Consider the following 222,172-nt stretch of genomic DNA (forward strand, 5'->3'; position numbering starts at 1 on the left):
TGAACGCCATGGCGGCCCTCGTTGTAGCTGCCGTTGAGGGAGCTGTTGTAGCGGCCATCGGGGCCCGCATTCGCATTCACGACGCCGAAGCCGCCCGCGCGCCGCTCGCGCCGCATCACCAGGTTCAGGATGGGACCGCCGCCGCCTTCGTTGCCGAACTGCGCGCCGGGATTGTTGATCACTTCAACGGATTCGATATCGTCAGACGGAATCGATTGCAGGGCAGGGCCGCGGTTCTCGCCCTGCAGCATGGCGGAAGGCTTGCCGTCCACAAGGATCTGCACATTGCGGTTGCCGCGCAGTGCCACCGAGCCGTCCGGGTCCACGGTCACGGAAGGCACGTTCTGCAGCGCCTCCGCCGCGGAGCTGCTGCTGCTCGCGGCGTCCTGCTTCACGTCGTAGACCTGGCGGTCGATGCGGTTGGTCGGGCGTTCGGCGGACACGGTCACGCTGGACATCGGCGCGGCCTGGACAGGTTCGCTGCCGGTGACGGGAGCGGCGGGTTTTGCGTCCTTTGCTGGAACCGGCGGGGCGGAAGGCGTGGTCTGGGCAAGTGCGGCGCCTGCGCACAGCAGCAGGGCGCCCGCGCTGTGGCGGGGCTGGAGAATAGGTTTCATAGGCCGCCGATTCTAGCGGATTGTCTTTACGGAAATATGTCAGATTTGTAACAGCGCAGGCGGCCGCGGATGCCGGTATAATGTCGGGTCCTCCCTTGACCGCACGCCCATCATGACCGACACCGCAACGACTCCCGCTCCCAGCGGCCGCCGCCTGTCCGTGGCGCCGATGATGGACTGGACGTAAAGTTCAGTATCCATGCGGGTTTCAAGGGGTTCGTGTGCAATCTGTGTGCACTCATCCATTGGTGTGCAGGACGTGTTTGGCCTAGTGGGATTTCAAAAAATAAAAAATTTACTCTAGGGCGAGAGGGCTGCTTGACACGGCATGCCGGGAGATTGTGTTTCCACCCGGAAATTTTCAAATATCGACAGGGTGCTGTCAGCCGTTCAGGGCGGCGTATAGGGTGCTTCTCGATACCTTGTACTCGGCGGCAAGTGCTGCCTTGCTTTCGCCTGCTGCACAGCGAGTCTTGATCGCTTCCACGTCCGCTGGCTTCAGTCGTTCTGGTCGTCCAGTGGGTTTGCCTGCGGCCTTCGCCGCTGCGATGCCTTCACGCTGGCGCTCTAGGATCATCGAACGCTCGAACTCTGCGAACGCTCCCATCATGGAGAGCATCAGGGTGTTCATCGGGCTGGAAGTGTCGGCACTGAAGGTCAGGTTCTCCTTTACGAAGGTGACGGCTACACCCTTATCATTCAGGCTCGAAACGATCGCTCGTAGATCGACAAGATTACGGGCAAGGCGGTCGATGGAGTGCACCATGACGGTATCGCCTTCACGAACAAACGCTTGCAGGGCTACCAGAGCAGGGCGCTTAGCATCTTTGCCGGATGCCTTATCCTCGAATACCCGGTCGAGCTTGATACCGTCCAGTTGCCGAGCAAGGTTCTGGTCCACCGAACTCACTCGTACGTAGCCTACTGTCTGTCCTGTTGCCACTTGCCTTCTCCCTCGCTGATGTGTACGACAAAGTCTAAGGGATTATCGGAAAATGTGCAACAACTATCGGTTTGGACCTTGTTGGACGGTGTTTCTCGGCTATTTGAGGGTGTGCGACAAGGTGTACTTGTTGAACGGCTCACTCAGACGCTCGCTTACTGGGCGGCTAGTGTGTCAATGATCGGGCAGGCAGCACCATGCCGTCCAACGTCGCACTGTTGAACGAGTTGGCTAAGGGCTTGGTGCATCTGTTCAAGGTCTCTGATCTTCGTTTCGATCAGTTCCCGCTTACGTAGCGCCAAGTCGCGTGTTTCGGTGCAAGCGTTGGCCTGCTCCAGTGTAAGCAGGGCCGCTACCTCAGTCAGCGTGAAGCCAAGAGCCTGTGCGCGTTTGATGAAGCGTAGCCGCTTCGCCTGTTCAGCAGGATATCGGCGATGGCCTCCCATTGGCTTTGCTGGTTCATCCAGCAGTCCAACGCGCTGATAGTAGCGGATCGTTTCAACGTTCACCCCGGCAGCAGTGGCTAACTGGCCGATTGTCAGTTCAGTTCCCATATGTTCTCCTTGACTCCGTACTCAGGTACGGCATGTAGACTACCACTTCGTTACTGAAACAAGGAATCGCACATGGCACTTTCGGAAAGAGGCTCACTGGTAGCTGGTGTATTGGCTGCTGTCGGAGCGTCGGTATGTTGTGTAGGGCCGCTTGTTCTGCTTGCGCTTGGTATCAGTGGCTCGTGGATCGGCAGTCTTAGCGTAATGGAGCCATTCCGTCCTGTGTTCGTGACGCTGACTCTGCTGTTCCTTGGTCTGGCCTTCCGCAAGCTCTACCTGATCCCGCAATCGTGCGAGGTTGGCACTTCGTGCGCTAACCCAGCAATCCGGAAGCGGCAGAGGATCACGTTCTGGATCGTTGCCGTGCTGCTGCTCGGTCTGCTCGCTGTTCCAACGGTTGCCCCGTTCTTCTACTAAAAGGAATCCCGATGAAAAAGCTGTTCTTGAGCCTTCTGATCGCACTGCCGATTGCTGCTGTTGCTGCCACTGTAGAAACGGTTACGCTCGACGTAGCTAATATGACCTGCGGCACCTGTCCGATCACGGTTAAGAAGGCGCTGGAGAAGGTTGGTGGTGTGCAGAAGGTTGTAGTGGACTACCAGACCAAGACTGCAACAGTGACCTTCGATTCGGATAAGGCTAAGGTCGCATCGCTGACCAACGCCACTACAAACGCTGGCTTCCCATCAACCCAACACAAGTGAGTGCAGAATGAGTGCTGTTGTACTGGAATCCGTATTGACGTGCCCCCACTGCGGCCATGCAAAGCAGGAAACCATGCCCACCGACGCCTGTCAGTTCTACTACGAGTGCAGCAACTGCAAGGTGGTGCTGCGACCCAACGCGGGTGACTGCTGCGTTTACTGCTCGTTCGGTACGGTGAAATGCCCGCCAATCCAAGAAGGCGGCGGGTGTTGTGGCTAACGGCCGAACAAAGGGGGATTAGGCTGTAGCTCGGCTTGGCTGGCAACCGAAGTAAATTCGCGTCATTCCATCTACCTTGGATCGACGCTTTACGAGGTAGGAAATCCATATCAGGCAATCTGCCAGCTTCTCCCCGGCCAGGGTGGCATAGTTCACCCGCTTACCGAGCCTAGTTCGATGTATCGGGTTCTCTGGAGGGGCGATGTAGTAGGTCAGTTCACGCTTCTGCATCATTACATCGAGCCAATGTTGGGCGTTGTGGTTGAGGATCGAGCATGGATTGCGATGCTTTGCCTCTGCCAGTATGAAAACGTGGAAATGTAGGCCCTTTTCGTCGTCTACTTCGAGACAGCCTTTCCACTGGCAGGGGATGTCCTGTCTCCGTAGTTCAAGGCAGAGTGCCTTCATGGCCGCTTGGTAATCTCGGCTCTGCTCTGATCCCATCATCACAAGATGGTAGAGTCGTGGAGAGGTGTAGTAGTTGTTGTTGAGCATATCCTTCATTTTCCGGTATGCCTTCTGGTTGTGCATCCCTCCATTAGCCAGAGTGATGACAGTTTCCTCCTTCTTCATTGGGTTGGTACTCCTTACTGTTACTGCTCTTACACTGCTTCTCCTTACTTACTAGTACAAATCGGCGGCGGTACACGAGCGGGGTTGATGGTTCTCCTATGGTGGAGGGCCTAAAAACGGGTTAATTACCTACTTTTCTTGACAGGGCGGTAGAACACGCTCATCATAGGGTGAGTCTCGGATAACGCCTTCTTCTATAGATGCGAATTGGGATTCCTGCCGATGATTTGTCACGAACGGCCACTTCTTGACTACGGACGACGGATGACGGCGTTTTGAGCGGTCTTGATCGCACTGGCTACCCATCTACCAACTATTTTTGAAAACGTCTCGTAGGGGCCTTATAGTGCGTCTAATTAGCTGTTGAGCAGGCTGGGCTGAGATGGAAGCGGGGTTGGCACTGCCACACGCCTCTTTCTGCTCAAAATTTAAGCAACGCTATTACAGGTAAAACGCATAGAAACGTTTAACCAAACAGAGGTTTTCTGTGTATCCGATAGAGCATCGTTCTGTCCTGCAATTACATTAGCCTGTCCGCCGGATTGCCTGAACTGCGTGTCCTGACAAGGGTCGATAGATGGCTCTCGACTGCCGCAATCGGGTATAGGTAATTCCTGCCGAGCAGTACGTACTCTGGGCCTTTGCCCCGCTTGCGCCATGCGTCAAGCGTAGAAACTTTCACTCCAGCGAGCGTAGCGAAACCGTGTTCGTTGAATCGCCATCATTTCTCTAGACACTCTGCAGCCGTAGAGAATGCCGCTTTTCGAATTCGATCGGCGAAAGCCTTTCGCTGAATCCATGGCGACGCTTTGGATTGTAGAACATCTCAATGTAGTCGAAGACATCCTGCCTGGCCTCGTCGCGGGTCGAATAGGTCTTGCGCCGTATTCGCTCGCGCTTTAGCAACTGGAAAAAGCTCTCAGCCACGGCATTGTCGTGACAATTGCCTCGTCGGCTCATGCTTTGCACGAGGCCATGTGCCGCCAGGAAGTCGCGCCAATCGTAGCTGCTAAATTGGCTCCCCTGATCTGAGTGGACCATAACCTCTTCAGTCGGTTGTCGGCGCCATACAGCCATCAGCAAAGCGCTCATCGCCAGCTCGCGGTCGATCCGTGAACTCATCGACCATCCGATTACCTGACGAGAGAACAGGTCCAAGACAACTGCCAGGTAGAGCCATCCCTCACAGGTTCGCAGGTAGGTGATATCGGTGACCCACACCTTGTTTGGTTCAGTAACATCGAACTCCCGTTGCAGGTGGTTGGGTGCGACGACCGATGGTGGGCCGCCGCGCTTCGACTTCCGCTTGGCGTAGCCCGTTTGAGAACGTATGCCCTCAGATCGCATCAGGCGATGAACTCGGTTGATCCCGCATTGCTCACCAAGCTCCTGCAAGTCATCGTAGACCTTGCGGTAACCGTAGACCGCGCCGCTCTCCAGCCAAGACTGCTTGATATGGCCAAGCAGCCGTCGGTTCTCTTTCTCACGCGGACTTTCGGCAGTGATGCACCAAGCGTAATAGCCGCTGGGGTGAACCTTGACCATCTTGCACAGCCGCCGGACTGAATGCACGGCCTGGTGCTCGCGAATGAAGGCGTACCTTACCCGGACGTCTTGGCAAAGTACGCCGCGGCCTTTCGCAAAATATCGCGCTCCTCGGTGACGCGTTTCAGTTCGGCCTTCAGGCGCCGCATTTCCTCTGTCTGGGCGTCGTTGGCCTTGCGCTCGGCCTCGGGAACGCCGTAGCGCTTGATCCAAGCGTAGATGCTGTGAATGCTCACGCCGAGGCGCTCAGCCACCTGCGCTGCTGGATGCCCGCGATCCAGCACCTGCTTGACCGCCGCAACCTTGAATTCTTCCGTGTACCGCTTTCCGCTCATGATGACTCCTTTGCCTAAATTATGGCTCAGGAGTGTCTAGTGGTATGGTGGCGATTCACGTCAAGGCAGTTAACGAGCCGCGCTAGGTCGGCTACGCTAGGGTTGGTAGTGTGGGTTGTTTGCACTTCAGTCCTCCTTCGTTGTGTTGAGGACTGAACTTTAAAACGTGAGCCTACAGCAGCCCGGCTACTTGTCAATTCAGCGGTTTGTACTTCTTTGCTGTGGTGTGAATCGTTGTTGTGCTGACCTTGAATTCAGCAGCAAGCATCTTCGCAATACCGTACCCAGTGCCGTTTGCCTTGCTCTCCCAGTACACCTTGGCGATGCGCTTACATTCGTTTTCTTCCAGCTTGCGTGGCTTCGATGCGCGTTCGCTTTGCGCTTGCTTGAACGCCGCCTGCGCGGCCAGGGTTGCTTCCACCCGGTGTAGCTGCTTGGCCTGCTCGAACAGGAACATCGCTTTCTCACATTTGGCCGCGTCCACTTCGGTGGGTTCCTGTGCCCGTGACAGCGGCTTCCCTTCTTCATACGGTCGAATCGGTGAGGTCTTTTGATGGTATTCCTCAACGATTGTCCGAATCTCGTCATAGAGTGGGCGGGTGCGAGGTGTTAGCTGGGGCCACAGCCAAGCAAGTGCCATGTTCATGCGCTTGACGAACCCTTGAGGGGTGTCTGCCGAGACGCCGGTTCTTACTAGGTAGGCGTCGGTGGCTTCATCTTTGATCTTGTAGAAGTCGCGTATCCACGCATCCATTTCGGCGGGGTCTTCTGGATCATACTGCTTGGTCATGCGATCTCCATCTTGTTCTTGTTACTGTCAAGCGTTCGCAGTGCAGCGTGAACGTCTTCCGATTTCGTGTGGGTGTATCGTTTCAATTGGGTCCAAGTCTTGTGGCCTGTCAGTAGGGCGACCTGCGGAATTGTCAGTCCAAGGCGGAATAGGTCACTTGTCGCCTTGTGTCTGAGGTCGTGGAAGTGGAGATCAGCGATGCCAACCTTGGTGCATGCACGGCTGAACGCTGTGCTTACGCTGGACGCCTGAAACGGGAAGACACGGCCAACCTTTCGCACTGCGAGTATTGGTTCGACCAGTGCCCACGCGGCGGGTAGCAGTGGAACCGTCTGATGGTTTCCTTCCTTCCTGCGGGGGTCTTTCCGGTCGCGGATGATTACCGTGCGCTTCTCTTCGTTCACGTCTTCAAGCTGTATGGAGCAGATTTCATCCTGTCGCATGGCCGTGGCAAGGGCGAACGCGCAGAGGGTTGCCATAGGTATCGTCTGGCGCTTGTTAGCTGCCCAAAAAGCGTAAAGCTGCTCAAGTTCCGCTGTCGTTGGCTCACGGTCACGCTCGTTACTGCGGGTGCTCACTTTTCGGGCGCTTAGGTCCCTGCGGGCGTCACGGGCGAGGTCAGTCGGCAAATCCATCCTGCGGGAATGCTTGCCCCACTTTAATATCGCACCGAAGAAGGACAGGTCGGCTGCAATGGTCACACCGCCAGCGCCAGCTTTGAGTCTGGTGTCGATAAAGTCCCGCAAGTGGATGCTGTTGATGCGCTTCAGTGGGATGCTGCCAAGCTCTCGCTTCAGCATGGCGTGGGTAGCCTGCTTCGTGCGTCCGCCCATGTTACACTCTTGGGCGTAGCCGTCGATCAGGTCGCCTACGCTGTACCCTTCAGGAACTGGCTGATAGCCGCTTGCGACGATGTGCTCTGCTTGTACTTCAATCTGCTTCGCCCATGCCTCGGCGTCTCGTTTTAGGGTGAAGGTTTGTCCCCGATACATTCCGTCTCTTCGTACCTGAGCACGCCACTTCCCACTCGGGAGTTTTGTGAGCGTCGCCATCGTGTGCAATTCCTGTGTGTTGAGTTATGCCCGGATTATGCTCGAATTAACCCCTCTCGTGTGCACTTCGTGTGCACGGACTGCTGCACATGAACAAAATTAACGAAAAAAAACCCAATGTAAACAAGAGGTTACTGAGTGTAGCCCCGATGATGGACTGGACCGACCGCCACTGCCGCGTCTTCCACCGCCAGATCACGAAGCACACCTGGCTGTACACGGAGATGGTGACGACGGGCGCGCTCGTCTACGGCGATGTGGAGCGCCACCTGCGCTTCAACGAGGAGGAGCACCCGGTCGCCCTGCAGCTGGGCGGCAGCGACCCGCACGACCTGGCCGTGAGCGCGAAGCTGGGCGAGCAGTGGGGCTACGACGAGATCAACCTGAACTGCGGCTGCCCGTCCGAGCGCGTGCAGAAGGGGGCATTCGGCGCCTGCCTGATGGCCGAGCCGGAGCTGGTGCGCGATTGCGTGAAGGCCATGCGCGACGCCGTGAGCATCGACGTCACGGTCAAGCACCGCATCGGCATCGACGAAAGCGAGAGCTACGATTTCGTGCGCGACTTCGTGGGCACGGTGGCCGAAGGCGGCTGCACGACGTTCATCGTGCATGCCAGGAATGCCATCCTCAAGGGCCTGTCGCCGAAGGAGAACCGCGAGATTCCGCCGCTGAAGTACGAGTACGCCTACCAGCTCAAGCGCGACTTCCCCCGGTTCGAGATCCTCATCAACGGCGGCATCAAGACCGAGGCCGAGATCGACCTGCACCTGCAGCATGTGGACGGCGTCATGCTGGGCCGCGAGGCGTATCACAACCCCTACCTGATGGCCGGTTTCGACCAGCGCTACTACGGCGACACCGCCCCGGTGAAGTCGCGCGCCGAGGTGCTGGAAGCCATGATTCCCTATATCGCCGCCCAGCTGGCGAAAGAGGGCGGCCGCGGCCTCAAGCTCAACTCCATCACCCGCCACATGCTGGGCCTGATGCAGGGCCTGCCCGGCGCCAAAAACTTCCGCCAGACCCTCTCCGACAGCAAGAAGCTTGCATCCGGCAACCCTCAATTGCTGAGGGAAGCCCTGGAGCGCACCCCGCATTTCTCCTGAATTTGCCGCTTTCGCAATGCAATTGCTGGCATTGTGGCGAATTCCCCATACAAAGTTGGTTTGCGTAGATTTTAGGCAAAATATGCTTGCCGTGTGGCAATGGAGCCATCTATAATTTCAGAAAATACACACATAATCACAGCTTGCAATATGTGTAACAGGGACGAAAAACGACAGCTTTTTATCGTTTCGCGCCCATTTTTTGCATCCGCAGTCATTGTTTGCTACTGTCGTGGCTTGCGCAGCAGCAAGGAACAGTGGATGTGGTCAACATGCCAATGAGTGCATTCCTGGGCAATCTTTAACAAACGTCACTTAACGAAGAGCCGAAATGAATTTAAGCAAAATGAAGGTTGGGACGCGTCTGGGCCTCGGGTTCGCACTGGTACTGGTGTTCCTGGTGGCCGTGACGGCCGTGGGTATCCTCCGCATGGGCCAGATCCAGGACCGCCTGGACCACGTGGTGTCCGTTAACAATGTGGTGACCCGTCTTGTGATCGACATGCGCAACAACGTGTCGGACCGCATCACCTCCCTGCGCATCCTGACTCTCATGGCCGACGCCTCCGACATGGAGCCGGAGATGAACAAGATCAAGGATCAGGCCGCGAAGTACGCCGCCGACCTGAAAAAGCTCGAAGCGCAGTTCGCCCAGGAAGCGACGCCTGAAGAAAAGGCCCTGCTGGCCCAGATCAAGGAACATGAAGGCACGGCCATGCCCGCCATCGCCAAGGCTTCGGAACTCTGGCTGGCCAATAATGCCGTGGAAGCGACCAAGGTCCTGATCAAGGAAATCCGTCCCGCCCAGAAGAAGTGGATGGAAGCGCTGGACCAACTGGGCAAGCTGGAAGAGAAGCTGAATGCCCAGATGCAGGTGGACGCCGCCAGCGGCTATTCCAATGCGCGCAACTTCATGATCGTGATGGGCGCCCTGGCGGCCGCCATCTCCATCGCCGCCGCCCTCGTGATCACCCGCGGCCTGCTGAAGCAGCTGGGCGGCGAGCCTGACTACACCGCCTCCATCGCGGGCTCCATCGCCAACGGCGACCTGTCGGTATCCATCGACACCGCCTCCAACGACAAGGGCAGCCTGCTGGTGGAAATGAAGGAAATGCGCGACAGCCTGGTGGGCATCGTGGGCCAGGTGCGCGTGGGCACCGAGACCATCGGCACCGCTTCGCGCGAAATCGCGGCTGGCAATATCGACCTGTCCTCGCGTACCGAAATGCAGGCCTCTTCGCTGGAGAAGACCGCTTCCGCGATGGAAGAACTGACCTCCACCGTGAAGCAGAACGCGGACAACGCCCGCGAAGCCAACGAACTGGCCGCGAACGCCTCGGAAGTGGCGCGCAAGGGCGGCGCCGTGGTGTCGGAAGTGGTGAACACCATGAGCTCGATCAACGAGTCCTCGCGCAAGATCGTGGACATCATCTCCGTGATCGACGGCATCGCCTTCCAGACCAACATCCTGGCGCTGAACGCCGCGGTGGAAGCGGCCCGTGCAGGCGAGCAGGGCCGCGGCTTCGCCGTGGTGGCCGCCGAGGTGCGCAACCTGGCCCAGCGTTCCGCTGGCGCCGCGAAGGAAATCAAGGCCCTGATCGACGACTCCGTGGAGAAGGTCGGCGCGGGTACCAAGCTGGTGGGCCAGGCCGGTGTGACGATGGACGAAGTGGTGTCCTCCGTGCGCCGCGTGACGGACATCATGGGCGAAATCGCCAACGCCTCGCAGGAACAGAGCGCGGGCATCGAGCAGGTGAACCTGTCCATCATCGAGATGGACAGCATGACCCAGCAGAACGCCGCCCTGGTGGAGCAGGCTGCTGCCGCCGCGCAGAGCCTGCAGGACCAGGCATCGGAACTGGCGCGCGTGGTCAGCATCTTCAAGCTGGAAGCGGGCGAAGAGCGCGCCGTGGCTGCCGCAGCAGCCCAGCAGGCCGCAGCCCAGCCAGCGGCCGTGGTCAAGCCGCTGCCGTCCCGTCCGGCTGCCAAGAAGGCCATCGTGCCTGCGCCGGCCGCACCGAAACCGAAGAAGATCGCCGCCGCCAACACCGCCGCCGACGAATGGGAAGAGTTTTAAGCAGCACTGTAGTACCGGGTAGAGAAGTTTTTTCTAACACTTCCGCCGCGCCTTGGGGCGCGGCAGCAACAAGTTTCTAATAATTAGTTTTGGATAAGCAAATGAACAAGCGTTTGATCGGTTTTATCGCAGCATCCCTCGTTTCCTCCGCTACCTTCGCTTCCGAAGTGCCAGCCAGTTTCGATGCAAAGAAGTGCAAGGCGGAATACCCGAAAGCTTCCCTGCTGAATGAAGAGCAGGGCGCCGTCACCATGTCCTTCCTGGTCTCCCCCAGCGGCGACGTGATGGACTCCAAGATCGAGAAGTCGAGCGGCTTCAAGAACCTGGACAAGGCGGCGGTCAAGGCGATCAGCGCTTGCAAATTCAAGCCGGGCACCAAGGACGGCGTGGTAGCGCAGACCTGGACCAAAGTGGACTACGTCTGGTCGCTGTAAGAGATTTATTCAAAACACACTGGGGAATCAGCATGTCTACGAATAAGCGTTATGTGAGTATGGTGGCAGCAGTGCTCGCCCTGAGCGCGTCCGCGGCCTTTGCCGCCGAAGTTCCGGCCAGCTTCGATGCCAAAAACTGCAAGGCCGAATATCCGAAGGCATCCCTGATGAACGAAGAGCAGGGCACGGTGTCCATGTCCTTCCTGGTCTCCGCGGGCGGCGACGTCAAGGACTCCAAGATCGACAAGTCGAGCGGCTTCAAGAACCTGGACAAGGCGGCCATCAAGGCCATCAGCGCCTGCAAGTTCAAGCCGGGCACCAAGGACGGCGCCGCCGCCGAGACCTGGACCAAGGTCGACTACGCCTGGAAGCTGGACTAAGCGCTTCCCCAGCAAAAACCGGCTCGCTGAGCCGGTTTTTTTTCGTCCCGGGCCGCCTGCCAGGCGCCGCCCACATCTGCTAATCTGGCGCTATCGCATGATTTCTGTCCTGCCATGAAATACCTGCTTTGCCTGCCTGTGCTGCTTGCCGGTTGCGGCTTGATGCGCGATGTTCACGACCCCGCGAAGGACAGGCAGTATGTCTCGGTCATCAATGCCCTGACCTGGACCAATCCCGTGAGCGGCAAACGCGACGGCGTGCGGACGGCCTGGCCCATTACCGAGCTGGGCAGCCATGAAGAGATCTTCCCCCTGGCCCAGATCAAGCACTGCCCCTTGGGCGGCGCGGCGCCTTGCGCCTGGGGCGTGCTGAGCGCTTCGCGCAATGTCGCCCGCTACAGCTATCTTCCGGGCGGGGTGGCGGTGGACCTGGCCCTGAGCGTGGACGTGCACCGCCGCCAGCAGGATCGCCGCCGCAACTTCCACACCTCCATGGCCGTGCCGTCGGACGTTCCCGCCCTCAGCCACCGCAAGGCTTTCGACCAGACCGTGACGCTACCGTACGGCAAGGTCTACACCATTGAGCTCAGCTACGGCATGCAGTTCGCCATCTGCGCCCTGCGCATGGACGAAGCAGGGCGGCCGCTCGACCGCTGCGACATTCCCTATATCTGATCTTGTACTGTTGTTTCAGCCTGTAACGAGGTGTAAAAGCGTGGCAAGGCTGTGCGGAATTCCCTATAGTAGTCTATTGGGAAGGAGAATCTGCCATGAAGAAGATATTTGTACTGCCGCTGCTGGCCCTGGGGCTGGCTGGCTGCGCGAGCCAGCCGTATTATGCCCAGCCTGCCAATCCGTATGAATGGCGCACCGTGTCCGTGACGCCTCTGCCTGCGGGAACCATCGCGAACTCGCCGTCGCGCGTGACTTATACCACTGAGGAACTGCCTGCGCCCACGGTGACCTATGTGCCGCAGCCGGTGTATGTACCGGCGCCCGTGTATGCGCCCGCGCCTGCCTACTACTATCCGCCGGTATCGATCGGCTTCGATTTCATCTTCAGCAACCACCATGGCCGCGGCTGGGGCCACCGCCGCTGGCGCTGATCAGTGCAGCAGGAAGAAGGTGGCGTTGGTCAGCATTTCGTTCGAGCACAGCAGGTAAGTCGAGGTGCCGACCAGCCCCAGCAGGGCGGAGCTGAAATACAGGGGAATGTGCCGTAACATGATGTGCTCCTTATGGATGGATGCTTTTCGTATGGCTCCATCTTAAAGAAGGCTTAAGTCACAGTCATGGGCAAAATGTTCGTGAAATTGTAGGATAATTGCTCGCCGAAAAGCGCAGGTCGTCCGACCTGCGCTTTTTTATTTCTTGCCCCAGGTAATGGACGGGCTTTCAGGCGCCGTATCCATGGCGTTCGAGCGCTCCAGCCAGGCCATGAGCTTCTCCGGCTGGCGCACCATGATGCCGTTGCCGTCGATGACCCCCACCTGTTCCAGCAGCTTCGCATCCATCTTTGGCGATTTCGAGACCGTGGGCGCATTCGTGACCATGCGGTCATAGGCCTTGCGCACCTTGTTTTCCCACTTGTGCAGGCTGGTCTCGTCGAAGCGGTTGGCTTCGAAATACACCGTCAGCGAGCCATCCGGATTGCCAAAGCCGACAATGCCCGCGCCCTTGCGGATGGTCGTCGATCCTTCCAGGTCGAACTCGGCGGTGGGAACGAAGACTCCCGCCATGCCGTCCACATCCGGGCGTCCGATCGGAGTTTCTTTGGCGAAGGTGCTGAATTCGAAGGTAGCCATGGTGCGTGGAGAGAAAACGACCTGGGTATTTTATCCCTAAAAAGATGTCGCGCGGTAAGCGTTCGCGTGCGGAAAACGCCACATTTCAGCTCAGCCACCGTGTCTTGACGATTAGTACATCAGCCCGCTGCCCTTTTGCATATCCTGTTTTGGCGCTGGGCACTTCTTTTAAACAACAACGATAGGGAAGACGATTATGAAAACGCTGATGGTGAAATGTGCAATGGTTGCCGCTTCGCTGGTGATGGCTGCAAGCGCTTATGCAGGAATCGGAACTTCGTCCGCAAACGACGCGCATCTCGACGGCAGCCCCGCCGATGACTTCGCCTATATGGACGGCTGGAATCCCCAGGCAGGGCCGAACGGGGACACGAGCGGCTTCGCCTCCGCCTTCAGCGGCTCCGGCGTTGGCTCATGGACGCTGCTGGGCAAAATGCCCGCCAGCCCGACCACCTGGATGTCCACCCTGAAATTCACCTACAGCGGCACGGGCAACACGGGCCTGTGGACGGTGGAAAACCTGACCACCAATATCATCACCCTCGACCTGGTCATGGCGATCCACGCCGGCAACCAGGGCGGCGCCTGGCTGTTCGACGACCAGACCATCCTGCCGGGCCAGACCCTGAACGGCGACTGGACCATCAACTGGCTGGTGGGCGCCAAGCAGCAGAACCACCCCGACTTCTCGAACATGACCCTGTTCGGCCGCGACATGATCATCACCCAGGTCCCCGAGCCTGAAACCTACGCGATGCTGCTGGCAGGCCTCGCCGGACTGGGCTTCATGGCCCGCCGCAAGGGCCGCGCAACCTGAGCCGATCTGCCAGAAACTGGCGCAATCCGCTTATGAAAACCGGCGTTGCAGCCAGCTGCAGCGCCTGTTTTCTTATGCGGCTCCCGGATCAGTTCCTCCGCCGTCCGCGCATCAGCAGGACGCCGAGGCCCAAGCCCAGCATCGACAGCGTTGCGGGCTCCGGTACTGCGCTCACCCCAAGCCTCGTCTGCGGCGTCCAATACCATTCCCGGCGCTGGCTTGACAGGTAATACCTGCCGTTGGATTCCCACTCGATATACCAGGGAAACATGTCATCGTGTTGAACACGTTCTACGTTGAAGCTCAGCTCCCCGTCCTGGGTGAAGCTGAACTGCTTGATTTCGCATGTCAGTGACCAGCCATCGCAGCCGGTGAAGTTGTAAAAGCCTCCCAGCCTGAAATCGGTCAATTCACCCGCTTCGATGACGCCGTTATGATTCACGTCTTCGCCGGTAAAACTTCCAGATAGCGATGCGCCGCCGTTGAATACCCTGTCCGGCCCGGTCTCAAAACCCAGATAGGTGAACCGGCGTGTTTCGGCATGAGCCATTCCTGCGGTGAGGAAGGCGGACGCGAGGCATATACTGATGAGCTTACGCATGGCGACTCCGATAAGATTGATGAGGGATATCGATCTTAACAAGAGGCCGGGCGCGCACAGTACCATTTATCGGACGCTTCCATTCTGCTAGCCGATGCGGCATGCGCGCGCCGCCTGAAATGCAAAAAGCCCGGTGCGGAGACCGGGCTTTCTGCTTGAATTCTTTGGGGTGGCTGATGGGGCTCGAACCCACGACAACAGGAATCACAATCCTGGACTCTACCAACTGAGCTACAGCCACCACTGACTGCTTTCCTGCCCCGTGTTCCAAGGCAGGAGCCGCATTATACAAGGTCGGTTGGCAACTGGCAAATCTAAATTGCGGGAATCTCAACTGCCATGACCGCCGGAGCCAGGCCGAGGAGGGCCTTGAAAGCGGCGGACAGGGCGGGCGCGTCTCCGCTGGTGAACACGTCGAGTGCGGAGGTTCCGGACGGCCGCAGCAGACCCGCGCCCTCCAGCAGGCGCTCCAGCTGGCGCGCCACGGCGTCGCCCGTGTCGATCAGCGTCACGGGCTGCTTCGCGTGCGCCGCCACGATGCGCTCGATTACGCCGCGCATGAAGGGATAGTGGGTGCAGCCCAGTACCAGCGTGTCCGCCCCGGCTTCGAGCAGGGGCACGACATAGCCTTCGAGCAGCGCCACCGTGGCTTCGGTCTCCAGCTCCCCCAGCTCGATGCGGTCCACCAGTCCAATGCAGGGCTGGAGCAGGAATTCGTAGCCACTGGCGGCAGCGACCTGGTCGCGCAGCTGGAGGAACTTTTCCCCCTGGAGCGTGCGGTCGGTGGCCAGCACGCCGATCTTGCCGGTACGGGTGGCCGCGGCGCCGGGCTTGAGCCCCGGCTCGACGCCGACGATGGGCATGCCGGGGTAGGTCATGCGGACAGCGCGGATGGCCGCCACGGTCGCCGTATTGCAGGCTACGACCAGCGCCTTCACGCCCTGTTCGACGAGGAAGGCCGTAATGGCGAGCGAACGGGCGACCAGCCAGTCCTCGCTGCGGTCGCCATAGGGCGCGTAGCCGGAATCGGCGAAGTAGATGAGGTGTTCCCGCGGGAGCCGCGCATGGATGTGGCGCAGCACGGACAGCCCCCCGACACCGGAGTCGAAGACGCCGATGGGCGCATCGGCGGTGAAGGAGGGCGGAAGATGAGTCATGGGACTCAGGCCGTTTCGAGGGCCTTCAGCTTTTCGATCTTCACCGCCCATTCTTTCGGGCCGGTGTTGTGCACCGAGGTGCCGGTGGAATCGACAGCCACGGTCACGGGCATGTCCACCACGTCGAACTCGTAGATCGCTTCCATGCCCAGGTCTTCGAAGCCCACCACCTTGGCGTTCTTGATCGCCTTGGACACGAGGTAGGCCGCGCCGCCCACCGCCATCAGGTAGGCCGACTTGTGCTTCTGGATCGCCTCGATGGCCGCCGGGCCGCGTTCGGCCTTGCCCACCATGGAAATCAGGCCGGTCTTCTCCAGCATCATGTCGGTGAACTTGTCCATGCGGGTGGCGGTGGTGGGGCCTGCCGGGCCGACCACTTCGTCGCGCACCGGGTCGACCGGGCCCACGTAGTAGATGACGCGGTTGGTGAAGTCCACCGGCAGCGGCTCGCCCTTGGCCAGCATGTCCTGGATGCGCTTGTGCGCGGCGTCGCGGCCGGTCAGCATCTTGCCGTTCAGGAGCAGGGTCTGGCCCGGCTTCCACGAGGCCACTTCTTCCTTGGTCAGCGTGTTCAGGTCGACGCGCTTGGACTTTTCGGTGTCCGGCGCCCAGCTCACGTCCGGCCAGGTCGAAATCGCAGGCGGTTCGATGTAGGCGGGGCCAGAGCCGTCCAGCGTGAAGTGGGCGTGGCGGGTGGCCGCGCAGTTCGGGATCATGGCCACAGGCTTGGAGGCGGCGTGGGTCGGGTACATATTGATCTTCACGTCCAGCACCGTGGTAAGGCCGCCCAGGCCTTGCGCGCCGATGCCCAGGGCATTGATCTTGTCGCACAGTTCGATACGCAGTTCTTCCAGCTTGTTCTGCGGGCCGCGCTTTTTCAGCTCGTACATATCGATGTCTTCCATCAGCGACTCCTTGGCCAGCAGCATGGCCTTTTCGGCGCTGCCGCCGATGCCGATGCCCAGCATGCCCGGCGGGCACCAGCCGGCGCCCATCAGCGGCACGGTCTTCAGCACCCAGTCCACCAGGGAGTCGGAAGGATTCAGCATCACGAACTTGGTCTTGTTCTCGGAGCCGCCGCCTTTGGCGGCCACCATCACGTCCACCTTGTCGCCTTCCACCAGTTCCATATGGACCACGGCAGGCGTATTGTCCTTGGTGTTCTTGCGCTCGAAGTGCGGGTCGGCCACGATGGAGGCGCGCAGCTTGTTGTCGGCAAAGTTGTAGGCGCGGCGCACGCCTTCATTCACGGCGTCCGTCACCGTGCCCTTGAAGCCTTCGAAGCGCACGCCCATGCCGATCTTGAGGAAGACGTTCACCAGGCCCGTATCCTGGCAGATCGGGCGCTTGCCTTCCGCGCACATGCGCGAATTGGTCAGGATCTGCGCGATCGCATCCTTGGCGGCCGGGCTCTGTTCCGCCTCATAGGCGCGCGCCAGGTGCTCGATGTAGTCGGCGGGATGGTAATAGCTGATGTACTGCAGCGCTGCCGCTACGGATTCAATCAGGTCGTCTTGCTTGATGATGGTCATGAAATGCTCGCTAATAGGGCGGCTGGCGCCAGGACAAATGCACGCCATTCTACACGGGGCTGTCAGGACTTGCAGTCGACGGTATCGGTCAGGCCGGCTTACCAATGGTTTACAGATGGAAGAAAGCGCACAACCGAGTGCAACAGATAGTTCCATAATGAAACAAACAATGGTGGAGACAGCGATGAGAGCAGGACTGATGGTAAGAGCGGCGCTGCTGCTGACGGTAGTTGGGATGGCACCGGGGAGCGTCGCGGGTCCCGTGCTGGTGGGACTGCATACCGCGGCGCCTGACGTGCTGGTCGCGGTTGTGCTAGGCAATCCTGGCGAAGAGGACGGGTTTACCAGCGTGCCGGATACCGTAGATCTCGACCCGGCGCACTGGCGCGTGAACGGGTTGGCACCGGTAGCGCTGTCCCGCATTTCGATGCCGGTCGAGGAGGACCGGATCAACTGGAGCACCCTCAAATACCCGGTCACCGTACAGCACAAGCTCTACCTGCGCCTGAATCAGCCGGTGCAGGAGGGCGCTGCGTACAGCGTTAGCGGACCCTACGGCACACGCAGCATGATTTTCGACAGCGCTTCGACCTTCTGCGAATCGATCAAAGTGAACCAGGTAGGTTATAGCCCGCGCGGCAGCTCGCGTTTTGCCAATTTCGGTGCCTATATGGGAACTGGCGGATCAATTCGCTTTGCCGCGCCGCCCGCCTACGAGGTCGCCGACGCCGACAGTGGCATCGTGGTCGCCAGCGGGACTGCCGTGTACATGGGCGACGAAACCTATACCGGCGCAGCAGACGATCCCAACCGCAGCAAAATGGTGTCGGGGGAACATGTCTACCGGCTTGGCCTGAACAGCGTGCCGGTGGGGGGGCCCTACTATGTCAAAGTGCCAGGCTGCGGCCGTTCTTACGCTTTCGGCGTGGGCGATGCGTACGTGCGTGAGGCGGCCTACGTGGCTACGCGCGGGCTGTATCACCAGCGCTGCGGTATCGCGCTGGAGCAGCCTTACACCGATTTCACACGGGCCATTTGTCATCCCCAGATCGCCCATACCCGCGCCACCCCGGACACGGATCGAGGAGTGCCCGTGCCGCCGGGTTACGAGATCCATCCTATGTCGGGCGGGCACCACGACGCTGGAAATTTCCAGCGCTTGTACGAGCATATGATGATCCCGGTACTGATGATGGGCTATTACGAAGCCTTTCCCGGCAACTTCGTCGACAGCCAGTACAACCTGCCCGAATCGGGCAACGGGATTCCCGATTTCCTGGACGAGGCCCTGTGGGCCGTGAAGAGCTGGGAAAACCTGCAAATCCAGGATCCACTCGACACCGAATATGGCGGCGTGATGGCCGGTACGGTGGAGCAACCGGGCGAGATTAACAACTTCTACGGTTTTGGCAGCGCGGCGAATACCCCGGGCCTGCAAGGCACTTGGCCCGTTACCATGAAAGCCACCGCCATGGCGGCTGGGCTGTTCGCCCAGGCTTCGCGGCTGCTGCGGCCTTTTGACCCTGAGCGTGCAAATGTCCTGCTAAATCGGGCTGAGCTGGCATGGGCCTTTGTGACCAGCCGCGCCGACATCAATACGCCGGCTGTGCATTTCATGTACGGAGCGCTTCAAATATACCTCGCGACCGGGAACGCGGCAGCGCATGCAGCGTTCAAGCACACCGTCCAACTGGTGGTGATCACCCCGACGCCCACGAGCTGGCCGGAGGTCTGGCTGCCCGGGAATATTTCCTCCACTACGCAGACGCCGCATTTCATCAGCTATCTGCTGCCCAACGGAATGCCGAAAGACGCGGTTCTGTTCTCCAGCCTGAGCGACAAGGTGCTTCAGCAGGCCGAGGAGGGCACCTATATGGGCCCACCCCCGGAAAATCTGCCCTATCCCCAAGGAGTATCCAAATTTCTCGGTTGGGGGTCTGGCACAGCCCAAGGCCGCTATGCTGACCTCTACGCCTTTGCCTGGTTGCTGACCAGCGATCCCGCGCGCAAGCAGAAATACGTCAATGCGGTCAGCCAGTACGCCGACTACGCGATGGGATTGAATCCGCTGGGCATGTCCTATTACACCGGTCTGGGCTGGGAACAGCCAAACAGCCCGCTTCATGAGGACTCATACTTCACCAAGTACGGCGCCTCGGACGGTATCACCAGCGACCACGTAGGCCGGCGGATCGGCAACGTGCCCGGCATGCTGGTGCTTGGTCCAGTTGGCGGCGCCAGCGGGCAGGGGTACCAGATGGCGGTGACCAACAAAGTCTATCCGCCGATCGACACCGAGATGCCCCCCATGCGCCGGTTCGCGCATGGCTGGTCCTTCGTGCATGGCAATGAGATGACGACAGCCGGCACCAACATCTGGAATCTTGTCATGTTGGGTTTCCTGTACAACGCCAGCGCCGACGCGACCGGAGTGAACTGCACCTCGCCACAGCCACTGATCGACAGCGAGCAACAAAGTTGCCCTTCAGGTCAGGTCGGTTCCGTCACGCGCCAGCGTACCTACAGCTGTCGCTTGGGACAATGGTCGCCCGATACATGGCAGGCGCTAGGCAACAACTGCACACCGGCCTGTACCGGACCGCAACCGCCGGACGAAAACCGCTATGGCGGCTGCCCGGCCGGTCAAGTCGGCGCAATCGGCGAGACCCGCAGCTACAGCTGTGTCGCCGGCAGCTGGATGGCGGGTACATGGCGGACCACCAGCAATACATGCGCGGTACCACCCCCGCCTGCCCCGATCTGCAAGTACGACCCGCTCGGCAACAGCTTGACCGTCAGTGGATTGAGCACACTGGCCTGCGTGTCGCGCAACGACACCGGCGAGCAGCGTATTCCCGTCGAAGGCCAAGCCAGTTTTGCCGGTGCGCCCGCCAGCGGCATGAAGATCTATACATTCAGCGGCGTCAATCAGTACGGCCATTGTGTAAATCAGGTAGGGCAGGCGAGTTGCATTGTGCCAGTGCCGGCCAATCCCGTATGTACAGTCAGCCCATGGGATGGTTCATTGACCGTCAACGGTTTGGGAACGGAGATTCCCTGCGTGTCGCGCAACGACACCGGGAAGCAGGCGCTGTCGGTCGACGGCAAGGTTGTGTTTAACGACGGAGCGCCAGCTGCCGGTATGAAAATTTACACCTTCAGCGACATCAATCTTTATGGCCATTGCGTGAATCAGGTGGGGCAGCACAGTTGCACTGCAATACCGGCACCGACGCCTGCATGCACGGTCAATACCGACGGCTCATTGCTCGTCAACGGCCTGAATGCGAGCATCGCTTGCGTATCGCGCAACGATACGGGTGACTATGCTGTGGTGACGGGTAGCGAGGTAAGCTTCACTGGGGCGCCGCCATCGCCTGCGACGAAGATCTATACGTTCAGCGGTATCAACATCTACGGAGCCTGTGTCCAGCAGGTAGGCCAACTGAGCTGCACTACCGCTCCCTGAATCGGTGCCCGCTCGCTGGCCGGGCGGCTCACCCACAGCTCCCGGTTCAGTGGACCCGTCCGTCCTTGTGCGTAGCGGTCATAAGGCGGTCGGTATAGGCGATTGCCATGGCGGAGAGTAGGAAGACGACGTGAATGACGGTTTGCGCCACCAGTACCTTGACATCGTAGGCACCGGCGTTGATGAAGGTCTTGAGCAGGTGGATGGACGAGATGCCGATGATCGCCATCGCCAGCTTCGTCTTGAGCACGGAGGCGTTCACGTGCGACAGCCATTCCGGCTGGTCCGGGTGGCCTTCCAGGTGCATGCGCGACACGAAGGTCTCGTAGCCGCCCACGATCACCATGATCAGCAGGTTCGAGATCATGACCACGTCGATCAGGCCCAGCACCACCAGCATGATGGTCGATTCGTTCAGCTTCGTGGGAACGGCGGCGCCCGGCACGGCCACGGCCTGGAAGATGTGCTGCAGCGAGGCTTCGTTGCCCAGGGCCGCGCCGATCAGGTCCTTCAGTTCGACCCAGAAGTGGAACACGTACACGCACTGCGCGAGGATCAGGCCCAGGTAAAGGGGCAGCTGCAGCCAGCGCGACATGAAGATAAACGCGGGAATGGCGCTGAGGCGGTGGCCTTCCTGGCGCTGTGGATCGATCATCTGAACTTGCTCCTTGTGCGAAATCGAAAACACCCGACATTCTACACGCGCGGCAGCTCTGCCGCAGCTCCGGGCGGCGCGCCTGCCGAGCCCACACATGGCAAAAACGCTGCCGAAACTGCATAATTGTCTTTGCTGCCAAACCGGGACGCCCCGGCTGTAAGGGGGCTGTAAGCGCGCTCCCTTAATGTTTTGGCAAACTTATGACCATAATGGAGACAAGCATGACCGCAACAGCACAAGGCACCGAGCAGCAAGGACCCATGGAATCGCGCATCTTTGCGCCCCCGGCGGCGTTCGCGGCGCAGGCCACCGTCTCCGGCATGGAGGCATACAAGGCGCTGTGCGACGAAGCCGCGCGCGACTACGAGGGCTTCTGGGCCCGCCTGGGCCGCGAGCACGTGGAATGGCAGACGCCTTTCACGCGCACCCTGAACGAAGACAATGCCCCCTTCTACAAGTGGTATGAGGACGGCAAGCTGAATGTGTCCTACAACTGCCTGGACCGCAACCTGAAGAACGGCAACGCGGACAAGACCGCCATCATCTTCGAGGCGGACGACGGCGCCGTGACCCGCGTGAGCTACAAGGAGCTGCACGAGAAGGTCTGCAAGTTCGCCAACGGCCTGAAGTCGCTCGGCATCAAAAAGGGCGACCGCGTCATCATCTACATGTCCATGTCCGTTGAAGGCGTGGCCGCCATGCAGGCCTGCGCGCGCATCGGCGCCACGCACTCCGTGGTGTTCGGCGGCTTCTCGGCCAAGTCCCTGCAGGAGCGCATCATCGACGCGGGCGCCGTGGCGGTCATCACCGGCGACGAGCAGCTGCGCGGCGGCAAGCAGCTGCCCTTGAAGGCCATCGTCGACGAGGCGCTGGGCATGGGCGGCTGCGATTCGATCAGGAACGTCATCGTGTACAAGCGCACGGGCGGCAATGCCAATATGGTGGCGGGCCGCGACCTGTGGCTGCACGAGCTGGTGGAAAAGCAGTCCGCCGAATGCGAACCGGAATGGGTGGATGCCGAGCATCCGCTGTTCATCCTCTACACCTCCGGCTCCACCGGCACGCCGAAGGGCGTGCAGCACTCCAGCGGCGGCTACCTGCTGTGGGCCGCGCTCACCATGAAGTGGACCTTCGACCTGAAACCGAACGATGTGTACTGGTGCACCGCCGATATCGGCTGGGTCACCGGCCACACCTACATCGCCTACGGCCCCACGGCGGTGGGCGCAACCCAGCTGATTTTCGAAGGCATTCCCACCTACCCGAACGCGGGCCGCTTCTGGGAGAACATCGCCAAGCACAAGGTCAGCATCTTCTACACCGCGCCAACCGCCATCCGTTCGCTGATCAAGGCGGCGGACGTGGACCCGAAAGTCCATCCGAAGAACTTCGACCTGTCGTCCCTGCGCCTGCTGGGCACCGTGGGCGAGCCGATCAATCCGGAAGCCTGGATGTGGTACTACCGTAACGTGGGCGGCGAGAAGTGCCCCATCGTGGACACCTTCTGGCAGACCGAAACCGGCGGCCACATGATCACGCCGCTGCCCGGCGCCACGCCCATGGTGCCGGGTTCCTGCACCTTGCCGCTGCCGGGCATCATGGCCGCCATCGTGGACGAATCGGGCGCCGATGTGGCGAACGGGCAGGGCGGCATCCTGGTGGTAAAGCGTCCATGGCCTTCGATGATCCGCACCATCTGGGGCAATCCCGAGCGCTTCAAGTCCAGCTACTTCCCCGAAGAGCTGGGCGGCAAGTACTACCTTGCTGGCGACGGCGCCATCCGCAACAAGGATACGGGCTACTTCACCATCACCGGCCGCATCGACGATGTGCTGAACGTGTCCGGCCACCGCATGGGCACCATGGAGATCGAATCGGCGCTGGTGGCCAACCCGCTGGTGGCCGAAGCGGCCGTGGTGGGCAAGCCGGACGAAACCACCGGCGAATCCATCTGCGCCTTCGTGGTGCTCAAGCAGACCCGCCCCACCGGCGAGGAAGCGAAGAAGCTGGCGCTGGAGCTGCGCAACTGGGTCGGCAAGGAGATCGGCCCGATTGCGAAGCCGAAGGAGATCCGTTTCGGCGACAATCTGCCGAAGACCCGCTCCGGCAAGATCATGCGCCGCCTGCTGCGCGTGCTGGCCAAGGGCGAGGCGATCACGCAGGACGTGTCCACCCTTGAAAACCCGGCGATCCTGGAGCAGCTGAAGGAAACCGCCTGACGCGGGTATAATCGGCGCATGCAAGCTTTCCGCATCCTGCTCCTCGCCTTCCTGCTCGTCTTCGGCACATCCGTTGCCGTGGCGAAGTCGGTGCACACCTGCTGTGCAGGAGGCGACTGCGCCATTACGCAGTGCGTGGATATGGGCTGCGCACCGGTGTGCGCTCCCATGGCGGCGGCAGATACGTATGCCGTTGCCGCGGCGCCGGTCCGGGATGCGTTCCCGGCGCTGGAGACTGGCGCTCCGCCCGAGCTGGCGGAAGAAATCTGGACACCGCCCGATTGAGATATGGGCAGCCTCAAAAAACATATCTCAACCAAGTAAAGGAATCCGTTATGAAATCGAAAGCAATGAAAATCGGTGCAGCCCTCGGCCTGCTGCTGGCATCCGCCGCTGCGCTGGCAGCGAACACCGGCTGCTGCGACAGCATCGCCTGCTGCCTGCAGATGATCGGCTGCTGCTAATCCGGCAGTAAGCTAGGGAAGGGCCGCTTGCCATTTTGGCGGCGGCCCTTTTTTCATATGGCAGCGCGCCCGCTCACGCATGGTGAAGTCTCGCTGGCGAAGCAGCTCTTCGGCGACGCCATCGACTACGCGCGTGTGCGCATTCATGACCGCGGCTACTTCTGGCGCTTCCAGAGCCGCCACACGGCCGTTGCGCCGAACGGGCAGATCTACTTCAACCACGAAGACTTCCTTACCGATTTTTCGCAGTCCGGCCCGAAAGGCATCCACTGGTTCATGCACGAGATGGTGCACGTTTGGCAGTGGCAGCAGGGCTACCGCCTGCGCCTGCGCGGCGCCTGCCGCATCGGCCTCTCCTACCGCTACGAACTCGCGCCAGGCAAAGAGCTGGGCGATTACAACATGGAGGCGCAGGGCGACCTGCTGGCGGACTACTTCATGCTCCGGTTCTTCAACGCCCACTCCGTGCTCGCCCAGCCGCAGTATGCCGATGCGCTGCCGCTGTTCGAGCAGGTGCTGAGCGGTTTCCTCAGCCAGCCCGCATCGCAGCGCCACCTGCCGGGCGGAACACGCGGGCGTTCCCGCATCTTCCATTCAAAGGTAAAGCATCGCCACTCCCATCGCGACGAAGGCGCAGGCTGAGGCCTTGCGCATGGCTGACAGGCGCCGTGGGCTGGTAAGCCAGTGGCGTGCGCGGTGCGTGATCAGAACGAAGACGGCGTGCGCGCAGACGGCGCAGGCGGCGAACGTCGCCGTCAGGATCAGGAACTGGGGCCAGAGCGGACGGTCAGTGCGCACGAACTGGGGGAAGAGGGCGGCAAAGAACAGCAGGCCTTTCGGGTTGGTCAGCGCCACCAGCATGCCCTGGGCGAAAAGGCCGCGGCCTTGTCCTGCGGCCCCGGCCAGCGACGCATTGCGCGCGCTCCATTGCCGCGCGCCGAGATAGACGAGGTACGCCCCGCCTGCCAGCTTCAGGGCAAGGAAGGCGTTCGGTGAATTGCGCATCAGGCTCGCGACGCCCATCGCCGCAACGCTGGCGATCACGCAGATCCCGAGGGCATTTCCGGCGGAGCCGAGCAGTGCTTTGCGGCCGCCATGCTGCAGCGTGTTCGAGACAGTGAGCAGCACGGCCTGTCCCGGCGTGAAGGCCGTGAGCAGGCTCGCCGCAAGATAGGGGAGCCAAAGCGAGAGTTCCACCGGTATTCCTTCTGTTCCGTGATTGACAGCGCCATGCTAAGCCGGGATTATGGTGAGGAAAAGCGGAATGTTTGGAATTGAAGGTTTCGAAAAACGGGATGATCATGCGGCGAACCACCTTTGACCTCGATGCCCTCCGCAGCTTCAGCGAGGGTATGGAGTGCGGCAGCTTCGCCCGCGCGGCGCAGCGGCTGAACAAGTCCACGTCGGCGGTCAGCGCGCACCTGAAGAAGCTGGAGGAGCAGGCAGGGGCGCCTATCCTGCGCAAGTCTGGACGCGGGCTCGCCCTCACCGAAGCAGGCGAGGTGCTGCTCAGCTATGCGCGCCGCATGCTGGCGCTGAACGACGAAGCGGCGATGGCGGTTGGCGGTACCGATCTTGAAGGTGCGGTGCGTCTCGGCTTTCAGGAGGATTTCAGCGAGCACCTGCTCTCCGACGTGCTGGGCGTCTTTGGCAGGAGCCATCCCGGCGTGCGCATCGAAGCGAAGATCGAACGCAATGCCGAACTGCTTGAGCAGATACAAGGCGCGGCATTGGATCTTGCGCTGATGTGGCATCACGGCCAGCAGGCGAAGGATATGGAAGTGCTGGGTGAATATCCGCTGCACTGGATCGGCAGCCGCGAAGTGGATCTGGCTGGCGAAACGCCTGTGCCGCTGGTTGTGATCGAAGCGCCGTGCAGGATGCGGTCGATAGCCACCGAGGCGCTGGACCGCAAGGGTATTCCCTGGCGCATTGCCGTCACGAGCCCGAGCCTTGGCGGCGTGTGGGCTGCCGTGTCGGCGGGCCTCGGGATCACGGTGCGTTCGACATTTGGCATGCCCGCCAGCCTGCAGGTGCGCAGCGAGGGCCTTCCGGCTTTACCTTCGGTTCGGCTGGCGCTGCGGCGCTCGGAGGCGGAGTTGGGGCCGGTCTGTCAGCGCCTGCACGACATCATCCGGCAGAGCGTGCAGCTCAAGGCGCCTTGAGGCCCGCCGCCTGCGCGGTCAGCGTTCCCAGCACGCCATACAGCGGCAGGATATTGCTCTTGTCGTCCGGGTAGACGCGGTTCGACAGGAACACGTAGAAGGTCTTCGAGTTCGGGTCGACCCACAGAATGCAGCCCGTGAAGCCCGTGTGGCCGAAGCTCCCAACGGGGAACACAGTGCCGCGCGGGCGGGCGTAAGGCGAATCGATATCCATGCCCATGGCGCGGGCAGGCAGGCCGTCCGGCGACTGGCGCGTGGTGAGCAGGCGCACGGTTTCCGGCCGCATCACGCGCACGCCATCGAGTTCGCCGCCATTCAGCAGCATGCGCGCGTAGCGGGCCAGGTCGCCCGCTGTCGTGAAGATGCCCGCCGAGCCGCCCACACCGCCCATGAAGCGCGCCGTGGGATCGTGCACCACGCCTTGCAGGGTCTGGCCCGGCGGCAGGTCGATATGGGCGCTCTTGCCGCCATCTTCTTCCTGCGCCTTCTGGGTGGGGGCGATACCGCTTGCGGTGAAGCGCGCCAGCGGGAGATAGCCGGTATGCTTCATGCCGAGCGGCGTGAAGATGCGCTGCTGCGCGAAGGCCGACAGCGGCATGCCGGAGACCTTCTGCACCAGCTGGCCAAGCAGAACATAGTTGATGTCCGAGTAGCGGAAGAAGGTGCCGGGGGTATGCGTGACCGTCTGATTGCAGGCCAGCTTGTGCGCCGCCTCGTCGCCGCGCCATCCGGGCTTTGCGGGCAGGCTCGCGGGCAGGCCTGAACTGTGCGTGAGCAGGTGGCGGATGGTGATGGCTTCCTTGCCGCCGTTCGCGCATTCGGGAAAGTAGTTGACCAAAGGTGAGTCGAGCGAGATCTTGCCTTCTTCGGCAAGGATCAGCACCGATGGGGCCGTGGATACCACCTTGGAGAGCGAGGCCGCATCGTAGAGGGTGTTAAGGGTGACGTCGGCGCTGCCGGTCTCGTAGCTTTGCTTGCCGTAGGCCTGCTGATAGCTGGCTCCTTCATGCTCCATCCAGTACACGGCCCCGGGCAGCTTGCGCTCGGCCACATAGCTGCGCACCGCGCTGTCGATCTGCGCGGTGCTGGCGGTATCGAGCGGCCGCTGCGGAGCAAATGACGCGCAGGCGGAAAGGAGCAGAAGGGGCGTAAGCCGGAGGAGTGTGTGCAGTCGGTTCATGCGCCGAATGTAGCACAACAGCCCGGCTTATTCAGACTTCGGACCGAAGCCGATAACTTTCCCCGCATCGTCCACGTCGAACTGCCAGGTCACTACCTTCTTGCCGTACAGGGCTGCGTATTCGCGCCGCGTCTTTCCCTCGCCGGGCTGTTCGAGCGTCAGTACAAGGCGGTCCAGAGGCTGGAGCGATTTGAAGAAGGGTAAGAGGAAGGCCTTCAGCGACGGGATGAAATTCTCCCTCGCGGCAGGCGTGAACTCCGTTTCATCGACGCTCCCGCTCCACGCCGCCGCCAGAACCTTGGACACCTTCGCCGTCAGTTCGGGCTTTTTGTCCTCGATGCCAGCCGGAAGGGAAGCAGCAAGGGCTGGGTAATAGAGCTCCGAGATGCCCTGCGCCAGGTAAGGGTAGAGCGCCTGGCCGTTTGTGAGCACCACGACGCCGAAGCGCTCCTTGGGGATGTACAGCAGGTCCGAAAGGGCAGGTCCGCCGGAATGGCCTGTGGTGTCGCGCCCATTCACCTTGCGCAGCACCCAGCCGACGCCAAAGGAAGCAGGCTTGCCGTTGCCGAGCGTCTGCGCCGTCCACATGGCGCGCTTGCTCTCTTCCTTCAGCAGGCTGTTGGCCTCGAGCGCCACCAGCACTTTCGCCAGGTCGGCGGCGGAGGAGTAAAGCCCGCCTGCACTGTAGCCCAGCGGCTTGAAGTCGTAGCTGAAGTTCTGGAATCTAGTGCCCTTCCAGTCGTAGACGCTGGCGCGGCGCGGCAGCACCTCGCTGCTGCGCCGGTCTCCATACGTGGATGCCTCCTCGTATGCTGTGGCTTTCAAGCCGAGCGGCTGGATGACCTCCGTGCGCAGCGCATCGATAAAGGTCTGGCCGCTGACATTCTCGATGATCTTGCGCAGCACGATATAGGCCGAGATGCCGTATTCGGAAGAGGCGCCGGGCGCATGGGCCAGCGGCAGCTTTGCCGCGGCTTCGATATAAGCGTCGAGTGCTGGATTGGGCTCGGTATCCACCCTGTCCGGAATGCCGGACGAATGGTTGGCGAGATGGCGCACCGTGACAGGCTCCCACGCTCCGGGTGCGTTCGGCAGATAGCGGGTAATGCTCGCGTCCAGATCCAGCTTGCCCTGTTCCAGCAGCCGCATTACCAGCATGCCGGTAAAGGGCTTCGTGGTGGAGGCGAGCTGGAATGCCGTGTCGGCGGTCGCCTTCTGCGTCCATTCGAGGTTCGCCAATCCGTAGGCCCGCAGCTTCACCACCTTGCCATTACGGACAATGGCCACGGCGGCGCCGGGCACGTGGTTCAGGCGCATCTGGGCCTTGATGTAGTCGTCGACCTTGTCGGCCTTTGCTGCGGGAGCCGCCAGGGCAATGGCCGCGCTCAGGATACATAAACTTCCGTACTTCATTCTTCTCTCCACGTAGAATGACAGGTGGGCAAAGTCTACTGTCGGAAGCGTCCCGGAATGTCGGGAATTTGTAAGGCCATCCTGGAGAACGAATCATGGAGATGAAGCGCATCAATGCAGGAAAACTGCGGGCGGTCGGCTACGACCAGCGCGAGCGCAAGCTGCGCGTGGAGTTCGACGATGGCAGCGCGATCGACTACGCGGGCGTCGGCGCCGAGGTGTGGCGGCGCCTGTCCACGTCCGGTTCGGCCTGGAGCTACTACCGGGACAATATCGAAGAGGAGTTCGCGGGCACGCGCAGCAACGTACGCGTGCAGTCCGACCGCAAGGCGCTCGAAGACCTTTTCAGGGCGCCGGACGAAGACTGAAGGACTTTGCCCGCAGCAGGCCGGCGCAGAGGACCACCGCACCCAGCATCAGCAAATGGGTGGCCGATGAAACGAGGGGAGCCACTGCGGGATTCAGCGCGTCGATATTGGCGAGCCGGTCCCCGAGCTGTCCCGCGTAGTTCCATCCCCAGTGCAGGCCCACGGCTGCCCACAGCGAGCGGCTGTAGAACAGGGCCGCCGCGTATGCGAGACCGAAGCAGAACAGCAGCAGCCATTCAAGCGGCCCATTCCCCAGGCGGTAAATGTGGTTGAGGACGAACAGCAGCGCCGAGAGCGCGATGAACACGCGCTGCCGCGAGACCGCAGGCAGGGCGCGCATGAGGAAGCCGCGCGTCACGATGTCTTCCGCGATGGAGGGGAGGAAGGTGTAGGGCAGCATGCCGAGCGCAATCGGCAGCACCTGCGCAAGCGATGTCTCCTTCGGTATGGCGATGCCATAGATTCCCGCCATTTCCCCCAACGCCAGCGCTCCAGCTTTCGCCAGCACGGCAAGCGCGAAGGGGGCAGCCAGCAGCAGGAACCAGCCGCGCCGAAAATCGAGATACCAGGCGTCCAGGCCGCGGAAGCCGAGCCAGCGGCCGACCGCCCAGGCAATCGGGAGGAAGGCCACAAGCAGGCCCGCCTGCACGGCAAAACTGCCGAGAATGCGCCCGCCCAGCCCTTCGGGCAGCTGGTAGGCGCAGAACAGCACAATGAAGGCAAGCCACAGCTTTGGCTGGGAGGGGGCGGGCAGGTCGTTGGTAAGCATGCGCTGATGGTAGGGGCGGCGTTTCCCATCGTCAAGCTTGACCTTCCGCGGCCGTTCCCTTATGCGTGCAGTTGTGGACCGCACTGCGCCTGCCCCAAGCCCTGCGCCTGTGGCAGATACGCTGGCGCGCTGCTGCTGGCTGATCTTGCATCGAAAAACGGTTAGAATACGCTGCTCCCATTTTTTCACAGCCGTCCATGCTGCGTCGTTTCCTGCCATTGCTGATTGCTCTCTCGCTGCTGATGTCGCAGCTGGTGACGCTTTCGCACGGCTATACGCACTGGACGCCGGCCAAGCCAGCCGCAGTTACCGCCCAGCCCTCCGCCTCCGCAGGCCTGGGCGACCCGGTACTCTCCGATGCGCTTTGCCAGCTGTGTCTCGTGGCCGGGCAGCTGGCGTCCGCCATCCATGGCAGCACCCAGCATGTGCGCGCCATCGATGGCCCGGCGCTGCATACCGGCATTGAACTGCTTCAGCATCTGGACCGTGTTACCACGGTCGTCTTCCGCTCGCGCGCTCCCCCCGCACTCTGAACAATCACACACGGCATTCCGGCAGGCGCTCGCGTGGCGCCTGCCGCCCCACGTATTTTTCATGAGTTCGAGGTTTCATAATGATCGCCAAGCGCACTTTGCTCGCTACTGCTGTACTGTCCACCTTTTCTTCGCTGTCCATGGCCCAGAGTGCCGACAGCGTCTTGCCCAAGGTCGTCGTCACGGCCAACCCCTTCCGCACTTCCGAGGCTGACCAGATTCTGACGCCAGCCAAGGTGCTGTCCGGCGATGAGCTGCGCGATAAGGTCGGCAGCTCGCTGGGCGAAACGCTCTCCCAGGAACTGGGCGTTTCCGCTTCCGCTTTCGGTGCGGGCGCTTCCCGCCCCATTATTCGCGGCCTGGAAGGGTCGCGCGTGAAGATGCTGGAGAACGGCATGGCGGTGTCCGACGTGTCGGGCCTGTCCAACGACCACGCCGTTGCGGCAGAAGGCGCTGTGGCGCGCCAGATCGAGATTCTGCGCGGCCCGGCCGCCTTGCTGTACGGTTCGGGCGCCATCGGTGGCCTGGTCAACGTCGTCAACGAACGCATTCCCACCGCTCTGGAAAAGGAATGGACCGGCCAGGTGGAGACGCGCTACAGCACGGTGGACAGCGGCAAGAGCGCTTCCGGCACCATCGACGGCGCGGTCGGCCAGTTTGGCCTGCATGCCGACGGCAACGGCCGCAACACGGACGACTACAAGATTCCCGGCAGCCGCGTGGCTGGCGATCCCGAATCGGGCTCCGGCCGCCTGTCCCATTCCGCCACCAAGGAGCGCAATGCGGGCATCGGCGGCTCCTATATCGCCGACTGGGGCTTCGCAGGCATATCGGCTTCGCACCTGAGCAACCTGTATGGCATTCCGAGCGCGGAAGGCTCGCGCATCGACCAGAAGCAGACCCGCTACGATTTCGACAGCCTGGTGCGCAAGCCTTTCGAGGGCATCGAGTCCTTCAAGTTCAAGGCAGGCTACACCAGCTACAAGCACGCCGAGCTGAATGAAGAGAACGACCCCGAGGTCATCTTCAAGAACCGCTCGCTCGAAACGCGCGCCGAGATGACGCACAACCCGATTGCGGGCATGCGCGGCACCTTCGGCGTGCAGACCGAGAACACGCACTTCTCCGGCCTGAGCCCGGACGGCGTAGCCGAAACCGTGCCGGTAACGCATTCGAAATCCACCGCAGGCTTCCTGGTGGAGGAGAAAACCATCGGCCCTGTGGTGCTGAGCGGCGGCTTGCGGTTGGAATCGGTGAAGCGCACGCCGGATGGCGGCGTGGAGCGCTCCTTCGATCTCAAGTCCGGCTCCTTCGGCGGCCAGTGGGCGTTCACGCCGGGTTATGCGGCGGGCGTTACGCTCTCGTATGCCGAGCGCGCGCCCGCAACCGAGGAGCTGTATTCGCACGGCCCGCACGATGCGACCGTGACCTACGACATCGGCAATCCCGACTTCAAGAAGGAAGCTTCTCGCAACGTGGAGCTGAGCGTGCAGAAGACAAAAGGCCTGCTGCGCTGGAAGGCGAACGTGTTCGAGAACAAGGTGCGCAACTTCATCTACGGCCAGATGACGGGCAATCTGCTGGACGACGAAGGCAACCCAGGCGAGGAACTGCGCGAGCGTGTGTTCACCCAGGCCGACGCCACCATCCGCGGCGCAGAAGGCGAAATCACCTACAACGCGCAGGGCAGCGGCTGGTCCGGCCGCCTGTTTGCGGATGGATCGCGCGGCAGCCTCGATCACGGTGGCAGCCTGCCGCTGCAGCCATCTAACCGGGTGGGCGCCAGCGTCGGCTATCGCTACGCGGACCTGCGCGCTGGCCTCTCAGTGGTGCATGCGGATGGCCAGGACCGTCTGGCTGCCTTCGAGACCACCACGCCTTCGTACACGCAGCTGAACGCCAACATCTCCTATACCCAGCGCCTGGGCCAGCAGGAGCTCACCTGGTTCCTGCTGGCGAAGAACCTCACGAACGAAGAGATCCGCGTGTCGACCTCCGTTCTGAAGGATATCTCGCCGCTGCCGGGCCGGAACTTCGTGTTCGGCGTCCGCGCGCACTTCTGACCGCGTCAGGCCTCTCCGAACCACTTCGCCAAGGCTTCGGGGAGGCCGGCGCACCCGCTGTCGCCAACCCAGGCGACATAGCCGTCAGGTCGTACCAGCACCGCGCCGGGGGCAGCAACTGTGCCAAGCACGGGTAATTCCCAGGCCCCGCCATAGCTCGCGTCGATCAGTTTGACGCGGCGGCCCTTGCTGATTGCACCCGGCGCACCGAGGTTGAGCAGCAGCGGCTTGGCGTCATGCAGAAGGCTGTAGACCCGCACCATGCCGCTCGCCGTTTGCAGGTCGAGATCGGGCATGCGGCGGCCCAGCAGGGGATGGCCTTCGCCCAGGTCGTAGTGAATGTCGAGGCCCGACATCATGCCGCCCATGCGCTTGCGAGGCTGTTCCAAAGTGAGAATGTCGGCGAGGACTTCGCCCAGGGCAGCAGTGCGGTCATCACCCCGTCCCAAGGCCACGGCGGCCATGGTGTTGCGGAGGACACGCGCGGCGACAGGGTGGCGCTCGCTGTGGTAGCTGTCGAGCAGCGTGGCCGGGGAAGCGCCTTTCACCACCAGCGCCAGTTTCCAGCCCAGGTTCACCGCGTCCTGCAGGCCAAGGTTGAGGCCCTGGCCGCCAGCAGGGTAGTGCACGTGCGCGGCGTCGCCGGCCAACAGCACACGTCCTTTCCGATAGGAGGCTGCTTGCCGGGCCATGTCCGTGAAGCGGGAAATCCAGCCGGGATTGTGTACGCCGAAGTCGGTGCCGAAGTAGTCGATCAGCGCTTCGCTGACATCCCGCAGCGTGGGCTCGCCCTTGCCGATCTCCTTCTCGGTCAGCACCACGCCAACACGCCCATCCTCCAGCCTGCGCATGGCCATCACGCCGCGCTCGTTCTTGTGCAGGCCGAGCTTGGGCTCTTCCGTCATCTCGACTTCGGCAATGAGATTGCTGACCGAGGCATCCCATCCGGCGAACTCGATGCCTGCGGCTTTGCGGATGACGCTTCGCCCGCCGTCGCAGCCCACGAGATAGTGTGCGCGCATGGTCCGGCCGTCGGCGAGCGTCACGCTCACGCCAGTATCGTCCTGCGTGAAACCGGTAACCTCGACATTGCGGATAACGGATACGCCGCGTTCCTGCGCCCATTCCGCGAGAATGCGTTCGATGTGGTTCTGCGTGAGCGCGAGCCCGTAGTTGTGCCGGGTGGGGAAGTCGCTGATGTCGAGGGAGACGCCGCCAAAGCCCGCGATCTGCATCGTCTTTCCTTCGGCAAGGAAGCGGTCTGCAATGCCGCGCTGGTCCAGCACTTCGATGCTGCGGGCGTGGAAGCCGCCGGCGCGTGTGCCGAGAATTTCCTGGCTGGGGCGCCGTTCGAGGATCGCCACGTCCACGCCCGCGAGAGACAGTTCACCTGCCAGCATCAGCCCTGTCGGGCCACCTCCAACAATCAGTACGGCATGCTCGTTCATCGCTTCACCTCCGCTGGATTCGGGCGCCGATTATAGGCATTCGCAACCGGGAATCTCAAGCCGTGTAACTTCTTGAAATGATTAGCGCATGAGCAGCGGCTCTGCAGCGATGGCCGCGGCCAGGTAGTCCACCAGCGCTTTAACCCGCGCCGACAGGAAGCGCTGCTGCGACCATACCGCATGAATGGGGCGCGTCACTTCCAGCCAGCCTTCCATCACGGCGCGCAGCCGCCCCTCGGCCAGCCCTGCCTTGCACATGATGGAAGGGCACATCAGTATGCCGCTGCCCGATTCCGCCATGGCGACTGCGAGCCGGAGGTCGTCCACGCGCATGCGCGCCGTGGGACGCAGCACGGTTACTGCGCCGCCGCCGGGGTCGCGCAAGGTCCATTGGTCGAGCGGCGTGGCTACGATCAGCGAATGCTGCGTCAGTTCCTCTGCGTTCCTTGGCGCACCCGCCTGACGCAGGTAGGCGGGCGACGCCACCAGCGTATAGCCGATTGAACCCAGGCGGCGCTGCATCAGGCTCGAATCGGGCAGCTCGCCGATGCGCAGCGCTAGGTCCGCGCCGCTGCCCACCAGATCCTGAAATGTGCTCGACAGCTGAAGCTCCAGCGTGATGCCGGGATAGGCCGCGAGGAAGCCCGCCCACACCGGCGCCAGCGGGCCGCCCGCCAGCCCGTTCGGCGCCAGCACGCGGATATGGCCCGACAGCTTGTCGAGCACCGCATCCAGCCCCTGTGTCGCCTGGCGCAGTGCATGGATCAGTGGCCTGCATTGCTCGTAGTACTGGTTGCCTTCCATAGTCAGTACCATGCGCCGGGCAGTGCGCGTGAGCAGGCGGTAGCCGAGGCTGCGCTCAAGCGCTTGCAGGCGGCGCGTGACGGTGGCGGTGGGAATATTCAGCTTGCGTGCTGCCCCATTCAGGCTGCCAGCCTCCACGATGTCGACGAACAGGGCCAAGTCATCCAGCATATGATTCCATTGATGAAATTTAAGGTGCAGTGAATACGTATATTACACATAATTGGAATTGACTACACTGGGGTCATTCGAATTCTATTGGAGAAGTCTCATGTCAAACCCACCCCTCCGCCTGCGATTGACCTTTGCCGGGCTGATGTCGCTGCTGATGTCCGGCCTGATGAGCGCCTGGGTTACCTGGCTCAATCTTGGCTTGTCGCCAGCCTTCCCCAGCCGCTGGCTGCACGCGTTTGTTGCGGCCTGGCCTGCCGCGTTCCTCATCGTGGTGCTTGCGGCGCCCAAGGTGCAGCGGCTCGCCAGCCGTCTGGCTGCGTGAGGGGGCACGGCATGGCACCGGCAATACGCAAACTGGCCGTCATCACCGCCGCAGCAGGCGCATCAGACGCGCTGCGCGGCGCGCTGGTGGAACTGGAACAGGAAACGCGGCGTGAGCCGGGGTGCGGGGAGTTCAGCTTCTTCCAGGCGCTCTCCGCTCCCGGTACCTTTATGCTGATCGAGCAGTTCGACGATGCACACGCGCTCGCGCAGCATTTGCAGCTGCCGCATACGAAGGCCTTCTTTGCAAAGGGATTGGTAGCGTCTGTCGTTGTAGAGGATTTGCCAGTGGACTGAGTGGCTACGGTGCAGGGTTGGTGCCAACGCCACAAACATTGAAGGTGCGCACGCGATAGTCGAAATCCCTATTCGACATTGCTTCCGACCGTCGTGAGCCTGCTTTCAATGTCCCTTCCCACACCAATATCAATGAGAAACAGGTAAGGCGGCTGGCGATTCATGCATCCGTCAGCACACCAGAGACGGAAGGTCATGCCGTATTTGCCTGGGACCAGCAGGGTAGCCTCCTGCGAGAACCCGGGCCTGAACATCCTTTCGTAGAGATGCCGCTTCCCTTCCAACGACAAGTCGAACCATGCGCTCCCATCGGGCTCCCAAGGTTTCCAACCGCCCGCTTTGAACTGGTTTTGCAGATTCTCCAGGATGGCCACCGCATCCTCGAATTGCAGTTTCTCCAGCATTGGCGATGTGGCCGCAGTTTCGACTTCATTGTCCATGTAGCCCAGCATGGCAAATTTTGTGGGTGGCAGGGTGAAGCCGTGTTGGGGATCGTTGAAGCGTAGGATGACTGCTGGCTCGGTGACAAAGGTTTCTCCCGACTGCAAATAGGCGTTGGTCGGAATATTGGATCTTTTCAGAACCGGATAGGTGGAGGCTTTGACGACCTCCTCAAAGGGTTGCCCGATTCGGAAGGACAGAATCGGGAGCGGTCCAGGTGTTCGCAAGGAAGACCACGCGGCAACGGTCACAATGCCCGTAAATACCAATGCGTGGTAGCGACGTTTCATTTGATCCCCTGTCCAACGGAGATTGCGCGCAGCGATTCCTCGACGTAGCGCCGCTGGCCGTTCCGTAGCAACTCGTCAAACTGCGTGGCGGCACGTTTCACGAACTGCATACGTTCTTCTGCGACCCAGAGCTTTGCATTTTTGAGGCGGGAGAAGTATGTGGTCCAACCATCTTTTGCTTTGCATTGCGCGGATAGAGTAAGTTGGATTTCCGTGTAGACGCCTGATGGAAATCCAATCGCCCAAGCGAGCTGGTTTTTTGCGAGTGCTTCCTGCATGTGCGGGTCGTTGTACAGGATGGCCTGAAGGATGTTCACCTGCTCGTGCCAAGCAAGCGCCTCAACGCTCTTCGCGGCTTCTCCCCTGTCAATGCTGTCGAACCCCATCCGAATTTCCCTGAACGGCTTTCCGAAATCTAGCAACTGGTCCGCATCCCAAACAACTCGGCCTTTGACGTTCTGCCTCTTTGGTAAGCTGGCCGCCAGTTCAGCCAACCCACGCTCCATGTAGAAACGGTGTAGTGGGTAGATGTCCAGGAACAGGTGCTTGTTTCCGAAGCCGAGCCGCTCATACATATAGTCGGCGCTACCCTGGATCGCATAGGGGATCGCGCCGAGACTTGCGGCTTCTGAGTTGTCACCTGCCCAGCGAGCCGAGGTACTCAGTTCCCTTTGATTTTTCTCGGACAGCTGGTGGGCATGCAGCAGGCCACAGCCGACTTGTTTGGATGCGAAGGCGGCGAGCCCGGCCCACTGGAAGCGATTGTCGGCCAGCCACAGCTTGGCGTACGCTGCATTGATGCGCTTGTTCCGTTCAGTGACGTCGCTGATGAACGCGCCGTCGCTCTTGATGACATCCTCTGCTTCTTTCTGAAAGGTCTCCCAGAGGTACTCGGGCGTGAGGATTTCCATGGCGATGCCGCGATTGGCATGGCCATCCATCCCCACATATCCCTTGAGTCTGCAGTCCTCTATTGGCTTGATGTTCCGGTTCAGGGGAATGCCGTGAAACCGGTGGATCGGGAAATATGGATTGGCCTTGCCTGGCTCATAGTGGACGGGCATCGGAGTCTCCTCGGCAGGGGTGGAGTCAGGCGGGGCTGGTTTCCTCGCCAACGTGCCAGGCGGTGAGGGACTTCCGCTCCGCCAGAGTGAGGGGCCTTGTGGCGCCGTGCTCGTCGGTGGTGCCTTCGATGGATTTGTCCCCTAGTTCAAGGCGGTAGAAGCGATGGGCGAAGGGTTGTTCTGTTTCGGGATGAACGAGCAGCAGCGGAATTTCGTCATCCGCTTCGCCAACGGTGGCACCGAAAGTGGATTCCCTTTCCATGGCGGTGCTTCTTCTTGCGACTTCGGCCGCCAGCCAGCCGGCATCGATCTCCTGGCACACGAGGGCCTGGTTGGCGATCAGGCGGGGCGGCTGGGCACATTTGCAGATGCAAAGGTCGTCGTGCAGGGCGACTTGCTTGCCGTTGCAGGTTTCCCGGAGCCGGGGACCGTCCGGCTTGATGATGCCCACTGCGTTGCACGCCGGGCACTTGACCTTGTCGTCCTCGAGCGCGACCGTTGCGCCATTGATCGACCTGAAGGAGCTGGCCGAAATGACGGTGCCGCCTGCCGTGGTGTGTGCGCCGAGCGTGACGAGGTGTCGAGTGAGCATGGCATCCCTTTCCAGTAGTTGTTGGGGTGAAACCGTCAATCTACTGAGGGATGGGGTGGCCGGATTTGAGGAAGATCATTCCGAGGGCCTGGACTGCGACGGCCTCGGCCGTAGCCGGCGCGCGCCCTCGGCGCGCGGCGCTGCCCGCCTTGCGGGCAGCAAATGGGCGATTCGGGAGGGTTGGGCCCGGCAGGGCCCAACCCTTCGAATCCCCCTCGCTCCGTCCGAACAAAAAAAATGGGCACCCGCAGGGGTGCCCATTTTTCTTTGTTCTGGCGGAGAGAGGGGGATTCGAACCCCCGATAGGCTATGAACCTATACACGCTTTCCAGGCGTGCGACTTAAACCACTCATCCATCTCTCCTGCATTTCCCGCGCTGTTCGCGAGAGCCGCAGATTATAGCAAACGTTCCGCCGAGTACCAAGTTTTTTTTCCAGCCGTCATCCCCTTGACGCGAGCCTGCTCCCCATCACACACTGAGCCAAAACTCCAGGAGCCCCATTTTGATCCGCCACCTCGCCACCTTCGCGGCTGCCACGCTGATGGCCGCTGCTGCCTTCGCCCAGCCGGTCCCGTTCGCAGACGTCCACCAGCACCTGTTCAGCCCATCCATCGAATCGCTGCTCGCTTCACCGGCCGTGAAGGCGCTCGATGCCGCCGACGTGGTCGCACTGCTGGACCGGGCGGGGATCCAGAAGGGCCTGATCCTGTCCACGGCCTACATGTTCGGCAAGCCGGGCCTCACCATCGAGAGCGAATACGCGAAGGTCCGCGCCGAGAACGACTGGACCTCGGCACAGGTGGCGCGCTTCCCGGACCGTTTGCGTGCTTTCTGCGGCGTGAATCCGCTGCGCGACTATGCACTGGCGGAGCTGGCCCGCTGCGCGAAGGATCCGCAATTGAAGCGCGGCGTGAAACTCCATTTCGGGAATTCGGATGTGCAGCTGGAGAACCCGGAGCATATCGCCAGGCTGCGCGAGTTTTTCCGCGCTGCGAATGAACATGGCATGGCGCTTGCCATCCACATGCGGGCGAGTATCAGCAAGAAGCGTCCCTACGGCGCTACGCAGGCCCGCGCCTTCATCGAGCAGCTGCTGCCGATGGCGCCGAACGTGGACGTGCAGATAGCCCATCTGGCGGGCACGGGCCCCGGCTACGAGGACCCGCCAGCCGACGAGGTGATGGGCGTTCTGGCGGAAGCCGTTGCGAAAGGCGATCCGCGCACGAAGCGGCTGTATTTCGACGTGGCTTCCATCGCGGACCAGAACATCGCGCCCGCCGATGCGCAGCGCCTGGCGAACCGCCTGCGCCAGGTGGGCATGGCGCGCGTGCTGTACGGGACGGATGCGGCAGCGGGAGACAATCTGCGCCCGCGCGAGTCCTGGGCCGCCTTCCGCCGCATACCGCTGAGCGACGCGGAGTTTGCACAGATCGCCGCGAACGTTCCGGCGTATCTGCGCTAGATGTTCAGTTGCGGCGCAGCGTCAGCAGGCCTGCGCCAAGTGCGATAAAGAGGCCGCCGCAGCTGCGGTTGAAGGCCACCACGTTGCGCTGGCTGCGGAACCAGCCGCGCGTGCCGCGCGCCGCTGCCGCATAGGCCATCAGGGAGCAGAAGGAGAAGACCATGAAGGTCCCCGTCAGGATGGCGAACTGCGGGGCCAGTGCGGCGTGATGGTCCAGGAACTGCGGGAAGAGGGCGGTGAAGAAGAGAATGGCCTTCGGGTTGGAGATGGCGAGGGTCAGCCCGTCGAGGAAGAGCTGGCGGTTGCTGCGGGAAACAGCGGGCGCCTTGCCTTCGCCCTGGGCGAACACGCTGTTCTTGGAGCGCGCCTGCCGTATGCCCAGATAAATGAGGTAGCCCGCTCCCAGCGTCTTCAGCACGGAAAAGAGCAGCTCGGAGGACTGGAGCAGGGCGCCCAGGCCGCCCATCGTCACGCCTGAAATCACGAGAATGCCGATCACATTGCCCAGCGAAGACCAGGCGGTGCGCCGCCAGCCGTAGCCGACGCTGTTCGACACGGCCAGCAGAATGGCCGGCCCGGGGCTCAGTATGCTGATCAGGGCAACGCCGGCATAGGCCAGCCAGTGCGAGAGTTCCATCCGTCTTCCTTGTCATTACAGCCGAACTCCACAGCATACCCGCGTTCGGCGCGGCTTGCTGGAAGGACCCGCCGTTGCGTTGAAACGACAGGTTAGTGCGCACTTCACTTTCGTTTGGGAGGCCCTGTCCCGGTGAGAAGTCCAGTGCGTGGCCAAGCCGCGCTGTCCCAGGGCAGCTTCGTCCGGGACTTCGCAGCGTGGAACCTTGCCGCGCGCGATGCCCGCCGCTTGGACATGGTAACGATTCCCTTAGGCAACAAGCTGTCCCGGGAACTTGCATGAAAAATCATCGACTTTCCACAGAGAAAGATGCCATAAAAAAATATCTACAGAATGTAATGCGTTTGTAGTTAAAAGGTAATGCTTGTTGACTATGGGTATGACTGGCGGGAGAATTTGCGGGTTCCAGTGCGTCAACGCGAAGGCGCAAGGAAAGATGTCATCCAACATACCGCAGCGCCGACGGAGGAACGGGCGGCTGCGTCGGCGGGCCAGGAAGCGCGGCCCGTCAGCCGGACAGCGAACAGGGAAGTCGCGCGCCGCCATAGGCATAGCGCCGCTGTCTTAATTACCGTAACGGGCACCGTGCCGCGATGGCAGCATCGCGCGCGCTCGCTATCCTTTTGTCTGGAAGTTCGATATGCCAAAACAAGAAATCCGCCTTTGCACCACTCCTGACCATGTCCGCATCGCCTATGCCATGAGCGGTAACGGCCCGCCGCTGGTAAAGGCCGCCAACTGGCTGAGCCACGTGGAGTACGACTGGGAGAGCCCGGTATGGAACCACTTGCTCACCGAGCTCTCGCGCGAACATACGCTGATCCGCTACGATGCCCGCGGCTGCGGCCTGTCGGACCGTAATCCGCCCGGCTTGAGCATGCGCGGCTGGGAGCTGGACCTGGAAACGGTGGTGGAGGCGGCCACGCCGCTCAGCTTCCCGCTGATCGGCATCTCCCAGGGCGCGGCGCTGGCCGTGGCCTATGCCGTGGCGCATCCGCACCGCGTGAGCCGCCTGGTGCTGTCGGGCGGTTTTGCGCGCGGCCGCATGAAACGCCAGCCGGACGCGCGCCAGCGCGAGGAGGCGGAGCTCATGATCCGCATGGCCGAATTGGGCTGGAGCCGCGACAATCCCGCCTTCCGCCAGTTCTTCACCAGCCAGTTCATCCCCGGCGGCAGCATCGAACAGCAGCAGTGGTTCAACGAGCTGCTGCGCATTTCAATCGATCCGGCCATGGCGGCGCAGTTCCTCCGCGTGAGCAACGACATCGATGTCATGGACCTGCTGCCCCTGGTCCAGTGCCCGACCCTGGTGCTGCACGCGAAGGACGACGCCCGCGTGCCGTTCGACGAAGGCCGCCTGATCGCCAGCCGCATTCCCAACGCGCGCTTCGTGCCGCTGGAAAGCGAGAACCATCTGCTGCTGGAGCATGAACCGGCGTGGCGCCGCTGGGTGCAGGAGATCCGCACTTTCCTGCGTTCGGACGAGGTGGGCCGCCCCAACCGCTTCGCCGCCCTCACGCGGCGCGAGCGCGACATCCTCGCGCTGATGTGCACGGGGCGCGACAACGCGCAGATCGCGGCCTCCCTGAACGTGAGCGAGAAGACGGTCCGCAACCACAACACCAGCATCTACACCAAGCTGCAGGTGGAGAACCGCGCGCAGGCCACAGCCCTGGCGACGCGCTCCTCCGCCCGTACGCCGATGCAGGAACGCTCGGCGGCCTGAAACAGCTCTGGCTGTGTCCACCCTTGGGGTCAGACCCCAAATGTGGACACGGGCTCGTCGGTAAGGAAGCTGATGAGGGCGGCGTTGACGTCCTCGGCGTGGGTAAGGGGGGCCATGTGGCCGCCGGGAGTCTGGCAGGAGCCGGCGTTCGGCAGCGCGGCGGCGAGGCACTCGGCCACGCGGCGCGTGGACGCGGGGGCGTCGGCGCCCCACATCACGAGCGAAGGCATGTCCAGCACCCGCATGTCTTCCAGGGTGGCCGGTTCGCCCAGCAGCGCCTGGAAGTCGAGCCGCACCTTCGCTACCTGCGAGGCGAAGCGCTGCTGCAGCTGGGGCGCCAGCTTGTCGAATGCGCCCGCACCATTCCAGTAATCGATGAAAGCGCGCGCCGCCGCATGCTGGCTGGGCGCCATGTCGATGGCCGAGATCACACGCTCGATACCCGCGCGCGCCGCGTCCTGCGGCGACAGCAAATGGAAGGCCACGGGCTCGAACACCGCCAGCGACAGCACGCGGGAACGCATCTGCCGTGCCAGGCGCAGGGCGGTGGCGCCGCCGTAGGAATGGCCGATCAGGTGGAATGGTTCGCCGCTGTCCAGGTGCGCGGCCAGGGCCGCCGCCACGGCGTCCACCTCGTGCGCCAGCGAGAACTCGTCCGCCACTTCGCTGGGGAAGGCGGACTTGCCGTAGCCGAGCAGGTCGAGCGCGATGAAGCGGAAGCGGCTTTCCTGTGCTGCCATGAGCGCAGCCCACTGGCTGCGCGAACTCATGGAACTGTGGAGCAGAACGACTGCGGGGCGCGTGTCGCGCGAGGTCTCACCTTGGGTCATCACTTGGGCGTTCGTGGAAGAGCAAACCCAGGATTATAAAGCGCACGGCTTCCCGCAGGTGTCCCAAGTGTTCAGGCAGTTTGTAGCGAAACGATGAAACAGCCTCTTAGCGGAGGCTGGCGGTGCGCTCGCTGAGCTCCAGGTTCAGCTTCGCGGCCTTGAGGGTCGCCACGTCGACCTTCGGCGGTTTCGAGACCGGCGGCTTGCGCGACCAGTTGTTGCGGTTCACTTCCGCAGGCGGCAGGGTGTAGTGTTCCTTCACCACCAGGCGCTGCACGGGCACTGGCGCCACTTCGGGCATGGCCTGCAGCGTGGCCTCGTCGGTGGAGAGGCTCGGCGTGGTCTGCGTGGTGGCTTCGCAGGGTTTATCCGACAGCATCACCACGCCATTCCGGTCGAGGCACTTGTAGATCTGGTCGTCGGCGAGCGCGCTAGCCGTGGCCAATGCCGCAGCCAGGCAGAGGGTGGCGGAATAAGCTGGGCGTCGCATGATTCACCTCCGGTTGAAAGATGAATCCATTGTCTTCCTGGCAAGCGGCGGCGTCTGTTCGCCACCTCACGATGGCGGTGGGGCGCACTCCTATTCGCTTGTAGGAGTAGTCAGACCTGACCCTGCCGTTCCAGCAGACGGCCCCACGCTGGCACGGCTGCGCGCCAGAATGCCTCGACGGTTTGGGCTTCGATCGGCAGGCCGAGAAAGCGCGCGGCGGGCAGCATGGCGTCGTTCAGCAGGCTGGCGGCCGAGGCGCCGGTGTCGAAGGCCTGCGCGCCCGTCTGTTTGGACAGTTTCTCGCCATCCGCGTTGAGCACGACGGGCACGTGCAGGTAGCGCGGATGGGGGAGGCCCAGCAGCTCCTGCAGGTAGAGCTGGCGCGGCGTGGAGTCGAGCAGGTCGGCGCCGCGCACAATGTCGGTGATGCCCTGGGCCGCGTCGTCCACCACCACGGCCAGCTGGTAGGCCCAGTAGCCGTCGGCGCGGCGGATCACGAAGTCGCCCACTTCAGCCGTGATGTCCTGGCTGACGTGGCCCGCCCAGCGGTCATCGAAGCTGATGATGCGGTGGGGCTGCTGGGGCGTGCGCAGGCGCAGCGCGCGCGGCGTTTTGCCCGGCGCCAGGCCTTCGCGGCAGGTGCCCGGATACACCAGCATGGCGTTGCCGTTCTGGCCGAGCCGCGTCTGCGAGTCGGCAATCTCCTTGCGTGAGCAGCCGCAGGGATAGACGTTCTGCGCCAGCCGGGCAAGCGCCTCATCATAGAGGGCTTCGCGCTGCGTCTGCCATACCACCTCGCCATCCCAGCGCATGCCGCAGCGCTCCAGCGAGGCAAGGATCTCGCGGTCCGCGCCCGGCACGTTGCGGTCCTTGTCCACATCTTCGATGCGCACGAGCCACTGGCCGTGGTGCAGCTTCGCGTCGAGATAGCTCGCCATGGCCGCGACCAGCGATCCCATATGCAGGGGGCCGGTCGGGGAGGGCGCGAAGCGGCCGATGTAGGCGGGGGCGTTCATGGCGCAGAGTATCCACGACGGCCCGCGCGCCCGTCAATCGCAATGCTGCGGCGCACCTAAACGGCTGGGGTAAATCGCATACAATGCACGCGCGGCCGCAGAGCCGCAGCACACCGTCACTCAACTCACCGGACCTCTGACAAGCATGCAGAAAAAGTTCTCCCCGATCGTTGCCTCCGTCCTGGCCACAAGCCTGGCGCTGGCCCTGCCGGCCTACGCGGCTGGCGCCAAGGCCCTGCCGCAAGTGCAGGAAGCGCCGCTGCGCGCCCATCTCGCCTTCCTGTCCAGCGACCTGCTGGAAGGCCGCGGCACCGGCCAGCGCGGCGGCGACCTTACCGTGTCCTATCTGGAGAACCAGGCGATGGCTGTGGGCCTCAAGCCGGGCAACGGCAAGAGCTACCGCCAGGCCGTGAAGATCGCAGGCGTGAAGTCGCAGCCGGATGCGAGCTCGCTGCACCTGGAGGCCAATGGCGCGGCCCTGCCTTTCGCCTTCGGCAAGGACTGGGTATGGGGCACCGGCGATGCGCAGGCCGCCCACACGCTGAGCGGCGACCTCGTTTTCGTCGGTTACGGCATCTCGGCATCGGAAGAGGGCTGGGACGACTACAAGGGCCAGGACTTCACGGGCAAGGTGCTGGTGATGATGGTGAACGACCCCATGCCCACCGCCGAGGCCCCGAACCGTTTCGGCGGCAAGGCCCTGACTTACTACGGCCGCTGGACCTACAAGTTCGAAGAGGCGAAACGCCGCAATGCCGCGGGTGTTCTGCTGATTCACACCGATGCTTCCGCTTCCTATGGCTGGAGCGTGATCCAGAACAGCTGGAGCGGCGTTGAACGCTTCCAGCTGGCGGAAGGCGCGCCCGGCACGCCGATGCAGGGCTGGATGACGAATGACACGGCCGCAGCGCTGTTCAAGGCAGGCGGCCAGGATCTCGATGCGCTGCGCGCAGCCGCCGAACGCAAGGACTTCCAGCCCGTGCCGCTGAAGGTGAAGCTGGCTGGGGACATGAAATCCGTGGTGCGCAAGGTGGAGCAGTTCAACGTGGCCGGTATTGTGCCGGGCACCGATCCCAAGCTGAAGGACGAGCTGGTGATCTACAGCGCGCACTGGGACCACCTGGGCAAACAGGGCGAAGGCAAGGACACCATCTATAACGGCGCCGTGGACAATGCCTCCGGCACCGCGGCCCTGCTGGCCATGGCGCAGGAAGCGGTGAAGTCGCCCGCGAAGCGCAGCCAGATGTTCCTGTGGGTGGCAGCGGAAGAGCAAGGCCTGCTGGGCAGCGCGGCCTACGCGAGCGCTCCGCTCTGGCCTCTGGACAAGACGGCCGCAGCGCTGAACCTCGACAGCCTGAACTGGGTTGGCCCGGCGCGCGATATCGGCACGCAGGGAAGCGAGCGCACGGACCTGGGCAAGATGGCCGAGGCCACAGCCAAGGCGATGAAGATGCAGGTCGCCGAAGCCAAGCCTGACCTCGCGGGCGGCTACTTCCGCAGCGATCACTTCAGCTTCGCCAAGGCGGGCGTGCCGGCCTTCTCCATCGAAGGCGGCAGCGACTACCTGGGCGACAGGGCGAAGGCGGAAGCGGAGCGCAAGGCCTATGGCCCGCGCTATCACCAGGTGACGGACGAATATGATCCCAACTGGAACCTGGGCGGCATGACGCAGCAGGCGCAGTTCACGCTGAACCTGGGCCGCATGGTGGCCGATGCGCCGAAAATGCCGCAGTGGAAAGCGGGCGACGCCTTCGGCAAGGCCCGCGCGAAGTAAGGGCCTTAGCCCGCCGCGCCCAGCCTCCGGCTGGCGCGGTTGCGGCGCTCCTCGTCACGCAGCGTTTCAAGCGTGGTGCGCCGCACGAATTCGATGTGATGCCGCGATGCGTGGGCGGCCGTCTCGTTGCGGCGCTCGCGTATCGCATCCCAGATGGCGCGGTGCTGCACCATCACCTGGCCCCACAACTCGGGCCGTGCGTTCAGATATTCGAGATTGCCCTGCACGTGCCCTTGCAGCACCTTGTGCAGGCTGGAATTCAGGTGGCCGATCAGCACATTGTGCGCGGCTTCCGCAATCGCCTGGTGGAAGGCCACGTCCGTCGTGATGCAGGCTTCCAGGTCGCTCCCGCCAAAAGCCTGCTCCATCGCCGCGAAACAGGCGCCAATGCGTTCAAGGTCCGCCTCCGTTGCCCGTTCCGCCGCCAGCTGGGCGGCCTGGCTTTCCAGCATGTGCCTGAACTCCAGCAGGTCGCCATGAATGTTCGGATGGTCCTTCAGCATCTGCTGCCAGGGATCGACGAAGGGCGCCTGCATGGAATCGGTGACGAAGGTGCCGCCGCCATGGCGCGTGATCAGCAGGCCCTTGGCGCCGAGCGCCTGCAGGGCAGCGCGCAGGGAAGGGCGCGATACGCCCAGCTCCACGGCCAGTTCGCGTTCGGCTGGCAGGCGGTCGCCGGGCTTCAGCGATCCTTCGAGGATGCGGGTTTCCAGTTCGCTGGCGACGATATCGGAAAGGCGGGCGGCGGCAGGCTTGCGTGCAGTCATGGTTGAGGTATGATTGGTATGACCAGTAAATCGTAGCTGCAAACGCTGAAGGGGTCAAGCTTTGCGGACACGAGTCCCAACTGGTACTACCAATTAAAAGGACCCTGCATGACGAATCCTGCACAGGGCCGCCTGGTGTCGCTCGACGCCTTCCGCGGCTTCACCATCGCCAGCATGCTGCTGGTGAATAACCCCGGCGACTGGGGGCATCTCTACTCCCAGCTCGCGCACGCGCACTGGAACGGCTGGACCTTCACCGACTGGATCTTCCCCTTCTTCCTTTTCATCGGCGGCGTGTCGATGAGCTTTTCGCTCGGCCGCCAGGCGGAGGCGGGCGCGGACAAGGGAAGCCTGCTGCGCAAGCTGTTCAAGCGCGCCGCGCTGATCTTCCTGATCGGCCTTGCGCTGAATTTCATTCCCAAGTTCGATCCCGCCACGCTGCGCATTCCGGGCGTGCTGCAAAGGATCGCCTTGTGCACCGCGCTTGCGGCGCCTCTCGTTGTGTACTTCAACTGGCGCCAGCAGCTGTGGTGGATAGCGGGCCTGCTGGCCTTCTATTCAGGCGTGATGCTGCTGATTCCCGTGCCGGGGCCGGACGGCGTCGTGGCGGCAGGGCTGCTGGAGCCGGGCCGCGATGTGGGCGCCTATATCGACCGCCTCTTCCTCTCCGGGCATATGTGGGCGCAGTCGAAGACCTGGGATCCTGAAGGGCTGTTCACCACCATTCCCGCCTTGTGCAGCCAGCTCTTTGGCGTGCTCACCGGCCGCTGGCTGCTCACGCTCTACGAACGCAGCGAGAAGACGGCATGGATGCTGGTGGCGGGACTGGGCATGCTGCTGGCGGGCGCCATCCTGGATGTGGTGCTCATGCCGATCAACAAGAGCCTGTGGACCACGTCCTACTGCCTCTTTACCACCGGCTGGGCCCTGCTCATGTTCGGGGTGTTCTACTGGCTGCTGGACGCGGCGCCTTCGTATCCCATGCGGGCGCGGATGGAGAAGCATGCGCAGTTCTTCATCATCTACGGCATGAACGCGCTCTTCATCTTCGCCTTCTCCGGGCTGGTGGCAAAGCTGATCGGCTTCTTCAAGCTGCACGCTGCGCTCTATGCGCCGATCAAGGCCTTGCCGCTGGAGCCGGAAGCGCAGTCCCTGGTCTACGCCCTGCTGTTCAACACGGCGATGTTCGCGGTGGCGTGGTACATGTGGCGCCGCCGCTGGTTCGTCAAGGTTTAGCGCGCTGCGTGAACTCGGTCGCGTACAGGATCAGCGCCGCGGCCGGGAATATCAGGCCCGCAAGGAGCACGCCGCGCCAGCCATGGTGGGCGAACATCCAGCCGCCCAGCGATGAACCGAGCGCGCCGCCCATGAAGAAGATCGACATGTACAGGCCATTCAGGCGGCTGCGCACTTCCGCACCCAGGGCGTAGATGGAGCGCTGGCCGACCACGAGGTTGGCCGACACGCCCATGTCCAGCACGATGGATGCGCACACCAGCATTCCAAGCTGCACGGCATAGCCGCCTTGCGTGAACAGCAGCGGCACGGCAAAGGAGAGGGCGCCTGCGCCCAGGGCCATGGCCGTGGTGGAGCGCGTTTTCCCCTTGTCCGCGCGGTGCCCGGCGATGGGCGATGCAACGGCGCCTGCCACGCCCGCCAGCGCAAAGAGCGCAATACCCGTCTGGGAGAGGCCGAACTGCGGTCCCGCCAGTACGAGCGGCACCGTGGTCCAGAACAGGCTGAAAGCGCCGAACATGCAGAACTGGTAGGCGGCGCGGCGGCGCAGGATGGGCGTCGTCTTCAGGAGCTGCCACATGGATCCGAGCAACGCCGGGTAGCTCATGGCATGGGCCGGAACGCGCTGCGGCAGCCTGCTGCGCAGCACGAAGGCGAGCACGCCGGTGCCGATGGCGGACAGCACGAAGATCGCGTGCCAGCCCAGCATGTCCGTCACAAGGCTCGACACGGGCCGCGCGAGCATGATGCCCAGCAGCAGTCCGCTCATCACAGTGCCCACGGTCTTGCCGCGCGTCTCGGGTTTCGAGAGGTGGGCGGCAAACGGCACCACCACCTGCGCCGCTACGGAGCCAAGGCCGATGCAGAAGGCCGCGGCGAGAAAGAGGGCTGCGCTGCTGCTGAAGGCCGCCGCGAACAGGGCGGCGCCGGTGAGGGAGAGGGCGCCGAGTATGAGCTTGCGGTTCTCCACCAGGTCGCCAAGCGGAACGATGAAGAGAAGGCCGAGACAGTAGCCGATCTGCGTGAGCGTCACGATCAGGCCCGCCGCGCCCGGATCGAGGCCGGTGGCCTGGCTGATGGGGCCGACCAGCGGCTGTGCGTAATACAGGTTGGCGACGATGAGGCCAGTGGCGCTCGCCATCAGCCACACCATGCCGGATGAAATATCTTGTTCTTGCTGGCTCAAGGCGCATCCCCTGCAGGTCGAAACGGGCTATTGTAGGGAATAACGCCGGACTTCGCTGGGCAGGGGATAAAACGCTCAGAGCTGCTTGTGAATGTCCGCCAGGATCTCGTAGGAGCGCAGGCGCGCGGCGTGTTCGTGGATCTGGGAAGTGATCATCAGTTCGTCCGGCTTCGTGCTGGCGATGAAGGCCTTGAGCTGCGACTTGACCGTTTCCGGCGAACCGATGGCGGAGCAGGACAGCACCGAATCGAGCATCGCATTCTCCGCGGGACCGAGCTGCTGGCGGAAGTTCGCCACCGGCGGGGGCAGGCGCGAAGGACGGCCGGTGCGCAGGTTCACGAAGGCCTGCTGCATGGAGGTCGCGCGGAGCTGGGCTTCCTCGTCGCTGTCCGCCGCGAAGACGTTATAGCCCAGCATGACGTAAGGCTTCTCCAGCTGGGCCGAGGGGCGGAAGTTGTCGCGGTAGAGCGCCACCGCCTGCATCATCATCTGCGGCGCGAAGTGCGAGGCGAATGCAAAGGGAAGGCCCATATGGGCTGCCAGCTGGGCGCCGAACAGGCTGGAACCCAGTATCCACAAAGGCACCTTGGCGCCCTGGCCCGGCACGGCCATGACCCGCTGGCGGGGCTGGTCGGACATGTAGTCCTGCAGTTCCGCCACATCCTGCGGGAACTCGTCGGCATCGGAGCCCAGGTTGCGGCGCAGGGCGCGCGCCGTGGTCTGGTCCGAACCCGGCGCACGGCCCAGGCCAAGGTCGATGCGGCCCGGGAAGAGCGCTTCGAGTGTGCCGAACTGCTCGGCGATTACCAAGGGCGAATGGTTGGGCAGCATGATGCCGCCCGCGCCGACGCGGATGGTGGACGTGCCGCCCGCCACATGGGCGATGACGACCGAGGTCGCGGCGCTGGCAATGCCCGGCATGCCGTGGTGCTCCGCCAGCCAGTAGCGCCGGTAGCCCCAGCGCTCGCCATGCTGGGCAAGGTCCAGCGTGTTGCGCAGGGAAGTGGAAACGTCGCTGCCTTCGGCGATGGGCGAGAGGTCGAGTATGGAGAATGGGATCATGCGGGCCATGTTGGGGCCTGCCGCAGCGGATTCAAGCAAAGCCCTGATGGGCGAGTGGATTTGAGTGCTCCTCCATCGCTGCCCGCTCGCGCAGCAGGGCGTCCAGCTGGGCCGCCTGCAGGGGCTTGACGATGTGGCGGTCGAAGCCTGCCGCCTTGGAGCGCTGCTGGTCCCGGTCCTGGCCCCAGCCGGTGACGGCGACGAGCAGGCAGCGGCCGTGGCGTCCCGTGGAGCGCAGGCGGTGCGCCAGCTCGTAGCCGTCCATGCGGGGCATGCCGATATCGAGGAACGCCAGCTGCGGGTCGAAGCTCTCGGCTGCATGCAGGGCGCTCAGGCCGTCGTAGCACACCTGGATAGTCTGGCCGCGCGCCTGAAGCAGGGTGCGCAGCGTGTTCGCGTGATCGACGTTGTCGTCCGCGACCAGCACGCGCAGGGGGCGCAAGGGCGCGCCGCTATGCTGCGCGGGCAGGACCGTGCCCCCTTCTTCCTCGGCCACCGGCAGTTCGACAGTGAAGGTGCTGCCCTGGCCCGGCCCCGCGCTGCTGGCGCTGAGGGCGCCGCCGTGCAGTTCCACCAGGCGGCGCGCCAGCGAGAGACCGATGCCAAGGCCTGCCTGCGAGCGGCCGAGGGACTGGTCGGCCTGGAAGAAGATGTCGAAGACATGGGGCAGGGCATCGGCTGCAATGCCGATGCCGTTGTCGCTGATCTCGATCCTCGCCTGGCCGTCCTTCACCGTGGCCGCGAGTCCGATACGGCCGCCGGTCTGGGTGTATTTTGCTGCGTTGTTCAGAAGATTGGAGAACACCTGCGCAAGCCGCGTGCCGTCGCCCGCCAGCGGCACCGGGGCATCCGGCATCTGCACGGACAGCGCATGCCTGCGCTGCTGCACCAGCGGCGTGGAGGTTTCGATGGAGTGCCTGACCACGTCCTGCAGGATCAGCGGCTCCTTGCGGATGCTCAGTTTGTCGGTGGTGATGCGCGACACGTCGAGCAGGTCGTCCACCAGGCGCACCATCTGGCGCAGCTGGCGGTCCATCACATCGAGTACGTTGGCGGGCAGCGCCTTGTCCTTGGCCGACATGCGCAGGATCTCCAGCGAGTTCACCAGCGGCGCCATGGGGTTGCGCAGTTCGTGCGCCAGCGTGGCGAGGAATTCGTCCTTGCGCCGGTCGGCCGTCTGCAAGGCTTCCTGCGCGGCGCGGCGCTCCAGGATTTCGCGGCCGGCGCGCTCGCGCGCATCGGCCAGGGTCTGCGAGGCCCGCAGCAGCGATGCGCCCACCTGTTCCGCCTCCAGGAAGTCGACCTGCGGCGTCTGCACCGCTTCGCCCTTGCCCAGTGCCGTGGCGGGGGCGATCAGGGCCTGCATGGAATGGGCGATGCGCCCGCCGACCAGCCAGGCCATGCCCAGGCCCATCGCCAGCAGCACCACGGTGGCGATGATGAGCGACTGCAGGGTGCGCAGCAGGCCCGCTGTCAGCTGCTCCGTGGGGATGCCGAGGATAACGGTCCAGCCGGACTTCTGGGAACGGCTGTACAGCGTCATCACCTCGATCTTGTCCATGGTCTCGGACTCGAACATGTCCTCAGGCTTGGCCACGACACGCTGCATGATGTGCGCTGGCACCGGCTTGCCCTGCAGGCGTTCGATCATGTGCGTGCGCGCCACGACGCGTCCATCCGCATCCAGAATGCCGCCACGCCAGGTATCGGGCATCTTCTGGTCGAAGAGGATGGCGCCAAGCGCCGAAGGCTGTACCTGGCCGGCGAGCACATAGCGCGCCACGCCCTCGCGCAGCACCGGCACGGCCACGGTAATGGCGGCGGCGCCGGCGGCGGTGCGGTAGAGGCCCGAGATGGCCGGAAGGCCATCGCCCTGGACCTGATCCAGCAGCGCTGCATTGGCCGCCTCGAAGCGCAGCTCGCCGTGGCTGGCCGCAGTGCTCATCAGTTCGCGCCGCGTGCGCGGGTCGTAGAGCGTGATGCCCGTGATGGGCAGGATGGCGTGCACATTGTCCGCCTGGCGCTGGAATTCGGCCAGCCTGGAGGGCTCGATATCGTCGGAAACGGAGAGGGCGCGGAGGGCCGTGATCACCGTGTCGAAATCGCGGTCCACCACCGAGACCATTGAACGTGCCGTGCCCATGGCCTCGGTCAGCATGCCCGTGCGCTCAACGCGGTAGTGGTCGTAGATGAGAAAAGCGGAAACGACGGCGGCCGGAAGCACGCAGCTCATGACCAGCAGAGCCAGCCGGAAGCGGATCGAGGGAAGTCGCTGGGCTGGATTTTGAGGGGTGGTCTGCACGTCGTCGGGAATGCATGTAGACTGGTCAATATTGCGTGACGTTACCATATTTGGTGCCGTGCACGCGCTACTTTGATAACGAGAGGTTACCCCCAATGTTGAGACAAGTTGCACTGGCGGCCATGCTGATCCATGGCGCCGCCCACGCCGCCGCGCCCAGCGATATCGCCCTTTCCACCGCCAAGTATGCCCGCGCCAAGTACGGCGAGCAGATGATCTCCAGCATGGCCACCATGGTCAGCTACAACACGGTGGCCGATCCGAAGGTGCCGTTCGAGAAGAATCCCCATCATATCGGCTTCAAGAAGTTCCTCAAGGAGGAAGCGCAACGCCTCGGCTTCGACTACGAGGATTCGGGCTACGTGGTCGTCATCGGCTACGGCAAGGCCAAGGAGCGCGTGGGCGTCGTCACCCACGGCGACGTGCAGCCCGTCGACCCTACCAAGTGGAAGCAGTCGCCCTTCAAGCTGGACCGCACCAGCGAGCCGGGCAAGCTGATCGGCCGCGGCACCGAGGACGACAAGGGCCCCATCGCCAGCGCCCTGTACGCCATGAAGGCGATCAAGGACCGCAAGGTCAAGCTGAACAAACGTATCGAGCTGTACGTCTACATGGCCGAGGAATCGGACTGGGCGCCGCTGGAAGCCTACCTGAAGACGCACAAGCTGCCCGAGGTGAACATCACCCTGGATGCGGAGTACCCGGTCGTGACGGCCGAGAAGGGCTGGGGCGCGCTGATGCTGACCCTGCCGCCAGTGGCCGCTGCGCCAGCCCAGGGGCCGGCGCTCACAGAATTCACGGGCGGCTTCTTCGGCAGCCAGATTCCAGAGGACGCGGTGGCCGTGATCGACGGCGCAACGCCGGAACTGGCCGAGCAGATCCGCGCGCGCGGCGCGGCGCAGAAGGGCATGCAGTACAGCTTCGCCTGGGAAGGGCAGCGCCTGCGCATCAAGGCCAAGGGCCTGGCGGCGCACTCGTCCAAGCCTGAGGACGGTGTGAACGCCATCGGCATGCTGGCCGACGCCCTGGCCGTGCGCCAGTGGGAAGGCACGACGGCGGGCAATATGGCCAGCCTGCTCAACGAGCTGGTGGGCACGGGCCTGTACGGCGAGAAGTTCGGCAAGGTGGCGTACCGCGACGACTTCATGGGGCCGATGACCGTGTCCCCGACCGTGCTCAAGTCCACCGACAAGGGCCTGGAGCTGAACATCAACCTGCGCCGCCCGCGCGGCAAGGCAACGGCCGAACTGCAGCAGCAGTTCCAGGAAGCCTTCGACGCGTGGAAGGCCAAGCGCGCACCGGACGCCACCATGAAGGCGACCATCGGCGAGCCATGGCTGCTGCCGGATGCGCCCCAGATTCCGACCCTGCTGAATGTGTTCACGCACTACACCGGCATCAAGGACGCGAAGCCGGTCTCCATTGGCGGCGGCACCAATTCGCGCATGTTCCCGAATGCGGTGAGCTTCGGTCCCGGCATGCCGGGCCAGGTCTACACCGGCCACTCGGAGCATGAATTCATCAGCACCAAGCAGATCATGATGAACCTGGAGATGTACACCGCCGTGCTGGTCGAGCTGGCGAAGTAATACCGAAAGGGGCGGACCAATCGCGGTCCGCCCCCGATATTAAAATCAAAAGCTTGAATATTATATTATTTGGCTTTTATCGCAATATGTGGGTTTATTATCCCACTCCCTCCAAAAAGTTATTCCATCTCCCCGCCATTTGATTTACCATGGGCAACAAGGCTGTGGAAACGTGCGGCCTTCAGCCGGTGCCTGGCTGACCTGAAGGCACAAATTCTTTAATTGAAATATAGCTGGCTTATTAATAAGCCAGCCGGGGAATTTGTATGCCGCGATTTTTGCTGTTGCTTGTTGCGATATTTATTACATGGTCGGCGAATAGCATGGAAATGAATGTGCCCCATGCGGTCGCATCCGCGTCCGCCTCCTCCCAGCCGATCCAGCTCAAGCCGGTTCCGCGGCGCGGCGCGCTCTACCGCGTGCGCCACGACGGCAAGACGAGCTACCTCTTCGGCACCATCCACGTCGGCAAACAGAATTTCTTCCCGCTGGAACCTGAAGTGACCCGCGCCCTGGCCGATGCCAGCTCGCTGGTCCTGGAACTGGACACCCGAGCCTATGAACCCTTCCAGCAGGCCCTGGCAAAATACGGCAGCTATCCGGCAGGGCAGACCATTTCCCAGCATCTCTCGCCCATGGCGCTGGCCAGGTTGAACAAGGCGCTGGCCAAGGCGGGCATGACCTTGTCCAGCGTGGAGCAGTACCGGCCCTGGCTGGTCGCCAATATCCTCGTGGGCACCGAGATCGAAAAGAACGGTTACCACCGCTCCAACGGTGTGGAAGGCTTCCTGCTGTCGGCCGCCGTGAAGCAGAAGAAGAAAGTGCGCGAACTGGAGTCGGCCGACTACCAGCTCAGCCTGTTCGCATCGCTGGACGATGGGCAGCAGGAGCGCTACCTGCTCGAAAACATCGCAGAGCTGGATAACGGCATGGCGCTGAAGAAGTCGGCAGGCCTGATCGACGCGTGGAGCAATGCGGACGCGGAACGCATCGCGGCGCTCACCCGCGAGCTGACCACGGGCGACACGGTATCGGCCATGTTCATGGACCGTACCCTGCTGCGCAAGCGGAATCCTGAAATGGCGGCCAATATCGAAGCCATCATGAAGAACGAGAAGGTCGCCTTCGTCGGCATCGGCCTGCTGCACCTGGTGGGCGAGAACGGCGTACCCGAACTGTTGCGGCAGCGCGGGTACGAGGTCGAGAAAATGTATTGATTATTGGCGCGTCAGCATGCCGTTGCTGTACATGACGCGGTCGCCCACTTTATAGTCGGGCATCATTTCCACATTCACGCTGCGGCTGCTGCCGTCGTCGCCGCGCACGGTGACGCGGTAGACGCGGTCGGAAGTCGTGCTGGTGCTGCCGCCGGCGGCTGCCGCCGCCACCGAGCCGCCCACGCCGATTCCGGCATCCTGGCGCGACATCGGTTCAATCGAAAGTACGGTGGCGCTCCAGTTCTGCGCCATGTTCGTCTGCATTCCCCCTTCGGTTTCGCTGTCCATATTGCTGGACGCGGTGCGGGGTGTACTGCCGGAGGTGCCGCTGGAGGTGGTGCTGGTGCCGCTATCCGTGTTGGCGCAGGCGGCGAGTGCAGAGCATGCCAATACCAGTAGTGCGTTCTTCACATTCATGATGAGTCTCCCTTGGTAAGGTGGAACAGCTCTCGAAAACCGACAGAGACACCGATTGTAGATTCCGATGTCGGCGCATCGCGCACGATTGACTGAAATCAAAAGTTCCTGTAGAGGGGCCCGCCATAATTGTGCGTCCATTTCTCTGGAGGGCGCTATGCCGAAGCAGAACACGGAAGCTGTGGTGACCAGCCTGGTCGATTCGCTGTGCGGAGTGGAGCAGGAGCGCAAGCGCCACGTGCTGCGCGAAGCCCTGTTCGGCCTGGTGCGCCTGGCCAAGGCCGAGCAGATGGTGGCGATACGTCAGGACTGCGAGCGCGCGGCCGGCATTGCGGCCGGGGCGCGCCACCGCCGCCACACCCGTGCCATGCTGCGCAAGATCGCCATGGACGTCAATTCAGGCCAGCGCCGCCTGGAGTTCGAGCAAAGCCGGGACGAGCAGAACAAGCCGCGCTAGACGGGCACCCGGCGCGCCGTCCACAGCATCCACATCAGGCTGGCCGTCGTCATCGCTGCGATGCAGTCCACGTACCAGTCCTCCACGGCGCCGTGGCGGTAGGGCAGGAAGCTCTGCACGAATTCGTCCAGCGCCCCCATGACCGCAATCGTCAGCACAGCCTTGATGGCGCGCTGCGCCTTCGTCCCCAGGCTCCCGGTGAAGATGAGGAAGGCAAGCGTGGCGTAGCCGCAGGAATGCAGCACCACGCCGGACGCGATCTTCGCCGCGTCGGCGCGCGCGCCCGGAATCGAGCCGATGGCCACCACCAGCAGGAACAGGCCCATGGCCCCCCAGTAGCGCAGGCGCGCATGGGAGGAAGTCAGCAGCAGTTGTTCGAGGAATTTCATCACGGCCGCCACAATAGCATGCCTGAAGCCGCAGCTCAAAAAAGACGCCCGCTGGTGAAAGCGGGCGCAAACCCTGTTCGGGCCAAGAGATCAATTCGGAGCGGTACGCCGGACTGCTCCAGCGTACCTGTTCTGCCATCACGCATATCGGTTGCATGTATCGCAGATGTGTCCAGTATAGGGAGCCTATGTGACAGGGCTATGACTGCACGCAAGGCGCGGGACGAAAAAAAAGCCCGCTTTTGAGGGCGGGCTTCAAACTATTATCTTGGAGGAGAATAGTGGAGACAGGTGTAATTATGCTGCGCCGCCACATATAAATCCAATTCTTATTTTCGATATGAGACATATCGAATGTGAATATCACTCTTCCTTGACCGGCACGGTGTAGTTCAGGGCCATGCGGCCGCCGTCCACGAACAGGGTCTGGCCCGTCATGTAGCTGGCGTCGTCGCTGGCCAGGAAGGCGGCGATGGAGGCGACTTCTTCCGGCTCGCCGCAGCGGCCCAGCGGAGTACGCGAGAGGATGGTGTGGCGTGCTTCCGGGCTGGCCAGTACCGCCTTCTTCGCCAGCTCGGTCAGGATGGTGCCGGGGCCGATGCCGTTCACGCGGATGCCATAGGGCGCCAGGTTCAGCGCCATCACCTTGGTCAGCTGGTTCACGCCGCCCTTCGATACCACATAGGGAACCTGGTTCGGAATGGCCAGCTCCGAGTTCACGCTGGACATGTTGATGATGCAGCCGCTCTTGCGCTTCACCATTTCGCGCGCCACGGCCTGCCCGCAGAGGAACATGGACTTCAGGTTGGTGCGCAGCACCCGGTCGAAATCCTCTTCGGCCAGGTCGAGGAAATCGGCGGCGTGGGTCACGCCCGCATTGTTGATGAGGATATCGATGGCGCCGAACTCCGCCAGCGTGGCGGCGACCAGGGCATCCACCTCGGCCTTGATGCCGACGTCGCAGGCGTGGAAGCGGGCCTGCGGGCCAAGCGCCTCGGCGGCTTCGCGGCCCTCGGGCCGGATATCGGCCAGCATCACGCGCGCGCCTTCTTGCACCAGACGTGTGGCGCAGGCAAGGCCGATGCCCTGCGTTGCGCCGGTGACGATGGCTACCTTGTTCTGAAGTTTCATGTCCGCTTCCCTGCAAATTCGAAGAAGCGGATTGTAGCCTAGAGAATGACCGCTTCGTTCGGCAGCTGGTTCGGGCGCGAGCCGTCTGCCGGGAAGTGCTTCTGCAGCAGGGTATTGAGCTGGGCCAGCGCGGCCAGGGTGCTGTCGTGGAACTCGCCCTTGGCGAAGCCTTGCGTCATGGTGCGGCACACGTCCTGCCACTCCCCATCGGCGATCAGGCGGCCCACATTGCGGTCGGCTACGATATCGACCTCGCGCGCCGCCAGGTTCACGTAAATAAGTACGCCGCAGTTCTCTTCCGTGTCCCACACGCCATACTGGGCGAAGAGGGCGCGGGCGCGCTGCCGGTTGCTCACGTTGGCGAAGGCTGCGCCAACAGGCAGCGCAGGCTCCACGATCAGTCTCACTTCGGCGCGGTGCATACGCTCGCCTTCGGTGATGGCTGTTTCGATATCCTTCAGCGTCGCGGCAGGGAAAGAGCGGCGTCCGGCGCCGGCGCCTGTCATCCAGTGGCGCAGTGCGCGCCGGCAGCGGCCGAGGAAAGTCGTGGGTAGTGCGCTCATTACCAGTCTCCCGAGGCGCCGCCGCCGTCAAAGCTGCCGCCGCCACCGCCGCCGAAACCACCGCCACCGCTGCCGAAGCCACCGCCGCCACTGAAGCCGCCGCCGCTCCAGCCGCCGCGGTTCGCCTGGCCCAATGCATTGCCGATGGCGCTGCCGATCAGCACTCCGGCCGCATCCGAACCCCAGCCCGAGCGGCGCAGTCCGCGGCTGCGGCCCCGGAACATGGGCAGCACGACGAAGACACCGAAGAGCAGAAGCGGCACGAGCCAGCTCCCGCCGGATTCCTGCTCGCGCTTCGGCTGCTGCTTCGCCTTCGGCGCGGGCAGCTGTTCCTTGTCGATCAGCGTGGCAATGGCGCTCACGCCCGCCGTCAGGCCGCCGTAGAAGTCATTGTTGCGGAAATGGGGCGCGATCACGTCCTGCAGCACGCGCTTCGATTGCGCGTCGGTCAGCGAGCCCTGGACACCGCGTCCGGACTCGATGCGCAGGCGGCGCAATGCAGGCGGATTATCCTTCGCCACCACCAGCAGCACGCCGTCGTCCACGCCCTTGCGCCCCAGTTTCCACGCCTCCACGACGCGGATGCTGAACTGCTCGATGGATTCGGGTGCGGTACTGGACATCAGGAGCACCGCGATCTGGCTGCCCGTGCGCTGTTCATAGTCGGCCAGCACCGACTCGAGCGAGGTGCGCTGCTGCGGCGTAAGCATGTTCACCTGGTCGGTGACGCGGGCCTTCAGTTCCGGCACCTTCGCCAGTTCCTGGGCGGTGGCGTTCACCGCGATCATCAGCGTCAGGCAGATGACCAGCAGCGCAAAGACGATGCGCGGCGCCAGGCTTTCCGAATGCAGGCGCGAGGCCATCGCCCCGCGCAGCCGGTCCCGCAGGCGCGGCCGGCGGCGCGCATCGATACGCTCGTCGGTGATCTCCGCCGTGCCGCTCCATTTGCCCACCGAAGGGTGGGTTTCCTCGTCACGCCTGCGTGCCATGGTGTGGCCTTACTTCTTGCCGAAATCGACGGTTGGTGCGGTCGAAATGGCTTTCTCGTTTTCGACCTGGAAGGTCGGCTTCACCTCGTAGCCGAACATCATGGCCGTGAGGTTGGTCGGGAAGCGCCGCGCCAGCACGTTGTACTCCTGCACCGTGCTGATGTAACGCTGGCGCGCCACGGTGATACGGTTTTCAGTTCCTTCCAGCTGCGACTGCAGGTCGCGGAAGCTGGTATCGGCCTTCAGGTCCGGATAGCGCTCCGAAACGGCCATCAGGCGCGACAGGGCGGAGGACAGCTCGCCCTGGGCCTGCTGGAACTTCTGGAAGGCGGCCGGGTTGTTCAGGACCTCCGGCGTGATCTGCACGCTGGTCGCCTGGGCGCGCGCCTTGGTGACGGCTTCCAGGGTTTCGCGTTCATGCGAGGCATAGCCCTTGACGGTGTTGACCAGGTTCGGAATCAGGTCCGCCCGGCGCTGGTACTGGTTCACCACCTCGCCCCAGGAGGCTTTGATGGCTTCGTCCTTGCTCTGGAACTCGTTGTAGCCGCAGCCGCTCAGCAGCACAGCCAGCGCACCCAAGGCAATCCACTTGGAAATCAGTACCTTACCCATCGTTCTCTCCTTCTTATTGGTTTTCAGACTATACACGTTTAGCAGGAAGCAATTTGTTCGGTGAGACACACAGTGAGCCCACCGTGCGCCGTTATAATGGTGGGTTTGCAACGAAATTAAAAGGGGTGGCTCGTGAATTTTATTAACAAACTGAACGCTGCCTGGACCGCGAACGACTCCCTGCTGTGCGTTGGCCTCGACCCTGACATGGAGCGCCTCCCGGCCCAGTTCCGCTCCGACCCGGACGGCATCACCCGCTTCTGCACCGAGATCATCGACGCCACTGCCGACCTCGCCTGCGCCTTCAAGCCGCAGATCGCCTATTTCGCGGCCTTGGGCGCCGAGCGCCAGCTGGAAGCCATCTGCGCCTACCTGCGCGCCAACTATCCCGAGATTCCCCTGATCCTCGACGCCAAGCGCGGCGACATCGGCGCCACCGCCAAGCAGTATGCACGCGAAGCCTTCGACCGCTATGGCGCCGACGCTGTTACCGTGAACCCCTACATGGGTTCGGACTCTGTCGAGCCCTATATGGAATGGAAGGACCGCGGCGTGATCGTGCTGTGCCGCACCTCGAACGCGGGCGGCTCCGACCTGCAGTTCCTGCAGGTGGACGGCAAACCCCTGTACCAGCACGTCGCGGCGCTCGTGTCGCAGAAGTGGAATGCGAACGGCCAGTGCGCGCTGGTGGTGGGCGCCACCTTCCCCGAAGAACTGGCGCAGGTGCGCGCCATCGTGGGCGACATGCCGCTGCTGGTGCCCGGCATCGGCGCGCAGGGTGGCGATATCGCAGCGACCGTCAAGTCCGGCCGCACGGCGGCAGGCACGGGCATGATGATCAACTCCTCCCGCGCCATCCTCTACGCGCCACAGAAAGCAGGCGAAGACTTCGCCGAAGCCGCCCGCCGCGTCGCCATCGAAACCCGCGACGCGATCAACCTGCATCGCGGTTGAACGCAGGGCGCGTGGTCTGTTCGGAGCATGTTAAGTTTGCTCTACTGCCTGATGTCTGGAACCACGGCGCTCCTTGCGGCGCTGTGTTTCTTCTTCTCCTATCTGTCGTATGACACAGGTTTTCATCAGATTCGTGGACAAGAGGGCATCCTGATCGCTCACGCGAAAGGACTGATCGATGCGTATCGATCCCATGAGGGGCGGTTGCCTGAATCGAAGGACCTCCTCTCTTGGATGGAGCGAGATGGTTTCAGGTGTGAAGGGATCGGTTGCGACTATAGAACGAAAGAGTTTGCGCCCAAGCTGACCGAATTGTTTGGCAAAGCGCCTGCCGATGCGTACACCTTCTCCTTCTGGACGGGCGAGGTCTTTGTGACATACGCGTCCTGGCAAGAGGATGCCGGCTATTTGTCTATTGATGATCTCAACTATACATTTGGGGTGAGGAATGCGGCCGTCGCCGTGTGGGCCTTTGTGGGAATGATTTTTGTCACCGTCACAGGCTGGGTTATCATCAATCTTGTTGCTCCGTTTCGTAGTGCCAGGGACACGGACGCAGCCAGCTAGAACATGGACATTGCCTATGTTGCCGAGACTCGCACTGGTATTAATCATTCTTTTCAATGTCGCATCTACTGCAAAGGCAGATGCTACCCAGCCCTCGGCTGTCGATTTTGTTCAGCGTCATGACCTTGGGAGCAATATGGAGACCCTGGGGCTGGCTGTAGCACAGAGAACCCAGACATTTGCGCTGATGGCTTCGAAATTAGGACAATCGGAGGCGAAGGTGCTGGTGTCCAGGGAGATGGACATTCAAGCGGCCCGGTTTCAGCCGCAGTGGAACGCGAATCTCGCAAAAGTCTATTCCCGGCACTTCAGCCCCGAGGAACTGGCCTCGCTCGCTTCCGAGGGACGTAGCTCCAGGTATCTTGCAAAGCTGGGCAGCAAGCAGGCCGAGATCGGAGCGGAGGTGCAACAAGTGTCCGCCCCGATATTGACCGAGTATGTCAGCGCTTCACTCAATGAAGCGTTTGCGAAATTCTCGCGCAAGTGAACAGAACCCAGCTGCCCGGCTGTTAGTAGTGCTCGGGAACCACCATTTCCACATAGTCCGACAGCGCCTGCAGTATTTCCTGCCCTCGCTCGTCGGTCGTGGAGGACAGCGCATCGAGCTCGCCGAATAGCTGGTCGACCGTGCGGGCGCCGCCGGCGCCTTCGAAGAAGCGGGCGGCGCGGTGCTGTTCCCATTGCTCTATTTCGTGTTCGTTCAGCGTCTGCGGGAAGTTGCGGGCGCGGTAGCGAAACAGGAGCTCCTGCAGGCGGTCGTCCTGGAATTGCGGCGACATTTGCGCCAGCTTCTCGGGGCGTTCGCGGCGCAGCGAATCGAGCAGGCGGCGGTCGCCGTTGCTGACGAAGCCTCCGTACAGGTCTTCGTCCACATCCGCCGGTTCGCCTGGCGGACGATAGAACACTTCTTCCCAGATCGCCGCCATGTCCGGCCCCGCCGCCGCAAGCTGCGCGAAGGCGCGGCCCTGTTCGAGGTCCATGCCCCAGCGCTCCGCCATCTGCGGCGAGAGGGTCTTCAGGTTCGATACCAGCATCGGCGACTTGTTGATGTGGATGCTCTTCACCGGCAGCCGCGTCACGCCTTCGGGCAGTGCTTCGCTGCGCGTGAAGAGGCGCAGGCGGATGGTGTCGGCGTCCAGCGCAAACAGTTCGCTCGGGTCGTGGCTGCAGTCCCAGACGATCAGTTCGTTCTTGTTCGTGGGATGGCTGGCCAGCGGCCACACGAGGGCCAGGCAGCCGCGCTCCGGCGGGAACATGCCGGAAACGTGCAGGAAGGGCTGGCGCAGTGCAGGGGCCAGATGCATGCCGATTTCCTCGGCCACGCGCTCCTTCTTGTGCAGCGCGAGGCAGAAGTCGAAGAGCTTGGGCTGGCGCTGGCGGATCAGGCGCGCCAGGGCGATGGTGGCACGCACGTCGGAGAGGGCGTCGTGGGCTGCTTCGTGCACCAGGCCATTTGCCGCTGTCAAATGCTCAAGTTTGAAGCTTGGCTTGCCGTTATCGTGAGTAGGCCACACGATTCCGTCCGGCCGCAGGGCGTAGCACATGCGTACCACGTCCAGCAGGTCCCAGCGGCCGCACTGGTTCTGCCATTCGCGGGCATAGGGGTCGATCAGGTTGCGCCAGAAGAGGAAGCGGGTAACTTCGTCGTCGAAGCGGATGGTGTTGTAGCCGACGCCGATGGTGCCGGGCTGGGAAAAGGCCTGTTCGATGGCGGCAGCGAACTGGTACTCCGGCACGCCCTGTTCGAGGCACTGCTGCGGCGTGATGCCGGTAATCAGGCAGGCCGTCGGATCGGGCAGGAAGTCGTTGGCGGGTTGGCAGAACAGCATCACCGGCTCGCCGATCTCGTTCAGTTCCGCATCGGTGCGGATGGCGGCAAACTGGGCGGGACGGTCGCGGCGGGGCACGGCGCCGAAGGTTTCGTAGTCGTGCCAAAGGAAGGTGTGATTACTCATAAGGAGATTATCGTGGCAAATCCTGTTTCTCTCAACGCCAAAAGCGCGGTCGCGGGCAATGCGCCCGCCGAGGCGGCAATGCCCGCGGCGGCCCGCAGCAAGCTTCAGCTCAATGCCGCGATCATGCAGTCCACCGCCGAAATCTCGATCGGGGCAACGAGCGACCCGCAGGCGCTGCTGTACAAATCGGCCATCACCAGCATCAACGAGGCGCTGAAGGCTGACCTGGGCGACAACGCCATCCAGCAGCTTGCGTCACAGGACAACTCTCCAGAAGCCACCGCCGGCCGCATCGTGTCGCTGGCCACCGGCTTTTTCGACGCCTTCAAGAAGCAGAATCCCACGCTGGAAGGCGGCGAGGCGCTCAACAAGTTCATGGACACCATACGCGGCGGCGTGGAGAAAGGCTTCAAGGAAGCCCGCGACATCCTGCAGGGCCTGCAGGTGCTGGATGGAGACATCGCCGCGAATATCGACAAGACCTGGGAGCTGGTGATGAAGGGGCTGGACGATTTCGCCGCTTCCTTCAAGGCTCCTGCCGAAGAGGAGCAGCCCTCCTAAGCGGGGCAGTGGACGGCAATGCGGTCGCGCCCGCCTTCCTTGGCGCGATAAAGCGCGCCGTCCGCTGCGGCAATGAGGTCCTGCTCGTCCTGTCCCGCGCCCAGGCAGGCCACGCCGAAGGACGCGGTAATGTGCGGCAGCGGCATCTGCTGCGTATTCTCGAAGACGACGGCCTGCCGCATGCGCTCGCACAGGCGCTGGGCCACGCCTGACGCCACCGTGTCGCTGGTGTCAGGCAGGATCACCATCATCTCCTCGCCGCCGTAGCGCACCGCGAAATCGCTGGGACGCAGCGCGCCGCTCAGAACCCGCGCCGCCGTGCGCAGGGCATGGTCGCCCTGCAGGTGGCCATGCGTATCGTTGAAGCGCTTGAAGTGGTCGATATCGATCATGATCAGCGATAGCGGCCGCTGGGTTTCGTGCGCGTTCGCCACGAGGCTGGGCAGCACGTCGTTCAGCCAGGCGCGGTTCTGCAGGCCCGTGAGGCCGTCCACCATGGAGAGCTGGCGATAGAACTCGCCGAGCTTCTGGCGCCGCCGCAGCTGGGCGTTGGCGGCGCGGATGCGGAAGGAGAGCAGGCGCAGAAGATTGCGCGCCACGCCGTTCGAGGCGTCGATCAGCTGCCAGAGCCGGTCCGCTTCCACCACCAGCACCTCGCTGCGTTCCAGCGCCGTGATCGTGAGCAGGCTCGCTTCCTCGTCCAGCACCGACTGTTCGCCGACGCTTTCGCCGGGCAGCACCTTGCTGACCGAGCCGTCCGCCATGCCGGTGCGCGTGTCGGTCGCCACGGAGAGCGCGCCGCTCAGCACAACGTAGAGTCGGGCACGCTGCGGGTCGGACACCGTTTCGCCCATCTCCGCCTGCATCACGGGGCAGTCGGCCAGCAGGCGGGCCGCCGTGGCCTGGTCGGCGTCACGGAGGAGCTGCAGGTCGTCGCTGCGGTAAGGGGAGGCGGAGAAGGGATGGAGAAGTTTCACGATAGCAATTCGAGCTGGGCGGTAGTGCCGCTGCGCAAGATGATAGCGCACCTGCCGCGAGGTGTGGTCCAATGGCGGCCATGAACTACGTAGACTCCATCGGGCAGCAACATGCTGCCGATCCCGGCGCCCGCATCGTGTCCCTGGTGCCGTCCATCACCGAACTGCTGTGCGAGCTGGGACTGGCCCCGCAGCTGGCGGGACGCACGGGGTTCTGCATCCATCCCGCGGAGGTGGTGAAGAGCATTCCCAAGGTGGGCGGCACCAAGGATGTGAACATCGAAAAGATCCGCAAGCTGGCGCCCACGCATGTGGTGGTGAACATCGACGAGAACGAAAAGCCCACCGTGGACAAGCTGGCCGAATTCGTGCCGCACATCGTGGTGACGCATCCGCTCGCGCCGCAGGACAATCTCGAACTGGCGCGCCTCATGGGCGGCATCTTCTGCGCCGGGCAAAAGGCGGAACAATGGTGCAGGGCCTTCGAAGCGGAATTGCAGGCCCTGCGCGCCGCGCCGAAAGGTCCGCCGCAGCGTGCGCTGTACTGCATCTGGCAGGATCCCTGGATGAGCATTTCGCGCGATACCTACATCGCCCGCATGCTCGCCGAAATCGGCTGGACGATTCCGGACCTGGGAGAGGCGCGCTACCCGCGCTTCGAATGGACGGAGGCCCTGGTCGAAGAGGTGGACCAGGTGCTGCTCTCCACCGAACCATACCGCTTCACCCAGGAGCACGCGGACGCGCTGGAAAAGCAGATCGGCAAGCCGGTGCAGTTGGTGGATGGGGAGATGATGTCCTGGTACGGCAGCCGCGCGCTGGAAGGCCTGCGCTACCTGCGCGGCCTGGCGGCTGCCTGATCGGGCTATTCTTCTTCGCTTGGCGCTGCGTTGAGTTCGCGCGCCGAACCCTGGCGCTTGCTGTCGTTGAGGCGGCCGAGCGCACTGTCCACCGCGCGTTTCAGCTTGTCCGCAGCGCCGTTGATGGCCTGGTGCAGGGTGACCGAATGGTCGCTCACCGCAATCGGCTGGTAGCCGTTGACGCGCGCTTCCATCATGCAGCGGTTCGCACCGTCCGCGCCTTTCTGTGCCAGGTCGTTGCTGACATGGACGTCCACGCGGGCAATCTGTTCGCCGAAGCGCCCCAGCGCGGAAGAAACCACCTGGTTCACGTGCTCGTCCAGGCCCGCGTGCTGCTCAATCGTTTTGTCGGTATTCACATGGATCTGCATAGAGGCTCCTTGAGTTCTTCGAGAAACGATCTTACTCCTCCTGCGCGAAGGCGCCGTTAGGTACAACACACTTAAGGCCATGCCGATGCGTTTGCGACGGCGGTGCACCAAATGCGACGGGACATCCGTCCTGCATGCCTGAGAGGGATAGTTCTTGCCGTTGAGTAATGGAGCCGGTATCGTTGGTCCCGTAACCGGCACCATAGCCGGGCTCTCACTGGGGACAGACAAGAAATGAATTTGCGTGACTTTAAGATTGGTACGCGGCTGGGCATCGGCTTTGGCGCCATCCTGCTCATTCTCGCGGTTGTGATCCTTTTGACGAACTGGTTCAACTACAGCCAGAAGGCCAGTCTGATGGCCGGATTGCAGCGCTCCGCGCTCAAGGGCGAGCATGCGGCGGCCATGAAGAGCTCAATGCTTGAGACTGGCATTTCGATCCGCAGCATCGGCCTGCTGACCGACATCGTCGCAATGCAGGACGAGCAAGCCAGGATCAAGCAGCAGCGCCAGCGCTATAACGAAGCCCTGCGCAGACTGGAAGCGTCCCAGCTGGGCGAGGACGAGAAGGCGCTGATGGGAGAGATCGCCGCGCTGGATACCAAGCTCGACACCGCCTTCAAGGAAGCGACGGGACGGATCAGCGCCTTCGACACCGACGGCGCAGCGGCCGTATTCCACAGCCAGATCGATCCGCTGACCGGCAAGGCGCTGACGGCGCTGAACCGCCTGGTCGCCATGCAGAAGGAAAATGCGGAACGCTTCCTGGCCAATTCGGTGGAGGGCGACCGTGCGCTGATGACGATGCTGATCGCCATCGGCGTGGGCGCGCTGCTGTTGGGTATGGGCTGCGCCGTGCTGATCACCCGTTCGGTGACCGGCCCGCTGCGCGGTTCCGTCGAGCTGGCGCGCCGGGTGGCGGGCGGTGAGCTCGACAACGAGGTGATGGTCGAGGGCAGGGATGAGACCAGCGATCTGCTGCAAGCGCTGAAGGACATGAACGAGAGCCTGCTGGGCATCGTGGGCGATGTGCGCCAAGGCACGGACGCCATCTCGGTGGCCTCGCGCGAGATCGCCTCGGGCAATGCCGACCTGTCGTCGCGCACGGAAGCGCAGGCCGGATCGCTTGAGGAAACGGCCAGCTCGATGGAGGAGCTGACCAGCACCGTCAAGCAGAATGCAGACAACGCACGCCAGGCCAATCAGCTGGCGGCCAACGCATCCTCGGTGGCGCAGAAGGGCGGCGAGGTGGTCGAGCAGGTGGTGCAGACCATGGGATCGATCAAGGACAGTTCGCGCCGCATTGTCGACATCATTGGCGTCATCGACAGCATTGCCTTCCAGACCAATATTCTGGCGCTGAACGCCGCCGTCGAGGCGGCGCGCGCTGGCGAGCAGGGACGCGGCTTTGCCGTCGTGGCCTCGGAAGTGCGCAACCTGGCGCAGCGTTCGGCGAATGCGGCCAAGGAGATCAAGGAGCTGATCAGCGACTCGGTCGGCAAGGTGGACACGGGAAGCAAGCTGGTGGACGAGGCGGGCCAGACCATGGAAATGGTGGTGGCCTCGATCCGCCAGGTGGCCGATATCATGGGCGAGATCACCGCAGCCAGCCAGGAACAGAGCAGCGGCATCGAGGAGGTCAACCAGGCCATTGCGCAAATGGATGAAATGACGCAGCAGAACTCGGCACTGGTCGAACAGGCGGCCGCGGCCGCGGCCAGCATGCAGGAGCAGGCGTCCCGGCTCGCAGGCGCGGTGAGCGTGTTCAAGCTTGGCGCCAACTGCCCTGCGCAGGCTGCGTCGGCACGGCGTGTCCCGATCGCGCGTGCGCCCGTGCCGCCCAAGGTACTGGCTGGGGCGGGCGTGGCCGACGTGTGGGAATAGCTGCAAAAGGAAACGCCCTGCAAGCCTCGCGGCTTGCAGGGCGTTGAAGAAACTGGCCCTGGCTTATTTGTAGATGCCGCAGGCGATCAGGATATCGCCCACTTTTTCGACGTAGGCCGATTTCTGCTGCATTTCCTTGGTTTGCGGATGCGGCCAGACGAAATCCACCCAGCCGTTGCCCTGCGGCGAATTGGCCGCGGCAATATAGGCCTTCACCGTTTCCTTGCCATTCGGGTCCTTGAAGCCAAGCATGTTGCGGCCGACAATTTTCGGATTCGGGCTGGCCAGGTTGACCCCTTTCATGTCGTAAGCAAAGATGTACAGGCTGCCATCAACGAACTTCCCCTTCGGGTTGTTGAACTCGGCCATGGCCTTCTCCACGCCCACCTCCTTGATATAGGCCGCGCCGCGCTTGACCATGGCGACTGCCTCGTCGGGCTTGCGCTTGTCTTCCGCCATGGCCGCCGATTGCAGGCCCAGCGCCACGCACAGGAGTGCGACTGCTTTAAACAGATTCTTCATGGATTATCCCCTTTCGATTTGTTGTGAATGCTGGCCAGAGGCCGTACTGCTGGTGTTGGCGGAGCCGCTGACGGCCCCGCGAAGACTTGCCTGCCGTCAGAAACGGTGGCGGATGCCGAGGGCGGCACTGCGCTCGCGGCTGGCGGTGCTCAAGCGGTCCGACATGTAGATGGCGTACAGGTCGGTGCGCGCCGACATCCGGTGGTTGTAGCCCAGCGTCAGCGTATCGCGCGAACGGTCGGCGCCGAGCAGCGAGCCGCTGCGTTCGGTATCGGCATAGGAGGCCAGCACGGCGCCTGCGGCGCTGGTCGGAACGCTCACGCTCAAGGTGTAGGTGTGGTCGTCCATGCTCTTGCCTCCCGCGGCGTCGTTGCTGTTGTGGCGGTAGGTGGCATACGCCTTCACCACCTTGAAGTCATAGCGCGCGCCGACGAAATAGCCGTTCTGGCTGGTGATGCTGCCGTAATTGACGGGAGCGGCCGTGGCATCCAGGATGGCCGCACCGGACAGGGGATTGCTGACGCCGACGTGGGTGTACACCATCGTCAGCCCCAGGGGGCCGTTGTTATAGAAGGCATTCGCGCCGTAGTTCTTCGGGCCATCCGGTTTGCCGGTTTCGCCTGGCTGGAAGAAGAAGTTAGCCTGCAGGCCCTTGTAGACCGGCGTGGCATAGGAGACCTGATTGCTCCAGCCGCTGTCGCCCGCCGTCGTGGCGGCCCAAGTGCGGGCGCCGACGGGGCCGGAGGGCACGTAGGTGTGCAGGATCAGCGGCGAGAACTGGAAGGAGTCGCCGAACGGATTGAACTGCAATGCGGGCAGGAAGCTCGGCGCACCAAAGCGGCCCACCATCACCTTGCCGAAACTGCCGGACAGGCCTATGTAAGCGTGGCGCGAGAACAGGGTGTCGGTGCCGAAGCGGCCAGCGGCGCCAGTGTCGCCCTGGAAGAAGCCGCTCAGCGAGAAGTCCGCCTTGAGGCCGCCGCCGAGGTCTTCGACACCCATGAAACCCCATTGGGAGGTTGTCAGGCCGCCGTTGTTGACGACGGTGCGGCGCGCGGCATCGCCGCTGTACTTCAGCGAGCCTGCGTACATATCGACCACGCCGTTGATCACGACGGAGGTCTGTGCAGTGGCGGCGCCGCAGGCAGCGGCCATGACTGCAGCCAGCGCGGCTGCATTGCTTTTCTTCATTTCATCCCCTCGAATTATTATTGGATACGGCTGCCGCTTTTGTGGCGGCCAGCCCGAGGGGATTATACGTTTCCGTGCGGAAAAACTTGTCGATAAGTGCTTCCTGGTTGCTGTTTTGCATCGCAGGACATGCGTCCCTTGCCTGAGGGGCTTTTGCCGGGGTATGGGGCCTTACTCCGATGCGGATTGCCGTGCCGGATGCGGGAAGCGGTCCATGCGCGACAGTACGGGGAAGAGCTTCATCCACGCGCCGGTAACGAGCAGCGTTGCCACGCCGCCGAAAATGACCGCGCGCGTCAAGCCGAACCAGCCCGCCGTCACACCCGACTCGAACTCGCCCAGCTCGTTGGAGGCGCCGATGAACACGGAATTCACGGCGCTCACGCGGCCGCGTATCGCATCCGGCGTTTCGTACTGCACCAGCAGGTGGCGCACGTAGACGCTGATCATGTCGCCCGCGCCCATCAGCAGCAGGGCGGCAAGCGCAATGGCGAAGCTGTCAGTCGCGCCCAGGATCACGGTGCAGATGCCGAACACCGCCACGCCGCCGAACATCCAGGGACCGACGCGGCGCGTGATGGGCATGAAGGCCAGCGCTATCGAGCACAATGCTGCGCCCGCGCCGGGCGCGGTGCGCAGCAGGCCAAGGCCCGTGGGACCCACATGCAGCACGTCGTGCGCCAGCGCGGGCAGCAGGGCCGTGGCGCCGCCGAAGAGCACAGCGAACAGGTCGAGCGAGATGGCGCCCAGCACGATGGGGCGGGAGAAGACGAAGCGCAGGCCTTCCAGCACGCTGTGCCAGGTGGCCGGTTCGCGCCTGGTCGATTGCGGGGGCGATTTGCTGAAGGCCATGAGCACCACCGAGATCAGCAGCAGCGCCGAGCCAACGGCATACACCACGTTGGGGCCATAGATGTAGAGCAGGCCGCCGAGCGTCGGGCCCAGGATCACGGCCACATGGAAGGAGGAGCTGCTGAGCGCAACGGCCTTGCTGAAGTCTTCCTGCGGCACGAGATTCACGAGAATAGCCTGCGTGGCCGGTCCCATGAAGGCGCGGGCGCTGCCGAACAGCACGAGCACGGCGAACACGGGCCACACCACCTCCAGGCCCACAACGGAGAAGGACCACAGCATCAGGCTCACCAGCAGCTGCGTCGCAAGGCAGAGGGTGATGATGTTGCGGCGGTTGAACTGGTCGGCCACATGGCCTGCGGGAAGAATCAGCAGCAGGAAGGGCGCGAACTGCGCCAGGCCGATCATGCCGAGGTAGAACAGGTTATGCGTCATTGCATAGACCTGCCACCCGATGGCGACGTGCTGCATCTGCACGGCGAGCGTGCCGAAGATGCGGGCGGTCAGGTAGAAGGAGAAGCTGCGGTGGCGAAGGACGCTGAATCCGTTGGATGACATAGAGTGGGGCGCTGCGCGCGCCCCACGGCGGCGCAGCGTGGAGCAGTATCAGGGTTGGGCGAGGTCGGCTTCAGTGGTGAAGGCGTCGGCGTAGAACTCTTCTTCCGGCAGTCCGCATTGCTGCACGAAGTCGCGCTTGGCCGATTCCACCACAATGGGCGCGCCGCAGGCGTAGACCTGGTAGCCGGACATGTCGGGCAGGTCGTCGATGGCGGCGCGGTGCACGTAGCCTTTGCGGCCGTTCCAGCTGTCCTCGGGCTGGGCGTCGGACACCACGGGCACATAGCGGAAGTTCGGCATCTCCTGTTCCCACTGGCGGCACAGGGCGTCCATGTACAGGTCGTGCGGGCGGCGTCCGCCCCAGTACAGCACCATCTGCCGCTTCGAGCCGGTCGCCTTCATCTGCTCGACGATGGCCTTGATCGGCGCAAAGCCGGTGCCGGAGGCCAGCAGCACCATGGGCTTGTCCGAATCCTCGCGCACGAAGAAGGTGCCGAGCGGGCCTTCGAAGCGCAGGATGTCGCGCTCCTTCATGGTGCTGAACACCTGGTCGGTGAACAGGCCGCCCGGCATATGGCGGATATGCAGGGTGATGGGGCCTGCACCCGGTGCGCTGGCCATGCTGTAGCTGCGGCGCTTGCCGTCGCGCAGCATGAATTCGATGTACTGGCCCGCGCGGTACTCAAGCACCTCGGTGGCCGGAAGCTGGAGCGAAATGACGATGACGTCCGGCGCCACCTTCTCCATGCTCGCCACGCGCGAAGGCATTTTCTTCACGGGGAAGTCGCCGCTGCCTGCCACTTCGCGGGCCTGCAGCACGAGGTCGGAATGCGGGATGGCGCAGCAAAAGAGGGAAACGCCTGCCGCTTCCTCTTCCTCGGTCAGTGCGCGGCGCTGGTGGGGACGGTGGGTGATGGAACCGGAGAGCACTTTGCCCTTGCAGGAACTGCAGGCGCCATTCTTGCAGCCATAGGGCAGGCCCACGCCTGCGCGCATCGCCGCGGAGAGAACGGTTTCGTCGTCGTCGCAGCTGAATTGGTGACCGCTGGGCTGAACAGTAATCTGGAACGTCATACAATCCTTGAATGAATAGCAAAAACAAACACCAACTTGGCAGACCGCGTCTGCTGCTGATCGGCTGCGGCGACGTGGGCATGCGCCTGCTGCCGCTGCTGCGCGGGCGATACCGCGTGTTCGCCCTCACCAGCCAGCCGGAACGCCTGGCCGAGCTGCGCGCCGCTGGCGCCGTTCCCATTCTCGGCAACCTCGACCAGCCCGCCACACTGCGCCGCCTGGCCGGGCTGGCGCGCCATGTCGTGCACCTGGCGCCGCCGCCTGCCGAGGGCATGAAAGACCCTCGCACGCGCAATGTGACCGCCATTTTACCCGACCGGGCCCGGCTCGTTTATGTGAGCACCACGGGCGTCTACGGCGACGCGGGCGGGGCGTGGATCGATGAAACCCGCACGGTTGCGCCCCAGAACGCCCGGGCGCACCGCCGTGTGGATGCCGAGCGGGTGCTGCGGCGCTGGGCGCGCCGCGCGGGCGGCCGCCTGTCCATCCTGCGCGTGCCCGGCATTTACGCGGCGGACCGCCTGCCGCTGAAGCGCCTGGAGCAGGGCACGCCCGCGCTGCTGCCGGAGCAGGATGTGTACACCAACCACGTGCACGCGGACGACCTGGCCGCCATTGTGCTGCAGGCGCTGCGCCTGGGCAGGCCTGGGCGCATCTATCACGCGGTAGACGACAGCGACATGAAGATGGGCGAGTATTTCGACGCGGTGGCGGATGCCTTCGGGATGCCGCGTCCGCCGCGCCTGCCGCGCGGGGAACTGGCGCAGGCCGTGTCGCCCGCCATGCTGTCGTTCATGGCGGAATCGCGCCGCCTGGGCAACCGGCGCCTCAAGGAAGAGCTGGGTGTGCGGCTGCGTTATCCATCAGTAAATCATTTCCTTCGAGACAGGGGAATTTCCTAGCACAACAAAAAGGGTTAAAATCTCTCCAATTATCACAAAACGTTGCCGAAAAGTTGTTTTCAGAGCAACGAGATTTTGTCCAACCCTTTTATTGTTGTCACTACATCATGTCCCTGAAAGAGATTACGGCTTCGCCGAGCTACAACCCGAATCGCGTGCTGGATGCGATTATCGAAAAACTGCAGTTGAAGAATGACGCCGCCCTGTCGCGCGCGCTGGAAGTGGCGCCGCCGGTGATCAGCAAGATCCGCCACAACACCTTGCCGATCGGCGCCACCATCCTGATCCGCATGCATGAAGTCAGCGATTTCAGCATCCGCGAACTGCGCGAGATGATGGCGCACTAAGCGTCCGCTGGATGAAAAAAACGGCCGGGCCTGGAAACAGGCGCCGGCCGTTTTTATTGGGCTTTGGCGATCAGGCGGTCAGGCGCGGACGGGAGGAGTAGAAGGCTTCCGCTGCGGGTGCGGCTTCCAGGTTCACGCGGCCCGAGTACGCCGTTTCAGCGCTGACGCGGCCGGAGTAGGCCGTCTTCGCGTCCGCAACGCGGCCGGAGTAAGCGACCTTGGTGTCCGCCACACGGCCGGAGTAAGCGACTTTCACGTCAGCCACGCGGCCCGAATATGCCACCTTGGCATCGGCCACACGGCCCGAATACGCCACCTTGGCATCGGCGACGCGGACCGAATAGGCCACCTTGGCGTCTGCCACGCGGCCGGAGTAGGCGACAGCGCTGGCAACGCGGCCCGAGTACGCCACTTCGGGAGCACGGCCGGAGTAGGCGGTGGCGGCGACGCGGCCGGAGTAGGCGGCATCGGCTTCCAGTCCGCGCAGATAGGGCTCGCCGAAGGTGGCTTCGTACAGTTCCTTCATGCGCTCGCCCACGCGCTCGTGCGCCGCCTCGTCGTCCTCGCCGCGCAGGCCGATATACGGGAAGTGGTGCAGGAAATAACCGAACACCTTTTCGCAGTCCACGGCGTATTTCATCGTGTCCAGGATGTGATAGTGCCAGAAGGTGTCCACGTCCATCAGGGGCGCCGTCTGTTCGTTCGGGAACGCCTTCATCAGGTACAGGAAGCGGCGGTATTCAAATTCCACCGCGTTGACTTTTTCCAGCGACCATCCCTCGCCCGATTCCTCGTGCATCAGTTTGACTTTGATCGGTTCGAGATCGAGCTCGGCAATAGATTGGAAGCTTTCGGCTGAAATCATGAGTGAAATCCTTGTGTAAAAAAACGGAAAAGACAGGAAGACACCTTGCATGGACCCGCGAGGTCAGGCGTCAGAGACGTTCGGAGCTGGGAACTAGACGTTGATGCGCATCAACAAGGCTCAGTATAGGCATACTGACGAGGATGGCAAGAGTAAATTCAATCGTGTGCGATTTTACATTTATTGCATCTTTGCCGGGGCGACATGCCGCCCCGGCAAGAACCCTTATCAGCTTGATTGCAGGCGGGGGCGGTCGCTGAAGAAGGCTGCGGCGGGCTGGGCTCCCTCGGAAACCCGGGCCGAATAGGCGGTGGCGACGCGCGCCGAATAGGCCGTTTGCGCCACGCGCGCCGAGTAGGCGGTCTCAACCGTGCGGGCCGAGTACGCAGTTTCCGCAGTCCGTGCCGAATACGCCACAGCGCCGCGCAGATAGGGCTCGTCGAAGGTGGCTTCGTACAATTCTTTCATGCGCTCGCCAACGCGCTGATGAGCAGCCTCGTCGTCCTCGCCGCGCAGGCCGATGTAGGGGAAATGATGCAGGAAGTAGCCGAACACGGCCTGGCAGTCGGCCGCGTACTTCATGGTGTCCAGGATGTGGTAGTGCCAGAAGGTGTCCACATCCTGCAGCGGGGCGGCTGCTTCGTGCGGAAACTCTTTCATGAGATAGAGGAAGCGGCGGTATTCGAACTCGATGGCGTCGGCGCGCTCCAGCGTCCAGCCTTCGCCTGAGGCCTCGTGCATCAGTTTGACCTTGATCGGTTCCAGGTCCAGCTCGGCAATTGCCTTGAAATCGTCGTTGTTCACAGTGGTCGTCCTTTCAGGTGGGGTTGTAGAGTTATTTTTGCCCATCATCAAGGCCGCGCATTGATCCGCGTCAAGAATAAGCAGCCGATTCCTACTTGACTGCGAATTCTCCTATGAGCGCTGGCGGCGCCTTATGGCTCACCGCCACGCTGACGGTGACGGTCGTGCCGCCGCGCGAACTGCCAGCGATGACGCATTGGCCGCCCAGCAGGTTCATGCGCTCCTCCATGCCCACCAGGCCGAAGGAGCCGGTCTTGTTGCGGTTACCGTCCTGCAGGCCGATGCCGTTGTCCGTGATCGCCATGCGCAGCATGCCTTGATGGTGGGTGAGCTCGACCCGCACCAGGCTGGCGCGCGCGTGCTGCTGGATATTGCTCAGCGATTCCTGCAGCACGCGGAAGAAGGCCACGGCGCAGCGGTCGTCGATGCCCGTGTCTCCGCCTTGCTCGATGAGTTCGCATGCGATGCCGCTGCGCTGGCGGAACTGCGCGATCTGCCACTCCACGGCCGCGTGCAGGCCCAGGTCCAGCACGGTGGGCCGCAGATCGTTGATGATGGTGCGCACGCTGCGGATGGTCTCGTCGATCTGCTTGAGCGTGGCGCGGGCGCGTTCGTGCAGGCGCGGGTGGCGCTGGGCCGTGCGGTTGGCCAGGATGTCGGCCTCGATGCGCAAGGCCAGCAGGTTCTGGCCCAGGTCGTCATGGATTTCGCGTGCGATGCGCTTGCGTTCCTCTTCCTTGATCTGCTCCGCGTGGGCGGCCAGGCGGCGCAGGCGCTGGTGCGAAAGCTGGAGGCGCACCTGGCTGTCGCGCAGCTCGCGCGTCATGGCGCGCGCCATGCGCACGGCCCGCTTGCGCGCCGAGGACAAGGCGTGGAAGAGCGCGTACATCAGCATGCTGCCGATAAAGCCCATGAGGCCGGTGAACCAGGGCATGTAGGCGTCGAAGCGGGAATACAGGGCCCGCTTGGGCGCGCTGAAGCGGGCCTGCCAGTTGCGGCCGTTGAATTCGATGGGCAGCAGCAGCATGAAGCCGGACGGCTCCTCGCGCTGGGCCGCGCGCTCGTTGGCGCTGTCGAAAAGCAGGGCGCCCGTCTGGCCCTCGGGCGTATCCGAATCCGGACTGCCGTACAGGGTGACGCGCATGTCGCGCGTGGGCGTTTCGTTCAGCGCCGCCTGCACCAGGCGCTGCATGTTGAAGCCGATGCCCACCGAGCCGATATAGGCTGCGCGCCGTTCAGCCACGGTGGTCAGCGGCATGCCCTTGCGGTAGATGGGCATCCGCAGCGGCATGCCGACCTGATAGGTGGAACCCGGAACCGACACCGGCCTGCCCGAGCTGAAGATCTGGCCGCTGTCGCGCGCCTGGTTCAGCGCCGCGGCGCCAGCGGGCCGCGCGGCAAGGTCCAGGCCGTAGCGGTCGCTGAAGCTGGGCAGGGGATCGATGAGGGTGATGACGGTGTAGTCCTTGCGCCGCCCCGCAGGCTTGATGGAGAAGGGCGGGTACTTCTCGCGCTCGCCGACGAGGGCCTGCATGCGCTGCTCCAGCGCCGCGCGCTCCTCATGCCGGATGTACTCGGCGAAGTTGATGGTGTCGATGGCCGGGAAGTGGTGTTCGAGGTCCAGGCCCTGTACATAGCGGCGGAAGCTTTCGGGATCGACGCGGCCGGAGGACTGCAGATAGCTGGCCGTGCCGCGCAGCACCTCGGTGTAGGCCTTGAGCACGGCGCCAATACCGTGCTGTGTGTAGCGCGCCTGGCTGCGGAAGCGTTCGCGCGCCTCGCTTTCGATGGAGTTGGCCATCAGTGCGTGGAATACGGCGCCCACGGCCAGCGACAGCAGCAGGGCGTTCCACCAGAATTGGCGGCCTGCGGCGGCGAGGCGTTTGCCGAGTTGGCGGGGACGCATCAGTAGCATGATGAAAGCGGCGCCCTTGCGGGGCCGCAGCGACAAGAGTTATTGCAATATATAAATTTGCCTAACTCTTAGTCAAGGTGCGGGTGTTGTATCGGCGGTGGTTTTGATGCACATCAACGAAAAAAAGACGGGACCAAAGTCCCGTCTTTTTTGCTGTCCGCCGCTTACTTCGCGGTCCAGCTGTCCTTCAGCGTGACGATGCGGTTGAACACCGGCTTGCCCGGTTTCGAATCCACGCGGTCGGCCACGAAGTAGCCGTGGCGTTCGAACTGGAAGCGCTGCTCCGGCTCGGCGTTCTTCAGGCTCGGTTCCAGATAGGCGGTGACAACTTCCTTCGCCTTGGGATTGAGATAGTCCATGAAGTTCTTGCCGCCCGAGTCGGGCATCGCATCCGTGAAGAGGCGGTCGTACAGGCGCACTTCCGCTTCCAGCGCGGCAGCGGCGGATACCCAGTGAATGGTGCCTTTCACCTTGTAGCTGTTGGCGCCTTCCGTGCCCGACTTCGAGTCCGGGAAGTAGTTGCAGTGCACCGCAATCACCTTGCCGTTTTCGTCCTTGTCGTAGCCCGTGCACTCCACCACGAAGCCGTACTTCAGGCGCACGCGGTTGCCCGGCTGGCCGTCGATGGGCGGGTAGAAGCGGAAGTAGCCTTTGCTCGGCACTTCCATGAAATCCTCTTCCTCGATCCACAGCTCGCGCGTGAAGGGGAAAGTGCGGTTACCCCATTCCGGATGATGCGGGTGGACGGGCGAGCTGCATTCCTCGCTGGCGGCGGCGTCGAAGTTGTCGACGATGAGCTTAAGCGGCTTGAGCACGGCGATAGCGCGCGGCGCCTTCGGATCCAGGTCTTCGCGCACGGCGCCTTCCAGCACGCCGTAGTCGATCCAGCCGTCCGACTTGGTCACGCCGGTGCGCTCGCACATCAGCTGGATGCCTTCGGGCGTGAAGCCGCGGCGGCGCATGCCGGCGATGGTGGGCAGGCGCGGGTCGTCCCAGCCGTCCACCGTGCCGTCGTCCACCATCTGGCGCAGCTTGCGCTTGGAGGTGACGATATAGGTCAGGTTCAGGCGGGCGAACTCGTACTGGTTCGGCACGGGCTGCTTGAAGAATCCGCCTTCGGACAGCGTGGCCAGCAGCCAGTCGTAGAAGGGGCGGTGATCCTGGAACTCCAGCGTGCACACGGAATGGGTGATGTTCTCCAGCGCGTCCGAGATCGGGTGCGTGTAGTCGTACATCGGATAGATGCACCAGTCGTCGCCCGTGCGGTGGTGGTGGGCGTGGCGGATGCGGTAGATGGCGGGATCGCGCATGTTCATGTTCGGCGAAGACATGGCATCCTCGCTGATCTTCGCGCGCACGATATGCTCGCCGTCCTTGTACTTGCCCGCCTTCATGTCGCGGAAGATCTGCAGCGACTCTTCGGCCGGACGGTTGCGGTAAGGAGAATTCTTGCCGGGGCTATTGAAACTGCCGCGGTTCGCCGCCATTTCCTCCGCGCTCTGGGAGTCCACGTAGGCGTAGCCCTTGCTGATCAGGTACTCGGCCATCTCGTACAGCTTGTCGAAGTAATCACTTGCGTAGTACAGGTGGTTGCCGGCGCCGACGGGGCCCTTGTAGTCCCAGTCGAAGCCCAGCCATTTCACGCTGTCCAGGATGGAATCGACGTACTCCTGTTCTTCCTTGGCCGGGTTGGTATCGTCGAAGCGCATATGGCAGCGCCCGCCGAAATCGCGCGCCAGGCCGAAATTCACATAGATGGACTTGGCATGGCCCACGTGCAGGTAGCCGTTCGGCTCCGGCGGGAAGCGGGTGATGACGGGCGGCAGGCCTTCACGCTGGTGCTTGCCGCTGGCCAGGTCGTTTTCGACGATCGTGCGCAGGAAATTCGGTGCAGGGGCGTGGGCGGTGCTGTTTTTGTCGTTGCTCATCTAAAAAGGGCGGAAAAAGAGTCGAATAGCAGCCATTTTACCGTACAGAAGGCCTGCGGCGGGACGGCTGGTGCTTTTCTATAGGATAATTCGGTCCATGGACAATTTATATAATGTGCTGGGCATTGCGCCCAACGCCAGCGAGGACGAGATCAAGAAGGTCTACCGCTCCCTCGCCATGCGCTACCACCCGGACCGCAACCAGGAACCGGGCGCGGACGCGCGTTTCAAGGCCATTGCCAAAGCCTACGAAGTGCTGTCCGACCCCGTCAAGCGCGAAGAATACAACCAGAGCCTGAACCACCGCATCATCATCGACCCCGAAGCGGAAGCGTACCAGCTGTGGCGCTCGGTCTTCGCCATGCAGGGCGTGACCCTGCCTGCGGCCTGAGCCCCCTGATATCCCAGAAAGTTGAAGCAATGAGAAGAGTACACCCGGAATTCGCCTATCAGTCGCGCGAACTAGCCGACCAGATCGACGGCATCCTCGGCGATCCGCCCGACCGCAAAAATTATCAGAACATGCTGAACGCCTTGATGTCTGACTATGCAAGCGGCGGCGGCATCGACGACCTGAACATGATGGCCTTTGCGCTGGTGGACGTGATCGAGTTCACCGATCCCAAGGCCGTGCTCGCGGAAGCCCAGGACTTCGAATACGGCGACGCCGCGCGCGTGTTCGCGGCGGCCAAGTGCCCGGACGGCGTGGCGGCGGAGATGCTGGCCGCGCTGGAGGAAAACCATCCCGACCTCGGCCGCCAGGCCATCATCACTGCCTTCCTGCACAAGCACCCGCGCCTGTGGGACGAGGACGATACCTCGCTCGACCAACTGCACGAAGGCGAGGAGGACGAGGATGAAGAGGAAGGTGTCGTGAGCGAAGAATTCGCCCAGATGTTCGATCAGGAAGGAGAGCAGTAATGTCCGACAAGAATCTGCCAGCCATCAGCAAGCAGGTCACTGAGCTGGTTCTGGCTGGCTCGCTGAGCCATGCCGAGCAGGCGTTCGCCGAAGCCGCCGAAACGCACGGCGACCTGGCCGTGGCCGAAGTGCTGCAAAACATTCCGCCGCACGTCACCGCGCTGCACATGGCAGGCTTCGACGGCGGCAAGATGTCGCTGGCGACCCTGCTGGTGCCGCCCAAGGCCTGGGCCGAAAGCCTGGCCTATATCGCCGCCACCTGGCCGGACGACATGATCGAGGACGATCCCGAGCGCATCGCCGAATCGCTGTTCGCCCACATCCACGGCGTGGTGTTCGGTACGGAAGACGAAGAGCGCCGCCACGAGCTGCTGGTGGAAGCCTCCGCCACGGACTGGGGCTGCACGGCCTTTGCCATCCTGTTCTCGATGGCGCCGAAGGAAATCCTGGAAGTGGCCGGAGAGATCATCTCCAAGGGCCCCTACATCACGGGCCAGACCACGTCCGACAACGACATTGTGCCGCTGGCCGTGGCCCTGGCCCAGGCCAGCGAGGACGGCTGGGACCGCGCCTTGTTCGAGCTCTTCCCGGACTTCCGGCACAGCGCCGACCTGGCCGACGCCGAGTTCAGCGACGACCCCGACGAAGAGCCGCAGTTCCTGCAGCGCTCCACGAAGGAATTGCTGTACCGCCTGCGCAAACAGGTGCCGAGCACCCGCAGCACGGCCACGCGCAGCACGCGCCGCAGCATGGGCACGGGGATCTTCAACTGATGCAGATTGCCTTAGTCAAAGAAAACCTCCCGCGCCTGACGCGCGCCATCCGGCTGCTGCCGGGCGACGCGCGGCCCGACGCGGCGGTGATGCTCGCCGACGAACTGTCCGGCATCACGGCCATGGTGGCGGACAAATTCACCAACAACCGCACGGCCGAAGGCATCCAGCGCGCCGTGAACCTCACGGTGGGCGGCGTCTCGCTGGGCCTGGAGCACCTACTGGCCGTCGACAGCGACCAGGCCGCGCTGGACTTCCTGGTCGACAACGGCGCGGAAGCCGCCTTCCAGGCGGGCTTCCGCCAGCTGAAGGAACTGTCGCAGATGCCGGAAGACACCCTGATCGGTGAGTACGACAGCGACCCCGTGTACGCCCAGCGCCGCCTGCGCGACCTGTTCTTCGACCTCTGCCTGACCGATCCCAACCAGAACTGGGACGGCCCCGCGCGCTACGCCTCGCAACTGAAGCAGCGCCAGGAAGTGCAGGCCGTGGTGCGCCTGGCCAACTGGCTGCGCCGCCACAACAGCGAAGGCCCCATCCAGGACGCCGACCTGAACGCGGAAGGCGTGATCGCGCTGGCTATCATCTTCGCGGTGGAAGGGGGCGGGCGCGTGGTGGCGCGCACGGGCCAGAAGGAATTCGAACGCTTCGTGAAAGCCGTCCGCAAGGCCAAGCCCGACTACGAAGCAGGCTGGGAAGCCCTGGTGGCGGCCGTTCCCGCGCAGCACCACCCCGTGCTGCTGAACCGCATCGACCTCTACCGCCGCAGCTGCACGGTGCTGCAGCACCTGCCCGGCCGCACGGCCATGAAGACCCTGTTCGCCGAGCTCGAGAACTACGCCGGCTCCGAACTCGACGCCGACTACGATTAATTTCTTAAAGGGGTCTGTCCCCAATTAAGAAATGTTTCTTAATTGGGGACAGACCCCTTTAAGAAATGTTGCTGGCGCTGCGGGCGAGGGCGACGAAGGCGGAGACCAGCGGGCTGCTGGCGTCCGCCCGCTGGGCGAGCAGCAGGGAGGTGGTGGCCGCCGGGTCCGCAAGGGGACGGTAGGTGACGCCGTCCATGTGGATGCGGTCGAAGGAACTCGGCAGCACGGAAACGCCGATGCCCGCCGCGATCAGTCCGATAATCGTCGATGCTTCTCCGGCCTCCATCGCGACCTGCGGCGTGAAGCCGGCCGCGCGGCACAGGCGGAAGATCTGCGGGTAGATGCCGGTGCCTGCATCCTTCGGGTACATCACGAAGGGCAGGCCTTCCAGGTCCTTCACCGCCACTTTCTTCTTGCGCGCCAAGGGCGAATCGGATGGCAGCACCAGCAGCAGCGGATCCTGCCGCAGTTCGGTGAGCTTGATGGACTCGGGCACGGGGCCCGATACCGTGCGCACAAAACCCAGGTCCAGCTCGCGGGCTTCGAGCGCCGCCAGCTGGTGCATGGTCGCCATCTCATGCAAGGTCAGCGCGACGCCGGGGTAGGCCTGGCGGTAGCTGCGGATCACCTGCGCGAACAGCGGCGTGAACGGCGTCGAGAAGGTGAAGCCGACCCGCAGCTCGCCCGCCTCGCCCCGCTGCGCGCGCCGCGCCGTGGCCATGGCCTGCTCGGACAAGGCCAGCACGCGCCGCGCGTCCGCCAGGAAGAGCTTGCCCGCTTCCGTCAGACGCACCCAGCGCTTGCTGCGTTCCAGCAGCTGCGCGCCCACCTCGGCCTCCAGCGCCTGGATCTGCTGGCTGAGCGGCGGCTGGCCGATGTGCAGGCGCTCGGCCGCGCGCGTGAAGCTCAGCTCCTCGGCGACGGCGACGAAATAGCGCAGGTGGCGAAGTTCCATGGATTGTTATCGTTTTTGGATATTAATATCGTCTGAAATATATATTGGACAGTAATAATCCGCAATCCTAAGATGAATCCATCGAATTCAGCAGGTATTCATCATGTCCATCACCGCCGGTTCCCCCGAGTTCAAACGCAGCAACCGCGCCCTGTTCTTCGGCGGCTTCTCCTGCTTCGCCTTGCTGTACAGCGTGCAGCCCCTGATGCCGCTGCTGGGACAGGAATTCGCGTTGACCCCGGCGCAGACCAGCCTGGCGCTATCGGTGTCGACCGGTGCACTGGCCGTGTCGCTGCTTCTGTCCAGCATTCTTTCCGACCGCATCGGCCGCAAACCGCTGATGGTGGCTGCCTTGACTGTCGCCGCGCTGATGACGCTGCTCTCGGCCTGCGCGCAAACCTGCAACCAGCTGCTGTTCGCACGCGCCGCGCTCGGCGCCGCACTGGGCGGCATGCCCGCCGTGGCCATGGCCTATCTCTCCGAGGAGATCGAGGCCAAGTCGCTGGGGCTATCGATGGGGCTGTATGTGAGCGGCAGTGCGTTTGGCGGCATGCTGGGGCGCATCCTGGCTTCGGTGCTGAGCGATTTCATGTCCTGGCGCGTGGCGACTGCGGCGCTGGGGGTGGCGGGCCTGTTCGCTGCGCTGGAATATTGGCGCAGCCTGCCCGCCTCGCGCAACTTCCGTCCTTCCGAAGGCGGCGTCGCCGCGCTTGTTGCCGGGCTGCGCCAGCACTTCCGCGACGATGGCTTGCCCTGGCTCTTCGCGCTGGCCTTCCTGCTGGTGGGCTGCTTCATCAGCGCGTACAGCTACATCAGCTTCCGTCTGCTCGCCGCCCCCTTCGAGCTGCGCCAGAGCGTGGTGGGTGCAATCTCGGTGCTGTACCTGATCGGCATCTTCAGCTCCGTGTGGGCGGGCAAGCTGGCGGACCGCCTCGGGCGGCGCGGCGTGCTGTGGGTGCTGCTGTGCGTGATGCTGTCGGGCCTGTTGCTCACACTGCTCAATTCGCTGGTGTTCATTGTGGCGGGCATGGCGCTGTACACCTTCGGCTTCTTTGCCTCACACTCCGTGGCCAGCAGCTGGGTGGGACGGCGCGCGCATGCGCCCAAGGCGCTGGCCTCGGCCCTGTATCTGTTCTTCTATTACATGGGTTCGAGCTTCGTGGGCTGGATTGCCGGATACCTGTGGTCGCATGCCGGCTGGCCGGGCGTCGTGGCCCTGCTGGGCTTTGGGCTGAGCCTGGCGTTGCTGATTGCCTTGCGCCTGCGCAGCCTGGTGCCTGTTGCCGTGCCGCCAGCCGCGCTGGCGGCCACTTGATCCGCCTCAAAGCCGACGGAAGCAGCGCCGAACCGCCGAGCCGACTGCGTGTCCGACGTGATGGACGCCGCGGGGCGTCATCGACAAGGAGGCGAACATGCTGCAAGAACAGGAAATCCGGCGCAGGCTGAGCAGTGTGCAACTGGCGGTAGGGCAGGCGGCTCAGGCGCTATCGGCCGAGCGCCACCTGCCGGGCGAACTGCGCGACTACATCCAGAAGCTCGACCGCCAGTCCGACAGCATCACGGAGGTACTGGCTTTGCGCGACCCGGCGCGCATCGTCAAGCTGATCGACGATATGGAACTGCTGGGCTCCCGAGCGCGCCGTGTCTGCGCCAGCGGCCTGCCCCTGACGCAGCACATGAAAGCCGCCGTCAACCACATGCACAACGAGCTGGCCGACTTCAAGCAGCACCTGCACTAAGCAGTTAGAGGATGCCGCGCTCGCGGAGGGTGGCGATGTCGGCGTCGCTGTGGCCGAGGAGGTCGCGCAGGATCGCGTCGGTGTGCTGGCCGAGCATCGGCGGGGCGACGCTGGCGTCGGCCGGGGTCGCCGACAGCCGCATCGGGCTGCGCACCAGCTTCATGCTGCCTGCCACCGGATGCGGCACGTCCACCACCATCTCGCGCGCCTTCACCTGCGGGTTCTGGTACACCTCGCCGATATCGTTGATCGGCCCGCACGGCACGCCCACCGCTTCCAGCAGATCGATCCACTCGTCGCGCGTCTTCGTCAACACCATCTCGGCCAGCATTGGCACCAGCACGTCGCGGTTCTGCACGCGCAGGGGATTGGTCACGAAGCGCGGATCGGCCGCCAGTTCCGGCCGTCCGCCCGCTTCAACGAACTTCACGTACTGCCCGTCGTTGCCCGTCGCAACGATGATGTAGCCGTCCGAGCACGCAAACGTCTGATAGGGCACGATATTGGGGTGGGCATTGCCCCAGCGCTTGGGCGCCTTGCCGCTATGGAGGTAGTTGCTGCCCATATTGGCGAGCATGGCCACCTGCACGTCCAGCAGGGCCATATCGATGTACTGGCCTTCGCCCGTGCGGTCGCGGTGCGTGAGCGCGGCAAGGATGGCGATGGTCGAATACATGCCCGTCATGAGGTCGCACAGCGCCACACCAGCTTTCTGGGGGCCGCCGCCCGGCAGGTCGTCGCGCTCGCCGGTCACGGACATCAGCCCGCCCATGCCCTGGATCAGGAAGTCATATCCCGCGCGGTGGGCATACGGCCCATCCTGCCCGAAGCCGGTCACGGAGCAGTAGACCAGGTCCGGCTTCACGGCCTTCAGGGATTCGTAGTCGAGCCCATAGCGCTTGAGCTGCCCGACCTTGTAGTTCTCCAGCACCACGTCCGACTGCTTCGCCAGTTCGCGGATAATGGCCTGGCCTTCCGGCTTGGAGATATCCACCGTGACCGAACGCTTGCCGCGGTTGGCGGCGAGGTAGTAGGCCGCTTCGCTGGTGTCCTTGCCCAACGGGTCTTTCGCGTACGGAGGCCCCCAGGCGCGCGTGTCGTCGCCGGTGCCGGGACGTTCGATCTTGATCACGTCGGCGCCCAGGTCCGCCAGGTTCTGCGAGCACCACGGCCCCGCCAGCACGCGCGAGAGGTCGAGGACGCGGATATGTCCGAGGGCTTTGGCGTTCGGGGCGCTGCTCATAGTGTCTCCTTGTTCTGGGAGCGATAGCTTAACGCATCCAGCCGTGGTAGTGTCTCGCTCATGTGGCCTTATCCCCGAATCCTCGCGCATCGCGGCGGCGGCACGCTCGCTCCCGAGAACACGATTGCCGGCCTGCGCGCCGGCCTGGCCCACGGCTTCCACGCCGTGGAGTTCGATGTGATGCTGTCACAGGACGGCATCGGCGTCGTCATGCACGATCCCGATTTCGGCCGCACGGTGCCGGGCCGTGGCAGCGTACCCACGACCAGCGCGGCCGAGCTGCGCGCGATGGATGCAGGGAGCTGGTTCGGCCCGGCGTTCGCGGGAGAGCCGGTGCCGCTGTTCTCCGATTTCGTCGCCTTCTGCAGGGCCGAAAAGATCTGGATGAACATCGAGATCAAGCCCGCACCGGGCTTCGACACCGAAACGGGCGCCTGGGTCGCGCGCCGCACGCGCGAACTCTTTGCAGCCGACATGGGCGACGCCGCAAAGCTCCCGCTTCTGTCGTCTTTCAGCTTCGAAGCCCTGGCCGCCGCGCGCGATGCCGCGCCCGACCTGCCGCGCGCTTATCTTCTCGATAAGATTCCGCCGGACTGGGAAGGGCAGGCCCGCAGTCTGGGCGCCGTGGCGATCCACACCAACCAGAAGCACCTCACGCCCGGCACGGCCCAGGCCATCAAGGCGGCGGGCTTCGGCCTGTTTTGCTATACCGTCAACGATCCCGAACGGGCGCGCACCCTGTTCTCCTGGGGCGTGGACGCCTTCTGCACCGACCGCATCGACCTGATCGGCCCTGCCTTTGCCTGAGCGGCGGCCCCTGTGGCTGCCGTAAAAGGATCACGTATAATCAGCGTTTTGCATACATTTGCCTGCGCCATTTAGCCAATCTGACATGAAATCATCCGAAATCCGCGAGAAGTTCCTGAAGTTCTTCGAATCCAAGGGTCACACCATCGTCCGTTCCAGCCCTCTGGTGCCAGGCAATGACCCGACCATGCTGCTCACGAACTCCGGCATGGTGCAGTTCAAGGACGTGTTCCTCGGCCTGGATACCCGTCCCTATTCGCGCGCGACCTCCGTGCAGCGCTGCGTGCGCGCCGGCGGCAAGCACAATGACCTGGAAAACGTGGGCTACACCGCGCGCCACCACACCTTCTTCGAAATGCTGGGTAACTTCAGCTTCGGCGACTACTTCAAGCGCGACGCCATCCAGTACGCCTGGGAGCTGCTGACCAAGGTGTACATGCTGCCCGCCGAGAAGCTGACCGTCACCGTCTACCAGGAAGACGACGAGGCCTACGATATCTGGGCCAACGAAATCGGCGTGCCGAAAGAGCGCATCATCCGCATCGGCGACAACAAGGGCTCGCGCTACGCGTCGGACAACTTCTGGCAGATGGCCGATACCGGCCCATGCGGCCCCTGCACCGAGATCTTCTACGACCACGGCCCGGACATCTGGGGCGGCCCTCCCGGCTCGCCTGAAGAAGACGGCGACCGCTTCATCGAAATCTGGAACCTGGTGTTCATGCAGTTCAACCGCGACGAAGCGGGCAACATGAGCAAGCTGCCGAAGCCCTGCGTGGATACGGGCATGGGCATGGAGCGCCTGGCCGCCGTGCTGCAGCACGTGCACAGCAACTACGAGATCGACCTGTTCCAGAACCTGATCAAGGCCGCCGCCCGCGAAACCGGCGCCACCGACCTGGAAAACAAGTCGCTGCGCGTGATCGCCGACCATATCCGCGCCGCTTCCTTCCTGATCGTGGACGGCATCATCCCTTCGTCCGAAGGCCACGGCTACGTCCTGCGCCGCATCATCCGCCGCGCACTGCGCCATGGCCACAAGCTGGGCCAGGCCAAGCCTTTCTTCTACAAGCTGGCGGTAGACCTGGACAAGGAAATGGGTTCGGCCTATCCGGAGCTGAGCGAGAAGCTGGCTTACGTGCAGCAGGTGCTGAAGACCGAAGAAGAGCGCTTCGGCGAAACGCTGGAAAACGGCATGAAGATCCTGGAAGCGCAGCTGGCCAAGGACGCGAAGAACCTGGACGGCGCCACCGCCTTCACCCTGTACGACACCTACGGCTTCCCGCTGGACCTCACCGCCGACATCTGCCGCGAGCGCGGCGTGACGCTGGATGAAGCAGGCTTCCACGAAGCCATGGAGAACCAGAAGAAGACCGCCCGCGCTGCAGGCAAGTTCAAGATGGCCGCCAACGTGGAATACAGCGGCGCCAAGACCAATTTCGTGGGCTACGAGCGGCTGTCCTTCGACTCCACCGTGATCGCCCTGTACAGCAACGGCGCGCCGGTGCAGGAGCTGAAGGCTGGCGAGAACGGCATCGTGGTTCTGGACACCACCCCCTTCTACGCCGAGTCCGGCGGCCAGGTGGGCGACCAGGGTGTGATCCAGAGCGCCTCGGCCAGGTTCAACGTGGAAGACACGCTGAAGATCCAGGCCGACGTGTTCGGCCAGCACGGCGTGCTGGCGCAGGGAACGCTGAAGGTGGGCGACAAGGTGTCCGCCCAGGTGGATACCGAGAAGCGCGGCCGCACCATCCGCAACCACTCCGCAACGCACCTGATGCACAAGGCGCTGCGCGAGGTGCTGGGCCCACACGTGGCGCAGAAAGGCTCGCTGGTCGATCCGGACAAGACCCGCTTCGACTTCAGCCACAACGCGCCGCTGACGGCCGAACAGATCGCGCAGATCGAAACCATCGTCAACAAGGAAATCCTGGAGAACCACGCGACGAAGGCGCAGCACATGTCCTTCGACGACGCGGTGAAGCACGGCGCCATGGCCCTCTTCGGCGAGAAGTACGGCGATGAAGTGCGCGTGCTGGACATCGGCTCCTCCAAGGAACTGTGCGGCGGCGTGCACGTGAACCGCACGGGCGACATCGGCCTGTTCAAGATCGTGTCCGAAGGCGGCGTGGCGGCCGGTATCCGCCGCGTGGAAGCCGTGACGGGCGAGGGCGCGCTGGCGCTGGTGCAGGGCATGACCCGCCGCCTGAACGAAGCGGCTGCCGCGCTGAAGGCCACGCCGGAAGAGATCACCTCCCGCATTTCGCAGGTGCAGGACCAGGTGAAGTCGCTGGAGAAGGAGCTGAACGCGCTCAAGTCCAAGCTGGCTTCCGGCCAGGGAGACGAGCTGGCCACCAAGGCCGTGGACGTCAAGGGCATCAAGGTGCTGGCCGCGACCATGGAAGGCGCGGACGTGGCCGCCCTGCGCGAAACCATGGACAAGCTGAAGGACAAGCTGAAGACCGCCGCCATCGTGCTGGCCAGCGTTGCCGACGGCAAGGTGAGCCTGATCGCGGGCGTGACCCAGGACTCCATCGGCAAGGTCAAGGCGGGGGAGCTGGTGAACTTCGTCGCACAACAAGTGGGCGGCAAAGGCGGCGGACGCCCCGATATGGCGCAGGCCGGCGGCACCAACCCGGCTGCACTGCCGGGCGCCCTGGAGGGCGTTGCAGCATGGGTGGAATCCAGGCTGTAAGCGGAAAACGGGCCCGCGTTTCCTTACGCGGGCCTTTCTAGTCTCATATCATCGTTGCTAAGTTGCAACGCAACATGAACTATTTTGGTGCACTGCGTCACGCAGCCGGAATTGGAGTAGTATGTCGGGACTCAGCACAATAATTGGTGAGAATCTTGATGAGCGAAACAGTACTCGACACCGAAATGATTGAATTTCATAAGGAACTCGATGCGCGGGGCCTCAATTGCCCGCTGCCGATCCTGAAGGCGAAGAAGGCGCTGGCAGAGCTGGAGAGTGGCCAGGTCCTGCGCATCATGGCAACCGATCCCGGTTCCGTGCGCGACTTCCAGGCCTTTGCCAAGCAGACCGGCAATCCGCTGCTCTCGCATGTGCAGCATGGCCGCGAATTCACTTTTTTGATGCAGCGCAAGTAACAAAACCGGCCGAGAAGGCCCGATTGGGGACAGTTTCCTGAACAAGGACCTGTCCCCAAACTTTTTAGAGTTCCGGCACTAGCAAGAAAACGTACGATCGTGCTTTAATTCGGTGCTGGACTAGAAATTCTCTTATAATCTGGCCCACATTTCACTACCCATTTTTCCCAAAGGCACACCATGAAAGTCCTCGTACCTGTCAAGCGTGTAGTTGACTACAACGTCAAAGTGCGCGTGAAGTCGGACGGCACTGGCGTCGATATCGCCAACGTCAAAATGTCGATGAACCCGTTCGACGAGATCGCACTCGAAGAGGCTACCCGCCTGAAGGAAGCGGGCAAGGTCACGGAAGTGGTGGCCGTATCCTGCGGCGTGGCCCAGTGCCAGGAAACCCTGCGCACCGGCATGGCCATCGGCGCCGACCGCGGCATCCTGGTCGAAACCTCGGCCGAACTGGAGCCGCTGGCCGTGGCCAAGCTGCTGAAGGCCCTGGCCGACAAGGAACAGCCGCAGCTGATCATCCTGGGCAAGCAAGCCATCGACGACGACTCCAACCAGACGGGCCAGATGCTGGCTGCGCTGCTGGGCTGGCCGCAAGCGACCTTCGCCTCGAAAGTGGTGCTGGAAGACGGCAAGGCGACCGTGACCCGCGAAGTGGACGGCGGCCTGGAAACCCTGGCCCTGACGCTGCCCGCCATCGTCACCACCGACCTGCGCCTGAACGAGCCGCGCTACGTGACGCTGCCGAACATCATGAAGGCCAAGAAAAAGCCGCTCGAGACCGTGAAGCCGGAAGACCTGGGTGTGGACGTGGCGCCGCGCCTGAAGACCCTGAAGGTCGTGGAACCTGCCAAGCGCTCCGCCGGTATCAAGGTGCCGGACGTGGCAACCCTGGTGTCGAAGCTGCGCACCGAAGCAAAAGTCATCTAAGAGGAACTAATCAAAATGGTCGCACTCGTCATTGCAGAACACGATAACGCCAGCCTCAAAGGCAGCACCCACCACACCGTGACCGCAGCCGCTCAATGCGGCGGCGAAGTCCACGTCCTGGTCGCTGGCAGCAATGCATCCGCCGCCGCGCAGCAGGCCGCCCAGATTGCGGGCGTGTCCAAGGTGCTGCTGGCCGACGCTCCCTACTTCGCCGAAGGCCTGGCCGAAAACGTGGCCGAGCAGATCCTGGCTGTCGCAGGCAGCTACTCGCACATCCTGGCTCCCGCCACCGCCTACGGCAAGAACATCCTGCCGCGCGTGGCCGCCAAGCTGGACGTAGCCCAGATCTCCGAAATCACCAAGGTCGATGCGCCGGACACCTTCGAGCGCCCGATCTACGCCGGTAACGCCATCGCCTACGTGCAGTCCTCGGACAAGGTGAAGGTCATCACCGTCCGCACCACGGGCTTCGACTCCGCAGCTTCCACCGGCGGTTCGGCTGCCGTGGAAAACGTGGCCGCCGTGGCCGACGTGGGCAAGTCCTCCTTCGTGGGCCGCGAAGTGGCCAAGTCGGACCGTCCGGAACTGACCGCCGCCAAGATCATCGTGTCGGGTGGCCGCGGCATCGGTTCGGCCGAGAACTTCAAGGTCCTGGAGCCTCTGGCCGACAAGCTGAACGCCGCCATGGGCGCATCGCGCGCCGCAGTGGACGCGGGCTTCGTGCCGAACGACTGGCAGGTTGGCCAGACCGGCAAGATCGTGGCGCCGTCCCTGTACATCGCCGTCGGCATTTCGGGCGCCATCCAGCACCTGGCCGGCATGAAGGACTCGAAGACCATTGTCGCCATCAACAAGGACCCTGAAGCGCCGATCTTCTCCGTTGCCGACTACGGCATCGTGGGCGATCTGTTCGAAGTGGTACCTGAACTGGTCAAAGAACTGGGCTGAACACTGAACTAGTAATACCAAGCCACGCTGGCCGGTTTCGCCGTGCCACCGTGGCTTGTTTTCTTGGAGAGAGACATGAGCTATCAAGCGCCCCTGAAAGACATGCAGTTCGTGATGAACGAGCTGGCCAACCTCGCCGCCGTGAGCGCACTGCCGGGCTGCGAGGACGCGACCGCCGAAACGGCGGAAGCGGTGCTGGAAGAGAACGCGAAATTCTGTAGCGGCGTTGTCGCGCCGCTGAACCACGCCGCGGACAAGGAGCCCAGCTCCTGGAGCGAAGGCAAGGTCACGACCTCAAAGGGCTTCAAGGAAGCCTTCCGCCAGTTCGCTGAAGCGGGCTGGCAGGGGGTGCAGCATCCGCAGGAATTCGGCGGCCAGGGCCTGCCGAAACTGGTGGCCACGCCATGCGTGGAAATGCTGCACGGCTCCAACCTGTCGTTCGCGCTGGTGGCGCTGCTGACGGACGGCGCCATCGAAGCCCTGCTGACCGCAGGCAGCGACGAGCAGAAAGCCACCTTCCTCGAACCGCTCATCTCCGGCAAGTGGACCGGCACCATGAACCTCACCGAGCCGCAGGCAGGCTCCGACCTGGCCGCCGTGCGCACGCGCGCCGTGCCGCAGGGCGATGGCACCTACAAGATCTTCGGCACCAAGATCTTCATCACCTACGGCGAGCACGATATGGCGGAGAACATCATCCACCTCGTACTGGCGCGCACGCCGGATGCTCCTCCGGGCGTCAAGGGCATTTCCCTGTTCATCGTGCCCAAGTTTATGGTCAACAAGGACGGTTCGCTGGGCGAGCGCAATGACGCGCACTGCGTGTCCATCGAACACAAGCTGGGCATCAAGGCCAGCCCCACCGCCGTGCTGCAGTTCGGCGACAACGGCGGCGCCATCGGCACGCTGGTGGGTGAAGAGAACCGCGGCCTGGAATACATGTTCATCATGATGAACGCGGCCCGCTTCGGCGTTGGCATGCAGGGCGTGGGCCTGGCGGAACGCGCCTACCAGCAGGCGGCCACGTTCGCCAAGGAACGCGTGCAGTCGCGCGACCTGGCCGGTTCGGCTGGTCCCGTGGCCATCATCAACCATCCGGACGTGCGCCGCATGCTCATGTCCATGCGCTCGCAGACCGAGGCGGCGCGTGCGCTGGCCTATGTGGGCGCGGGCATCAGCGACATCGCCCACTTCCATGCGGACGAAGCGGTGCGCGCCGAGAACCTGGCCGTGTACGAGTACCTGGTGCCGATCATCAAGGGCTGGTCCACCGAGATGTCCGAGAACGTGGCGCGCGACGGCGTGCAGGTGCACGGCGGCATGGGCTTCATCGAGGAAACCGGCGCAGCGCAGCACTACCGCGACGCGAAAATCCTTACCATCTACGAAGGCACCACGGCCATCCAGGCCAACGATCTGGTGGGCCGCAAGACGGTGCGCGACGGCGGCAAGGTTGCGAAAGGCCTGATCGCGCAGGTGCGCGCCACTGAAGCGCAGCTGGGCGACGCCTCCGGCGCCGACTTCGCAGCCATCCGCAAGCAGCTGGCGCAAGGCAGCGCGGACCTGGAAGCGGTGGTGGATTTCGTGCTGGCCAACGTCAAGAGCGACATCAAGAGCGTGTTCGCGGGCAGCGTGCTGTATCTGAAGCTGGCGGGCATTGTGCTGGGCGGCTGGCAGATGGCGCGCGCGGCGCTGATCGCGCAGCAGAAGCTGGACGCAGGCGAGGGCGATGCCGCCTTCTACAAAGCCAAGATCGCCACCGCGCGCTTCTTCGCCGAGCACATCCTCTCCCAGTCCACCTCCCTGCGCACCGCCATCGTGGACGGCGCCTCCGGCGTGCTGGCGCTGGACGTCGAGCAGTTCTAAATTGCCTGGGCCGTGAGAATCTGCGCATTTTCCGGCCCCGCAAGATGCTATGCTCTCTCGACACTTCCCCGTCCTGAGAGCAGAGCGAGCCTATGAAGACTCACGCTGGCAGTTTGCAGAAACGCGAGCCCGTCGGCAGCAAGAGCGGCAAAGCTCCCACCTTTCAGTTCAAGAATAACCGCCCCCAGGCGGCTGCCCAGCGCAAGCTGCAGGACATCGCTAACGCCAGCTCAAAGATGGCCAAGCTGCAGGCCATGAAGCATTCCGTAGGGGCACAGCCGGTCGCTCAACTGAAGCGCGTGGATATCGATCCCGGTTCCAGTGGAAGCTGGGACAGGTGGTGGATACCAAGAACCTGGACAAGTCGCAGATGCTCGCGCTGTTGAACGACATCGAGTTCCTGACCGAGAACCCGGTCGGCGCAACGGTGCAGGACAAGGTGAACTACCAGCAGGCGCTCTTTGCCCACCGGCTAGACATCGGTAAGGCTTTCAACACCGGCGACTACAAGGACGGCAAGCCCGTGTTGAACTATTACCGCCCGCTTGATCCCTGGACCGACGAGGGAGACAAGCAATGGCTTGGTGAGAACACTGCGGAGTTTGCGGAGAAAAGGCAGCTGGTCGAATTGGTGAAGAAGGTGTCGGCGCTTGCGCATACGCTGCCTGGCCAACTCAAGGCGGTGATGCAGCACGACGCCGTCTATAACATGACGCCGGAGGCGCAGCTGGAGTACTGCGTCCATCAAAGCAAGGGGTACGATGCCGGAACCCTGGCGAAATGCCTGTACACCTCGTACTTCTATGGACCGATCAATACCTTCCTGCGCAAACAGCTGCCCGGATCTGTCGATTCAAAGATCATCGACCTGATCACCTATACTCTGGGCGTCCTCGAAAAGACCATCAAGAACGACAAGGTCGTTCATCAGATCGAAACGTTCAGGGTGGAGCTCAAGTCGGAATGGATGAAGAATCCGGGTAAAGGCCAGGTTCTGGATTTCCCGGCCTTCACCAGCACGCATCCTTCGGAAGGAGGCGTCGATACGATGCTGAAGGATATCGCCAAAGGCACTTTTGGCGAGGTGGGCGAGCCCGCAGTCCTGAAATTCCAAGGCAGGACGAAGGTGCTTCAGCCGAATGTGAAGTACTTCCCGGAGGAGGTGGAGACAATCATCCCTCCGGGGATGAGGGCCAAGGTGGCGCATGTCGATGTGACCACCCTCGATATTCCCGGCAAGGGGAAGACGGCCGTCAAGCTCTATACGCTGGAAATCCAGTAGCCTTTACAGGCCTTTTGCAGCCAGCGCGGCGATTTCGTAGTCGCCGTCGTCCACCAGCCTTTCCCATCCTTCGAACTTGCCCAGCCCGAGTGCGCGGGCCATGGAGAGCAGCAGGCTTTGTCCGGCAACGGGACGGTCCGGCGCCAGTGCGTACACCGGGTCCGCAAATGCCGCCTGCGGCGTGGTGATGGTCCAGCCCATTTCCTTGAACATGGTGATCACGTCGTCCAGCCAAAGGGCGTTGATCAGGTTGTGGTGCATGAGCATGACTTGCGCAATGTCGCGGCCCTGCAGCTTCTGCGACAGGGCGCGGTAGGCGAGGGCGCGCTGGCGCACGTGGCTCAGGTAGGCCTCGCGGATGGCGCTCACGTCGGCATCCCGATTCTTTCTCAGCACCTCCACCAGCTTGTCGTTCAGGCGCCAGTCGCTCGTGTCGAGGCTGACGTAGGCATTGCGGTAGCCCTGCTGCGCGAGGAAGCTGCGCATGCCGTCGCGCTTCTCGGGCGTGTTCCCTTCGCGCAGGAAGGTGAAGCGGAACCATCTCTGGTAGCCGGGCAGAGGGCTGATGATGCGGTCGCAGTCCAGTATCTGCCGCTGGTAGTCTTCCAGCGCAATCTTGTGCAGGTCCGGGTGCGTCATCGTGTGGTTGCCGATTACATGGCCTGCTTCGCCCCAGGCGCGAGCGAAGGCCAGTCCCTCAGGTTTGTTGGCGCCGTTGCCCGCGGTGACGAACAGCGCCGCCTTTACCTTATGCTTCGCCAGCGCGGCCAGCATGGCCTTGTTGCGCTGCTCCGCGTTGAGCCGCGGCCCGTCGCTGATGTGGGGGCCATCGTCGAAGGTGAAGGCCACGGACTGGGCATGGGCCGCGAAGGCAGCCAGCGCCAGTGCAGCGGCTGCAATGAGTTGAAGATGTCGCAAACAGTTCTCCTTTGCCGGGAATTCGAGTTCCGTATCTTACGGCAGAATCCTCAGCGTGCGCCTTCGTGCGCCAGCAGCCATTCCTTGCGTGCGAGTCCGCCGCCATAACCTGTGAGCGAACCATCCTTGCCGATCACGCGGTGGCAGGGAATGATGATGGCGATGCGGTTGGCGCCATTGGCCGAGGCTACCGCCCGCGTGGCGCTGGGAGCTCCGATGCGTTCCGCGAGCGCCTGGTAATGTGTTGCCTCGCCAAAGGGCAGGCTGCGCAGCGCGGCCCACACGCGGGTCTGGAATGCGCTGCCGGGCGCGTCGAGCGGCACGCTGAATTCCGTCCGCTTGCCTGCGAAGTACTCGCCCAGCTGCGATTCGGTCTCGCGCGTATGCTCGTTCTCGCCCGCCAGAATGCGGGTGCGGAAGTGTCGCTGGATGTCGCGCAGCTCGGTCTCCAGCATGCGCCTGTCGGTGAACTCCAGCAGGCATACGCCGTTCTCGCTGGCGCAGACAAACATGGGCCCCAGCGGCGTGGAGAAGCGGTGCATTACCAGCGGAGCCGCTGCGTTGCTCGGTGCATGGCCCGTCATTTTCTTGAAGGTGTAGGCGAAGCCGCTCAGGGATTCATAGCCGCTGCCCAGGGCCGCTTCCGTTGCGCTGCGTCCGTCCTTCAGCTCCGCCATGGCGCCATTGATGCGCAGCATGCGCTGGTAGGCCTGGAAGCTGAAGCCGTGGTGCTTCAGGAACCAGCGGCGAATCAGTTCAGGGCTCAGCCCCAGCGAGCGCAGTTCGCCGTCCGGTATGCGGCGGGTGGACGCTTCTCGCACCAGCGCCACGGCGCGCGCCACCTGAGGAGGCACGTCAGGGCTGTTCTCCGTTGGGCGGCATACCTTGCAGGGCCTGAAGCCCAGCGCCAGCGGCTCCTTCAGGTCGGTGAAGAAGTCCACGTTCTCCAGCTTGGGCTTGCGCGCCCGGCAGGTGGCTATGCAGAAGATGCCCGTGGTCTTCACTGCGGCATAGAACGCGCCCACATGCTGCGGCGAGCGGTCCACGAGCGCGCGGTAGCAGCGCTGGATATCGTTGGCGTCACTGATTTTCATGGCTGAAGAGTGCTGCGAAGCTTTGCCGGGATCGAATGGCGTCGAGGCGGCGGCGCAGCTCCTGTTTCAATTCGCCGTGCACGGCGTTGCCCATGCTGATGCGCTTCACGCCGAGCGCCGCAAGCGTGGCGAAGTCCGGCAGGCGCGGCATGGCCAGCACATTGACCGGACGCGCCAGGCTGCCCGCCACTTCGCGGATGTCTGCGGCTTCGGTGATGCAGGGAGCGAAGATCCCGTCCGCACCGTGCCCGATGTACTGCCTGCCGCGCGACAGCGTTTCCTGCAGCGCATCCGGTACGCCGAGCAGAAAGGGATCGGTGCGGGCATTGATGAACAGTTCCGGGCAGGCACTGCGGATTGCCGCGATCAGGCCTGCGAGATGTTCGGGCGGCAGGAGTTGGCGTTTGCCGTCCACCACCCGGCTGTCTTCGATGTTGATGCCCACGATACCCAGCTCCTGCAGGCGCTGTGCATTGGCGGCCACGCTGTCCGCATCGTCGGCATAACCCCCTTCGATATCCACGCTGAGAGGCAGCGTGGTGGAGGCGCGGATGCGGCGCACGATGAAGAGCAGCTCGTCGAAGGACGTGCCTTCCCCATCCTCGTAGCCCAGCATGCCTGCGATGGCGGCGCTCGATGTGGCGATGGCCGCATAGCCCGCCGCCTGGGCGGCAAGGGCGCTTGGGACATCCCAGGCGTTGGCGATGAGGAGCGGCGCATCGGCCGCATGCAGTGCATGGAAGCTGGACATGAAAGTCTCCGGGATCGAATGAGCGGACAGCTTAACGAAACCGGGCCCGCCGCGCCAACCGAAAAATGGACGACTATTTTTCGGTATAGTACGGGAATGGATGCCACGACCCTTCTGCTCTTCGTCCCTGCCTGCTTCGCCATCAACATGGCGCCGGGCCCAAACAACCTGCTCTCGATCAGCAATGCCACGCGCTACGGCTTCCGTGCAGCCTGGATGGCCGGCGCGGGCCGCCTCATTGCGTTTGCGGGCATGATCGCGCTGGCCTCGGCGGGACTGGCGGTGGTGCTGCATACCTCCGAGCTGCTGTTCATGGCAATCAAGACGGCTGGCGCCTTCTACCTCTTCTACATCGCCTGGCAGCTGTGGCGCGCCGGGCCCGGGACGGAAGGAGCGGCGCAGGCCGGGGCCACCATGTCCCAGCTGCTGCGCCAGGAGTTCCTGGTGGCGGCAGGGAATCCGAAAGCGATCCTGGTGTTCACGGCCTTCCTGCCCCAGTTCGTCGATCCCTCGCAGCCCATGGCCTTGCAGTTCACCATCCTGGGCGGCCTGTTCCTGCTTTTCGAGATCGCCGCCATTGCCGTCTACGCCTGGATGGGCGTGGGCATGCGCCGCTTCCTTGGCGACCCGCGCGGCCGCCAGCTCTTCAACCGCAGCTGCGCCACTTTGCTGGGCGGCGCCGGCCTCGGCCTGCTCCTGTCTCGCCGCGCCTGACGCCATCTTCGGCCAAAAAGGGGCAAATGTCCTAAAAATGTAGGACTTTTTCAGTGCTTTTGTAGCAATCCCTTCAAATCGCCCGAACATGCGCTAATCTTCGATTGTTGCCATGGGGAATCTATCTCCCATGGCTTTTTGCCAACTCAATCGTGGACAATTTATGAAGACCAAGCTCATCGCGCGTGCGCTATTGCTCGCGCTAAGTAGCACAGCCTGTCTATTGCCCGCTGCCGGGCACGCCGCCAACGCCAAGCCGGTCCCGGTCGTGCACTGGGAACAGTTCCCGGGTGAACCGATCATCGTATTCGGCGGCGCCGATTCCACCGATCCGGACGGCCATGTCGTCGGCTACAGCTGGAAATTCGGCGACGGCGCGAGCGGTACAGGCCAGGACACCAGCCATATGTACGCCAAGCCCGGCAAGTACACGGTGACTTTCACGGCCAAGGACGACAAGGGCGCCACCGCCAGCAAGAGCTTTACCGTGACGGTGGCGGGCAAGCCCAACGTGGCTCCCACAGCCAAGGGCACCGTGACCGTAACGCCGAACAGCTTCACGGCCGCCTTCAACGCCACCGGTTCGAGCGATCCGGATGGCAGGATCGCCAGCTATGCCTGGAACTTCGGCGACGGCACCAGCGGTACGGGCCTGAAGGCGAGCCACGTCTACAAGACGGCAGGCAGCTATACCGCCGTCCTCACCGTGAAGGACAACGAAGGCGCCACCAATACGCTGGAGCTCCCATTGGCCGTCACCGGTCCGGCGCCCAACAAGCCTCCGGTGGCCGCCGCAACGGCCACCCAGCAGGCGGGCAAGCTCACGGTGAGCTTCAACGCCACCGCCTCCAGCGACCCCGATGGCAAGGTCGCCAGCTACGCCTGGAACTTCGGCAACGGCAAGACGGGCGCCGGCGCAACGCCCAGCCACACCTATGCGGCCGCAGGCAGCTATAACGTGACCCTGACGGTCAAGGACAACAAGGGCGCCACCGGCAGCCTGTCCCTGCCGGTTACGGTGAACCCGCCCGCCGCGAACAAGCCTCCGGTCGCCGCCGCCAGTGCGAACCAGTCGGGCAAGCTGACCGTGAGCTTCGACGCCAGCGCCTCGAAGGACACGGACGGCAGCATCGCCAGCTACGCCTGGAACTTCGGCGACGGCAAGACGGGCGCCGGCATGAAGGTCAGCCACGTCTACGCGGCGGCAGGGCAGTACCAGGCCACGCTGACGGTGAAGGACAACAAGGGCGCCAGCGCTTCGCTGCCCCTGACCGTGACGGTCACCGCAGGCAGCACGGCTGCGACGCCGTGGGTCTCCGGCTATTACGCAGGCTGGTTCTGGAACGACTATCAGCCGCAGCACATCGACATGAGCGCCATGACCCATGTGGTCTTCGGCCGCGTGGCGCCAGGCGGCGGCACCCTGGGCGGCACGCCGGGCCAGATCGTGCCCGGCGCAGGCACCGCCCACGATGCGGGCCAGCTGCCCGCCAGCGTGACTTCGCTCAGCGTCGAGGACTTCCTCGTGCAGCGCGCCCACGGCGCGGGCATCAAGGCCCTGCTCATGCTGGGCGGGAATGACGATGGAGCGGGCTTCTCGGCCTCCACCAAGCCCGGTGTGCGCACCACCTTCATCAACAACCTCGTCACCTACCTGGCCACCCACGACTACGACGGCGTGGACGTGGACTGGGAAGACCATATCGAAACGGCCGACGACCAGAACCAGCTGATCGCCTTCATCACGGAACTGAAGCAGGCCGCCTCCATCCACAACCGCTACCGCGACCGCCCGCTGATCGTGACCTTCCCGACCAGCATCCTGAACATGAACTACGACGTGGTGCCGGGCTGGAAGGTGCAGGTCGCCGAACTGGTGGACCAGTTCAACATCATGAGCTACGAGATCGCCTTCGCGCACGGCGGCTGGACCACCTGGCACTTCTCGCCACTGTTCGGCCAGAGCGGCACCCACCCGAGCGATGTGTCGAGCAGCGTGCAGGCCTATATCGACGCGGGCATCGTGCCGGGCAAGATCGGCATCGGCCTGGGCTTCTACGCCCTGAGCTTCACGCCGCCCGTAACGGGCCCGAACCAGACCGTGAGCCAGATGGAGTCGAACGACGCCACCTGGAGCTATGCGAACCTGGTGAATGGCGGCTTCCTGTCGGCGGGCACCTATGTGTGGGACGACGTAGCGCAGGTGGGCTACCGCTCCTACCCGGGCGGTTTTACCGGCCATGCCGAATACAACACTGGCACCACCGGCTTCCTGAGCTACGAGGACCCGCGCAGCATCGCCGTGAAAGGCAAGTGGGTGCGCGAGAAGCAGCTGGGCGGCGCCATCATCTGGACCATCAACTACGGCTCGCCGGATGGCCTGAACAACCCGCTGCTGAACGCGGTCAAGCAGTCCTTCCTCATGGGCGCGGACAGCGTGCAGCCCTACGCCCGCTTCACCTCCGCCATGCCTTCGACCACGGAGCTGCGCTTCAACTTCGACGCCAGCCAGTCGGCGGACGCGGAAGACAAGCCGGTGGCCAGCTACAGCTGGAACTTCGGCGACGGCGCCACCGCAACGGGCGTCAACGCCAGCCATGTGTACGCCAGCGCGGGCCGCTACCTGGTGACCCTGACCGTCACCGACGCCAAGGGCGTGAGCGCGTCCACCACCTCCTCGGTGCTGGCCGACTTCCCGCCGCCGCCGGATGAACTGCCGCCGCTGGAGCCGGTGCCTGCCGCGAACGGTCCCCGTCCCTGGGTTACCGCCTACTACGCGGGCTGGTTCTGGAACTTGTTCGAGCCGCAGTATGTGGACATGAGCGCCATGAGCCACTACGTGTTCGGCCGCGTGGCGCCGGGCGGCGGCACCCTGGGCGGCCAGCCGGGCGAGGTGGTTCCGGGCGCGGGCACGGCGCACCAGCCGGGCATCCTGGGCAGCCTCACGAACAAGAGCGTGGAGGATTACCTGGTGCAGCGCGCCCACGAATCCGGCGTCAAGGCGCTGCTGATGATCGGCGGCATGGGCGACGGCCTGGGCTTCCTGCGCTCGACCACTTCACTCACCCGTCCCGTATTCGTGAAGAACCTGCTGGACTACCTGGAGGCTCACGACTACGACGGCATCGACCTCGACTGGGAAGACGTGCTCGACACCGACCAGGCCAAGCTCCAGCTCACGGCCCTCATCGCCAACCTGCGCGCAGGCGCCAAGGAGCGCGCCCGCTGGCAGGACCCGTCGAAACCGTTCGTGATCACCTTCCCGAACTATGCGATGAACATGAACTACGAGACCGTGCCCCAGTGGAAGGTCACCGTGGCCTCCATCGTCGACCAGTTCAACCTGATGAGCTATGCCTTGGGCTTCAACGCGGACGGCTGGACCAGCACCACCTTCAGCCCCATCGAAGGCAAGACGCCGACCCACCCCATGGACGTGAGCTCCAGCATCCAGGCCTACCAGGACGCGGGCATCGACCGCAAGAAACTGGGCGTGGGCATCGGTTTCTACGGCATGAGCTATGCGCCGCCGGTCACCGCGCCGAACCAGCCAGCGACCGCCATGAACAACAGCGATACCAGCCTGAGCTACGCGCAGCTGGTGAACGAAGGCTACCTGAGCAATGGCAGCTATCACTGGGATGACGTGGCCAAGATGGGCTACCGCTCCTACAGCGGCGCGAACGGCTTCAAGGGCGCGGGCATGCTGAGCTACGAGGACGAGGCCAGCATCGCGGCCAAGGGCAAGTGGGTGCGCAACACCGGCACCGGCGGCGCCATTATCTGGACCATCAATTACGGCAGTCCGGACGGCAAGGCCAACCCGCTGATGAACGCGGCGAAGAAGGCCTTCCTGCAGTAAAGAGTTGGGTTGTTGTGGGTGGAAACCCCGCCGGTGGCGTCGCCGGCGGGGTTTTCTTTTTTTACAGGTAGGGAATGTACTCGATGCCCTGGGCGATCAGGGCGGCAGTATTGGCCTGGTTCTCGGCGCTCTCGCTGAAGCTCATGACTACCTGGGCCGCGCTCTGGCCTCCGTTCAGCTTGTCCACCCAGTACTGCACCTCGAATTCGGCGCCCTGGCGGTGCAGCACGTTTACATACAGCTTGCTGACGATGTCCCGGTAGCTTGGCGACGCGCCATACAGGTCGCGGAACTCCGGCGCATCCATGAAGCCGGCCGCGATATCGACCAGCTGCTTTCCGTCCGCCATTTTCTGCATCCAGAAGCCCATGCCGATGGCGTCCGATGGCCGGTTGAGAACCGCCTGGTAGAGGCGGAACAGCTGGCCTGGCGTGCCGTCGCCGTCGAGCGCGATGCTGATGTCGGTGAAGGTGAGGCGCTCCACATTGCTGAGCGTGTCGGTGCCGTCCACGCCATGCTTGTCCGCGACCGTAAAGCCGCTGCCGTTCTTGCTGATGGTGTAGTCGCTGCGCTTGCCGTCCAGGACCAGGCGGTCCATGCCGCCGCCCCCGTCGACGGTGTCGTTGCCCTTGCCGCTGTAGACGGTCTCTCCGGCGGCACCGCCCGCAATCCTCTCGCCGCCATCGCCCGCACGGTATTCGTGGGAGGCAGGAATTGCGGTGGGGAAGACATTGCTCAGCACGCTATAGCCTGCGCTGGACGCTTCCACCAGGTCCGGCTTGCCATCGCCATTGACATCGGTGGCGAGGATATGGGAGCCCACGGCGCTTTCCCAGCCCATGCTGAACTGGCCAGCGCCATTGTTCATGTAAATGCGCGAGGTGGCGCCTGCAGTGCCATCGACCACGATGTCCTGGAAGCCGTCGCCGTTGACGTCCACCGCGGTAGCCGACAGATACCACTCCGTGGCGCCGGTGGGCGTGGTGGACTGCGGCAGGCGCTGGGCCGTTTCGTCGTGGAAGTGGCCGTTGCCGTCGTTGACCAGCAGCTGCAGGTAGGGCGTCTTGTAGAACTCGCCGTGCGCGCCGCCGTTGGTGACGGACTGGATCAGGTCGGGCAGGGCGTCGCCGTTCAGGTCGATGGTTTCGATGCCGATCACGATATCCTTCGGCACGCCGCTGCGCGGCAGCTCGATGGGCGTGCTGGTGGCGAAGCTGCCGTGGCCGTCGTTCAGCAATACTCGGCTCGGGTAGGGGCTCGGATCCCACGTGCCGAGCACCATATCGTCGTAGCCGTCGTTGTTCAGGTCCCGCAACATGGACCAGGTGTTGCCCGGGTCGAAGCCGGAGGGGCGCAGCGAAGCGGGCAGCAGGCTCGGCGAGGCGGTGAAGTGGCCGGTGCCGTCGTTGATCAGCAGCTGGTTGGCATTGCCGGTGCTGTCGTTGAGCGCGTTGACCAGCAGGTCCAGGTAGCCATCCTTGTTGACGTCGCCGATCGAGGTGCCATGGTTCTGCGCCAGGCGCTGCGGCAAGGTGGAAGTGGCGCTTTCCAGCTTGCCCGTGGCAGGGTTGGACAGGTAATAGGAATTCTGCCCGCCGGGGAAGGGCGGGGCATCCACGCCGAAGTCCGGGTTGAAGATGTCGGACACGCCGTCCTTGTTGAAGTCGGCCGTGAAAATGCGCGGCACGAAATTGACCTTGGGGATGCCCGCGCCGAACACGGAGGCGGTGCCGTCGGTGAAATGGCCCTGGCCGTCGCCCAGCAGCACCTGAAGCGGCTCGGCGGTGAGGCCGACGTCCGCGTTGGCGCGCACGATCAGCACATCGGTCTTGCCGTCGCCGTTGAAATCGCCTGCGCGCAGCTGCTGCACCTTGCCCATGTCGAAGGAAGGCAGGTAGGTCTTTGCGCGCAGGAAGCCCTGGCTGTCGTCGTACATGTCGCGCGTAACCGTGACATTGTCCGAATTCGGGCCCGTAAAGCTGATGGCATTCACGCCTTGCAGGGTAAGTACGCCCTTGTCTCCATTGGGCATGTTCTTGCGGACGGTGAAGGTATCGCTTGCCTTGTCGTAGCTGATGGCGGTGTCGGTCGAGCGCGCGTCGTACATCTTGACGGTGTCGATGCCGCCGCCGCCGATCACCTTGTCGCTGCCCCAGCTGAGCCAGAAGGTGTCGTTGCCGCTGCTGCCGGTCAGCTCGTCGTTATAGCCCGAGTCGGCCACGGAATGCACATTGATCAGGGTGTCGGTGCCGCCGTAGCCGTCCTGGGCGGTACCCGTGGCCAGATTGACCTTCACCGCGGCGGGAGAATTCCAATAGGCGGCCGTGACCCAGACGTTTTTGGCTGTGATGGTGTCATTGCCCGCTTCGCCGATGGCGTTGCCGTCCGCAACGGTCAGGCTGTCGTCGCCCTTGCCGCCGAATATGTTGGTGCCGCTCGCAATGCCGAGCGCGCTCTGGTCGATCGTGTCGTTGCCGTCTGTGCCGTGATAATCCATGTGCCCGTCCTGGAAGTGGTATCGGGCAAGTATATTTAACGTATGGCAGTTGCGGGTTGCTGAAATGCTACGTTAGCGGGCTCAGCCGTAGGCGCCGCCGGTATAGAGCAGGTCGAAGAGGCGGGCGATGGTGGCGATGAGCATGGCGGCGCCTACCATGACGGTGGCCACCAGTATCAGGGCCAGGAACCAGCCGGAATCGCTCTGGCGGCCGCTGCCGGCGTTATACGCGGCGTCCCACTTCTCGTCGGGCGTCAGGCCCAGCACCAGGGCCTCCAGGAAACCGGCCAGCATGGAAACAATCAGGGGCAGGTACTGGAAATACCAGTTGGCCTGGGGAGCCAGGCTCATCACTACCCCGCACAGGGGCAGGAAGATGGCATGCGCCCAGCCCCAGCGGTCGCCCAGGCCCCGCAGATAGAAGCGGTGGACGCCCACGCCGCCCAGCGCGGCGGCGAGCAGGGTGGCGAAAGTCTTGTTCTTGTGGGATGGCATGTTTGCTAACAAAAATGGCAAGGGCGGAGGCAAAGGCGGCAGTATCGCACAAGAAAACGGCTTGCCCCAGCGGTAAAGCTGCGCGATAATCATGGATTACCCGAAATACCCACCTTTGTCGTTAATGCTTGCCGGTCGCAGGGAAAGCACGCTATAATTTGCGGCTTTTTCCGACTCAGCACACTTTTTGGAAATATTATGGTCGTTATTCGTTTAGCTCGTGGTGGCGCAAAAAAGCGTCCTTTCTACAACATCGTTGCAACCGATTCCCGCAATCGCCGCGACGGCCGCTTCGTTGAGCGTATCGGCTTCTACAACCCGATGGCATCGGGCCAGGAAGTGCCTTTCCGCGTTGCTGAAGACCGCCTGTCGTACTGGCAAGGCGTTGGCGCCCAGCTGTCCCCAGCCGTGGCTCGCCTGGTCGCTGGCCAGAAAGCAGCCTAAGTTTCGCTTCGGGTTTTGGCTGGCAAGACCGCATCCGGGGTGGAAATCCCCGACGATCTGGTACAGGTAGGCTTTGTCTCCGGTGCCTATGGTGTTGCGGGCGGAATCAGGGTGCGTCCCTTTTCCACCGATGCCGATGCGCTGCTGCATGCCAAAACCTGGTGGCTGGACAAGCCGGGCCTGCATGACGTTGACGTCAGGCGGGCCAAGCTGCATGGTGGCGACGTGGTCGCAACCCTGGTCGGCCTGGCCGACCGCGATATGGCGGAAGCGCTGAAAGGCGCCGCGGTCTCGGTGCCGCGCAGCCAGTTCCCGCAGCTGGAAGAAGACGAGTTTTACTGGGCCGACCTGATCGGCCTGGACGTGGAAAACCTGCAAGGCGAGCGCCTCGGCGCCGTGGCCGACATGATGAGCAATGGACCGCAATCCATCCTCCGTGTGGGCGCAGGGGAGGCCGAGCGCCTGATCCCCTTTGTAGACCAGTACGTGATCAAGGTGGACAGGGACGCGAAGAAGATCATCGTGGACTGGGGCCTGGACTACTGATCCGGAGCCGTCCCGATGCAGTTCGACGTCATTACGCTGTTCCCCGAGATGTTTGCCGCCCTGACGCAGTCCGGCGTAACGCGCCGGGCGCATGAGCAGGGCAGGTGGGGCCTGTCGCTGTGGAATCCGCGCGATTTCACCACCGACAATCACCGCACCGTGGACGACCGGCCCTATGGCGGCGGTCCCGGCATGGTGATGCTGGCCAAACCGCTGGAAGCGACGATCGGCGCCGCGAAGCAGCGCCAGGTGGTGGCCGGCTTGCCCAGCCCGCGCGTGGTCTTCATGTCGCCGCAGGGGAAGCCGCTGACGCATGAACGCGTGATGCAGCTGAAGCAGGAGCCCGGCCTCGTGATTCTGTGCGGGCGCTACGAGGCGGTGGACCAGCGTTTGCTGGACCGCTGCGTGGACGAAGAAATCAGCCTTGGCGATTTCGTACTGTCCGGCGGCGAGCTGCCCGCCATGGCCCTGATGGACGCCATCGTGCGCCAGCTGCCGGGCGTGCTGAACACCGATGCCTCGGCCGTCGAAGACAGCTTCGTCAACGGCCTGCTCGATGCGCCGCACTACACGCGGCCCGAAGTATATGAAGGCGAGGGCGTGCCGCCCGTTCTGATGGGCGGCCACCATGCCGAGATCATGAAGTGGCGCCGCGAGCGCATGCTGGAAGCGACGGCGCGCAAGCGGCCCGACCTGCTGCAGAAGGCGCGCGAGGCGGGCCTGCTGAGCAAGCAGGACGAAAAGTTTTTGGCAGGTTTGTAAAACCTGTCGTTGTACCGTACGGGCCGGATGCCCGATGCAGCAAAACCATCCTCTACCGGGCAACGTGCGCCGGCAAGATGGCAATAGGAGTTTTAAAATGGATCTGATTCAGCAACTCGAGCAAGAAGAAATCGCTCGTCTGGGCAAAAACATTCCTGAGTTTGCCCCAGGCGACACCGTGGTCGTGAACGTTAACGTGGTTGAAGGCACCCGCAAGCGCGCCCAGGCCTACGAAGGCGTCGTGATCGCCCGCCGCAACCGTGGCCTGAACTCGAACTTCATCGTTCGCAAGATCTCGTCCGGCGAAGGCGTTGAGCGTACCTTCCAGCTGTACTCCCCGCTGATCGCTTCGATCGAAGTGAAACGCCGTGGTGACGTGCGCCGCGCCAAGCTGTACTACCTGCGCGAGCGTTCGGGCAAGTCTGCACGTATCAAGGAAAAACTGCCAAACCGTCGCGCAGCTGCGGCGAAAGACGCAGAGTAATCTGCCGTCTGAGTTTGGATGGAAGGGGTGCCGATGGTGCCCCTTTTTTGCTTTTGAGGAGAGCATCTTGGCCAAGCCCGCTTTTGATCCCACCCAGCTGCCCATCGATGCCATTGCCGGCGAAGCGGCCGTGATGCTGGAGCGCCTGGCCCCCGAGTGGCTGCGCGAGCGCTTCGCCAATCCGCCCCACTGGTCGCCCGAGCCTGCGGACGAATCCCTGTCCCCACGTCCCAACCCCACGCCCGCGGCCGTGCTCGTGCCCCTGGTGATGCGCGAGGAGGGCCTGACCCTGCTGCTCACCCAGCGCACCGCCCACCTGAACGACCACGCAGGCCAGATCGCCTTTCCCGGCGGCCGCGCCGAGGAATACGACGCCTCGCCCATCGACACCGCCCTGCGCGAAACGGAGGAGGAGATCGGCCTCAACCGCCGCCACGTGGACGTGATCGGCACCTTGCCCCTGTACTACACGGGCACCGGCTATAGCGTGACCCCGGTGGTGGGCCTGATCCGCCCGCCCTTCGAGCTCAAGGCCGACCCTTTCGAGGTGGCCGACATCTTCGAAGTGCCCATGTCCTTCCTGATGGACGGCCTCAATCACAAGCGCCTGTCGGCCCAGCTGCCGAGCGGGCGGCGCTCCTTCTACGCCATGCCCTATGAACAATATTTCATCTGGGGCGCCACGGCGGGCATGCTGCGCAACCTGTTTCATTTCTTGCGCGCTTAAGCTATCGTAGCGGGCATTGCGGTATTGCTATCTTTAAGGATTTCGATGACTTTTCTCTCCATTCTGTTTGCATTGCTGCTGGAGCAGTTGAAACCCCTGCGCGCCGACAATGCGGTGTACGCGGAGATCAAGGCCCTGGCCGTGCGCATGGAAGCCTGGTTCAACGCGGGCGACGCCGCCCATGGCCGCCTGGCCTGGTTCCTCCTGCTGCTGGGGCTCATGGCGCCCGTGGCCCTGGTCTACTGGCTGCTGCTGCGCTACAACCTGATCTTCCTGGCCTTTGCATGGAATGTGCTCATCGTCTACCTGACCCTGGGCTTCCGCCACTACAGCCACTACTTCACCTCCATCCAGCTGGCCCTGAACGCGGGCGACGAGGCGGCGGCGCGCGCCCTGCTGGGCGAATGGACGAAGCAGGATACGGCGGGCATGGAAGCGAATGAAATCGCGCGCATCGCCGTCGAAAAATCCCTGATCACCACCCATCGCAATGTATTCGGCGTCTTCTTCTGGTTCCTCATGCCGCTCGGCCCGGCCGCCGCCGTGATGTACCGCGTGTCCGAATACCTGGCGCGGGCCTGGAACGAGCCCGAGCACATGCGCAACGAAGCCTTCGGCGAATTCGCCGCCCGCGCCTTCTACTGGATCGACTGGATTCCTGCGCGCCTGACTGCCGTGGCGTTCGCCGTGGTCGGCAACTTCGAGGACGCCGTCTACGCCTGGCGCAACTTTGCCCACCGCTGGAAGGACGAAGCCATCGGCATCATCCTGGCGGCAGGCGGCGGCGCCATGGGCGTGCGCCTGGGCACGCCGCTCGAGAACGCGGCCAAGCTGGTGCCGCAGGACGCGGCCACGGTCGATATCAGCGACGCGGAAGTGGAAACCCTGCCGGGCGAGGAGCCGAGCGTGCGCGCCCTGCAGAGCACCGTGGGCCTCGTCTGGCGCGCTCTGCTGTTGTGGATGCTGCTGCTGCTCCTGCTGTCTGGCGCGGTCTGGCTCGGGTGAGCCTTAGAATGGGAGGGGCAGGGCAGGGAATTCTGCCCTCAAGTCTTCTATAAGATATAATACCCAAGATTTCTCCACGCACCTTCGTTCGAGCGCATAATGGCCAGCGAGTTCTTCATTCTTGGGCTTACCACCGACGGCAGGCAATTCCGTCCCAGCGACTGGGCCGAACGCCTGTGTGGCGTGATGTCCTGCTTCCGTCCGGAAGGCAGCGGCGGGCGCAACGCCCACCTGCAGTACTCGCCCCTGGTGCGCCCGATCATGATCAACGGCGTGCGCGCCGTGGTTGTGAGCGAGACCCTGCGCGAAGTGGAGCCCATGGCCTACAACTTCGTGGTCAACTTCGCCAAGGACAACAAGCTGCAGGTGGTGGACGCCTGCCTTGTGCCTGAACCGGGCGAGAAAAAGAGCTGACCAGGCCGAAAGGGCGTAGGATACGGTTTTGCCTCGAAGCGAGTAGCGAGACCACATGAATCCACGCCATCCACTTCTTGCAGCGCTGCTGCTGTCCAGCCTTCACTTCCTTCCTCCCGCATTTGCCCAAACCCTGCCTCCCGGCGTCGTCAAAGGACCGTCGGTGGAAGGCATTACCGAATACCGCCTGCCCAATGGGTTGAAAGTGCTGCTGTTCCCGGATGCGTCCAAGCCCACGGTGACTGTCAACGTCACCTACCTCGTGGGCTCGCGCCACGAGAACTACGGCGAGACCGGCATGGCCCACCTGCTCGAACACCTCATGTTCAAGGGCGCGCCGAAGCACCGCAGCATCCCGCAGCAGTTCGCCGACCGGGGCATGCAGTTCAACGGCACCACCTCGATGGACCGCACCAACTATTACGAGGTGTTCGCGGCGAGTCCCGAGAACCTCAAGTGGGCGCTGGACATGGAAGCGGAGCGCATGACGAAGTCCTTCATCGCGAAGAAGGACCTGGACTCCGAGATGACGGTGGTGCGCAACGAATACGAGTCCGGCGAGAACAGCCCCTTCGGCGTGCTGCTCAAGCGCGCGCAGAGCGTGGCCTACGACTGGCACAGCTACGGGCGCTCCACCATTGGCAACCGCAGCGACATCGAGAACGTGCGCATCGAGAACCTGCAGGCCTTCTACCGCACCTGGTACCAGCCGGACAACGCCGTGCTGCTCGTCGCGGGCAAATTCGAACCCTCGCAGACCCTGGCCTGGATCAGCAAGTCCTTCGGCGCGATACCGAAGCCCAAGCGCAAGCTGCCGCCATTCTGGACGGTCGAACCCACGCAGGACGGCGACCGCAGCTTCACAGTGCGCCGCAAGGGCGACGTGCAGATCGTGCTTGTGGCCTACAAGATTCCATCGGGCCTGCATCCGGATGCCGACCCGCTCAGCTTCATGAGCCAGATCGTCGGCGACACGCCCACGGGCCGCCTGCACAAGCAGCTCGTTGAAACGGGCAAGGCCGCGCAGGTCTTCAGCTTCGGCCTGAGCGGCTATGCGCCGGGGCTTCAGCTCTTTGGCGCCGTCGTCAAACTGGGGCAGCCGGTGGAACCGGTGCGCGACGAACTGGTGGCCGCCATCGAAAGCTTTGCCAGGACGCCGCCGACGGAAGAAGAGATGGAGCGCACGCGGCGCAACTTCGCCAACGGCATCGAGAAGGCGCTGAACGATCCGCAGCAGGTGGGCGTGGCCATGTCGGAACAGATCGCGCTGGGCGACTGGCGCCTGCTCTTCCAGGGGCGAGACAACCTGCCCAACATCACGGCCAAACAGGTCGCGCTGGCGGCGGAGCGCTACCTCAAGCGCGACAACCGCACCGTAGGCATCTTCCTGCCTGAAGATGCGCCCCAGCGCGCCGAGATCGGCGGCTCGCCCACGGCGGCCGAGATCATGAAGGACTACAAGGCGAAGGAAAGCGCGCTCACGTCCGAGAACTTCGACCCGAGCCAGGACAACATCATGGCCCGCACCGAGATCCACCAGATCGGCGGCCTCAAGGCGGCCCTGCTGCCGAAGAAGACGCGCGGCCAGACGGTGGCGGTGGACCTGCGCCTCCACTGGGGCGACCTGAAAACGCAGTACGGCAAATCGCTGGTCGCGATGGTGACGCAGGAGATGCTCATGCGCGGCACAAGCAAGTACACGCGCACCCAGCTCGCCGACGAACTCTCCAGGCTCAAGATCAGCGGCGGCAGCCTGTATCAGTTCGAAACCACGCGCGAACACCTGCCGGCCGCGCTGCGGCTGCAAGCGCACGTGCTGAAGGAAGCCAGCTTCCCCGAAGCCGAATTCGAACAGCTGCGCCAGCAATGGATCGTCGCCCTGGAAGCGGACCGCAACGAACCCGAAGCGCGCGCCACGCAAGCCATGAATGAGTACTTCGACCACTGGCCCAAAGGCGACCCGCGCGCCGTGATGACTGTGGACGAACAGATCGCAGGCATCAAGGCGATGAAGCTGGAAGACGTGAAGGCCTACCACCGCGACTTCTACGGCGCCTCGCACGGCGAGATCGCCATCGTGGGTGACTTCGACAAGGGCGAAGCCGCGAAGCTCATCGAAGAAACGCTGGGCGGCTGGCAAAGCAAGGCGCCCTACGAGCGCCTGCCTGACGAGAACGTGGAGCGCAAGGCCATCGACCGCTTCATCGACACGCCGGACAAGGAGAACGGCTTCTACGTGGCCCATCTCAACCTGGACCTGAACAGCGACGACCCCGACTATCCCGCACTGGAGCTGGCGAACTACATCTTCGGCGAAGGAGGTTTGAAGTCGCGGCTGATGGACCGCATCCGCCAGAAGGATGGGCTCTCCTATGGCGGCGCCTCGAACATCCAGGCGGGGGAGATCGACCGTGCAGGTTCCTTCTCCATCAGCGCCATTGCAGCGCCGCAGAACCTGGCCAAGCTCAAGGCCGCGATCAGGGAAGAACTGGCGCGCGTGCTGAAGGACGGCTTCACGGCGGCGGAAGTGGCAGGCGCCAAATCCGGCCTGCTGCAGCAGCGCATCCAGAACCGCAGCAAGGACAACGTGGTGGCGGGCGCGTGGACCAACTTCCTCTACCTCGACCGCACCTTCGCCTGGAGCAAGCGCCACGAAGAGCAGCTGAAAGCGCTGACGGTAGAACAGGTCAACGCCGCCTTCCGCAAGGCCATCGACCCGTCCAAGCTCAGCGTCATCACCGCCGGCGACGCCTCCAAAGCCAAATAATTTCTTAAAGGGGTCTGTCCCCTTTAAGAAATACTCTAGAGTTTCTTAAAGGGGACAGACCCCTTTAAGAAATTACGGCGTGCTGAGCTCGGCGACGAAGTCGTACATGTCGCCGCGGAAGATGGAGCGGCAGAATTCGATGGCGCGGCCGTCGCGTAGGAAGCCGAGCCGCTCCACCGCCAGCCCCGCTTCGCCGGGCTTCGTTTGCAGCAGCTGCGCCTGCTCGGCGTTCAGCAGCAGGGCCGAGAGGCGCTGCAATGCGCGTACGGGACGGTTGCCCGCCGCTTCCAGCGCTTCATACATCGACACGTCCACCGCGTCCAGCGAGGGCAGGGCGTTCGATACGATGGTCGCGTATTCGATGCACATCGGCATATCGTCCGCGTAGCGGATGCGGTTGAAGCGGTAGACCGGCGCGCCGGGGCTCAGCCGCAGACGCAGCGCTTCTTCCGGCGTCACCGTGCCTTCCGAGCGCTTCAGCCATACGCTGCGCGGCGTACGGCCGCGTGCGCGCATGTCTTCCGAGAAGCTCGTGAGCTTGGCGAAGTTCTTCTCGATGCGGGTGTTGATGAAGTTGCCCGAGCCGGGCCGCCGCACCAGCAGGCCTTCTTCCACCAGGCCGTCGATGGCCTTGCGCACGGTGATGCGCGAGATCGAGAGGTCGGTGGCCAGCTGGCGTTCGGCCGGAAGCGCTTCGTCCGGGCCGAAGATGCGCTTGTCGATCGCCTCGCGCAGGGCGCGCTGCAACTGCTGGTATAGCGGCAGGCTGCTGTTCTGGCCCAGCGCCGCCATGATCTCTACAAGCGAACTCATGTTTTCTCCGGTATGCCTGTGTGGCGTGGCCGATAATACCAAAAAAGACTGGACTACAAGCGGTCTACATCCTCTCTGCTCATTTTTCCCTCTGAATTCCATGGTTTAGCCCTGACCTTTGGTCAAAGTGGTATGTATTTTTAGTACAACATGTGAAAAAAATATGAAAATTGGTAGTGATCTGGTATTGGACTGGGTTATATTGGCGTGCAATTGGTTTTGTTGCAGTGCCAAGAGGGGAATGGACCGGGTCTTCCATCAAGGCCCAACTCAAGGGGGAGTAAATGAAGCGCAATTTGACACCGATCGCAACTGCGGTCGCTATCCTGATCACCGGCAGCAACGTGGCGTACGCCCAGCAGGCCGATGAAACGAACGTTGTGGTCGTGACCGGCGTGCGTGCCGCACTGGCTCAGTCGCTGAACCAGAAACGCAATGCCGATTCGCTGGTGGAGGTGATCACCGCTGAAGACGTGGGCAAGATGCCGGACAAGAGCGTCGCCGACTCGCTGCAGCGTGTGCCCGGCGTATCCGTGGCGACCGCCGGCGGCGCCGAAGGCGGCTTCGGCGAGAACGACCGTGTGAGCCTGAAGGGCACGCCGTCCAACCTGACGCTGACCACGCTGAATGGCCATACCATTTCCAGCGGCGACTGGTATATCTCCAACATCACGAGCGGCGGCCGTTCCGTCAGCTACTCGATGTTCCCCTCCGAACTGATTGGCCGAGTGACCGTGCATAAGAGCTCGCAGGCCAACCTGATCGAAGGCGGCGCTTCGGGCAACGTGGATATCGAAACCCGCAAGCCCCTGAGCTTCAAGAAGCCGTTCACGCTGATGGGCTCCATAGAAGGCGTCTACAGCGAAGGCGCGAAGAAGACCGATCCACAGTTCAGCGCTCTGGCCAACTGGAAGAACGAGGCCAACAACATGGGCGTGCTGGTGCAGGTCTTCGACGAGAAGCGCCACCTGCGCCGCCAGGGCCAGGAGTTCCTGTGGTGGGACAAGCTGACCAAGGGCTTCGCACCGCAGTGGATCGAGAAGAATCCCGAAGTGGAGAACAAGTGGCTGTCCATGCTGACCGGTTCCGCGCTGTTCCAGCAGGAGCGTGAGCGCAAGGGCGGCATGATCGACGTGCAGTTCAAGGTCAACAGCGATTTCAGCTTCGACGTGAGCGGCTTCTATACCCGCCTGGATGCGGACAATATCAACGCCAACTTCATGCTGGCTCCGTACCAGCCGCTGTCGAACAACTGGTCCGGCGTGGGTGGTGTCATCCCAAGCAGCTACACCATCACCGGCAACCAGATCACTTCGATCACCTTCCCGAAGACCTGCCCAACGGGCCTGGACTGCTCGAACATGGGCCCATCGGTGCAGGACATCATCGCCCGCCCAGGTTCCTATTCGGATTCGAAGTTCGTGAACCTGGACTGGCAATGGCGCGCGAACAGCGACCTGAAATTCACCGGCCAGGTGGGCACCACCCGCGGCACCGGCTACGCCCGCGATTATGGCTATGAAGCCTGGCTGGCCTACTCCGGCACCAGCCTGACCATGCACGGCATGGATGCTCCGGCCACCGTGACCGTTGACAACGCAGGCAGCTTCAATCCGCGCACCGGCGCCGATTTCTTCGGCGGCTGGGCATCGGACACCACGGCCCGCGACAAGGAAACCTACGGCCAGGCCGACGGTACCTGGAAGTCGAGCTGGGAGAGCGTGCCGACCGTGTACTTCGGCGTGCGCGCGGCCAAGCATGACCGCGACCTGACCTGGCTGGGCGGCACCGTGTCGTCCGCCGGCAGCTCGCTGGCGAACCGTCCAACGGGCCTGACCAACTATCCGGCCAGCCCGCTGCCGAACATGCTGAGCGGCGCCTGGACCTTCACCCCCGAGTCGATGAAGGCCTGGGGCGACAAGTACGTCACCTTCGCCAACCACGCCTTCCAGAACGAGTTCCAGATCCGCGAGAAGGCCACCTCCGCTTACGTGATGGGTGACCTGGACCTGGGCGCGGTGCAGGGCAATGTCGGCGTGCGCTTCGTGCGCACCGAGATCGATGTGGCCAACGGCTCGCCGAACGATGTATGGAATCCTGTGCGTACCTCGAATACGTACAACGACTTCCTGCCGAGCATCAACCTGCACACCGACCTGGCCAAGGACGTGAAGCTGCGCGGTGCGGCCAGCCGCACCCTGGCGCGTCCTGACTTCGGCGCCCTGGGTTCGCTGAGCCTGAACGACCTGACCTTCTCGGCCAGCGGCGGCAATCCGAACCTGAAGCCGATCATGTCGAACAACGTGGACGTGGGCGTCGAGTGGTACTTCATGCCGAAGTCCCTGCTGGGCATGAACATCTACAACATGAACATCGGTTCCTATGTGACCTACGGCGCATCGGTGGCCCAGTTCTACAACCAGTCGGTCAAGCGCGTTACGGACTACAACCTGAGCGCAGCGCTGAACACCAAGGCACGTGTGCGCGGCATCGAACTGCAGTACGTGCAGGATCTGGGTAACGGCTTCGGCGCGAACCTGAACTACACCTACGCGGACGGCAAGGAAACCGGCAAGGCTCCGAAGTCGGCCTGCGCGGACCTGGGCGACTGCCACATGATCGGCACCTCGAAGAACTCGTACAACGCTTCGCTGTTCTACGAGAACGACAAGTTCAGCGCCCGTGTGAACTACAGCTTCCGCTCGGCCTTCCTGAATGGCCTGGACCGCAACAGCGCAATCTACCAGGACGACGTGAAGACCATCTCGGCAGCCGTGAACTACAACCTGACCGAGAACCTGACGCTCTCGCTGGAAGGCAAGGACCTGAACGATCCGCTGCTGAAGTCCTACGCTACCTCCAAGGACCAGCCGCGCGCCTTCTACAAGAACGGCAAGCAGATCTTCTTCGGCGTGCGCGGCAAGATGTAATGCCGGCCGGCGTATGATGTAATCCAGGCAGGGCCTTCCGGGGCCCTGCCTTTTTTTTCGGAGCAGGAATGGTCAAGACAATCATGGCGGCACTGCTGGCGCTGGGCAGCGCAGCGCATGCCGCACCGGGCTTTGTGGCAAGCCCTTACAAATTTCTGCCGCTGTATAACGATGCGGCCAGCAATGTCATCACCGTGGCGCCCGAGGGCCGGAGCCTGCCCTATGTGCAGATGCCCGGCGCCACCGCGCTCACCTGGGCTTTCGCTGTCGGCGAATGCGGCAAGGAGACATGGGGCGGACAGCCCGGCGCTGCAGTGGCCGCGGCGAACGTGGGCGCGTTTGCAAAATCGGGCATCCCCTACATCATTTCCACGGGCGGGCAGGGCGCCGTGTTCAACTGCGGTTCGAAGGAGGGCATGGACGCGTTCGTGGCACGTTACGACTCGCCGCAGCTGATCGGCTTCGATTTCGATATCGAGGCCGGACAGACGAAGGAAGATGTGCGCGCGCTGCTGCAGCAGATCGTGCATGCGCAGCGCAAGCACCCGCGCCTGCGTTTCAGCTTCACGATTGCGACCCACGCGGCCTCCGACGGCAGCCGCCACAGCCTGAACGAGACGGCGGAGCTGGTGCTGGCCGAGGTGCGCCGCAGCGGCCTGAAGGACTTTGTCATGAACCTGATGGTGATGGACTACGGCCCCGCCTCGAAGAAGGTGTGCGTGCTGCGCGGCAGCCGCTGCGACATGGGCGCCTCGGCCATCCAGGCTGCCCGCAACGTGCACGAGAAATACAAGCTCCCCTATTCGCAGATCGAGCTTACGCCGATGATCGGCGTGAACGATGTTGTGGAAAACGTGTTCACCCTGGAAGATGCGAAAGTGATGGTCGACGGGGTGCGCAAGCTGAAGATGGCGGGCGTACATTTCTGGTCCCTGGACCGCGACGTGCCGTGCAGGCAGCCTGCCAGCGGCGCGGAAGCGGCGTGCAGTACGATGCCGGACGTTCAGGCTGGCGCCTACACGCAGGCTCTGGTGAAGGATCTGGCGCGATGAGCGCTGCGCCGGGGCGTTATCTGTCGCTCGACGTTCTGCGCGGCCTTACGGTGGCGCTCATGATTGTCGTGAACACGCCGGGAAGCTGGAGCCACGTCTTTCCGCCGCTGCTACATGCGAACTGGCATGGCTTCACGCCCACCGACTGGGTGTTCCCGACCTTCCTTTTTGTGGTGGGCAATGCGCTGGCCTTCGTGATGCCGCGCTTCGCGGCGCAGGGCAGCGCCGCCGTCGTGGCGAAGATCGCGCGGCGCGGCGCATTGATCTTCCTGCTTGGCTTCCTCTTGTACTGGTTCCCGTTCTTCGGGCCGGATTTCCACCTGCTGCCGCTGGCGGATACGCGCATACCCGGCGTCCTGCAGCGTATCGGCCTCTGTTTCATCATCGCCGGGCTCGTGCTGCATTTCACGCGCGAACGCGGAGCGCTGGTATTCAGCGCCATGGCCTTGCTGGCTCACTGGGCGATGCTGGCGCTGGCAGGCGACTACACCCTGCAAGGCAATGCCGCCGCGAAGTTCGATATCTGGCTTTTGGGAGAACGCCACCTGTATCACGGGGAAGGCCTGCCCTTCGATCCCGAAGGCATGCTGGGCGCCTTGCCCGCCACCGTGAACGTGATCGCGGGCTATTTTGCGGGACGGCTGATTCTGTCGAAAGGCGCATGCTACGAAACCCTGGCGAAGCTGATGATGGCGGGCGTGGCCTGCATTGCGGCGGCGCTGTGCTGGAACGCCGTCCTCCCCATCAACAAGAAGCTGTGGACAAGCTCCTACGTGCTGCTCACCGTCGGCATCGACCTGCTGGTGCTGCCGCTGCTCATGTACGCCATCGAGATGCGCGGCCAGCGCGGCTGGACGGGCTTCTTTGAAGCCTTTGGCAAGAATACGCTCTTTATCTACCTGCTGTCCGAGGTGCTGGTGATATTGATGGTGAAGACCTATGTCGGCAGCATGTCCACCTACGACTGGCTGTACGCGACGGTGTTCGCGCCGCTGGCGCCAGCGAAGGCGGCCTCGCTCATGTACGCGCTCGCCTTCATGCTGCTTTGCTGGCTGGTGGCGTGGTGGATGGACAAACGGCGCATCTACATCAAGGTCTAGAACTTCAGTTTCAAACCCAGGCGGTTGGCCAGCGCGGTCAGCACCATCATCACGAAGGTCATCACGGCGGCGTTCAGCAGTCCCGCAGCGCCGCCGGACTCCAGATACGGCCACCACAGGCGCGGCAGGTGCAGCAGGGCCGCCGCCTGTTCCCACAGGTCCGGTGCGATATAGGCGAACAGCGCATTCGCACCAGCTGGCAGCAGCAACACGGTCCAGCCGCGCAGCTCCCAAACATCGATCAGCAGGTAGAACAGCAGGAACAGGGCAAGGATGATGGCCGCACATACCAGCGTGTAGGACTCGGTGGCCTGGATCTTGTTGATGCCGTGGTAGGGGCGCAGCAGCATGCCCGCCGCGAACAGTCCCGCTGCGAACCATGCCATGAAGCGCAGGCGCGGCGCATGCAGCGCCATGCCCTCGGGCTGGGGATCGGCGCCGCGCACGAAGAGGCGGCCCACGATGGCGCCTGCGAGCACGTTGGCGCCGGTGGAGCCCAGTACCTGCGGCACGTTCACGAAGTCCTGCACTGCCCTCGGCAGCCAGGCCAGCGCGCCCGCCGTGCCGCCCATGTAGAGCGCAATGAGCGCAGCCAGAGCCGCCATCAAGACCGCGCCGTCGCCCCGCGCCGCCAGATAGATGGCGCTGCACAGGAGATAGGCCCAGCCAATCATGCCCAGAATGCCCCACCACGTATGCTGCAGGTAGGGGCTGCTGAACTCTTCGTTCAGCGTGCCGCGGAAGCTTGCCAGCACGAAGACCATCAACGCTGCTCCAGCCCAGAAGCCATACCCGCGCTGCTCTCCCTGCCGCCACAGGAGGATCATGGCAACGTAGAACAGCAGAAGCCAGACGGGTCGCGGCAGGAGCGCTGCAGCCGGGTCGTAGCGATAGGCGTTGGCCAGCACGAGCCCTGCGACCATCAGGCTTGCGGCGCGCCACAGCAGGCGGCCGATCAGCGCTGCGTCCACGCGGCCGATGGACCGGTGCAGCGACAGGGGAATTGCTATGCCGACGATGAAGAGAAAGCCGGGGAAAACAAGGTCCGGCAGTGTGATGCCGTCCGCCTTCGGACCTGCGTGTTCGAGCCAGTATGGGATGTTGGGCATGCCCGCAATGTAGTTCACCCAGATCATCGCGAGGATGATGAAACCGCGGAAGGCGTCGAGACTCAGGAGGCGTTTATTCATGCGTCAGGCGTAAAAAAAGCGGGAGAGGCCGGAGGCCCATCCCGCTCGGTGTCATCGTTTATCGCGATCAGTTCGCTGCCACAGGGCCGTTCGGGCGGTTCACCCACAGGATCCAGTAGCGCGCCAGGTCGCCGCGGCCGTCGTTGCCGGTAACGGTCTGCAGCGTCTTGATGGCGTCTTCCTTGCGGCCAGCCATCGCGTAGGAGTAGCCCAGGCGCAGCTTGGCGTCTTCCGCGTTCTGCAGGCCGCCCTTGGCGATACCTTCCTGGATCAGGCCAATGCCCTTGTCGTACTGGCCCAGGGTGACGTAGGCGTAGCCCAGGTTGACCAGGCCGGTGCCGTTCTTGGACTTGCGTGCCGAGGCTTCGCCGGTGCCGATGTTCTTGGTGTCGTCGGCGGCCTGCTTGTCGGCCTGCGCGCGCAGGGCCTTGTGCTTGGCGGCCTGGTTGCCGGTGCCCAGCGAGCCGTTGGCGAAGCCGGTGTCCAGCACCTGCTTGGCTTCGATCGGCTGGCCTGCCAGCAGCGCCAGTTCCGCCATGTCCTGGTATTCTTCGGCGGCCATCTTGGTGGTGGCGACCTTCTGAAGGCGGTAGACGTCCAGCGCGAAGCGGTTGGAGTAATTGTCCTTGCCGCGGGTGCGGCTCAGCAGGTCGACCCAGTAGTCGTCGTTCGGGTAGTAGCGCACCAGGTTTTCCAGGGCCAGCAGATAGGTTGCCTGGTCCTTGGTCTTGGAACCGGTGTTGGCGAGGATCTGCAGCTCTTCGATGGCAGGGGTCTGGCCGGCCTTCTGCTTGGCTTCCAGATCCTTCATGGACTCGGCCTTGGCGGTCGCGAAGTCATTGCTCAGGTAGTAGGCGCGGATGATGAAGGGACGCAGCTTCATGTCGCCGGTTTCCGTCGTGTAACGGTTGAACCAGGTGATGGCCTTCGCGTACTCCTTGTTGTTGTAGTACATATTGCCCAGTGCCTGGATGAAATCCTTCTGTTCATTCGGCTGCAGCTTGCCGGAGTTGATCACGGCTTCCAGGGCGGCCGTGGCCATGGCGGTGTCGTTGGTGGCCGAACCCAGGGCGACGCGCATGCGGTTCAGCACGAACTGTTCGTACACGGTCAGGTTCGGCAGGGCGGCGGCGGTGTCCAGGCGGGTCTTCACTTCGCCATAGTTCTTGGCATCCATCAGCGGCTTGATCTCAGCCGGGTTCACCAGCTTGAAGACTTCCGGCCGAACGCTGTCGACCGGCGCTGCGGCTGCCTTCGGGTCAGCTTTCTTGTCTTGTGCATGGGCAACGGTCATCAGTGCTGGCGCAGCGGACAGGGCGGCCAGGAGCAGGCTGATGCGGGCGATACGGAACTGGGACATGGTCAGAAAATCCTTGAAGTGAGACAAACGCTTATTCTCCCATAAATTCGCCAACCGACGAGTTTATGGGGCGCGCAATTGTAACGGCTTGTTTCGGCCGGGCGAAGGCCTTTCCGTGGCTGTCGAACAGATGGCAGTGTTCGGGCGGCAGCACAATACCTGCCATGGCGCCCGCCTGCGGCAGCGCGGACTGCGCTGCATGGCGCACCGCCACCAGTTCCGGCACGTTCGCCAGCTTTGTATACAGGATGGACTGGTCGCCCAGGTATTCGACATGGCCCACGGCGGCCCCGATGCGGTTCGGCTCCTCGCTGTATGGCCCGGCGAGGCGCATGTGCTCCGGCCGGATGCCCAGGGTGACCTTCGCTCCCCGGTCCACGGCGCCCGCATCCACGGCCACTTCGACGATGGGGCCGCCCGCCAGCTGCACCGCCGCATGCTCCACGCCCGCCGCCATGATCTCGCCGGGAATGAAGTTCATCTTCGGCGAGCCGAGGAAGCCTGCCACGAACAGGTTTCCGGGATTGTTATAGAGCTCCTGCGGTGTGCCGGTCTGCTCGATGCGCCCGCCGTTGAAGACGACGATGCGGTCGCCAAGGGTCATCGCCTCCACCTGATCGTGCGTCACATAGATCATCGTGGTGCCCAGCTCCTTGTGCAGGCGGCTGATCTCCACGCGCATCTGCACGCGCAGGCTGGCGTCGAGGTTCGATAGCGGCTCGTCGAAGAGGAAGAGCTGGGGCTTGCGCACGATGGCGCGGCCGATCGCCACCCGCTGGCGCTGGCCGCCGGACAGCTCCTTGGGCTTGCGCTGCAGGAGCTGCGTGATCTGCAGGATATCCGCCGCACGCTCCACCGCCGTGCGGATCGCATCCTTGCCGTGGCCCGCGAGCTTGAGCGCGAAAGCCATGTTCTCGAACACAGTCATGTGCGGGTAAAGCGCGTAGGACTGGAACACCATGGCCAGTTCGCGCTGGGCGGGCGGAACCTGGTTGGCCAGGCGCCCGCCGATATGCAGCTCGCCGCCGCTGATGTCTTCCAGGCCCGCGATCATGCGCAGCAGCGTGGACTTGCCGCAGCCCGAAGGGCCGACGAAGACCACGAACTCGCCATCGGCGATATCGAGGTCGATGCCGTGAATGACTGTGTGCGCCGCGCCGTAGCGCTTGACGATATTTCGGAGCGATACGCCGGCCATCACGCTTTCGCTGCGTCTTCGGCGACGCGCGATTCCATGGGAATGAACTGCGACAGCACGGCGACCGGAATGGCGCACAGCAGCACGTAGATGAAGAAGTTGTGATAGCCGAGTGCCTGCTGCACGTCGCCGCTGATCCACTTGAACAGCACGAAGCCGAGCTGCATGATGCCGGTGGAGAAAGCGTAGTGCGCCGTCTGGTATTTGCCCGGCGCGACCACCTGCATCATGTAGAGGATGATGCCGACGAAGCCGAAGCCATAGCCGAACATTTCGAGGCTGAGGCAGGCCGCGATGACGGTGAGGTCCGTGGGCAGGTAGGTGGCGAGGAAGTAGAACACCAGGTTTGGCAGGTTCATCGCCAGGATCAGGAACAGGATCGCGCGGCGCAGGCTAAGCCAGGACGTGAAGTAGCCGCCTGCAATGGAACCGACGATGAAGGCGATGGTGCCTGCGGTGCCGTACACCGTGCCCACCTGGTCGGTGCTCAGTCCCAGGCCGCCGTTGGCCGTCGCCTCGCGCAGGAAGAGGGGGCCGATGGTCTGAATCTGCGCCTCGCCCGCGCGGAACAGGATAATGAAGAGGATCGAAACCCAGATGCCGGGCTTCTTCAGGTAGTCCACGAGCACCTCTTTCAGCGTGCGCGCCACCGCGCCTACCGTCTGGTGGTCGGACGCGGGGTTGGGCGCCAGCGGGAGGGCCCAGCTGTGATAGAGGCCCAGTGCGATCATCGTTGCGCACAGGATGCAGAAGATCACGGTCCACGCAGGAACCACGCCGTAGGACTTTTCCAGATAGCCCGCCAGGATCACCAGCACGCCGAGGGACACGAAGCGGCCTGCATTGAAGAAGGTGCCGCTCCAGCCTGCATACTGGGCCTGCTGCTTCTTGGTGAGGCTCGCGATATAGGTGCCGTCGCAGGCGATATCGTGGGTGGCGGAAGATACGGCGACCAGGGCAAGCATGCCCACGGTAGCCGCCAGCCAGAAGGGCAGGTGCAGCGCTACCGCCACCAGGCCGAGAAACAGCCCGCTCAGAAGCTGGAATGTCACCACGATGATCTTGCGGCTGCTGGCCAGTTCGAGGAAGGGGCTCCACAGGGGCTTGAAGACCCACGCCGCGCCGATGTAGGCCGTCCAGTGCGCGATATCGCCGTTCGGCACGCCCATGCTCTTGAACATGAGGCTTGCTATCAGCGCTACCGAAAAGAAGGGCAGGCCCTGTGCGAAATACAGGGTGGGAACCCAGGTGAGCGGGCTGCGCTTGGCGGTTGCGGTCTCCATCGGTGGCGTCTTCCTTTATGGGTGTTATTCGAAGCCGGGTACGGGGCAGCGGCCGTTCGCTTCCAGTGCGCCGGACAGCCATGCATTCACGGCGTCCAGGGCCGGGGCGGCGAAGCCGTAGGTCATCAGCGCTGGTGCGGCAATGTCCAGGGCCTGATAGGGGTTCCACAGGGCCAGGTGCAGGTCCGGCTTCCACGTCTTGCGCGCGTTCTCGCCGTAGCGCAGGCGGGAAGTGGACGCGAGAACGGTGAAGGCGCCATCCTGCGGCAGGCTGCTCCAGTCGAAGGTCTCCGCATCGGCGAAGGTCACGAGCTCCACGTCGTACAGTTTGCCCAGGGTGGCGGCCACCACGGCGGCCGGAACGCCCGCCTCGGACACGCCGTCGCTCACCACGTCCTGCCGTGCGACCAGTCGCAGCTTCGCTCCCTTGGCCGGGCGCTGAGGATTGCCGCGCGCCGTCAGGCTGCGCCGCCAGCCTTCGGCCATGATCTCGCGGTCGGCGGCATCTTCCTTGTAGGAGCGCGGCTTGCAGGGATAGGCGCGGGCGAGCGCCGAAAGGCGGTCGAGACGTTCCTGCACCTGCGCTTCGCTCAGGGTGCCGTCGGCCAGCGCCCTGGCGATGGCGTCCAGGGTCTCGTTCTGGGTTTCGGTGGTGCCGAGGGCCATCACCATGTCCGCGCCTGCGGTCAGCGCGCGCACGGCGGCATTGCCCACGCCGTAGCGGCCTGCAATGGCGTGCATGTCCATGCCGTCGGTGATGATGACGCCGCGGTACTGCCATTGCTGGCGCAGCAGCTTGTCCAGGATGGCGGGCGACATCGTGGCGGGGTTATCCGGATCGATCGCGGGATAGACGATATGCGCCGTCATCATCGCAGGCGCCTGCGGGGCGGCCATGCGGAAGGGCGCGAATTCGAAGGCTTCCAGCTGGTCCAGCGGCTTGTTCACGGTGGGCAGGTCGCGGTGCGAGTCCACGTTCGTGTCGCCATGGCCGGGGAAATGCTTCACGCAGCAGGCCACGCCTTCCGCATGGCTGCCTGCCATCCAGGCCATCGCCAGTTCGGCGGCGCGGGTTGGCTCGGCGCCGAAGGAGCGCTCCGCGATCACAGGGTTGAGCGGATTGTTGTTCAGGTCCAGCACTGGCGCGAAGTTCCAGTTGAAGCCGAGCGCCTTCACTGCGCGGGCCACGGCGGCGCCGGTGCGGCGCGCGAGCTCGGCGTCGTCGGCGGCGCCCAGGCCCATCGCCGCGGGCGGCGCGGGCACCCAGGTGGAGCGCACGACGGCGCCACCTTCCTGGTCGATGGCGATCAGCGCATCCGGTCCCATGGCGGCGCGCAGGTCGGCCGTCAGCTTGCCCAGCTGTTCGGAGTCCGTCATGTTGCCCCGGAAGAGGCAGACGCCGCGAATGCCGTTCTCGCGGATGAAATCCGCCGTCGCAGCATCCAGAGTGGTGCCGGGGAAGCGGATCATGATCAGCTGACCGGCGATCTTGCGAAGTTCTTGATGGGATTTGCTCATTTGACTGCTCCGTCCATGCCGCGCATGAAATATCGTTGGGTAAACAGGAAGGCTGCCAGGGTTGGCAGGATGGTGATGATGGTGCCCGCCGCGATCACGCGCGCGCTGCTGCCGAAAGTGCCGCGCAAATACAGCACACCCACCGACAGCGGGAATTCGTCAGGCTTACTCATCACGATGGATGGCCAGATGTACTCGTTCCATGCCTCCACTGCAGTGAGGATGCCGACCGTGGCAAGCCATGGTGCAATCAACGGCAGCATGATGCGGGTGAAGATGGTCCACTCCGAAGCGCCGTCCACGCGGGCCGCGTCGATCAGGTCCTGCGGCACTTCCTCGAAGGCCTGCTTCAGGAGCAGGATGGCGACGGCGGTCACCACGTTCGGCAGGATCACGCCCGCATAGGTATCGACCAGGCTCAGTTTCGTCACCGTGATGAAGTTCACGAGGAAGTTCACCTCGGAAGGCAGCACCAGCGTGGCGAGAATCAGGCCGAAGACCAGCTTGCGGCCGCGGAAGTGCATGCGGGCCAGCGGATAGGCAGCCATGGAGCAGAGCGTGAGCTTCCAGAACACGGTGAAGGCCGCAATCAGGACCGAGTTCTTGAAGAAGGACAGCATCGGAATCACGCGGAACACTTCGGCGAAGTTCTTCAGCGAAGGAGACTTCGGCCAGAAGGTTGGCGGATAGGCGAAGATATTTCCTTCGGTGGACAGCGCCGTCACCAGCGTCCACCAGAAGGGGAAGACGCACAGGAGCGCGATGGCCGTCAGCAGGAGGTAATGGGCGATCGTCTTCATCAGCGGTGCTTGGGCTTCAGGTAGCGCAGGCACAGCAAGGCAATGCCGATGCAGAAGATGGATACGATAAAACTCGCGGCCAGGGCGCGCGGCAGCTTCAGGTGCTTCAGGCCCTGGTCGTAGGCGTAATAGAGGGCCGTGAACGTGGAGTTCATCGGGCCGCCCTGGGTGAGCACATCAACCTCCTGGTAGGCCTTCAGCGCGGCCAGCACGGAAAGGATGGAGCAGACGGCGATAGTCGGGTGCAGCATCGGCACCGTAATCTTCCAGAAGCGCTGCCAGCGGCTGGCGCCATCGAGAATGGCCGCCTCCTGCATCTCGGCGGGCACGGATTGCAGGGCCGCGAGATACATCACCATATACCAGCCCAGGCCGCGCCACAGGGTGACGAACATGATGCAGAAGAGGGCAATGGTATCGTCGGAAAGCCAGCCCACGGGAGCATCCACGAGGCGGAACAGCATGAGCACATAGTTCAGGGCGCCCTGTTCGTGGAACATGAAGCCCCACATGATGCCGACGACGGAGACTGTGGTCACGACGGGCACGTAGAACGCCGCGCGGAACAGGCGGATGCCGGGCAGGCGGTTGTTCACCAGCACCGCCAGCGACAGGGCGCCGATCTGCACGAAAGGCACCATCAGCAGGAATACGAGCGAATTCTTCAGGCCCGTGACGAACATCTCGTTCTCGAAGATATAGCGGAAGTTATCGAGGCCGACCCAGTGCGTTTCGCGGATCAGGCTGTAGTCGGTGAACGCCAGCAGCGATCCATAGCCGACGGGCCAGAACGAAAACACCGCCATCAGCACCAGCGCGGGCGCAAGAAACAGCCAGGCCGCCCAGGTCTTCCGTGCACCCATCACATCCCTCCAATGGTCTGGGTTGCAGGGAATTGCCTTGAGAGCTTGCGGTTCCAGGTGGCGACGGCTTCGTCGAGGGCGCGCTGGATGTCGGCGCGGCCGGTGACGCCTGCTTCCACTGCCTTCACCAGCACGCGGCGCAGTTCGTTGTAGTCGTCCACGCCTGCCACGTACATGGTGTGCGAGTAGGGCATCGATACCGCGCCTGCCGATACGGCTTTCTCCGCCGCGCCCGCACCGGGCGGTACGGCGAGGAAGAAGGGATCGTTCGCCGCCTGCACCGTCGCGGGATAGACGCTGGCCTGCCGCGCGAAAGCCAGCTGGTTGGCATCGCTGGTCAGGTAGCGCGCGAACTTGCCGACTTCGGGCAGCAGCTCTTTTTTTACGCCCGCTGGAACGCCGAAGTGGATCAGCCAGCCGCCATCCGCAATCTTCGTGGGGCCCAGCGGCGCTGACGCGACGTCGGTGATGGCGTAGATGTCCTTGGCATCGGCTTCGATGCGCTTCAGGGCCGTCGGCGGCGCAAGCAGCATGCCGAGGCGGCCGCCTTTGTAGGCGTCGATGGCGGCGGGGAAGTTGTCTTCGGCGAAGAGGCTGTCCTTCAGCAGGCCGCCCGCCTTGTAGGTCTCCGCCAGCTTGCGGATGAAGGCTGTGTGCGCCGGGGAGTTGAAGACCGCGCGGCCCTTGCTGATGACGGGCAGGCCTTGCTGCATCATCAGTCCGTCGATCTTCGAGAGCGCGGGGCACAGGCCCGCCTTGCCGGTGCGCTGGGCGATCTGGCGCGCGAAGGCCAGCTGTTCGTCCAGGCTGCGCGGTGCGTGCGGTATGCCTGCCGCCTTGAAGATCTCCGTGTTGAAGGCGATGACGGCGACGTTGCTGTACAGCGGGAAGCCGTAGGTCTTGCCGCCGAAGGTAAGGTCTTCCAGCGCGCTTTTGAGGTAGCGCTGGCGCACGGGGGCGATCAGTTCATCGACGGGCGTAAGCAGGCCGTCGCGCGCGAATTCGTCCGCCCAGGGAACGTTGAGGTTGACCAGTGCTGGCGGCGTTCCCGCCACGATGCGCGTTACGAGCTTGGTCTGGATGATATCCCAGGGGAAGTCCACCCATTCCACCTTCACGCCGGGATTCGCGGCTTCGTAGTTCTTCACGATGCCTTCGAAATAGGGCGTGAATTTTGGCTTCATGCTGAAGGTCCAGAATTCGATGTGCCGGGGCGCAGCCATGGCCCCCGCAGTGATGCTGGCGGCCGCCAATGCTGTCAGCAGGGTCTTGATGGTCATTGGCGGCCGGATGCAAATCAGTTGGTCTTGGTGACTTTGCTCAGGTGGCGTGGACGGTCCGGGTCGAGGCCGCGCGCGGCGGACAGCTGCGCCGCCATGACGTAGAAGGCCTGGATCGCCACGATCGGGTCGAGGTCGGGAGTGGCTGCAACGGGCAGCGTGAGGTCGCGCTGCGCCACGTCGGCCGGTGCGGCCAGCAGCACGCGCGCGCCGCGGCCGCGCATTTCGTCGGCCAGCGCCAGCAGGCCTGCCTGGGTCGGGCCGCGCGTGGCGAAGATCAGCAGCGGATAGCCTTCTTCGATCAGGGCCATCGGGCCGTGCTTGATCTCCGCGCCGCTGAATGCTTCGGCCTGCAGCGCCGAGGTCTCCTTGAACTTCAGCGCCGATTCCAGCGCCACCGGGAAACTGATGCCGCGTCCCACCACCATGATGTTCTTGGCTGGCGTGAGCACCTCGAGCGCGGAGGACCAGTCGGCCTGTCCCGCCACGCGCAGCGCTTCAGGCAGCGCTTCCAGGCCCGCCAGCAGCTCGGGGTCGTTCTGCCATTGCGCGACCATGCGAGCACCGGCGACGAGCGAAGTGATGAAGCTCTTGGTCGCGGCCACGCTCTGTTCCTTGCCAGCGCGCAGGGGCATGGCCCATTCGGCGGCATGCGCCAGCGGCGATTCGATGTCGTTGACCAGGGCCACGGTGGTGGCGCCGCCGTCGCGGAAGTAGCGGATCGGCTCCACCACGTCCGGGCTCTGGCCGGATTGCGAAACGGCGATGGTCAGCGTGTCGCGCGTGATCAGCGGCGATTTGTGCAGCGTGACGAGGGACATGGGCAGCGAGGCCACCACGCGGCCCAGCCGCGCCATGATCAGGTAGGCGATGTAGTTGCAGGCATGGTCCGAGCTGCCGCGCGCCACGGTGAGCGCGGTGGAGAAGGGCGTACTCCTCAATTTGCGACCCAGTTCCGCGTAGCGGTCCGAGTCGTTCGCCAGCTGCTCGGCGACGCACTCGGCGGCGGACAGGGCTTCTTTAAGCATCATTGAGGTCACAACGTTCTCCTTCGATATAAACGGCTTTCAGATTCAGGTCACGGTCCAGCACCACCATGTCGGCCCAGGCGCCGGGCGCCAGGCGGCCGCGGTCGTTCAGGCCGAGGTAGTCGGCGGCGTTGGTGGAAACGCGGCGCGAGGCGTCCGCAATCTCCAGCCCGAGGCCGACGAGATTGCGCAGCGCCTGGTCCAGCGTGAGGGTGCTGCCCGCGAGCGTGCCGTCCGGCAGGCGCACGCCGCCCATGCATTTGTGGACGACGTGGCGGCCCAGCATGTATTCGCCGTCCGGCATGCCGGTGGCGGCGGTGGAATCGGTCACGCAATACAGGCGCGGAATGGCGCGCAGCGCGGTCTTGATGGCGCCGGGGTGCACATGCAGCAGGTCGGGAATGAGCTCGGCATATTCGGCATGCGCCAGTGCCGCGCCCACCATGCCGGGTTCGCGGTGGTGCAGGCCGGGCATGGCGTTGAACAGGTGGGTGAAGCCCGCCGCGCCGTGCTCCATCGCGGCCACGCCGTCTTCATACGATCCGAGGGTGTGGCCGATCTGCACGCGCATGCCCGCATCGGCCATTTCGCGCACAAGGCCAAGGTGGCCGTCGATTTCCGGCGCCACGGTGATCACGCTCAGGGGCGCCATGGTTTCCAGGCGCTGCACCTCGGCCAGGGTGGCGGAGCGCGCATAGTTCGGCTGCGCACCCAGCTTGCCCGAGTTGATATAGGGGCCTTCGAGGTGGGCGCCCAGCACGCGCGCTTCGTTTTTTCCACGCTGGCGCACGGCCTCGCCGATGCCCTTGAGCGCCACGTCGATGTCTTCCGGCGGCGCCGTCATCGTGGTGGCCAGCATGCTGGTGGTGCCGTGGCGGGCGTGCAGGCGCGCGATCTTGTGGACGGCGTCGCCGCCTTCCATCACGTCCTTGCCCGCGCCGCCATGCACGTGCAGGTCGATAAAGCCCGGCAGGATATAGTCGTCGCCGTTCTGTTCAGGGTTTGCGCCCTGGCCGCTGATGTCCGTGATGCGCTCTCCGAAGGAGATTGCACCGTGAACCCAGCCGCCCGGCGTCAGGATATTGCCTTTGATTGCATCGCTCATCGACGCGACTCCGCTACGAATTCATAGTAATCACTGCGGCACCACGAGTGGGTCAGTTCCACTGCGGCGCCGTTGTCCAGATAGCTCACGCGCGTTATGTGCAGCATGGCCGTTCCCAGCGCGATCTGCGCCAGCTTGGCCTGTTCGGCATTGGCATTGACGGCGCGGATGTGCTGCAGCGCGCGCATCGGCACCGTGCCGTTCGATTCCAGGTAGCCGTACAGGGAATCCGTCACCTTCTCGGGGTGGGGAATATAGACGGCCGGGATGGTCGAGGTTTCGATGGCCATCACCACATCGTCCGCCGTGCGCAGGCGCTTCAGGCGGGCCACCGGCATATTGGGGGAGAGGCCCAGCGAGAGCAGCTCCAGCGGCGCGGCCACGCCGATCTCGCGCTGCATCCAGCGCGAACCGGCCGTGAAGCCGCGCTGGCGCAGCTCCTCGGAAAAACTGGTGAGGCGCGAGAGCGGCTGCTCCAGCTTCGGCGTGATATAGGTGCCCGAGCCGCGACGCCGCGTCAGCATGCCCCGGTCGCACAGCATGTCGATCGCCTTACGCGCGGTGACGCGCGAGATCGAGAGCATGTCCGAGAGCACGCGCTCGGAAGGCAGTGCTTCGTTGGCGCGCCAGTCGCCGCTGGCGATTCCGTCGGAGAGCTTGTTCGCAAGCTGCATGTACAACGGAGTGTCGCTGTCATGATCTGGACTGAAATCGCTCAACTGGGCTAGCACGTCCTACTCCTTCAGAAGTTGTTGGATCAGCTTCAGGCCGCCGGCGGCGGAATCGCCTTGCGGCGCCACAATACGCTGCAGCAGCTCCTGCGGCAGGTAGCGCCGCAGCGGCTCGCCCAGCCCGCCGCACAGGGCGATGGGCAAGGTGCCTGCCGGGTCCAGGGCTTTGGCGATCAGGGCCACCTGGTGGCCCGCCTCGGTAAGAATGGCGTGCGCCGTCGCATTGCTGTCGCCGTGCTGCAGCACGAGGCGCGCCAGCTGGGCGTAGTTGGTCTGGCTTGCACTGGCCAGCCAGACCTGGATGCGGTCGCGCGAGCCGCCGCAGGCCTCGATCACCGCGTCCGCAAAGGGACTGCCCTGGGCGCGGCCGTCGATCACCTGCTGGATATGGTTGACGGCCTTCATGCCGATCCATGCGCCGCCTGCCTCGTCGCCCGCCGGGAAGCCCCAGCCGCCCACTTCGTGGCGGCTGCCGTCCGCATGCAGGATCTCGCCCACGCTGCCGGTGCCCAGTGCAATGATGGCGCCAGGCTGGCCCGCGTGCGCGCCCAGCACCGTGGTGTAGGCGTCCGTTTCCAGCGCCACCGCCGCATAGCCGGGATTGGCCGACACGAAATTGGCCGCCCACTGGCGGTTGTGCACACCCGCCAGGCCCAGGCCGATGGCGATGCTTTCGCGGCCGGGCTTGTCCAGCCCTGCCGCGGCAAAGGCCTGTGCCGCAGCAGTTTCCACGGCTGCCCATGCATTCTGGATGCCGTGCAGCAGGCCGGACGGACCGGCGCTGCCTTCGGCCAGCAGGCTGCCGTCGCGCCGGGCCAGCCGTACGCGGGTGCCGCTGCCGCCGCCGTCAACGCCGATTAGGTAGTCGATCATGTTTGTGTGGATGAAGAGAGCTGTGGGGCACTATAGGGTTGGCAAACCAGCTTGTCAACAGGTATTTAACTGGTATTAGAAAATAATGTGGATCGGCCTCATCATCTCGACGCCGCGATGAGTTAAGTCATTGATTTATAAGCGGTGCAACCAGATGGGAAATGGTATTGCTTCTGGTATTCGATAATGCCAATGACGCCACAAAAAGAAACGCCCGGCACAGGGCCGGGCGCTTGGGGAAGGGGAAGTGGTATCAGTTGGCGGAGGAGGCGTGCACGCCGGAACGGTCGATGGTCACCAGGCGCGGCTGAGTGGCCGTGGTCTGCGCGCCGCGGGTCTCCAGCTTGCCGCGTACGTTGACGGTGGCGCTGCCCGGGCCGCTGACATTCACGTTGGCCTGCCCTGCCTGCAAATCGCGTCCCTGCAGGCTGCCGGAACCGGAAAGTTCGGCCACCAGCTTGTCCGCCTTGCCGCTCAGGTTCACTTCGCCCGGGCCGCTCATGTGCAGCGAGATGGACTTCGCCTCGGCCATGGCGCTCAGGTTGCCCGAGCCGCGCAGTTCGGCGTTCAGCGAATCCGTGACGCGGCGCAGTTCGATATTGCCGGGACCGGTGCTGCGCGTGGTGGCGCGGCCCACTTCCAGGCTTTCCGCATCGAGGTCGCCCGAACCGCTGAGCTCGGCATTCAGCTCGCCGGTGCGGCCGCTCAGGGTCATATTGCCCGGACCGCTGATAACGGCCCGCAGCGTTTGCGTGGCCACGCCGCGCGCTTCGAGGTCGCCCGAGCCGTGCACTTCGGCTTCCAGCTTTCTGATATTGCCCGCCACGCAAGCGCCGCCGGGGCCGCGCACGATGGCGCGTGCGCTTTCCACGCTCAGCGAGCACGCATCCAGGTCGCCGGAGCCGGACAGTTCGGCCACAATCTCCTTGCTGCTGCCGTTCAGGGCCACAGAGCCAGGGCCGCTCATGACGGCGGACACGCGGTTGGCGCGCAGGTCCGTCACTTCCAGGTCGCCCGAGCCGCTCAGGGTGGCGTTCAGTTCCTGCGTCAGGCCGCGCGCTTCCACGTCGCCGGGACCGCTCATCTTCAGCTGCAGGCTGGCCGTATTCAGGTGGCGCACATCCACGTCGCCGCTGCCGCTGCTGCGCAGGTTCAGGCTGCGCACCACGCCGTCCACGCGCAGGTCGCCGGGGCCGGTGGAGTTGAGGTCGAGCGCGTCGCCCTGGTAGCGCGACAGCACCACATCGCCCGAGCCGCTGTTCTTCAGGCTTTTCAGCATGGGCGCGGTGATTTTCACGCGCACCGCTTCACGGCTCTTGCCGAAATGGATATTCCAGCCGTTGTTGCGGCGCAAGGGGCGCACGATGAGCGTCTCCCCCTGCACAAGGGTTTCCAGATTGTCCAGGTCCTTGCGCGGGCCGCTCACTTCCAGGGCGCGTTGTCCCTGGCCGGTGATCTCGACCTCGTAGGGGCCGACCAGTTCGATGGCGCTGAAGGCGGCCACGTTGCGCGTTTCGCTGACGGCCGTGCGCTGCTCCGGCGTGCCGGCCTGGCTGACGGGGAGGGCGCTGACGCCAAGCGCCAGGACGGAGGCCGCTGCTGCAGTGGTGAACAGTTTATTCATGATGTGTGGTCTCGGGCAGGGTGGTCGATGATGAAACGATATGCCAAACGCACAAGAGGTGCGGGACTTAATCGACGAAAGCGCGAAATGGCGGGATAAGTTGCAGAAAACGGCAGCTGAGCGGGGCTTCTGCCCCCTGTCCCCTCGAGCAAGGAAGTGTCATAATGAAGACAGGAGAGCCACATGATCAAGTACCTGGGAACCAAAAAGAATGATCAGGGCGCGATTCTCTATGTCTTCCTGGTCAACGGCCTGGAAAAACAGATCCGGGAAAGCGCCCTCAAGCAGCATCCAGGCTGCTACGAAGCGTTGCCCGCGTCGGCCAAAGCGCAAATAGGCAAGCACCGGGAATGGCTATCAAAGCTGTAGCCTGCGCCATCGCGCTCGCCGCCTGCACCGCGGCGCAGGCCGCGCCCAGCACCTTCGGCACCGTGGTCGGCAACGGCCTGCTGTGCCGCGACCAGATATCGAACGCCTTTTTCTACGATTACCTGAAGAGCTATTTCGGGGACCCCTACAAGCGCGAGGGTGGCGCCTGGTGGTTCCGCGCGCCGGACCTTCAGCTGTGGGGCATGGACGTGGTGGAGCTCATGGTGAGCGACGAGAGCTATCCTTACAGCTTCGTGGGCGCCGTGGTCGACGCCGCGCCGGACAAGCTGGAGGAAGCCATCCGCCAGCACGAAGGCTTGCGCTTCGCGCAGATCGGCGGCAGCGCCGCGTATCCGGTCAGGGAAGGCAACGGCGGCAGCCGCATCGTCTATGTGAACAACCGTTCGAAGATATACTGCGCAAAGTTCAAGTCAATGCCACCCGCGCTGCGCTGAGCAGGCGCCCTACAGGGACTTCATGTACACGCAATTCTTCAACCTGAAACAATCCCCCTTTTCGATTGCTCCCGATCCCCGCTACCTCTTCATGAGCGAGCGGCACCGGGAAGCGCTGGCCCACCTGCTGTATGGCGTAGGCAGCGGCGGCGGCTTCGTGCTTCTGACGGGCGAAATCGGCGCAGGCAAGACCACGGTGTGCCGCTGCTTCATGGAGCAGATTCCGGAGAACTGCCGCCTGGCCTACATCTTCAATCCGAAGCTGACGGTGGAAGAACTGCTGCTCACGATCTGCGGCGAATTCGGCATCGAGCTGCCGCCGCAGGGGGCAGGGGCGGTGAGCGTGAAGGGCTACGTGGATGCGATCAACCGCTACCTGCTGGAGAGCCACGCTGCGGGCAAGAACAATGTGCTGATTATCGACGAGGCGCAGAACCTGTCGGCGGAAGTGCTGGAGCAGCTGCGCCTCCTGACGAATCTGGAAACGAGCGAGCGCAAGCTGCTGCAGATTATCCTGATCGGGCAGCCGGAGCTGCGCGAAATGCTGGCCCGCCCCGAGCTCGAACAGCTGGCGCAGCGCGTCATCGCGCGCTATCACCTTGGCTCGCTGACAGTGGAGGAAACGGGCCATTACATTGCGCACCGCCTTGCCGTGGCAGGCGCCAGCGGCGTGGCGCCGTTCCCGCCAAATGTGGTGGCGCAGATTCATCAGCTCACCAAGGGCGTGCCGCGCCGAATCAACCTGCTGTGCGACCGCGCTCTTCTTGGCGCCTACGTCGAGAACCGCCAGACCGTTAACCGCACCATCGTGCGCAAGGCGGCGGACGAAGTGTTCGCTGGTGAACGCTCGGCCCCTTCGGCCCGGCGCCGCCAGTGGCAGTTCGTCGCGGCGGGCGTACTGGCGGGCGCCGTGCTGACCGGCGCCGCGGCATGGCAGCTCATGCCGCGCAGCCATGCGCCAGCGGTGGCCGCAGCGGCGAAAGCGCCTGCGTCCGCGCCTGCGGCAGCCCTGGCCTCGCCTGCGGCCGCTGCCGCGCCGCCTGCGGTTGCCGCTGCGGGCAGCGACGCAGCCTTGCACGAGCTGGCGGCGCTCTGGGGCGTCACGCTTGCGCCAGGCGAATCCTGTGCGGCCGCCGCCAGGCAGAACCTGCGCTGCCTGCTGGTGAAAGGCGGCATCGACGAACTGCGCTCGCTGGACCGTCCCGCCATGCTGAAGCTGCGCGACAATCCTGCCCAGCCCACCTACGCGGTGCTGACGGGGCTCAATGACCGCACCGCCACGCTGTCCATCCAGGGCCAGCGCCAGACCGTCAGCATCGCCGAACTCGAAACGCGCTTCGACGGCGGCCTGACAACCTTCTGGCGCGCTCCGCGCGCCTGGCGCGACGAGGTCTCCGCAGGCGACCGCGGCCCGGACGTGGACTGGCTGGCGCGGCGCCTCGCGGAGCAGGGCGGCGAAGCGAAGCCGGAAGACAACCAGCCGCTGGAAGGCGCCACCCTGCGCAAGCTGCGCGACTTCCAGGCCAGCCAGCAGCTCAAGGCGGACGGCGTGGCGGGACCGAAAACATTCATCCGCCTGAACCAGCTGGGCGGAGTTCAGGAGCCGCGCCTGGCGGCCAAATAATATGTCCTATATTCTCGAAGCCCTGAAGAAGGCCCAGGCGGAACGCCAGCTCGGCGCCACGCCAACCATCCACGCGCCTACTTTGGATGGCGGCGCTGGCGCGGCGCGCGGCGGCGTGATCCGCAAGCCGGTCGCCATCGCCTTTGGCGTGATGGCCGTTACGATCGCGGGCCTGCTGGTGCTTGTGTTCCGCCAGCAGCCAGAGCCGGCGCCTGCCCTTGCACCTCAGGCGGCGCAGATCAAGGTTCTGCAGCCTGCGCCAGCCCCGGCGAACGTCGTGGACAGCCGGCCCGCGCCAGCGGCCGCTCTACCTGTCGCACCGCCAAGCGCGCCCCGTCCGGCGCCAGCAGCGCCGAAGAAAGCGGAGGAAGCGCCCACGCGCGTAGCGGCGGCAGCGACGCCGCCTGCCCAGCCGCCGGCGCCTGCCCCCGAGCCTGCTGTCCCGGCAGCTCCCCGGCAGGAAACCCGCGCCGCCGCGCCTGCGCCGCAGGCAGCGGAAGAAACCACTCAGACCCTGCGCGACCTGCCCGAGCCGATCCAGCGCGCCATTCCCCAGGTGCAGCTGGGCGGCTACCTCTACTCGAAGAACCCGGCCGACCGCCTGCTGCTCATCGACAAGGCACTGCGCCGCGAAGGGGAGGAGGTGGCCCCTGGCCTGGTGCTGGAAAAGCTTCTGCCAAAAGCGGCGGTGTTCAGTTTCCGGGGCTACCGCTATCGAGTTTCCCTATAGATGACCCCGCGCACGATTGAAAGCATGCATTAGCAGAGTTCGCTAAAATCCTCCTGTGATTTGTTTAATTGGCAATATTGACAGGATTGGACGCATGAAACCGTTTCGCTTCTTGTTTGCCGCGCTGCTCGCCGCAGCGCTATCGCAGTCAGCTTACGCCGCAGAGTTCATCCGCGGCGTTCCCGCCAATGAACCTGGAGACGCCGCCACCCTGCTGGCGGCAATCGGCCTGATCTGCCTTTCCGCAGGCGGCCACCGCAACGAAACACTGCGCCACCCGGAGCCCTGAACGCTCTCCTGTTGCTGCGTATAATGGCGGCAACACATAAAGGAGAGCAGATGCCAGGCGAACTTCCCGCCCCGCCGTGCCGGGTGCTCGGCATTGTGGGCCGCTCAGGCAGCGGCAAGACTACCCTGCTGGAATACCTGGTCGCCCGCCTGGCCGAAGACGGCCTGCGCGTCAACGTCATCAAGCACAGCCACCACGACCTGGAGCTGGAGCCGCCGCGCAAGGACAGCGCCCGCCTCCGCATGGCTGGCGCCGCGGAGGTCATGGTGTCCTCTCCCTACCGCTTCGCCATCATGCGCGAACTGCGGGGCGCCCCGGAGCCGGAGCTGGACGAACAGCTGACGCGCCTCTCGCCGGCCGACCTGACCCTGGTGGAAGGCTTCAAGTCCTGGCCCATGCCCAAGCTGGAGGTGTACCGCGCCGCCGCCGGGCGCGCGCCCCTGTATCCCGACGATTCGCATATCGTGGCTGTCGCCTCGGACCAGCAGCGTCCCGAAGGCTTGCGTCCCGGCCTGCTCTGGCTGGACCTGAACGCGCCCGAGGCCGTACTGGCCTGGCTCAGGGATGCGATGAAAAATTTTGCGTTCCGCGCCTAAAGTTCCTGTCGAAACGGCCGTAAAAAGGGGATAGGCCTGATTGGGAGGAAAAAATGGACGTTTCGAGCATTGCGCGCCTGGCCACCACCATCGCGGACACCGGCAACCGCCAGGACGTGGGTATTGCCGTGCTGAAAAAAGCGCAGGACCTGCAGGCATCCAGCGCCGCGGCCCTGGTCGAAGCCATTCCGCCTGTGCCGCAGGCTGGCAACGGCAACCTGCCCCCGCACCTGGGCACCCGCATCAACACCACGGCCTGATTTCCGGCCGCCTGTAAGGAAAACCCGCGGCACCGCGACAAGGTGCAGGCGGGTTTTTTTTCGTCTTCCAAAAACCGCCCGAAATCGGGTATGGTTCTGATTTCCTAATGACACCTTGAGGAGACCTCCCATGAACAAACGTCAAGCCCTGATCGCCGCCGCACTGGCAGGCGTCTGCGCCGCTGCTTCCACCACGGCAGCCGCCGCGTCGAAAGCCGACCAGGAGAAGTGCTACGGCGTGGCCAAGGCCGGCGCCAACGACTGTGGCGCCTCGGACGGCGCGCACAGCTGCTCCGGCCAGTCGAAGGCCGACAATCTGCCGACCGACTGGAAGTTCGTGGCCAAGGGCAGCTGCGAAAAGATGGGCGGCAAGACCAAGCCGCCAGCGAAGTAATTCCTTGCGGGCGGCGTCATGAACAAGTGGTCCAGCCTGGCAGGCGCGGGCATCGGACTGCGGGCGCCGCACTACCGCACCTTCCTTGAGAGCCGGCCCGCTGCGGCCTGGCTCGAAGTCCATACCGAAAACTTCCTCGATCAGGCGGGCTGGGATTTCCACGTGCTGGAAACCCTGCGCCGCGACTATGCTTTCAGCCTGCACGGCGTGGGGCTGGGCCTCGGTTCCGCTCGCGGCTTTTCGGAAGCTCACCTGGAGCGCGTGCGCGGCCTGGTGCGGCGCATCGAGCCAGCCCTGGTGTCGGAGCACCTGTGCTGGGGCGCCGTCGCCGACCGCCACCTGAACGACCTGCTGCCGCTGGCGCTGGACCACGCCGCGCTGGGCTTGCTTGCAGAGCGCGTCGAGCGTGTGCAAGAAGCCCTGGGCCGGCGCATTTTGCTGGAAAATGTGTCCACTTACCTGCGTTTCGCCGACGATGCCATGAGCGAGGCCGAGTTCCTCGCGGAACTGGCAAAGCGTACCGGCTGCGGCCTGCTGCTGGACGTGAATAATCTCTACGTCAACCAATGCAACCATGGCGAGGATGCGATGGCGGCGCTGTCGGCCATACAGCCCGGCATGGTGGGCGAGATCCATCTCGGCGGCCACCTCGTGACGCCGGAAGCGGTGATCGACCATCACGGCGCGCGCGTAGTGGAGCCCGTGTGGCAGATCTACGAGGCCGCGCTGAAGCGCTTCGGCAAACAGCCAACCCTGATCGAATGGGATACGGATATTCCCCCTCTCGAAGTGCTGCAGGCCGAAGCTGCCCGCGCTGCCGAAATGCTGGCTGCGGCGGGCGAGGGCGTTTCCGCCGCGCCGGAGCGAGCCGCCACCGTGAAGGCGGCGGACGATGCGGCATTGGCGGCCGGCCAGCAGGCGTTCTCGTCGGCTCTGTTCGACTCCTCGCACGAGTCCGCCGTACTCGCCGCCGTGCGCGCGGAACACGCCGCCCACCGTTTCGCCCTTTACCGCGGCAACCTGAGCGCATCCTGGCTCAAGTCCCTGCAAAATGCCTATCCCGTCGTCGAGCAGCTGGTGGGCGGGGAGTTCTTTGCCGCCTTGGCGCGCGAATATGGACGGGCACATCCCTCCACCGATGGCGACCTGAACCGTTTCGGCGCAAGCTTTGCGCATTTCCTGGACGGCTTTCCCCATACGCGCGATCTGCCCTATCTGCCCGATATGGCGCGCCTCGAATGGCAGGCCTACCGCAGCCATTTCGCCCTCACTGAAACCGCGCTGGGCGCCGCAGATTTCGCCACGGTGCCGCCGGAGCAGCTGGAAGAAAGCAGGCTGCGCCTGCACTCCGGCGCCAGCGTATTTGCGTCGCAATGGGCTGTCGTTCCGCTATGGCTTGCGCACCAGCCCGGCGGGCCCGGATTCCCCGAGCAGGCGGACCAGCCCAGCTACGGGTTGATTACCCGTCCGCAATGGAAAACCATGATCGTGGAGCTGCCCGAGGCGGGCCATGCGGCGTTGTCGGTGCTGGGAGAAGGGGGAAGCTTCGGCGCCGCGCTGGACACGGCCTTCGACAAGGACGAGGACTTCGATATCGGCGCTCAGCTCGGCCTGTGGATAGGCCAGGGCGCCTTCGCGGCAATCAGTTAAAGGCGCGCAGCACCTTCGCTTCACCGGTGAGGTCGTTGAACTGGAGGTTGGCGGCCTGGGTGGCCTGGATCATGCGGTCGAGCTGGGTTTCCTCGAAACGCTCCAGCTCTTCGGTGGCGGCGAGCAGGGCCTGGGCCAGCTTGGCGCGCGCGCTCTGATAGGACAGGCTGGTGTACTGTCCCGTATTCTTCAGCAGCTCTTCGGCATTCTCGATCACCTGGCGCAGGTCGCCGATCAGGCGGCCCTGCTTTTCCAGGTCATGTCCGGACTCTTCCATTGCACCGCTCCCCGCAAGACGTTCGACAAACTATAGCCCGGGAAGAGGGCTGCAGTTTGCGCCAAATTAATTTCCGCCGACAACAGTGATCTGCACGTCGCCCAGCGTCACGCGCTGGCCCGCGCGGATCTTGGCGGTCTTGCGCAGCTCCTGCTTGCCGTCGACCTTCACCTCGCCGCTGGCGACAATCTGCTTGCCTGCGCCGCCGCTGTCGCACAGCCCCACCAGCTTGAGCAGCTGGTTGATCTCGACGAACTCACCGTTCAGGTCGAATTGTGTTTTTTGCATTCTATTCCCTATGTTTTGCGTGGCCGCGCACGATACTGCCGAGCATCTGCTCAGCCTTTCGCGCCCGGCCGGGTCATGTCCAGCGGCACGATCCACTGTTCGAACTGCTCCGCGCTCACGAAGCCGAGCGCGAGGGCCGCTTCCTTCAAGGTCGTGCCTTCGTGCTGGGCCTTCTTCGCGATTTGCGCGGCGCGATCATAGCCGATATGCGGCGCCAGCGCGGTCACCAGCATCAGCGAACGCTCCATCAGCTCCGCGATGCGGCCCAGGTTCGGCTCGATGCCGTGGGCGCAGTGCTCGTCGAAGCTGCGCATGCCGTCCGCCAGCAGGCGCGCGCTTTGCAGGAAGTTGTGGGCGATGAGCGGCTTGAACACATTCAGCTCGAAATTGCCGGACGAGCCGCCCACCGTAATGGCGACATCGTTGCCGAACACCTGGCAGCACAGCATGGTGACCGCTTCGCACTGGGTGGGATTGACCTTGCCCGGCATGATGGAGCTGCCCGGCTCGTTCTCGGGGATGGTGATCTCGCCCAGGCCGGAGCGGGGCCCGGAAGCCATCCAGCGCACGTCGTTGGCGATCTTCATCAGGGCCGTGGCCAGGGTTTTCAGTGCGCCATGGGCTGCCACCAGCGCGTCGTGCGCCGCCAGGGCGGCGAACTTGTTGTCCGCGCTGCGGAAAGGCAGCCGCAGCCGCGCTTCCAGTTCGGCGGCGATGCGGGCCGCGTATTCCGGGTGGGCGTTCAGGCCCGTGCCCACTGCAGTGCCGCCTGCGGCCAGCTGCTGCAGGGCGGGGAGGGCGGCGGCGACAATCTGTTCGGCATAATCCAGCTGCGCCACATAGCCGGAGAATTCCTGGCCCAGCGTGAGCGGCGTGGCGTCCTGCAGGTGGGTGCGGCCGATTTTCACGATATCGGCGAAGGCCTTGGCCTTGCCGTCCAGCGTGGCGCGCAGCTGGCGCACGGCGGGCAGTACGTCGTTGGCCAGCGCCACGGCGGCGGCGACATGGATCGCGGTCGGGAAAATGTCGTTGGAGGACTGGCCCTTGTTCACATCATCGTTCGGGTGCAGCAGGCGTTCTTCACCGCGTACGCCGCCCATCAGCTCCGATCCCCGGTTGGCCAGCACCTCGTTCATGTTCATGTTGGACTGGGTGCCCGAGCCGGTCTGCCAGACGGCCAGGGGAAACTCGCCCGCGTGCTTGCCAGCCAGAACTTCGTCTGCTGCCTCGGTGATGGCGGTGGCCTTCTTCGCATCCAGCAGGCCGAGATCGAGGTTGACCCGGGCGGCGGCGCGCTTGACCTGGGCCAGGGCGGCGATCAGCTCCGGCGGCATGCGTTCGGTGGAGATGTGGAAGTGTTCGAGCGAACGCTGCGTCTGCGCACCCCAGAGCTGGCCTGCGGGCACTTCGATGGGGCCAAAGCTGTCGCGTTCGATGCGGGTTTCCATGATGGTCTCGGGTGGGTTGTCGTTTTTTTAGTGTACCCCAGCACGCAAATTCCTTCCGGCCACTTCACATTTTCGATTTTCAGCCGTTAAAGTTCCTACGTTCCCGGATTCTTTCTGCCTTGGCTATGCCGCGCATTTCTTGTCAACCTGTCATTCCGCGCCTGCTGGCGCTGCTGCTGTCCGCCTGTGCGGCAGCGGGCGGCGCGCAGGCGGCGGAGCTGGGCGAGGTGACGGTGCGCTCCTTCATCGGGCAGGCCCTCGTGGCGGATATCGAGCTGACCGACCTGAGCCAGCAGGATCTGGCCGACCTCCAGGTGCGCCTCGCCAGGCCGGACGTGTTCCAGGGCGCGGGCGTCAGCCTGCCGCCAGCCCTGCAGGGCATGAGCGTGTCCGTGGTGAGCAAGGGGCAGAAGCGGTATCTGCACCTGACTTCGTCCAGGCCGGTGGAGGGGGAGGTGGCCCATCTCTTCTTCGAGCTGGGCAGCGGAGGGCGTTATGTCGTGCGCGGCGCCACGCTGTGGTTCGCGCCGGACCCTTCGCCGCCCGCCAAGGTGGCCGAGGAGCCGGTCGCCACGCCGGTGACGACCGTGCTGCCGCCAGCGGCCAGGCTGCCTGCCGCGCCGCCAGCCAGTGCGCCGGTGGTTCGCCCTGCCGTGGCCAAGCCTGCGGCTGTCGCCCAGTTCTCCACGTCGCCCCAGCCCGCAGCCAAGGCCAGCAAGACCGATGCCGAATTGATGAAGCAGGTGGAGCGCGCGTTCGCGGCGGGACCCAAGGCGCCGCCAGCTCCCGCCCCGGCTACCGCTGCTCCGTCCCCTGTGGCGGCCAGGACTGCCCCGGCTGTGGCGCCAAAGCCTGCCACGCCTGCGGCGCAGTCATCTCCCGCGCCCGTCGCGAAGCCTGCGGTCACGGTGCCGCAAGCCGCCAAGGCGCCCGCAGTGAGCGCGAAACCCGCGCCGCAAGCTGCTGCACCGGCGGTCAGCAAACCGGCTGCCGCGTCGCAAGCTGCCGCTGCGCCCAAAGCGCCAGCCGCCCAGCCACCGGCCGCAGCCAAGCCGCCTGCGACCGCCCCGGCGACGCCTGCCGCCCAGCCACCGGCCGCGGCCAAACCGCCTGTGACCATCCCGGCGACGCCTGTCGCCCAGCCACCGGTTGTGGCCAAAGCGGCTGCGAGCGTCGCTGCGACGGCTGCCGCCGCCAGCGCCAGGACGCAACCCGCGGCTGGGGCCAAGCCCGCCGCCAGCGCATCGGCGGCGCCTGCCGGATCCGCTCCCGCTGCTGGCCCGAAGCCAGCCGCCGTGGCACAGGCTGCCTCAACCGCCGGGAAGCCCGCCACCGTGGTCCCGGCCACCCCTGCTGCCGCGAAGCCTGCGGCATCGGCTCCGGCTGCGGCCGCCAAACTTGCGGCGTCAGCGGCTGTTGCGCCAACGGCAGTTGCAAAGCCCCCGGTCACCGCGCCAGCCAGTCCGGCCGCGGCCGCGAAGCCCACTGCACCAGCCGCCGCCGCTCCGGCAAAGCCTGTCAATCCCGCTGCGCCCGCGCCAGCTTCGCCCGCGGTTGCGGCAACGGCCAAACCGGCCGCCTCGCCACCCGCGCCGAACGAGACCAATGCTGCCATCGCGAGAAAGCTGGCTGAGCTGGAAGGGAAGATCAAGATTCTGCAGGCCGAAGTGAAATCCGCTTTCACTCCTGCGCCGAAAGCACCGGCGCCCGCGGATACGCCGAAAACGCAGGCCGATGCCAAGCCCATGCAGGCCGTCCCGGCCAAACAGGACATCAAAGCGTCCCCGGCTGCCAGCGCGCCCAAGGCTGTGGCGCCGTCCAAGGCTGGGCAGGCAGCGAAACCGCCCGCCGAGCACGGCGCAGGCACCGCCTACAACAAGGCGGTCGAAAACATGCTGCGCGATGTGCGTACCAAGCCTATCGACGCGGCCGCATCGGCTTCCCTGGATGCGAGGCCGCTGCCCAAGGACCAGCAGAAGCCTGCGGGGCGTACTGCTTCGGGCGTCATCAAGGATGCCCGGTCGGCCGGAGCGAAGCAGGCTGCCAGCGCGGCGCCCGCGGCTCCCAAGCCGGAAGCGGCAAAGCCTGCCGTGCCGGATGCCCCGAAGGAGAAGCGCATGTCGCGTCCGCGCATGGTCACCATGATTGCGGTGGGCAGTATCGCCCTCCTGCTGGTGATCGGTGTGAGTGTGCACTTCGTGCGCCGCTACCGCGAGAAGCTGGCCGCGGCGCCATTGAAGATCTGGCAGAGCTGGCGCAAAAAGCCGGTGGAGGACGAGGCCTTCGCTCCGGTAGACGAGCCGGAGAAGCCCCTGCTGGCGGTCAACCAATAAAAAAGCGCCCCGCAGGGCGCTTTTTTCATTCAGGAAGGCGCTCAGGCCATCCAGGGTTCGGTCACGTCGCGGATGGCGCGGTCGTTGGCCATGATCTGTTTCAGCAGGGCGATCTTGCGGGCGCGGGCATCGCCTTCCAGGGCAGGCACACCGCTCATCACTGCCACGGAGGCTGCGGCGCACTGGTTTTCCATGCGGTCCAGGCCGGTCCAGTTGCCCGATTGCGCGGCGGCGACCATCTTATTGGTCAAACCGGCAATATTTTCATACATCGAGAGCACTTCGTTCGAGGTCATGGCTGGGTCCTGAAAACGTAAATGGAGTACCGCTTGTCTGGATTTACGTCAGGCCGCCGGAGAACTTTAGGGTTTTCTGAAAATATTTTTGATTTTTTTTGAGTTGCAGAAAAAACAAGGCCGCTGCGGCCCAGTGCAGGGCGGCAGCGGCCGGGATGGCGCTTGGGAATTACTTGACCAGTTCGTCCAGACCGGCGGCCAGTTCTTCCGGCGACGGCATTTCGTCGATCAGCACGCCGTCTTCCAGGCCCAGGGCTTCCGCCACTTCGGTCGGGTAGCAGGCTTCGATCTCTTCGTCCGTCAGCTTGGCCTCGACCACGCGGGCGCGCCATGCGGCGAGGTGGACCACGGCAGCCAGGCGGTTGAAGGGCTCATGCTCCAGCGGGGCAGGGAAGGCCTTGATGGCGTCCGAGAAGGTGGACGGGAACTTCCAGCGCGCGGCCAGTTCGGCGCCCACATCCGGGAAGCCGTAGCCCAGCGAGGCCATTTCGGCGTCCAGGCGGCGCGCGTCCAGCGGGCCGGCAATCTTGTCCAGCTGCATGGCTTGCTCAGGCATGGCGGAATGGATCACCAGCTGGCCGATGGCGTGCATCATGCCGATGGTGAAGGCCAGGTCGGTGTTGTCTCGGGTCTTCTTGGCGATCCATTTGGCGCCCACTGCGGTGTGCAGGCTGTAGCGCCAGAATTGTTTCAGGTCGAGGCCGGGAACGGTCTTGAAGCCGCTCACCAGGCCGGAGGAAATCACCAGCGTGCGCACGGTCACGAAGCCGAGCATCAGAACGGCATCTTCCACGGTGCCGATGCTGCGCGACACGTGGTAGTAGGCGGAGTTGGCCAGGCGCAGCAGCTTGGCGCTCAGCACGGGGTCCGTCGAAACCTTCTTGGCAATATCCTCGGTGGAGACACTGGCCTTGTCGAAGCTGCTGATCAATTCTTCAACAACCTTCGGCGCGGTAGGCAAGGCCGTGGGGTTCTGGAACAGTGCCTCTAACTTCATTCTGCATCTCCTTCAGTTTTCGTAGTTAGGTATTGCTGTAGATGAACTATATAGGGATTCTCCTGCGGAAAGAAGTAGTTTCTGGCCCCCGCGTGGTATCCCCGCACTGCATTCCCCGAAACTTGCAGCCTGTCCTCCAAAAATGCAGTCCATCGCATTCGCGCGACTGTTGGCGGCGGGCGGGTTTACATTCCATGCTGGCAATCTACGCCAATAACTTATAACCACTACAAGGGACCTCATATGCAATCACGCATGCATGCACCACGCTGGACCGTCCTCAAGACCGCGCTGACCGTGGCCTTGTGCGGCGCCTCGCTGGCCCTGACCCCGGCTTTTGCCGATCAGGCAACTCCAGCGGCCCAGGCGGCAATGAAAGTCGCGCCGGGCGAGGACTTCTACGGCTACGCCAACGGCGACTGGCTGAGCAAGACCGAAATCCCCGCCGACCGCGGCAGCTGGGGCTCGGGCGCTGCACTGGCCGAAGAGACCAACCAGCGCATCGTGAAACTCGTGGAGGCAGCGGCCAGCGCACCGGCAGGCAGCGATGCCCGCAAAGCCGCCGACGTATATACCTCCTTCATGGACGAAGCGGGCATCGAAACCCAGGGCACCGCCGCGCTGCAAGCCGAACTGAAAAAGATTGCCGCCATCCGCGACAAGGCAGGCCTGACCCGTGCACTGGGCGGCAGCCTGCGCGCGGACGTGGACCCGCTGAACTCGACCAACTTCTTCACCGAGAACCTGTTCGGCCTGTGGATTGCCCAGGGCCTCACCGACCCCGACCACTACACCCCGTATCTGCTGCAGGGCGGCCTGGGCATGCCCGACCGCGCCTACTACCTGGAAGAGGGCGAGCGCATGGGGCGCCTGCGCACCGCCTACCAGGCGCATATCGCCGCCGTGCTGAAGCTGGCGGGCTACACCGAGCCGGAACTGCGCGCCGCGCGCGTGTTCGAACTGGAGCGCAAGATCGCCCAGGCCCATGGCAGCCGCGAAGACTCGGCCGACATCCAGAAGGCGAACAACCCCTGGAGCGACAAGGACTTCGCCGCCAAGGCGCCGGGCATGGACTGGAAGCTGTTCTTCCAGAGCGCCGGCCTGGGCAAGCAGAAGAAGTTCATCGTCTACCATCCGAACGCGATCAAGGGCGCCGCGGCGCTGGTCGCCGAGATGCCGCTGCAAACCTGGCAGGACTGGATGGCCTTCCACACCGTGAACCACTTCAGCCCTTACCTGCCGAAGGCCTTCGTGGACCAGCGCTTCGAGTTCTACAGCCGCACCCTGAACGGCACGCCGCAGCTGTCCGCCCGCTGGAAGCGCGGCCTGAGCGCCGTCAACAGCGCCATGCCGGAAGCAGTGGGCAAGCTCTATGTGGAGCGCTACTTCCCGCCTGAGAACAAGGCGCGCGTGCAGAAGATGGTGGCCAACATCGTCGACGCTTTCCACAAGCGCATCGACCAGCTGGACTGGATGGCCGCGCCCACCAAGAAGGAAGCGCATGCCAAGCTCAGCACCCTGTATGTGGGCGTGGGCTATCCCGAAAAGTGGACTTCCTACAAGGGCCTCGAGATCAAGCAGGGCGACGTGTTCGGCAACGCGCTGCGCGCCGAGAAGTTCCACCTGAAGCAGGAACTGGCCAAGCTGGGCAGCAAGGTCGACTCGAAGGAATGGTCGATGCCGCCGCAGCTGGTGAATGCAGTGAACATGCCAATGCAGAACGCGCTGAACTTCCCGGCCGCGATCCTGCAGCCGCCTTACTTCGATCCGAAGGCTTCGGATGCGATGAACTACGGCGCCATCGGCTCCATCATCGGCCACGAAATCAGCCACAGCTTCGACGACCAGGGCGCCCAGTTCGACTCCAAGGGCCGCCTGCGCGACTGGTGGACTGCGGCGGACAGCGAGCACTTCAAGAAAGCGGCCGCATCGCTGGTGGCGCAGTACGACGCCTATGAAGCCTTCCCCGACCTGAAGCTCAACGGCCAGCTGACCCTGAGCGAAAACCTGGCCGACCTGGCAGGCCTGGCCGCGGCACTGGATGCCTACCACGCATCCACGGGCAAGGCCATGAGCATGGACGGCGACCGCGAGTTCTTCCAGGGCTTCGCACAGAGCTGGCGCAACAAGTCGCGCGAGGCTTCCCTGCGCAACCAGGTGAAGACCGACGGGCACTCGCCGGCCCAATGGCGTACCTACACCGTGCGCAACCTGGACTCCTGGTATAAGGCCTTCGACGTTCAGCCTGGCCAGAAGCTGTACCTGCCGCCGGAGCAGCGCGTCCGCGTCTGGTAAGGGCGCTGTGACGAGGGGGCAGCCGGGCGCTGCCCCTTTTTTTATGTGTTAACCGGCGTACGGATGGAGCGCTCCTGCTGGCCTATAGTTTCCTTCAAGCGCACACGCTCCGTGTGTGTCCGTGCAATGAAACTTGAAAAGGAGCACATCATGAACCGCGATCAAGTCAAAGGCAAGGCCAAGGAAATCGGCGGCAAGATTCAGGAAGAGGCTGGCGAACTGGTGGGCAGCTCGAAGCAGCAGGTCAAAGGCCTGAAGAACCAGGCTGAAGGCAAGCTGCAGAAGAAAGTGGGCGATGCCCGCGAGGCTGTGGACGACGCGCTGGACGACGATTCCACCATCGACCGCGGCAACCGCATGTAAGCTGCGCCCGCCGCAAACAAAAACAGCCGCATCGAGCGGCTGTTTTTTCGTCTGTCGTCCGAATCAGTTCGATTCAGGCTTCAGGTGCTTGCGGAAGAAGGCGTCGATGGTCGTCTGCACGTGCTTGCGCTGCAGGCGGTTGGCCACGCCGTGCTTGGCGCCCGGGTAAGTCATCAGTTCGAACTGCACGCCGCGGTTCACCAGCGCATCGATCATCTTGGTGCTGTTGGTGAAGAGGACGTTGTCGTCCGCCATGCCATGGATGAGCAGCAGTTTCGACTTCAGGCCGTCCACGTGGTAGAACACGTTGCTCTGCTTGTAGCCTTCCACGTTCTCGGAAGGCATGCCCATGAACTGTTCGGTGTAGTGGGTGTCGTACAGCTTCCAGTCGGTGACGGGAGCGCCCGATACGCCAGCGGCGATCTTGTCCGAACCCTGGGACAGCAGGCGCAGCGCCATGAAGCCGCCGTAGCTCCAGCCGTACACGCCGATGCGCTTGGCGTCCACGAAGCTCTGCTTGCCCAGCCAGTCGATACCGGCCAGCTGGTCTTCCACTTCCACCTTGCCCAGGTTGTGGTAGATGGCGTCCGTGAAGGCGCGTTCGCGGCGGCCGGAGCCGCGGTTATCCAGGCGGAAGACCACATAGCCCTGCTGCGCCATGTACTGGTCGAAGGTGTCGCCCCACTTGCGCGTCACGTGCTGGGCGTGCGGGCCGCCGTAGGTGGACAGGTAGACGGGGTACTTCTTCGACGCGTCGAACTTGTAAGGCTTGATCATCGAGTAGTACAGGGTCTGGCCGTCCTTGGCCTTCATGGTGCCGTATTCGGTCGGCAGGTGGTCGGACTTGTATTTGTAGTAGGGGTGGGAGGCGTCCACCTCGTTGTGCGCCAGCCAGGTCACCATTTCGCCGTCTGGACGGCGGATGCTGATCTGCGGCGGGTTGGCCGGATCGGACCAGCTGTCCACGAACAGCGCGCCGTTCGGAGCGAAGGAGGCGTCGTGCCAGCCGTCGGCCTGGGTAATGCGCTTCGGCTTGTCGGCATTGCTGCCGTCGATGTTCAGCACGTAGACCTGTTTGTCGGTCACGGCATCCTTGTTCGAGGCCACGTAGACCTTGCCCGCCTTTTCATCCAGCGCCAGCAGGTTGTCGATGCCCCATGCGCCCTTCGAGATCGGGTGCAGCACCTTGCCGTTCATGTCGAACATGTAGAGGTGGTTGTAGCCGCTGCGCTCGGAGGACCAGATGAAGCCCTTGCCGCTGGAGAGGAAGCGCAGGTCGTCGTTCAGGGTGGTCCAGGTCTGGGCGGTTTCGGTGACCAGCACCTTCTGCGCCATCGAGGCCACGTCCACCGAGATCAGCTCCAGCTTCTTCTGGTCGCGCGTCTGGCGCTGGAAGACCAGGGCCTTCGCGTTTGGCGTCCAGTCGGTGCGCACCAGGTAGATGTCCTTGTTCGGGCCCAGGTCGATATTGCGGATCTCGCCGGTGACAGGCGACACGATGTGCAGGCCCACGATGGCGTTCGGATCGCCCGCGGCGGGATAGCGCTGCTCCACCACGTCCGTGCGGTCGGCATAGATTTCGAAGCGGCGCGCCACGGGCACCTGCGCTTCGTCGTAGCTGCGGTAGGCAATGGCCGAATCGTCCGGCGCCCAGTAGTAGCCGGTGCGCTGGCCCATCTCTTCCTGCGCCACGAACTCGGCTTCGCCGTTATGCACGGTGCCCTTGCCGTCGGTGGTGAGCTGGCGCTCCTTGCCGGTGGCCAGGTCGATCACGTACAGGTTCTGGTCGCGCACGAAGGAGACGTATTTGCCCTTCGGCGAAATCTTCGGGTCGATCACGTTGCCGGAAGCGACCAGGCGCGCGGTGTCCGGCTTGGACAGGTCCACCAGGTACAGGTTGCCGGCCAGCGGAACCAGCAGCTGCTTGCCGTCCGGCGACCAGCTGTAGCTGATGATGCCCTTCAGGCTGGCGGTACGCTCGCGCTCTCGGCGCGCCTTCTCGGCGTCGGACAGGTTCTCTTCCGGCACCAGGACCTTCGAGTCCACCAGGCGGCGGGTGCTCTTGTCCTTCATGTTGAATTCCCACAGGTCCAGCTGGAACTGGTTGTCGTCGCGGCCACGCAGGAAGGTCACGCGGGCGCCGTCAGGCGAGACTTTCAGGGCGCGGACACCGGCGCCGGAAAGGGATTGATCGGAGTACATACGGTCGAGCGTCAGGCGTTCGGCCGAAGCGGAACCAGCAGTCAGCAGGGCAAGGAAACTGAGAATGAAGCGCATGGAAGTGTCCGGTGAGTTTTCGATGGTTGATTAACGAACCGCAAGACAATACCAGACTCTTCCGTCGCTGACGACCCATCAATCTTCGGAATTGATAGGGGTCAGGCCAACTTTCCTTCGGTGTGCAAGCGCGACATCGACACCCGGTGCAGCAGCAGCGTGAGCAGGATGGCGGCAATCGTCAGGCCGAGCACAAGGCCGATCCAGAAGCCGGTGGCGGCCATCGGCACGGCGGGCCCAACGGGCAGCCATTGCGGCGCGAGGCCGAGAATGCAGCCTGCGGGCAGGGCGAAGCCCCAGAAGGCCAGCAGCTGCACCACCATGGGCTCGCGCGTCACCTTGTAGCCGCGGATGGCGCAGGAGGTGGCGACCTGAGTGGCGTCCGAGAGCTGGAAGAGGGCGGCGAACAGCAGCAGGTGGGCGCACAGCTCCTGCACCGCCGGATCGGAAGTGTAGGCCGCCGCGATCTGGTAGCGGAAGGCCGCGATGCCGAGGGCCGAGAGAATGGCGAAGGCCAGCGACATGCTCACGCCCACCCAGGAGGCAAAGCGCGCCCGCGCCGGATTGCCTTCACCCAGCGCCTGGCCGACGCGCGTGATCATGCCGATGCCGAAGCTGAGCGGCACCATGAACACCAGCGAAGAGAAGTTCAGCGCGATCTGGTGCGCCGACACGGTCACCACGCCGAAGCGCGCCACCAGCAGGCTCACCGCGCCGAAGACGCTCACCTCCGCAAAGTAGGTAATGCCGATGGGCAGGCCGAGCCTGAGCATGCTGCGGATCTCGGGCCAGTGCGGCCATTCCCAGTGCGTGAAGGGGAAAGTCTGGCGGTAGGCGGGAGCGATATGAATCCACACGATCATTGCCAGAAGGTCGATCCACACCACGGTGGCGGTGGCCACGGCGCAGCCAAGCGCGCCCAGTTTCGGCATGCCGAGATTACCGAAGATAAGCAGCCAGTTGACGACAACGTTCACCGCAAGGCCCAGCAGCGCGATCACCATCACGGGCTTGGTCTGGTTGATGCTGGCGCTGTAGCCGTACAGCGCGCGGTAGGCCGCGAAGGGAATGAGGCCGATGCTGATGATGTGCACGAACATGGACGCCCGCGCATTCACTTCGGGCGCGAGATAGAGATGGTCGAACAGCAGCGTGGCCAGGTTGGCCGCGATGGCCGAAATCACGCCCACGCCCAGCCCTTTCCACAGCGCCTGGCGCACCGTGTGCGGGATGGTGCCGAAGGCGCCCGCACCCACTTCGTGCGCCACCACCGTATTCACGGCCATCATGATGCCGTTCACGGTGACCAGGATGATGGACCACACGGAGGCGCCCAGCGACACGGCCGCCAGCTCGGCGGCGCTGGTGTGGCCCGTCATCGCCACGTCCGCGACGCCCATGCCCACCGTGGCCAGCTGGCCGATCAGCACCGGCCACGCGAGCTTCCACAGCGCGGCGGATTCTTTGCGAAGGTTGGGCAGGGTGAAGGTGTGCGGCATTGGCTGAGTGTGCGGGGGGAAAGCCTGTCATTCTACTCAGCTTCGTAGGAATTTGTTACAAGCTGCTGTCGGCGCAGTGCAGGCAGGCCGCGTTAGAGGAAAAACAAATGGAGAACCTGAAGATGAAATACCTGATCGCCGCAGCCTTCCTGTCCACTTGCGCGCTGGCCGCCAGCGCTGGAGAACTGGCGCTGTATTCCCAGCAGGGTTTCCGCGGCAGCGAAATGGTGCTGCAGGGCGGCGCCGCCAACTTCCGCGATATCGGCTTCAACGACCGCGCGTCGAGCATGGTGGTGCGTTCCGGCACCTGGGAAGTATGCGAGCACAGGGACTTCGGCGGCTACTGCGCCATTTTCGAGCGCGGCGAGTATCCAGTGCTGGAGCGTTTCAACAACAGCATTTCCTCCGCCCGCGAAGTGCCGGGCCGCCACCGCCGCCACTGGCGCGACCGTGACCGCGACGGCTACGACGACCGCTTCGAAGGCCGCAACGAAGGCCGCTATGAGGAGCGGCGCGGCTACGGCTGGCAGCAGCGCGAAGAGCCGGTAATCCTGTTCTCCGGAACCCGTTTCGAGGGCGAGCGCGTGATGCTGCACAACGACCTGCGGACCTTGCGCGACGCCGGCTTCAACGACCGCGCGGGCTCCCTCGTCATCAACGAAGGGCAGTGGGAATTCTGCGAACACGCGGATTACCGGGGCCAGTGCGTGGTGCTGGGGCCGGGCCGCTACGCCCGCCTCGATGAGCTGAACAACCGCATATCCTCGCTGCGCCGCGTGCGCTGAAGGCGCGCGAAATCCTGTACATTGGCTCTTCAGGTGCGCCAACCCTGGAGAGCCGAACGTGGAATACAAGGACTACTACGCCACGCTGGAAGTGCCGAAGACCGCCAGCGCCGACGAGATCAAGAAAGCCTACCGCAAGCTGGTACGCAAGTACCATCCGGACGTAAGCAAGGAGCCGGATGCGGACGCGAAGACCAAGGAACTGAACGAAGCCTACGACGTGCTGGGCGACCCGGAGAAGCGGGCGGCCTATGACGAGCTGGGAAGCGCGGCCCAGTTCCGGGGCGGCCAGGGCTTCCGTCCCCCGCCGGACTGGGGCTCGGGCTTCGAATCGAGCGCCGACAACGACAGCGACTTCTTCGCCGACCTCTTCGCCCACGTGGGCGGCCGCCGCCGCAACTTCCAGATGCGGGGCGAGGACAGCCACGCCACCCTGCAGATCGGGCTGCACGACGCCTATCACGGCGCCAGCCGCACCATCACCCTGCGGGTGCCCGAGCTGAACGACCAGGGCCGCGTCATTACGCGCGAACGCACGCTCAACATCAATATCCCCAAGGGCGTGACGTCCGGACAGCAGTTGCGCCTGAACGGGCAAGGCAAACCGGGAACGGGCGGAGCGGAAGCGGGCGACCTGTACCTGGAAATCCAGTTCGCCCCGGATGCGCGCTACCGCGTGGAGGGGCGCGATGTCTACGAGACCGTGCCGGTGGCGCCCTGGGAAGCGGCGCTGGGCGGCGAGATCGAAGTCCCCACGCCCTCGGGCCGGGTGACGGTGACGGTGCCCGCCAAATCCCAGAGCGGGCGCAAGCTGCGCCTCAAAGGGCGAGGCATTCCGGCGGCGGGATCGGCGCCCGCGGGAGACCTCTACCTGCTGCTCGACATTGTGCTGCCGCCCGCCGAGACCGAGGCGGCGCGCAATCTCTACCAACAGATGGCGCGCGAGATGGCGTTCGACCCGCGCGCGGGCATGGGAGCCTGACATGAACGAGGCAATCGAAGGCGTGCTGCTGGACGAAGCGGCGCTCACCATTGAAGAACTGGCGCGCGCCTGCGCAGTGGACCCCGGCTGGGTGGTGCACCGGGTACAGACCGGCATCCTGCTGAGCGGCGCGGGCGGCGAGCCGGAAGCCTGGCGTTTTACCAGCGTGGACCTGGTGCGGGCCAGGGCATTGTTGCGCGTGGAGCGCGACTTTGACGCCAGCGAAGAGGTGGCGGCGCTGATCGTGGACCTGAGCGACGAAATCCGCCGCCTCAAGACCCGCCTCCGCGCCGCCGGCCTCCGCTACTGAGCACGAGCTCAGCTGTTAGCGGGAGGACTGGTCGTCCGGGTTGCCGCTGCGGGAGCCGCGGGCGCCGGATTGCTTGCTGCCGAGATCATCGATGTCGTGGCCCGCGTCGCGTCCCTGCTGGCCCTGCATGCCCGATTGCCGGTCGGACTGCTCACTGCCGCTCCAGCGGTCGGCCTGCTGGTTGCGCCACTTATCCGATTGCTGGCTGTTGCTGCGATGGCCCATGCCCACGCGCTCGCCGCCTTGTTCCATCGGTTCGCTGTCGGCGTCGCGCGCCGATTGCTGGCTGTCTGAACGCTGGCTGCCGCCGCGCGCGGATTGCTGGTTGCCCTGCTGGGTGCCGCTCTTGTCGTTGCCGCCCATGCCGCCCCGGCCGCTCATGCCGCTGCCGCCCGAGCCCAGATCGTTCAAGGGCCCGCCGCGCTCGCCGCCCATGCCGCCTGAGTGCTGCCCGCCGTGGCCGCCGCCCTGGCCCGATTGCTGGCTGCCCGGGCCGCCTTGCCGTTCGGATTGCTGGTTTTGGCCGGGCCCGCCCTGGCGGCTGCCCTGGTTGATGCCCTGGCCGCTCTGGCCGCCTTCGGTGCCGGACCTGCTGCCTGCCAGCCCGTCCTGCGTGCCGGCGCCGCCGATGGAGCTTTCATCCATGCTGCCATCGCTGCCTGCCGCACTGCTCTGCTGGCTCATGCCTTGCTGGCGGCTGGTACCGGGATTGTCATTGGCCTGAATACCGGCGGCGTGGTTGCCGCTCTGGGTCTTGGTGTCCTGATCGTTCGACTTGGATTGCGCCATGATGTGTCTCCTTGTCTGAAGCGCGCCGGACCGTTCCGGCAGACCTCCATGCTAGGCCGCCGCCCCTCGCACAGCCATAGGCGCACGCGCCGGCGCCCTGTAGGAACAGTCAGTAGGGCTCGGAAGGGAGTTGGAAGTCCGCCGTTACGAAGGCTTCCCGCAGCCAGGTGGTTGCGGGCCCCAGCTGCTCATCCGCACGGTGGATGACGAAGAGGGGATATTGCAGGCGCTTTGCATCCTGCAGCTTGAGCTCGACCAGGCGGCCCGCCTCGAGGTCGCGCGCGATCATGGAGAAGGGCATGTTGCCCCAGCCCAGTCCGCCCAGCAGCAGCGCATGCTTGGAGGCCACGTCGCCCAGCCGCCAGTCGCGCCGCGCCAGCACGCCGAAATCCTGGCCCTCGGTCAGAGTGCTGCGGTCCGTCACCACCAGTTGCAGATGCTCGCGCAGTACCTGCGTGGGCACGATGCCATCGATCTTCGCCAGCGGATGGCGGGGTGCGCACACCGGCACCATTTCCACATAGCCGCTGGCGTGCCGCTCCACCACTTCCGGCACGTTCAGGGCCATGCCGCTCACGCCCAGCTGGCAGCGGCGGTCCAGCACCATCTGCATCACCGTGCCCAGCGCCTCCATGTGCAGCCGCAGGGATACGGTCGGAAACTCCCGCTGGAAAGCTTCGAGCAGGTGCACCAGCACGCAGCCGGGGAACATCACATCCACCACGAGGCAGACTTCGCCCTCCAGACCCTGTCCCAGCGCCTTGGCCCGCGCGCGCATCGCGTCCACTTTCGCAGCCACCGCCCGCGCGTCGGCCAGCAGCACCTTGCCCGCCTCCGTCAGCGTGGGCTTGCGCGAGCTGCGGTCGAGCAGGGCAATGCCGAGCTGCTCTTCCAGGTTGGCGATGGTGTAGCTGATGACCGACTGCGTCCGGTGCAGGGCCCGCGCCGCATGGGCGAAACCGCCGTGGTCGATCACGGCGAGGAAGACGCGGAGCTGGTCGATGGTGGGAAGGCCGGGATCGCGCATAATCTAGAAAATCGATTGAATTGATAGAAATAAACCATATTTCATCGATAGTAAACGCGATCTATGATGCATGCAATAACCTATCTCCAAGGAGTTCATCATGGCAAACGTCCTTTACATCAACAGCAGCGTGCGCACTTCCGGCTCCCTCTCGCGCCAGCTTTCCGCCGAGTTCATCGCCAAATGGAAGGCCGCTCATCCGGCCGACACCATCGTCGAGCGCGACCTGGCCAGCCGCCCGGTGCCTCACCTGAGTGAAGAAATGATGGGCGCCTTCTTCACCCCCGCCGAGCAGCGCAACGCCGAGCAGGCGCAGACCGTCAAGCTCTCCGACGCGCTGGTGGACGAGGTGGAAGCGGCGGACATCATCGTGATCGGCGCCCCGATGTACAACTTTTCGGTGCCCAGCACGCTCAAGGCCTACATCGACCACATCGCCCGCGCGGGCCGCACCTTCAAGTACGGGCCGAACGGCGCCGAGGGCCTGCTGAAGGACAAGAAGGTGTATGTGTTCACCGCCAGCGGCGGTGTGTACAGCGAAGGCCCCGCGGCCGGTTTCGACTTCCTGGCCACCTACCTGCGCGCCGTGCTGGGCTTCCTGGGCATTACGGACATCAGCTTCATCCGCGCGGAAGGCGTGGCGATGGGCGAACAGGCCGTGGCCGACACCCTGGCCAAGACGCGCCGCTCGATCGAGGAGCTGATTGCCGCCTGAGCGCTTCCTTGGAAGGATTCCGTGGCAGCCGGTATCATTGATGCCAATGCCTGCCACGGAGTCTGCATGAAACGCAATCAGCATCTGCTCATCATCGATCCGCAAAACGATTTTTGCGATCTTCCGCCGAGCTACTGCCCCATCAATCCCGCCACTGGCCAGCCTCACGCCCCGGCCCTGCCAGTGCCGGGCGCGCATGCGGACATGCAGCGCCTTGCGGCCCTGATACGGCAAGGGCAGCGGGGCCTGGACGCGATCAGCGTCACGCTGGACTCGCACCACCGTTTCGACATCGCCCACCCCACCTTCTGGTACGCGCCGGGCGGCAAGGCCGTCTCACCCTTCACCGAAATTGCAGCGGCCGACGTGCGCGCCGGGCGCTTCACGCCGCGCGACCCATCGGCCCTGCCGCGCGCACTGGCCTATCTCGACGCTCTCGAAGCGACGGGCCGCTACCGGCTGATGGTGTGGCCCGTGCATTGCGAAATCGGCTCCTGGGGACACAACGTGCACGAGGACGTGCGCGCCGCCTACAACGCCTGGGAAGACGCGTCGCTTGGCGTGGTAACGAAGATCGGCAAAGGCTCGAATCCGTGGACCGAGCATTATTCCGCCGTGATGGCCGAAGTGCCGGACGACGCGGACCCCGGCACGCAGCTCAATCGCAAACTGATCGCCAGCCTCGCGCAGGCCAGCCGCGTCTACATCGCGGGCGAAGCGGGCAGCCACTGCGTGAAGGCCACCACGGAACATATCGCAGGCCATGTCGATCCCTCGAAGCTGGTGCTGGTCACCGATTGCATGAGCCCTGTGGCGGGCTTCGATCAGCAGTACCGGAGCTTCCTTGAGGCGATGCGGGCGCGGGGCGCGCAGGCAATGACGTCCGCGCAGGTGCTGGAGGAATTGCGATGATCCCTGTCGTGCGCAGCCTGCTGGAAACGGACCTCTACAAATTCACGATGTGGCAGGCGCTGCTCCATTCGCATCCGAACAGCTTTACCGAATACGAATTCCGCTGCCGGAACGAGACCGCCTATCCATTGGCGGAACTGAAGGCCGAAGTGGAGGAACAGCTCGACCATCTCTGCACGCTGTCCTTCCGTGAAGAGGAGCTGAACTATCTGCGTTCGCTCCGCTACATCAAGAGCGATTTCGTCGACTTCCTGACGGTGTTCCGCTTCCAGCGCAAGTTCATTACGGTGAAGGCGGAGGGCGAAAGGCTGTCCATCCATACGGCCGGTCCGCAGGTGCACGTGATGGGCTTCGAGATCTTCGTGCTCTACATCGTCAACGAGCTGTACTTCCGCCGCTTCGACCAGCAGGCCGCCTTGGCGGAAGGACGCAGGCGGCTCGACGCGAAGATCGTGCGGCTGAAGGAGTTCTCCACGCAGCCTGCGATGAAGCACCCCTTCGAACTGTCGGACTTCGGGGTGCGCCGCCGCTTCTCGTCAAGCTGGCACGACGAAGTCACGCAGCGCCTTGCGCGCGAAGTGCCGGAGTACTTCAAGGGCACATCCAATGTCTACCAGGCCTGGAAGTTCGGCATTTTCCCGATAGGGACCATGGCGCATGAATACATGCAGTCCTTCCAGGCGTTCGGCGTGCGGCTGCGCGATTTCCAGAAGGCCGCGCTGGAGGCCTGGGTGCAGGAATACCGGGGCGACCTGGGCATCGCCCTGACCGACGTTGTCGGCATGGATGCCTTCCTGGCCGATTTCGACCTCTACTTCGCAAAGCTGTTCGACGGCCTGCGCCACGATTCGGGCGATCCCATCGAATGGGGCGAAAAGGCCATTGCGCACTACGCCTCGCTGCGCATCGACCCGAACACCAAGCGCCTGGTCTTCTCCGATTCGCTCAACCTGGACAAGGCCATCCACCTCTATCGGCATTTCGCGGACCGCATCATGACCGGCTTCGGCATCGGCACCCACCTCACCAACGACATGGGACTGACTCCGCTGAACATTGTGATGAAGCTGGTGCGCTGCAATGGCCAGTCGGTGGCCAAGCTGTCCGACTCGCCGGGCAAGACCATGTCGCAGGACGAGACCTTCCTCGCCTACTTGCGGCAGGTGTTCAAGCACCCGGCAATGTAAGGTTCAGGCCTCGACACCGCCGTAGCGCAGCATGATGGTGTTGGCTTGCTCGCGCTCCATTTCCGTCGCCACGTCCACGCTCAGCAGGGCCGCGTGGCGGGGCGCGCCGTGGTCCGTGTTGTCGGCGTCGTCCGGCGTGAGCGAATCCATGATGTTCTCGACGGCGTTCACGGTGGTGGTGCCGGCGCGCGTCTCATGCAGGTTGAGCTGGACGGCGGAACCGTGGAAACCCGCAGCGAGCAAGGCGGCGCGGGCGCTCTCGGCGTCTTCGATCTGTTTGAAATTGCGGTGAATCGTGTCAGACATGGCAGCTTCTCCTTGGGGAATTGCTGCCATTGTGCTGCAAGAGTGGCAAGAATGTCGCCCGCATCAGAAGCCGGTGAGCGCGTTCGCCAGGTGCTCCACGCGCGGCGGCACGGCAAAGAAACCGCCCACCAGCGCGCGCCAGGCCGTGAAGTCCTCGCTGCCGCGGAAGTCCACCGTATGGTTCTCCAGCGTTTTCCAGCCGATGACCAGCAGATAGGTATTCTCGCGTTCAATAACGCGGTCGATGCGCATCGACAGGCAGCCTTTGGCGCGGCGGAACAGCGGTACCGCCTCGCGCACGGCCGCCTCGAATTCGGCGCTGGTGTTTGGCTTGATCTGGATTTCGGCGTGTTCGTAAATCATCTGCTCCCTTTCAGTAAGTCCAGCTATTTTGCCTGAACTTACCGAGGGAGCAGTAGAGCTGCTGAAAGTTCAGCGCGACTGGTCGCCGCGCTGGCCGGCCGGGTTGGACTGGCCGCCGCTGCGCGCCCCTTCCTGGCCGCCGCCGCTCTGGCGGTTCTGCTGGTTCTCGCGCGACAGGTTGCCCGTGTCGCGGTCCATGTCGGACAGGCGTTCGCTGTCGAGACCCTGCTGGTTCATGGCGCCGGACTGCTGGTTCGCCGAGCGCTGGCCGCCCGCGTCGGGAATGCTGGCGGAACCCTGATTGCCTGCGGCCGACTGCATTCCCCCGCCGCCGGAACGGCTCATGGAACCCATGCCGCCCAGGCCCGTTTGCAGGTCAGCCGAGCCGCCGTGCAGGTAGCCGGAATCCTCCTCCTCCGAGCCGTTTGACAGCAGGTCGACAGTGCGGCCTGCCTGCTGGCTTCGTCCCGAGCTGTCCTTGCCGACGCTGCCGGTTCCGCCCGGGCCGACGCTGCCCGCGCTGCTGGTGCCGTCCCTGGTCTGCTGTTCCAGAGGACGGCCTTTGCCATCGTTCTGCTGATTCATGATGGGATCTCCTCGATGTGAAGATGGAACTCCATCGTAAGCAGAATCGCGGGGTTGCTGTATAGGCCTGCGGTGCTACTCGATGTAGGACGACACCGCAGAGTTCCGTGCCTTCAGGAAGCCCGCCAGCAGTTGCGGATACTCCGCGCTGACAGCGTCCTTGACGGAAGCGCGCTGGCGCAGCGCCTCCCGCCAGGCCCGAAGCTTCGGGCAATCCTCGAAGTAATGGAGGCCTGCCATGCCGTCCAGCACATCGAAATAGCGGAACACGGGCGCAAAGGCCGCGTCCACCAGCGAGAAGGCATCGCCTTCGAAATAGGGCCCATCGGAGAGCTCGGCCTCCAGCTGGCGGAAGCGGCCGCGCAGCTCCTGCGCCTTCAGGCTGAGGGACGCCTGGTCGGGCGCGTTGTACAGGCCCGCGATACTGTTCAGGATAGCGGAAGCGAACTCGATCCAGCCGCGGTGCTGGGCGCGGCGCAGGGCGTCTTGCGGATGCAGCTGCGGCGCGGCCGTATCTTCGAGGTACTCGCAGATCACGGCCGATTCGAAGACCGGCTGGCGCCCGACCAGCAGCACAGGCGTTTTGCCGAGGGGCGAAACCTCCAGGAACCATCCCGGCTTGTTGGACAGGTCGATGTCGACGCGTTCGAACGGTATGCCCTTTTCGCTCAGCGCAATGGCGGCGCGCTGCACGTATGGGCAGAGTTTATGGCTGACGAGCTTCAAAGTGGGCATGTTTTGCAGTCCTTCTTGGCAGTTCAATGCGCTCATCGTACTATTGCGGCATTGCATAGAAAACAGGCACCGCTGCATACCATGACTGCAAAACCGCAATACTCAATGAATGCCAGCGATCTGGCCCTCGTGCTGGCGCTGACGCGCGGAGGCACCCTGGCCGAAGCGGGCGCCCGGCTCGGCGTGGACGCCTCGACCGCGTTCCGCTCGCTGCAGAAGATCGAACGCGGCCTGGGCACCAGGCTGTTCGCCCGCTCGCGCGCAGGCTATGCGCCTACGGAGCTGGCGCTGGCATTGGCGCAGCGCGCGGAGCAGATCGAAGCCTTGCTGGAAGACGCGCGCTCGGCCGCGCAGCTCAAGACGGAGCAGGTGGCTGGAACGGTGCGGATATCCACCACGGACACGGTGCTGCATGGCCTGGTGGCGCCAGCTCTGGGCGCGCTGCGCAAGGCGCATCCTTTGCTAAGTTACGAGCTCCATACGGGGAACGAACTGGCCAACCTTACGCGGCGCGACGCCGACATCGCCGTGCGCGCCACCATGCGCCCGCCACAGCACCTGGTGGGCAAATGCGTGGGACCGATCCGGGTGGCTTTGTACGCATCGGGAAAGGCGCGCTGGCGCCATGAAGATGCGGTCTCCGGTGCGTCGCCCTGGATCGCGCCGGACGATGCGCTGCCCGAGCACCCCTCCGTGGTTTGGCGCAAGCGCCGCCTTGCGAAGATAACGCCCACCTACCGCGTGAACAGCATCCTCTCCGTAGCGGAGCTGGTAGGGCAGGGCCTGGGAGTTGGGCTGCTGCCCGTGTTCCTGGCGCGGCGCATGCCGGGCCTGCGGCAGCTTACGGAAGAAATCGACGAATGCCGTACGGAGCTCTGGCTGCTCACCCATCCCGAGGCGCGCCACCTGAGGCGCGTCGGAACGGTGTATGAGCACCTGGCCAATCAGCTGCTGCTCGACTGAGCGCGGCGGCGCGTCAGGGCAAGCACGCCCAATCCCAGGCCCAGGAGCAGCCAGCCAGCGGGTTCGGGCACCACGAGCACCTGGCCTGGACCGCCGATGGTGGTGCTGAACTGGCCGAAGTCGGCGTTGCTGAAGCCGGTGGTGACGTAGAGGTACGTCGTGCCAGCGTAGAGCGGTCCCGCGAAGCCGGAGGTGGTAAAGGTGAGGAGGTCGTCGTTGGCGCCGATGGCATTGGCGAGCGGATTGGCCGGGTCGAAGGAATACTGGTACATGAAGATGAAGTTGTCGAAACTTGCGGTGCTGAGAAAGCTGTAGATGCCGTCCATGCTGACCTGGAAGGCCAGGATGTCGTAGGCCACTTCGGTGCCGATGCCCGACAGGACGCTGAGATCTTCCGTGGGGCGGTTGAACGTGGAGGCGCCGGTGGTGTTGCCGGTGATGGTAAAGATGTCGGCCCGGGCGGGAGGCGCCAGGGCCAGCAGCAGGACGACGGCGGAAAGGACGGCGCGCAGGCGGGCGATGCACATGATGACTCCCCTTTCGGTAATGTTTATCGTTTTGTCATTTTTGCATGCAGGAAAAACATTAATTTGAGCTGAATCGAGGAAACTGCCGGATGCGTGCGGAAGGGGATTGGGTTACAATGAAGGCCTGTCTGGGGACGACCTGGTTTCGACGTGGGTTGCGAAGCAGAACAGGGCATACCGAGGGCTGGTCACCTCGTAAATACATCCAGAAACAAACTAACTGCAAACGATAACTCGTACGCACTGGCAGCTTAATGCTGCTAGCCCTGCAGCGCCTCTTCCCTAGGGCGTGCCGGCAACGGCGGCAGGGTCATTTATAGGGAATCGCACTATGAGGGGTCACTTCAAGTAGTGCTAAATCTAAGGTGAATCGGCTATCCAAAGCGTGCTCGTCCGCGTTGTCTAGCTTAAATTAATCGGCAGAGCTAAGTATGTAGAACTGTCTGTAGAGTGCTTGCGGACGCGGGTTCGATTCCCGCCGTCTCCACCAACCAACAAAAGCCAAGGGGCCAGCTTTCGCTGGCCCCTTGGCTTTTGTTGGTTGATAGAGCCGCCGGGGACCGAATCCGCGTCCGGCCGAAGGCCGGGCGCGGGGGCGGAGCAGGGGTTTCGGCTCGCCCGCGAGCCGCCTGCGGAGCGACGCGCGCGAACGCGCGCGGCTATGAGCGGATTCGCGCGCAGCGACGGCCGCTTGCAAGCGGCCGGCTCTCCGATTCGCCCATTCACGAAATCGCTTTGCGATTTCGCGCCCGCGAAGCGAGCTCAACAGCCAAACTCAGCAGTAAATATCAAGGCATCAAGGTGAAATTGACATTAATGGGGCTCACAACGCTCACATCCACAGTCGCCACCGACTTCGTAGCATAACCTGTCGCCGATGCATCAACGCGGTACTGTGCCAATGGCGGTGTAGTCGTCGCGGTAGCGAAGGCCAAGGGAAGGGTAGCGCTATAAGCCGCGTAGCGCGGTGACGCGATGGGCAGGTTCTCAAGCGTGTATGCGCCACCGCCGATCGGCGTGAGCGTGTACTTCAGCGTCACAGTCGGACCGCCCGCAATAGTCTGCATCGCCGAAACTTGGGCCGGTTCCGTGGTGCTACCCGGAGTCAAGCTCACATTGCCGCCGATGCTGCGGCCGCCCGGAGAAAGCACCGGCGCAATCGGCGCAGCGGAAGTGCTGAGCTGAGTCATGGCGCTGGCCGTCACCGGCACGGCCCCCACCACGCTGGCGGAATAACCATCACCCGTGATCACCACATCGTAGTTCCCCGCGGGCAGGCGAGCCAGGGCAAACTCCCCCGTGGCCGGATTCGGCGTGGTGGACGCCACGATCACACCGTTCTGCTGCGCCGACACGGCCACATGGCTCGCCAGGGCCGTGGTGGACACAAAGCCGCTGATCCCGTTCAGCGTGAACGGCACCACCTTCACCACCGGTTTCAGGCTGTAGCTGCCGCTATTGCCTTTCTTGACGATGGATTTGCAGGCATCGAAATCCATCACCAGGTCTACGCGCTGGCCTGCGGCCACATCGAACTCGTTCACCAGCTTGATACCGCTTTGCAGGGCGCTCGGCGTATCGACCGGCACTTCGGAAGTGGTGCCCGACCTGACGACGGTGTTGCTGTTCGCGCCCCCGTCCAGCACCAGGCGCAGCTGGCTGTAATGGCCCGCGTTCAGCGAGGCCGTACCCAGCCCCTCCAGCGCTCCGTTATTCAGGTTGAGCAGGTTGATCTTCTTCGCGGGCGACAGGGTGATGTCGGTCCAGCCGCTGTCGGTGTCGCTGGCCGACGAGCTCTGATGGATGCGGACCTTGGAAACTGTCACGTTCACGGCATCGAAACCGCAGGCCGGCGCATCGGTCATGGACACGGCGACAGTGCCCATCTGGGCGGGCGGCGGCGTGGAGCTGCCACCGCCACCGCCGCCTCCACAGGCGGTCAGCAGGCTCGCGGTGGCGAGAAGGGAGAGGGCAGGAAGGGAGTGTTTCATGATGGACCTCTTGATATCTGTGTGGTGAGGCCATTGTCCGTTCCTGCTGGAAAATAAATGGTTAGCTGACGCACATAGTAACGGACTGTTACACAATGATGAGCTAGCCACGAGGCAGCCGCACCCAGTGCGTTGCCTCCATCATGTAAGGCGCAAAGAGGAAGTCCCGTATCGTCGCGATATGATCCTCCTGCCATTCCAGCAGCGCGAAGTGCGAAGGGATGTCCATCGCGCCGCCGCTGTCGAACACCAGCATGGCGGGCCGCCCCTCCACGGCGCCGAAGTCGAAGCGCCACTTCGTTTCCTCCGCATAGCGGGTGAAGTACAGGCCGATGCTCTTGCTGCCCGCCAGTTTCAGCTTGTTGACCAGATCGAGTTTGTGGCCATGCTTGCCTGCCGCTGATGCAGGATGCGGACCGCCAGAAGATCGCGAACTATGTCCGGCTTTTTCAAGACGGAGACTTCGACGCCATCCGCGCCCTGCTGGCGGAGGATGTCCTTCGAAGTTCTCCACCACCGTCCCTTCCGCATGCGCGCGGAGCGCCTTGATCAGGCTCTCCTGGAGCACGTCTTCGCCATCCACGGCCGATCCCGTCATGCAAGCGCAGTAGCGGTGCAGCCTTGATCTGAGCTGCTGAAGGCGAAGTTCGAAGTCCGTGATGTTCATGCTTGTCGTTGTTCGCTGTAGACCGCCCCGCCACGATGGATTCCAACTTCGCCAGCTCCAGGATTTGCGGAAAATAGGCCATCATCCGGGAATCGGCGCGCATGGCTTCAACGGCTTCCGGCGACTCCCATTCCGAGTATATCGTGACGCTGCCCCCATCGAACATAAGCGCCATGGCAAGCTTCGCACGCCAAGGAGGTACCACCTGCACCCATTTCACGGCGGTGCGTTCCCTTACAGATGGCATACAAATTCGCGAAGGCCGCCAGCAAACGAAATGTTTCCATGAAACAATAAATCAGCACTTCAACGGGAGGAAAGCTGACATGGAACACTTCATTGCTGGCCGGGCGCTGCTCGCGCTTGTGGCAACTTCTTTTATGCTGTTGGCAAGCGTGCCTGTCGAGGCCGGAGGGGCTCCGCCGCAGCTGCCGTCCAGGCAAAGTGCGTATTCCCACTTTGCCACACAGCAGCATCAGCCACTGCAGGAGGGGGCCGTAAAGCAGGAAGTGTCATCCCTTCGAAAGGCTGGCGGCAGGCGCCTGGCCACAAGCCTGGATTGCGCAGCAGATACTGCCACAACCTTCTCCTTGCGGGGGCCGGCCCTGTTGGACCGCTTGGCCCAATTTGACCCGGACTGCATGGAGAGCCTGACTGCATTCTTCGAAATCAATGACGCCACGCTGAGCTACTACAACAATGATAGTTTGCGCACAGTGGCAACAGCGATAGCGGAGCGTTCGGCACAGTACACTCCCGAGAATGGGCAGTCGATCCGCCAGATGCTCGTTTTCCTGCGGACCGGCCAGTACGTTGCCTTCTACTCCGGGCAGAGGCTGGTACTGGATGCGCACACGCGTACGAGCATTGCCAATGCCTTGTTATCCTTTGCCGCCAGCCCCCGCTTCCTCGACCCGTCGCCCGAACACGGGACCTTGATGTGGGATTACTTTGTCGTCCTTGGTGGGGCCGACCGCTTCGCTGAATTGGTACCTGGCGGTTTTCGCTATCTGGAGGCAATGCTGGCCAATCCGGACTTCCGCAGTGAACACCAGCTGGACGCGATCGCGGATTTCTTCAACGCCCTCATACGCGGCAACAATAATAATGATCCCGGTCTTGCGCAGCTGTTCAGCACAATCCCGGCGTTCTACAGCGAGAGCCTGCGCCAGGCGGCGCTGTACTTTCGGGAGCCTCTCCCCGGTGCCGAGCATGCCAGCAATCGCGCCGCAACCGGTGCGCTGATGGCTTACACGTTCATGTTGCAACATCCGACGGCGCGTCCGCTGGTCCTGCCACGGCTTTCCGAAGTGCTTGCCGCATACGAAAGGTTTTCTGCTCCCTGGATGGGAGCTGTCTCTGTCATGGACTACGCAGCGAGCCAGGATTGCGCTGCATTTGACTTGTGCCGCGTTACATTGGAGCCGGAAATCCGTGCATTAGTCTTTCCGAATACCTTCGTATTTGATGATGGAAGACTGAAAATGCAGACGGCGCTCGATGTGGGGACAGCACAACAACTGTACCACGCGATCAAGCAGGTTAAGGCTCAGTACCACCGCAAAACACGCGCCTCTACGCCACTGGACGACGATCCCAACGAGGTGCTGACCATGCGCATCTACGGATCGCGCAGTGCGTATGAACGCTTCCAGTATTACCTGGAAGGCCTGGATACGGACAATGGCGGCATGTATATTGAAGTTGGTGCCACCTTCTACACCTACGAAAGAACGCCGCAGGAATCTACCTTGACGCTTGAGGAACTGCTGCGCCATGAATACACGCACTATTTGGAGGGGCGTTACACGGAGCATGGAGTGTTCGGCGACCCCGTTTACGACAATAACCGGCTGACCTGGTTCGACGAAGGCGCTGCCGAGTTCTTCGCAGGGTCCACCCAGACCGATGGCGTCAAGATACGCCGCGCTTTGCTTGAGAAGGTCTACAACGATGGCGCAGATCGTATGGCGGTGGCGGACTTCATTGGGGCCAGCTACGACTCTGGGTTCGACTTCTACTATTATGCGGGTCTGTTCTTCCACTTTCTCGACGCCCAGCGCCCCGACATTCTGCGTGGCTTATTTTCCAGGCTGCGTGCCAATGACGTTTCGGGTTTCGATGTGCTGGTGGCGCAGCTCAAAACCGACCCCGCTATTCAGCTGGCATATAGCAGCTTCCTCGACCAGCAATTGAGCACCTTGGAAACCGTACCCGTTTTCACGGCTGGCGAGCGCTTCAATCCGGCGGGCTTTGCGATCGACAATGTGGCCGACCTGCAGAGCCGGTTGCGGTCCTTCCTGCCAGATAGCGAATGCGTGTCAACCTTTGTAAACATGAATTCACGTGCTGCCTGCGCTGGCATCCTTGCGGCTGCAAGCGCCGACGCAGTACTGAACACCGCGATCAAGGCTGCCCTCCAGACTGGACTGAACAACTGGCGTACACTGGTTTGCCATGATACAGGCGAAGCCACGGATGGCATGCAGCCCTATGTATGCGAGGCAGGCATGCGCCAGCAAGGGACGCCCCGCGATGAAACGCCAGGAGCGCCGAGCGACGTGGTCGCGACTCAGGTGGGCGCACAGGTTCAAGTGGCATTCGCTCCGCAGCCAGATGCGTTCGGAAACTACGGCGGCAGCCATATGGTAATAGCGAGTCCCGGAGGGCAAAGCGCGGCCGGCAGCGGCAGTCCGATCGTCATGGATGGCCTGGAGTCCGGAGTGACGTACACTTTCGTGGTAACGACGACACGTTATGGAGTGAGCAGCGAGCCGTCCAATCCGAGCAACAGCGTGACGTTCGAAGGACCGTTGCCGCAACTGGGCACTCAGCCTTCCAGTGCGTCTGGTATCGGGGCCTGGATTCAGGTGGAGCCTGGCGGGCTGATCATCCGATGGGCCGATCCCGTGCCGGGCACTTACGTGCTCAAATTGGATGACGGTCAGCGGTCGATATACTACGGAGGCCATTCTCCAGGCTATGCGCCAATACTGTATTCCCTGTTTGGTCTCAACGGCACTGAAACGTTGCGCGGTCAGTTCTACCACTACGATGGGCAGCGCTTCGTCGCCAGAATGCCAGAGTTTGCCATTAGCTTGGCGAACTTTTCAGGGGCGATGCCGCCCGCGCTGTCGTCGGACAGTGGCAGCAAGAAGATCTACTACGGTGGACACTATGTCGACAATGCAGAAGTGGACTAGTGCAGCGTTAGTAAGCTGCGTGCGACTACTCTTCCGAGCCTATCGTGACGCTGCGGCCGTGCTCTCCCGCAATCGACCGCCTCGATCACCAGCCTTCGAGCGTGCTGAGCACTCTCGATGTTCTGCTTCAGAAGCGCGGCGAGCCCCGCCTGCTACTCGAACTGCCGCGCCTCGCCGCACACCAGGTCCTGTAGCAGTTCGCGCGGCAGCGCGGGGCTGAAGTAGAAGCCTTGCACCTGGTCGCAGCCGAGATCGCGCAGGAAAGCGAGCTGCTCCCTAGTTTCCACTCCTTCGGCGACGACCTTCAGCTTCAGATTGTGTCCCAGCGCGACAATGGCCCGGGTGATGACCGCATCCCCTTCGCCGATTTCACCCAGGAAGGACCTGTCGATCTTGATGTAGTCCACGGGGAACTTCTGCAGATGGCTCAGGCTCGAGTAACCCGTGCCGAAGTCGTCGATCGAGAGGCGCACGCCCAGCGCCTTCAATTCCGCCAGCGCCTCCATCGCCTCGGCCGGATTGTCCATCAGCTGGCTTTCGGTGACCTCCAGCTCCAGCATCTGCGGCGGCACTCCGTGCTGTTGCAGGGTTTCGCCCAGCAAGGTGGCGAAGCGGCGATGCCGCAGCTGCCGCGCCGAGAGGTTGACGGAGATTACGAAATCCGGAACGCCGAGAGCCAGCAGCGTTTTCAAGGCGCCGCAGGCCTCGCCGAGCACCCACTCTCCCAGAGGCACGATCAGGCCCGTTTCTTCGGCAATCGGAATGAACTTGTCGGGCGGGATCAGTCCCCGCTCCGGATGGTTCCAGCGCACCAGGGCCTCGGCGCCCACTACCCGCGCCGTGCGCACGTCGATCTTGGGCTGGTAGCCCAGCACCAGCTGGCTGTGCTGGATCGCCGCGCTGAGGCTGGCCTCCAGCAGCAGGCGCTGGTGGACCGCCTGGTTCAGCGCGGGCGAATAGAACTGGCAGTTGTTCTTGCCCAGTGCCTTGGCATGGTACATGGCCGCATCGGCCGCCCGCATGATGCGGTCGACATTATCCCCGTCGCGCGGGAAGACGCTGACACCGATGCTGGCCCCGCACAGGATCTCCTGGCCTGCCGCGGCGATGGGCGCGCCGATACTGGCGCGCATGCGCTCGACCAGGTCCGCCACGTGTTCGTAGCTGGGCTGGCCGGTGACAAGCACCACGAACTCGTCGCCCCCCACGCGCGCCACCGTATCGTCGCCGCGCATGTTCTCCCGCAGGCGGCGGGCGATTTCGAGCAGCACGGCGTCGCCGGTATCGTGTCCGAAACTGTCGTTGATGTGCTTGAAGTTGTCGAGATCGATAAAGGCGAGCGCGCCGTTCGTCTTGTTGCGCACGGCATGGCCGATCGCCGATTTCAGCCGTTCGTGTAGCAGCGTCCTGTTCGCCAGCCCGGTGAGTGGATCATGGTGGGCCAGGTGGTGCAGCCGTCTTTCGTAGTGCCTGGCTGCCGTGATGTCGTTGATGACGGCGACGAAATGGGTCACCTCGCCATCACTGTTGGACACCGGGTCGATGCGCAGGTCGTTCCAGAACATTTCCCCGTTCTTCTTCGCGTTGCGCAGGATGGCCCGCACGCTCTGCTTGCGTTTGAGCGCCTCGCGGATGCGCTGGTGCTCGGCGACATCGCAGCCTTCAATGCGCATGAAGCGCGGGTCGCGGCCTTTGATTTCTCCCAGTACATAGCCGGTAAGCTGCTCGAAGGCGGGATTGACGTACTCGATCCGGTGTTCGCCCTCGTCGCAGCAGGTGATGACGATGGCGTTGACGCTGGAGTAGATGGCGCGCTCGCGGATGCGCAGCGCCTGCTCCGCGCTCCTGCGGGCAGAGATGTCGAGCCCGGTTCCGAAGACGCAGGGCCGGCCGCCCAGGCTGGTGCGCGCGCAGTTGAACAGGTAGGTCGTGCGCTTGCCCCGCTGGCCAATCAGTTCCGCTTCATGCGAAGAAACGCCCAGCTCGAAGGCCTCCTGAATCTTCTGGCGGATGCCGGGCCACACGCTGGCCTGGAAGAATTCGTTGACGCCGTGCACAGGCAGCTCTTCGCCCCGCATTTCCAGCGCATCCTCCAGCTGGTGATTCCACAGCAGCAGATGGCTGGTCTGGTCGACGATATAGAACACGCAGGGCAGGCCCTCGATGATATCGGCCACCGGCAGGTCCTGGAGCAAGCCGTAGCGCGACGGCGACTGGCTGGCGCGCGGGATCACGATAATGCTGTACAGCTCCTGCTGGCGCGGGTCCGCGGAGTGGGGCGTGACGGTGATGCGCACCGGCACGCGCCGCCCGTCGGCGCACTTCAGCTGCCCGGAGGAATCGAGATCCTTGCGCTCGCCGGCCAGTGCGGTCCAGCTGGCCCCATCGTCCAGTTCGACGACGTCATCGAGCGTCTTGCCCTGCCAGGCGTCCGGCGGGGCCGCCGCAAGCTCCTCGCAGGCGCGGTTCCAGCCCACGAGGGCGCCGCCTGCGTCCACGACGAATACGGCGAGGGGTAGTGCTCCAAGCTTCACCTGGCCTCCTTTGCCTGTCGGGTCAACCCGGCCATTCCGCCATGCGGGCGCCGAATTCCATCATAGCGCAGCACGCGCTGCGCAGCCTGGATCGTTGAACCGTGCAGGCGCGGGATGCTACCGAAGCTGCGCCGATTCCCGCTGCACGCTCATGAGGATGCCTGCGCCCAGGCCCAAGGTCATGAGCGCCGTACCGCCATAGCTGAAGAAGGGCAGGGGCACGCCCACTACCGGGAAGATGCCGCTCACCATGCCGATGTTTACGAAGGCATAGGTGAAGAAGATCATGGTGATCGCGCCCGCCAGCAGCCGCGAAAAGGCGGTGGCGGCGCGCCCGGTGATGTGCAGGCCGCGCACGATCAGCAGGAAGTAGAGCGCCAGGAGCAGCACATTCCCGGCCAGCCCGAATTCCTCCGCATACACGGAGAAGATGAAGTCGGTCGAACGCTCCGGGATGAAGCCCAGGTGCCCCTGCGTGCCGGAGAGCCAGCCCTTGCCCGATACGCCACCCGAGCCGATGGCGATGCCCGACTGGAGGATCTGGAAGCCCTTGCCCATCGGATCGGCGGACGGATCGATCAGGGTGAGCACGCGCTCGCGCTGGTAGTCGTGCAGCAGCGGCCACGCGAGCGGAATGCTGGCCAGGCCCACGAACGCCAGCGCGCCCAGCGCCTTCCACGACAGCCCCGCCAGCAGGATCACATAAAAGCCCGCAGCAAGCACCAGCAGGGCCGTGCCCAGGTCCGGCTGCTTGAGGATCAGCGCCACGGGAATCGCCAGCAGCAGGGCTGCAACGGCAAACCTGTGCCAGCGCTGCATGGCCGCGAACTGGTGGAAGAACCAGGCCAGCATCAGCGGCATGGCGATCTTCATGATTTCGGAAGGCTGGATATCCACGCCCAGGTGCAGCCAGCGCTGCGCGCCCTTCTTGCTGACGCCCGCCGCGTACACGGCCAGCAGGAGCAGCACGCCCAGCACGTACACGGCGGGCGCCATGCGCAGCAGCTGCTGCGGCCTCACATTGGCGGCGGTCCACATGATGCCGAGCGCGATCGCGACATTGCGCAGCTGGAGCGCAAAGCGGCCGGGGAAGTCCGCCGCGGCCGAATAGAGCGTTACGAGGCCCGCAGCCAGCAGCACGCCGATGCAAAGGGCCAAAGGCCCGTCGACCGCCAGCCAGCCGCGCAGGCGCTCCGGCACACTGGCGGGGTTCACTGGAAGGCCTGCAGCCAGACCAGGCGGCCCGTCAGGAGCACAAGCCCGCAGGCGGCGATGATGGCGAGGATGGCAAGGCGTTTGCGGAAGCCGGCGGCTTCGTCGTGGCGGTCAGGCATGTCGGTCGGTGCGAGGAAAAAATGGGGCACCGCGATTTTGCATCGCCGATAGCAAAATAGCTACTGGAAATTACAGCGGCCGGGCAGGGCGCCCGGCCGGGACTCAGGCGTCGAGGCTGATGAGGGGGCGGGCGCTTTCGGACAGGCGCTTCACCACGGCATGGCCGTTGTCGAACACGCATTCGAACAGGTGGCGGCGCGACTTCTCCACGTGGTCCGAGAACATGTCGAAGAAGCTGTCGGCCTGCTTGAAGCCCAGGTCCACGGTGACGCGCTCGATGTAGTAGGTGTCCTGCAGGTTCTCCATGCGCTCGCGGCGCACGCCGTTTTCCACGTCGCTGCGCAGGCGCGGGCTGGGACCCTCGAAGTAGCGGATCAGCGCCGCTTCCAGCACGTCCATCTGGGTGCGCACCGACGCCTCTTCGGACATGTCGCGCGCCGCGGTATCCACTGCCACCTTGAAGCGGGTCACAAGCAGGAAGGTGTCGTTCTCGTGGTTCGCGTCGTGCAGGGCGTTGACCACGGGGTGGGAGCCCTTGGCCAGGCGGGCGGCCGGGTCGCGGGTCTGGCCCACGTACAGCACCTTGCTCTGCATCTTCAGGCCCGTGTCGTACTTCTGGATCAGGTCATGAATGCTGTAGGTCTCGATCATCGAGCCCCAGTTCAGGGTAAGGAACTGCTCTTCCAGCGCGACTACCGGTTTCTTGTAGGTGGCTTCGAAGGGAACTTCCAGGTCGACCGAGATGGTGTTCTTCTTTTCTTCCGGGCCCACCAGCACGGGAATGGTCAGCTTCAGCGAGAAGAAGCCCCAGCTGACCTGGCGCTTGGTATCGATGCGGACACGGGGACGCGAGATCACGAAGTAGATCAGGCGCTTTTCCATGGTGCCGTCCAGCGCGAATTGCAGGCGGCGCAGGTAGCGGCCCGTGGGGTCGCGGAAGTCGGGCAGCGGGCCGCCGCCGACCAACAGGTCGTACCAATAAAATTTAGGCTCTGCTACGGTGGCGGTCCAGATTTGGGGAGCGCTGCTACGCGGCACGAGGGATTGCTCGGTCATATCGTCACCAGGCATTCCAGTCTCCGTCCGAAGTTGCTAGGTTATTATCTTTTAACTACCTGTCTCTATAGTACGCTTAACTGTTGAAGGTAGGCAATACAGAAATTGTGTGGCAATTGTTTTCCCGCAACGACAAATTTCGGGATTTATGCTGCCAGAGAATCCGGGACAAGAGAGAGGATCAGGGCCAGCAGCGCCTGCGGCGAGGCCAGCAAGTGGTCGGCGCCCCAGGTGGCCGGTTCGGCCGCGCCGCAGTAGCCCCATTCGCAGGCCACGGTGCGCATGCCGGCCGCGCGTCCGGCCTGCACGTCGCGCAGGTCGTCGCCCACATACCAGCATTCTTCGGGGCGCAGGTTCAGGCGCCGCGCCGCTTCGAGCAGCGGGGCCGGATGCGGTTTCGCGTGCGGCGTGGTGTCGCCGGACACGATGCAGCCCGCATGATCGAGGCCGATCAGGGGCATCAGCGGGTCGGTGAAGCGGGCAGGCTTGTTGGTGACGATGCCCCAGCTCATGCCGGCCGTCTCGATTCCAGCCAGCAGCTCGCCCACGCCGTCGAACAGGCTGCTGTGCACCATCATGGCCGCTTCGTAGTTGTCGAAGAAGCCCAGGCGCAGCTCCTCGTAGCCCGCATCCTCCGGCGTCAGCCCGAAGGACGCCCCGATCATGCCGCGCGCCCCGGCCGAGGCGGTGGGGCGCAGGATCTCGTAAGGCGTCGGCTCCAGGCCGCGCGCCGTGCGCAGCAGGTTGACGGCCGCCGCCAGGTCGGGGGCGGTGTCGGCCAGGGTGCCGTCGAGATCGAACAGGATGGCGCGCGGGGCGGTGACGAGACTCATGATGGGTAAGGCCAGAGGTTTATAGCGGACGGGTGGTGGACATCAGGTAGTTCACGCTGGTGTCGCTGTTCAGGGAATAGAACTTGGTGAGCGGGTTGTAGCCCATGCCTTTCAGGCTCTCCACCTGCAGGCCCGCGCTGCGCACATACTGCGACAGCTCGGCGGGGGTGATGAATTTTTCGTAATCGTGGGTGCCGCGCGGCAGCATGCGCAGCAGGTATTCGGCGCCGATTACCGCATGCAGGTAGGCCTTCATGTTGCGGTTGATGGTCGAAAAGAACACATGGCCGCCCGGCTTCACCAGCGCGGCGGCGGCGCGCACGATGGAGCCCGGATCGGGCACATGCTCCAGCATTTCCATGCAGGTCACCACATCGTATTGCCCGGCTTCCTGGGCCGCCATCTCTTCGGCGGCGATCAGCTTGTAGCGCACCGGCACGCCCGTTTCCAGGCTGTGCAGGTCGGCCACCTTGAGCGCTTTTTCCGACAGGTCGATGCCCGTCACATTGGCGCCCTTGCGCGCCATGGACTCGGCCAGGATGCCGCCGCCGCAGCCGATATCGATCACCTTGTGGCCCGCCAGGGGGGCGCGCGCATTGATCCATTCCAGGCGCAGCGGATTGATTTCGTGCAGGGGACGGAATTCGGACGTGGGGTCCCACCAGCGGTGGGCCAGCTCACTGAATTTTTGCAGTTCTAATGGGTCGGCGTTCATAGGCGCATCATAACGGGAAATTGTTGGCGCCCCTAGTTCGGGACAAAAAAAACCCCGCCGGAGCGGGGTTTTTGTGGCATTGCAGCAGATTACTTGTTGCGGGTGCCAACAACTTCGATGACAACGCGGCGGTTGCGTGCGCGGCCTTCGGCGGTCTTGTTGTCCGCCACGGGCTCTTTCTCGCCACGGCCTTCGGTGTAGACGCGGTTTGCTTCCACTCCCTTGCTCAGCAGATAGGCCTTGACGGCTTCGGCGCGGCGCACGGACAGCTTGTCGTTATAGGCGTCGGTGCCCACGGAGTCGGTGTGGCCGACGGCGATGATGACTTCCAGGTTGATGCTGCCCAGCTTGGAGGTCAGGTCGTCCAGTTTTTCCTTGCCTTCAGGCTTCAGCACGGCCTTGTCGAAGTCGAAGAAGGCGTCCGCTGCGAAGCTGACTTTTTCCGAGGTCGGGGCGGGGGCCGGCGCCGGAGCGGGGGCCGGTGCCGGTGCAGGCGCCGGGGCGGCAGGCGGAGGCGGCGGCGCTACGCACTTGCCGTCCACCAGCTTCTCGGGCTCGACGCAGATCGGCAGGTCGCAGCCTGGCACGGCGTCGGCCGGGGTCCAGTAGCCGGTGCGCCAGCACAGGCCGAAGGGGTTGCGGGCGATGATGCCGCGGGCGTCCTGCACATAAGCGCTTTTCGGGGTAGGAGCCTTGATGTCGACGGTGACCGGAGCGAAAGGCGGGGCGGTCGGCTTGTCCTGGGCCATTGCCAGGCCGGCCAGCATTGCCGAGGCCGCGAAGATGGTTGTAATCAGCTTTTTCATTTTTTTCTTCCTTTCGGTGATATCCGCAGAAAACTGCGCTTTGTTGCGTGGGGCGAAATATTACCATGCCTGCCACACGCACTACGATGGGTCACGCCGCATTGCGAAACAGTCAATTAACTTCCGGACCATTTTGCCACAGGGGCGAAAATCGCACCGGGCCGGGTAAATTAAGAGTTCCGCGCGTTCGACCAAAATGTTGTATTTGTGCAACGATTGCATTGATGATAAAGATGAAATATGTCAGCACGATTACAGGATCGGCCCGGCCCGTCTGTGCGGCACTGCACCAGGCCCGGCGGGGTCCTTGCCAAAATGGACTGGGCCCTGCCGCCCCATGGTAGAATCGTGCGATTGTCTGCCGTGCGTCCCAGCAGGCTGAACCAACCGTGATAGAACATGGATCAATTCGCAAAAGAAACAATCCCCATTTCCCTCGAAGAAGAGATGCGCAAGAGCTACCTCGATTACGCCATGAGCGTGATCGTGGGCCGTGCCTTGCCGGACGCGCGCGACGGCCTGAAGCCGGTGCACCGCCGCGTTCTCTACGGGATGCATGAGCTGAACAATGTCTGGAACCGTCCCTACGTGAAATGCGCCCGCGTGGTGGGTGAAGTCATGGGTAAGTACCACCCGCACGGCGACGCCTCCATCTACGACACGCTGGTGCGCATGGCGCAGGACTTCTCCCTGCGCTACATGCTGGTGGACGGCCAGGGCAATTTCGGCTCCATCGACGGCGACAACGCGGCGGCCATGCGTTACACCGAGTGCCGGCTGGACAAGATTGCGGGCGAACTGCTGGCCGACATCGACAAGGAAACCGTCGATTTCGCGCCCAACTACGACGGCAAGGAGAAAGAGCCCACCGTCCTGCCGACCAAGCTGCCCAACCTGCTGATCAACGGCTCCTCCGGCATCGCGGTGGGCATGGCGACCAATATCCCGCCGCACAACCTGTCCGAAGTGATCAACGGCGCCCTGCACGTTCTGTCGAACCCGGACTGCACGGTGGATGAACTGATCGAGCTGATTCCCGCGCCGGACTTCCCGACCGCCGGCATCATCTACGGCGTGTCCGGCGTGCGCGACGGCTACCGCACGGGCCGCGGCCGCGTGGTCATGCGCGCCAAGACCCACTTCGAGGAATTCGGCAAGGAAGGCGGCCGCATCGCCATCATCGTCGACGAGCTGCCTTACCAGGTGAACAAGAAGTCCCTGCTGGAGCGCATCGCCGAGAACGTGCGCGACAAGAAGCTGGAAGGCATTTCCGACATCCGCGACGAATCCGACAAGTCGGGCATGCGCGTGGTGATCGAGCTGAAACGGGGCGAAGTGCCGGAAGTGGTGCTGAACAACCTGTACAAGCAGACCCAGTTGCAGGACACCTTCGGCATGAACATGGTGGCGCTGGTGGACGGCCAGCCCAAGCTCATGAACCTGAAGGACATGCTGTCCACCTTCCTGTCGCACCGCCGCGAAGTGGTGACGCGCCGTACCGTGTTCGAGCTGCGCAAGGCGCGCGAACGCGGCCACGTGCTGGAAGGCCTGGCGGTCGCCTTGGCGAACATCGACGAATTCATCGCCATCATCAAGGCCGCGCCGACGCCGCCGCTGGCGAAGACGGAACTGATGGCCAAGGCCTGGGACTCTTCCCTGGTGCGCGAGATGCTGGCGCGTACCGGCGAAGAAGGCCAGGCGGGCATCGACGCCTTCCGTCCCGAGCACCTGCCGAAGCACTACGGCATGCAGCCGGACGGCCTGTACAAGCTCTCCGACGACCAGGCGCAGGAAATCCTGCAGATGCGCCTGCAGCGCCTGACCGGCCTGGAACAGGACAAGATCGTCAACGAGTACAAGGACGTGATGGCGCAGATCGCCGACCTGCTGGACATTCTGGCCAAGCCGGCCCGCGTGACCGCCATCATCACCGACGAACTGACCGCATCGAAGCTGGAATACGGCGACAAGGACGCGCGCCGCTCCACCATCGAGCACAATGCGACCGACCTGGAAACGGAAGACCTGATCACCCCGCAGGACATGGTGGTGACCCTGTCGCACATGGGCTATATGAAGGCCCAGCCGATCTCCGAATACCGCGCCCAGAAGCGCGGCGGCCGCGGCAAGCAGGCCATGGCGACCAAGGACGAAGACTGGATCGACCAGCTCTTCATCGCCAACACGCACGACTACATCCTGTGCTTCTCCAACCGCGGCCGCATGTACTGGCTGAAAGTGTGGGAAGTGCCGCAGGGCTCGCGCAACTCGCGTGGCAAGCCTATCGTGAACATGTTCCCGCTGCAGGACAACGAGAAGATCACCGTGGTGCTGCCGCTCTCCGGCGAAAACCGCACCTTCCCGGAAGACCACTACGTGTTCATGTCCACCAGCCTGGGCACCGTGAAGAAGACGCCGCTGAAGGACTTCAGCAACCCGCGCAAGGCCGGCATCATTGCCGTGGACCTGGACGAGGGCGACTTCCTGATCGGCGCGGCGCTCACCGACGGCGCCCACGACGTGATGCTCTTCTCCGACGCAGGCAAGGCAGTGCGCTTCGACGAGAACGACGTGCGTCCGATGGGCCGTACCGCGCGCGGCGTGCGCGGCATGAACCTGGAAGAAGGCCAGAACGTGATCGCCCTGCTGGTGGCCGAGAACGAGCAGCAGTCCGTGCTCACGGCAACCGAGAACGGCTTTGGCAAGCGTACCCCGATCACCGAGTACACGCGCCACGGCCGCGGCACCAAGGGCATGATCGCCATCCAGACCTCCGAGCGTAACGGCAAGGTGGTGGCGGCGACCCTGGTCGATTCGACCGACGAGATCATGCTGATCACGACGGGCGGTGTGCTGATCCGCACGCGCGTTTCCGAGATCCGCGAGATGGGCCGCGCGACTCAGGGCGTGACCCTGATCGCCGTGGAGGACGGCACCAAGCTCTCCGGCCTGCAGCGCATCGTGGAAGCGGATGCGGACGAGCCCGAGCTCGAACCCGAAGGCGGCGCGGCCGCGGCGGCGGAGGGCGGCGAGCCCGAAGCCACGGCCGAATAAGGCCTGACCCTTGCGGGCCCCGTCCGAGCGATCGGACCGGGCCCGCAGTTTTTTCAAGGAAGGAATTTCTGCTGTGACGAACATCTACAACTACTCCGCCGGCCCGGCCGTACTGCCGAAGGAGGTGCTGCAGCAGGCTGCCGCTGAAATGCTGGACTGGCACGGCAGCGGGATGTCCGTCATGGAAATGAGCCATCGCGGGCCCGAGTTCATCTCGATCTACCGCGAAGCGGAGAAGGACGTGCGCGAGCTGCTGGCCGTGCCGGAGAACTACAGAATCCTGTTCATGCAGGGCGGTGGCCTGGGCCACAACGCCATCATCCCCATGAACATGCTGGGCGGCCGCTCGGCGCCCACCATCGACTTTATCCAGACCGGTTCCTGGTCCAGCAAGTCGATCAACGAGGCGAAGCGCTACGCGAACGTGAACGTGGCGGCAAAGGGCGTCACCAGCGTGCCGCCGCAGTCCGAATGGAAGCTCACGCCGGGCGCGGCCTACCTGCACATCTGCACCAACGAGACCATCGACGGCATCGAGATCGATTTCGTGCCCACGGCGCAGGGCGATACGCCGCTGGTGGCGGACATGTCTTCCCACATCCTGTCGCGTCCCGTGGACGTGTCGAAGTACGGCGTGATCTTCGGCGGCGCCCAGAAGAACATCGGCCCGGCGGGCGTGACGATGGTGATCGTGCGCGAAGACCTGATCGGCAAGGCGCTGCCCATCTGCCCCTCCGCCTTCGACTGGAAGAACGTGGCGGACAACGAATCCATGTACAACACGCCCCCCACCTACGGCATCTATATTGCCGGGCTGGTGTTCAAGTGGCTGAAGAAGCAGGGTGGCGTGGCGGCCATGGAACAGCGTAATATTGAGAAAGCGAAGCTGCTGTACGCGGCTTTGGATGCGGACGACTTCTACCAGAATCGGGTCGCCAAGGAGTATCGCTCGCGCATGAACATACCGTTCTACCTGCGCGACGAATCGCAGAATGAAGCATTCCTGGCCGGCGCCAAAGCGCGCGGGCTGCTGCAACTGAAGGGCCACAAGTCCGTCGGCGGTATGCGGGCATCGATCTATAACGCGATGCCGATCGAGGGCGTGCAAGCGCTGGTCGATTATCTGAACGAGTTTGCGGGCCGCTGATTCCGCCCGTGGCGGGCGCAGCCCGCAGCTTTCAACCGCAAGCATTCAGACCATGACAGACAAACTCAAACCACTGCGCGAGAAGATCGATTCGATCGATGCGCAGATCCTGGACCTGCTGAACCAGCGCGCCAAGGTTGCGCAGGACGTGGGCCATATCAAGGCCGAAACCAACGCGCCTGTGTTCCGTCCCGAGCGTGAGGCGCAGGTGCTGCGAGGCGTGGCGGACCGCAACCCCGGCCCGATGGGCGACACGGAAGTGCAGATCATCTTCCGCGAGATCATGTCCGCCTGCCGCTCGCTGGAAAAGCGCCTGGCCATCGCCTATCTTGGGCCAGTCGGCACCTTCAGCGAACAGGCCGTGCACCAGCAGTTCGGCCACTCCGTCGAAGCCCTGGCCTGCGCCTCCATCGACGAAGTGTTCCGCGCCACCGAGGCGGGAACCGCCGATTTCGGCGTGGTGCCGGTCGAGAATTCCTCGGAAGGCGCCATCGGCCGCACGCTCGACCTGCTGCTGCAAACCCCGCTCACCATCAATGGCGAAGTGGCCATCGCCGTGCGCCACAGCCTCATGACGCGCACGGGCCTGATGGACGGCGTGCAGGTCATCTGCGCCCATTCGCAGGCCCTGGCCCAGTGCCAGATCTGGCTCAACAACAACTACCCGCAGCTGGAGCGCCGCGCCGTGTCCTCGAACGCCGAGGCGGCGCGCATGGCGCGCGACGATGCGACCGTGGCCGCGATTGCGGGCGAGCGCGCGGGCGTGCAGTACGGCCTGGGTGTCGTCAAGGGCAATATCCAGGACGATCCGCACAACCGCACGCGCTTCGCCGTGATCGGCCAGCACCCGGTGGGCCCGTCCGGCAAGGACCGCACCTCGCTGGCGCTGGCGGTGCCCAACAAGGCCGGCGCCGTGTACACGCTGCTGGCGCCCCTTTCCCAGCACGGCGTATCGATGACGCGCTTCGAATCACGTCCGGCGCGCACGGGCACCTGGGAATACTATTTTTACGTCGACATCGAAGGCCACGTCCAGACCCCGGCCGTGGCGCGTGCGCTCGCTGACCTGCAGAGCAACGCCGCCTTCTTCAAAGTGCTGGGCTCCTACCCGACCAGCCTCACCTGAACTTAAAGAGAAATACCATGTCCAAGCAATTCGGTCCTGAATACGTTCGCGCAATCGCTCCCTACCAGGCTGGCAAGCCCATTTCGGAAGTGGCGCGCGAATTCGGCCTCAAGGAAGAGGCAATCGTGAAACTGGCGTCCAATGAGAACCCCTTCGGCGTGCCCGAGTCGGCGCGGCAGGCGATGGCGCAGGCCGCCGCGGAGCTGGGCCGCTACCCGGACGCCAACGCCTTCGACCTGAAGCAGGCGCTGTCCAAGCGCTACGATGTGCCGATGGAGTGGATCACCCTGGGCAACGGCTCCAACGACATCCTCGAAATCGCCGCCAAGGCCTTCGTGGAGAAGGGCCAGTCCATCGTGTATGCGCAGTACTCCTTCGCCGTGTACGCGCTGGCAGCACAGGGCATCGGCGCCCGCCACATCGTGGTTCCGGCGAAGGACTATGGCCACGACCTGGACGCCATGGCTGCGGCCATCGAGGCGGACACCCGCCTGGTCTTCATCGCCAACCCGAACAACCCCACCGGAACCTTCGTGCGCGGCGAGCAGATCGAAGCCTTCATGAAGAAGGTGCCGCAGCACGTGGTGGTGGTGCTGGACGAGGCCTACAACGAGTTCCTCGACGCGGCGGACCAGTACGAATCCGCCGCCTGGGTGCGCGAATACCCGAACCTGCTGGTGTCGCGCACCTTCTCCAAGGCCTACGGCCTGGCGGGCCTGCGCGTCGGCTTCGCCCTGGCGCAGCCGCTGCTGACGGACCTGATGAACCGCGTGCGCCAGCCCTTCAACGTGAACTCCCTGGCGCAGGCTGCGGCCATCGCCGCCCTGAACGACAAGGAGTTCCTGGAAAAGAGCGCGCGCAACAACGCCGCGGGCTACCAGCAGTTCGTCGAGGCCTTCAAGCAGATGGGCCTTGAATACGTGCCGTCGCACGGCAATTTCGTGCTCGTGAAAGTCGGCGAGGACGAAGGCGCGGGCGCGCGTGTCAATATCGCGCTGCTGAAGCAGGGCGTCATCGTGCGCCCCGTGGGCAACTACGGCCTGCCGCAGTGGCTGCGCATTTCCATCGGGCTGCCGCAGGAGAACGCGGTGCTGATCGCTGCCTTGCAGAAGGCGCTGGCGGAGAATCGTGCTGAATAAAGTCGTCCTCTTTGGCGTTGGCCTGATCGGCGGCTCGTTTGCGCGGGCGCTGAAGAAGGCTGGCGCCGTGCGGCAGGTGGTGGGCATCGACCGCTCCGCCGCATCGCTGGAACGCGCGAAGCAGCTCGGCATCATCGACGAGATCGGGCCGCTGGCCGATGCCGATGGCGCCGCTCTCGCCGCCGCGCTGGAAGGCGCGGACCTCATCATGCTCGCAGCACCCGTGGCCCAGACCGGCCGCATCCTCGCCATGCTGGCGCCGCACCTGCCGCCCGGCGCCGTGGTCACGGACGCGGGCAGCACCAAGACGGACGTGGTGGAAGCCGCGCGCCGCGCGCTGGGCGGCAAAATCGCCCAGTTCGTACCGGGCCACCCGATAGCGGGACGCGAAACCAACGGTCCCGACGCCGCCATCGACGATCTCTATATCGGCAAGAAGGCCGTGCTGGCGCCCCTGCCGGAGAACTCGGGGCAGGACGTGGCGCGGGTGGCGGATGCATGGCGCGCCTGCGGCGCCATCATCCACACGCTTACGCCGGAGGAGCACGACAAGGTGTTCGCCGCCGTCAGCCATCTGCCCCACCTGCTGGCCTATGCGCTGGTGGACGATATCGCCCGCAAGCCGCACGCCGACTTGCTCTTCCAGTACGCTGCCAGCGGCTTTCGCGACTTCACCCGCATCGCCGGCAGCTCGCCCGAAATGTGGCGCGACATCAGCCTCGCCAACCAGGCGGCCCTGCTGACGGAGCTGGATGCCTACATGGCACAATTGACGCAACTGCGCGCCCGGCTTGCCGCCGGGGACGGCGCCACCCTCGAAGCCGTGTACGGCAACGCGCAGCGCGCGCGCCAGCGCTGGATCGAGGCCATCGAAGCGGCCGAAACGCCGCAGCCGAAAGACAAGGAATAAGGACAGGGCCATGAGCCAATACCCAGAACATATCGACCTGCAGCCGGTCACCCACGTCGAAGGCGTGGTGAGGCTGCCGGGCTCCAAGAGCATCTCCAACCGCATCCTGCTGCTGGCCGCGCTGGCGGACGGCGAAACGAAGATCGTCGACCTGCTGGATTCGGACGACACCCAGGTCATGCTGGCAGCCCTGCGCAAGCTGGGCGTGGAATGGACCGAAGAGAAAAGCGTGGACGGCGCAAGCACCATCCACCGCGTGCAGGGCGTAAACGGCCAGTTCCCGAACCGCACGGCGGATCTCTTCATGGGCAATGCGGGCACGGCGATCCGTCCGCTGACGGCGGCGCTGGCCGTGATCGGCGGCGACTACACGGTGCACGGCGTACCGCGCATGCACGAGCGTCCCATCGGCGATCTGGTGGACGCGCTGAACGCCGTCGGCGCCAGCATCGAATACACGGGCAATGCGGGCTTTCCGCCGCTGCACATCCGCAGCGGCAAATTCGAGGCGAAGCGCCTCTCCGTGCGCGGCAATGTATCGAGCCAGTTCCTGACCGCGCTGCTGATGGTGGCGCCGCTGATGGCAAACGAGCATGCCGTGACCATCGAGGTCGAGGGCGAGCTGATTTCCAAGCCTTATATCGAGATCACCCTGAACCTGATGCGCCGCTTCGGCGTGGTGGTGGAGCAGGACGAGTGGAAGTCCTTCACCATTCCCACCGGCGTGCGCTACCAGAGCCCGGGGAACATCCACGTGGAAGGCGACGCCTCCTCGGCGTCCTACTTCATGGCGGCCGGCGCGATTGCGGGCGGTCCAATCCGCGTGGAAGGCGTGGGCCGCGACTCCATCCAGGGCGACGTGCGCTTCGTGCACGCGCTGGAGCAGATGGGCGCCCAGATCACCATGGGCGACAACTGGATCGAATCGCGCTCCAGCGGCCCGCTGAAGGCCATCGATGCGGACTTCAACCACATTCCCGACGCCGCCATGACGATTGCGATCGCGGCGCTCTACGCCGACGGCAAGAGCACCCTGCGCAACATCGCCAGCTGGCGCGTGAAGGAAACGGACCGCATCGCCGCCATGGCCGCCGAGCTGCGCAAGCTGGGCGCCGAAGTGGAAGAGGGGCCGGACTACCTGTGCGTGACCCCGCCGAAGGTGCTGTCGCCCGCGGCTATCGACACCTACGACGACCACCGCATGGCCATGTGCTTCTCGCTCGCCTCGCTGGACGGCGCCGCGCGGCGCGGCACGTCGGTGCGCATCAACGATCCCAAGTGCGTGGCCAAGACCTTCCCCGACTACTTCACAGCCTTCGCCAATATCGCCCACGAAGCGAAGTTCTAAGTTTCTTAAAGGGGACAGACGGGGACGCCGAGTCCCCTTTAAGAAATCTATCTGCCCCAGCCCCCGAAGTAGGCGAGGGCGGCAGGGGAGGGTAGAATCCTCCCTATGCCTACCTCTCATATTCCCGTCATTACCATCGACGGCCCAACCGCCTCCGGCAAGGGCACCGTCGCCCACCGCGTCGCTGACCACCTGGGCTTCCACCTGCTCGATTCGGGCGCCCTCTACCGCCTCACCGCCCTGCAGGCCCTGCGCCGCCAGACAGACCTGCATGACGAGCATGCCCTGGCCAAGCTGGCCGAGCATCTCAGCATCCATTTCACGGGCGAAGCGATATTTTTGTCGCAAGAAAACGTCACTGACGCCATCCGCCAGGAAGAGGTTGGCAATACGGCATCAAAAATTGCCGCTTTGCCAGCCGTGCGCCAGGCCCTGTATGGCCTGCAGCTGAGCTTCCGCAAGGCGCCGGGCCTCGTGGCGGACGGCCGGGACATGGGCACGGTGATCTTTCCCCACGCCCAGCTGAAGGTGTTTTTGACCGCCAGCGTCGAGGCCAGGGCGGAACGCCGCTATAAGCAATTGATTGGCAAGGGAATTTCTGCTAATATGCAAGACCTCCTGATGGATTTGAAAGCGCGGGATGACCGGGATACGAACCGGGCCATCGCGCCTCTCGTCCCAGCAGAGGGGGCGCATGTCCTGGATACTTCGGAGATGACGGTCGATGCGGCCGTCGCCCAGGTGCTCCAGTGGTATGCGGCCATCGGGAAGCATGTAGGTGCCTAGGCGCGCTCTGTCCGCCGAAGCGTTTGTTTAACCCTAACCCAGTTGAAGTCCCATCGTGGGAGCCTTACTGGCTAACCTGGAAATCTATTAAATGGAAAGTTTCGCAGCCCTCTTCGAAGAGTCCCTGTCGCGTCAAGACATGCGCTCTGGCGAAGTGATCTCCGCTGAAGTCGTGCGTCTGGACCACAACTTTGTTATCGTCAACGCCGGCCTGAAATCGGAAGCTTTCATCCCTGTTGAAGAATTCAAGAATGACCAAGGCGAACTGGAAGTCAAAGTAGGCGACTTCGTTTCCGTGGCCATCGAATCGCTGGAAAATGGTTTCGGCGATACCATCCTGTCGCGCGACAAGGCCAAGCGCCTGGCATCGTGGCTGGCACTGGAAAAAGCAATGGAATCCGGCGAGATCGTCGTCGGTACCGTCAACGGCAAAGTCAAGGGCGGCCTGACCGTTCTGACCAACGGCATCCGCGCATTCCTGCCGGGTTCCCTGGTGGACACCCGTCCTGTGAAGGACACCACCCCGTTCGAAGGCAAGACCCTGGAATTCAAGGTCATCAAGCTGGACCGCAAGCGTAACAACGTCGTTCTGTCCCGCCGCGCCGTCATCGAAGCATCGATGGGCGAAGAGCGCCAGAAGCTGATGGAAACGCTGAAAGAAGGCACCGTGGTGACCGGCGTGGTGAAGAACATCACCGACTACGGCGCGTTCGTGGACCTGGGCGGCATCGACGGCCTGCTGCACATCACCGACCTGGCATGGCGCCGCGTGCGTCACCCGTCCGAAGTGCTGACGGTTGGCCAGGAAATCACCGCCAAGGTCCTGAAGTACGACCAGGAAAAGAACCGCGTGTCCCTGGGCGTGAAGCAGCTGGGCGACGATCCATGGACCGGTCTGTCCCGCCGCTACCCGCAAGGCACCCGCCTGTTCGGCAAGGTCACCAACCTGACCGACTACGGTGCGTTCGTGGAAGTGGAACAGGGCATCGAAGGCCTGGTGCACGTGTCCGAAATGGACTGGACCAACAAGAACGTGGCTCCGAACAAGGTTGTCCAGCTGGGCGACGAAGTGGAAGTCATGGTTCTGGAAATCGACGAAGAGCGTCGTCGTATTTCGCTGGGCATGAAGCAGTGCAAGGCCAATCCTTGGGACGACTTCGGCGTGACCCACAAGAAGGGCGACAAGGTCAAGGGCGCCATCAAGTCGATCACCGACTTCGGCGTGTTTATCGGCCTGGCTGGCAACATCGACGGCCTGGTGCACCTGTCCGACCTGTCCTGGACCGAGCCTGGCGAAGAAGCCGTGCGCAAGTTCAAGAAGGGCGACGAGCTGGAAGCTGTTGTTCTGGCCATCGACGTGGAGCGCGAGCGCGTGTCCCTGGGCGTGAAGCAGCTGGAAGGCGACCCGTTCAACAACTACGCTGCCATGAACGACAAGGGTTCCCTGGTCACCGGCACCGTGAAATCGGTTGAGCCAAAAGGCGCCGTGATCCAGCTGTCCGACGAAGTCGAAGGCTACCTGCGCGCTTCCGAAATCTCCCGCGACCGCGTGGAAGATGCCGGCACCCACCTGAAAGTGGGCGACAGCGTGGAAGCCCTGGTCATCAACATCGACCGCAAGGCACGCAGCATCCAGCTGTCCATCAAGGCGAAGGACAACGCTGAAACCGCTGAAGCCATGCAGAAGATGGCAGCTGACAGCAGCGCCGCATCGGGCACCACCAGCCTGGGCGCACTGCTGAAAGCCAAGATGGACAACAAGAACTAAGACTTCTCTGCGAACCGTAGATGACCAAGTCCGAATTGATCAACCGCCTGGCTGAGCGCTATTCTCAGCTGGTGGCCAAAGATGCGGAGTACGCCGTCAAGACGATTCTTGATGCGATGACCGGCGCCCTGGCGAGCGGTCAGCGCATCGAGATCCGTGGCTTCGGCAGCTTCGCGTTGAACAGCCGGCCACCGCGCATCGGACGCAATCCGAAGTCCGGCGAACGAGTGATGGTGCCCGAAAAACGGGTGCCCCACTTCAAGCCGGGCAAGCAGTTGCGCGAGCGGGTCGATGCGATGGTCGGGCAACCGATCATCGAGGACTGAGTCTGACGCGATGAGAGTCTGAAGAGGGGCGGGCCGTGGCCTGCCCCTTTTTTTTGAAACAGGGATGCTAAACGATGAAAATAATTTCCACTGTTATTGGCGTAGTGCTGTTTGTCCTGTTCTTTGGTTTTGCCTTGAAAAATACGCAGGAAGTCGACCTGCACCTCTTTCTCGACTATGAATTGCGCGGCCCCCTGGTGCTGATGCTGCTGGTCTTCTTCGTGGCCGGCGCCGTCCTTGGCGTGCTGGCGCTCACCCCCACCGTATTCCGCCACCGGCGCGAATCGACCAAACAAAAAACCACCATCCAGTCGCTGCAGATTTCGGCCCTGAAGGCCAATCAGGCGCCGGATAGCGTCAACGCGCAGCAGTAAGGACTCCGAATGGACTTTGAAATCTGGTGGCTGCTGGGTATTCCCGCGTTCTTCGGCCTGGGATGGATTGCTGCGCGCGTGGATATCCGCCAGCTCGTCTCCGAATCGCGCACGCTGCCGCGCGGTTACTTCCGCGGCCTGAATCACCTCCTGAACGACCAGCCGGACAAGGCGATCGACTCCTTCATCGAGATCGTCAAGCTCGATCCCGAAACGGTCGAAATGCACTTCGCCCTGGGCAACCTGTTCCGCCGCCGCGGCGAAACCGAGCGCGCCATCCGCGTGCACCAGAACCTGCTTTCGCGTCCCGACCTGCCCGCCGACGAGCGCGCGCACGCGGAGTATGAGCTGGGCCAGGACTACCTGAAGGCCGGCCTGCTGGACCGCGCCGAGGAAACCTACAACCGCCTGGTGGACACCTCCTACGGCGTGCAGGCGCGCCGCGCCCTGCTCGAAATCTTCCAGCGCGAGAAGGAATGGGAGCGCGCCATCGAAGCCGCCATCGGCCTGCAGGAAGCGGGTGCCGGGTCGCGCCAGAAAGAGATCGCCCAGTTCTACTGCGAGCTGGCGCAGGACGCGCTGGTCAAGCTGCATCCGCAGGAAGCCATGCCGCTGCTGGAGAAAGCCCTGCAGGCGGACCGCACCAGCGTGCGCGCCACCATCCTCGTGGGCGACACCCAGCTGGCGCAAGGCGACGTGGAAGGCGCGCTGGCCACCTGGCGCCGCGTGGAGCAGCAAAGCGTGCCGCACGTGGCCCTGGTCGCCCAGCGCCTGATGGACGGCTACCGCAAGCTGGGACGCCCGGAAGAGGGCCTCAGCCTGCTGCGCTCCTACCTGGAGCAGGCCTCCTCCATCGATCTGCTGGAAGTGGTGTTCAAGGCCGTCATCGAACTGGAAGGCACGGAAGCCGCGCGCCAGCTCGTGGGCAATGAACTGCGCCGCACGCCGACCCTGCTGGGCCTCGACAAGTTCCTCGAAGCGCGCATGCTGGACGCGCCGCCCGCGGTGCTGACCGAGCTCACGATGGTGAAGAACCTCGTGCACGGCTACACCCAGAAGCTCGCGCGCTACCAGTGCAGCCACTGCGGCTTCAAGGCGCGCCAGTTCTACTGGCACTGCCCCGGCTGCAGCCGCTGGGAAACCTACCCCCCGCGCCGCACCGAAGAACTGAACGTCATGAATTAGAGGGGATAAAACTATGTCCAAAGCACCTCCCCAACTCGACCAGGTCCGTATCCTTGTTGTCGGCGACGTCATGCTGGACCGCTACTGGTTCGGCGACGTGGGCCGCATCTCGCCCGAAGCGCCGGTGCCCATCGTGCGCATCGAGAAGCGCGAAGCGCGCCTGGGCGGCGCCGCCAACGTGGCGCGCAATGCCGCGGCGCTGGGCGCGCATGCGGGCCTGCTCGGCGTGGTGGGCGCGGATGAAGCGGGAACGGAAGTGGAGCAGCTGCTGGAAGGCGGCGGCATCCACAGCTACCTGAAACGCGACGACGCCATCTCCACCATCATCAAGCTGCGCGTCATCGGCCGCCAGCAGCAGATGCTGCGCATCGACTTCGAAGAGCCGCCCAGCGACACGGTCCTGCGCAACAAGCTCATGCAGTTCAAGACGCTGCTGCCGGACTACAACGTCATCATCCTTTCGGACTACGCCAAAGGCAGCCTGGTGAACGTGGCGGACATGATCGCCTCCGCCCGCGCCGAAGGCAAGGTGGTGATGGTCGATCCGAAAGGCGACGATTTCGCGCGCTACGCTGGCGCCACCGTGCTCACGCCGAACAAGGGCGAGCTGAAACGCATCGTGGGCAGCTGGAGCAGCGAAGAGCAGCTGACCACCAAGGCGCAGAACCTGCGCGCGGAGCTGAAGCTCGATTCCCTGCTGCTTACGCGCTCGGAAGAGGGCATGACGCTCTATACGGCGGACGACCGCTTCCACATTCCCGCCGATGCGCGCGAAGTGTTCGACGTGTCCGGCGCGGGCGACACGGTCATCGCCACCATGGCCGCCATGCTGGGCGCGGGTGCGGACTGGAAGGAAGCCGTGCAGACAGCCAACCGCGCGGGCGGCATCGTCGTCGGCAAGCTCGGCACGGCCACCGTTACCCGCGAAGAGCTCTTCGGCGTTTGATCTGCCACAATCGTGCGCGTCAACGTGCACGCATCGCATCCCGTTCAGGAGGCTCCGGGGCGCCCGCCCCGGTTTAACCTGATCCTGGAGGATGTCATGATGAAAAAACTGATGCTGGCAGTTGCGTTCCTGATGGCCACCATGGGCAGCGCCTTCGCGGAAGTCGACGTCAACAAGGCCGACCAGGCCGCGCTCGACTCGGTGAAAGGCATCGGCCCCGCAAAGTCCAAGGCCATCATGGACGAACGCGCGAAAGCCCCGTTCAAGGACTGGGCCGATTTCGAATCGCGCGTGAAAGGCATCGGAGAGAAGAACGCCATTCGCCTGTCCGAAGCGGGCCTGCAGGTGAACGGCAAGTCGCGGGAAGGCGCGCCGGCGAAGGACCACGGCGCCAAGAAATAGAATCCATGCAGCAGGAGCCCGGACGGCACGCCGCCCGGGCTTTTTTTCGCCGGTATCTCGTGAGAAGATGGCGCAGGCGCTCATCCGCAAATCGCCCCGCTTATCCATGGCAGGCCGCGCTCGTCGCACGCGTCCCAAAATCCGCGGCGGATGCGGCAAAGTGCCCGCATGACACTGTCGTCATGCCACGGAGACTCTCATGAAACCAGTTATCGTGCTGTTCGCGGCCCTGAGCGCCGCAGCCCTTGTTGCCTTCGCCAAGCCGTCGGCCCAGCTGCCTCCGGAATGGGGCGTGCATGGCAACGCGCCTTCGCAGTACGAAGCGGGCATCGGCCAGGGCGGCATTGCCCGCGGCGGCGATGCGAAGTACCTGAAGCACGCGGCGGGGGAGGGCAACAGCTGGGCGACCCTGATGCAGAGCGTGTCGGCGGAAAGGTATCGCGGCAAGCGAGTACGCTTCGAGGCCAAGGTGCGTACGGAAGGCGTGACGCAATGGGCTGGCCTGTGGATGGGCGTCACGGAAGGCGGCAGGCAGCGCGCCTTCCACAACACCCAGGAGCAGCCGGTGAGCGGCGACAGCGGCTGGCAGACCCGCGCTGTTGTCCTCGACGTCGCCCCCGATGCGAACGCCATCAATTTTGGCCTCATCTGCGCGGGAAAGGGCACGGCCTGGATCGACGAACTGAAGTTCGAGGTCGTAGGCAGCGATGTGCCGGTCACCCGGTTCAGCCAGCAGCGCAAGCTGCCGACGAAGCCGGTCCTGTGATCGGGTTTCTCCTGCCACCTGTTGCGGCTTCGGGACGCGTTCCCGGAGCCGAGGGGCTGCACCATGCGCTGCGGCGTACGGTTTCCTGCACGCGCCCCCAGGCGCTCGCCAGCGCGGCTGCGCTGGCCGCGCTGGTCCTGGGCGGCTGGCTCACCGAATCCTTTAACTGGCTTGTGCTGTTCGGTGCACTGCTTGTGGGCGCAGCTGTGGCGCACGGCCTGCTCGCCCTGTGCCGCATCGGGCTGCCCCAGAGGGCGGGCTGGGAATGGCTCTGGCTGATGCTGGCGCTGTCCATCCCGCTGGCTGCAGGCGCCGCCGTGCTGGTGTTCCGGGCCTGCGCGCCGCATGTCCGCCTGCCGCTTCTGGACCATGGGCGCGTCTTCGTGAGCGCCGCCGTGTTTCTGTCGCTCGCCGTCGCGTTGCCACTGCTCGCAGCGCAGCGCCAGGCGCGCGCGCTGCATGTAGCAAACCTGGAGCGCGCGGCGCTGGCGGCGCAGCTCAAGTCCCTGCAGGCGCAGGTCGAACCGCACTTCCTGTACAACACCCTCGCCAATACGCGCTATCTGGCGAGGCACCAGCCCGAAAAGGCGGTGCATATGCTGGATCACCTGATCGCCTACCTGCGCGCGGCCTTGCCGGACATGCGCACGGAGGAATCGACCGTGGGCCGCGAATGCGAGCTGGCGGAGCACTATCTCGGCATGATGGCGATCCGTTTCGGCGAGCGCCTGGGCAGCGGGATCGACTGCCCGGCGGACCTGCGTGACGCCGCCATGCCGCCGCTCATGCTCATGTCGCTGGTCGAGAACGCCGTGCAGCACGGCGTGGAACCCAAGCCGGGTGCGGTGCGGGTCCAGGTGTCGGTCCGGGCGGAAGAAAAGATCTTGTGTGTTCTCGTCAGCGACGATGGCGCAGGTCTTGGGCGCACGACGCTCGGCAGCGGCGTCGGCCTGCGCAATGTGCGCGAGCGGCTGGCGGCGCTGTATGGCGAGCGCGCGGGCGTGGAACTGCGAACGAACAGCCGTGGCGGCACCGAGGCGGAATTGCGGCTGCCACTGATACTGGAACGCCATGACTGAAATCCTGATTGCGGACGACGAGCCCCTCCTGCGCGCCGAGCTGCGCGAACAGCTGCACAAGCTGTGGCATGACGCCCGTGTGGCAGGCGAGGCATCCGACGGATACGAGGCGCTGCGCATGGCAGGCGAGCTGTCGCCGGATGTGGCCTTTCTCGATATCCGCATGCCAGGCATGAGCGGTATCGATGTGGCGCGTGCCTTTGGCAGCCGCACGCATGTGGTCTTCGTCACGGCCTACAGCGAGCATGCGGTGAGCGCCTTCGATGAAGGAGCGGTGGATTATCTGCTCAAACCGATCGACCCTGGGCGGCTGGCCCGCACCATCGCGCGCCTGCGCGAGCGGATGACGCAGGCGCCGCCCGCACTGGACCGCATCATGCAGCGCCTGGAGGAAAAGCGTCCCGCGCCATCATGGATACAGGCCTCCATCGGCAGCACGGTGCAGTTCATCGACCTGTCCGATGTGCTGTACTTCGTGGCGGAAGACAAGTACACCCGCGTGGTGACGGACAAGCTGCAGGCCCACATCCGCACGCCGCTGAAGGAGCTCGGCGAGTCGCTGGAGGGGGCGGGATTCTGGCAGGTGCACCGCTCCTATGTGGTCGCGGTGAAGCGCATTGCGGCTGCCGTCCGCGATGCGGACGGCGCCATGTGGATTTCCTTGAAGGAGAGGCCGGAGCGCCTGCCGGTGAGCCAGCGCTTCCAGGGGCGCTTCAAGGGGATGTGACCGGCAGGTTCGCCAGGAAGGCGTGGATCTGCGACACCACGCCAGCCCCTTCGCCAACACCAGCCGCTACCCGCTTGGTCGATCCCGCCCGCACGTCGCCGATGGCGAACACGCCAGGCACGCTGGTCTCCAGCGCCGCGCGGTCCGGCATATCGTGCGGGTACACGCCTTCGGCGAAGTTCGCCCTGCACTGGGCCTTGGCCACATCGAAGCCGGTGCGGATGAAGCCCTGCGGATCGACGTCCACGCCGCAGTCGCCCAGCCAGTCCGTATTGGGGTCCGCGCCGATAAAGAGGAAGAGGCGGCACACATCGTAGTCCGTTTCCGCCAGCGTGCGGTTGTTGCGCACCTTCACCTGCTTCAGGCCTTCCTCGTCGCCTTCCAGGGCCACCACTTCCTGGTGCGTGTGCAGCACGATGTTCGGCGTGGCCTTGATGCGTTCAATGAGATAGGAAGACATGGTGGCTTTCAGCCCGTCGCCGCGGATCACCATATGCACCTTGGAAGCATGGCCGGACAGGAACACCGCCGCCTGGCCCGCCGAGTTGCCGCCGCCGACGAGGATCACCTCTTCGGTCTTGCACAGGTTCGCCTCGATGCGCGAAGCCCAGTAATAGATGCCCTTGCCTTCGAACTGCTTGATGTTCGCCAGCGGCGGACGGCGGTAGCGCGCGCCGCAGGAGAGCACCACGGTGCGGCCCTGCACCTGCGTGCCGTCCTCCAGTTCTACGCGCAGGGGATAGGTATCGCAGATCAGGCGTTTTGCATGGGCGGGAATCGCCACCTCGACGCCGAACTTCTGCGCCTGCACATAGGCGCGTCCCGCCAGCGCACCGCCCGAGATCCCGGTGGGGAAGCCCAGGTAGTTCTCGATGCGCGCGCTGGCCGCCGCCTGGCCGCCGTAGGCGCGCTGCTCCAGAGCGAGCACCGACAGGCCTTCGGAACCGGCGTACACGGAGGTGGCGAGGCCCGCGGGTCCCGCGCCCACCACCACCACGTCCCACACCTTGCCGGGATCGAGATCGGGCAGCAGGCCGAGGCAGCGGCCGATGTCGGCATTGGTGGGGTTTTTCTTCACGCTGCCATCCGGGCACACCACCAATGGCCAGTCTTCGGACGTGGGCTGGTAGTACTCGCACAGCGTGCGGGCCTGTTCGTCCGTCTTCGGATCGAGAATGGTGTGCGGATGGGCGTTACTGGTCAGGAAGCTTTGCAGGTAGAACAGGCGTTCGTGGCCCGCCGGGGCCACGAGCACCGGCCCGCCGGCGCCTACTTCCAGCAGGCCCACGCGGCGCAGGATCAGGGCGCGCACGATGCGCTCGCCCAGCTCCGCTTCCGCGATCACGAGCGCGCGCAGGTTCTCGGGCGAGATGATGAGCGCCTCGACGTCGCCCACGGCGGTGGCGTTCACGAGGGAAGGGCGGCCCGCCAGCTGCGACACTTCGGCAGTGAATTCGCCGCGCCCGTGCTCGGTGATGAAGGAGGTGTTGCCCAGGCCGTCGTAGCGGCAGATCGCAATGCTGCCCTCCAGGGTGACGACCATGCCGAAGGTGGTGTGGCCCGCCTCCAGGATGCGCACGCCGTTTCGGAAGGTGCGCACGGTACCGAAGCGCATGAGGCGCTTGAGCTCCTGCTCGTTCAGCTTGGGCATCACCTGGTGGCGCCGGGTCTCCAGCACCGAAGAGGGCACCTGTTCTTCCTTGTTCGATTCGGGAACGAACTCCGGTGGGGTCAGACTCATGTTTGCCATGGCTATTCTTGTCGTGGGATTGAAAGCGTTGTCACCGCAAGTCTACCTGAAGGCGATGCGGCAGAGTTACAATCCTTGGATGAACATTGCCATCCGCGGCGCCGCCGAAACCGATCTGCCCGCGTTTTTCACTTATCTGGACGACCACCTGAAGGACAACGGCGCGAACGGCACGCCCCTGTTCCAGCCCATGCCGCGCGGGGCCTCCCGCTTCCCGGCGGAGAAACAGGGGAGCTTTGTGCATGGCCTGGCCACCCCGCTCGATGGCGCTGCATGGCGCCGCCTGTGGCTGGCCCTGGACGGCGAACGCATCTGCGGGCATGTCGACCTGCGGGCCCGCACGGAGGCCGCGGCCCGCCACCGCATGCTGCTGGGCATGGGCGTGGACCGCGCCGCCCGCCGTTGCGGCCTGGGCCAGCGCCTGCTCGATACCGCCATCGCCTGGGCCGAAGAGCAGCCTGGATTCGGCTGGGTCGACCTGGAAGTGCTGAGCGCCAACGAGCCCGCCCGCGCCCTCTACCGCAAGCGCGGCTTCGTGCAGACGGGCGAGATCCCCGACCTGTTCCGCATCGACGGCGAAACGCTGGGCTACACCTACATGAGCCTGGCCTTGGAGCGCCAAGCGGGCTGACTCAATAGGGTTTAGAATGGTTCTTTTGGTAAAAGAACCTGATCCCAATGGCATACAAGACGATTGCCGACACCATCGGCAACACGCCCCTGGTCCAGCTGGTGCGCATTCCCGGCGCGGACGCGGCAGCCCGCAACAACATCATTCTCGGCAAGCTCGAAGGCGACAATCCCGCCGGTTCCGTCAAGGACCGCGCCGCCATGTCCATGCTGCGCCGGGCCGAGGAGCGCGGCGACATCAAGCCGGGCGATACCCTGATCGAAGCGACCAGCGGCAACACCGGCATTGCCTTGGCGATGGCGGCCGCCATCCGCGGCTACAAGATGGTGCTCCTCATGCCGGAGAACCTGAGCGAGGAGCGGCGCCAGAGCATGGCCGCCTACGGCGCCCAGATCATCCTCACGCCCAAGACGGGCGGCATGGAATACGCCCGCGATATGGCCGAGCAGATGCAGCGCGACGGCAAGGGCCGCATCCTCGACCAGTTCGCGAATGGCGACAACCCGCGGGCCCACTACGAGGGCACGGGTCCCGAAATCTGGCGCGACACGGGCGGCCGCGTCACCCATTTCGTGAGCGCCATGGGCACCACGGGCACCATCATGGGCGTATCGCAGTACCTGAAGGAGCAGAACCCGGACGTGCGCATTATCGGGGCGCAGCCGGAAGAGGGGTCATCCATTCCCGGCATCCGCAAATGGCCGGAAGCCTATCTGCCGAAGATCTTCGACAAGGCGAGGGTGGACCAGGTGGAATATGTCAGTCAGGCTGCTGCGGAGCGCATGGCGCGCCGCATGGCAGCGGAGGAAGGCATCTTCTGCGGGATCTCGGCAGCAGGCGCCTGTGAAATTGCCTTGCGCATTTCGCAGACCGTGGAAAACGCGACTATCGTCTTCATCGTCTGCGATCGCGGGGACCGTTACCTGTCCACCGGGGTTTTCCCAGCGTAAATAACCGGCCCTCTCTCCCCTGGATGAGGGGAGGGAAACATACCTCGCGAACGAAAATCAGCTGTTGTTTTCGTTCTTCTGCGGGGTTTCGCCTTCTTTAGGCTTGAACTGCTTGTCGCTGATGCGGAACTTGTTGCGGCGGTCGCCCATCAGGTAGCGCAGGTCGCGGATGCTCAGATCGCTGACCTCGTGCATGCGGATCAGCAGCGAAGCGCCGACCGGCAGGCGGTGGTGGCGGATTTTGCTGATGACCGGCGGCGCCACTTCCAATGCGCGCGACAGGGCGGCATCGTTTTTCAGACGCAGGTTCTCGATCAGGGTGTCCAGCAGACGATTGGGGTTGTATTGCAGCAGATCGTCGCCTTCCGAATCGCTGTTCATATCAATGCCGACTTGGTTTGTCATGATACGTCTGTTCCTTCTGTAAAGTTGGGTCCTGCAAAGTTCAACACTCGGAGCTGATGCTGCGTTCAAGGAACGAATTCACACTCGGAAAAACCGGGACACGTTTCAGAATATATACACAATTGTACAACATCATGCAATCTAATACTCACGAGCAATAAAAAATAACATATTGACTCGTTTCCCGTTGTCTCATCGCAACATTGTGTGAGAATTCTACCGTACTTTTTGTGGTATGGTAACGGCCCCAGCCTTGCCTGCGCTGCAAGATTAAGTATAAAGCAAATCCCGCCCAATGTTGCTATGGAAGATAGATTCCGTGCCAAGTGTTGCTTGGGCACATTATCGCCTTCCTTGCATCGGTACAAGTCTGCTTACGCTTCCTTACATCAATCAAGGCTCGCGGCGAGCGAGCTTGACGGCGCGGCCCAGCTCCACAACTGACATCGCATAGAAGTAGCTGCGGTTGTACTGGGTAATCGTGAAGAAGTTATTGGTGGCTACCCAATATTCAGTCGGCTCCGAGCCGTTCTGCAAATCCACCAGGCCGTACAACATTCCCTGGGGTAATGTCGATGTGGTGGCAACCCCGTCGGCAATCAAGTCCTCTGGACGGAATTTTGCTTCCAGCCCTTGGTTGATGTACTTCTCCCAGGCGCGCGCGGGGGACACGCGGGCCGGATAGACGAGAGGACCGGGCTGGTCGCGCTGCCAGCCGTGGCCCACCAGGAAGGCGGCCACGCTGCCGATGGCGTCGGCGGCCGAATTGCGCAGATCGATCTTGCCGTCGCCGTCGAAGTCCACGGCGTACTTGGCAATATTGCTCGGCATGAATTGCGGCATGCCGACGGCGCCCGCATAGGAGCCCAGCAGGCTCATGGGATCGGTGCCCGTCTGGCGGGCATAGATCAGGGTGCTTTCCAGTTCGCCCCGGAAGAAGGCCATGCGCGCTTCGCGGTTGGGCGCGAGCGGATAGGCGAAGGCGAGGGTGGTGATGGCGTCCATGACGCGGAACTTGCCCGTATCCACGCCGTAGATCGTTTCCACGCCGATCACGCCCACCAGAATCTCGGCCGGCACGCCGTACAGCGATTCGGCGCGGGCGAGGGCTTCGCGGTTCTCGTTCCAGAAGCGCACGCCCGCATTGATGCGGATCGGCTCGATGAAGCGGCTGCTGTAGAGCTTCCAGTTCTTCGGCTTTCCGGGCGGCGCGGGCTTCACCAGCTGCACGGCGGCATCCACGTAGTTCACGCGGCGCAGCAGGGCTTCCAGTTCTGTGCGCTGGAAGCCGTGGCGGCTCACCATGTCGTCCATGAACTGCTGCACTTCCTTCCACTGGCCGAAGTTGACGAATTCGCCTTGCGTGTCGATGGCGGGCGCCGGCTTCTTGACGGGCTTCTTCCTCGATTTCTTGACGGCCGTCTTCTTCTGAGGCGCGGCCTGGGCGGCGGGCGGCAGGGCCAGCGCGCCAGCCAGGGCGCCGCACAGCATCAGGGTGGAAAGGTGTTTGGGCGTGAATCGCAAGGCAAATCTCATCGGGCTAGGGTTAGCAGTTCGGCCAGCCGTTTTGCTGACCTGGTTCTTTCGTCTTCGTCCATGGCGCGGTACTTGAGTGCGCCATACAGTTCCAGCAAGGCCTTCATGGCCTGTTTTTTTTCCTCCGGAAGCTCCACTCCGTCCAGGCGCTGCGCCAGGGTGTGCGGTCCCGCGTCCGGCGGCAGCTGCATGCCCAGCTTCTGCAATTGCAGGCGCAAGGACTGGTAAGCGGCCTCCACCGGATCGCGCCGCACGCGGGCGCGCAGCAGGCGGAACAGCCAGGCCAGGGCCGCAAGGGACAACAGGGCAGCCACGGTACGCCAGCTGCTCAGCGTTGCGGATAGTTCCTGAAGGAAATTTCTCTGTCTCTCGGCATTGTAATCCAGGACCCATTGGTTCCATGCATTATTCAGCGCATGGATGTTGTAGCGTAGTCGGGAAAGCCACGAATCCCTGTCGTTCTGCAGGTCGAGCAATCCCTGCAGGCCGAAAGGCGCGGTGTCGGGCAGGGCGCGGGACAGGCTGCTGCGGATGCGTTCCGGCGACACGGCCGCCGTCGGGTCGACGCGCACCCAGCCACGGTTCGGCAGCCAGATTTCGCCCCAGGCGTGAGCGTCGGACTGGCGCACGGTGAGGAAGCCGTCCACCGGGTTCATTTCGCCGCCCTGGTAGCCGGTGACCACCCGCGCCGGGATGCCGGCCGCGCGCATCAGCACCACGAAGGCGCCCGCGAAGTGTTCGCAGAAGCCCTGGCGGGTGTCGAACAGGAAGCCGTCCACCGCGTTGCGTTCCAGCAGAGGGGGCTCCAGGGTGTAGGTGAAGCCCTTCTCGCGGAACATCTGCAGCACGGCTTGGGCGACGCGCGCCCCGTCGCCATTGGCGGCATCGCGCAGCGCGCCGCCCAGCGCCAGGGCGCGCGGGTTGGCGCCGCGCGGCAGCTGAAGCCATTTGTTCTGTTCTTCCAGTTCCAGCGCGGCCTGCACGCGGTAGTCCGGGTAGGCCGTGGCGTCGTAGCGGATGCGGTCCTCGATGGGGCGTATGGTCTGGCTTTCCAGTTCGTCCGTGCTGATGACGCGGTGGCCGGGAATGTAGAAGTCCGGCGCCCCCAGCTCCAGCGTGAACAGGTAGCGGCGGCCGCTGGGCTCCATCGTCACCTGGTGGCGCACTGGCTGGCCGCGCAGCTGCATCGTGAGCTTCGGCGCGCGTTCCCCGCGCGTGAAGACGGTGCGCCCGATGCGGGTCCAGGTGCGCCCGTCGTACTGGCTGAGCACAATGCCGCGCCAGTACAGCAGCTGCTGCGGCGGCACGGCGTCTTCGAAGCGCACGCGGAAGGCCACGGCGCCCGATTGCGCGAGCGAGGACATGGAGCCCGGCGACATGGTCTCGGAAATGCCGGTGCGGCCGCCGCGCGCATCGCCGGGCAGGCCCCAGAGCGGACCCTGGATGCGGGGGAAGGCGATGAAGAGCACCGCCGCCAGCGGCGAGGCGATAAAGAAGAGTTTTGCCGCCGTGCGCAGGCGGGCCTTCAGCGGCGGCACCGTTCCCGTGTACTGGAAAGTGATCTGGGCGGTGAGCAGCACGATGATGGTCACCACCATGCCCAGGGCCGTGAGAATGGACTGCGAATAGAAGAAATTCGTCAGCATGAGGAAGAAGCTGAGGAAGCAGACCACATACAGGTCGCGCCGCGCGTGCATCTCCAGCAGCTTGAAGGCCAGCAGCAGGGCGAGCATGGCCACGCCGGGATCGCGCCCCAGTATCGTGCCGAAACTCAGATAGACGCCCCCCATCGCCATCAGGGCAACCGGCAGCAGCAGGCTCACAGGCGGCATGCGCGTGCCGCGCCAGGTGATGGCCGCGCGCCATAGCAGGGTGACGATGGCGGTGGCGCTGGTCCACACCGGAAGGTGGGCGAAATGGGGCGCGATCACCAGCAGGGCGCCGGCGAGGAGCAGCAGGGTGTCCGCCTTGTCGCGCGTGAGGCGCTTCGCCAGGCGCTCGCCTATCGCAGCCGTGTTCACGCGGCCTCCTTGCCGTACAGGGCCAGGGCGCGCAGGCATGCCGCCTGATGCGCCTCGCCCAGCGCGGCGGGGTAGCGCTGGTCCCCGATGCGGAAGGCATAGGGCAGGCCGCGCTGCTCCGCTGCCAGCACCCAGGCCGTCATGCGCGAGAGGCGCAATTCAAGGCCGATGGAGGCGGGCAGCGCATCGAAGTCCAGCGTGAGTTCGGCGGTGGCGCCGCCTTCGAAATGCTTGGTCACCAGCTGGCCGCCGTGGGCGGGATCATGGCGCGCGATCTGGCGCCAGGCCAGGTGGCGCATCGGGTCGCCCGGCTGGTAGCTGCGGATGCCCGCGAAATTGTCCAGCCCCACCTGGCCATGGCCTTCCTCGCTGGCTGCGCCAGTGGTGGGCAGGGGCGGAGCGTTCTGTTCGGGGTAGGGGTAGACCAGCACCTTCAGGTCCGGCTGCCAGTAGCTCCAGGCGCCGAACAGGCCAAGCGGAAAGCGGGTGGCCAGGCGCACGCGCGGCGCCGCGCACCAGCCGCGTTCCTTCGCTGGAGTGGAGAGCTGCACGGCGCTGTCGCTGCCCGCCGCCACATCGGTGGCCAGCAGGGGCTCGCCGTCGCGCTGGAAGCCGAGCCAGATGGCGAAGCGGTCGCGCGTGGTGGGGTTGCGCAGGCGCAGTTCGAACTGGGCGTTTTCGCCCGCGAAAACGGGCATGGACCGCCCGGGCGCAAGGCGCAGCTGGGCGAGGTTCCGCGCCGTCATCACCATGTCAGCAATGGCGCAGGAGCCGGTGAAGAAGGTGAGCGCGAAACCGAGGCCGAGGTTGTAGTTGATGGCGCCGATCAGCATGAGCAGCAGCAGGCCGCAGAAGGCCATGCCGGGGCGGGTGGGCAGTATGAAGACACGCCGCCGCGTCAGCACCACTTCGCCCGGCTCGCTGTCCCTGAGCTGGAACAGCCAGCGGCCAGCGAAGCTTTTGGCGGCGGCCAGCATCTCAGACGGGCACGGACTTCTGCAGCTGCAGCACCAGGTCGCGGCTGGCCAGCGCCACGCCCTGCGAAGACTTCACCGGCCGCAGGCGGTGGGCGCAAACCGGCACCAGCACGGCCTGCACGTCCTCGGGAATCACGTGGTCGCGGCCTTCCAGCGCGGCCCAGGCGCGCGCGGCCTGCATCAGGGCGAGGCCTGCACGCGGGCTGAGGCCTTCGGCGAAGGAGCCGTTCTGGCGCGTGGCCTGCACCAGCGCATGCACATAGTCCACCAGGGAGGCCGAGGTGTGGATCTTGCGCAGGCCGCGCTGCGCTTCCGCCAGTTCTTCGGCGGACATCTGCGCCGAAAGCGCCTTGAGCATGCTGCGCCTGTCCTCGCCCATGAGCAGCGCGCGCTCGGCCGCGGCATCGGGGTAGCCGAGCGAGAGGCACATGAGGAAGCGGTCGAGCTGCGATTCGGGCAGGGGGAAGGTGCCTATCTGGTGGGTAGGATTCTGGGTGGCGATCACGAAGAAGGGCTCGGGCAGGGGGCGCGTGACGCCGTCGGCGGAAATCTGCCGCTCCTCCATCGCTTCCAGCAGGCCCGATTGCGTCTTCGGCGTGGCGCGGTTGATCTCGTCGGCCAGCAGCACCTGCGTGAAGATCGGCCCGGGGTGGAACATGAAGGCGTTCGCCTCCCGTTCATAGATGGAGATGCCCGCCACGTCCGCCGGCAGCAGGTCGCTCGTGAACTGGATGCGGTTGAACTGCAGGCCGAGGGAAATGGCCAGTGCGTGCGACAGCGTCGTCTTGCCCACGCCCGGCACGTCTTCCACCAGGAGGTGGCCGCCCGCGAGAAGGCAGGTGAGCGCCTGCCGGATCTGCAGGTCCTTGCCGACGATGATTTGGCCTACCTGGTCCGCTACCGCATGCAGTTTTGTAAACATGTTCTCTTTATAGTAGATTACCCGTTTGGGGATTCTACCCCGCGACATGACCGATGCGGTACAGAAACGAGCCACATGAGCACAGCAATTTACAGCCATCCCGACTGCCAGCGCCACGAAATGGGAGCCTGGCATCCCGAATGCCCGGCGCGGCTGCAGGCCATTGCGGACCAGCTCATCAATTCCCATATCGACGGTCTCCTTGAACACCGCGAGGCGCCCCTGGCCGAGGTGGCGGATATCGCGCGCAACCACACGGCCAATGCCATTGCCATCGTGCGCGACCATCTGCCGCAGGAAGGGGAGGACTACTACCCCATCGACGGCGACACCTCGCTCAACGCCCACAGCTGGCGCGCGGCGCTGCGTGCCGCGGGAGCGGCCGTGGCGGCGACCGATGCGGTGATCGACGGCGAAATCGGCAACGCCTTCTGCGCCATCCGCCCGCCGGGCCACCATGCGCGCCCGTCCTCACCCATGGGCTTCTGCATGTTCAACAACGTGGCCATCGCCGCGCGCCATGCGCTCGAGGAGCGGGGCCTGGAACGGGTGGCGATTGTGGACTTCGATGTCCACCACGGCAACGGCACCGAGGAGAGTTTCAGGGACGACCCGCGCGTGCTGATGGTGAGCTTCTTCCAGCATCCCTTCTATCCCTACAGCGACCCGCTGCCCGTGACGCCGAACCGCGTGAACATTCCCGTGCCCGCGTACACCAAAGGCGACGTGGTGCGCCAGCTGGTATCCGAGCGCTGGCTGCCGGCGCTGGAGGCCTTCAGGCCGCAGATGATCTTCATCTCGGCCGGTTTCGACGCTCACAGGGAGGACGATATGGGCGGCATGGGCTTGGTGGAGGCGGATTACGCCTGGATGACGGAGCAGGTCATGGACGTGGCGCGCCGCCATGCGCAGGGAAGGATCGTGAGCTGCCTGGAAGGCGGCTACAACCTGTCCGCCCTGGGCCGCAGCGTCGTCGCCCACGTCAAGGCGCTGGCCGAGATCTGAGCCGTGCCGGGGCCGCCTCCGGTAAAATAGCGGATTGTTTACGCGATTCAGAAGGCAAGAGCATGTCAATCCAATGGTTCCCCGGGCATATGGCCGCCGCCAAGAAGAAGGCGGCCGAGCAGATGGCGGACGTCGATGTCGTCATCGAGGTCGTCGATGCGCGCCTGCCTGCGGCCAGCTGCAATCCGCTGGTGGATGAACTGCGCAAGTTCCGCGCGCGCCCCTGCCTGAAGATCCTGAACAAGGTGGACCTGGCCGATCCCGCCGCCACGGCAGCCTGGGTGAAGCACTTCGAACAGGACAAGGACGTTACCGCCTATGCGATGACGACCAAGAAGCCGTCGGACGTGGCCAAGGTGATCGACAAGGCGCGCGCCCTGGCGCCGCACCGCGGCGTGCCCACCAAGCCGCTGCGCATGATGATCATGGGGATTCCCAACGTCGGCAAATCCACGCTGATGAACGCGCTGCTCAAGCGCCGCGTGGCCAAGGTGGGCGACGAACCCGCCGTGACCAAGACGCAGCAGAAGATCTACCTCGACATGAACACGGCCATCATCGACACCCCCGGCCTGCTCTGGCCCAAGATCGAGATGCCGAGCGACGGGCTGGCGCTGGCCGCCAGCCACGCCATCGGCGCCAATGCCCTGATCGAGGATGAAGTGGCGATCTGGCTGGCGGAGGAGCTGCTGAAGCGCTATCCCGAGCTGTTGAAGGCGCGCTATGGCCTGAAGGTGGAAGAGCTGGACGGCGTGGGCGTGGTGGAAGGCGTGGCCGCCAAGCGGGGCTACCGCATCCGCGGCGGCGACTGGGACTTCGAGAAGGCCTCCCACATGCTGCTGCAGGACTACCGCAGCGGGGCTCTGGGCCGCATCTCGCTCGAAACGCCTGAAACGCGCGCCGCCGCCCTGGCCGTGCACGCGGAGGAGGAGCGCGTGAAGGCCGAAGCGGCGGCGCGCAAGGCCGCCGAGAAGGAAGCCGAGCGCATGAGGGGCAAGCGCGGAAGCTAAGCCGCCGCAGCCTCGCCGAGGCGGAAGCTGGAGACCGACAGCGCGCCGAAGAAGGCATCCTCGTGATAGACCGTGGCGGCAGCTTCCTGCTCCGCCGCTCCCACCGCGACCATCAGCGGCAGCAGGTGCTCCTCTCGAGGATGCGCGGCGCGGGCCGCCGGCGCTTTCTCCCAGCCGATCAGGCGCTGCGTCCTTTCCTGCGGCGGCAAGGCCATGGTTTCGCGCAGCCAGGCATCGAAGAGCCGCGAGGCTTCCGCTCCCGCGCCGCCGAACTGGCGCAGGTTGTGGTAACTCAGGCCGCTGCCCACGATCAGAATCGCTTCCTCGCGCAGGGGCGCCAGCGCCCGGCCCACGGCCAGGTGCCGGGCCGGATCGAGGCCCTGCTGCAGCGAGAGCTGCACAATGGGCACATCCGCCTCCGGGAATACGGGATACATGGCGCTGAAGGTGCCATGGTCGAATCCTCGCTCAGCATCGAGCACGGCGGCGTGCCCGGCAGCGCCCAGCAGGTCCTGCACGCGGCGCGCCAGTTCAGGCGAGCCAGGCGCCGCATAGCGGATCTGGTAGGTGTGCGGCGGGAAGCCGCCGTAGTCGTAGATCATGGGCGGCTGGGCGCCAGCCGAGAGCATGAAGTCGCGGCCTTCCCAATGCGCGGTGACGACGAGAACGGCCTTCGGCTTGCCGCCGATCTGGCGCGGAATATCGCGCAGGGAGGCGTCGAGGGCGTCGTAGGCGCTGCCGTAGGCATCGCGCATCCAGGGCCAGGGGCCGCCGCCGTGGGACAGGAAATAGGTGGGCAGTGCAGTCATTGCGGGCTCCAATACAGGTTCGTTTCACTATACTGGCGCCCACATGGCCGATCAATACGCCAAATGCTGACGCTCCGTTCAGTCTTTGTGAACGATGCCCGCCAGCGAAACGAGGGCGAACAGCCGCGCTGTGCGCATCCAGGCGATAAGCAGCACAATCAGCTGGGTCACTGCGAAGGCGGCAATCCATCCCGCCGTGCTGGCCGCCGGAATATTGATGCGCGCAATGCCCAGCAGTGCCGCCAGCAGCGCGCCGCATGCTGTCAGGGCCGCGTAGGCCCCCAGTGCGGCGCCGGGACGGCGCGCCAGCAGCTTCAGGCCGCGCCACCAGCCCTTGACAGCGGAGCTGCGGCGGCGGTCGGCAGCCAGCGCGGCACGGCCCGCGTCCAGCGTGGCGTTCGCCAACAGCAGCAGGAGTACGGTGGCCGCGATGGCGGCCATGTCGCCCAACTGAGCATCCGAATACAGCACGGCCTTCTTCGCATGATCGGTGGCGAGATCGGCCAGCTTGCCTCCGATGGCGCCAGCCACGCCAAACGGCACAACGGCCCAGAGCAGCATGCGGAACATGCGCGGGTATTCCGCCATGCCGCCCGCGAACAGGACGCCGAAACGCGCAGGCTGGGGCGAGCGCGCCGCCGTGACCACGGCGCCGGTGAGGAAAGGCGAGAGCAGCAGGAGCAGGACAATGGCTGCTACGCCGCCCGCGCGGAACGCAAGCTTGTTCTCGCCGATGGCGGCTGCGAGGTCGGTCAGCGCAGCCAGGTCCAGCTCCTGGGCCAGGGCGGCGGCGCGCACGGAATGGTCCAGCGCCGCGGACAGGGTCGACCACATGGGAACGGCCAGGAGCAGCGTAGGCAGCAGGGAGGCGCCCAGCCAGACCAGCAGGAGGCGCCATTGCAGGGCCGCACGGGCGGCATTCACGATGTTCTTCATACGGTGGCAATCAAGGCAAGAATGGTCTGGACGATGGCGGCGAAGTCGAAACTCCAGCGGCGCGAGGCGCTGCTGTCGGCCTTGATGGTGCGGCTGTCATCGAGCTTGCTGGTGTCGAGCATATGTTTGCGTTCGGGGTCCAGCTCCGCCGACACGGCCTTCGCAGGCTTGATCCACTCGAAGCGCTTCCAGCGTTCCTCGCCGTTCCATTGCACGGTTTCCTTGCTGCCGTCGGCGAACTTGACCACCAGCGTCTGCGGCACGGCCAGGCCGCGGCGGCGCAGGATCACGGTGGTGCGGAAGGGGAAGGGCCCCGTGCCTTCCTTCGCGTCGGGATGCGCCTTCTCCCATTTCCCGCGCAGATTGTCTTCCTGTTCGCCCGCCTGGTCCGCCGTGCGCTCGATGCGCCTGGCCTGTTCCGTCATGTAGCCGGGCTGCGGCAGCTCTTCCTCGCTGTCGAGGGCCGCAATGCGGTCGTCGACCTTGTTCACGGCATAGACCTGTTGGGCAAACATTCTCTCCACCAGCTGGCGCTGGCCCGTCGATTCCGCCAGCACTTCGCGCAGGTCCGCAATGCTTGGATGGCGGAACTTCCAGCGCCGGTAGTATTCCTTGAAGGCGCGCTCCATCGCTTCCTTGCCGACCTGCGCTTCGAGATCCCGCAGCGCGACGGCCGAGCGCGAATACACTGGGCCGATGCCTTGCAGGCGGCCGTAGGCGTTCTCGCCCAGCGGGTCGGCGGGGTTCTCCAGTGCTGCGCCGGCGCGCTGGAAGGCAAACACGTCCCAGGTGGGGGCGATGCCCAGGCGCTTGAGCCAGGGCGTGGTGGCGGGGATTTTCCGGCCCGCGTCGCGCAGCATGCGCACATCCCAGTACTCGTTCAGCCCTTCGTCCAGCATGGGCTCCTCGAATTCGTTGTTCGCCAGGATGCCGTAGAAGTAGCCGTGGCCGAATTCGTGGATGGTGACGAAATCCAGCAGCATCTCGCAGGTCGTCCCCGGCGACGCGTCTTCGCAGCTGTCCGTCGTGAAGAAGGTGGGGTATTCCATGCCGTCCGCCTCCGAGGCATTGTGCGGCGGGATCACGATCGTCACGGTCTTGTAGGGATAGGGGCCGAGCGTGTTCGAAAAGTGGCTCAGCGCGTCCTTGGCGGCCTTCAGCGCGCGCACGGCATTGTGCGCGTACTCGGGCGGGAAGAGCACCGTCAGCTGCACTTTGGGGCTGCCTGGGCCGGTCCAGGTATCAATGAGAGGCCTGGCCGTGCGGTTGTCCGCTGTCCAGGCGAAATCGTGCACGTCGCCCTGCACGTAGTGGTGGGTGAGCAGGCCATCCTTCTCGACAGGCGCTCCCTGCAGCTCGCCAGTGGCGCCCACGGTGTACCCTTTCGGTACCGTGAGTGTCACGTCGTAGCTGCCGAAGTCAGCATAGAACTCGGATTCGGCATGGAACTCGTGCACATTCCAGCGCGTGGCGGTGGCGCCGCGTTCGCCCGGCAGTTCCAGCACTCCGATCTTGGGAAACCACTGGGCCACAAGGTGGAAGCTGCCGAAGTAGCCCGTGCGCGCGATCACGCGCGGCAGCTGGTCGAAGAAGGCGATATCGAGGGTGGTGCTGCCGCCCGGTTCCACGGCCTGCGGCAACTCCAGCTTCACCACCGTCTGGTCGGTGGAGGGACCGCCGTCCGGCTGCACGAAACTCCAGTTCACGGCCGCGCCGTTCTGGCGCACGTTGCGCAGCTCGATATAGCCCCATTCGCCGTCCTTCACGTCCGGGGCGCCGCCCCGGTTGCGCAGTTCGGTGAAGAAGGTACTGCCGCCATTCTGGAAAGCGTTGAGGTAGAGGTGCAGGTAGACGGCGTTCACCGGCTGCTGGCTGCGGTTGCGCCAGGTGAGCTGCTGGCGGCCCTCCACCGTATGTTTGACGGGATCGAGCCGGGCTTCGATCTTGTAATCCACTACCCGGTCCGACAGCGTGGCCTCGTTGCCGCTGCGCTCTCCGCCCCAGGCGCCGGGCGCGCTGGGCGTCCGCACGGCAGCGGCATCGGCCGCAGCGAAGGGAATGCCGGTGTCCGTGGTGGGCGTAGGCACGGCGACAACGAGGGCGCCCTGGGCGAACAATGTGGACTGAAGTGCAAGACCGGTCAGCAGGGCGGCGGCGGGCAGCACATTGAGCAGGCGGCGGAATCGCATCGTTTCCCAATATCAGAAAGACAAGCCCGAAATATACCCGATTAAGTCAGCCTTAATCGCCGCGGGAACAAAAAATGCTAAGCTGCGCGCGTCGATTGATTACCCAGGAAGGAAGAACACCATGCGTTTCATGCGCTTCATGTTTGCCGTTTCGGCACTGATGGCTTTCACCGCTGGCGCCCGCGCGGCCGATCCGAGGGAGGGCGTGGAGTACCAGCGCCTGGCGAGCCCCGTGCGCACCGAGGCGCCGGGCAAGAAAGTGGAGGTGGTGGAGTTCTTCATGTACACCTGCCCGCACTGCCACTCGCTGGACCCCATGCTGAGCGACTGGGTGAAGAAGCAGGGCGACAAGATTTCCTTCCGCCGCATCCACTTCCCGCAAGGTGGCAGCGATCCGCTGGCGCATGCCTATATCACGCTGGAAGCCATGGGCCAGCCGGACGCGGTGCACAGCAAGATCTTCCGCGCCATCCACATCGACCGCTCGCGCATCTACCGCGACGAGAAGGCGCTGAACGATTTCATTGTGGCCAACGGCATCGACAAGGCGAAATACGATTCGTACTTCAATTCTTTCGCCGTACAGACTAAACTTAAGCGTTCGGCCCAGGCAGTGGCGGCCTACAAGGTGGATTCGGCCCCGACCATCGTGATCGATGGCCGCTTCGTCACCTCGCCCACCCTGGCCGGCAAGCCGGGCCAGTCGGAAGCGGCATCGCAGATGCAGACCCTGGCCGTGATGGATTACCTGGTCAACAAGGCCGCAGCCGAGAAGAAGTGAAAACCATGAACGAACGTGAAGAAGGCGCGATGAAGATGTACAGCGAGCTGGAGCCGGATGAGAGCCGGCTGTTCAGCACGAGCAACATCAATCACGCCGCCTGGTGCCTGGTGGTGGCGCTGGCCGCGTTCGCGCTCTGGCTCATGGTGGCGCTGGTGAATGCCGAGAACCAGCGCAATGCGCTGATGACCAAGCAGTGCCAGGACCGCGTGTTCAAGGAAGAGGTGGACAAGATCTGCATGCTCACCGTCCGCTCGCGCGAGCACTGGTGGCAGCATCTCGCCTATGCGCTGACGAATCTCAGCCCCCAGAAGTAAAAAAATCCCGCCTCGCAGCGGGATTTTTTTTCAGCCTACCATCAGCTTGACCGATTTCAGGTCCACGCTGTTCGGTCCAGCGTGGATGGTGAAGCTGCCCGGCTCCACCACCCGCACCATGTCGGCGTTATAGAACTGCAGGTCGGCAGGGCGGATGTCGAAGCTCAGGGTCTTCTGTTCGCCGGGCTGCAGTGTCACCCGGCGGAAGGCTTTCAGCTCCAGCACCGGACGGGTGACGGAGCTCACGTCGTCGCGGATATAGATCTGCACCACCTCGTCGCCCGCCACTGCGCCAACGTTGCGCACGTCCACTTGCACCTGCGTCGATTCGCCCACCTTGATGCTCGCCTTGCTCAGGCGGGGGGCAGAGATTTCGAAGCGCGTGTAGCTCAGGCCAAAGCCGAAGGGGTAGAGCGGCTTGGTGCTGCCGTCGATATAGCCGCGCCGTGCGGAAGGCTTGTGGTTGTAGAACACGGGCAGCTGGCCCACATCGCGTGCGATGGACACGGGCAGCTTGCCGCCGGGGTTGGCGCGGCCGAAGAGGATATCGGCCGCCGCGTGGCCGGTTTCCTGGCCCATGTACCAGCCCTCCACCAGCGCGTCCGCGCGTTCGGCGAGCAGGTTGACGGAGAGCGGGCGGCCGTTCAGCAGGAACACCACGGTCGGCTTGCCCAGGGCGAAAATGGCCTTCGCCAGGTCGTTCTGCTGGCCCATCAGGTCAAGGCTGTTGCGGTCGCCCAGGTGGTTGTCGGCCCAGGCTTCGCGGCTGGTCTGCTCGTTGTCGCCCAGGACCATGATGATGGTGTCGGCCGATTTCGCGGCCTGCACGGCTTCAGCGATCAGGCGCGCGTTCACTTCGGGCGGCGTGAACTTGATCTCGTCCTTGCCCCAGATGCGCTCTTCGGTGATGCGCACGCCTTCCGAGTACTGCAGTTCGAAGCCCTGCGCCTTGGCCTCCGCCTGCAGGCCCTCGTAGATAGACACCACATGGCGCGGCACGTCCGAGTAGCCGCCGATAGGGCAGTCCTTGGCGTGGGTGCCGAGCAGCAGGACCTTGCCCACCTTCTTGCCATTCAGGGGCAGCAGGCCCTTGTCGTTCTTCAGCAGCACCACGCTGCGGCGGGCGGCTTCGCGCGCCAGGGCCACGGCATCCTCTGTGGCGGTCAGCTTGTCGGCCAGCTGCGGATCTACGTAAGGGTTCTCGAACAGGCCGGAAAGGAATTTCAGTTCGAGGATGCGGCGCACGATGGTGTCGATCTCCGCCTCGCTCACGCGCCTTTCGGTCACCAGCTCCTTGAGCTTGCGGTAGCCGAAGCCGTCCGGCGTTTCGATGTCCACGCCCGCCTTGATGGCGCGGAAGGCGGCTTCCTTCTCGTTCGCCACGAGCGAATGGCGGCTCACCAGTTCCTTGATGCCGAAATAGTCGGACACGGTCACGCCCTTGAAGCCCCATTCCTCGCGCAGCACCTTGTGCAGCAGCCAGCGGTTGGCGTGCGAAGGCAGGCCGCCGATCTCGTTATACGAGGGCATGACGGCGGCGACAGGCGTTTCCTTGATCAGCCTTTCAAAGGGCGGGAAGAATTCCTCGCGCAGGGTGCGTTCGCTGACCTCCGCCGGGCCGATATTGGTGCCGCTTTCGGGCTGGCCGTGGCCGGTCATGTGCTTGAGGGTGGCCAGCACCTTGTCCTTTGCCAGCTTGCGGGTATCGCCGGAGAAGCCCAGCACCGCAGCCTTGCCCATCTCGGCGCACAGGTGGGGATCTTCGCCGAAGGTCTCCTCAATACGTCCCCAGCGCGGCTCGCGGGCAACGTCCACCACCGGCGCCAGCGCAAGGTTCGCGCCGCGCGCGCGCATTTCGCGGGCAGCCACGCTGAAGACCTTGCGCGCCATGTCCGGGTCGAAGGACGATGCGAGGCCGATAGCCTGGGGGAAGGAAGTGGCGTCGCGCGCCACATAGCCGTGCAGCGCTTCCTCGTGCATGAACATCGGAATGCCCAGGCGCGTCTGCTCCACGGCCCACTTCTGGGCGGCATTGATGTAGGTGGCGGTTTCCAGGGCGTTCCGGTTGGTCAGCGCGCCGCTGTCGCCCGCGCCGCCTGCCGCGGCCTGGCCCTGGCGGTCCGAGGGGCGTGCGATCATGCCCAGGCCGTGGGGATAGGCCTGCGAGGTCTTGGCTGGGGAGAAGTCGCCGTTGGCTTCCTCGATCTTGTTCTTTTCCTGCCAGATGCAGTCCATCTGGGCGATCTTCTCGTCCAGCGTCATGCGGCGCAGCAGGTCGTCGATACGCTTCGGAATGGGCGCCGCGGCGTCCTTGTAGACGGCCTTGGGGGCGCCGATGGCCATGGGAGGAATGGCGGCCAGACCCGCCAGGCCCGTCATCGATGAGAGGAACTGCCTGCGCTTGTTGCTCATTGCTGCTGTCTCCTTTGTTGTTTTCGAGGTGTTCGTTCAGCGTTTGCCGGAGCGTGTGGCGACATCCACCCACACCGCCAGCGTCAGGATCAGGCCCTTGACGATCATCTGCCAGTAGGTATCCACGTCCAGCATGGACATGCCGTTATCGAGGCTGGCCATGACGAGCGCGCCGATCAGCGCGCCGTACACGGTGCCCGAGCCGCCGCGCATGGAGGTGCCGCCGATGAAGCAGGCAGCAATGGCATCCAGTTCGCCGGAGGTGCCTGCGGAAGGCGAGCCCGCGGCCAGGCGGGCCGTATTGACGATGCCCGCCAGCGCGCACATGAGGCCCATGATCCCGAAGATCCACAGCTTCACGGCCTGCACGTTGATGCCCGAGAGGCGGGTCGCCTCCATATTGCTGCCGACGGCGTAGATGCGGCGGCCGAAGACGGTCTGGGTGGTCATGTAGGTGAAGATGCCCAGGAGCGCGAGCAGGAGCAGTACCGGCAGCGGCACGCCTTCATAGCTGTTCAGGGTCGTCACGAAGGCAAAGATCACGGCGCCGATGGCGCCGATCTTCACGGCGTCGCGCCAGACCGGCGCCTGCTGCAGCCCGTGCTTGGCGCGGCTGCGGCGCTGGCTCCACGCGAGGAAGATGGCCACGGCAAACAGGCCCACGCCCAGGAGCACGCCCAGTTGCGGCGGGAGATAGCCCTGGCCGATCTGGACCATGTTGTCCGATACCGGCGCGACGGTGATGCCGTCCGTTACGCCGAGCACGATGCCGCGATAGGCCAGCATGCCGCCCAGGCCCACGATGAAGGAGGGAATGTGCAGGTAGGCCGTGAGGTAGCCGTTGAACAGTCCAAGTGCGAGACCCGCCGCCAGAACGGCAAGCAGGTTGACGGGCAGCGGCAGGCCATGCGTGACATCCAGCACGGCAGCCACGCCGCCGAGCAGGCCAAGCAGGGAGCCGACCGAGAGGTCGATCTCGCCCGCGATGATCACCAGCGACATGCCGCAGGCGACGATGCCGGTAATGGCCATCTGCCGCATCAGGTTGGACATGTTGCGCGGGGTGAGGAAGCCGCCTTCCGTCTTCCAGGAGAAGAAGGCCCAGATCAGCGCGATGGCGATCAGCAGGGCGAGGATTTTGTACTGCGTGAAGAGCTTCTTGAGTTGGGTGCTTTTCATAATCGTTCTGAATGTTCAGTGCAGCGTGGCTGCCGTATCCTGGTCCAGGGCCGCCGCCAGCAGGGTTTCCTGGGTGAGCCCTTCGTTGACGAAGTCCCCGCGCAGCTGGCCTTCGCCGATCACCAGCACGCGGTCCGACACGCCCAGCACTTCCTGCAGCTCGGAGGAGACCATAATGATGGACACGCCCTCGGCGGCGAGATTGAGCATCAGCTGATAGATCTCGAACTTCGCGCCCACATCCACCCCGCGCGTCGGCTCGTCGAGGATGAGGATCTTCGGTTTGGTCAGCAGCATCTTGGACAGCACGGCCTTCTGCTGGTTGCCGCCGGAGAGGCCCGTAATCGGCAGGAAGGGACTGGCAGTCTTGACCTTCAGCCGCGCGATCTCCTCGCGCACGGTGCGCAGCTCTTCCTCCGGATTGATGCGGGTTCCGTGGGAGAACTGCTGCAGCACGCTCAGCGTCATGTTCTGGCCGACGCTCAGGTCCGGCACAATGCCGTGGTGCTTGCGGTCTTCCGGCACCATGGCCAGGCCGCTGCGGATGGATTTCAGCGGCGTGCCGGTATCGAGCTTGCGGCCATCGAGCCAGACCTCGGCCGCGCACGGTCCTTCGTAAGCGCCGAAGATGGCCGAAACGAGCTCCGTGCGGCCCGCGCCCACAAGCCCGGCGATGCCGAGGATTTCGCCCTTGCGCAGCGTGAAGGAGATGTTGTCCACGCGCTTGCGCTGCGGGTTGTCGGCATCGAAGCAGTTCACGTTGCGCGCTTCGAACACCACCTCGCCGGGGGTATGCCTGCGTTCGGGGTAGAGCTGGTTCATCTCCCGCCCCACCATCTGGGCGATGATGCGGTCGATGTTCATCTCGCGCATGGGTGTGGTGGCGATGTGCTGGCCGTCGCGGATGGTGACGATGGTGTCGCAGATGGCCTCGATCTCGTCCAGCTTGTGGGAGATATAGATGCAGGCCACGCCTTTCTCTTTCAGCGAACGCACGATATCGAGGAGCACGGCGATTTCGGAGGCCGTGAGCGAGGAGGAAGGCTCGTCCAGGATCAGCACGCGCGCCTTCTTGTTCAGCGCCTTGGCGATCTCGATCAGCTGCTGGTAGCCGCCGCCGTACTGCTTCACGGGCAGCACCACATTGATATCGCGGATATTGAGTTCGGCCAGCAGCTCCTCGGCGCGGCGGTTCATGGCGTCGTAGTCCATGCGTCCGCCGGGCAGGGTGATCTCGTTCCCGAGGAACATGTTCTCCGTCACGGAGAGTTCGGGTACCAGCATCAGTTCCTGGTGGATGATGACGATGCCTGCTTCCTCGGTCTCGCGGATCGACTGCGCACGCAGGGGCGATCCTTGCCACAGGATCTCGCCATCCCAGGTGCCGTAGGGGTACACGCCGGACAGCACCTTCATCAGTGTGGATTTGCCGGCGCCGTTCTCGCCGCACAGGCCGATGCATTCGCCCGGCCTGACCTTGATGTCGATGCCGTTCAGGGCGCGAACACCGTCGAACTGCTTGACGATGTTCTTCATCTCAAGAAGATAGTCGCTCATGCGGCCCTGCTCAGTTGGCGGAGAGTTGGGCCTTCGTGTAGAAGCCGTCGTCCACGAGCGTATTGATATTCGCCTTGGTCAGGGGCGTCGGTTTCAGGAGCAGGGTGTCCACTTTCTTGAAGCCGTTATTGTAGGAGGCATTGAAGGCAGGCTTCTCGTTGCGCACCAGTTGGACGGACAGCTTGGCCGCTTCCGAGGCCAGCACCTTCAGGGGTTTGTACACAGTGACAGCCTGGGTGCCCGCGATCACGCGCTTCACGGCCGCGAGGTCGGCGTCCTGGCCGGAGACCGGCACCTTGCCCTGCAGCTTCTGCGCCGTCAGGGCCTGGATCGCGCCGCCCGCCGTGGCGTCGTTGGAAGCCACGATGGCGTCGATCTTGTTGCCGTTCGCGGTCAGGGCGTTCTCGATGATGGCCAGCGCCTCGGACGGGCTCCAGTCCTTCACCCACTGCTTGCCCACGATCTTGATGTCGCCCTTGTCCACCAGGGGCTGCAGCACCTTCATCTGGCCTTCGCGCAGCATCTTGGCGTTGTTGTCGGTGGGCGCGCCGCCCAGCAGGTAGTAGTTGCCCTTCGGTTTGGCGGCCACCACGGCCTGGGCCTGCATCTCGCCGACCTTCTCGTTGTCGAAGGAGATGTAGGCGTCGATGTCGGAATTGAGAATGAGGCGGTCGTAGGAGACCACCTTGATCCTGGACTTCTTCGCCTCCCGCACGGCGTTGTTGAGCACCGTGGCGTTGTAGGGAACGATCACCAGCACGTCCACGCCGCGCGAGATCAGGTTCTCGATCTGGGAGATCTGGCGCTGTTCGCTGGCGTCCGCGGACTGCACGTACACCTTGGCCCCCATCTTCTCTGCAGCGGCCACGAAGTAGTCGCGGTCGCGGGTCCAGCGCTCGAGGCGCAGGTCGTCGATGGAGAAGCCGATTTTCGGATTCTTTGCGTCGGCCATGGCCGCGCCGCTTGCCAGCGCGAACATCGCGCCCAGGATTGCCACCTTAAACTTCTTGTTCATCTTTGTCTCCTAAGATTGAAGCCGTCATCTACGTGGATGCAGCCGGTGTTGTGTGGTCAAGGCATCAGTGGTTATGCCGTGGAACGGTCTGTCCTACCCCCCGATACTCTACAGCCAACTCCATGCAGGCCCCGAACTCCATCTGGCCAACGGTGCTGCGGTAAATCTCCTGCCACGGCGTCTGGCTTGGCGGCACGGGCGGAATGCCCTCGGCCTTGCGCTTTTCCAGCTCCTCGGTGCTTACCAGCATATTGCAGCTGCCGGTATTCAGGTCGATGCGGATGGTGTCGCCGGTGCGGATATACGCCAGCCCGCCGCCCACCGCGCTCTCGGGCGAAGCGTTGAGGATGGAAGGGCTGTCCGAGGTGCCGGACTGGCGGCCATCGCCCAGCGTCGGCAGGTTGCGCACGCCGCGCTTGATCAGCGCATCCGGCGGCTGCATGTTCACCACCTCGGCGGAGCCCGGCCAGCCGATCGGCCCCGCGCCGCGGATCACGAGAATGCAGTTCTCGTCGATGTTCAGCGAAGGATCGTTGATGCGGTCGTGGTAGTCGCCCGAGCCGTCGAACACGATGGCGCGGCATTCGAACACGTTTTCCTGCCCGGGCCGCGACAGGTAGCGCTGGCGGAACTCCGGCGAAATGACGGAGGTCTTCATGATGGCGAAGTCGAAGAGATTGCCCTTCAGGACCATGAAGCCCGCCTGTTCCTTCAGCGGCGCGGCGAATGGCCAGATCATTTCGCGGTCCACGGTTTCGCGGCCCTGCAGGTTCTCGGCCATCGTCCTGCCCGTGACGGTGGGACGGTTGGCGCGCAGCCTGCCCGCCTGATGCAGTTCCCACATCACGGCAGGCACGCCGCCTGCGCGGTGGAAGCGCTCGCCGAGGTATCTGCCGGAGGGCTGCATGTTCAGCAGCAGCGGAACGTCGTGGCCGTATTCCATCCAGTCCGAGGGATGCAGCTCCACGCCAGCGTGGCGGGCCATGGCCATGATGTGCTGCTGCGCGTTGGTGGAGCCGCCGATGGCGGCATTCACCACAATGGCGTCGAGGAAGGCGTCGCGCGAAAGGATGGACGAAGGACGGATGTCCTGTTCCGCCATCTGCACGATGCGGCGGCCGGTCTCGTAGGCCATCTGGCCGCGCTCGCGGTAGGGCGCTGGAATGGCGGAGCAGCCGGTAAGGGACATGCCCAGGGCTTCGGCCATCGCGTTCATCGTGGACGCCGTTCCCATGGTGTTGCAGTGGCCAGCCGAAGGCGCGGAGGCCGTGGCGATCTGCAGGAACTTCTCCTTGTCGATTTCGTCCGCCGCCAGCTGGCGGCGTGCCTTCCAGATGGCGGTGCCGGAACCCACCAGCTCACCATCGAGCCAGCCGTCCAGCATGGGCCCGCCGGACAGCACGATGGCTGGAATATCGACGGTGGATGCGGCCATCAGCTGGGCAGGCGTGGTCTTGTCGCAGCCGGTGGTCAGCACCACGGCGTCGATAGGGTAGCCGTGCAGGATCTCGACGAGACCCATGTACGCCAGGTTGCGGTCGATGGCGGCAGTGGGGCGGCGGCAGTTCTCGAAGATGGGATGCAGCGGGAATTCCATGGGAATGCCGCCCGCGTCGCGGATGCCGTCGCGCACGCGCTTCGCCAGTTCGAGGTGGATGCGGTTGCAGGGGCTGATGTCGCTGCCCGATTGCGCAATGCCGACGATCGGTTTGCCGGAGCGGAGCTCCTCGGGCGTGATCCCGTAGTTCATGAAGCGCTCCAGGTAGAGCGCGGTCATGTCGATGAAGTCCGGATTGTCGAACCATTCCTGGGAACGGTAGCGGCGCTTGGTCATGGCGAATCCTGCAGGATAAAGGAGTGCTGCGCCAGGCCGGGAGCCTCGACGCGGAATGAGAACAGGCCGCCCGCCAGCGGGAATTCACTGCGCTGCGCCTCGCTCATGCCTTTCCACGCGGTGGTGGCGAAGGCGGTGCAGAGGTCCGGGCCGCCGAAGGCGATCTTGGTGATATTGGGGCAGGGGAAGGCCACGCTGCGTACCAGCCTGCCGTCCGGAGCGTAGCAGTCGGTGCGCGAGCCACCGAACATGGCCACCCATACATTGCCTTCCGCATCGACGGCGTTGCCATCGGGGTGCCCGCTGCCTTCGGTGCGCACGAATAGGCGCTTGTTCGAGAGATTGCCGTCGTCGGCCAGGTCGAAGGCGTAGACCACTTTCTCCAGCGTGTCCGTATGGTAGAAGGTGCGGCCATCCGGACTGGTGGCGGGGCCGTTCGTGATCACATAGCCGCTGTCGAGCGACTGCAGCTGGCCGTTGCCGCGCAGGCGGTAGAGCGAACCGGTAGGCTCCACTTCCGCATTGTCCATGGAGCCGAACCACAGGCTGTTGTCCGGGCCCACATAGCCGTCGTTCATGCGGTTGCCGGGCAGGGCGGCTTCGAGTTCGCGCAGCAGTCGGAACACGCCGGTCTGCGGATCGAAGCGCATCAGGCGCCCCGGCATGCCGCAAACGAAGCCGCCTTCGGCCATGGGGAGGGCGAAGCCTGTTTCATCCGGCATGGGCCAGCTCTGGCGCGATCCGCCATCCTCCGCGCAGCGGTGCAGCTGGCGCAGCTTGATGTCGACAAAGTACAGCGCGCGCTCGCCCGCATGCCACACCGGGCCTTCGCCCAGCTTGGCCCCCGCGGCCCAGATGCACTGTGGCGTGAAGGCGCTCATGAGCCGTACCAGCCTGCGTCGACGAAGTAGTCGCGGCCCGAGCAGCGCGCCGCGTTGCCGGAGGCGAGGAAGAGGGTGAGGGCGGCCACGTCTTCCGGCTCCACGCGCTCGTGCAGGCACTGGGCAGCCAGGATGGCCGCCTCGTCCTCGGGCGAGTGCCACAGCGCCATCTGGCGCGGCGTCTTTACGGAACCAGGGATGATGCAATTGACGCGGATGCCCGCCGAGCCCAGGTCGCGGGCCAGGCCGCGCGTCAGGCCTTCGATGGCGGCCTTGGCGGTCATGTAGAGCGTCAGCTTGCCCAGGGCGAGGTGCCAGGAGATGGAGCCGAAGTTCAGGATCACGCCGCCGCCGCTCGCCTTCATGCCCGGCGCGACGGCCTGGGCGCAGAAGAACTGGTGGCGCAGGTTGACGGCGAGGCTGTCGTCCCAGTACTGGGGCGTGACGTCCTTGATGTTGTGGCGGTTGTCGTTCGCGGCATTGTTGACGAGGATTTCGGCGGGGCCGTAGTCCTTCTCGATCCGGGCGAACACCTCGCCCACTGCCGCGAGGTCGGTCAGGTCGCAGTGAATGAACTTGGGCGGGTGCTTCGCGCCGCCCAGGCTCTTCTCCAGTTCCAGCGACGCTTCGTCCTGGATGTCCAGGAAAATGACTTGTGAGCCCTGCTTCACGAAGGCATCGACGATGGCTGCGCCAATGCCGGTGCCGCCACCCGTAATGACGACACGCTTGCCGTCCAGGTCGGGATAGGTGGCATACACCAACGGTTTTCTTTCGCCAGCCATTCTTATTTACCTCCAGTTGTGATCCCCGCGCAGGACAGGCCGCGCCGCGCGAGGTTGCGATACAGGGCGCGAACGCCGAAAGTCCAGGGAGCGATCTGGTCGCTGCGCTGCACGTGATTGATCAGGGCACCGAGGGCCGGCGTGCTGATGGTAACGCGGTCGCCCAGGTGATGGGTGAAGCCGCCGCCGGCGGCATCGCGGTCCTTGATCGGCGAGAACATGGTGCCGAGGAAGAGCATGAAGCCGTCCGGATACTGGTGATGCGGGCCGCTGGTTTGCGCGACGAGATCGAGCGGGTCGCGGCTGATCTGGCGCATCTTGCTGACGCCGTCGAGCACGAAGCCATCGTCTTCACCTTCGATGCGCAGGCGCACTTCGGCGTCGCGGACCGTGTCGAGGGTGAACTTTTCGTCGAAGAGGCGGATGAAGGGGCCGATGGAGCAGGAGCCGTTGTTGTCCTTGGCTTTGCCGAGCAGGAGGGCGCTGCGCCCTTCGATGTCGCGCAGGTTCACGTCATTGCCCAGGGTGGCGCCCACCACTTTGCGCTGGCTGGTCACCGCCAGTACGATCTCCGGCTCGGGGTTGTTCCATTTGGAGTCGGGATGCAGGCCCACGTCTGCGCCGAAACCGACGGCAGACATGGGCTGGGACTTCGAGAACACTTCGGCATAGGGGCCGATGCCCACTTCCATATACTGGGACCAGGCGCCGCGGCTGATGAATTCCTGCTTGAGCTTCTCCGCCTCGGGCGAGCCGGGCTTGATGCTGGAAAGGTCGGAGCCGATGGATTCCAGCAGGGACTTGCGCAGGGCGTCGGCGCGCGCAGCGTCGCCGCCCGCCTGTTCCTCGATTACACGCTCCAGCAGGCTGACGGCGAAGGTCACGCCGCAGGCCTTGATGGCCTGCAGGTCGCAGGGCGCCAGCAGGCGCGGCGCCACGGGATCGGCATTCAGCGATGCTTCGAGCAGCCGCTGCACGGGGCCCAGGCTTTCGCCGGGCGCGGAACGGGCAATGCTCAACAGGTCCTCGCGCTCCAGCAGGTCGGCCATGGTTGCGGCATGCGGCGTAATATCGATCACCTCGCCGTTCCGCACCGCCACCACGCACGGGCCGTCGACTTCTCCATGCCGCCATAGGCGGCCGACGGGGGAGCCGTTGATTTCGCCACGCCGCCATACGCGGCCGACGAGCAATGCGTCCTGCAGATCGGACGGCAATTGCGGCATTGCTGAAGCAAGCTTCATTTTTGTCTCCATTTTCTTATGTTCAGCTGCGGCCGAGGCTTGGCAGCTTGGGAGAGTAGGTCCATCCCGGGATCAGGTACTGCATGGCCATGGCGTCGTCGCGCGCGCCGGTGCCCACTTTCTTGTACAGCTCATGCGCCGCGGCGATGCGGTCCATGTCCGGTTCGATGCCCAGGCCCGGCTTCTCCGGCACGGCGACCTCGCCGCCCACGATCCGGAGCGGCTCGCGCGTCAGGCGCTCCTGGCCTTCCTGCCAGATCCAGTGCGTGTCGATGGCCGTGATATTGCCGGGAGCCGCAGCGGCGGCATGGGTGAACATGGCCAGCGAAACATCGAAATGGTTGTTCGAGTGGGAGCCCCAGGTCATGCCCCATTCCTGGCAGAGCTGGGCCAGGCGCACGGAACCCTGCATGGTCCAGAAGTGCGGATCGGCCAGTGGAATGTCGACGGCGCCCAGCAGGTGCGAATGCGCCATCTGGCGCCAGTCCGTCGCCACCATATTGGTCGCGGTAGGGATGCCGGTGGCACGGCGGAACTCCGCCATGATTTCGCGGCCCGAGTAGCCGTTTTCGGGGCCGCAAGGGTCCTCGGCGTACGCCAGCACATGGCCCTGGCCGCGGCACAGGCGGATCGCTTCGTCCAGCGGCCATGCGCCGTTCGGGTCGAGGGTAACGCGCGACTCCGGGAAGCGGGCCTTGATACCCGCAACAGCCTCCATCTCCTCCTCGCCGCGCATGACGCCGCCTTTCAGCTTGAAGTCGCGGAAGCCATACTTCGCCACAGAAGCTTCGGCCTGGGCGACGATAGAGGCTGCGGTCACCGCTTCCTGGTGGCGCATGTGGTACCAGTCGTCCCGGCTGCCGCTGCCCGCCAGGTAGGGCAGGTCCGTGCGCCGGCGGTCGCCGATGTAGAACAGATACGCCAGCATGGGAACACGATCGCGCTGCTGGCCGGAGCCAAGCAGCTCGCATACGGGCACATTCAGGTGCTGGCCGAGCAGGTCGAGCAGGGCGGCCTCGATGGCCGTCACCACATTCTCGAGCCGGAGATTGATTTCGTGCGGCTGTTTCAGCACCGCCGCCTCGGCGGCGGAAGTCACCTGGTGCTGCATGCCGCTGGCGCCCTTGCCTGCGATACCTTCCCGGACGGAATTCAGGGTGCGGTTGAAGCGGCCGATCCCGGTGCCGACCACCCGGGGAACGGAATTCTCCAGGGCCTTCAGGATGCCCGCGCCACCCGGAACCTCCCCCACGCCGGTATGGCCGGCGCTGTCTTTCAGCAGCACGAGCGTGCGCGTGAAATACGGTGCATGGGCGCCGCACAGGTTGAACAGCATGCTGTCATAGCCTGCGACGGGAATCACCTGCATGCTGGTGACGACAGGGCTGCCGCTTGTCTCCGTTTTTGTTGCTTGTACCATTGAATTCACCTAAAATGAATAGCGCTACCATAACACCGTGTGAGGGATTTATGCAAGCAGTTCAGCGCCTGATGCGCGTTTGTGTCACCAGCATGATGATTTGCGCTCTCCCGGCCCACGCGGCGGATTCCCGGAAGCAGGAGCCTTGGCACTGGGTAGCTGCCTGGGGCTCCGCGCAGATGGTGCCGTCGCCTGCCGATGAACTGCCCGCCGAACACTGGCGCGACGGCAGCCTGCGCCAGATCGTCCATACCTCGCTGGGCGGCAAGCGCCTGCGCGTTCGCATCAGCAATGCCTTCGGCGCCGAACCCCTGGAAGTGAAGGGCGCCAGCATTGCGCACGCGGTGGCCCTCGGGCAGTCCGGCGTTACGGATGCGAAGCGCCTCACCTTTGGCGGGCGCGATGCCGTCATGATCCCGGCAGGGGCGGAGTATTACAGCGATGCCCTGGATTTCGACCAGAAGGCGGGCAGCAATCTTGCAGTGACCCTTTACTTCGGCGCCGCCCCGGCGCGCCAGACCGGACACCCCGGCTCGCGCACCACCAGTTTCTTCACCAAAGGCGATAGCGTGCTGGACACCGCCTGGCCCGATGCAGGAAGGATCGTGCACTGGTATGCGCTATCGGACATTGAAGTACTGGCGCCGCGCACGCAGAAGGCCATTGCCGTGGTGGGCGATTCCATTACCGACGGCTACGGCGTCACCACCGATACCAGCACACGCTGGACGGACCTGCTGGCTGAGCGCATGGCGCGCGCAGGGCAGCCGATGGGCGTGGTGAATGCCGGTATTGGAGGCGGGCGGCTGCTGCGGGACGGGGCAGGCTTCAACCTCGCTTCGCGTTTCGGCCGCGACGTGATCGGCCGCGCAGGCATCAGCCATGCCATCGTTCTCATCGGCGTGAACGACTTCGGTGTGCTGCGCCGCGAGGGGCAGGACTCGGCGGAGGCCCGGGCAAAGCTGGTGGAAGACCTGAAAGCCGCGCACAGCCAGCTGGTCGAACGTGCGCATCTGCACGGCATCTGTGTGATCGGCGCCACGCTGACCCCATACGGTAACAGCGACTACTACAAGCCCGGCCCGGGGAACGAGGCAGACAGGCTGCAGCTGAACGAATGGATACGCACCTCTGGCGTATTCGATGCAGTTGTGGATTTCGATGCCGTCCTGCGCGATCCTGCCCAGCCGGACCGCATGCGCAAGGAAGCCGATATCGACGGCCTTCATCCCTCGCTGGCAGGATTCCGGCTTATGGCGGATGCCGTTCCGCTGAAGGCGCTGCGCAAGTGCGAGGCTGGCCGATGATCCGCGCGCTGCTGATTGCGCTCGGCATGGCGGCGGCGCTGGCCGCTGCCGCTTCGCCCGTGAGCTACCGGAACCCGGTGGTGTCCGGCTTCAACCCGGACCCCAGCATCTGCCGCGTCGGCAAGGACTACTACCTGGCCACCAGCAGTTTCGAGTACTTCCCCGGTGTGCCGATCTACCACAGCCGCGACTTGGTGCACTGGCGCCAGATCGGCCACGCCCTGACGCGGGAAAGCCAGTTGCCGCTGAAGGGGCAGCGCGCCTCGCGCGGCATCTTTGCGCCCACACTGCGCTGCCACGAAGGGAACTTCTACCTCATCACCACCAATATCGAAAACGGCGGGAACTTCTACGTTCACACGAAGGACCCGGCGGGCGAGTGGTCGGAGCCCGTGTGGCTGAAGGAATCCGTATTCGGCATGGACCCCTCGCTGCTCTTCGACGACGACGGCAAGGTCTATTACACCCGGCATGGCGGCGGCGAACACGGGGGCGTATATCAGGCCGAGATCGATATGAAGACCGGGAAGCTGGCAAGCGAAGCCCGTCTTGTGTGGCCCGGCACCGGCGGCGTCTGGCCGGAAGGTCCTCACCTGTACAAGATCGGCGGCTGGTACTACCTGATGATCTCCGAAGGCGGCACCTCTTACGACCATTCGATCACCATTGCACGCTCCCGTTCGCCCTGGGGGCCGTTCGATGCCTTCAGCGGCAATCCCATTCTGACTCACCGCGGATATCCCGAGCTGCCGCTGCAGGCGACCGGCCACGGCGACCTGGTTCAGGCGGAGAATGGCAAATGGTGGATGGTGTTGCTCGGCATTCGGCCGCAGCAGCGCAATCACCATCTTGGCCGGGAAACG

212 protein-coding genes, 2 tRNA genes, 1 other RNA gene and 1 pseudogene (2 of these 216 cut by a window edge) are annotated in these 222,172 nt (G+C 63.9%); 106 read left to right on the forward strand and 110 right to left on the reverse strand.

What is annotated here, in order from left to right; all coding sequences use genetic code 11:
- From LSQ66_RS02575 to merR, 3 genes are all read right to left on the reverse strand, one after another.
- Nucleotides 1–617: the start of an outer membrane beta-barrel family protein gene (locus tag LSQ66_RS02575; RefSeq protein ID WP_231768257.1), read on the reverse strand. Its footprint begins 1,642 nt before the window's first position; only the first 617 of its 2,259 coding nucleotides appear in the window; its start codon is at nt 615–617; its stop codon lies off the left edge, out of view.
- A 382-nt stretch (nt 618–999) separates the two neighbouring features.
- On the reverse strand, nt 1,000–1,560 hold the full coding sequence (locus LSQ66_RS02580) for a recombinase family protein (protein WP_231768258.1): 561 nt from the start codon (nt 1,558–1,560) through the stop codon (nt 1,000–1,002).
- A gap of 155 nt (nt 1,561–1,715) precedes the next feature.
- Nucleotides 1,716–2,114 (reverse strand): Hg(II)-responsive transcriptional regulator, encoded by a 399-nt coding sequence (gene merR, locus LSQ66_RS02585; protein WP_231768259.1) that lies wholly within the window; start codon nt 2,112–2,114, stop codon nt 1,716–1,718.
- Between the two features lie 72 nt (nt 2,115–2,186).
- Between merR and merP the strand changes: the two are divergent.
- Both merP and LSQ66_RS02600 read left to right on the forward strand, forming a co-directional pair.
- A pseudogene (gene merP, locus LSQ66_RS24855) lies at nt 2,187–2,818 on the forward strand (mercury resistance system periplasmic binding protein MerP).
- Between the two features lie 7 nt (nt 2,819–2,825).
- On the forward strand, nt 2,826–3,038 hold the full coding sequence (locus LSQ66_RS02600; protein WP_231768262.1) for a GDCCVxC domain-containing (seleno)protein: 213 nt from the start codon (nt 2,826–2,828) through the stop codon (nt 3,036–3,038).
- 18 nt (nt 3,039–3,056) lie between these two features.
- Here LSQ66_RS02600 and LSQ66_RS02605 read toward each other — a convergent pair whose 3' ends face one another.
- The 4 genes from LSQ66_RS02605 to LSQ66_RS02620 form a co-directional block, all read right to left on the reverse strand.
- Nucleotides 3,057–3,611, reverse strand: coding sequence for a hypothetical protein (locus LSQ66_RS02605; protein ID WP_231768263.1), 555 nt, complete (start codon nt 3,609–3,611; stop codon nt 3,057–3,059).
- A 729-nt stretch (nt 3,612–4,340) separates the two neighbouring features.
- Nucleotides 4,341–5,491, reverse strand: a protein-coding gene (locus LSQ66_RS02610; RefSeq protein WP_231766978.1) for an IS3 family transposase whose coding sequence is annotated in 2 segments (ribosomal slippage) — nt 4,341–5,251 and nt 5,251–5,491 — 1,152 coding nt in all. Because the reading frame shifts where the segments join, the coding sequence is not laid out codon by codon here.
- Nucleotides 5,492–5,684: 193 nt separating this feature from the next.
- Nucleotides 5,685–6,281: a hypothetical protein gene (locus LSQ66_RS02615; protein WP_231768264.1), complete on the reverse strand. Its 597-nt coding sequence runs from the start codon at nt 6,279–6,281 to the stop codon at nt 5,685–5,687.
- Nucleotides 6,278–7,273, reverse strand: coding sequence for a tyrosine-type recombinase/integrase (locus tag LSQ66_RS02620; protein WP_231768265.1), 996 nt, complete (start codon nt 7,271–7,273; stop codon nt 6,278–6,280). Before LSQ66_RS02620 ends, LSQ66_RS02615 begins: the two co-directional genes overlap by 4 nt.
- A 149-nt stretch (nt 7,274–7,422) precedes the next feature.
- Here LSQ66_RS02620 and dusA point away from each other — a divergent pair, with 149 nt between their 5' ends.
- The 6 genes from dusA to LSQ66_RS02650 all read left to right on the forward strand — a co-directional run bounded on the left by dusA (nt 7,423) and on the right by LSQ66_RS02650 (nt 12,433).
- On the forward strand, nt 7,423–8,436 hold the full coding sequence (gene dusA / locus LSQ66_RS02625) for a tRNA dihydrouridine(20/20a) synthase DusA (RefSeq protein ID WP_269449132.1): 1,014 nt from the start codon (nt 7,423–7,425) through the stop codon (nt 8,434–8,436).
- Nucleotides 8,437–8,767: 331 nt separating this feature from the next.
- A complete protein-coding gene (locus tag LSQ66_RS02630) occupies nt 8,768–10,513 on the forward strand; it encodes a methyl-accepting chemotaxis protein (protein WP_231768267.1) in 1,746 nt (581 codons plus the stop codon).
- Between the two features lie 101 nt (nt 10,514–10,614).
- The gene (locus LSQ66_RS02635; protein ID WP_231768268.1) at nt 10,615–10,947 is read left to right on the forward strand and encodes an energy transducer TonB; all 333 of its coding nucleotides are present in this window, start codon (nt 10,615–10,617) and stop codon (nt 10,945–10,947) included.
- Between the two features lie 32 nt (nt 10,948–10,979).
- Nucleotides 10,980–11,327 carry an energy transducer TonB gene (locus tag LSQ66_RS02640; protein WP_231768269.1) on the forward strand — a complete coding sequence of 116 codons (348 nt, stop codon included), beginning with the start codon at nt 10,980–10,982 and terminating at the stop codon, nt 11,325–11,327.
- 114 nt (nt 11,328–11,441) lie between these two features.
- Nucleotides 11,442–12,002 (forward strand): hypothetical protein, encoded by a 561-nt coding sequence (locus LSQ66_RS02645; RefSeq protein ID WP_231768270.1) that lies wholly within the window; start codon nt 11,442–11,444, stop codon nt 12,000–12,002.
- 95 nt (nt 12,003–12,097) lie between these two features.
- The gene (locus tag LSQ66_RS02650) at nt 12,098–12,433 is read left to right on the forward strand and encodes a hypothetical protein (protein ID WP_231768271.1); all 336 of its coding nucleotides are present in this window, start codon (nt 12,098–12,100) and stop codon (nt 12,431–12,433) included.
- Nucleotides 12,434–12,691: 258 nt separating this feature from the next.
- Here the strand turns inward: LSQ66_RS02650 and LSQ66_RS02655 are convergent, their stop codons facing one another.
- Complete coding sequence (locus LSQ66_RS02655; RefSeq protein WP_231768272.1) at nt 12,692–13,132, reverse strand: hypothetical protein; 441 nt, start codon at nt 13,130–13,132, stop codon at nt 12,692–12,694.
- Nucleotides 13,133–13,328: 196 nt separating this feature from the next.
- Here LSQ66_RS02655 and LSQ66_RS02660 point away from each other — a divergent pair, with 196 nt between their 5' ends.
- Complete coding sequence (locus tag LSQ66_RS02660; RefSeq protein ID WP_231768273.1) at nt 13,329–13,949, forward strand: PEP-CTERM sorting domain-containing protein; 621 nt, start codon at nt 13,329–13,331, stop codon at nt 13,947–13,949.
- An 88-nt stretch (nt 13,950–14,037) separates the two neighbouring features.
- On the opposite strand, the gene LSQ66_RS02665 is transcribed toward LSQ66_RS02660, so the two are convergent.
- The 4 genes from LSQ66_RS02665 to LSQ66_RS02680 all read right to left on the reverse strand — a co-directional run bounded on the left by LSQ66_RS02665 (nt 14,038) and on the right by LSQ66_RS02680 (nt 17,239).
- Entirely contained in the window at nt 14,038–14,550 is a 513-nt protein-coding gene (locus tag LSQ66_RS02665; protein ID WP_231768274.1) for a PEP-CTERM sorting domain-containing protein, read from the reverse strand.
- A 165-nt stretch (nt 14,551–14,715) separates the two neighbouring features.
- Nucleotides 14,716–14,791, reverse strand: a tRNA-His gene (locus LSQ66_RS02670).
- Nucleotides 14,792–14,864: 73 nt separating this feature from the next.
- Nucleotides 14,865–15,707, reverse strand: a complete 843-nt coding sequence (gene murI, locus LSQ66_RS02675; RefSeq protein ID WP_231768275.1) for a glutamate racemase — start codon at nt 15,705–15,707, stop codon at nt 14,865–14,867.
- 5 nt (nt 15,708–15,712) lie between these two features.
- A complete protein-coding gene (locus LSQ66_RS02680) occupies nt 15,713–17,239 on the reverse strand; it encodes a fumarate hydratase (RefSeq protein ID WP_231768276.1) in 1,527 nt (508 codons plus the stop codon).
- A 184-nt stretch (nt 17,240–17,423) separates the two neighbouring features.
- Between LSQ66_RS02680 and LSQ66_RS02685 the strand changes: the two genes are divergently transcribed.
- Nucleotides 17,424–20,708 (forward strand): glycoside hydrolase family 9 protein, encoded by a 3,285-nt coding sequence (locus LSQ66_RS02685; RefSeq protein WP_231768277.1) that lies wholly within the window; start codon nt 17,424–17,426, stop codon nt 20,706–20,708.
- Between the two features lie 46 nt (nt 20,709–20,754).
- Here LSQ66_RS02685 and LSQ66_RS02690 read toward each other — a convergent pair whose 3' ends face one another.
- The gene (locus LSQ66_RS02690; RefSeq protein WP_231768278.1) at nt 20,755–21,363 is read right to left on the reverse strand and encodes a YqhA family protein; all 609 of its coding nucleotides are present in this window, start codon (nt 21,361–21,363) and stop codon (nt 20,755–20,757) included.
- Nucleotides 21,364–21,587: 224 nt separating this feature from the next.
- Here LSQ66_RS02690 and acs point away from each other — a divergent pair, with 224 nt between their 5' ends.
- Genes acs through LSQ66_RS02705 form a run of 4 tightly spaced genes read left to right on the forward strand, consistent with a single transcriptional unit; the run spans nt 21,588 to nt 24,691 of the window.
- On the forward strand, nt 21,588–23,585 hold the full coding sequence (acs, locus tag LSQ66_RS02695; RefSeq protein WP_231768279.1) for an acetate--CoA ligase: 1,998 nt from the start codon (nt 21,588–21,590) through the stop codon (nt 23,583–23,585).
- 18 nt (nt 23,586–23,603) lie between these two features.
- On the forward strand, nt 23,604–23,870 hold the full coding sequence (locus tag LSQ66_RS02700) for a hypothetical protein (protein ID WP_231768280.1): 267 nt from the start codon (nt 23,604–23,606) through the stop codon (nt 23,868–23,870).
- A 50-nt stretch (nt 23,871–23,920) separates the two neighbouring features.
- Nucleotides 23,921–24,049: a hypothetical protein gene (locus LSQ66_RS24655; RefSeq protein ID WP_269449133.1), complete on the forward strand. Its 129-nt coding sequence runs from the start codon at nt 23,921–23,923 to the stop codon at nt 24,047–24,049.
- 57 nt (nt 24,050–24,106) lie between these two features.
- Nucleotides 24,107–24,691 (forward strand): Rhs element Vgr protein, encoded by a 585-nt coding sequence (locus tag LSQ66_RS02705; protein ID WP_231768281.1) that lies wholly within the window; start codon nt 24,107–24,109, stop codon nt 24,689–24,691.
- On the opposite strand, the gene LSQ66_RS02710 is transcribed toward LSQ66_RS02705, so the two are convergent.
- Nucleotides 24,644–25,246 (reverse strand): LysE family translocator, encoded by a 603-nt coding sequence (locus tag LSQ66_RS02710; RefSeq protein ID WP_231768282.1) that lies wholly within the window; start codon nt 25,244–25,246, stop codon nt 24,644–24,646. The genes LSQ66_RS02705 and LSQ66_RS02710 overlap by 48 nt on opposite strands.
- Before the next feature lie 71 nt (nt 25,247–25,317).
- Here LSQ66_RS02710 and LSQ66_RS02715 point away from each other — a divergent pair, with 71 nt between their 5' ends.
- Complete coding sequence (locus LSQ66_RS02715) at nt 25,318–26,214, forward strand: LysR substrate-binding domain-containing protein (RefSeq protein ID WP_307730241.1); 897 nt, start codon at nt 25,318–25,320, stop codon at nt 26,212–26,214.
- Here the strand turns inward: LSQ66_RS02715 and LSQ66_RS02720 are convergent.
- Together LSQ66_RS02720 and LSQ66_RS02725 are read right to left on the reverse strand one after the other, a co-directional pair.
- Complete coding sequence (locus LSQ66_RS02720) at nt 26,201–27,394, reverse strand: serine hydrolase domain-containing protein (protein WP_231768283.1); 1,194 nt, start codon at nt 27,392–27,394, stop codon at nt 26,201–26,203. The genes LSQ66_RS02715 and LSQ66_RS02720 overlap by 14 nt on opposite strands.
- A gap of 27 nt (nt 27,395–27,421) precedes the next feature.
- Entirely contained in the window at nt 27,422–28,807 is a 1,386-nt protein-coding gene (locus tag LSQ66_RS02725; RefSeq protein ID WP_231768284.1) for a serine hydrolase domain-containing protein, read from the reverse strand.
- Between the two features lie 95 nt (nt 28,808–28,902).
- Between LSQ66_RS02725 and LSQ66_RS02730 the strand changes: the two genes are divergently transcribed.
- Nucleotides 28,903–29,175 carry a KTSC domain-containing protein gene (locus LSQ66_RS02730; protein WP_231768285.1) on the forward strand — a complete coding sequence of 91 codons (273 nt, stop codon included), beginning with the start codon at nt 28,903–28,905 and terminating at the stop codon, nt 29,173–29,175.
- Here the strand turns inward: LSQ66_RS02730 and LSQ66_RS02735 are convergent.
- Nucleotides 29,153–29,944, reverse strand: coding sequence for a CPBP family intramembrane glutamic endopeptidase (locus LSQ66_RS02735; RefSeq protein ID WP_231768286.1), 792 nt, complete (start codon nt 29,942–29,944; stop codon nt 29,153–29,155). The genes LSQ66_RS02730 and LSQ66_RS02735 overlap by 23 nt on opposite strands.
- A gap of 197 nt (nt 29,945–30,141) precedes the next feature.
- Here LSQ66_RS02735 and LSQ66_RS02740 point away from each other — a divergent pair, with 197 nt between their 5' ends.
- Nucleotides 30,142–30,477: a hypothetical protein gene (locus LSQ66_RS02740; protein WP_231768287.1), complete on the forward strand. Its 336-nt coding sequence runs from the start codon at nt 30,142–30,144 to the stop codon at nt 30,475–30,477.
- 80 nt (nt 30,478–30,557) lie between these two features.
- A complete protein-coding gene (locus tag LSQ66_RS02745; RefSeq protein ID WP_231768288.1) occupies nt 30,558–32,540 on the forward strand; it encodes a TonB-dependent receptor in 1,983 nt (660 codons plus the stop codon).
- A gap of 5 nt (nt 32,541–32,545) precedes the next feature.
- On the opposite strand, the gene LSQ66_RS02750 is transcribed toward LSQ66_RS02745, so the two are convergent.
- Nucleotides 32,546–33,988 (reverse strand): FAD-dependent monooxygenase, encoded by a 1,443-nt coding sequence (locus LSQ66_RS02750; RefSeq protein ID WP_231768289.1) that lies wholly within the window; start codon nt 33,986–33,988, stop codon nt 32,546–32,548.
- 81 nt (nt 33,989–34,069) lie between these two features.
- A complete protein-coding gene (locus tag LSQ66_RS02755; protein WP_231768290.1) occupies nt 34,070–34,963 on the reverse strand; it encodes a LysR family transcriptional regulator in 894 nt (297 codons plus the stop codon).
- 100 nt (nt 34,964–35,063) lie between these two features.
- Between LSQ66_RS02755 and LSQ66_RS02760 the strand changes: the two genes are divergently transcribed.
- Nucleotides 35,064–35,288, forward strand: a complete 225-nt coding sequence (locus LSQ66_RS02760) for a DUF2798 domain-containing protein (RefSeq protein WP_231768291.1) — start codon at nt 35,064–35,066, stop codon at nt 35,286–35,288.
- Nucleotides 35,289–35,299: 11 nt separating this feature from the next.
- Nucleotides 35,300–35,584, forward strand: coding sequence for a putative quinol monooxygenase (locus LSQ66_RS02765; protein ID WP_231768292.1), 285 nt, complete (start codon nt 35,300–35,302; stop codon nt 35,582–35,584).
- Nucleotides 35,585–35,652: 68 nt separating this feature from the next.
- Here the strand turns inward: LSQ66_RS02765 and LSQ66_RS02770 are convergent, their stop codons facing one another.
- The 4 genes from LSQ66_RS02770 to LSQ66_RS02785 all read right to left on the reverse strand — a co-directional run bounded on the left by LSQ66_RS02770 (nt 35,653) and on the right by LSQ66_RS02785 (nt 38,335).
- Nucleotides 35,653–36,315, reverse strand: a complete 663-nt coding sequence (locus tag LSQ66_RS02770; RefSeq protein WP_231768293.1) for a hypothetical protein — start codon at nt 36,313–36,315, stop codon at nt 35,653–35,655.
- Complete coding sequence (locus LSQ66_RS02775; protein ID WP_231768294.1) at nt 36,312–37,379, reverse strand: DUF2515 family protein; 1,068 nt, start codon at nt 37,377–37,379, stop codon at nt 36,312–36,314. Before LSQ66_RS02775 ends, LSQ66_RS02770 begins: the two co-directional genes overlap by 4 nt.
- A 25-nt stretch (nt 37,380–37,404) precedes the next feature.
- Nucleotides 37,405–37,971 carry a PAAR domain-containing protein gene (locus tag LSQ66_RS02780; protein ID WP_231768295.1) on the reverse strand — a complete coding sequence of 189 codons (567 nt, stop codon included), beginning with the start codon at nt 37,969–37,971 and terminating at the stop codon, nt 37,405–37,407.
- 273 nt (nt 37,972–38,244) lie between these two features.
- Nucleotides 38,245–38,335, reverse strand: a tRNA-Ser gene (locus LSQ66_RS02785).
- A gap of 140 nt (nt 38,336–38,475) precedes the next feature.
- Here LSQ66_RS02785 and LSQ66_RS02790 point away from each other — a divergent pair.
- Nucleotides 38,476–39,435: an amidohydrolase family protein gene (locus tag LSQ66_RS02790; protein WP_231768296.1), complete on the forward strand. Its 960-nt coding sequence runs from the start codon at nt 38,476–38,478 to the stop codon at nt 39,433–39,435.
- Between the two features lie 4 nt (nt 39,436–39,439).
- Here LSQ66_RS02790 and LSQ66_RS02795 read toward each other — a convergent pair whose 3' ends face one another.
- Nucleotides 39,440–40,072, reverse strand: coding sequence for a LysE family translocator (locus LSQ66_RS02795; protein ID WP_231768297.1), 633 nt, complete (start codon nt 40,070–40,072; stop codon nt 39,440–39,442).
- 640 nt (nt 40,073–40,712) lie between these two features.
- Here LSQ66_RS02795 and LSQ66_RS02800 point away from each other — a divergent pair.
- Nucleotides 40,713–41,798: an alpha/beta fold hydrolase gene (locus LSQ66_RS02800; RefSeq protein WP_231768298.1), complete on the forward strand. Its 1,086-nt coding sequence runs from the start codon at nt 40,713–40,715 to the stop codon at nt 41,796–41,798.
- Between the two features lie 29 nt (nt 41,799–41,827).
- Here LSQ66_RS02800 and LSQ66_RS02805 read toward each other — a convergent pair whose 3' ends face one another.
- The 3 genes from LSQ66_RS02805 to gluQRS all read right to left on the reverse strand — a co-directional run bounded on the left by LSQ66_RS02805 (nt 41,828) and on the right by gluQRS (nt 44,134).
- A complete protein-coding gene (locus LSQ66_RS02805) occupies nt 41,828–42,628 on the reverse strand; it encodes an alpha/beta fold hydrolase (RefSeq protein WP_231770035.1) in 801 nt (266 codons plus the stop codon).
- Nucleotides 42,629–42,734: 106 nt separating this feature from the next.
- The gene (locus LSQ66_RS02810) at nt 42,735–43,118 is read right to left on the reverse strand and encodes a DUF4124 domain-containing protein (RefSeq protein ID WP_231768299.1); all 384 of its coding nucleotides are present in this window, start codon (nt 43,116–43,118) and stop codon (nt 42,735–42,737) included.
- A gap of 110 nt (nt 43,119–43,228) precedes the next feature.
- Nucleotides 43,229–44,134, reverse strand: a complete 906-nt coding sequence (gene gluQRS, locus LSQ66_RS02815) for a tRNA glutamyl-Q(34) synthetase GluQRS (protein ID WP_231768300.1) — start codon at nt 44,132–44,134, stop codon at nt 43,229–43,231.
- 145 nt (nt 44,135–44,279) lie between these two features.
- Here gluQRS and LSQ66_RS02820 point away from each other — a divergent pair, with 145 nt between their 5' ends.
- Nucleotides 44,280–45,908 carry a M28 family peptidase gene (locus LSQ66_RS02820; protein WP_231768301.1) on the forward strand — a complete coding sequence of 543 codons (1,629 nt, stop codon included), beginning with the start codon at nt 44,280–44,282 and terminating at the stop codon, nt 45,906–45,908.
- Nucleotides 45,909–45,913: 5 nt separating this feature from the next.
- Here the strand turns inward: LSQ66_RS02820 and LSQ66_RS02825 are convergent, their stop codons facing one another.
- Nucleotides 45,914–46,675, reverse strand: a complete 762-nt coding sequence (locus LSQ66_RS02825; protein ID WP_231768302.1) for an FCD domain-containing protein — start codon at nt 46,673–46,675, stop codon at nt 45,914–45,916.
- Nucleotides 46,676–46,783: 108 nt separating this feature from the next.
- Here LSQ66_RS02825 and LSQ66_RS02830 point away from each other — a divergent pair, with 108 nt between their 5' ends.
- Nucleotides 46,784–47,911, forward strand: coding sequence for an acyltransferase family protein (locus LSQ66_RS02830; RefSeq protein ID WP_231768303.1), 1,128 nt, complete (start codon nt 46,784–46,786; stop codon nt 47,909–47,911).
- On the opposite strand, the gene LSQ66_RS02835 is transcribed toward LSQ66_RS02830, so the two are convergent.
- The 3 genes from LSQ66_RS02835 to LSQ66_RS02845 all read right to left on the reverse strand — a co-directional run bounded on the left by LSQ66_RS02835 (nt 47,901) and on the right by LSQ66_RS02845 (nt 52,509).
- Nucleotides 47,901–49,064 carry an MFS transporter gene (locus LSQ66_RS02835; RefSeq protein WP_231770036.1) on the reverse strand — a complete coding sequence of 388 codons (1,164 nt, stop codon included), beginning with the start codon at nt 49,062–49,064 and terminating at the stop codon, nt 47,901–47,903. The two genes, LSQ66_RS02830 and LSQ66_RS02835, sit on opposite strands and share 11 nt — an antisense overlap.
- A gap of 108 nt (nt 49,065–49,172) precedes the next feature.
- The gene (locus LSQ66_RS02840; protein WP_231770037.1) at nt 49,173–50,159 is read right to left on the reverse strand and encodes an LLM class flavin-dependent oxidoreductase; all 987 of its coding nucleotides are present in this window, start codon (nt 50,157–50,159) and stop codon (nt 49,173–49,175) included.
- Between the two features lie 31 nt (nt 50,160–50,190).
- Complete coding sequence (locus LSQ66_RS02845; protein WP_231768304.1) at nt 50,191–52,509, reverse strand: hybrid sensor histidine kinase/response regulator; 2,319 nt, start codon at nt 52,507–52,509, stop codon at nt 50,191–50,193.
- Between the two features lie 47 nt (nt 52,510–52,556).
- Between LSQ66_RS02845 and LSQ66_RS02850 the strand changes: the two genes are divergently transcribed.
- Both LSQ66_RS02850 and LSQ66_RS02855 read left to right on the forward strand, forming a co-directional pair.
- Nucleotides 52,557–54,050, forward strand: coding sequence for a dipeptidase (locus tag LSQ66_RS02850; protein ID WP_231768305.1), 1,494 nt, complete (start codon nt 52,557–52,559; stop codon nt 54,048–54,050).
- A 323-nt stretch (nt 54,051–54,373) separates the two neighbouring features.
- On the forward strand, nt 54,374–55,267 hold the full coding sequence (locus LSQ66_RS02855; RefSeq protein ID WP_231768306.1) for a TraB/GumN family protein: 894 nt from the start codon (nt 54,374–54,376) through the stop codon (nt 55,265–55,267).
- On the opposite strand, the gene LSQ66_RS02860 is transcribed toward LSQ66_RS02855, so the two are convergent.
- Nucleotides 55,268–55,684, reverse strand: coding sequence for a hypothetical protein (locus tag LSQ66_RS02860; protein WP_231768307.1), 417 nt, complete (start codon nt 55,682–55,684; stop codon nt 55,268–55,270). It lies immediately after the preceding gene.
- A gap of 157 nt (nt 55,685–55,841) precedes the next feature.
- On the opposite strand from LSQ66_RS02860, the gene LSQ66_RS02865 reads away from it, so the two are divergent.
- On the forward strand, nt 55,842–56,141 hold the full coding sequence (locus tag LSQ66_RS02865) for a hypothetical protein (protein ID WP_231768308.1): 300 nt from the start codon (nt 55,842–55,844) through the stop codon (nt 56,139–56,141).
- Here LSQ66_RS02865 and LSQ66_RS02870 read toward each other — a convergent pair.
- The 5 genes from LSQ66_RS02870 to LSQ66_RS02890 form a co-directional block, all read right to left on the reverse strand.
- Nucleotides 56,138–56,530, reverse strand: coding sequence for a VanZ family protein (locus LSQ66_RS02870; protein WP_231768309.1), 393 nt, complete (start codon nt 56,528–56,530; stop codon nt 56,138–56,140). The two genes, LSQ66_RS02865 and LSQ66_RS02870, sit on opposite strands and share 4 nt — an antisense overlap.
- Nucleotides 56,531–56,893: 363 nt before the next feature.
- Nucleotides 56,894–57,661 carry an SDR family NAD(P)-dependent oxidoreductase gene (locus tag LSQ66_RS02875; protein WP_231768310.1) on the reverse strand — a complete coding sequence of 256 codons (768 nt, stop codon included), beginning with the start codon at nt 57,659–57,661 and terminating at the stop codon, nt 56,894–56,896.
- 38 nt (nt 57,662–57,699) lie between these two features.
- Nucleotides 57,700–58,224 (reverse strand): TPM domain-containing protein, encoded by a 525-nt coding sequence (locus LSQ66_RS02880; protein WP_231768311.1) that lies wholly within the window; start codon nt 58,222–58,224, stop codon nt 57,700–57,702.
- Nucleotides 58,224–59,087: a TPM domain-containing protein gene (locus tag LSQ66_RS02885; RefSeq protein ID WP_407659619.1), complete on the reverse strand. Its 864-nt coding sequence runs from the start codon at nt 59,085–59,087 to the stop codon at nt 58,224–58,226. Before LSQ66_RS02885 ends, LSQ66_RS02880 begins: the two co-directional genes overlap by 1 nt.
- A gap of 135 nt (nt 59,088–59,222) precedes the next feature.
- Complete coding sequence (locus LSQ66_RS02890) at nt 59,223–59,825, reverse strand: LemA family protein (RefSeq protein ID WP_231768312.1); 603 nt, start codon at nt 59,823–59,825, stop codon at nt 59,223–59,225.
- Between the two features lie 132 nt (nt 59,826–59,957).
- Between LSQ66_RS02890 and pyrF the strand changes: the two genes are divergently transcribed.
- From pyrF to LSQ66_RS02905, 3 genes are read left to right on the forward strand one after another with little or no spacing between them, the layout of a single operon-like run.
- Nucleotides 59,958–60,779 (forward strand): orotidine-5'-phosphate decarboxylase, encoded by an 822-nt coding sequence (pyrF, locus tag LSQ66_RS02895; protein ID WP_231768313.1) that lies wholly within the window; start codon nt 59,958–59,960, stop codon nt 60,777–60,779.
- Between the two features lie 27 nt (nt 60,780–60,806).
- Entirely contained in the window at nt 60,807–61,346 is a 540-nt protein-coding gene (locus tag LSQ66_RS02900) for a hypothetical protein (RefSeq protein WP_231768314.1), read from the forward strand.
- Between the two features lie 16 nt (nt 61,347–61,362).
- A complete protein-coding gene (locus LSQ66_RS02905) occupies nt 61,363–61,833 on the forward strand; it encodes a hypothetical protein (RefSeq protein WP_231768315.1) in 471 nt (156 codons plus the stop codon).
- A 22-nt stretch (nt 61,834–61,855) separates the two neighbouring features.
- On the opposite strand, the gene sbcB is transcribed toward LSQ66_RS02905, so the two are convergent.
- Nucleotides 61,856–63,301 carry an exodeoxyribonuclease I gene (sbcB, locus tag LSQ66_RS02910; protein WP_231768316.1) on the reverse strand — a complete coding sequence of 482 codons (1,446 nt, stop codon included), beginning with the start codon at nt 63,299–63,301 and terminating at the stop codon, nt 61,856–61,858.
- A gap of 12 nt (nt 63,302–63,313) precedes the next feature.
- On the opposite strand from sbcB, the gene LSQ66_RS02915 reads away from it, so the two are divergent.
- A complete protein-coding gene (locus LSQ66_RS02915; protein WP_231768317.1) occupies nt 63,314–63,862 on the forward strand; it encodes a DUF5610 domain-containing protein in 549 nt (182 codons plus the stop codon).
- Here LSQ66_RS02915 and LSQ66_RS02920 read toward each other — a convergent pair.
- The gene (locus LSQ66_RS02920) at nt 63,859–64,839 is read right to left on the reverse strand and encodes a GGDEF domain-containing protein (protein WP_231768318.1); all 981 of its coding nucleotides are present in this window, start codon (nt 64,837–64,839) and stop codon (nt 63,859–63,861) included. The two genes, LSQ66_RS02915 and LSQ66_RS02920, sit on opposite strands and share 4 nt — an antisense overlap.
- 80 nt (nt 64,840–64,919) lie before the next feature.
- Here LSQ66_RS02920 and LSQ66_RS02925 point away from each other — a divergent pair, with 80 nt between their 5' ends.
- A complete protein-coding gene (locus LSQ66_RS02925) occupies nt 64,920–65,699 on the forward strand; it encodes a helical backbone metal receptor (RefSeq protein ID WP_231768319.1) in 780 nt (259 codons plus the stop codon).
- A 5-nt stretch (nt 65,700–65,704) separates the two neighbouring features.
- Here LSQ66_RS02925 and LSQ66_RS02930 read toward each other — a convergent pair whose 3' ends face one another.
- Nucleotides 65,705–66,070 carry an HPF/RaiA family ribosome-associated protein gene (locus LSQ66_RS02930; protein WP_231768320.1) on the reverse strand — a complete coding sequence of 122 codons (366 nt, stop codon included), beginning with the start codon at nt 66,068–66,070 and terminating at the stop codon, nt 65,705–65,707.
- A gap of 234 nt (nt 66,071–66,304) precedes the next feature.
- Here LSQ66_RS02930 and LSQ66_RS02935 point away from each other — a divergent pair, with 234 nt between their 5' ends.
- The gene (locus LSQ66_RS02935; RefSeq protein ID WP_231768321.1) at nt 66,305–67,954 is read left to right on the forward strand and encodes a methyl-accepting chemotaxis protein; all 1,650 of its coding nucleotides are present in this window, start codon (nt 66,305–66,307) and stop codon (nt 67,952–67,954) included.
- 63 nt (nt 67,955–68,017) lie between these two features.
- On the opposite strand, the gene LSQ66_RS02940 is transcribed toward LSQ66_RS02935, so the two are convergent.
- The 4 genes from LSQ66_RS02940 to LSQ66_RS02955 form a co-directional block, all read right to left on the reverse strand.
- Nucleotides 68,018–68,476 carry a cache domain-containing protein gene (locus tag LSQ66_RS02940; protein WP_231768322.1) on the reverse strand — a complete coding sequence of 153 codons (459 nt, stop codon included), beginning with the start codon at nt 68,474–68,476 and terminating at the stop codon, nt 68,018–68,020.
- A 96-nt stretch (nt 68,477–68,572) separates the two neighbouring features.
- A complete protein-coding gene (locus tag LSQ66_RS02945; RefSeq protein WP_231768323.1) occupies nt 68,573–69,667 on the reverse strand; it encodes a porin in 1,095 nt (364 codons plus the stop codon).
- Between the two features lie 171 nt (nt 69,668–69,838).
- Nucleotides 69,839–71,077: an MFS transporter gene (locus LSQ66_RS02950; protein ID WP_231768324.1), complete on the reverse strand. Its 1,239-nt coding sequence runs from the start codon at nt 71,075–71,077 to the stop codon at nt 69,839–69,841.
- A 48-nt stretch (nt 71,078–71,125) separates the two neighbouring features.
- Entirely contained in the window at nt 71,126–72,151 is a 1,026-nt protein-coding gene (locus LSQ66_RS02955) for a CDP-6-deoxy-delta-3,4-glucoseen reductase (protein ID WP_231768325.1), read from the reverse strand.
- 11 nt (nt 72,152–72,162) lie between these two features.
- Between LSQ66_RS02955 and LSQ66_RS02960 the strand changes: the two genes are divergently transcribed.
- Together LSQ66_RS02960 and LSQ66_RS02965 are read left to right on the forward strand one after the other, a co-directional pair.
- Nucleotides 72,163–73,053: an SDR family oxidoreductase gene (locus LSQ66_RS02960; RefSeq protein WP_231768326.1), complete on the forward strand. Its 891-nt coding sequence runs from the start codon at nt 72,163–72,165 to the stop codon at nt 73,051–73,053.
- Nucleotides 73,054–73,160: 107 nt separating this feature from the next.
- Nucleotides 73,161–73,400 carry a hypothetical protein gene (locus tag LSQ66_RS02965; protein ID WP_231768327.1) on the forward strand — a complete coding sequence of 80 codons (240 nt, stop codon included), beginning with the start codon at nt 73,161–73,163 and terminating at the stop codon, nt 73,398–73,400.
- 70 nt (nt 73,401–73,470) lie between these two features.
- On the opposite strand, the gene LSQ66_RS02970 is transcribed toward LSQ66_RS02965, so the two are convergent.
- From LSQ66_RS02970 to LSQ66_RS02985, 4 genes are all read right to left on the reverse strand, one after another.
- Nucleotides 73,471–74,265, reverse strand: coding sequence for a glycine-rich domain-containing protein (locus tag LSQ66_RS02970; protein WP_231768328.1), 795 nt, complete (start codon nt 74,263–74,265; stop codon nt 73,471–73,473).
- A 228-nt stretch (nt 74,266–74,493) separates the two neighbouring features.
- The gene (locus LSQ66_RS02975; protein ID WP_231768329.1) at nt 74,494–75,069 is read right to left on the reverse strand and encodes a glycine-rich domain-containing protein; all 576 of its coding nucleotides are present in this window, start codon (nt 75,067–75,069) and stop codon (nt 74,494–74,496) included.
- A gap of 91 nt (nt 75,070–75,160) precedes the next feature.
- Complete coding sequence (locus tag LSQ66_RS02980) at nt 75,161–76,975, reverse strand: CHASE domain-containing protein (protein WP_231768330.1); 1,815 nt, start codon at nt 76,973–76,975, stop codon at nt 75,161–75,163.
- Nucleotides 76,976–77,148: 173 nt separating this feature from the next.
- Nucleotides 77,149–78,912, reverse strand: coding sequence for a glutamine--tRNA ligase/YqeY domain fusion protein (locus LSQ66_RS02985; protein ID WP_231768331.1), 1,764 nt, complete (start codon nt 78,910–78,912; stop codon nt 77,149–77,151).
- Between the two features lie 97 nt (nt 78,913–79,009).
- On the opposite strand from LSQ66_RS02985, the gene LSQ66_RS02990 reads away from it, so the two are divergent.
- Genes LSQ66_RS02990 through LSQ66_RS03005 form a run of 4 tightly spaced genes read left to right on the forward strand, consistent with a single transcriptional unit; the run spans nt 79,010 to nt 81,478 of the window.
- Nucleotides 79,010–79,303: a DnaJ domain-containing protein gene (locus LSQ66_RS02990; RefSeq protein WP_231768332.1), complete on the forward strand. Its 294-nt coding sequence runs from the start codon at nt 79,010–79,012 to the stop codon at nt 79,301–79,303.
- Between the two features lie 29 nt (nt 79,304–79,332).
- Nucleotides 79,333–79,833 (forward strand): hypothetical protein, encoded by a 501-nt coding sequence (locus LSQ66_RS02995; RefSeq protein WP_231768333.1) that lies wholly within the window; start codon nt 79,333–79,335, stop codon nt 79,831–79,833.
- The gene (locus LSQ66_RS03000; RefSeq protein ID WP_231768334.1) at nt 79,833–80,606 is read left to right on the forward strand and encodes a hypothetical protein; all 774 of its coding nucleotides are present in this window, start codon (nt 79,833–79,835) and stop codon (nt 80,604–80,606) included. The genes LSQ66_RS02995 and LSQ66_RS03000 overlap by 1 nt, the downstream gene beginning before the upstream one ends.
- Nucleotides 80,606–81,478 (forward strand): DUF6178 family protein, encoded by an 873-nt coding sequence (locus LSQ66_RS03005; protein ID WP_231768335.1) that lies wholly within the window; start codon nt 80,606–80,608, stop codon nt 81,476–81,478. Before LSQ66_RS03000 ends, LSQ66_RS03005 begins: the two co-directional genes overlap by 1 nt.
- Before the next feature lie 58 nt (nt 81,479–81,536).
- Here LSQ66_RS03005 and LSQ66_RS03010 read toward each other — a convergent pair whose 3' ends face one another.
- On the reverse strand, nt 81,537–82,433 hold the full coding sequence (locus tag LSQ66_RS03010) for a LysR family transcriptional regulator (protein ID WP_231768336.1): 897 nt from the start codon (nt 82,431–82,433) through the stop codon (nt 81,537–81,539).
- 103 nt (nt 82,434–82,536) lie between these two features.
- Here LSQ66_RS03010 and LSQ66_RS03015 point away from each other — a divergent pair, with 103 nt between their 5' ends.
- Nucleotides 82,537–83,748: an MFS transporter gene (locus tag LSQ66_RS03015; protein WP_231768337.1), complete on the forward strand. Its 1,212-nt coding sequence runs from the start codon at nt 82,537–82,539 to the stop codon at nt 83,746–83,748.
- A gap of 97 nt (nt 83,749–83,845) precedes the next feature.
- Entirely contained in the window at nt 83,846–84,172 is a 327-nt protein-coding gene (locus LSQ66_RS03020) for a hypothetical protein (RefSeq protein ID WP_231768338.1), read from the forward strand.
- Nucleotides 84,173–84,176: 4 nt separating this feature from the next.
- Here the strand turns inward: LSQ66_RS03020 and LSQ66_RS03025 are convergent, their stop codons facing one another.
- Nucleotides 84,177–85,415, reverse strand: coding sequence for a CaiB/BaiF CoA transferase family protein (locus tag LSQ66_RS03025; RefSeq protein WP_231768339.1), 1,239 nt, complete (start codon nt 85,413–85,415; stop codon nt 84,177–84,179).
- A 60-nt stretch (nt 85,416–85,475) separates the two neighbouring features.
- On the opposite strand from LSQ66_RS03025, the gene ugpQ reads away from it, so the two are divergent.
- The 7 genes from ugpQ to LSQ66_RS03060 all read left to right on the forward strand — a co-directional run bounded on the left by ugpQ (nt 85,476) and on the right by LSQ66_RS03060 (nt 94,359).
- Entirely contained in the window at nt 85,476–86,222 is a 747-nt protein-coding gene (gene ugpQ / locus LSQ66_RS03030; RefSeq protein ID WP_231768340.1) for a glycerophosphodiester phosphodiesterase, read from the forward strand.
- 85 nt (nt 86,223–86,307) lie between these two features.
- Entirely contained in the window at nt 86,308–88,917 is a 2,610-nt protein-coding gene (gene alaS, locus LSQ66_RS03035; RefSeq protein WP_231768341.1) for an alanine--tRNA ligase, read from the forward strand.
- 158 nt (nt 88,918–89,075) lie between these two features.
- Nucleotides 89,076–89,333 (forward strand): sulfurtransferase TusA family protein, encoded by a 258-nt coding sequence (locus tag LSQ66_RS03040; RefSeq protein WP_231768342.1) that lies wholly within the window; start codon nt 89,076–89,078, stop codon nt 89,331–89,333.
- A gap of 180 nt (nt 89,334–89,513) precedes the next feature.
- The gene (locus LSQ66_RS03045; RefSeq protein ID WP_231768343.1) at nt 89,514–90,263 is read left to right on the forward strand and encodes an electron transfer flavoprotein subunit beta/FixA family protein; all 750 of its coding nucleotides are present in this window, start codon (nt 89,514–89,516) and stop codon (nt 90,261–90,263) included.
- Nucleotides 90,264–90,278: 15 nt separating this feature from the next.
- Nucleotides 90,279–91,211: an electron transfer flavoprotein subunit alpha/FixB family protein gene (locus LSQ66_RS03050; RefSeq protein ID WP_231768344.1), complete on the forward strand. Its 933-nt coding sequence runs from the start codon at nt 90,279–90,281 to the stop codon at nt 91,209–91,211.
- A 75-nt stretch (nt 91,212–91,286) separates the two neighbouring features.
- The gene (locus LSQ66_RS03055) at nt 91,287–93,077 is read left to right on the forward strand and encodes an acyl-CoA dehydrogenase (RefSeq protein ID WP_231768345.1); all 1,791 of its coding nucleotides are present in this window, start codon (nt 91,287–91,289) and stop codon (nt 93,075–93,077) included.
- A gap of 340 nt (nt 93,078–93,417) precedes the next feature.
- The gene (locus LSQ66_RS03060) at nt 93,418–94,359 is read left to right on the forward strand and encodes a hypothetical protein (protein ID WP_231768346.1); all 942 of its coding nucleotides are present in this window, start codon (nt 93,418–93,420) and stop codon (nt 94,357–94,359) included.
- Nucleotides 94,360–94,362: 3 nt separating this feature from the next.
- Here the strand turns inward: LSQ66_RS03060 and LSQ66_RS03065 are convergent, their stop codons facing one another.
- The 3 genes from LSQ66_RS03065 to LSQ66_RS03075 are packed head-to-tail and all read right to left on the reverse strand — an operon-like array spanning nt 94,363 to nt 97,122.
- Entirely contained in the window at nt 94,363–95,277 is a 915-nt protein-coding gene (locus LSQ66_RS03065) for a polysaccharide deacetylase family protein (RefSeq protein WP_231768347.1), read from the reverse strand.
- A gap of 50 nt (nt 95,278–95,327) precedes the next feature.
- Nucleotides 95,328–96,371 (reverse strand): bifunctional transcriptional activator/DNA repair enzyme AdaA, encoded by a 1,044-nt coding sequence (locus LSQ66_RS03070; protein ID WP_231768348.1) that lies wholly within the window; start codon nt 96,369–96,371, stop codon nt 95,328–95,330.
- Nucleotides 96,358–97,122, reverse strand: a complete 765-nt coding sequence (locus LSQ66_RS03075; RefSeq protein ID WP_231768349.1) for an isocitrate lyase/PEP mutase family protein — start codon at nt 97,120–97,122, stop codon at nt 96,358–96,360. Before LSQ66_RS03075 ends, LSQ66_RS03070 begins: the two co-directional genes overlap by 14 nt.
- A 96-nt stretch (nt 97,123–97,218) precedes the next feature.
- On the opposite strand from LSQ66_RS03075, the gene LSQ66_RS03080 reads away from it, so the two are divergent.
- Both LSQ66_RS03080 and LSQ66_RS03085 read left to right on the forward strand, forming a co-directional pair.
- Entirely contained in the window at nt 97,219–97,836 is a 618-nt protein-coding gene (locus tag LSQ66_RS03080; RefSeq protein ID WP_231768350.1) for a LysE family translocator, read from the forward strand.
- A 163-nt stretch (nt 97,837–97,999) separates the two neighbouring features.
- Nucleotides 98,000–101,698 carry a PKD domain-containing protein gene (locus LSQ66_RS03085; RefSeq protein WP_231768351.1) on the forward strand — a complete coding sequence of 1,233 codons (3,699 nt, stop codon included), beginning with the start codon at nt 98,000–98,002 and terminating at the stop codon, nt 101,696–101,698.
- Nucleotides 101,699–101,759: 61 nt separating this feature from the next.
- Here LSQ66_RS03085 and LSQ66_RS03090 read toward each other — a convergent pair whose 3' ends face one another.
- Nucleotides 101,760–104,195, reverse strand: a complete 2,436-nt coding sequence (locus LSQ66_RS03090) for an FG-GAP-like repeat-containing protein (RefSeq protein ID WP_231768352.1) — start codon at nt 104,193–104,195, stop codon at nt 101,760–101,762.
- Between the two features lie 81 nt (nt 104,196–104,276).
- The gene (locus LSQ66_RS03095) at nt 104,277–104,690 is read right to left on the reverse strand and encodes an NINE protein (RefSeq protein WP_231768353.1); all 414 of its coding nucleotides are present in this window, start codon (nt 104,688–104,690) and stop codon (nt 104,277–104,279) included.
- A gap of 198 nt (nt 104,691–104,888) precedes the next feature.
- Between LSQ66_RS03095 and rpsP the strand changes: the two genes are divergently transcribed.
- The 8 genes from rpsP to LSQ66_RS03135 all read left to right on the forward strand — a co-directional run bounded on the left by rpsP (nt 104,889) and on the right by LSQ66_RS03135 (nt 111,839).
- Nucleotides 104,889–105,134, forward strand: coding sequence for a 30S ribosomal protein S16 (rpsP, locus tag LSQ66_RS03100; protein ID WP_231768354.1), 246 nt, complete (start codon nt 104,889–104,891; stop codon nt 105,132–105,134).
- Between the two features lie 39 nt (nt 105,135–105,173).
- A complete protein-coding gene (rimM, locus tag LSQ66_RS03105; protein ID WP_231768355.1) occupies nt 105,174–105,680 on the forward strand; it encodes a ribosome maturation factor RimM in 507 nt (168 codons plus the stop codon).
- A 15-nt stretch (nt 105,681–105,695) separates the two neighbouring features.
- Nucleotides 105,696–106,442 carry a tRNA (guanosine(37)-N1)-methyltransferase TrmD gene (trmD, locus tag LSQ66_RS03110; protein WP_231768356.1) on the forward strand — a complete coding sequence of 249 codons (747 nt, stop codon included), beginning with the start codon at nt 105,696–105,698 and terminating at the stop codon, nt 106,440–106,442.
- Between the two features lie 97 nt (nt 106,443–106,539).
- Nucleotides 106,540–106,926 (forward strand): 50S ribosomal protein L19, encoded by a 387-nt coding sequence (rplS, locus tag LSQ66_RS03115; protein ID WP_231768357.1) that lies wholly within the window; start codon nt 106,540–106,542, stop codon nt 106,924–106,926.
- A gap of 67 nt (nt 106,927–106,993) precedes the next feature.
- Entirely contained in the window at nt 106,994–107,653 is a 660-nt protein-coding gene (locus LSQ66_RS03120) for a CoA pyrophosphatase (protein ID WP_231768358.1), read from the forward strand.
- A 45-nt stretch (nt 107,654–107,698) separates the two neighbouring features.
- Complete coding sequence (locus LSQ66_RS03125) at nt 107,699–108,658, forward strand: CobD/CbiB family protein (protein WP_231768359.1); 960 nt, start codon at nt 107,699–107,701, stop codon at nt 108,656–108,658.
- Between the two features lie 99 nt (nt 108,659–108,757).
- Nucleotides 108,758–109,072 carry a DUF3579 domain-containing protein gene (locus tag LSQ66_RS03130; RefSeq protein ID WP_231768360.1) on the forward strand — a complete coding sequence of 105 codons (315 nt, stop codon included), beginning with the start codon at nt 108,758–108,760 and terminating at the stop codon, nt 109,070–109,072.
- 55 nt (nt 109,073–109,127) lie between these two features.
- Nucleotides 109,128–111,839 carry a M16 family metallopeptidase gene (locus LSQ66_RS03135; RefSeq protein WP_231768361.1) on the forward strand — a complete coding sequence of 904 codons (2,712 nt, stop codon included), beginning with the start codon at nt 109,128–109,130 and terminating at the stop codon, nt 111,837–111,839.
- Between the two features lie 72 nt (nt 111,840–111,911).
- Here the strand turns inward: LSQ66_RS03135 and LSQ66_RS03140 are convergent, their stop codons facing one another.
- Nucleotides 111,912–112,652 (reverse strand): GntR family transcriptional regulator, encoded by a 741-nt coding sequence (locus LSQ66_RS03140; RefSeq protein ID WP_231768362.1) that lies wholly within the window; start codon nt 112,650–112,652, stop codon nt 111,912–111,914.
- Nucleotides 112,653–112,936: 284 nt separating this feature from the next.
- Here LSQ66_RS03140 and LSQ66_RS03145 point away from each other — a divergent pair, with 284 nt between their 5' ends.
- The 3 genes from LSQ66_RS03145 (at nt 112,937) to LSQ66_RS03155 (ending at nt 117,734) form a co-directional block, all read left to right on the forward strand.
- A complete protein-coding gene (locus tag LSQ66_RS03145; protein ID WP_231768363.1) occupies nt 112,937–115,582 on the forward strand; it encodes a TonB-dependent receptor in 2,646 nt (881 codons plus the stop codon).
- Between the two features lie 68 nt (nt 115,583–115,650).
- The gene (locus LSQ66_RS03150) at nt 115,651–116,634 is read left to right on the forward strand and encodes a glycoside hydrolase family 18 protein (RefSeq protein ID WP_231768364.1); all 984 of its coding nucleotides are present in this window, start codon (nt 115,651–115,653) and stop codon (nt 116,632–116,634) included.
- On the forward strand, nt 116,631–117,734 hold the full coding sequence (locus tag LSQ66_RS03155; RefSeq protein WP_231768365.1) for an acyltransferase family protein: 1,104 nt from the start codon (nt 116,631–116,633) through the stop codon (nt 117,732–117,734). Before LSQ66_RS03150 ends, LSQ66_RS03155 begins: the two co-directional genes overlap by 4 nt.
- On the opposite strand, the gene LSQ66_RS03160 is transcribed toward LSQ66_RS03155, so the two are convergent.
- From LSQ66_RS03160 to LSQ66_RS03220, 13 genes are all read right to left on the reverse strand, one after another.
- Nucleotides 117,731–118,924 (reverse strand): DUF5009 domain-containing protein, encoded by a 1,194-nt coding sequence (locus LSQ66_RS03160; RefSeq protein WP_231768366.1) that lies wholly within the window; start codon nt 118,922–118,924, stop codon nt 117,731–117,733. The two genes, LSQ66_RS03155 and LSQ66_RS03160, sit on opposite strands and share 4 nt — an antisense overlap.
- A gap of 67 nt (nt 118,925–118,991) precedes the next feature.
- Nucleotides 118,992–120,284: a tetratricopeptide repeat protein gene (locus LSQ66_RS03165; protein WP_231768367.1), complete on the reverse strand. Its 1,293-nt coding sequence runs from the start codon at nt 120,282–120,284 to the stop codon at nt 118,992–118,994.
- 31 nt (nt 120,285–120,315) lie between these two features.
- Nucleotides 120,316–121,482: an ABC transporter ATP-binding protein gene (locus tag LSQ66_RS03170; RefSeq protein WP_231768368.1), complete on the reverse strand. Its 1,167-nt coding sequence runs from the start codon at nt 121,480–121,482 to the stop codon at nt 120,316–120,318.
- Entirely contained in the window at nt 121,482–122,765 is a 1,284-nt protein-coding gene (locus LSQ66_RS03175) for an MFS transporter (protein WP_231768369.1), read from the reverse strand. Before LSQ66_RS03175 ends, LSQ66_RS03170 begins: the two co-directional genes overlap by 1 nt.
- Before the next feature lie 24 nt (nt 122,766–122,789).
- Entirely contained in the window at nt 122,790–124,283 is a 1,494-nt protein-coding gene (nagZ, locus tag LSQ66_RS03180) for a beta-N-acetylhexosaminidase (RefSeq protein ID WP_231768370.1), read from the reverse strand.
- Nucleotides 124,280–125,083, reverse strand: a complete 804-nt coding sequence (locus tag LSQ66_RS03185) for a carbohydrate ABC transporter permease (RefSeq protein ID WP_231768371.1) — start codon at nt 125,081–125,083, stop codon at nt 124,280–124,282. Before LSQ66_RS03185 ends, nagZ begins: the two co-directional genes overlap by 4 nt.
- Nucleotides 125,083–125,946 carry a carbohydrate ABC transporter permease gene (locus LSQ66_RS03190; protein ID WP_231768372.1) on the reverse strand — a complete coding sequence of 288 codons (864 nt, stop codon included), beginning with the start codon at nt 125,944–125,946 and terminating at the stop codon, nt 125,083–125,085. The genes LSQ66_RS03185 and LSQ66_RS03190 overlap by 1 nt, the downstream gene beginning before the upstream one ends.
- Nucleotides 125,946–127,226, reverse strand: a complete 1,281-nt coding sequence (locus LSQ66_RS03195; RefSeq protein WP_231768373.1) for an ABC transporter substrate-binding protein — start codon at nt 127,224–127,226, stop codon at nt 125,946–125,948. The genes LSQ66_RS03190 and LSQ66_RS03195 overlap by 1 nt, the downstream gene beginning before the upstream one ends.
- A 17-nt stretch (nt 127,227–127,243) precedes the next feature.
- Nucleotides 127,244–128,257, reverse strand: a complete 1,014-nt coding sequence (locus LSQ66_RS03200) for an SIS domain-containing protein (protein ID WP_231768374.1) — start codon at nt 128,255–128,257, stop codon at nt 127,244–127,246.
- The gene (gene nagA, locus LSQ66_RS03205) at nt 128,247–129,359 is read right to left on the reverse strand and encodes an N-acetylglucosamine-6-phosphate deacetylase (RefSeq protein ID WP_231768375.1); all 1,113 of its coding nucleotides are present in this window, start codon (nt 129,357–129,359) and stop codon (nt 128,247–128,249) included. The genes LSQ66_RS03200 and nagA overlap by 11 nt, the downstream gene beginning before the upstream one ends.
- Nucleotides 129,356–130,090 (reverse strand): GntR family transcriptional regulator, encoded by a 735-nt coding sequence (locus LSQ66_RS03210; protein WP_231768376.1) that lies wholly within the window; start codon nt 130,088–130,090, stop codon nt 129,356–129,358. The genes nagA and LSQ66_RS03210 overlap by 4 nt, the downstream gene beginning before the upstream one ends.
- A gap of 3 nt (nt 130,091–130,093) precedes the next feature.
- Nucleotides 130,094–130,963, reverse strand: coding sequence for a BadF/BadG/BcrA/BcrD ATPase family protein (locus LSQ66_RS03215; protein WP_231768377.1), 870 nt, complete (start codon nt 130,961–130,963; stop codon nt 130,094–130,096).
- Between the two features lie 253 nt (nt 130,964–131,216).
- Entirely contained in the window at nt 131,217–132,587 is a 1,371-nt protein-coding gene (locus tag LSQ66_RS03220) for a head GIN domain-containing protein (RefSeq protein WP_231768378.1), read from the reverse strand.
- Between the two features lie 183 nt (nt 132,588–132,770).
- Here LSQ66_RS03220 and LSQ66_RS03225 point away from each other — a divergent pair, with 183 nt between their 5' ends.
- The 9 genes from LSQ66_RS03225 to bufB all read left to right on the forward strand — a co-directional run bounded on the left by LSQ66_RS03225 (nt 132,771) and on the right by bufB (nt 138,954).
- On the forward strand, nt 132,771–132,956 hold the full coding sequence (locus LSQ66_RS03225; RefSeq protein WP_231768379.1) for a hypothetical protein: 186 nt from the start codon (nt 132,771–132,773) through the stop codon (nt 132,954–132,956).
- On the forward strand, nt 132,938–133,411 hold the full coding sequence (locus LSQ66_RS03230) for a hypothetical protein (protein ID WP_231768380.1): 474 nt from the start codon (nt 132,938–132,940) through the stop codon (nt 133,409–133,411). The genes LSQ66_RS03225 and LSQ66_RS03230 overlap by 19 nt, the downstream gene beginning before the upstream one ends.
- A gap of 22 nt (nt 133,412–133,433) precedes the next feature.
- Nucleotides 133,434–135,035, forward strand: coding sequence for an AAA family ATPase (locus tag LSQ66_RS03235; protein WP_231768381.1), 1,602 nt, complete (start codon nt 133,434–133,436; stop codon nt 135,033–135,035).
- Nucleotide 135,036: 1 nt separating this feature from the next.
- Nucleotides 135,037–135,765, forward strand: coding sequence for a general secretion pathway protein GspB (locus LSQ66_RS24660; RefSeq protein ID WP_269449137.1), 729 nt, complete (start codon nt 135,037–135,039; stop codon nt 135,763–135,765).
- 94 nt (nt 135,766–135,859) lie between these two features.
- A complete protein-coding gene (locus LSQ66_RS03245; protein ID WP_231768382.1) occupies nt 135,860–136,054 on the forward strand; it encodes a hypothetical protein in 195 nt (64 codons plus the stop codon).
- Nucleotides 136,055–136,104: 50 nt separating this feature from the next.
- Complete coding sequence (gene mobB / locus LSQ66_RS03250) at nt 136,105–136,650, forward strand: molybdopterin-guanine dinucleotide biosynthesis protein B (RefSeq protein ID WP_231768383.1); 546 nt, start codon at nt 136,105–136,107, stop codon at nt 136,648–136,650.
- Nucleotides 136,651–136,703: 53 nt separating this feature from the next.
- Complete coding sequence (locus LSQ66_RS03255; RefSeq protein ID WP_231768384.1) at nt 136,704–136,910, forward strand: YjfB family protein; 207 nt, start codon at nt 136,704–136,706, stop codon at nt 136,908–136,910.
- Between the two features lie 130 nt (nt 136,911–137,040).
- Complete coding sequence (locus LSQ66_RS03260; protein ID WP_231768385.1) at nt 137,041–137,304, forward strand: BufA1 family periplasmic bufferin-type metallophore; 264 nt, start codon at nt 137,041–137,043, stop codon at nt 137,302–137,304.
- Between the two features lie 18 nt (nt 137,305–137,322).
- A complete protein-coding gene (gene bufB / locus LSQ66_RS03265; protein WP_231768386.1) occupies nt 137,323–138,954 on the forward strand; it encodes an MNIO family bufferin maturase in 1,632 nt (543 codons plus the stop codon).
- On the opposite strand, the gene LSQ66_RS03270 is transcribed toward bufB, so the two are convergent.
- The 3 genes from LSQ66_RS03270 to fumC all read right to left on the reverse strand — a co-directional run bounded on the left by LSQ66_RS03270 (nt 138,947) and on the right by fumC (nt 140,967).
- Nucleotides 138,947–139,231, reverse strand: coding sequence for a DUF883 family protein (locus LSQ66_RS03270; RefSeq protein ID WP_231768387.1), 285 nt, complete (start codon nt 139,229–139,231; stop codon nt 138,947–138,949). The two genes, bufB and LSQ66_RS03270, sit on opposite strands and share 8 nt — an antisense overlap.
- Nucleotides 139,232–139,297: 66 nt before the next feature.
- The gene (locus LSQ66_RS03275) at nt 139,298–139,519 is read right to left on the reverse strand and encodes an RNA-binding S4 domain-containing protein (RefSeq protein ID WP_231768388.1); all 222 of its coding nucleotides are present in this window, start codon (nt 139,517–139,519) and stop codon (nt 139,298–139,300) included.
- 50 nt (nt 139,520–139,569) lie between these two features.
- A complete protein-coding gene (gene fumC / locus LSQ66_RS03280) occupies nt 139,570–140,967 on the reverse strand; it encodes a class II fumarate hydratase (protein ID WP_231768389.1) in 1,398 nt (465 codons plus the stop codon).
- A gap of 125 nt (nt 140,968–141,092) precedes the next feature.
- On the opposite strand from fumC, the gene LSQ66_RS03285 reads away from it, so the two are divergent.
- Nucleotides 141,093–143,300 (forward strand): FimV/HubP-related protein, encoded by a 2,208-nt coding sequence (locus LSQ66_RS03285; protein WP_456085739.1) that lies wholly within the window; start codon nt 141,093–141,095, stop codon nt 143,298–143,300.
- A 41-nt stretch (nt 143,301–143,341) separates the two neighbouring features.
- On the opposite strand, the gene LSQ66_RS03290 is transcribed toward LSQ66_RS03285, so the two are convergent.
- Together LSQ66_RS03290 and LSQ66_RS03295 are read right to left on the reverse strand one after the other, a co-directional pair.
- Nucleotides 143,342–143,596: a flagellar protein FliT gene (locus LSQ66_RS03290; protein ID WP_231768391.1), complete on the reverse strand. Its 255-nt coding sequence runs from the start codon at nt 143,594–143,596 to the stop codon at nt 143,342–143,344.
- A gap of 169 nt (nt 143,597–143,765) precedes the next feature.
- The gene (locus LSQ66_RS03295; RefSeq protein ID WP_231768392.1) at nt 143,766–144,593 is read right to left on the reverse strand and encodes an HDOD domain-containing protein; all 828 of its coding nucleotides are present in this window, start codon (nt 144,591–144,593) and stop codon (nt 143,766–143,768) included.
- A gap of 255 nt (nt 144,594–144,848) precedes the next feature.
- Between LSQ66_RS03295 and LSQ66_RS03300 the strand changes: the two genes are divergently transcribed.
- Entirely contained in the window at nt 144,849–146,888 is a 2,040-nt protein-coding gene (locus LSQ66_RS03300; protein ID WP_231768393.1) for a M13 family metallopeptidase, read from the forward strand.
- Between the two features lie 150 nt (nt 146,889–147,038).
- Nucleotides 147,039–147,251 (forward strand): CsbD family protein, encoded by a 213-nt coding sequence (locus LSQ66_RS03305; RefSeq protein WP_231768394.1) that lies wholly within the window; start codon nt 147,039–147,041, stop codon nt 147,249–147,251.
- Between the two features lie 63 nt (nt 147,252–147,314).
- On the opposite strand, the gene LSQ66_RS03310 is transcribed toward LSQ66_RS03305, so the two are convergent.
- Together LSQ66_RS03310 and LSQ66_RS03315 are read right to left on the reverse strand one after the other, a co-directional pair.
- On the reverse strand, nt 147,315–149,528 hold the full coding sequence (locus LSQ66_RS03310; protein WP_231768395.1) for a S9 family peptidase: 2,214 nt from the start codon (nt 149,526–149,528) through the stop codon (nt 147,315–147,317).
- Nucleotides 149,529–149,629: 101 nt separating this feature from the next.
- Nucleotides 149,630–151,027, reverse strand: a complete 1,398-nt coding sequence (locus tag LSQ66_RS03315; protein ID WP_231768396.1) for an MATE family efflux transporter — start codon at nt 151,025–151,027, stop codon at nt 149,630–149,632.
- Between the two features lie 107 nt (nt 151,028–151,134).
- On the opposite strand from LSQ66_RS03315, the gene LSQ66_RS03320 reads away from it, so the two are divergent.
- From LSQ66_RS03320 to LSQ66_RS03330, 3 genes are read left to right on the forward strand one after another with little or no spacing between them, the layout of a single operon-like run.
- The gene (locus LSQ66_RS03320) at nt 151,135–151,812 is read left to right on the forward strand and encodes a beta/gamma crystallin-related protein (RefSeq protein ID WP_231768397.1); all 678 of its coding nucleotides are present in this window, start codon (nt 151,135–151,137) and stop codon (nt 151,810–151,812) included.
- Between the two features lie 58 nt (nt 151,813–151,870).
- The gene (locus LSQ66_RS03325; protein ID WP_231768398.1) at nt 151,871–152,794 is read left to right on the forward strand and encodes a DnaJ C-terminal domain-containing protein; all 924 of its coding nucleotides are present in this window, start codon (nt 151,871–151,873) and stop codon (nt 152,792–152,794) included.
- 1 nt (nt 152,795) lies between these two features.
- Nucleotides 152,796–153,104 carry a chaperone modulator CbpM gene (locus LSQ66_RS03330; protein ID WP_231768399.1) on the forward strand — a complete coding sequence of 103 codons (309 nt, stop codon included), beginning with the start codon at nt 152,796–152,798 and terminating at the stop codon, nt 153,102–153,104.
- Between the two features lie 15 nt (nt 153,105–153,119).
- Here the strand turns inward: LSQ66_RS03330 and LSQ66_RS24665 are convergent, their stop codons facing one another.
- Both LSQ66_RS24665 and LSQ66_RS03345 read right to left on the reverse strand, forming a co-directional pair.
- Nucleotides 153,120–153,893, reverse strand: a complete 774-nt coding sequence (locus tag LSQ66_RS24665; protein ID WP_269449138.1) for a hypothetical protein — start codon at nt 153,891–153,893, stop codon at nt 153,120–153,122.
- 109 nt (nt 153,894–154,002) lie between these two features.
- Nucleotides 154,003–154,920, reverse strand: a complete 918-nt coding sequence (locus LSQ66_RS03345; RefSeq protein WP_231768401.1) for a LysR family transcriptional regulator — start codon at nt 154,918–154,920, stop codon at nt 154,003–154,005.
- 100 nt (nt 154,921–155,020) lie between these two features.
- Between LSQ66_RS03345 and LSQ66_RS03350 the strand changes: the two genes are divergently transcribed.
- From LSQ66_RS03350 to pncB, 3 genes are all read left to right on the forward strand, one after another.
- On the forward strand, nt 155,021–155,635 hold the full coding sequence (locus LSQ66_RS03350) for an FMN-dependent NADH-azoreductase (protein WP_231768402.1): 615 nt from the start codon (nt 155,021–155,023) through the stop codon (nt 155,633–155,635).
- A gap of 66 nt (nt 155,636–155,701) precedes the next feature.
- Nucleotides 155,702–156,547 carry a cysteine hydrolase family protein gene (locus tag LSQ66_RS03355; protein WP_231768403.1) on the forward strand — a complete coding sequence of 282 codons (846 nt, stop codon included), beginning with the start codon at nt 155,702–155,704 and terminating at the stop codon, nt 156,545–156,547.
- Entirely contained in the window at nt 156,544–157,734 is a 1,191-nt protein-coding gene (pncB, locus tag LSQ66_RS03360; RefSeq protein WP_231768404.1) for a nicotinate phosphoribosyltransferase, read from the forward strand. The genes LSQ66_RS03355 and pncB overlap by 4 nt, the downstream gene beginning before the upstream one ends.
- A 3-nt stretch (nt 157,735–157,737) precedes the next feature.
- On the opposite strand, the gene LSQ66_RS03365 is transcribed toward pncB, so the two are convergent.
- From LSQ66_RS03365 to LSQ66_RS03380, 4 genes are all read right to left on the reverse strand, one after another.
- A complete protein-coding gene (locus LSQ66_RS03365) occupies nt 157,738–158,040 on the reverse strand; it encodes a hypothetical protein (protein WP_231768405.1) in 303 nt (100 codons plus the stop codon).
- Between the two features lie 63 nt (nt 158,041–158,103).
- Nucleotides 158,104–158,403, reverse strand: coding sequence for an antibiotic biosynthesis monooxygenase family protein (locus LSQ66_RS03370; protein WP_231768406.1), 300 nt, complete (start codon nt 158,401–158,403; stop codon nt 158,104–158,106).
- Nucleotides 158,404–158,472: 69 nt separating this feature from the next.
- A complete protein-coding gene (locus LSQ66_RS03375; protein WP_231768407.1) occupies nt 158,473–158,988 on the reverse strand; it encodes a hypothetical protein in 516 nt (171 codons plus the stop codon).
- A 75-nt stretch (nt 158,989–159,063) separates the two neighbouring features.
- A complete protein-coding gene (locus LSQ66_RS03380) occupies nt 159,064–159,723 on the reverse strand; it encodes a glutathione S-transferase family protein (protein ID WP_231768408.1) in 660 nt (219 codons plus the stop codon).
- Nucleotides 159,724–159,804: 81 nt separating this feature from the next.
- Here LSQ66_RS03380 and LSQ66_RS03385 point away from each other — a divergent pair, with 81 nt between their 5' ends.
- Nucleotides 159,805–160,686 (forward strand): LysR family transcriptional regulator, encoded by an 882-nt coding sequence (locus tag LSQ66_RS03385; protein ID WP_231768409.1) that lies wholly within the window; start codon nt 159,805–159,807, stop codon nt 160,684–160,686.
- Here the strand turns inward: LSQ66_RS03385 and LSQ66_RS03390 are convergent.
- Entirely contained in the window at nt 160,668–161,213 is a 546-nt protein-coding gene (locus LSQ66_RS03390) for a PEP-CTERM sorting domain-containing protein (RefSeq protein WP_231768410.1), read from the reverse strand. The genes LSQ66_RS03385 and LSQ66_RS03390 overlap by 19 nt on opposite strands.
- A 130-nt stretch (nt 161,214–161,343) precedes the next feature.
- Between LSQ66_RS03390 and ssrA the strand changes: the two genes are divergently transcribed.
- Nucleotides 161,344–161,703: a transfer-messenger RNA gene (gene ssrA, locus LSQ66_RS03395) on the forward strand.
- Nucleotides 161,704–162,001: 298 nt separating this feature from the next.
- Here ssrA and LSQ66_RS03400 read toward each other — a convergent pair.
- Together LSQ66_RS03400 and LSQ66_RS03405 are read right to left on the reverse strand one after the other, a co-directional pair.
- Complete coding sequence (locus LSQ66_RS03400) at nt 162,002–163,204, reverse strand: DUF4382 domain-containing protein (protein WP_231768411.1); 1,203 nt, start codon at nt 163,202–163,204, stop codon at nt 162,002–162,004.
- 103 nt (nt 163,205–163,307) lie between these two features.
- Nucleotides 163,308–163,871, reverse strand: a complete 564-nt coding sequence (locus LSQ66_RS03405) for a hypothetical protein (protein ID WP_231768412.1) — start codon at nt 163,869–163,871, stop codon at nt 163,308–163,310.
- 326 nt (nt 163,872–164,197) lie between these two features.
- On the opposite strand from LSQ66_RS03405, the gene LSQ66_RS03410 reads away from it, so the two are divergent.
- Nucleotides 164,198–167,074 (forward strand): collagenase, encoded by a 2,877-nt coding sequence (locus LSQ66_RS03410; RefSeq protein WP_231768413.1) that lies wholly within the window; start codon nt 164,198–164,200, stop codon nt 167,072–167,074.
- A gap of 152 nt (nt 167,075–167,226) precedes the next feature.
- Here the strand turns inward: LSQ66_RS03410 and LSQ66_RS03415 are convergent, their stop codons facing one another.
- The 7 genes from LSQ66_RS03415 to ompA form a co-directional block, all read right to left on the reverse strand.
- Nucleotides 167,227–169,608 carry a sensor domain-containing protein gene (locus LSQ66_RS03415; RefSeq protein ID WP_231768414.1) on the reverse strand — a complete coding sequence of 794 codons (2,382 nt, stop codon included), beginning with the start codon at nt 169,606–169,608 and terminating at the stop codon, nt 167,227–167,229.
- A 117-nt stretch (nt 169,609–169,725) separates the two neighbouring features.
- Nucleotides 169,726–170,823 (reverse strand): rod shape-determining protein RodA, encoded by a 1,098-nt coding sequence (gene rodA, locus LSQ66_RS03420; RefSeq protein ID WP_231768415.1) that lies wholly within the window; start codon nt 170,821–170,823, stop codon nt 169,726–169,728.
- Nucleotides 170,820–170,942: a hypothetical protein gene (locus tag LSQ66_RS24670; protein ID WP_269449139.1), complete on the reverse strand. Its 123-nt coding sequence runs from the start codon at nt 170,940–170,942 to the stop codon at nt 170,820–170,822. The genes rodA and LSQ66_RS24670 overlap by 4 nt, the downstream gene beginning before the upstream one ends.
- A 103-nt stretch (nt 170,943–171,045) precedes the next feature.
- Nucleotides 171,046–172,014, reverse strand: a complete 969-nt coding sequence (locus LSQ66_RS03425) for a hypothetical protein (protein WP_231768416.1) — start codon at nt 172,012–172,014, stop codon at nt 171,046–171,048.
- Between the two features lie 131 nt (nt 172,015–172,145).
- Nucleotides 172,146–172,832 carry an HAD family hydrolase gene (locus LSQ66_RS03430; protein ID WP_231768417.1) on the reverse strand — a complete coding sequence of 229 codons (687 nt, stop codon included), beginning with the start codon at nt 172,830–172,832 and terminating at the stop codon, nt 172,146–172,148.
- A 19-nt stretch (nt 172,833–172,851) separates the two neighbouring features.
- Nucleotides 172,852–173,547: a bifunctional 2-polyprenyl-6-hydroxyphenol methylase/3-demethylubiquinol 3-O-methyltransferase UbiG gene (gene ubiG, locus LSQ66_RS03435; protein ID WP_231768418.1), complete on the reverse strand. Its 696-nt coding sequence runs from the start codon at nt 173,545–173,547 to the stop codon at nt 172,852–172,854.
- A gap of 89 nt (nt 173,548–173,636) precedes the next feature.
- Entirely contained in the window at nt 173,637–174,353 is a 717-nt protein-coding gene (gene ompA / locus LSQ66_RS03440; protein ID WP_269449140.1) for an outer membrane protein OmpA, read from the reverse strand.
- A gap of 399 nt (nt 174,354–174,752) precedes the next feature.
- On the opposite strand from ompA, the gene gyrA reads away from it, so the two are divergent.
- From gyrA to LSQ66_RS03520, 16 genes are all read left to right on the forward strand, one after another.
- Nucleotides 174,753–177,407: a DNA gyrase subunit A gene (gyrA, locus tag LSQ66_RS03445; protein ID WP_231768419.1), complete on the forward strand. Its 2,655-nt coding sequence runs from the start codon at nt 174,753–174,755 to the stop codon at nt 177,405–177,407.
- A 73-nt stretch (nt 177,408–177,480) separates the two neighbouring features.
- On the forward strand, nt 177,481–178,554 hold the full coding sequence (serC, locus tag LSQ66_RS03450) for a 3-phosphoserine/phosphohydroxythreonine transaminase (RefSeq protein ID WP_231768420.1): 1,074 nt from the start codon (nt 177,481–177,483) through the stop codon (nt 178,552–178,554).
- 52 nt (nt 178,555–178,606) lie between these two features.
- Complete coding sequence (gene pheA / locus LSQ66_RS03455; RefSeq protein WP_231768421.1) at nt 178,607–179,680, forward strand: prephenate dehydratase; 1,074 nt, start codon at nt 178,607–178,609, stop codon at nt 179,678–179,680.
- 17 nt (nt 179,681–179,697) lie between these two features.
- Nucleotides 179,698–180,819 (forward strand): histidinol-phosphate transaminase, encoded by a 1,122-nt coding sequence (gene hisC / locus LSQ66_RS03460; protein ID WP_231768422.1) that lies wholly within the window; start codon nt 179,698–179,700, stop codon nt 180,817–180,819.
- The gene (locus tag LSQ66_RS03465; RefSeq protein ID WP_407659620.1) at nt 180,812–181,729 is read left to right on the forward strand and encodes a prephenate dehydrogenase; all 918 of its coding nucleotides are present in this window, start codon (nt 180,812–180,814) and stop codon (nt 181,727–181,729) included. The genes hisC and LSQ66_RS03465 overlap by 8 nt, the downstream gene beginning before the upstream one ends.
- A 10-nt stretch (nt 181,730–181,739) precedes the next feature.
- A complete protein-coding gene (aroA, locus tag LSQ66_RS03470) occupies nt 181,740–183,077 on the forward strand; it encodes a 3-phosphoshikimate 1-carboxyvinyltransferase (protein WP_231768424.1) in 1,338 nt (445 codons plus the stop codon).
- A 105-nt stretch (nt 183,078–183,182) separates the two neighbouring features.
- Nucleotides 183,183–183,863, forward strand: a complete 681-nt coding sequence (cmk, locus tag LSQ66_RS03475; protein WP_231768425.1) for a (d)CMP kinase — start codon at nt 183,183–183,185, stop codon at nt 183,861–183,863.
- Between the two features lie 91 nt (nt 183,864–183,954).
- Entirely contained in the window at nt 183,955–185,631 is a 1,677-nt protein-coding gene (gene rpsA / locus LSQ66_RS03480) for a 30S ribosomal protein S1 (RefSeq protein ID WP_231768426.1), read from the forward strand.
- Nucleotides 185,632–185,651: 20 nt separating this feature from the next.
- Nucleotides 185,652–185,957 (forward strand): integration host factor subunit beta, encoded by a 306-nt coding sequence (locus LSQ66_RS03485; protein WP_231768427.1) that lies wholly within the window; start codon nt 185,652–185,654, stop codon nt 185,955–185,957.
- Between the two features lie 74 nt (nt 185,958–186,031).
- A complete protein-coding gene (locus LSQ66_RS03490; RefSeq protein ID WP_231768428.1) occupies nt 186,032–186,331 on the forward strand; it encodes a LapA family protein in 300 nt (99 codons plus the stop codon).
- Between the two features lie 9 nt (nt 186,332–186,340).
- Nucleotides 186,341–187,516 carry a lipopolysaccharide assembly protein LapB gene (gene lapB, locus LSQ66_RS03495; protein ID WP_231768429.1) on the forward strand — a complete coding sequence of 392 codons (1,176 nt, stop codon included), beginning with the start codon at nt 186,341–186,343 and terminating at the stop codon, nt 187,514–187,516.
- 13 nt (nt 187,517–187,529) lie between these two features.
- Nucleotides 187,530–188,462 (forward strand): D-glycero-beta-D-manno-heptose-7-phosphate kinase, encoded by a 933-nt coding sequence (gene rfaE1 / locus LSQ66_RS03500; protein ID WP_231768430.1) that lies wholly within the window; start codon nt 187,530–187,532, stop codon nt 188,460–188,462.
- A 96-nt stretch (nt 188,463–188,558) separates the two neighbouring features.
- A complete protein-coding gene (locus tag LSQ66_RS03505) occupies nt 188,559–188,864 on the forward strand; it encodes a ComEA family DNA-binding protein (protein ID WP_231768431.1) in 306 nt (101 codons plus the stop codon).
- Nucleotides 188,865–189,063: 199 nt separating this feature from the next.
- A complete protein-coding gene (locus tag LSQ66_RS03510; RefSeq protein ID WP_231768432.1) occupies nt 189,064–189,630 on the forward strand; it encodes a transcriptional regulator in 567 nt (188 codons plus the stop codon).
- Nucleotides 189,627–190,709, forward strand: a complete 1,083-nt coding sequence (locus LSQ66_RS03515; protein WP_231768433.1) for a sensor histidine kinase — start codon at nt 189,627–189,629, stop codon at nt 190,707–190,709. The genes LSQ66_RS03510 and LSQ66_RS03515 overlap by 4 nt, the downstream gene beginning before the upstream one ends.
- Complete coding sequence (locus tag LSQ66_RS03520) at nt 190,702–191,436, forward strand: LytR/AlgR family response regulator transcription factor (protein WP_231768434.1); 735 nt, start codon at nt 190,702–190,704, stop codon at nt 191,434–191,436. The genes LSQ66_RS03515 and LSQ66_RS03520 overlap by 8 nt, the downstream gene beginning before the upstream one ends.
- Here the strand turns inward: LSQ66_RS03520 and LSQ66_RS03525 are convergent.
- On the reverse strand, nt 191,423–193,177 hold the full coding sequence (locus LSQ66_RS03525; protein WP_231768435.1) for an FAD-dependent oxidoreductase: 1,755 nt from the start codon (nt 193,175–193,177) through the stop codon (nt 191,423–191,425). The two genes, LSQ66_RS03520 and LSQ66_RS03525, sit on opposite strands and share 14 nt — an antisense overlap.
- 88 nt (nt 193,178–193,265) lie before the next feature.
- On the opposite strand from LSQ66_RS03525, the gene LSQ66_RS03530 reads away from it, so the two are divergent.
- Both LSQ66_RS03530 and cysM read left to right on the forward strand, forming a co-directional pair.
- Nucleotides 193,266–193,817: a GNAT family N-acetyltransferase gene (locus tag LSQ66_RS03530; RefSeq protein ID WP_231768436.1), complete on the forward strand. Its 552-nt coding sequence runs from the start codon at nt 193,266–193,268 to the stop codon at nt 193,815–193,817.
- A gap of 47 nt (nt 193,818–193,864) precedes the next feature.
- Nucleotides 193,865–194,767 carry a cysteine synthase CysM gene (gene cysM / locus LSQ66_RS03535; RefSeq protein WP_231768437.1) on the forward strand — a complete coding sequence of 301 codons (903 nt, stop codon included), beginning with the start codon at nt 193,865–193,867 and terminating at the stop codon, nt 194,765–194,767.
- Between the two features lie 57 nt (nt 194,768–194,824).
- Here the strand turns inward: cysM and LSQ66_RS03540 are convergent, their stop codons facing one another.
- The 5 genes from LSQ66_RS03540 to LSQ66_RS03560 all read right to left on the reverse strand — a co-directional run bounded on the left by LSQ66_RS03540 (nt 194,825) and on the right by LSQ66_RS03560 (nt 200,628).
- Nucleotides 194,825–195,172 (reverse strand): hypothetical protein, encoded by a 348-nt coding sequence (locus LSQ66_RS03540; RefSeq protein ID WP_231768438.1) that lies wholly within the window; start codon nt 195,170–195,172, stop codon nt 194,825–194,827.
- Nucleotides 195,173–195,565: 393 nt separating this feature from the next.
- Complete coding sequence (gene mltB, locus LSQ66_RS03545) at nt 195,566–196,663, reverse strand: lytic murein transglycosylase B (RefSeq protein ID WP_407659621.1); 1,098 nt, start codon at nt 196,661–196,663, stop codon at nt 195,566–195,568.
- Between the two features lie 41 nt (nt 196,664–196,704).
- A complete protein-coding gene (locus LSQ66_RS03550; RefSeq protein ID WP_231768440.1) occupies nt 196,705–198,729 on the reverse strand; it encodes a transglutaminase family protein in 2,025 nt (674 codons plus the stop codon).
- Nucleotides 198,726–199,706, reverse strand: coding sequence for a DUF58 domain-containing protein (locus LSQ66_RS03555; RefSeq protein WP_231768441.1), 981 nt, complete (start codon nt 199,704–199,706; stop codon nt 198,726–198,728). The genes LSQ66_RS03550 and LSQ66_RS03555 overlap by 4 nt, the downstream gene beginning before the upstream one ends.
- A gap of 1 nt (nt 199,707) precedes the next feature.
- Nucleotides 199,708–200,628, reverse strand: coding sequence for an AAA family ATPase (locus tag LSQ66_RS03560; RefSeq protein WP_231768442.1), 921 nt, complete (start codon nt 200,626–200,628; stop codon nt 199,708–199,710).
- 75 nt (nt 200,629–200,703) lie between these two features.
- On the opposite strand from LSQ66_RS03560, the gene LSQ66_RS03565 reads away from it, so the two are divergent.
- Nucleotides 200,704–201,633 (forward strand): histone deacetylase family protein, encoded by a 930-nt coding sequence (locus LSQ66_RS03565; RefSeq protein WP_231768443.1) that lies wholly within the window; start codon nt 200,704–200,706, stop codon nt 201,631–201,633.
- Between the two features lie 62 nt (nt 201,634–201,695).
- Nucleotides 201,696–202,643 (forward strand): ribosome biogenesis GTPase YlqF, encoded by a 948-nt coding sequence (gene ylqF, locus LSQ66_RS03570; protein WP_231768444.1) that lies wholly within the window; start codon nt 201,696–201,698, stop codon nt 202,641–202,643.
- Here ylqF and LSQ66_RS03575 read toward each other — a convergent pair.
- The 3 genes from LSQ66_RS03575 to LSQ66_RS03585 all read right to left on the reverse strand — a co-directional run bounded on the left by LSQ66_RS03575 (nt 202,640) and on the right by LSQ66_RS03585 (nt 206,577).
- Complete coding sequence (locus tag LSQ66_RS03575) at nt 202,640–203,452, reverse strand: DODA-type extradiol aromatic ring-opening family dioxygenase (RefSeq protein ID WP_231768445.1); 813 nt, start codon at nt 203,450–203,452, stop codon at nt 202,640–202,642. The two genes, ylqF and LSQ66_RS03575, sit on opposite strands and share 4 nt — an antisense overlap.
- Before the next feature lie 78 nt (nt 203,453–203,530).
- Complete coding sequence (locus tag LSQ66_RS03580; protein ID WP_231768446.1) at nt 203,531–204,388, reverse strand: hypothetical protein; 858 nt, start codon at nt 204,386–204,388, stop codon at nt 203,531–203,533.
- Nucleotides 204,385–206,577: a M1 family metallopeptidase gene (locus LSQ66_RS03585; protein WP_231768447.1), complete on the reverse strand. Its 2,193-nt coding sequence runs from the start codon at nt 206,575–206,577 to the stop codon at nt 204,385–204,387. The genes LSQ66_RS03580 and LSQ66_RS03585 overlap by 4 nt, the downstream gene beginning before the upstream one ends.
- A gap of 121 nt (nt 206,578–206,698) precedes the next feature.
- On the opposite strand from LSQ66_RS03585, the gene LSQ66_RS03590 reads away from it, so the two are divergent.
- Nucleotides 206,699–207,358, forward strand: coding sequence for a thiol:disulfide interchange protein DsbA/DsbL (locus LSQ66_RS03590; protein ID WP_231768448.1), 660 nt, complete (start codon nt 206,699–206,701; stop codon nt 207,356–207,358).
- Between the two features lie 5 nt (nt 207,359–207,363).
- Nucleotides 207,364–207,675: a hypothetical protein gene (locus LSQ66_RS03595; RefSeq protein WP_231768449.1), complete on the forward strand. Its 312-nt coding sequence runs from the start codon at nt 207,364–207,366 to the stop codon at nt 207,673–207,675.
- A gap of 30 nt (nt 207,676–207,705) precedes the next feature.
- Here LSQ66_RS03595 and LSQ66_RS03600 read toward each other — a convergent pair whose 3' ends face one another.
- The 9 genes from LSQ66_RS03600 to LSQ66_RS03640 all read right to left on the reverse strand — a co-directional run bounded on the left by LSQ66_RS03600 (nt 207,706) and on the right by LSQ66_RS03640 (nt 220,002).
- Nucleotides 207,706–210,087, reverse strand: coding sequence for a glycoside hydrolase family 3 N-terminal domain-containing protein (locus LSQ66_RS03600; RefSeq protein WP_231768450.1), 2,382 nt, complete (start codon nt 210,085–210,087; stop codon nt 207,706–207,708).
- A 36-nt stretch (nt 210,088–210,123) separates the two neighbouring features.
- Nucleotides 210,124–211,266 carry a sugar ABC transporter permease gene (locus tag LSQ66_RS03605; protein ID WP_231768451.1) on the reverse strand — a complete coding sequence of 381 codons (1,143 nt, stop codon included), beginning with the start codon at nt 211,264–211,266 and terminating at the stop codon, nt 210,124–210,126.
- A 15-nt stretch (nt 211,267–211,281) separates the two neighbouring features.
- Nucleotides 211,282–212,823 carry a D-xylose ABC transporter ATP-binding protein gene (gene xylG, locus LSQ66_RS03610; RefSeq protein WP_231768452.1) on the reverse strand — a complete coding sequence of 514 codons (1,542 nt, stop codon included), beginning with the start codon at nt 212,821–212,823 and terminating at the stop codon, nt 211,282–211,284.
- Nucleotides 212,824–212,833: 10 nt separating this feature from the next.
- On the reverse strand, nt 212,834–213,802 hold the full coding sequence (xylF, locus tag LSQ66_RS03615) for a D-xylose ABC transporter substrate-binding protein (RefSeq protein WP_231770041.1): 969 nt from the start codon (nt 213,800–213,802) through the stop codon (nt 212,834–212,836).
- A gap of 100 nt (nt 213,803–213,902) precedes the next feature.
- Nucleotides 213,903–215,672, reverse strand: a complete 1,770-nt coding sequence (locus tag LSQ66_RS03620; protein WP_231768453.1) for an IlvD/Edd family dehydratase — start codon at nt 215,670–215,672, stop codon at nt 213,903–213,905.
- Nucleotides 215,669–216,553, reverse strand: a complete 885-nt coding sequence (locus LSQ66_RS03625; protein WP_231768454.1) for an SMP-30/gluconolactonase/LRE family protein — start codon at nt 216,551–216,553, stop codon at nt 215,669–215,671. Before LSQ66_RS03625 ends, LSQ66_RS03620 begins: the two co-directional genes overlap by 4 nt.
- The gene (locus LSQ66_RS03630) at nt 216,550–217,317 is read right to left on the reverse strand and encodes an SDR family NAD(P)-dependent oxidoreductase (RefSeq protein WP_231770042.1); all 768 of its coding nucleotides are present in this window, start codon (nt 217,315–217,317) and stop codon (nt 216,550–216,552) included. Before LSQ66_RS03630 ends, LSQ66_RS03625 begins: the two co-directional genes overlap by 4 nt.
- A 23-nt stretch (nt 217,318–217,340) precedes the next feature.
- The gene (locus tag LSQ66_RS03635; protein WP_231768455.1) at nt 217,341–218,582 is read right to left on the reverse strand and encodes a fumarylacetoacetate hydrolase family protein; all 1,242 of its coding nucleotides are present in this window, start codon (nt 218,580–218,582) and stop codon (nt 217,341–217,343) included.
- A 22-nt stretch (nt 218,583–218,604) separates the two neighbouring features.
- A complete protein-coding gene (locus LSQ66_RS03640; protein WP_231768456.1) occupies nt 218,605–220,002 on the reverse strand; it encodes an enolase C-terminal domain-like protein in 1,398 nt (465 codons plus the stop codon).
- Nucleotides 220,003–220,052: 50 nt separating this feature from the next.
- On the opposite strand from LSQ66_RS03640, the gene LSQ66_RS03645 reads away from it, so the two are divergent.
- Both LSQ66_RS03645 and LSQ66_RS03650 read left to right on the forward strand, forming a co-directional pair.
- The gene (locus LSQ66_RS03645; protein ID WP_231768457.1) at nt 220,053–221,309 is read left to right on the forward strand and encodes an SGNH/GDSL hydrolase family protein; all 1,257 of its coding nucleotides are present in this window, start codon (nt 220,053–220,055) and stop codon (nt 221,307–221,309) included.
- Nucleotides 221,306–222,172 carry the 5' portion of a glycoside hydrolase family 43 protein gene (locus LSQ66_RS03650; protein WP_231768458.1) on the forward strand. Its footprint extends 711 nt past the window's final position, so the window shows 867 of its 1,578 coding nt (coding positions 1–867); its start codon is at nt 221,306–221,308; its stop codon lies beyond the right edge, outside the window. The genes LSQ66_RS03645 and LSQ66_RS03650 overlap by 4 nt, the downstream gene beginning before the upstream one ends.

Source organism: Massilia endophytica, from assembly GCF_021165955.1.
GTDB lineage: Bacteria > Pseudomonadota > Gammaproteobacteria > Burkholderiales > Burkholderiaceae_D > Rugamonas > Rugamonas endophytica.

What these genes read in the sequence shown, in the direction of transcription:
- merR (WP_231768259.1), bottom strand. Translation starts at nt 2,114, where the DNA reads ATGGGAACTGAACTGACAATCGGCCAGTTAGCCACTGCTGCCGGGGTG.
- LSQ66_RS02600 (WP_231768262.1), top strand. Translation starts at nt 2,826, where the DNA reads ATGAGTGCTGTTGTACTGGAATCCGTATTGACGTGCCCCCACTGCGGC.
- LSQ66_RS02605 (WP_231768263.1), bottom strand. Translation starts at nt 3,611, where the DNA reads ATGAAGAAGGAGGAAACTGTCATCACTCTGGCTAATGGAGGGATGCAC.
- LSQ66_RS02615 (WP_231768264.1), bottom strand. Translation starts at nt 6,281, where the DNA reads ATGACCAAGCAGTATGATCCAGAAGACCCCGCCGAAATGGATGCGTGG.
- LSQ66_RS02620 (WP_231768265.1), bottom strand. Translation starts at nt 7,273, where the DNA reads ATGTATCGGGGACAAACCTTCACCCTAAAACGAGACGCCGAGGCATGG.
- dusA (WP_269449132.1), top strand. Translation starts at nt 7,423, where the DNA reads ATGAACAAAATTAACGAAAAAAAACCCAATGTAAACAAGAGGTTACTG.
- LSQ66_RS02630 (WP_231768267.1), top strand. Translation starts at nt 8,768, where the DNA reads ATGAATTTAAGCAAAATGAAGGTTGGGACGCGTCTGGGCCTCGGGTTC.
- LSQ66_RS02635 (WP_231768268.1), top strand. Translation starts at nt 10,615, where the DNA reads ATGAACAAGCGTTTGATCGGTTTTATCGCAGCATCCCTCGTTTCCTCC.
- LSQ66_RS02640 (WP_231768269.1), top strand. Translation starts at nt 10,980, where the DNA reads ATGTCTACGAATAAGCGTTATGTGAGTATGGTGGCAGCAGTGCTCGCC.
- LSQ66_RS02645 (WP_231768270.1), top strand. Translation starts at nt 11,442, where the DNA reads ATGAAATACCTGCTTTGCCTGCCTGTGCTGCTTGCCGGTTGCGGCTTG.
- LSQ66_RS02650 (WP_231768271.1), top strand. Translation starts at nt 12,098, where the DNA reads ATGAAGAAGATATTTGTACTGCCGCTGCTGGCCCTGGGGCTGGCTGGC.
- LSQ66_RS02655 (WP_231768272.1), bottom strand. Translation starts at nt 13,132, where the DNA reads ATGGCTACCTTCGAATTCAGCACCTTCGCCAAAGAAACTCCGATCGGA.
- LSQ66_RS02660 (WP_231768273.1), top strand. Translation starts at nt 13,329, where the DNA reads ATGAAAACGCTGATGGTGAAATGTGCAATGGTTGCCGCTTCGCTGGTG.
- LSQ66_RS02665 (WP_231768274.1), bottom strand. Translation starts at nt 14,550, where the DNA reads ATGCGTAAGCTCATCAGTATATGCCTCGCGTCCGCCTTCCTCACCGCA.
- murI (WP_231768275.1), bottom strand. Translation starts at nt 15,707, where the DNA reads ATGACTCATCTTCCGCCCTCCTTCACCGCCGATGCGCCCATCGGCGTC.
- LSQ66_RS02680 (WP_231768276.1), bottom strand. Translation starts at nt 17,239, where the DNA reads ATGACCATCATCAAGCAAGACGACCTGATTGAATCCGTAGCGGCAGCG.
- LSQ66_RS02685 (WP_231768277.1), top strand. Translation starts at nt 17,424, where the DNA reads ATGAGAGCAGGACTGATGGTAAGAGCGGCGCTGCTGCTGACGGTAGTT.
- LSQ66_RS02690 (WP_231768278.1), bottom strand. Translation starts at nt 21,363, where the DNA reads ATGATCGATCCACAGCGCCAGGAAGGCCACCGCCTCAGCGCCATTCCC.
- acs (WP_231768279.1), top strand. Translation starts at nt 21,588, where the DNA reads ATGACCGCAACAGCACAAGGCACCGAGCAGCAAGGACCCATGGAATCG.
- LSQ66_RS02700 (WP_231768280.1), top strand. Translation starts at nt 23,604, where the DNA reads ATGCAAGCTTTCCGCATCCTGCTCCTCGCCTTCCTGCTCGTCTTCGGC.
- LSQ66_RS24655 (WP_269449133.1), top strand. Translation starts at nt 23,921, where the DNA reads ATGAAATCGAAAGCAATGAAAATCGGTGCAGCCCTCGGCCTGCTGCTG.
- LSQ66_RS02705 (WP_231768281.1), top strand. Translation starts at nt 24,107, where the DNA reads ATGGCAGCGCGCCCGCTCACGCATGGTGAAGTCTCGCTGGCGAAGCAG.
- LSQ66_RS02720 (WP_231768283.1), bottom strand. Translation starts at nt 27,394, where the DNA reads ATGAACCGACTGCACACACTCCTCCGGCTTACGCCCCTTCTGCTCCTT.
- LSQ66_RS02725 (WP_231768284.1), bottom strand. Translation starts at nt 28,807, where the DNA reads ATGAAGTACGGAAGTTTATGTATCCTGAGCGCGGCCATTGCCCTGGCG.
- LSQ66_RS02730 (WP_231768285.1), top strand. Translation starts at nt 28,903, where the DNA reads ATGGAGATGAAGCGCATCAATGCAGGAAAACTGCGGGCGGTCGGCTAC.
- LSQ66_RS02735 (WP_231768286.1), bottom strand. Translation starts at nt 29,944, where the DNA reads ATGCTTACCAACGACCTGCCCGCCCCCTCCCAGCCAAAGCTGTGGCTT.
- LSQ66_RS02740 (WP_231768287.1), top strand. Translation starts at nt 30,142, where the DNA reads ATGCTGCGTCGTTTCCTGCCATTGCTGATTGCTCTCTCGCTGCTGATG.
- LSQ66_RS02745 (WP_231768288.1), top strand. Translation starts at nt 30,558, where the DNA reads ATGATCGCCAAGCGCACTTTGCTCGCTACTGCTGTACTGTCCACCTTT.
- LSQ66_RS02750 (WP_231768289.1), bottom strand. Translation starts at nt 33,988, where the DNA reads ATGAACGAGCATGCCGTACTGATTGTTGGAGGTGGCCCGACAGGGCTG.
- LSQ66_RS02755 (WP_231768290.1), bottom strand. Translation starts at nt 34,963, where the DNA reads ATGCTGGATGACTTGGCCCTGTTCGTCGACATCGTGGAGGCTGGCAGC.
- LSQ66_RS02760 (WP_231768291.1), top strand. Translation starts at nt 35,064, where the DNA reads ATGTCAAACCCACCCCTCCGCCTGCGATTGACCTTTGCCGGGCTGATG.
- LSQ66_RS02765 (WP_231768292.1), top strand. Translation starts at nt 35,300, where the DNA reads ATGGCACCGGCAATACGCAAACTGGCCGTCATCACCGCCGCAGCAGGC.
- LSQ66_RS02770 (WP_231768293.1), bottom strand. Translation starts at nt 36,315, where the DNA reads ATGAAACGTCGCTACCACGCATTGGTATTTACGGGCATTGTGACCGTT.
- LSQ66_RS02775 (WP_231768294.1), bottom strand. Translation starts at nt 37,379, where the DNA reads ATGCCCGTCCACTATGAGCCAGGCAAGGCCAATCCATATTTCCCGATC.
- LSQ66_RS02780 (WP_231768295.1), bottom strand. Translation starts at nt 37,971, where the DNA reads ATGCTCACTCGACACCTCGTCACGCTCGGCGCACACACCACGGCAGGC.
- LSQ66_RS02795 (WP_231768297.1), bottom strand. Translation starts at nt 40,072, where the DNA reads ATGGAACTCTCGCACTGGCTGGCCTATGCCGGCGTTGCCCTGATCAGC.
- LSQ66_RS02800 (WP_231768298.1), top strand. Translation starts at nt 40,713, where the DNA reads ATGCCAAAACAAGAAATCCGCCTTTGCACCACTCCTGACCATGTCCGC.
- LSQ66_RS02805 (WP_231770035.1), bottom strand. Translation starts at nt 42,628, where the DNA reads ATGACCCAAGGTGAGACCTCGCGCGACACGCGCCCCGCAGTCGTTCTG.
- LSQ66_RS02810 (WP_231768299.1), bottom strand. Translation starts at nt 43,118, where the DNA reads ATGCGACGCCCAGCTTATTCCGCCACCCTCTGCCTGGCTGCGGCATTG.
- gluQRS (WP_231768300.1), bottom strand. Translation starts at nt 44,134, where the DNA reads ATGAACGCCCCCGCCTACATCGGCCGCTTCGCGCCCTCCCCGACCGGC.
- LSQ66_RS02820 (WP_231768301.1), top strand. Translation starts at nt 44,280, where the DNA reads ATGCAGAAAAAGTTCTCCCCGATCGTTGCCTCCGTCCTGGCCACAAGC.
- LSQ66_RS02825 (WP_231768302.1), bottom strand. Translation starts at nt 46,675, where the DNA reads ATGACTGCACGCAAGCCTGCCGCCGCCCGCCTTTCCGATATCGTCGCC.
- LSQ66_RS02830 (WP_231768303.1), top strand. Translation starts at nt 46,784, where the DNA reads ATGACGAATCCTGCACAGGGCCGCCTGGTGTCGCTCGACGCCTTCCGC.
- LSQ66_RS02835 (WP_231770036.1), bottom strand. Translation starts at nt 49,064, where the DNA reads ATGGTGTGGCTGATGGCGAGCGCCACTGGCCTCATCGTCGCCAACCTG.
- LSQ66_RS02840 (WP_231770037.1), bottom strand. Translation starts at nt 50,159, where the DNA reads ATGATCCCATTCTCCATACTCGACCTCTCGCCCATCGCCGAAGGCAGC.
- LSQ66_RS02845 (WP_231768304.1), bottom strand. Translation starts at nt 52,509, where the DNA reads ATGGTAACGTCACGCAATATTGACCAGTCTACATGCATTCCCGACGAC.
- LSQ66_RS02850 (WP_231768305.1), top strand. Translation starts at nt 52,557, where the DNA reads ATGTTGAGACAAGTTGCACTGGCGGCCATGCTGATCCATGGCGCCGCC.
- LSQ66_RS02855 (WP_231768306.1), top strand. Translation starts at nt 54,374, where the DNA reads ATGGAAATGAATGTGCCCCATGCGGTCGCATCCGCGTCCGCCTCCTCC.
- LSQ66_RS02860 (WP_231768307.1), bottom strand. Translation starts at nt 55,684, where the DNA reads ATGAATGTGAAGAACGCACTACTGGTATTGGCATGCTCTGCACTCGCC.
- LSQ66_RS02865 (WP_231768308.1), top strand. Translation starts at nt 55,842, where the DNA reads ATGCCGAAGCAGAACACGGAAGCTGTGGTGACCAGCCTGGTCGATTCG.
- LSQ66_RS02870 (WP_231768309.1), bottom strand. Translation starts at nt 56,530, where the DNA reads ATGAAATTCCTCGAACAACTGCTGCTGACTTCCTCCCATGCGCGCCTG.
- LSQ66_RS02875 (WP_231768310.1), bottom strand. Translation starts at nt 57,661, where the DNA reads ATGAAACTTCAGAACAAGGTAGCCATCGTCACCGGCGCAACGCAGGGC.
- LSQ66_RS02880 (WP_231768311.1), bottom strand. Translation starts at nt 58,224, where the DNA reads ATGAGCGCACTACCCACGACTTTCCTCGGCCGCTGCCGGCGCGCACTG.
- LSQ66_RS02885 (WP_407659619.1), bottom strand. Translation starts at nt 59,087, where the DNA reads ATGGCCTCGCGCCTGCATTCGGAAAGCCTGGCGCCGCGCATCGTCTTT.
- LSQ66_RS02890 (WP_231768312.1), bottom strand. Translation starts at nt 59,825, where the DNA reads ATGGGTAAGGTACTGATTTCCAAGTGGATTGCCTTGGGTGCGCTGGCT.
- LSQ66_RS02900 (WP_231768314.1), top strand. Translation starts at nt 60,807, where the DNA reads ATGTTAAGTTTGCTCTACTGCCTGATGTCTGGAACCACGGCGCTCCTT.
- LSQ66_RS02905 (WP_231768315.1), top strand. Translation starts at nt 61,363, where the DNA reads ATGTTGCCGAGACTCGCACTGGTATTAATCATTCTTTTCAATGTCGCA.
- sbcB (WP_231768316.1), bottom strand. Translation starts at nt 63,301, where the DNA reads ATGAGTAATCACACCTTCCTTTGGCACGACTACGAAACCTTCGGCGCC.
- LSQ66_RS02925 (WP_231768319.1), top strand. Translation starts at nt 64,920, where the DNA reads ATGAACTACGTAGACTCCATCGGGCAGCAACATGCTGCCGATCCCGGC.
- LSQ66_RS02930 (WP_231768320.1), bottom strand. Translation starts at nt 66,070, where the DNA reads ATGCAGATCCATGTGAATACCGACAAAACGATTGAGCAGCACGCGGGC.
- LSQ66_RS02935 (WP_231768321.1), top strand. Translation starts at nt 66,305, where the DNA reads ATGAATTTGCGTGACTTTAAGATTGGTACGCGGCTGGGCATCGGCTTT.
- LSQ66_RS02940 (WP_231768322.1), bottom strand. Translation starts at nt 68,476, where the DNA reads ATGAAGAATCTGTTTAAAGCAGTCGCACTCCTGTGCGTGGCGCTGGGC.
- LSQ66_RS02945 (WP_231768323.1), bottom strand. Translation starts at nt 69,667, where the DNA reads ATGAAGAAAAGCAATGCAGCCGCGCTGGCTGCAGTCATGGCCGCTGCC.
- LSQ66_RS02950 (WP_231768324.1), bottom strand. Translation starts at nt 71,077, where the DNA reads ATGTCATCCAACGGATTCAGCGTCCTTCGCCACCGCAGCTTCTCCTTC.
- LSQ66_RS02955 (WP_231768325.1), bottom strand. Translation starts at nt 72,151, where the DNA reads ATGACGTTCCAGATTACTGTTCAGCCCAGCGGTCACCAATTCAGCTGC.
- LSQ66_RS02960 (WP_231768326.1), top strand. Translation starts at nt 72,163, where the DNA reads ATGAATAGCAAAAACAAACACCAACTTGGCAGACCGCGTCTGCTGCTG.
- LSQ66_RS02965 (WP_231768327.1), top strand. Translation starts at nt 73,161, where the DNA reads ATGTCCCTGAAAGAGATTACGGCTTCGCCGAGCTACAACCCGAATCGC.
- LSQ66_RS02970 (WP_231768328.1), bottom strand. Translation starts at nt 74,265, where the DNA reads ATGATTTCAGCCGAAAGCTTCCAATCTATTGCCGAGCTCGATCTCGAA.
- LSQ66_RS02980 (WP_231768330.1), bottom strand. Translation starts at nt 76,975, where the DNA reads ATGCGTCCCCGCCAACTCGGCAAACGCCTCGCCGCCGCAGGCCGCCAA.
- LSQ66_RS02985 (WP_231768331.1), bottom strand. Translation starts at nt 78,912, where the DNA reads ATGAGCAACGACAAAAACAGCACCGCCCACGCCCCTGCACCGAATTTC.
- LSQ66_RS02990 (WP_231768332.1), top strand. Translation starts at nt 79,010, where the DNA reads ATGGACAATTTATATAATGTGCTGGGCATTGCGCCCAACGCCAGCGAG.
- LSQ66_RS02995 (WP_231768333.1), top strand. Translation starts at nt 79,333, where the DNA reads ATGAGAAGAGTACACCCGGAATTCGCCTATCAGTCGCGCGAACTAGCC.
- LSQ66_RS03000 (WP_231768334.1), top strand. Translation starts at nt 79,833, where the DNA reads ATGTCCGACAAGAATCTGCCAGCCATCAGCAAGCAGGTCACTGAGCTG.
- LSQ66_RS03005 (WP_231768335.1), top strand. Translation starts at nt 80,606, where the DNA reads ATGCAGATTGCCTTAGTCAAAGAAAACCTCCCGCGCCTGACGCGCGCC.
- LSQ66_RS03010 (WP_231768336.1), bottom strand. Translation starts at nt 82,433, where the DNA reads ATGGAACTTCGCCACCTGCGCTATTTCGTCGCCGTCGCCGAGGAGCTG.
- LSQ66_RS03015 (WP_231768337.1), top strand. Translation starts at nt 82,537, where the DNA reads ATGTCCATCACCGCCGGTTCCCCCGAGTTCAAACGCAGCAACCGCGCC.
- LSQ66_RS03020 (WP_231768338.1), top strand. Translation starts at nt 83,846, where the DNA reads ATGCTGCAAGAACAGGAAATCCGGCGCAGGCTGAGCAGTGTGCAACTG.
- LSQ66_RS03025 (WP_231768339.1), bottom strand. Translation starts at nt 85,415, where the DNA reads ATGAGCAGCGCCCCGAACGCCAAAGCCCTCGGACATATCCGCGTCCTC.
- ugpQ (WP_231768340.1), top strand. Translation starts at nt 85,476, where the DNA reads ATGTGGCCTTATCCCCGAATCCTCGCGCATCGCGGCGGCGGCACGCTC.
- alaS (WP_231768341.1), top strand. Translation starts at nt 86,308, where the DNA reads ATGAAATCATCCGAAATCCGCGAGAAGTTCCTGAAGTTCTTCGAATCC.
- LSQ66_RS03040 (WP_231768342.1), top strand. Translation starts at nt 89,076, where the DNA reads ATGAGCGAAACAGTACTCGACACCGAAATGATTGAATTTCATAAGGAA.
- LSQ66_RS03045 (WP_231768343.1), top strand. Translation starts at nt 89,514, where the DNA reads ATGAAAGTCCTCGTACCTGTCAAGCGTGTAGTTGACTACAACGTCAAA.
- LSQ66_RS03050 (WP_231768344.1), top strand. Translation starts at nt 90,279, where the DNA reads ATGGTCGCACTCGTCATTGCAGAACACGATAACGCCAGCCTCAAAGGC.
- LSQ66_RS03055 (WP_231768345.1), top strand. Translation starts at nt 91,287, where the DNA reads ATGAGCTATCAAGCGCCCCTGAAAGACATGCAGTTCGTGATGAACGAG.
- LSQ66_RS03070 (WP_231768348.1), bottom strand. Translation starts at nt 96,371, where the DNA reads ATGAAAATCAGTGACGCCAACGATATCCAGCGCTGCTACCGCGCGCTC.
- LSQ66_RS03075 (WP_231768349.1), bottom strand. Translation starts at nt 97,122, where the DNA reads ATGTCCAGCTTCCATGCACTGCATGCGGCCGATGCGCCGCTCCTCATC.
- LSQ66_RS03080 (WP_231768350.1), top strand. Translation starts at nt 97,219, where the DNA reads ATGGATGCCACGACCCTTCTGCTCTTCGTCCCTGCCTGCTTCGCCATC.
- LSQ66_RS03085 (WP_231768351.1), top strand. Translation starts at nt 98,000, where the DNA reads ATGAAGACCAAGCTCATCGCGCGTGCGCTATTGCTCGCGCTAAGTAGC.
- LSQ66_RS03090 (WP_231768352.1), bottom strand. Translation starts at nt 104,195, where the DNA reads ATGGATTATCACGGCACAGACGGCAACGACACGATCGACCAGAGCGCG.
- LSQ66_RS03095 (WP_231768353.1), bottom strand. Translation starts at nt 104,690, where the DNA reads ATGCCATCCCACAAGAACAAGACTTTCGCCACCCTGCTCGCCGCCGCG.
- rpsP (WP_231768354.1), top strand. Translation starts at nt 104,889, where the DNA reads ATGGTCGTTATTCGTTTAGCTCGTGGTGGCGCAAAAAAGCGTCCTTTC.
- trmD (WP_231768356.1), top strand. Translation starts at nt 105,696, where the DNA reads ATGCAGTTCGACGTCATTACGCTGTTCCCCGAGATGTTTGCCGCCCTG.
- rplS (WP_231768357.1), top strand. Translation starts at nt 106,540, where the DNA reads ATGGATCTGATTCAGCAACTCGAGCAAGAAGAAATCGCTCGTCTGGGC.
- LSQ66_RS03125 (WP_231768359.1), top strand. Translation starts at nt 107,699, where the DNA reads ATGACTTTTCTCTCCATTCTGTTTGCATTGCTGCTGGAGCAGTTGAAA.
- LSQ66_RS03130 (WP_231768360.1), top strand. Translation starts at nt 108,758, where the DNA reads ATGGCCAGCGAGTTCTTCATTCTTGGGCTTACCACCGACGGCAGGCAA.
- LSQ66_RS03135 (WP_231768361.1), top strand. Translation starts at nt 109,128, where the DNA reads ATGAATCCACGCCATCCACTTCTTGCAGCGCTGCTGCTGTCCAGCCTT.
- LSQ66_RS03140 (WP_231768362.1), bottom strand. Translation starts at nt 112,652, where the DNA reads ATGAGTTCGCTTGTAGAGATCATGGCGGCGCTGGGCCAGAACAGCAGC.
- LSQ66_RS03145 (WP_231768363.1), top strand. Translation starts at nt 112,937, where the DNA reads ATGAAGCGCAATTTGACACCGATCGCAACTGCGGTCGCTATCCTGATC.
- LSQ66_RS03150 (WP_231768364.1), top strand. Translation starts at nt 115,651, where the DNA reads ATGGTCAAGACAATCATGGCGGCACTGCTGGCGCTGGGCAGCGCAGCG.
- LSQ66_RS03155 (WP_231768365.1), top strand. Translation starts at nt 116,631, where the DNA reads ATGAGCGCTGCGCCGGGGCGTTATCTGTCGCTCGACGTTCTGCGCGGC.
- LSQ66_RS03160 (WP_231768366.1), bottom strand. Translation starts at nt 118,924, where the DNA reads ATGAATAAACGCCTCCTGAGTCTCGACGCCTTCCGCGGTTTCATCATC.
- LSQ66_RS03165 (WP_231768367.1), bottom strand. Translation starts at nt 120,284, where the DNA reads ATGTCCCAGTTCCGTATCGCCCGCATCAGCCTGCTCCTGGCCGCCCTG.
- LSQ66_RS03170 (WP_231768368.1), bottom strand. Translation starts at nt 121,482, where the DNA reads ATGGCCGGCGTATCGCTCCGAAATATCGTCAAGCGCTACGGCGCGGCG.
- LSQ66_RS03175 (WP_231768369.1), bottom strand. Translation starts at nt 122,765, where the DNA reads ATGGAGACCGCAACCGCCAAGCGCAGCCCGCTCACCTGGGTTCCCACC.
- nagZ (WP_231768370.1), bottom strand. Translation starts at nt 124,283, where the DNA reads ATGAGCAAATCCCATCAAGAACTTCGCAAGATCGCCGGTCAGCTGATC.
- LSQ66_RS03185 (WP_231768371.1), bottom strand. Translation starts at nt 125,083, where the DNA reads ATGAAGACGATCGCCCATTACCTCCTGCTGACGGCCATCGCGCTCCTG.
- LSQ66_RS03190 (WP_231768372.1), bottom strand. Translation starts at nt 125,946, where the DNA reads ATGGGTGCACGGAAGACCTGGGCGGCCTGGCTGTTTCTTGCGCCCGCG.
- LSQ66_RS03195 (WP_231768373.1), bottom strand. Translation starts at nt 127,226, where the DNA reads ATGACCATCAAGACCCTGCTGACAGCATTGGCGGCCGCCAGCATCACT.
- LSQ66_RS03200 (WP_231768374.1), bottom strand. Translation starts at nt 128,257, where the DNA reads ATGATGCTTAAAGAAGCCCTGTCCGCCGCCGAGTGCGTCGCCGAGCAG.
- nagA (WP_231768375.1), bottom strand. Translation starts at nt 129,359, where the DNA reads ATGAGCGATGCAATCAAAGGCAATATCCTGACGCCGGGCGGCTGGGTT.
- LSQ66_RS03215 (WP_231768377.1), bottom strand. Translation starts at nt 130,963, where the DNA reads ATGATCGACTACCTAATCGGCGTTGACGGCGGCGGCAGCGGCACCCGC.
- LSQ66_RS03220 (WP_231768378.1), bottom strand. Translation starts at nt 132,587, where the DNA reads ATGAATAAACTGTTCACCACTGCAGCAGCGGCCTCCGTCCTGGCGCTT.
- LSQ66_RS03225 (WP_231768379.1), top strand. Translation starts at nt 132,771, where the DNA reads ATGATCAAGTACCTGGGAACCAAAAAGAATGATCAGGGCGCGATTCTC.
- LSQ66_RS03230 (WP_231768380.1), top strand. Translation starts at nt 132,938, where the DNA reads ATGGCTATCAAAGCTGTAGCCTGCGCCATCGCGCTCGCCGCCTGCACC.
- LSQ66_RS03235 (WP_231768381.1), top strand. Translation starts at nt 133,434, where the DNA reads ATGTACACGCAATTCTTCAACCTGAAACAATCCCCCTTTTCGATTGCT.
- LSQ66_RS24660 (WP_269449137.1), top strand. Translation starts at nt 135,037, where the DNA reads ATGTCCTATATTCTCGAAGCCCTGAAGAAGGCCCAGGCGGAACGCCAG.
- LSQ66_RS03245 (WP_231768382.1), top strand. Translation starts at nt 135,860, where the DNA reads ATGAAACCGTTTCGCTTCTTGTTTGCCGCGCTGCTCGCCGCAGCGCTA.
- mobB (WP_231768383.1), top strand. Translation starts at nt 136,105, where the DNA reads ATGCCAGGCGAACTTCCCGCCCCGCCGTGCCGGGTGCTCGGCATTGTG.
- LSQ66_RS03255 (WP_231768384.1), top strand. Translation starts at nt 136,704, where the DNA reads ATGGACGTTTCGAGCATTGCGCGCCTGGCCACCACCATCGCGGACACC.
- LSQ66_RS03260 (WP_231768385.1), top strand. Translation starts at nt 137,041, where the DNA reads ATGAACAAACGTCAAGCCCTGATCGCCGCCGCACTGGCAGGCGTCTGC.
- bufB (WP_231768386.1), top strand. Translation starts at nt 137,323, where the DNA reads ATGAACAAGTGGTCCAGCCTGGCAGGCGCGGGCATCGGACTGCGGGCG.
- LSQ66_RS03270 (WP_231768387.1), bottom strand. Translation starts at nt 139,231, where the DNA reads ATGGAAGAGTCCGGACATGACCTGGAAAAGCAGGGCCGCCTGATCGGC.
- LSQ66_RS03275 (WP_231768388.1), bottom strand. Translation starts at nt 139,519, where the DNA reads ATGCAAAAAACACAATTCGACCTGAACGGTGAGTTCGTCGAGATCAAC.
- fumC (WP_231768389.1), bottom strand. Translation starts at nt 140,967, where the DNA reads ATGGAAACCCGCATCGAACGCGACAGCTTTGGCCCCATCGAAGTGCCC.
- LSQ66_RS03285 (WP_456085739.1), top strand. Translation starts at nt 141,093, where the DNA reads ATGCCGCGCATTTCTTGTCAACCTGTCATTCCGCGCCTGCTGGCGCTG.
- LSQ66_RS03290 (WP_231768391.1), bottom strand. Translation starts at nt 143,596, where the DNA reads ATGACCTCGAACGAAGTGCTCTCGATGTATGAAAATATTGCCGGTTTG.
- LSQ66_RS03295 (WP_231768392.1), bottom strand. Translation starts at nt 144,593, where the DNA reads ATGAAGTTAGAGGCACTGTTCCAGAACCCCACGGCCTTGCCTACCGCG.
- LSQ66_RS03300 (WP_231768393.1), top strand. Translation starts at nt 144,849, where the DNA reads ATGCATGCACCACGCTGGACCGTCCTCAAGACCGCGCTGACCGTGGCC.
- LSQ66_RS03305 (WP_231768394.1), top strand. Translation starts at nt 147,039, where the DNA reads ATGAACCGCGATCAAGTCAAAGGCAAGGCCAAGGAAATCGGCGGCAAG.
- LSQ66_RS03310 (WP_231768395.1), bottom strand. Translation starts at nt 149,528, where the DNA reads ATGCGCTTCATTCTCAGTTTCCTTGCCCTGCTGACTGCTGGTTCCGCT.
- LSQ66_RS03315 (WP_231768396.1), bottom strand. Translation starts at nt 151,027, where the DNA reads ATGCCGCACACCTTCACCCTGCCCAACCTTCGCAAAGAATCCGCCGCG.
- LSQ66_RS03320 (WP_231768397.1), top strand. Translation starts at nt 151,135, where the DNA reads ATGGAGAACCTGAAGATGAAATACCTGATCGCCGCAGCCTTCCTGTCC.
- LSQ66_RS03330 (WP_231768399.1), top strand. Translation starts at nt 152,796, where the DNA reads ATGAACGAGGCAATCGAAGGCGTGCTGCTGGACGAAGCGGCGCTCACC.
- LSQ66_RS24665 (WP_269449138.1), bottom strand. Translation starts at nt 153,893, where the DNA reads ATGGCGCAATCCAAGTCGAACGATCAGGACACCAAGACCCAGAGCGGC.
- LSQ66_RS03345 (WP_231768401.1), bottom strand. Translation starts at nt 154,920, where the DNA reads ATGCGCGATCCCGGCCTTCCCACCATCGACCAGCTCCGCGTCTTCCTC.
- LSQ66_RS03350 (WP_231768402.1), top strand. Translation starts at nt 155,021, where the DNA reads ATGGCAAACGTCCTTTACATCAACAGCAGCGTGCGCACTTCCGGCTCC.
- LSQ66_RS03355 (WP_231768403.1), top strand. Translation starts at nt 155,702, where the DNA reads ATGAAACGCAATCAGCATCTGCTCATCATCGATCCGCAAAACGATTTT.
- pncB (WP_231768404.1), top strand. Translation starts at nt 156,544, where the DNA reads ATGATCCCTGTCGTGCGCAGCCTGCTGGAAACGGACCTCTACAAATTC.
- LSQ66_RS03365 (WP_231768405.1), bottom strand. Translation starts at nt 158,040, where the DNA reads ATGTCTGACACGATTCACCGCAATTTCAAACAGATCGAAGACGCCGAG.
- LSQ66_RS03370 (WP_231768406.1), bottom strand. Translation starts at nt 158,403, where the DNA reads ATGATTTACGAACACGCCGAAATCCAGATCAAGCCAAACACCAGCGCC.
- LSQ66_RS03375 (WP_231768407.1), bottom strand. Translation starts at nt 158,988, where the DNA reads ATGAATCAGCAGAACGATGGCAAAGGCCGTCCTCTGGAACAGCAGACC.
- LSQ66_RS03380 (WP_231768408.1), bottom strand. Translation starts at nt 159,723, where the DNA reads ATGCCCACTTTGAAGCTCGTCAGCCATAAACTCTGCCCATACGTGCAG.
- LSQ66_RS03385 (WP_231768409.1), top strand. Translation starts at nt 159,805, where the DNA reads ATGACTGCAAAACCGCAATACTCAATGAATGCCAGCGATCTGGCCCTC.
- LSQ66_RS03390 (WP_231768410.1), bottom strand. Translation starts at nt 161,213, where the DNA reads ATGTGCATCGCCCGCCTGCGCGCCGTCCTTTCCGCCGTCGTCCTGCTG.
- LSQ66_RS03400 (WP_231768411.1), bottom strand. Translation starts at nt 163,204, where the DNA reads ATGAAACACTCCCTTCCTGCCCTCTCCCTTCTCGCCACCGCGAGCCTG.
- LSQ66_RS03405 (WP_231768412.1), bottom strand. Translation starts at nt 163,871, where the DNA reads ATGAACATCACGGACTTCGAACTTCGCCTTCAGCAGCTCAGATCAAGG.
- LSQ66_RS03410 (WP_231768413.1), top strand. Translation starts at nt 164,198, where the DNA reads ATGGAACACTTCATTGCTGGCCGGGCGCTGCTCGCGCTTGTGGCAACT.
- LSQ66_RS24670 (WP_269449139.1), bottom strand. Translation starts at nt 170,942, where the DNA reads ATGCCTGACCGCCACGACGAAGCCGCCGGCTTCCGCAAACGCCTTGCC.
- LSQ66_RS03425 (WP_231768416.1), bottom strand. Translation starts at nt 172,014, where the DNA reads ATGCCTGGTGACGATATGACCGAGCAATCCCTCGTGCCGCGTAGCAGC.
- LSQ66_RS03430 (WP_231768417.1), bottom strand. Translation starts at nt 172,832, where the DNA reads ATGAGTCTCGTCACCGCCCCGCGCGCCATCCTGTTCGATCTCGACGGC.
- ubiG (WP_231768418.1), bottom strand. Translation starts at nt 173,547, where the DNA reads ATGAACGCCGACCCATTAGAACTGCAAAAATTCAGTGAGCTGGCCCAC.
- ompA (WP_269449140.1), bottom strand. Translation starts at nt 174,353, where the DNA reads ATGAAAAAGCTGATTACAACCATCTTCGCGGCCTCGGCAATGCTGGCC.
- gyrA (WP_231768419.1), top strand. Translation starts at nt 174,753, where the DNA reads ATGGATCAATTCGCAAAAGAAACAATCCCCATTTCCCTCGAAGAAGAG.
- pheA (WP_231768421.1), top strand. Translation starts at nt 178,607, where the DNA reads ATGACAGACAAACTCAAACCACTGCGCGAGAAGATCGATTCGATCGAT.
- hisC (WP_231768422.1), top strand. Translation starts at nt 179,698, where the DNA reads ATGTCCAAGCAATTCGGTCCTGAATACGTTCGCGCAATCGCTCCCTAC.
- aroA (WP_231768424.1), top strand. Translation starts at nt 181,740, where the DNA reads ATGAGCCAATACCCAGAACATATCGACCTGCAGCCGGTCACCCACGTC.
- cmk (WP_231768425.1), top strand. Translation starts at nt 183,183, where the DNA reads ATGCCTACCTCTCATATTCCCGTCATTACCATCGACGGCCCAACCGCC.
- rpsA (WP_231768426.1), top strand. Translation starts at nt 183,955, where the DNA reads ATGGAAAGTTTCGCAGCCCTCTTCGAAGAGTCCCTGTCGCGTCAAGAC.
- LSQ66_RS03485 (WP_231768427.1), top strand. Translation starts at nt 185,652, where the DNA reads ATGACCAAGTCCGAATTGATCAACCGCCTGGCTGAGCGCTATTCTCAG.
- LSQ66_RS03490 (WP_231768428.1), top strand. Translation starts at nt 186,032, where the DNA reads ATGAAAATAATTTCCACTGTTATTGGCGTAGTGCTGTTTGTCCTGTTC.
- lapB (WP_231768429.1), top strand. Translation starts at nt 186,341, where the DNA reads ATGGACTTTGAAATCTGGTGGCTGCTGGGTATTCCCGCGTTCTTCGGC.
- rfaE1 (WP_231768430.1), top strand. Translation starts at nt 187,530, where the DNA reads ATGTCCAAAGCACCTCCCCAACTCGACCAGGTCCGTATCCTTGTTGTC.
- LSQ66_RS03505 (WP_231768431.1), top strand. Translation starts at nt 188,559, where the DNA reads ATGATGAAAAAACTGATGCTGGCAGTTGCGTTCCTGATGGCCACCATG.
- LSQ66_RS03510 (WP_231768432.1), top strand. Translation starts at nt 189,064, where the DNA reads ATGAAACCAGTTATCGTGCTGTTCGCGGCCCTGAGCGCCGCAGCCCTT.
- LSQ66_RS03520 (WP_231768434.1), top strand. Translation starts at nt 190,702, where the DNA reads ATGACTGAAATCCTGATTGCGGACGACGAGCCCCTCCTGCGCGCCGAG.
- LSQ66_RS03525 (WP_231768435.1), bottom strand. Translation starts at nt 193,177, where the DNA reads ATGAGTCTGACCCCACCGGAGTTCGTTCCCGAATCGAACAAGGAAGAA.
- LSQ66_RS03530 (WP_231768436.1), top strand. Translation starts at nt 193,266, where the DNA reads ATGAACATTGCCATCCGCGGCGCCGCCGAAACCGATCTGCCCGCGTTT.
- cysM (WP_231768437.1), top strand. Translation starts at nt 193,865, where the DNA reads ATGGCATACAAGACGATTGCCGACACCATCGGCAACACGCCCCTGGTC.
- LSQ66_RS03540 (WP_231768438.1), bottom strand. Translation starts at nt 195,172, where the DNA reads ATGACAAACCAAGTCGGCATTGATATGAACAGCGATTCGGAAGGCGAC.
- mltB (WP_407659621.1), bottom strand. Translation starts at nt 196,663, where the DNA reads ATGCTGTGCGGCGCCCTGGCTGGCGCGCTGGCCCTGCCGCCCGCCGCC.
- LSQ66_RS03555 (WP_231768441.1), bottom strand. Translation starts at nt 199,706, where the DNA reads ATGCTGGCCGCCGCCAAAAGCTTCGCTGGCCGCTGGCTGTTCCAGCTC.
- LSQ66_RS03560 (WP_231768442.1), bottom strand. Translation starts at nt 200,628, where the DNA reads ATGTTTACAAAACTGCATGCGGTAGCGGACCAGGTAGGCCAAATCATC.
- LSQ66_RS03565 (WP_231768443.1), top strand. Translation starts at nt 200,704, where the DNA reads ATGAGCACAGCAATTTACAGCCATCCCGACTGCCAGCGCCACGAAATG.
- ylqF (WP_231768444.1), top strand. Translation starts at nt 201,696, where the DNA reads ATGTCAATCCAATGGTTCCCCGGGCATATGGCCGCCGCCAAGAAGAAG.
- LSQ66_RS03575 (WP_231768445.1), bottom strand. Translation starts at nt 203,452, where the DNA reads ATGACTGCACTGCCCACCTATTTCCTGTCCCACGGCGGCGGCCCCTGG.
- LSQ66_RS03580 (WP_231768446.1), bottom strand. Translation starts at nt 204,388, where the DNA reads ATGAAGAACATCGTGAATGCCGCCCGTGCGGCCCTGCAATGGCGCCTC.
- LSQ66_RS03585 (WP_231768447.1), bottom strand. Translation starts at nt 206,577, where the DNA reads ATGCGATTCCGCCGCCTGCTCAATGTGCTGCCCGCCGCCGCCCTGCTG.
- LSQ66_RS03590 (WP_231768448.1), top strand. Translation starts at nt 206,699, where the DNA reads ATGCGTTTCATGCGCTTCATGTTTGCCGTTTCGGCACTGATGGCTTTC.
- LSQ66_RS03595 (WP_231768449.1), top strand. Translation starts at nt 207,364, where the DNA reads ATGAACGAACGTGAAGAAGGCGCGATGAAGATGTACAGCGAGCTGGAG.
- LSQ66_RS03600 (WP_231768450.1), bottom strand. Translation starts at nt 210,087, where the DNA reads ATGAGCAACAAGCGCAGGCAGTTCCTCTCATCGATGACGGGCCTGGCG.
- LSQ66_RS03605 (WP_231768451.1), bottom strand. Translation starts at nt 211,266, where the DNA reads ATGAAAAGCACCCAACTCAAGAAGCTCTTCACGCAGTACAAAATCCTC.
- xylG (WP_231768452.1), bottom strand. Translation starts at nt 212,823, where the DNA reads ATGAGCGACTATCTTCTTGAGATGAAGAACATCGTCAAGCAGTTCGAC.
- xylF (WP_231770041.1), bottom strand. Translation starts at nt 213,802, where the DNA reads ATGTTCGCGCTGGCAAGCGGCGCGGCCATGGCCGACGCAAAGAATCCG.
- LSQ66_RS03620 (WP_231768453.1), bottom strand. Translation starts at nt 215,672, where the DNA reads ATGACCAAGCGCCGCTACCGTTCCCAGGAATGGTTCGACAATCCGGAC.
- LSQ66_RS03625 (WP_231768454.1), bottom strand. Translation starts at nt 216,553, where the DNA reads ATGAGCGCCTTCACGCCACAGTGCATCTGGGCCGCGGGGGCCAAGCTG.
- LSQ66_RS03635 (WP_231768455.1), bottom strand. Translation starts at nt 218,582, where the DNA reads ATGAAGCTTGCTTCAGCAATGCCGCAATTGCCGTCCGATCTGCAGGAC.
- LSQ66_RS03640 (WP_231768456.1), bottom strand. Translation starts at nt 220,002, where the DNA reads ATGGTACAAGCAACAAAAACGGAGACAAGCGGCAGCCCTGTCGTCACC.
- LSQ66_RS03645 (WP_231768457.1), top strand. Translation starts at nt 220,053, where the DNA reads ATGCAAGCAGTTCAGCGCCTGATGCGCGTTTGTGTCACCAGCATGATG.